Raw genomic sequence first — 219101 nt, forward strand, 5'->3', positions numbered from 1 at the left:
TTGTACATCCGTCAGGGCAACACCATGGAGACTGCTTTGAGCAACGGCATCTGGCTTACCTTGACTGTCGATGCCATATACCGCATCGAGCGATGTACCTGACCTGGAAATAAACATGATGCTCACCTCATTAATAGTGCACTTGGATAGATGGGGCATGGAGAAGGCACGCACAGGCTCGCAAACCAGTAGCAAACCTGGCGACGCAACAGGCCATTGGGCCGCAAACTTTGCCCTTGAACTAAAAACAAAACAAATATCAAAGTGTAAGAAAATAACAAGGAAAGACGAACAGCCCTCTTAATTATTAGCGTACTGAACCGAATACATACTCACATCCAATAAACACTTTCACGGCAATAAAGACATGATGCCTTATCAATAACACTTGCGATCTTTGTACCTGTTAACCCCCGGTAACAGTTCGCTTGCACGTTGTGGAACCCGCCCTGCAGCCCGGGCCACAGACTGCGAGACATGTAATGGACTGCACGGTCGCCGATACCCTCCCTGCTCCCGGAGTGTGTTGCTTGACCGTTCACATGTTGTTTCCCACGAAGGATGACCACCATTCGATCGAACGAACGAAAACACATGAAAGATCTCAGCTCGATTTCCCCCTTCAGGTTTACCCCCACGGACAGCGTTGCCCGGGGGACTTCACACATCAGCGCCGGCGCCATTCCCGCCGCCCCACCTTGCTGTACACCCAAAGAAATATACGATCGTGTCCACCAGGAAATATCCCGGCGCTATCTGTCATTCGATCAAGGTAAGGAAATGGGATTTGCCGGCAAGGCCGGAGTAACCGGTGATATCGACTTCATTACCAAAAAAGATTTGATTGGCATACTGCGACACTTGAAAGAGGATGAAAGCGCACTGCAGGAGAGCAAAAAAGACTCTGCTCGGACTCAACTTTTCGACAAGATTTATTTGATGTCCGGGGACAAGGAGACAGGCAGAAACTGGAATTTAAGACTCCACAATTACAGTGTGCGCGGCACAGGGCTTGGAGGCGAAGACATCCCCCACCGTCATCGCTGGACGCTGGACGCTGGCCAGCAATGTGCTTACTGGTGGTTACAACAACGTCAATTACGAAGAACGCAGTGTCTCGCAGCCCCATGACCCCAAAGACAAATTCAACAAATACGTGCTTGGCGCATCGAGTGCGCAAACAACCCAGGGCGCCAGGGGGGCAACGCTTGTAAACGAAGCCGTGATGGTTCCCTTCAAAAATGAAATTTATGCCAAGGGTGACATCAATCATTTCCCGATTGCCCTGCCGCACAGTGTTGATACAGCCCCTGCCTATATGGGGACTACATTGACCCTGGCCCACACGGGCGTGCCGACGACAGATACGTCCATTGCTTATTACAAAGAAGCGTTCACCAGCTTGCCTTCACTGCACTTTGAAAGTGTCGAGGCCTTCAAGGCGTCCATTGACCTGCGCATCGCGCAACTTCAGGTGCTGGACTTGCAGGACAACCTGAGTACGTTCCTCAACGCCAGGCAACAGAACAACCAGCCGTTAACCCCCGACGAAACCCGGCACCTGAGGGATACCCACGAGTACAACTATGTAGAAACATCGTTGCTGCCGGCCCTGGCCATTTACAACATGGAAAAAATCAATGGCATCGAGCACCGGGAGTTCTCGGCCGACACGGCGAAATTTCTCGATAGCCAACTTTCACAGATCAATCAACGTGTACTTAACACCCTGTTCGAAGGTAACCAGACGGACCTGATGGACCAGCGCCTTTCCCTGGTACTGGAGCCCGGCGCTTTCGCCCAGGCCATGGCTGAAAGACAGGGGCAATAAACCTCGATTCGCGGATCCGCAGCGATAGCATTGCGTTCTAACTGTTGGGCACTGTGGGAGCGGGCTTGCCCGCGATTGTCCTGTTACACCGCAGCGATCCCGTCGCGAGCAAGCCCGCTCCCACAGAACGTGTAACCATCACCCCGAAACAGTGCGCCCGCGCCACAAAATGAATCACTCTGCACATTCTTCAGCCTGATATTCGCTCGCCAATAGGCACTCTGCACACCCGCCCATATGCCGTGTGCCCGCTTTTCTCCGGTTTACCCGCCCTGACAAAACAGGCCCGCTTATTGCTCTGGCTCCTGTGTGCTACCGATATCGGCGCACCCATTCGAGGCGGAGAAATAGACCATGAGTTCACCCGGCGATTTTCCTTTGAGCGAAGCCCCGCGTTCAGCGCGCAAGGGGTTGTTGTCGATTTCGATGGTGCTGTTCAGCTTTACCTTCTTTACCGGCACCATGTTCGCCGGTGGCAAGCTGGGCATGGCCTTCAACTTTGTCGATATGCTGTGGATTGCGGCCATCGGCAATACCCTGCTGGCGCTGTATGCCGCCGCCCTGGCCCTGATCGCTTCGCGCAGCGGCCTGAACACGGTGCTGATGGGACGCTTCTGCTTTGGTGAGGCCGGTAGCCGCCTCTCGGACTTCCTGCTCGGTTTTGCCGAGCTCGGCTGGTACGCCTGGGGCACGGCAACGGTGGCCATCGTGCTGGTGAAGATGCTCGGCCTGGCCGAAGGCTTCACTCTGCCCTTGATGGTGTTTTTCGGCATGGGCTTCAGCATCACGGCGATCATCGGCTACAAAGGCCTGGATGTGCTGTCGCGGGTTTCGGTGCCGCTGATGTTTGTCCTGCTGATCGTCTCCATGTATATCGCCACGCAGCATGTCGGCGGGTTTTCCGGGCTGGCAGCGGTGATCCCGGAGCAGACCATGACCGTCTCGGCAGCCATTACCATGGTCTTTGGCACCTTCGCCAGCGGTGCCACCCAGGCCACCAACTGGACGCGACTGTCGCGCAGCGGACGCATCGCCGTGACCGCCAGCGTGGTCAGTTTTCTGCTGGGCAATGGCCTGATGATCGTGGCCGGCGCCTGGTGCGCCATGGTTTATCAACAGGCCGACATCGTCGAAGTGATGATGCTGCAAGGTCTGTCGTTTGCCGCCGTAGTCATGCTGTGCCTGAACCTGTGGACGATCCAGGGCCCGACCATCTACAACGTGGCCGCTGCCACCTGCCATCTGGTGCGCAGCGAACGCCGGCGCACCATGACTCTGCTCGCCGCTGCCGTGGGCGTGCTGCTGGCGATGGGCGGCATGTATGAAATGCTGATTCCGTTTCTGGTGCTGCTGGGTTCGGTCATCCCGCCCATTGGCGGCGTGATCATGGCCGACTTCTGGTTTCGCCATCGCGGCAAATACCCGGCCCTGGCCAGCGTCCAGTTACCTCGCTACAACCTGGCAGGGCTGACCGCCTATGCCGTGGGCGCCTTGCTGGCCTATTTGTCGCCATGGATTGCGCCTCTGGTAGGCATTGGCGCATCGGCCATCGTCTATGTCGTGCTGCTGAAACTCAGCCGTCAACCGGCGGTGCTGCCCACCGTCCAGGAGCCCCTTTGAGCCTGACCGTTGAAGAGATCCTGGCCCTGCCCGGCCTCGAAGAGATGACCCTGCGGGCCGGCGCACGCAACCGCCAGCGCAGCGTGCGCTGGTCCTATGTGGCCGAGAACGAAGGCATCGCCGGCTGGGTCATGGGCGGTGAGCTGGTGTTTGTCACCGGGATCAACCACCCCCGTGACGAGGCCAACTTGCTGCGCCTGATCGACGAAGGCAGTGACTGTGCGATTGCCGGACTGGTGGTCCTGACCGGCGAGACCTTCATCCACAGCATTCCCCCATCGGTGATTGCACTGGCCGAAGCCCGCGGCGTGCCCCTGATCGAGCAACCGTACTTGCTGAGAATGGTCATCGTCACCCATTTGATTGGTACTGCACTGGTACAAATGGCCCAGACCAAACGCTCGCGCCACGACATTCTGGCGCAACTGCTCAGTGGCGATTACCCCAGCCTGGCCACCCTCCGCCAGCGCGCAACGCACTTGCAGCTGGCGCTGGACCAACCGTGCCGCCTGGTTGCGCTACGCTTGTCAGCAGTCAGTGTACTGTTTGCCAGTCACGCACCCGAGGAGGCAGAACGCCTGTTGCAACACACCCGCCAGACCGTACAGGATCACCTCGACGTGTGGAGCCGTGCCCTGCCCCGCGCGTTGCCGGTGATCGTGCAGGGTGATCTGTTCATCCTGTTGCTCGCTGAAGACAACAACCTGCGCACAGAACTGGCGAGCCTGTATCGGGACTTGCAGGCCATCATCGGTAATCTGGCGCTGTTTATGGGGCTGGCAGGCAAGGTCGAGGATTGCGCCCATTATCACCGGGCCCTGAACGAAGCACGCCAGGCGCTGGATGTTGCAGAAAACCTGCGCCCGGCCACCGGCCTCTGCGATTTCAGCGAACTGGGCGTGTTGCGTCTGCTGCAGGCCGTGGGCGAACGCTCGGTGATCGATGCTTTCGTGCAGCAGACCCTGGGCCCGTTGATCGAACCCAACCGCAAGCAACCCTATACCCTGATCGATACCCTGGATGCCCTGCTCCAGGAAAACGGCAACGCACTCAAGGCCGCGCAACGCCTGAGCATCCATCGAAATACCATCAATCAACGCATGCAACGCATCGAGCAAAACAGCGCCCAGTCGCTCGATGATCCCTTATTCAGAATGAATGCTTCGGTGGCCCTGCTGGTGTGGCGCATGTCCGAAGCTCAACGACAGGAACGACCATGAAGATCATCAATGCCACGCTGCGAAAAACCCCCGGCCTGCACACGATCACCTGTGAGGGCGAGCAGATCGCTGCCATCACCCTGCAAGCAGGCAGCGTGCCGGCGCAGGCAGGCGAGATCGACGCCCGGGGCCAGTTGCTGATCGCGCCTTTTGTGGAGCCGCATATCCATCTGGACGCGGCCCTCACCGCGGGCCAGCCCGAATGGAACCTGAGCGGCACCCTGTTCGAGGGCATCGAGCGCTGGGCCCAGCGCAAGGCAACCATCACCCATGAGGACACCAAGCAGCGTGCCCACGCCACTATCCGCATGCTCGCCGAACACGGCATCCAGCATGTGCGCACCCATGTCGATGTCACCGACCCGACTCTGGCCGCACTCAAGGCCATGCTCGAAGTGCGTGAGGAAGCCCGCCATCTGATCGATCTGCAAATCGTCGCCTTCCCCCAGGAAGGCATCGAGTCCTATGCTGGTGGTCGCGAACTGATGACCCGCGCCGTGGAGCTGGGCGCCGATGTGGTGGGCGGCATCCCGCACTTTGAAAACACCCGCGAACAAGGCGTCAGTTCGATCAAGTTTTTGATGGACCTGGCCGAACGTACCGGCTGCCTGGTGGATGTGCATTGCGATGAAACCGACGACCCCCATTCGCGTTTTCTTGAAGTGCTGGCCGAAGAAGCCCGGGTACGCGGCATGGGCAGCCGGGTGACCGCCAGCCACACCACGGCGATGGGTTCGTATGACAATGCCTACTGCTCCAAACTGTTCCGCTTGCTCAAGGCATCAAAGATCAACTTTGTCTCGTGCCCGACCGAAAGCATCCATTTGCAGGGTCGTTTTGATACCTTCCCGAAACGCCGTGGCGTGACCCGGGTGGCCGAAATCGACCGTGCCGGCATGAACGTGTGCTTTGGTCAGGACTCAATCAAGGACCCGTGGTATCCGCTGGGTAATGGCAATATTTTGCGGGTGCTGGATGCAGGGCTGCATATCTGCCACATGATGGGTTTTGAAGACCTGGCGCGCAGCCTGGACCTGGTCACCGACAACAGTGCACGGACGCTGAATCTGGGTGAGGGATACGGTATCGCAGTGGGCCGCCCGGCGAACCTGGTGGTGCTGGATGCCGACAGTGATTACGAAGCGGTGCGCCGCCAGGCCAAGGCGCGGGTATCGATCCGCGCTGGCAAGGTGCTGATGACGCGGGTACCGGAGCAGGTGGAGTTCAGCTGAGACCCGCGACGAACATTGTGGGAGCGGGCTTGCTCGCGATGGCATCAGCCCGGTTTGCCTGACATGCCGCAGCGTCTGCATCGCAGGCAAACCAGCTCCCACAGGTTATATATTGCTCACGCACCCGATGCCCGCAGGATCATGGTCGCAGCGCTATCACGTCATCTGAATGATGGTCTGCATGATGGTGCTTTGGGTCGAGATGGTTTTGGCGTTGGCCTGGTAGTTGCTCTGGGCCTTGATCAGGTCCACCAGCTCACTGGTCAGGTTTACGTTGGAGTCTTCCAGCGAGTTGGACTGGATGGCGCCCAGGCTGCCGACCTTCGGTGCGTCGTAGCCCGCCACGCCTGAGGCGTAGGTCTCTTTCCAGGCCGTGCCGCCCACTGGTTGCAGACCCTGCTCATTGGTAAAGCTGGCCAGGGAAATCTGGCCAATCGCCCGGCTCTGGTTGTTGCTGAAGTTGGCGAACATCACACCCGAACCGTCGATGGTCAGGTTGTTGATCTGGCCGGTAGCGTAGCCATCCTGGGTCGGCGGGTTGCGCGAGGTGTCGGTGTTGTACTGAGTGGTTTTGGCCATGTCGATGGCAATCCCGGTGTCCTTGGCTGCCGCGCCGTTGGACGCCCACTTGCCATTGACCATGGCGCCCGGCATCCAGGTGCTGACGGTCAGGGTGTTGCTGACGATATCGGGTTCACCGGCCACCGGGTTGGGCGTCGTCACACTGGTCAGCCCGCCGGCTGAGTCGAATTGCATGATCGAAGCCACCGGCGCTTTCGCGCCGTCTCCGCTCACTGCGCTGCCATCGGGGTTGCGACCGTCAATCAGGGTGTAGGCCTTCCAGGTATTGGCACCGGTCTTGACCATGTACTGGTCCATCGGGTGTGGATTGCCCTGGGTATCGTAGACCGTAGTACTGAAGCTTTTCGTATAGGATTCGGCTTTGCTCGGGTCGAACGGGTTGGCGGTCTGATCAATCACCGCAGCGTTGGAGTTGAGGTTGATCGTCGAGTCCACCGAGCCCGTCGCCTTGGGCGCCAGGTTGGAAGTATCGATGCGCAGGTCGGTCAATACGCCATTAACGATATTGCCATTGGCATCCACGCCATAGCCCTGCAAGCGCGCAGTGCCATCAGAGCTGGTGACAAAGCCGTCTTTGTCGGCCTTGAACGTACCGGCGCGGGTATAGCTCAGAGAGCCGTTGTCACTGAGCACGAAAAAGCCGCTGCCCTGGATGCCCATATCCAGCAGGTTGCCGGTGTTGTTAACCGCACCTTGACCAAAGTTTTGCGAGACCGCTGCCAGGTTCACGCCACTGCCGATGGTCTTGCTGCCGGTACCCAGCTTGCTGGCCGAGTAGATATCGGCGAATTCCGCACGCGAGGCCTTGAAGCCGGTGGTCGCAGAGTTGGCGATGTTGTTGCCGGTCACGTCCAGCTGCTTGTTCGCCGCATAGAGGCCGCTAAGGCCGATATTGAATGACATGTTTCTCTCCTTGAGGCGTATGAGTCGGCTTACAAGCCAATGGTCTGGACTTTGGACATGCCAATGCTGCCCAGGCCTGCGAGGTTGAGCATGATTTCACCGCCGGTCTTGCTCAGGGTCACGCTGTTGACCGTGGCTGGCAGATAGGTGGTGAGCGCCGTGGTACCGGCGTCGGTTTTGCTGGAGGCGGTGAAGGTGTAGGAGCCCTTTTCCAGCAGCACACCCTCGTCGTCCTTGCCATCCCAGGTAAACTCCGCGTTGCCGGCTTTCTGGGTGCCCATGTCGATGGTGCGAACCACCTCACCGTCGGCATTGGTGATGGTGATAACGGGTTTGGAGTCAGCGTCCTTGACCACCACGGTGCCGTTGAAGGGCTTGTCGCTGGCCGGATCCACATAGGCTTCGCCGGTCTGCACGATCACCGAACGCCCCACCAGCGACGAGGCCTGCAACGCCTGCGAAGACTGGAAGTTGCCGGAGATCGAATTGACCGTATCGTTGAGCGTGGTGATGCCTTCCAGGCTGCTGAACTGCGCCAGTTGCGCAACGAACGCCGTGTTGTCCTGCGGGTCCAGCGGGTTCTGGTTTTTCAGCTGGGTGACCAGCAGTTGCAGGAACGCATCCTTGCCCAGCGCCGTGTTGCCGGATACCGCCTTGGAGGCCGCCGCCAGGCTGGTGTCAGTGGTCTTGGCCTGGGCGGAGTTGGCGAGTACCTGGTTAAGGGTCAAGCCGCTGGTGGAATCGGTCACACTCATTTGCGTCGCCCCTTATCACTGACCGAGGGTCAGGACCTTCTGCATCATGGTTTTGGCGGTATTCATCAGCTCGGCGTTGGTCTGGAACGAACGACTGGCGGAAATCATGTCGGCCATTTCTTCAACCACATTGACGTTGGGGTAATACACATAGCCCTTGGCGTCGGCAGAAGGATGGTTGGGCTCGTAGCGGGCCTGCAACTCGCTCTGGTCTTCAACCACACCCAACACCTGCACGCCCTGGCCGGCGGCGTCCTGGTTCTGGAACAGCGAGTCGCCGCTGCTGTTGCCTTGCGCACCTTGAAACATAGTGGCAAACACCGGGTGGCGGGCGCGGTAGGTCTGGTCGATGCTCGACGACACCGTATCGGCGTTGGCGATGTTGCTGGCCACGGTGTTCAGGCGCGTGGTCTGGGCGCTCATGCCGCTACCGGCAATATTGAAGACACTGGATAGAGACATGGATCACTCCCCGCGCAGGGCCGACATCAGCCCTTTGAATTTGCTGTTGAGCAGGGTGAAGCTGGCCTGGAAGTTGACCGCATTCTCTGCATAGTTCGACTGCTCAAGCTGAGCGTCCACGGTGTTCTGATCGATCGACGGCTGCATCGGCGTGCGGTACAGCAGCGACTCGTCGCCGCTGCTCAGGCCCTGGGCTTCGATATGGCGGGTGTTGGTCTTGTTCAACGCAAATGTGCCGTTCTGGTTTTTGTCGTTCTGGGCGGCGAGCACAGAGGCGAAATCCAGATCCCGAGCCTTGTAGTTCGGGGTATCGGCGTTGGCGATGTTGTTGGCCAGTACTTCAGCGCGCTGGGCACGAAAGCCCAGGGCCTGTTCATGGATACCAAGCGCTTTATCGAAGCTGATGCTCATCTCGAAAAACCTTTGTGGGCTGACCTGAGAGTGTGGTTCAGGTTTTACATGACAGGGATAGAGCAAACCCCGTGCCAGTTTTTACAGCCCCGTAACACAAGGGTTTGCCGGGAGGCGGGAGATGGCAATGGCAAAAAAGCGGCAATGCTTGACCGCTGACTGCCGGTTTTCTGCCGCTTTGCTTTGGATTCGTCGTAGCAGTTGCCGAAGGAACCAGGCTGCGTTCGGCGACGAAGTCGTCGTAAAAACCCTGGTAGCCGGGTTTGACTGTTACACCGCAGCCCCTGATTTTGCGACTGCTTCGCAGCCGAACGCAGCCTCGTTCCTTCGGCAGCTGCTACGGGGTTTTCTCAGCCTATTTGGCTTGGTAAATGATCCCCGGGCTGCATTGCACCATCTGGTAGTGGTCCGGCAAGCCGTTGAGGGCTTCAGAGGCGCCCAGAAACAAATACCCGCCCGGCTTCAAGGTGCTGTGAATGCGCAGCAGGATGTCTTTTTTCACTTCGGCCGAGAAGTAGATCAGCACGTTGCGGCAAAACACGATGTCGAACTTGCCGAAGCTGGCGTAGCTGTCCAGCAGGTTGAACGGGCGAAACTCCACGCGGTTTTTGATCGGCGCCTTGATCACCCAACGCCCCGGTCCCTTGGGATCGAAATAACGTTGCAGGCGCTCCGGTGACAGGCCCCGGCCAATGGCCAGGTTGTCGTATTCGCCGGTGCGGCAGGTGTTGAGCATCTGCGCTGACAGATCGGTGGCAAAAATCTGCACGCCGGCTTTGAGCTGCCCAAGGTTGCTGCGCTCGAATTCGTCAATCGCCATCGACAGCGAGAACGGCTCCTGCCCCGAAGAGCAGGCCGCCGACCAGATACGCAGGCGCTGGCCGGGGCTGGCCTTGATTTGCTCCGGCAACACCTTGTTTTTCAGCACTTCAAAGGGATAGGTATCGCGAAACCACAGGGTTTCGTTGGTGGTCATGGCATCGACCACCTGCTCGCGCAACCCGCTGCGCGGCTGAGCCTGGATGCGTTGAATCAGCTCGCCCAACGACTTGATGCCCTGCTGCTCCATCAATTTGTTGAGGCGGCTGGAGACGAGGTACTGCTTGTTCTCACCCAGCAAAATGCCACAGGCTTTTTCCAGGAATACCCGGAACTGTTCAAAATCCAAATTAGCCGTCGACAAATGATCCTGCCTCTTAAATCGTTTTGACCGCCAAGGGCTGCGCCCCTAGCTGTGGTCTGCTGCTTTGATCCGGTCAACTACCCGGGTTGCCAGGTCATCAGGGCGGAACTTGGCCAAAAAGTCATCGGCACCGACTTTTTTGACCATCGCCTGATTGAATACTCCGGACAACGAAGTATGCAGAATGATGTGCAAGTTTTGCATCCGCGGGTCGTTGCGGATTTCAGCTGTCAGGGTGTAGCCGTCCATTTCCGGCATCTCGATATCCGAGATCATCATCAGAAACTCTTCAGACGGGTTCTTGCCCTCGTCCACCAGCTTGCGCAGGTAGTCGAGCGCCTGGCGCCCGTCGTTCAACGACACCACTTCAACACCCACCGATTGCAGGCAACGGGCAACCTGCTTGCGCGCCACCGACGAATCGTCAACGGTCAGCACCCGCAATGACAGCGCCTTGCTTTGGGTTTCAACATCCACCACGCCCTGGCTGATGGTTTCAGACGATGGCGAGACTTCTGCCAGCACCTTTTCCACGTCGATGATTTCGACCAGTTGCTCGTCCATACGGGTCACGGCCGTCAGGTAATGGTCGTGACCGGTGCCCTTGGGCGGCGGATGAATGTCTTCCCAGTTCATATTGACGATACGCTCCACTGAACGCACCAGAAAGCCCTGGGTCTTGGTGTTGTACTCGGTGATGATCACAAACGGGTTACTTTGATCCTTCAAGGCTCCCGCACCGGTGGCCATCGCCAGGTCGAGAATCGGTATGGTCGCGCCGCGAATGCTCGCCACACCGCATACCACGGGGTGGGACTTGGGGATCAGGGTCAGCTTGGGGCATTGCAGCACCTCGCGGACCTTGAACACATTGATCCCGTAAAGCTGTGGCCCATCCAGGCGAAACAGCAACAGCTCCAGGCGGTTTTGCCCCACCAGTTGAGTGCGCTGGTTAACCGCATCCATCACTCCGGCCATACTCAGCTCCTCTTAAAAACTTCTAGTTTCAACCCGCATATTCCGAAAACGGCACGGGGCTTGCTTTTTATCGGTCATGAACGCAAAAACGACAAAATCCTGCCACCGACCTTTCCTGCCGAGTCTGCGCCGCTGTGGTCTGAGCGCGCTGGCGGCGGGCACCTTGCTTGCACTCAGCACTTATAGCAGGGCTGACGCGTTTACATCGCCTGAACAGCTTATCGGCGTGACCCAGGGCTTTCTTGAATTCACGGTTGAAGACTACCTGGCCACCAGCCAGACCGAGGGTCGATATCAGATCCAGGTCAACAATCTTGACCCGCGCCTGCGCCTGGCCCAGTGCGACAAGGATTTGACAGCTTCCCTCGAAAGCCCGGCGCAACCCATGGGCCGGGTAATCGTGCGCGTACGCTGCGAAGGGCTGTCGCCGTGGACCATCTTTGTGCCGGCCCAGGTCAAACTGTTCCGCGACGTAGTCACCGTCAATCACCCGCTCAAGCGCGGCATGGTTATCGACTACCCCGACGTGACCCTGCGCGAGCGTGATGTCAGCCTGATCAGCCAGGGCTACCTGACCGCCACCGAGCTGGCCGTGGGGCAAAAATTGCTCAGGCCCATGGTCACCGACCAGGTGCTGACCCTCACCCACCTGGAGCAGGCCGCAGCCGTGCGCAAGGGCGATCATGTGGTGATCAGCGCGCGCAGCGGCACATTAAGTGTCAAGATGCCCGGCGAAGCCCTGTCAGACGGTGGCCTTAGCGAGCAAATACGGGTAAAAAACCTGAACTCCAAGCGTGTTATCCGCGCCAGGGTGACAGCACCCGGGCAAGTAGAAGTGGCATTATAGGAAAGTTGGCATCAGTCTCGCGACTTTCCTACACTGTCATTTGACGCAGATCAGTACAGCTCTGTGTGAAGCCATGATTAATCGAGCCTAAAGTTTTTCCGGGTATGGCCGAAAACATGGCAAGCGTCCAAATACCCCGAGGTTTAACGTTATGGTCATCGACTTCAGTCGTCTCAACAGCGCCCCGCCCCTGACCGGCAGTACACGCAGTAACGCCAGCCAGGAAACCGGCAGCGCCACGCAAGCGGCCCCGGCAATAAACCCTGAGCAAAACGGCGTCAGCGCCCCAAGCGGGGAATCTGTTCACCTCAGCCAAGAGGCTCAACAGTTGCAGAAGATCAGCGACTCGTTGCGTGACCAACCTGTAGTCGACAAAAATCGGGTGGCAGAGCTTAAACAAGCCATCGCGGACGGCAGCTACAAAGTCGACAGCGACCGGATCGCCAGCAAACTGCTTGACATGGAAGCCCAGCGCTAGGCCAACGGCCAGTGCCGCGCTTTTGGACGCTTAACTCCCAGAGCCCGCCATGCACGACGAAAATTTACTGCAACTGATCAACGATGACCTCGCTCCTGCCGAGCAATTGCTCGGCCTGTTACAGGACGAATCCATCGCCCTCAAAGGCCGCGACATGCAGGTGCTGGAAAACATTCTGGCGCGCAAACAGTCGCTGATCATTTTGCTTGAGCAACATGGCCGCAGACGCAGCGAAATTCTCGCCAGCCTTGGCCTGGCCACCAACCGCAGCGGCCTCGAAAGCCTGGCCAGCCATTCCAGCGTGGGAACACAACTGCTCGCCCAGAGCGATGCACTGAACCAGCTGCTAGCGAAATGCCAGGCCGCCAACCTGCTCAATGGTCAGTCGATCCAGACCCAGCAGGCGATCACCGCCAACCAGTTGCGCATCCTCCATGGCGGCGAAGCCCCGTCTCTGTATGACGCACGCGGCACCACCTCGATGCTCAACAAGCACCGCGCCTACAGCCAGGCTTGAGCCCGCGCAACCACCGCATGTAGCGAGACACACAACATGATGGCAGAATGCCCATCTTTTGCGTGTCGCTGTATTTTGTCTGGAGATTGATCAAACGTGTTCGACGCCCAAGATGCTCCGCAACCGCCAAAGGTGCTTACCACGCCGTTGGAAATTGCCTCCAACTTGCGGATGCTGCAAGAGAGCCATGACCCGCTGATCATTACTTTCCAGGACCGCACCCAGCGCTTCCAGAGCTATGTGGTGGATGTTAATCGCGAGAGCAACACTATGGCCCTGGACGAAATGATCCCCCGTGACGGTGAGCGCTTTCTTGAAGCGGGGGTGCCGTTCAAGGTTGAGGGCTTCCATGATGGCGTGCGTATCGCCTGGGAGTGCACCACGGCGCTGACCATTGATGACCGTCATGAGCACCGCTGTTATCGCGGCGCGATGCCCCACGAAGTGGTGTACCACCAGCGCCGCAATGCATTCCGTGCGGCCCTGCGGCTGGCCAATCTGGTCAATGTGCAAGTGGCGGGTGACAAGCTCAAGGCGCCGATCAAGGGCAAGTTGCTGGACGTTTCGGCAACCGGCTGCAAATTGCGTTTTGAGGGGGATATCAGCCAGGGCATGCAACTGGGTCAGGTGTATGAGCGCTTCAGCGCCGACCTGCCGTTTGGCCTGATGTCGACACCGGTGGAGTTGCGCTACCTGCATTTTGAAGAGCGGCTGAACATCACCTTTGCCGGGATGCGCTTTCACAACATCAGCGGCGCGGTGCAGCGCCAGGTCGAGCGGTTTGTCTATCAACTGCAGCGCGAGGCGCGCCAGTTTGATAAAGACGATGATTATTGAAACAGTGGTCGCTGGCTTGCCTGCGATGCACAGGGCGCGGTCTGGCTGAAAAACCGCGCTGAAGCCATCGCGAGCAAGCCCGCTCCCACAGGGGTATTGCCTATGTCTTGGACTCTGGTTCCGGTTCTGGCTCCTGCTCCTCCACCACCGGCTCCTGCACCATCTGTTCCTGCACCACCTGCTCATCCACCCTCGGGTCAAGGGCGGCGACCAGCGGCGAGCTGGACATGCTGTCGGGCATGGCCACGTGATGCAGCGGCGCATCATCGACCTGGTGCAGGTTGGTCACCGCATTCGGGCGAATCCGCCATACCAGGATCAACCCCGCCACGCTGAAAAACCCATAGAGCATCTGGCTGCCAAACAGCTTCATCAGCACCCCCGCCACCAACGGCCCCACGCTTGCGCCCACGCCATAAGTCACCAGCAGCATGGCCGTCAGCGACACACGACGCTCCGGCTCGATATGGTCGTTGGCAAAGGCCACGGCCAGCGGATAGATGCAAAATTGCAGCAAAGCCGCCAGGCAACCGGCAATAAACAGTACCTGCATGGGCACCGCCGGCAAGATCGCCAATGGCAACGCAGCCACCGCCAGCAAGCCGGCGAAAATACGGATCAGCAACGGCCGGTCATAACGGTCGGACAACCAGCCCAACGGCCACTGCACCAGCAAGCCGGCAAAAATGCAGCTACCCATATACAAGCCAACCAGTTCGGTAGACAGCCCTTGCTGCGATGCGTAGAGCGGTGCCAGACCGTAAAACGAGCCCACCAGCAAACCCGCGCCCATCACCGCAATCAACGACTGCGGCACACGCTTGATAAAAAATTTCGGGTCCATCGGCGCCGGGTGCAAAGGCGCCGGGTGAATACGCCGGGTCATGGCCACAGGCACCAGGCACAAGGCAAAACACAAGGCCACCACCATCAACAACTCGAGACCGAGCTGCGGGTGAACCGCCAGGATCAATTGCCCAAGCACCAGCCCCAGATAGGAGGCGATCATGTAGAGGCTGAACACCACGCCGCGCTGCCTGGCCTCGGCCTGCTCGTTAAGCCAGCTTTCGATGACCATGTACTGGCACATCATGCCCAGACCGACAATCACCCGCAGCAACAGCCAGATCGGCAGCCAGTCCGTCAGCCCGTGGCACAGCACCGCCGCACCGACAATACCGGCGCACGTGGCGTAGGCACGAATATGCCCGACCCTGGCAATCAGCCGGTGGCCGATCTTGCCACCCAGCACCAGGCCAAAATAGTTGGCCGCCATCAGCGCGCCGATCCACAGGCCGTCGACATTGTCCGCTGCCAGGCGCAGCGCCAGATAAGTACTCAACAGGCCGGAGCCGATCAACATCATCAGCGAGGCAAAATACAACGCTCTAAAGGACTTCCAGATCTGGTGCATTGGCTTTCCGTACGGCTCCTTGTGTCTGCCACCGGGAACAGGCCCGGCGCCACAGATTTAAACGGTCAAGCCTGAGCCGCCAGAACGCGACGTTCCCAGGGCGTGATTTCGTCATGGAAACTGGTCAGTTCCAGCGTCTTGGACGCAACGTAACCTTCGATGAACTCAGTGCCGAACAGTTCAATCGCCATTTCACTACGGGCCAGGCGTGCCAGTGCCGCATGCAAGGTGCAGGGCAATGTCAGCGCCTCGGGCACCTGGAACTCACCCTGGATCGCAGCACTCGGTTCAAGCCCACGCTCGATGCCATATAACCCTGCCGCGAGGCTGGCGGCAATTGCCAGGTACGGGTTAGCGTCCGCCCCTGGCAAACGGTTTTCAACCCGCCGCGCCGCAGGTGAGCTGGCCGGAATGCGTAAACCCGCACTCCGGTTGTCATGGGACCAGCACGCGTTGTTCGGCGACGCATAGGGGTGGAACAAGCGCTGATAGGAATTTACGTTCGGCGCAAACAACGCGGTAAAGTCCGCCATGCCCGCCTGCTGCCCGCCGATAAAATGGCGGAAGGTGGCTGTCGGCTGTCCCGCTTCGTCGCTGAACACGTTTCGCCCGCTGGCCGCCTCGACCACGCTCTGGTGAATATGCATCGAACTGCCGGCCGTGTGCGCCAGCGGCTTGGCCATGCACACCACGTTAAGGCCATGCTTGAGGGCAACTTCCTTGAGCAGGTGCTTGAACAGAAAAGTCTGGTCGGCCAGCAGCATCGGATCACCGTGGAGCAGGTTGATCTCGAACTGGCTGACGCCCATCTCGTGCATAAAGGTGTCACGGGGCAAACCCAGTGCCGCCATGCACAGGTACACCTCATTGAAAAAAGGCCGCAAGCCGTTGTTGGAGCTGATGCTGAACGCCGAAAATCCGTCTTCACGGCGCCCGTCCAGGCCCACGGGCGGGCGGAACGGCTGGGCCGGATCGGGGTTGTGCGCAAACACAAAGAACTCCAGCTCGGTCGCTACCACCGGCGCCAGCCCCCGCGCCGCGTAGCGGGCGATCACCGCCTTCAACTGGCCACGGGTCGACAGCCGCGAGCTTTCCCCGCTGAGCTCATCGGCATCGCAAATGGCCAGGGCACGGGATGGCTGGCTCCAGGGCAGGCGATGAAGCTGGGTGAGGTCTGGCACCAAGGCAAGATCACCGTCCTCGCCGCCATAAAAGCGCGACTCAGGGTAGCCACCCATGATGCATTGCAACAGCACGCCACGAGCCATCTGCAAGCGCCGCCCTTCTATAAACCCCGCAGCAGTCATCACCTTGCCACGGGGCACGCCATTGAGGTCGGGGGTGACGCACTCAATCTCATCAATACCCGCCAATCGCTGTGCGAGCAAACCCTGGCCATCGCTATTCATGCCACTATCCTTGTTGTTAAGCAGGCCGCGCAGGGCAATGGCTACAAAATACGCACTGCCTGTTCGGAATTTCAAGCGAGCACCGCACAAATCTCGCGAAAACAGTGAACCTTCCTTCGGCAGCTGCTACGGAGCTCGGCGTTTGTCTTATTTGCCGACTAGACTCTTCGCCCACTGTGTCAGGAAGACCCAAAGGAAGATCGATGAAGACGCTGCCCCCGCTTTATACCGGCCTGTTGCTGGCCAGCCTGTTCAGCCCCGCAGCCTTGGCCCAGATACCCAGCAGCGATGGCTATGTGCTGGATAAAGTCGTGCAGGTCAGCCGCCACGGAGTGCGCCCGCCTACCGAATCCAATGAAAAACTGCTGACCTCGGTCACCCAGCGCAAATGGCCAACCTGGCTGGTGCCCTTCGGTAACCTGACCGGCCACGGCTATACCGGCGCGGTGGAAATGGGCCGCTACCGTGGTGAAGTGCTGCGGGCCGCCGGGCTGATCCCCCGGGGCTGCCCGGATGCCAGCCAGTTGCTGGTACACGCCAGCCCCCTGCAACGCACCAAGGCCACGGCCCAGGCCTTGCTCGATGGCATGTTCCCCGGCTGCGGCCTGCAACCGGGCTATGTCCACGGCAAGCAGGATGCCCTGTTCCAGGCCAATGAAATGCCCTTTGCCGCGCTCGATCCGGCCAAGGCCAAAGCCGAAATTCTCAAGGCTCTGGGCGGCAGCGTCGAAGCCGCACAGGCACGCTACAAACCCTTTGAAGAAAAACTCAGGGAGGTCGTCTGCCTGCCTGCCACCGATTGCCCGTATGGCAAACAGGACTGGACACTGGAACAAAACGCCAAGGGCCGTTTCGCGATCAAGGGCCTGAGCGCAGGTGCCAATATGGGCGAAGTGTTCCGTTTGGAATATAGCCAGGGCCTGCCACTGGACAAGGTCGCCTTCGGCAACGGCCGCACCGCCGCCGAGGTATCCAGCCTGATGGTGCTGACCAAGGCCAAGTACGACTACCTCAACGACATCCCCTATATCGCCAGCCGCGGCGCTTCCGAGCTGATGAACCAGATTGCCCTGGAACTCAAGCAGGGCACCCCGCTGGAGCAGAAAGACGCGCCGGATAGCCCGCCCGATGTACCGCTGATGCTGCTGGTGGCTCACGACACCAATATCTCTTACCTGCGCACCATGCTCGGCTTCGGCTGGAAGCAGGGAGATTATATCGCCAACAACATCCCGCCCGTGGGTACGTTGCAGTTCGAACGTTACAAGGAAGTCAAAACCGGCGAGTACTTTTTGCGCATCGCCTTTGAGGCCCAGTCAATGGATCAGATTCGTAACCTGACCCAACTGACCGCCACGCAAAAACCCCTCAGGAGCGATTTCCAAAGCGCCGGGGACTGCCGCAAAACCAGCGCAGGCCTGCTCTGCCCGCTCAAGGATGCGATGGTCAAAGTCGAGCAGAACATCGACCCCACCGCGCTGACGCCCTACACCTTCAACTAGTGGTGGTTAAGGCAGGGCTTGCTTCACGTTGCTGCAACCAGCGCAGCAAGTCCTGCCCGCTCATGGGCCGCGCAAACCAGTAACCCTGCCCTTCAACACAGCCCATGGCCAGCAAACGCTGGGACTGTGCCTCGGTTTCAATCCCTTCAATAACCACCGACATACCCAAGGCTTTACCCAGGGCCAGGGTGCTGGCGATCACGGCGGCGCAACGCGGTTCATGCTCCAGGTTGCCCACAAATTCACCGTCCAGCTTGATTTCGGTGAATGGCAACTGGCACAGCCGCTGCAATGACGAAAAACCGGCACCAAAATCGTCAATTGATAACCGGCAGCCCATCATGCGCAGGCGCACCAGATTCTCCAGGCTGGCGACCGGAGCTTGCAGCAAACCGGTTTCAGTCAATTCGAAGGTCAACCTGGAGCCCGGCGTGACATGACGGGTCAGAACCCCCTTGAGGGTATAAGTCAGCTGACTGTTAGCCAGTTGCGACGCTTGCAGGTTGAACGCCATGTTCAAGGGATAACCCCGTGTCCGTGCTTGCTCTTGCAGGCTCAACGCCTGATCGAGTTGGGCAAACAGCAACTCGTCCATCAAGCCGCAGCGCTCCAGCACCGGGATAAATACCGCCGGCGGTAGCACGCCCTTATCGGGGTGCAGCCAACGGCAAAGCACTTCGACACCGGTCACATCGCCGGTTTGCAGATTGAACTTGGGTTGATACCAGGCCTGCAATTGCTGCAGGGCCAGAGCCTGACGCACTTCGTCCTCGCAAGCCAGTGACAGCGTGCTGCCCGGTACAGGTTCGAGCGTGCAGATAGTGCTTTGATACTTGAGTAACAGAGGTTGCAGCACAGCGGCATACAACGGTTTGCCGGCATCGCCAAGCAACTCGAGCCCCAACAGGGCAATGAGCTGATGCGCGGCACAACGCAAATCGGCCGACAGCGCACTGCTGACAATAATCGACCGGACTTGCCCCGTCCTGCCCACGCGACGCAAAAACGCCAGGCCGTCCATGCCATCCATCTGCAAATCGCACACGGCGATATCCACCGGCCCCACTTGCTGAAGAACCGTCAACGCCTGGCTGCCGTCACTGGCCTCAAACACGTCATGGCAACCCAGGGAGCGAAACATGCTTACCGCAACGGCACGCTGGAAACTGTCATCTTCCAGGATCAGGACACGCAGGGGATTTCCAGGCATTAAGATGAACCATCGAGAAACGGTGTAGGTTAATTATCTCGAATGCTGAAAGATTTTTACCTAGGAAAAGTCCCAATAAATGTAGGACTAATGCCAACCCTCCCGACCGGCGATTGAATGTCAGCGCGCGCTGCGACTGAATATACGGATCACTTCATCCAGGTGCTCGGCCATTGCCTGCCGTGCGGCGGGCGCATCGTGCTGCTCGAGCGCCAGCAGGATACGGCGGTGCTCATCTTCCGAGCGATGGGTCATATCCTGTGGGGTGTAGTGGTTTTGCAGGCGCTGGAACATGCTGCCGTAACGATGGCCCAATAGATGCTGGATCATCAGGGCATAGGCCGGGTTGTCCGAGGCCTGGGCAATGCGGATATGGAACAGACGATCGCCGGGGTGGGTGTGGGACCCTTCGCGGTTGTCCTGAACGTTGCGTTCAAAAGCTTCGCGGATGCCCGCCAACTCCTCGTCACTGGCATTGATCGCCGCCAGCGCCGCCGCTTCGGGCTCAATCAGGCGACGGGCCTGCAACAGCGCGAACGGTGGAATTTCGGCATTGAAGTCGATTTCAAGGTTCAGCTCGGGGTCCAGTTCTTTCCACTGGTTGCGCGTAGCCTGGGCCATAACCGGTTCATCTGACACCGCCTGCACCGGCGGCTCACAGACCAGTACCCCGTTACCGACGCGTACATCCACCAGACCTATCACTTCAAGCGCAATCATCGCCTCACGTACCGAGGCACGACTTACACCCAGCAACTTGGCCAGTTCACGCTCGGCTGGCAAACGGCTGCCCGGCGGAAATTCACCGCTGTCGATCAAGGCGCGTAGCTGATCAGCGATTTGCCGATAAAGCCGTTGGTTATCAATTACTTGAAATGGCATCAGGAAATAAGCTCTGGTTTGGACAGCATTCGACAAGCACTTGGAGCTGAAAAAGACGCTTGTTGAAGCTTGAGGTGCATGCTACAAAAGGCCCAATGGCCTGACCATTGGATGGATATCGTAAAGCGATCATAGCAAACCTTATCCTTGTACTTGTGTCGTTTTGCCATTTGCTACGCCCCCAATGGCCTGACCATTGGGCCAACTATAAAAACAATGACATCGTAACGGAGCACCCATGGATCTTTCCGGCAAACGTGTGCTGATCACTGCCGCTGCGCAGGGGATTGGCCAGGCCACCGTCCAGGCATACCTCGCCGCCGGTGCCGAAGTCTTCGCCGCCGATATCAATGCCGGCGCCCTCGACGCCCTTGAGGGCGCGCACAAACATGTTCTGGACGTCACCGATGCTGCTGCCATCGAGCGCCTGGCCAAACAGCTGGGCCCACTGGATGTGCTGTTCAACTGCGCGGGCGTGGTGCACAGCGGCACTATCCTGGAATGCGAAGAGAAGGACTGGAACTTCGCCCTGGACCTCAACGTGACAGCCATGTACCGCATGATCCGCGCTTTTTTGCCGGGCATGCTGGGCAGCGGCGGCGGCTCGATCATCAACATGGCCTCGGTCGCTTCCAGCGTCAAAGGCGTGCCCAACCGTTTTGCCTACTGCGCCAGCAAAGGCGCGGTGATTGGCCTGACCCGTTCTGTAGCGGCTGACTTTGTGAGCCAGAACATCCGCTGCAATGCCATCTGCCCCGGCACCGTCGACTCCCCTTCCCTGCGCCAGCGTATTCGCGAACAGGCCGAGCGCGAAGGCCGCAGCGTGGACGAGGTGTATGCCGCCTTTGCCGCGCGCCAGCCCATGGGCCGCATTGGCACCGCCGAGGAAATCGCCCAGTTGGCGCTGTACCTGGGCTCAAGTGCCAGCGGCTTTACCACCGGCACGGCACAAATCATTGATGGCGGCTGGAGTAACTAGCCGCAAGCTTTTGACCTTGTGGGAGCGGGCTTGCTCGCGATTGGATCGCTGCGCTGTATCAGGCAAATCGCGCTGATGCCATCGCCAGCAAGCCCGCTCCCGCAACAAGCCTGCTCCCACTGGGCCCTGCCCCTCCCCCAAAAAGGATTGTTTATGAAACTGCTGCGTTACGGTGAAAAAGGCCAGGAGCGTCCCGCCCTGCTCGACAACGACGGCCAACTGCGCGATTTGTCGGCAGTGGTCGCGGATATCGCAGGCCAGACCCTGAGCCCCGAAAGCATTGCCCGCCTGCAAGATATCGACCCGTCCACCCTGCCACTGGTTGAGGGCTCCCCCCGTATCGGCGCCTGCGTCGGCCAGGTCGGAAAATTTATCTGCATCGGCCTGAACTACGCCGACCATGCTGCCGAAACCGGTGCCGCAATCCCCGCCGAACCGGTGGTGTTCAGCAAATGGACCAGCGCCATCGTCGGCCCCAACGACAACGTCGAAATCCCGCGCAATTCGCGCAAAACCGACTGGGAAGTCGAGCTGGGTGTGGTGATCGGTAAAGGCGGTCGCTATATCAGCGAAAACCAGGCCATGGAACACGTGGCCGGTTACTGCGTGATCAACGACATCTCCGAGCGCGAGTTCCAGCTGGAGCTGGGCGGTACCTGGGACAAAGGCAAAGGCTGCGACACTTTCGGCCCGCTGGGCCCGTGGCTGGTGACCCGCGACGAAATCGCCGATCCGCACCAGCTCGACCTGTGGCTGGAAGTGGATGGCCACCGCTACCAGAACGGCAACACCCGCACGATGATCTTCCAGATCCCGAAAATCATCAGCTACCTCAGCCAGTTCATGAGCCTGCAACCGGGGGATGTGATTTCCACCGGCACCCCGCCAGGCGTCGGCCTGGGTATCAAACCCGAGCCTGTCTACCTGCGTGCCGGCCAGACCATGCGCCTGGGCATCAGCGGGCTGGGCGAACAACAGCAACGCACCGTGAACGCCGACTGACAGGGAGCCATACCATGACCACAATTACTGCCGTACGGGTTGAAGACATCCGCTTCCCCACCTCGCAATCCCTCGACGGTTCTGACGCGATGAACCCGGACCCTGACTACTCGGCGGCCTATGTCATCCTCGAAACCGACACCCCCGGCCTTGAAGGCCATGGCCTGACCTTCACCATCGGCCGCGGCAACGAAATCTGCTGTGCCTCGATCAAGGCCCTGGCCAGCCTGCTGGTGGGTTTGAAGCTGGAGTGGATCGCCGAAGACATGGGCCGTTTCTGGCACCACGTGACCAGCGACAGCCAGTTGCGCTGGATCGGCCCGGACAAGGGCGCCATCCACCTGGCCACCGGTGCGGTGGTCAACGCCGCCTGGGACCTGTGGGCCAAGGCCGAAGGCAAGCCGGTGTGGCGTCTGGTGGCAGACATGAGCCCCGAAGAACTGGTGCGCTGTATCGACTTTCGTTATATCACCGACTGCATCACCCCGGCAGAAGCTCTGACCCTGCTGCGCGAGCGCGCCAATGGCAAGGCCGAGCGACTGGCCTTGCTCGAGGCTGAGGGCTACCCCTGCTACACCACCTCCGCCGGCTGGCTGGGCTATGCCGACGACAAGCTGCGCAGACTGTGTCAGGAAGCGGTGGATGCGGGCTTCTCTCACGTCAAATTGAAAGTCGGCCACGACCTGCAGGACGATATCCGCCGCGTGCGCATCGCCCGGGAAGTACTGGGCCCGGATCGCAAGCTGATGATCGACGCCAATCAGGTATGGGAAGTGGACGCGGCCATCGACTGGGTGCGCGAACTGTCATTCGCCAACCCGTGGTTTATCGAAGAGCCAACCAGCCCGGACGACGTCGAAGGTCATCGAAAAATCCGCCTGGGTGTCAGCCCGGTCAAGGTAGCGACCGGCGAAATGTGCCAGAACCGTATCGTGTTCAAGCAACTGATCATGCGTGAAGCCATTGACGTGGTGCAGATCGACGCCTGCCGCCTGGGCGGGGTCAATGAAGTGCTGGCCGTGATGCTGATGGCCGCCAAGTACAACCTGCCGGTATGTCCGCACGCAGGCGGCGTTGGTCTGTGCGAGTACGTGCAGCACCTGTCGATGATCGACTACCTGTGCATCGCCGGGACTCACGAAGGCCGGGTGGTGGAATTTGTCGACCATCTGCACGAGCACTTCGAAGACCCCTGCGTGATCCGCAACGCGGCCTATATGCCACCACAGGCTCCGGGCTTCTCGATCCAGATGAAGGCCGCCTCCCGCGAGCAGTACCGCTACCGGGGCTAAGCAAACGGACGGAGTACAACAATAATGTCGTCCCCACACTCACTACGACTGGATGCACACCAGCACTTCTGGCGCTATGACGCCGCGGCCTATCCGTGGATAGGTCGCGACATGAGCGGTTTGCGCCAGGACTTTACCCCCGATGATCTGCGGCCCTTGCTCGATGCTGGCGGATTCGACGGTTGCATCGCCGTGCAGGCCCGAGCCTGTGCCAGTGAAACCGATCAACTGTTGCAACTGGCGCAGCGCTACCCGTGGATTCGCGCCGTGGTGGGCTGGGTCGACCTGTGTGCCCGCGACCTTGAGCAATCGCTTGAACGCTGGGCGCAAGCGCCGGTTTTGCGTGGCTTTCGTCATCAGTTGCAGGACGAACCCTCGCTCGCCCAGTTTATCCAAAATCCGGGGTTCAGCCGTGGCTTGCATACCTTGCAACGCCAGGGACTGGTCTACGAAGTGCTGGTCAAGGCCCGGGATCTGCGCACGGTTACCGAACTGTGCCAGCAGCATGACCAGCACCATCTGGTACTCGACCACCTGGGCAAACCCGATATCCAGGCCGGGGACTTGAAAACCTGGGCCAGCCAACTGGCACCGTTGGCGGCCCTGCCCCACGTCAGCTGCAAGCTGTCAGGGCTGATCACCGAAGCCCATTGGCAGGACTGGTCCAGCGCACAACTGACGCCCTATTTGCACATGGCACTGGAACTGTTTGGCCCCGAGCGCCTGATGTTCGGTTCCGACTGGCCGGTGTGCCTGTTGGCCAGCGACTACGAGGCCACTCACACCCTGGTCGCCAGCGTGTCAGAGCACGCGGCCATCTGGGGTGGTACGGCGTGCCGCGTCTACAACATAGAGGGAGTGACGCAATGAATCTGCATCTGCAAGACAAGGTGTTTATCGTGACCGGCGGCGGCTCGGGGATCGGCGCAGCCATCACCCTGGGGCTGGCTGACGAAGGTGCGATCCCGGTGATTTTCGGCCACAGCCCGCTGTCCGATGAGCTGGCCCGGCAATTGGATCAGCGCGGGGCGCAGAGCCTGTTTGTGCAGGTCGAACTGCGCGACGAAGACGCCTGCCGCGCGGCAGTCGCCAGCGTGCTGCAACGCTTCGGGCGCATTGACGGGCTGGTCAATAACGCCGGGGTCAACGATGGCGTTGGCCTTGAAGCCGGGCGCTCGGCCTTTGTCGAGTCACTGGAAAAAAACCTCATCCATTATTATCTCATGACCCATCTGTGCGTCGATGCGCTCAAGGCCAGCCGCGGTGCCATCGTCAATATCAGCTCCAAGACGGCCCTCACCGGGCAAGGCGGGACCAGCGGCTACACCGCCGCCAAGGGCGCGCAACTGTCGTTGACCCGCGAATGGGCCACTTCATTGCTGGCTGACGGGATCCGGGTCAATGCGGTGATCCCGGCCGAAGTCATGACCCCCTTGTACGAGCGCTGGATCGACACCTTCGCCGACCCGCAAGCCAAGCTGGCGAGCATTGTTGAAAAAATCCCCCTGGGCCGGCGCATGACCACGGCCGCAGAAATCGCCGACAGCGTGCTGTTTTTGCTCTCCCCGCGCGCCTCCCACACCACCGGGCAATGGCTGGTGGTGGACGGTGGCTACACCCACCTGGACCGGGCGCTGACATGAACCGCCAATGCCTGGCGCTGGACCTTAAGGACGACCCGGCGCTGATTGCCGAGTATGAGCGCTTGCACCAGAACATCTGGCCGCAGATCAGCGCCCATTTGCGCGGGCATGGCGTGCTCGACATGCAGATATGGCGCCTGGGCACGCGGCTGTTCATGGTCATGGACACAGCCCCGGGGTTTAGCGCCGAGGCCTTTGCCCGGGCTGGCGCCAGCGACCCCAAGGTGCAGGAATGGGAAGCGCTGATGTGGCGTTTTCAGCAGCCTACTCCCTGGACAAAGCCCGGTGAAAAATGGGCGCCAATGGCACAGATTTTCAGCCTGAAAGATTCTCCCTGACCCTGTGGGAGCGAGCCTGCTCGCGATGGCATCACCGCGGTGGTCAGGCAAACCGAGCCGCCTGCATCGCGAGCAGGCTCGCTCCCACAGGGTGTAGATCCACGCAAACCACAACGCCGAACTCACAACAATAAGAAGGAGATGCGTCATGTCACTCAAGCACCCGAACGTCGCAGCGCCGTCCTTTACCCGGGCGGTCACGTCCTATCGCCGGGCACTGATCCTGGTCACCTGCCTGTTCTTTCTCTGGGGCCTGTCCTATGGCTTGCTCGATGTGCTCAACAAGCACTTCCAGGAAACCCTGCACGTCAGCAAGGCGCAGTCGGGCCTGCTGCAAAGCGCCTACTTTGGCGCGTATTTTCTGATAGCCCTGCCCGCCGGTTTGCTGATGGACAGGTACGGCTACAAGGCCGGCATCCTGCTGGGCCTGTGCCTCTACGCCACTGGCGCCCTGCTGTTTATGCCCGCCGCTGCGGCGCAGAGTTTTCAGTTTTTCCTGTTCGCGCTGTTTGTGATTGCCTGCGGCCTGGGCTGCCTGGAAACCGCCGCCAACCCCTACGCCACGGTGCTGGGTGAACCCGCCGGTGCCGAGCGCCGCCTGAACCTGGCGCAGTCGTTCAACGGCCTGGGGCAGTTTTTCGGCCCCTTGATTGGCGGCGCACTGTTCTTCAGCGGTGCCAACAGCACCGACACCACACAATCGCTGCAAATGACCTATCTGGTGATTGCCGCACTGGTGTTGCTGGTGGCCATCCTTATCGCCCGCACTGCGCTGCCCGACCTGCGCGAGCAGGAAGTGCAAGTTGCGCAGCACGACCACAAAGGCCTGTGGCAACACCGCGAATTCGTCACGGGGGTTATCACCCAGTTCTTTTATGTGGGAGCACAAGTTGGCGTGGGGGCGTTTTTTATCAACTACGTCACCGAGCACTGGGCGCAGATGAGCAGCCAGCAAGCCGCGTATCTGCTTTCGGTGGCCATGCTCAGCTTTATGTTCGGACGCTTTTTCAGCACCTGGCTGATGGGCAGGGTCAATGCCCAGCGCCTGCTGCTGATCTATGCGCTGATCAACGTGGCGCTGTGTGCGGTGGTGGTGCTGGGGTTTGAAGGTGTATCGGTGGTCGCGCTGGTGGCGACGTTCTTCTTTATGTCGATCATGTTCCCCACCCTGTTTGCCATGGGCGTGAAAAACCTCGGCCCACATACCAAGCGCGGCAGCTCGTTCATGATCATGGCCATAGTTGGCGGCGCGCTGCTGCCCTATGTGATGGGTCTGGTGGCCGACCACTCCTCCACGGCCGTGGCCTATCTGTTGCCAATGGGCTGTTTTGTAATCGTCGCTGCCTATGCCCGTGCTGCCCTGAAAAAAATCTGATTGCTGTACTCCACAAAAACAATAACGGAGCACCCCATGACCAACCCCGCACTGCAACAGGCGCTGAGCAAGATCCGCTGGCGCATCCTGCCCTTTGTCGCCCTGATGTTCGCCATGGCGATCATCGATCGTTCCAATATCGGCTTTGCCAAACACGCCCTGCAGGCGGACACCGGCCTGAGCAACGCGGCATTTGCCCTGGGTGCGGGGATTTTCTTTATCGGCTATGCCGTGTTCGAAGTACCGAGCAACCTGATGCTGCACAAGATCGGCGCACGCATCTGGCTGAGCCGGATCATGGTGACCTGGGGCCTGGTCTCAGCGGCGATGATGTTTGCCCACGACGAAACCAGCTTCTATATCCTGCGGTTTCTGCTGGGCGTAGCCGAAGCCGGGCTATCGCCGGGGGTGGTGTTGTACCTGACCTACTGGTTCCCGCAGAACCAGCGTGGCTCGGCCTATGGCATTTACTATTTTGGCGTGCCGGTGTCGTTGATGGTGGGCGGCCCGGTATCGGGCTGGTTGCTGGAAAGCGCGCAGTTCGGCCTTACCGGCTGGCAATGGATGTTTGTCACCGAAGGCCTGGCGGCCTCGATCATCGGCGTATTCGCGTTCTTCTACCTGACCGACAAACCCCGGGATGCCAAGTGGCTGAACACCGAAGAAAAGGCCGCGATCGAACACGAGCTGGAAAAAGAGCAACTGCAAAAAGCCAACAAAGGCCCGTCGTCGTGGCGTGCAGCAATGTTCAACCCGGTGGTGCTGTACTTCACCCTGATCTACTTCACCATTCAGGTCAGCGTGTATGGCGTGCTGTTCTACCTGCCAACGCGGATCGCCGAGTTGCTGGGTACCGGCATTGGCCTTAAGGTCGGCGCCCTGACCTCCATTCCGTGGATTGCCACCGTATGCATGCTGTACCTGGTGACACGCCATGCTGACCGCAAGGGCCAACAAACCCGCTATGCCGCATTGATGCTGGCAATGGCCGCAGTGGGCATGATCGGCTCGACCTTGAGTGGCAACCTGGTGCTGGTGATTATGGCGTTCTGCGTGGCTGCCGCCGGTTTTATCACCGTGCAACCGTTGTTCTGGACACTGCCTACCCGCTTTCTGGGTGGTGCAGCGGCGGCCAGCGGGATTGCCGTGATCGGTGCCCTGGGCAACTTGGGCGGTTTTCTTGCACCCACGGTCAAAACCTGGGCCGAGGGCTACTTCAACAACCCGCACGCGGGCATGTACTTTCTGGCCGGCACGGCGCTGCTGGGCGCATTGATGCTGATTCGCTCAGCGAGGGCGAGCGGCAATCCGGGCAAACTCCCGGCCCCGGCAGCCACACCACACTGAGGGGCACTGCGGGTATTAACACGGGTCACATGTGAGCTACATTGGGTAACAAACAACAGCCCGTAAACTCACAAAGGGTGACCCGTGAATACCAATCAAAAACTGCGCACCTTCGACCTGATCCGTGAAGCGGTACTGCCCGAGTACCGCGACCGCGTAAACGAATACCTGAGCCTCTACGAAGAGACGCTGCACAGCGCAAACACTCCGACTGCCGACATCCAGGCCAGTGCCCAACAGCTGCGCGGCTACCTGCGCGGCCTCAACACCACCCGGGTGCTGGGCATGGCTGACTGGGAAGAACTGGACCGGCGCATTACCGAGTCGTGGTTGTAACGGTAAACACCTATCCCCCCTGTGGGATCAAACCCAGATTGCGTACCACAAGGGGTAGTCCCCCACCCGCTGGACCAGCCCGGCGCGCAGCGGGTTGGCAATCACATAACGGGCCATCTGCTTGATATCTTCATCACGCCGCAAGGCATGGTCGTGGTAGCCCTGCTGCCAACGGCGGCCTGTTTGCCCAGTGGACTGGTTGATTGCGCGGGTGCTCAACGATTTTGTGCGACACATCAACTCATCCAGCGAGCCTTTATCAAGGCTGATCAGCCAATGAAAGTGATCCGGCATCACCACCCATGCCAGCGAAGTGGCCAGCCCCTGCTCTTGTGCCCGCTTGAACTGTTCGACCACCCGTCGGCCTACGCGCCAGTTCAGGAAAATCGGTTGGCGTTCAAGCGTATTGGCGGTCAGAAGATAAATGCGATTTTGCTCGCTGTAACGACCACGGCGCAGGCGGTGGGAGGCAGAAAAAGAAGGCATGGCCTGACTCTATGAGTTGATGAATTTCAAAGGCTAGTCAGTAGCGGGCCAGCCACAACGGGCATCGTTTGACGGGATATGTCGTGGGACTTTTTTGTGATCACCGCAAACCTGTGAGAGCTGGATTGCCTGCGATGCACACAACGCGGTCTGGCTGGCGCACCCCGGGGATGCCATCGCGAGCAAGCCCGCTCCCACAGAGGTACGCGGCTGACCCCGGATTTTGTGAGCACCGCAAAACCTGTGGGAGCTGGATTGCCTGCGATGCACACAACGCGGTCTGGCTGGCGCACCCCGGGGATGCCATCGCGAGCAAGCCCGCTCCCACAAGGGCTCAGTCAGGCGGGAGCAAGGGTGGCCAAGGGCGCTTCCGGTGCCTGCGGTTCCTTGAGCAACGCAAAGTAGGCAAAGGCCGAACACGCCGCCACCACCGCACTGATCACAAATGCCGAGGAAAACGAACCGCTCTGCTGCACGCTGAATCCAGTCAGGATCGGCGCTATGGAACCTGCCAGGTAACCGCCAAAGTTCTGGATCGAGCCAAACGAAGCCACACGCTCCGACGGCACAATGGTGTTGACGATCATCCACGCCGTGGCACTGGAGATGTTGATAAAGAACATGGTCAGGCACAGCAGGATCACGCACGCCACCACGTTGGTGGTAAAGGCCACAATCAGCGTGAACAGCGCCCCGCCCAGTAGCCCCAGAATCACCATCAGCTTGCGGCTGGCCAATACCCGCATGCCTCGTGCCACCAGTCGATCACAGCATTTACCGGCCACAATGGTGCCCAACGCGCCAAACAAATAAGCCAGCGATACCACCCAGGCCGTGCGATACAGATCCAGACCGTGCTCACGCTCAAAATAACCGGGCAACCAGGTGAGATTGAGCCAGATCATGTAAATCACACCCATAAACCCGAGGAACGCCCCCCAGGTGTTGCGATCCCTGAACAACGAGGTCCAGCGCACTTTCGCCGCCTTGACCTGTTGCACCGGCACCGGTTCCGCACGACCTGTCTCGGCCATGTATTGCGCCTTGCTCTTGTAGAACTTGAACCAGCACAGTGCCAATACCAGTCCCATGACGCCGGTAAGGATAAACATCCCGCGCCAGCCCAGATGCACCATGAAAACAGTCAACAACGGCGGGGCCAGGCACGGGCCGATACAGGTCGAAGACCACACCCAGCCGGTCGCCGTGCCGCGCTCCTGGGTATCGAACCACTCCGACAATGCCTTGGCCGCCGAAGGAAACACCGGCGCCTCACCTATCCCCAGCAACACCCGCAAGCCGACCAGATGGCCATAGCTGCTGAACAGGCCGAAGGCCGCCTGCGCAACCGACCACACCACCAGCGATCCACCCAGTGCCAGCTTGCTGCCCAACTTGTCGATCAAGGCACCAAGAGGCAGTTGTGAAAAGGCGTAGGCAATGGAGAACGCCGAGAGCATCACCCCCATTTGCATCGGACTGATAGCCAGGTCTTTCTGGATGGTGGTGTTGGCGATGGATAAGGCGCTGCGGTCAAGGTAGTTGACCACGCCAATCAGGAACAGAAAGAAGATCGTCAGCGTCTTGTAGCTTTTTATTGTTCTCATACGCGCCTCTCATGAGCGGTTGCGCCCCTACCCGACAGGTGGGGCGACGCTCACTTTAGAGGGCGGTTTGGCCTGTGCCCAATTACATCATTCCATCAGTTAATAACCCTGCGTTATCAAGGCGTCTGGCGAGCACCACGCAGAGCGTCGGGGCCACTTAACAAGGCGTCGATAAAGGCTTTTGCCGACCACTGCGGGACATCGTTGCGCCGGGTAATCACCCCGTAGTCAGCCAGCACCAGCGGAAACGGCAAGGCCAGGCGGGTCAGGCGACCGGCCTGGATTTCCGGTTCGACCATCGACTCGGCCAGCATCGCCACCGACGGGGTGGTTTGCAGCAGTTGCATGGTGGTCTGCAAGGACACGGTTTCGACGGTGTTTTCCGGGGTCTGCATGCCTGCTTCGACGAAGGCTTTTTCCACCCGTGCGCGCATCGGCGTGCCCGTCGGGTAAATCACCCACGGCCAACTGCCCAAATCCGCCAGTGGCACTTCACTGGCCCCGGCCAGCGGGTGCTGGCTGCCCGTAACCAGGCACAACGGCTCCGGCGCCAGCGCCTGGAATTCAAACAACTCACGATGACGATCGAGGGTAAAACGGGCCACCACCAGGTCCAGTTCCTTGTGCTCGAGCAAGGTCAGCATATTGGCACTGGTGCCCTCAAGCACTTGCACGGTGAGCAACGGCCAGTCCTGCTTGACCCGCACAATGGCAGCAGGCACGGCCAGGGCTGTGGCCGCATAAATGGTGCCGACCTTGATCAGGCCATGCCCACCCTGGCGCAGATGGTTGATCTGGCTGACAAACTGACCGGTGTCGTTCAACGCGATCTGGGCAAAACGGGCCACATGGCTGCCCAGATCGGTAAGGGTCATGCTGCGCGGCAAACGGGCAAATACTTCGAAGCCAAGCTGGTGCTCGATTTCGCGCAACATCTTGCTCACGGCTGGCTGGCTGATGCTCATTTCCTGCGCAGTCGCATGCATGTTTTGCGTGCGCGCCAGGGTGTCGATCAGCACCAAATGGCGAAACCGCAGCCAGTTGCACAACTGGTTAAATCCGACATCCGCCATCCGATAACCCCCGGTTATTAAGACCTGAGAATATCTCATTGGCGATTATCGCAAAGCAATATTAGTGTGCAGCTGTTGGGCCAAATAATAACAACGGACTTTCGTCATGAATCTAGCCAACAAACGTGTGCTGATAACTGCTGCGGCGCAAGGCATAGGCCGCGCTTCGGTACTGGCCTTTCGCGATGCGGGCGCGCAGGTCATCGCCACCGACCTGCATGTCGAAGCCCTGCAAGATATCCCCGGTATTCAAGTCCTGCCCCTGGACGTGACCCAAGCTTGCGCCATCGATGCCATCTGCCAGCAACTGGGCGCTATCGACGTGCTGTTCAACTGCGCAGGCTATGTGCACAGCGGTGCCCTGCTGGAGTGCGACGAGCAGGCCTGGCAATTTTCTTTCGACCTCAATGTCACCGCCATGTACCGCATGATCCGCGGCTTCCTCCCCGGCATGCTGGAAAACGGCGGCGGCTCGATCATCAACATGGCTTCGGTGGCCTCCAGCGTCAAAGGCGTGCCCAACCGCTTTGCCTACACCGCCAGCAAGGCTGCGGTGATCGGCCTGAGCAAATCGGTCGCCGCCGACTACGTGCGCCAGGGCATTCGCTGCAACGCCATTTGCCCCGGCACGGTGGACTCCCCTTCGCTACGCCAGCGCATCGCCGAACAGGCCCTTGAGCAAGGGCGCTCCGAAGCTGAGGTCTATCAGGCCTTTGTTGACCGCCAGCCCATGGGCCGCATCGGCAGCGCTGAAGAAATCGCACAACTGGCGCTGTACCTGGCCAGCGATGCCAGCAGCTATACCACCGGCACCGTCCAGGTGATCGATGGCGGGATGAGTAATTAAGCATTTTGTGGGAAACCCTGTGGGAGCGAGCCTGCTCGCGATGCAGGCACCTCGGTGTTTAAGTGGCACCGCATTGATGCATTCGCGAGCAGGCTCGCTCCCACACTAGATTTATTTCCATGCACCAAAGGAGCTTTTATGAAACTGCTGCGCTACGGCGATAAAGGTCAGGAAAAACCCGGCCTGCTCGATGCCCAAGGCAATATCCGCGATTTGTCGGCGCATATCGCCGACGTTGCAGGCGCTGCGCTGTCAGCCGCAAGCCTGGAAACACTGAGCAAAATCGACCCCGCCAGTTTGCCGCTGGTCAGCGGTTCGCCACGTATCGGCGCCTGCGTCGGCCAGGTCGGCAAGTTTATCTGCATCGGCCTGAACTACGCCGACCACGCTGCCGAGTCGGGCCTGGCGGTGCCGTCGGAACCGGTGGTATTCAGCAAATGGACCAGCGCCATCTGCGGTCCCAACGACAACGTGGAAATCCCCCGCGACTCGACCAAAACCGACTGGGAAGTCGAGCTGGGCGTGGTGATCGGCAAGGGTGGACGCAATATCGATGAACATAACGCCCTGGAGCACGTGGCCGGATACTGCGTGATCAACGATGTGTCGGAGCGCGAATGGCAGATCGAACGTGGCGGCACCTGGGACAAGGGCAAGGGCTTTGACACCTTTGGCCCCCTCGGACCATGGCTGGTGACCCGCGATGAGATCAGCGACCCGCACCAGCTCGATCTTTGGCTTGAAGTCGACGGACAGCGCTACCAGAACGGCAACACCCGCACCATGGTCTTTCAGATCCCGGCCCTGATTGCTTACCTGAGCCGCTGCATGTCGCTGCAACCGGGCGACGTGATTTCCACCGGCACACCGCCGGGTGTGGGCCTGGGGATCAAACCAACCCCGGTGTACATGCGCGCAGGCCAGGTCATGCACCTGGGCATCAGCGGCCTTGGCGAACAGCGCCAGCTCACCGTACAGGCCGACTGACTTCACGCTCACACAACTATAAGAAAGGGTTTTACACATGCGCATTCTGATTACTGGCGGCACCGGCTTTATCGGCAAACAACTGGCCCAGCGCCTGCTCGACATGAACAGCCTGACCTTTGAAGGCCAGGCGCCTCGCACCATTGAGCGCATCGTGTTGTTCGACGCCTTTGCCGGCGAAGATGTGCCGAGCGACCCGCGCATCGAGCTGGTGACCGGCGATATAGCCGACCCCGATGTCATCGCCCGCGTCACCGATGGCGTGGACCTGGTGTGGCATCTGGCAGCCGTGGTCAGCTCGGCGGCCGAAGCGGATTTCGACCTGGGCATGCAGGTCAACCTGCACGGACTGATGCTGCTGCTCGAAACCCTGCGCAAGCAAGGCAACGCGCCGCGCTTCGTCTACGCCAGCGGTTTTGCGGTATTTGGCGGCGCCCTGCCGCCAGTCGTTGATGACAACACCGTGCTTACCCCGCAATCGTCCTACGGCATGCAAAAAGCCGTAGGCGAATTGCTGGTCGCCGACTATGCGCGCAAAGGCTTTGTCGACGGCCGGGTGCTGCGCCTGCCAACCGTGGCTGTACGCCCCGGCAAGCCGAACAAGGCGGCCTCGACCTTCTTCAGTTCGATCATCCGCGAGCCACTGGTGGGCCTGCCTGCCGTATGCCCGGTACGCCCGGATACCCAGGTTTACCTCACCTCGCCGCGGCGCATTATTGAGTCGATGCTGCTGGGCATGACCCTGTCGCCAGAAACCCTGGGCAACCAGAGCATTATCCCGTTGCCGGGCGTGACCACCACCGTGGCCGACATGGTCGCGGCGCTGCAACGGGTGGCCGGTGATGACGTGGTCAAACTGATTCGCTGGGAGCCCGACGCGACTATCCAGCGTATCGTCGAAAGCTGGCCGAGCAAGGTAGAAGCCCCCCGCGCCCGTGCCCTGGGCTTTACCGCCGACGCGGACTTCGATGCCATCGTGCGCGCACATATCGAGGATACGGCCGGCAAATAACCCACCACTCCCTTGTGGGAGCGGGCTTGCTCGCGATCAAGGCGACGCGGTGCAACTGAAGCCCCGCAGCGATCCCATCGCGAGCAAGCCCGCTCCCACAAAAAGCCCTGTCTCACCCAAATGCTGCAACGCTCACGCTACTCACAACAATAAAAACTGAGGTCGTGCCACATGACTACTCCACTCACCGATGTCTCGGACATCGAACAACAGACAATCAAGCGCGTGACCAGGCGCATGATTCCTTTTCTTGTACTGCTGTTTGTGGTCGCCTTTCTGGACCGCAACAACGTCGGTTTCGCCGCACTGCGCATGAACGAAGATATCGGCATCAGCCAGACCATTTATGGCCTGGGCGCAGGTATTTTCTTCCTCGGCTATTTCATGTTCGAAGTGCCGAGCAACATTTTGCTGCACCGCTACGGCGCCCGTGTGTGGATCGCGCGGATCATGGTGACCTGGGGCATCATCGCCGGCGCCATGGGCTTCCTGCAGACACCCATCCACTTCATCTCCCTGCGCGTGCTGCTGGGTATTGCCGAAGCCGGGTTCTTCCCTGGCGTGATCTATCTGCTGTCGCTGTGGTTCCCGAGCCGCTATCGCGCACGCATGATCGCCTCGTTTTATCTGGGCGTACCCATCGCGCAAATCATCGGCGCACCGCTGTCGGTGGGCCTGATGGAGATGGGCGATGCCTGGGGCTTTGTCGGCTGGCGCCTGATGTACATCGTCGAAGCCGTACCGGCGGTGATCCTCGGTGTGGTGTGCTACTTCTACCTCACCGACCACCCGGCCGATGCCCACTGGCTGACCGACAAACAGCGCACCTGGCTGATCAACACCCTGGCCCAGGAAGAGCGCAACAAACCGCTGGTGGTGGGAGTGCAACCGACCAAGGGCCAGATGATCCGCAAGGCCCTGTGCAACCGCCAGGTATGGCTGCTGGCACTGGTGTATTTCGGCATCACCTCGGGCTCCAACGCGATGAACTTCTTCATGCCAACGGTTCTGGCATCGTTCCGCGGTACCTTCGGCCTGGAAATCGGCCTGATGCAGAACGGCCTGATCACCGCCATTCCCTATGCCGTTGCTGCTGTGGCGATGATCTGGTGGAGCCGGCGCTCTGACCGCCTGCAAGAACGTCACTGGCATGCCGGCGGTGCCGCCATGCTCGCGGCAGTGTCGATTGCCGTGGCGCTGTGGCTCAACCAGCCGTGGATCATTGTCATCGGTTTCATTCTGCTGGCGATGGGCGTGTACAGCGCGATCAACGTGTTCTGGGCAGTCCCCGGGCAAGTGCTGACCGGTGTCGGCGCGGCCGTGGGCATTGGCCTGATCAACTCCATCGGCAACCTCAGCGGTTTTATCGGCCCTTACCTGACCGGCTACCTGTTCACCGTGACCGGCAGCTACACCCCGGGGTTTCTGGTGATCGCCGCACTGGTTGGCCTGGGTGGCCTGGGCATGGTGCTGATGCCGCGCAATAAAGAATCGCAAATTGGCGCCGCACTGGCCCCTGCCACTGGAGGAAAAGCATGAACCTGCCAAGCGTAGCCTTTATCGGTACCGGGATCATGGGCCTGCCCATGGCCCGCAACCTGCTGCACGCCGGCTTCCCGGTGCGGGCCTGGAACCGCTCGCCGGGCAAGTTGCAGGCGCTGGCAACACTGGGGGCGGCGGTTGCGCCGACCCCGGCAGGAGCGGCAGACGGTGCTCAGGTGCTGATCTGCATGCTCAGCGATGGCCCAACCTGTGACGAGGTGCTGTTTGGTGAAAACGGTGCCGCCCTGGCACTGGCACCGGGGGCGCTGGTGATCGTGATGAGTTCGATCCCGGTCGACACCGCCGTTGAACAGGCGCGGTTGTGTGCCGAACGCCGCCTGCGCTACCTCGACGCCCCGGTGTCGGGGGGCGAGCGCGGAGCGCGGGAGGCCAGCCTGGCAATCATGGTTGGCGGCGAAACGGCCGCCTTTGAGCAGGGCCGCGAAGTACTGGCCGCCATGGGCCGCCCGGTGCATGTCGGCCCGGCGGGCACCGGCGAGTTGTCCAAGCTGGTCAACCAGTTGATCGTCGCCAGCACCATCGCCACCGTCGCCGAGGGCTTGCTGCTGGCCGAGCGCGGCGGCGCCGACCCGGCAAAGGTCCACGAAGCGTTGATGGGTGGTTTTGTCGACTCGCCGATCTGGCGCCAGCACGGCCAACGCATGCTGAACAACGATTTCACTCCCGGTGGCCCGGCCAAATGGCAGCTCAAGGACACCCGCACCGCCATGGCCCAAGCACAAAAACTGGGCCTGAACCTGCCCGTCGGCAGCCTGGTAGACAGCCTGTTTGCCGCCATGGTCGAGGCCGGTGACGGCGAACTCGACCACGCCGGACTGATCCGCCAGTTGCGCCGCAACAACCCATTGCCTGAATAAAATAATCAGCCGGAGCCTGCCATGACCGATTCAACCCCACGCCGCCTGCGCAGCCAGCTGTGGTTCGACGACCCAAGCCACGCCGACCTGACCGCACTGTATGTGGAACGCTACATGAACCAGGGCCTGACCCGCGCCGAACTGCAATCGGGGCGGCCGATTATCGGCATCGCCCAGACCGGCAGCGACCTGACACCCTGCAACCGCCATCACATCGAACTGGCCAAGCGGGTCAAGGACGGCATTCGCGATGCAGGTGGCATCCCGATGGAGTTTCCGGTACACCCGATTGCCGAACAGTCGCGCCGCCCCACCGCGGCCCTCGACCGCAACCTCGCCTACCTGGGCCTGGTCGAGGTGCTGCATGGTTACCCGCTGGACGGCGTAGTGCTGACCACCGGTTGCGACAAAACCACCCCGGCCTGCCTGATGGCAGCGGCCACCACCGACCTGCCTTCCATCGTGCTGTCCGGCGGGCCGATGCTCGACGGCTGGCACAAAGGCCAGCGCATTGGTTCGGGCACCGTACTGTGGCATGCGCGCAATCTGCTCAGCGCCGGCGAAATCGATTACGAAGGTTTTATGACCCTGACCACCGCATCATCGCCGTCGGTGGGTCACTGCAACACCATGGGCACTGCGCTGTCGATGAACGCCCTGGCCGAGGCACTGGGTATGTCCCTGCCCGGCTGCGCGAGCATCCCGGCACCGTACCGCGAGCGCGGGCAAATGGCCTATGCCACCGGGATGCGCATCGTCGACCTGGTGCGCGAAGACGTACGCCCCTCCCAGATCATGACCCACGCGGCCTTCGAAAACGCCATTGCCGTGGCCTCGGCGCTGGGCGCATCCACCAACTGCCCGCCACATCTGATTGCCATCGCCCGCCACAGCGGTATCGAGCTGTCACTGGAAGACTGGCAGCGCGTCGGCGAAGACGTGCCCTTGCTGGTCAACTGCATGCCCGCCGGCGAGTACCTGGGTGAAAGTTTCCACCGCGCAGGCGGTGTACCGGCGGTGATGCATGAACTGGACAAGGTCGGCCGCCTGCACCGCGACTGCCTCACGGTCAGTGGCCGCAGCATGGGTGACGTGGTTGCCGACTGCGTCACCGGCGACCGTGACGTGATCCGTTCCTACGAAGACCCGCTGATGCACCGAGCCGGTTTTATCGTACTCAGCGGCAACTTCTTCGACAGTGCCATCATGAAAATGTCAGTGGTGGGCGAAGCATTTCGCAAGACCTACCTCAGCGACCCGTTGCAACCCAACAGCTTCGAAGCGCGGGCTATTGTGTTCGAGGGCCCGGAAGACTACACGGCGCGGATCAACGACCCTTCGCTGGACATCGACGAGCGCTGCATTCTGGTGATTCGAGGCTGCGGCACCGTGGGCTTCCCCGGCAGCGGCGAGGTCGTGAACATGGCGCCACCTTCCAACCTGATCAAGGCCGGGATCGACTCCCTGCCCTGCATGGGTGATGGCCGCCAAAGCGGCACCTCGGCCAGCCCGTCAATTCTCAACATGTCCCCGGAATCTGCGGTGGGTGGCGGTCTGTCGTTACTGCGCACCGGCGATCGCCTGCGCGTCGACCTCAACGCGCGCAGCGTCAACCTGCTGGTGGACGAAAGCGTGCTCAACGAACGCCGCCAGGAACCGCTGCCACCGCTGGCCCCGTCACAAACTCCGTGGCAGGAACTCTACCGCCAACTGGTCGGCCAGCTCTCCACCGGCGGCTGCCTCGAACCGGCCACCCTGTACTGGCGCGTGATCCCGGAAAACGGCCCGCCCCGTCACTCCCACTAGACACGACAAACACATTACCTGTGGGAGCGAGCCTGCTCGCGAAGCAGACACTGCAGATGGTCAGCCAACCCGTGGTGACTTGATCGCGACCAAGCTCGCTCCCACCAAGCACTCTTTTCAAGGATCACGTATATGCAAACGCTGCAATTGACCATAGAAAACACCCTGCCCGATGACTGGCAGCGCGCCACCCTGGTCGGTCGCGTGTGGTTGCCCGGCGAACGTGGCGGCCCGGCCGTGGTGGTGATTCGTGACGGTGAAGTAATCGACTGCACGGCCCACTTCCCCACCCTGAGCCTGCTGCTCGATAGCGACAACCCGCTGCAAGCCGTGCGTGAAATCCGCGGCACCGTATTGGGCACGATGCAGGCCTTGCTGGCCAACAGCGGCGAGCAGCGCGACATGGGCAAACCCTACCTGCTGGCCCCGGCAGATCTGCAAGTGATCAAGGCGGCGGGTGTGACTTTTGCTGCCAGCATGATCGAACGGGTGATCGAGGAAAAAGCCGGAGGCGATGCCCACCGTGCCGAAGAGGTTCGTGCCCTGGTGCACGAAGTGATTGGTAATAACCTGCGCGACCTGCGCCCCGGCTCGCCAGAAGCCATGCGCCTCAAACAAGTGCTGATCGAACAGAACATGTGGTCGCAGTACCTGGAAGTGGGTATCGGCCCCGACGCCGAAATTTTCACCAAGGCACCGATCCTCGCTGCGGTGGGCAGCGGCAGCGCCATTGGCATCCACCCCGGTTCAAGCTGGAACAACCCGGAGCCGGAAGTGGTGCTGGCGGTAGACAGCCAGGGCCGAATCCACGGCGCGACCCTGGGCAACGACGTCAACCTGCGCGACTTCGAAGGTCGCAGCGCGTTACTGCTGAGCAAGGCCAAGGACAACAACGCCTCCTGTGCACTGGGGCCCTTTATTCGCCTGTTTGACGAACACTTCAACCTCGACGACGTGCGCCATTGTGAAGTGACCTTGCGTGTTGAAGGTGTCGATGGCTACGTGCTGAACGGCAAAAGCTCAATGAACCAGATCAGCCGCGACCCGGCGGACCTGGCCGAACAGACGCTCAACGCCAACCACCAGTACCCGGACGGTTTTGTCCTGTTCCTGGGTACCCTGTTCGCTCCTACCGAAGACCGCGACCAGCCGGGCCAGGGGTTTACCCATAAGGCCGATGATGTTGTAAGCATCTCGTCACCGACACTGGGAGCGTTGCACAACCGCGTGACCGGCAGCGACCAGGCGCCACAATGGGCGTTCGGGGTCAGTGCACTGATGAAGAACCTGGCGGGCCGCGGGCTGCTCGGCCAGGCCTGACTGGCTGATTGAAAGCCACAAAAAAGGCCCCGCCTGTTCAACAGTGCGGGGCCTTTGCGTATCTGGTGTCCCAGGCGGGGTTCGAACCCTTATCCGACATTCCCCGGGCGACAAGCCAAGAAAACCCTTTAAAATCAATAGACTTCAGTACGCAGTTACTGCACATTGAGGTAAAGGATACTCTATAAAATTCCTTTCAGTCCGACGACAGGGGCTCGCACAAAAACACGTTTCGTTCAATCACCCCGCCTTAGCTAGATTCTGTACGGAATGTGATGACGTTGGCATCGCTACCGGGCCATCAGAACACTCCTCAGGCCAGCTTTTTCGTAGCGACCGCATATCACCGGTTTCTTTCATCCAGCGAGCTATCTGCATGATGATTGTCGGCTCCCGGTCAGCTAACACTACGAAGACCTGGCTTGAGTACGTGCTTCGTGCTTCGTGCTGCACTGCTGACTCACCGGTTCGCACGCTGTCGCGGTCACGCAATCCCCTGCATGGCAAACTTTATCAACCAGCAATCAGGCAGAGCACCTACGACGTCGTCTGATTTTTCGAAAATACGCTCCTGACGTTAAGTCAAACTGAGTACGTGTATTATCGTCAGCCGCCCCCCCCCCGATGAAAAAAATTGAATAGGCCTCAGATTGGCATTGCAAAATAGCTTACTCAGTAATAAATCTGCCTTCCTGCGTCCCACCGCACGGTCTAGCAAGCAGATGTTTTAGATTCGCATTTTCCCTGGTGTCTGAAGAGCTCCTATCACGCACACTGCACTGCAGTGCAGATGATCTCTCGGTGGCCAGATCAATCAAGCCCTCCTGATAACACCAGACACTCAACTGCTCAATGAAGCGTTCAGCGCACCCTCGTCCCGCCAACAAAAGATCCTTTTATTGGGCGTCTGAGATTGTGATCAGAGCACGCTGAAATGTCGCGCCAGATAGATCCAGATTATCTAGACGAGGCAATGAGTCCAAACCGAAATCACTACATGGTCATCCGTCCCGCAACTCCGACAAAAACTAGTCGCGCAGCCTCCACACCATTCTTTATAATAATTTGCCTCTAGGATACCAAGTCCACACTCGACACATTGGCTAACCTAGCCTTACGCCAATTTGTGAAAGTCGCGATATCTTGTCTAGAAATTGCGACTCTACGGGCCCTAGTAACAAATAGTACATCACCTGTTTGTTCATCAAACTTAAAAAGCTCTGTACCGATCAGCATATCGAATAGAACGTCTGCTGCCCTGCCCATATCATCAACGTCAAAATTAACTGCTGCTACAGGCCACATTTTATTTTCAAAGCGCTTATTTTGATGCTCAATTCTCTTATGAGCGCGATCGAGTTTACAAGTGAGATCTGCAATATTAATATTTTTCGATACGATCATCCGCCTAACAATAGGATCCACAACAGCACTTTCCAGATCACCGGCATGCATTCTTCGTTCAATCATATAAGCGTCGAGCAGTGGACGGTATTTACCATCTGCCCTTAGGAGCGTACTGTTATCAATTGGCCGATATTTCTTTCCCTCCGCGAGAACCTGACGCTGTTCCACCGCCCTAATAGTTTGACAAATAATCTCAGCCAGCTCAGTAATTTTGGAAGCTGGAGATTTCCTTGCTCGCATTGAGTTCAATATATCTAAGGTCATATCCATCCTAGAGTTTGCCTTTTTATGTTGCCAGACGGCGTAATTACTCGACATCACTTTCTCCATCCGAACTCAATATTACAGGCGAATACTCTTCCAATGCGACAACCTGAGCCACCTCTAACCTTTTGGTAAACTCATCAATAGTTATTTTATTAACACTGAGCATTGACTTAACCTGAGCCACCACTAGAGCAGCAGGATCTGAAGTTACTGGCTTAAAAATCTCTGCAACATCTACACTACCGCCGCGCAAGCGCATCTTCAGAAAGTTATATTTAGCCCTTATTACTTCAGTTTGCAATTCAGGATATAGACTATTTTCATATAGTCTTGAGAAAATATACTGAATCGATGAGTCATCCATCTCTACTTCGCGCATGCTTTTTTTCATGAGCTGGGGCTGAATAGAAACAAGCTTATCGCTCAATGCGACATCGCGCCGATAGCACTCCACCAAATAGTCGCGACTCCATGTCCAGCCTAGAAGATCAGACACGGTTTTCTCAAGTTTTTCGTCAACCTGTTCTAACTCATAGATATTTTCTTCAGAGATAGAATCGGCGTAGGAATGTAGCTCTTCCACTTCCATAGAAAGATTGTAAATCTTGACGTCAATGGCTGGAATATTATCAATCCCTTTCACAGAAAAAATGCACAACCCACATCGCTTTTCGAGCCCCTCATCAATTATTTCTTGTGTACACTTATCCCCTTTTGTGCATATATGAGTAGAGTGATAACTCACTTTATTATCATATTTGGCACCCAAATTTCTCAATACTGATTCATTTTGATACACAGAATTATGCGACATAGTAACACAGTTGAAATCGCGCAACGCCTGAGGTACATCGGCACTTAGGGCTTTCCGAAAATTCGAGTTTGGATGAGATGCATCGAGGCGATTTCCTTTCCATATTTTTGCTATATGACTACTGATCTTTTCAGTCACCTCATTATAGTCTTCGTCTATGAGAGTGCCGTAATAGCGAACAGTGCGTACGCCTTGACCTGTTTTAAACTTTCCAACCTCGCTGTCTTTCATAACTCGCTGCCACACTTTAACGGTACTGTTGCGCGTATGGTGAGGTGTCATATCTGTGACGAGGCGTACAGGACAGTACGGAAAATGCACATTCAAAACCACAACACGATTTGGAACTACAGTCTCACCCTGACCAAATCCCCTCGGCTTGAACTCAAAGAATCTTGAGACAATACCGTGCTCCTTAAGAAAAAACTGAAACCCTACTAAAAAAAACAAATACGCTTCAGAATATACGTTATCTGTGTATGGATCTCCGTTAGGAATGGATTTCGAAAAAAGAGGAAGGTACTCCTCACGGACATTATCATGTCTATTCTCATAGCTCTTAAGCCTATTAAAAGATTGGGCCGAAACCAATCCGCGAATTTTTCTCTGATAACGCAAAGCCACAATTGTTTGACCACTGACGATGGTTTTGATTGGCCGCTTCTTCACTTTGTCTACCACAACGTGCAACCAATATGCTCTATTTAGTTCAGCCTTTCCCACCACGTACTTATCAAAGTCGGTGGACAACCATTGAACAGACTGATGCCTAAGACCGCTTTCAACGGCTGCAATAGAATGCACGACGAGATGCGGACTGAAAATAGTTTTGTTTGCTCCATCCGCCAATGGAATGCACCAACGTTTAAAAAAGCAGCGCGGCAACACGTTAACTACATATTTACGACCGGAAAAATAAAATTCGTTGCTCCACCCTAACGATAAGGCACGCTCTTCCAAGCTACCATACATAATATCTGCGTAGGCATGATTTAACACATCATCATTAAGAACTTCTAAGGCCAAAAAGACACAATAAAGATAGTTAATTGCGAGACTGTATTCGGCCCGTTTGAATGGACGCTTATCAGAATTCGGCAACCCAGCACTTTCCGGCATATCGATTTTCAATAGGAAATTCTGGAAATAACCCTTTTCATCTCTGAATTTTTTTGCCTCCATCCACTCAAACATGACTCGAAGCTGCTGCAAGGATGCATACTTCACAGTAGGTGAATCCTTTGTCATACTTTCGATAAACCCTTTAAGAGGCAACGGCGTTCCAAAATTCCTAGTGATGGGCGCGACAAATATTAAATCCAATTGAGATATATGCTCTGGATAGGAAAAACCCACTGCATCTCCAAACAAACAAAACCACTTATCCAAATACACAAACAAGTATATATTTAATAAGTTCAGACCAAGTGCACTATGGGGCACATCTTCATAAGCCTTGAGTTCCAAATACGACTTTTGCACGGCAATCCATCGCAAAAGTGCCGGAGAATTGTGAAAGTTCGAGTTACTCAAAATGGGATTCTGTAGAATTTTTGCCGGCAAGAATTGGTTTCGCACGAGGAGACGACAATAATCCACAATCTGATCATCTGACTCTGCACGTTCGATAATCGGAACAAAATTTATCGCCGTTAGCTCCCCCCTTGTCCCGGACTTATACTTAATAGGTCTTAGTGCATTAAGGGCATGATATAGTTCATCATAGCTGAAGCCCACCCGCTCTCCAAAAAAATTGCATACATAGTGAACAATCGTATGAACAGGCAATTCAGCAGTAAGCCGCTCGTTCTCATAATAATATTTTTGATGAACCGCAACTAGACTTTCTACAGTCAAGTCTTCCGGCTTAACTGCTCCAATAATCCAGAATAGCCGCGCTCCGTATTGCGCCACTCTTTCTCTAACTCGCTGATCCACTCCCTGCCAAAAAGAGGGAAGATTAACTTTATCCCTAGCAGAGACTGTGAAAGCCATTAACTCAGGATAATGAACCAAACCAAACTCAAGAAGCACGGGTGAGGCATGCTTAAACTGGTTAGCTTTGAGTAGTGGCGTCAATAGCAAACATTTATCTTTAAACAATAAAACCAATAAAAGCCAAAGCGCTCTCCTCAAGCAAACCTTTGTTGCAGGAAGATAATCAACTGCGTCTTCCATCAAGAGTTTCACCACTAAATTTTCTGGTGCTTTTAGATCACCCAACAATACGTACTCGTACGCCGCCATTACCCATGAAGCGTCATAAAATTTTTTACCACAGCGTTTAGAAAAAACAAAAAACTTTTTGAAGGTGTACGGTTTCATGGCAGGACTGGGGTTTATAGACTCATAGCTCGCTTTGATTGAGCCATAAGTTGTATCTAAAAATACGCTAACGGTTCTGATATTTTTTCGAACAGCCTCGTTAATTGTTTCGTCATCAACGAGAAATATCGGCTTATCTGTGAAGTTTACATTCATTTAATAGAGCCCATTAGAATATGTTCGTAGTAACCATTGAGCGTATAAAAATCTTCTGCAGCTTCCAAAGCGCTGGATGAATCAACGTGATTATAGATTTCCGTACTTTCAATGTTTATATGACCAACATAACTACTTGTTTTCTCAACCCCTAAACCTTTACCATTATTAGTGGGGATATCATTGCAAAGATAAGAGATATACATATGCCGAACATCATGTTGCGCCCCAACACAAACACCTATTCTCTTAAGATTTGCCTTGAATGTTCGGAGAATTGGAGACTGATCAACCAAACACATAGGCATTCCTTTTGTAGGCCCTCTACTTACGCAAAAAAGAAAATTATGAGAAATATAAAATCCATTAACATCTAAACAAGGTAATAGAGGCGATAACAATAACCTCGGGAGACTTTCCCAAAACATCGTAGCGAAAGGCTCAATCAGAGTAAGCCGTTGATTGGCTCTCCCCTTAAATCTAAGAGAATTAACTTGAGACATTGACAAGCCCATATTTAGGTAATTTTTTTTCCTATTCCGTGGATCACGAATATAGACAATCCTATTCTTCACATCGATATCAGAAATCAGCACTTGCAAAACTTCAGATACGCGCGCGCCTCCCGCGGCCAATAACGAATAATAAACCCGATCTCTGATATTGCGCGTTTGTTCTATCATCCGCACAACATCGTCTAGATGAAGCTTGAGCTCCCCGACATTTCGTGTGGATCCACCAACGAAATATTGAGGTATGAAATTCAGGGCTTTTACCCCTGCCCCACCAGCTATGCATTCCGCAAGATATGAGTTAACCCTTCTACTTCCCCACCCTTTTCTTTTGTAATCAAAATCAGACGCCTCTGGAACGTGCGAAATTAGTGTCCTACTCGATCCTGGATCTAACTGATCGAATTGTGCAACTGCAGCACTTGAGTCCACATACTTTTCGGACAGCTGAAAAAAAAGATTTAAAGCACCTCTATGAATTTTCATAGTTGCGGATGACGATATACTCCATCCTAAACGCTTAACCAAAACCTGCACGATTTCCAATTCAGACTCTCGCCCAAAACTTAACGCTTGAAAATAGAGATCCACAACGGAGTACTTACTTGAATCACCCCAATCTGATGCAACCATAACAGCCATGTATTCAACAGTAAAATCTAAGTACTTACACACGCACGGCGTGTAAGTCTTTACGGTACCAACAGGAGCATTACTAGAGAATAGTCGCCTAGCATATTCTTCTACACACTCAATTACTTCACCCGCCAGCGATTCCAAAACATCTATGCACTGGCCCGCTATTACGACTTTTTTGTATTTGAAATTCTTCATCTATACACACCTAACAGATTTTTTAAACACGAGCGCCCTACCAACCTATAATCGCAAGAAGATCTTTCAATTCCGGAATAGACTAATATAGATATACTGCCACTCTGCATATTCCGTGCGAACAACAATATTCGCATGTACGGACGTTAACCTTTTTAAACTACTACAATTATTTCAACGCACACAACGATTTCATCGAAAATTTCGCCGTGTCAATTTAAGGAAATTGAATTTTGGCGCGTCATTTTCCGTCTTATGTTAACGAGACAATCGGCAGCACGGTGTCAATATCTGCTATATAACCTGATAAATTACCACCGTCATCAACCGATATATTGGCTAACCAAAGGCTTCACGAATTAGACTTTCTGCGGCTTTCAGACTCAGCGGAACTAACATTATGCATAAAATGCCCGCCAATCTAACCCTTCAGCTGGAATGAGCTAGGGCTTATTCTACCGGAGCATTTTCCTTGGGTTTTTGAAAAGCGTTACGCATGCCTGCACAAAGCACGCCAACAGAGCATGCCTACCCAATAAATGAAAAACAGATCACTGCCTTGGTAAAATCTCAGAGCAACGGTCTGCATCCTGACTCTCCTTATCAATTACTGAGTATATTCTGAGAATTCACGGAGCATTATCTTCAAGAGTTAAGTTGTGCCTGCCAACGTCAATAACTTTATAGTCAATTCGGCTCACTACTGCACGGTGAGACAGTCTTCTGATCCATCAAGTAGGTGTGCTATGCCAGCTCGTCGAGCTCTCCGGCATCAAAACTGCTTTGTTGACAGTAAAAGCCTCTGCTCTCATATGCAGTGCTGACGGCAGTCGCACTTGGCAAACGTATCACGATGCTAAGCATCATCCCATGGAGAGAGATCTCTCACTGTCTCATGGTCTCGGAAACTGATGATTGGCTACTCACCCTTTTCAATGACTGTTACAGCCTGGAGTACTTTAAGAATTTCACGTCGGCCGATGACAGAATCGGGACATTTGAACTCTTGCAGCTCGATGGAGCCGATCCTGTCGACCTATTCAGTGTCTGGGAGGTGAACAGGTTGAACAACTGCTCGCGGCGCTCTGAATCTGCGTGCAGACTGAAAGGTGATGGTCTGGCCGCTTCAGCCATCTTGAAAGCTGGTTCCAAGACTGTAGCCATAACATCACTTTCATCACAATCGATTGCCGCCAAGTTTTTGTAGGGGTACCAGGATTTTTCCCGGTGAACGGGGTAACAGCCAATCTGCTATGCAACCACAGATATGAAAGGCCTTACCTTCACAAACCGGTCATGAAGGGTGGACTGCTTGTGGTTGATCTGGGAATGTGGGTCGAACACCGGGATAGTCCTCAGGAGCAGGCGTGACAAGTCCGGAATTTCGTTTTCATATTAGTTCCAGGCGCGAGATTTGCCTTGAGGGATCTTGGTGGCTAGCAGCAGGCCAGAATCAAAACGCTCGGCATGATTCTGACCCTTGCTCAATGACTCATATTAGCTGGCTCTAGATCCAAACTCGGTGATCCAGCGTTGCAAGGCTGTTACATCGGTTTCGAATACATCCAGTTCAAGAGCACTGCTAGGCATCTCCTCAGACTGAGCATGCTCGAACACTGAGTAGCGGGTCATGAGGTTATCTATGAAATTGCAGTCGTCATTTGTTACCTTAGCGACCTTGTGCAGCTTGCCTTGGGTATTGATTGCACGTCTGAAACGACCTACGACATCCGCCAACAGAATGTACTCTACCGTCTTCTCGACAATGATCCTGAAGTCACTGCATGCGCTCTTGGCAAGAGCCTCGTAAGCCTCGACCTCAGCCTTCTCCTGATGCTTTTTCAAGCGTGTAATCGTATTGTCGATTAATCCCCGGACAGCGCTTTCCGGTCTCAGGTCTCTAGCGCTCGCAGTGGCGACGATACCTGCAGTCTTCGCCATCCTTTGAAGTGACGTGAGGGTCGGCTTGATTGAGGGCATCCCTGGAGTCTTCGCCCATTTATTGGTAACAGCTTCTACCTGGGCTACAAGAGAAAGCCGGTGAGTGAATATGATGACTTGTCTCGTCAGTGACAATGATGCCAAGCGCTCGACGACCTTCTCTTCAAAGTCTTGGTCAAGCGACGATATCGGGTCATCGAAAATGAACGGGGCCAGCTGGTTTGAGCCTGTAGTGTCCGCAAGGAACGCGGCGAGTGCGGCGATTCTGGTTTCACCCTCGCTCAAGATGTATTCCAAGCCATGAGAGCCGTGCGCACCCACGAGATTCAAACCGAATGTGATTTTTCCTTTTCCGCCCGATTTGCTCTGTGGAGCTATTGGAATGCGGTGGCCTCCCAGGAGCTTCAACTCTTCGATGAATCGAGCTTGGTAACCAGCATCCAGCTCAGTCTTGGCCAAGTCATTTTTCTTGGTGGTCAAAGCGTTGGTGGCGGCTGAGCGTGAAGCTTTGTCTATCGCTGCAACTGCGATCAGCCTAGCCCTTTCAGTACTGATAGAGGTTTTGTTTTGTGAGAGCCATTGCTTGGCTTGGAGTCGCTGAACTAGGTCTTGCATTTTCTGGCGATGCTCATCCTTCAACAAGGCCGACAGGCTCGCCTCTTCTTCGATCAGGTTTGCAGATTTAGTCTTCGCCGCTTCGTTTATGCTCGACCAGTCGAACGGCTGCAAGGTGCCTACAGAGCTACCCAGTGCAATTTGATCAAGCCGTGCTTTCAACAGACCAAGCCAAGTGATCCCATCGGCTTCTTCAAAGCCTAGAGTGGACATATGAACAATCCAGTCGGCTTGTCCTGGAAGAATTGGCAGTCGCTTTTTGCGATCAGCAAAGCTATTTTCAGCCGTCTTGGCGGTCGTTTCGAGGCCGTCGGTCACAAACTTCTCAAACCCTGTCAGGCGGGCTTTTGCGTCCTCGCTGAGGCTTTGGTGGCAGAGCACGCAACGTGAGTCAGCTGAGACGTTAGGGAATGCCGTGTCGACGTAGGCTGTACCGGTGGAGTAGGCACGTGCTTGCTCCCACATTTTCTGCCAAGTCGCAGAGCCGACGCCCTCAAGCTCTGCTTTCCCGAAAATGGCTGCCGCCGCCTCTTCGCAGGTGCTCCTCGCTTTGACGGCGGTATTCTTCAGGTTTTCTAGTTCGCGCGCCGTTGCATCGTTCAGACCCAGCTGAAGTGTCGACATCGCTGTTTCAATACTTTTCAGTGCGGTTTTTTCTTTGTTGATGGCCAAAAGGCGACCAGCAATGTCTTTCTCTGCAAGCAAGGCCTCGCTCTCTATACGCTCCCGATCTAGCTGGTCGGTATACAGACACTCCTTATCAATACTCGCGGTAGTAGTCGCACCCTTCAGGGCATGAAGCCATTTTGCTTCGGCTGTATGATTTAGAGTTTCTGGTATGACGGGCAGCGATTTGCTGAGCAATGCTTTCTCTCTGGCAAGCTCTGCATTAACCGCGTCTGCTGTGACGATCAGCGCCGATACAAACTTCATCCGGCTGGGCTCATAACATGCCTCAGTCCTGCCCATGTACTGCTGGGCAGCCTTGCTGTCGAACACCTGTGCATGTCGTAGAGCTTTGTGGGGCCCGCTGGGAATGTCCCAGTGCACATCCGCCGGTTTGCCGTCGATTGATACCTTGAAATGAGCACGGCACGGTGTAGGTGTTGGATCGAAGACATTGCTGCGTATCTCGTCCTTGGATCGTGATCCGCAGATCTCCTTTAGCAGCCGTGCAAATCCGCTCTTACCGGTTCCATTCTGTCCGTAGATCACCGAGAGATTGCTTTTGCCAAATGGTAGGTGGGCGCCAGCCCTGATTGCGTTTAACCCATGCACATCTAGGATCTCTTCAATCCGAAGCAAAGGCCTATTGGCTACCTGCGATAAGGTGCCGGGGGTTACGGTGAGAAATTCTGGATCGGCTTCATTCCTAGCTTCGAGTTTACAAAGCTTTACCAGCGTTTTGATCTCGTCCTGGGTCAACGGTCGCTTTGAGTCGATTAGCATTCGAGCTGCCGTCTGCAGCCACTTAGGGCGCGCATTTAGCCAAGTCTCAAAATCATCAGCTACTACTGGTGCTACCTCAATCGTCGACATGGTGCGCTCATTTCAAAATGGAATCTGTGAGCGTAGGCGTAAACTGGCTTTTTGGTATTAATTGGCCATCATAATAGTTGCAAGATGTGCCTGTGAGGGCTGATGGGTGGATGCGGTCACCCAGGGGTTGTCAGCTGGTTAGCGTGCACTTGTCACGTTTTACCCAAAGCTGTCGGTGGTACCTAGGTGGCAGCCGGAATCAAGTTTTAGTCAAATCCAATGGCCTGACCTGATATTGTCACAGGCTTATCGCTGCAAAAATCTCATGATGAGGAAAGTTTGATGTTAATAAAATTTATTGTTGTGGAACATGGAAGTCGCAGTCCAGCCCAGAGTTTGAACACCATGTACCTCGTACCAAGCAATTGGGACGACTATTCGTTTAAAACTTCTTTCGAAGCAATATTATTTGATGCCCGTGGTGAACGACATGAGTTGGGAACAGTAAAATTTGGATACATCAGTCAACCCCATGGTTGGTCGCTAGATTCGATACCTAGAGCATTTAATACCTTGCCAGAAAACTGGTTCTCCTTAGGTCAGGATGTTCAGTATTACCAAGTATTAAGAGATAATTTCGATCAAGAAACTAGGAAATCACTATTACAATCTCTAAGAGATGTTGTTTGTGACAACCAGATACTTGAAGCCGCAAAAAATGAAAAAGTCTTTCAAGACTCGTTAATGAGGAGCGTAAGTTTTTCGGTTATTTATGGACAGTTCAGACGAGTATATGATGGGCTGGCCGAACTCACAGAATTTAATTTTAGCTATATTGATCCTGGTGATGAGCGAAACGCAAAAATAGAGCTTGATTTTGAGGTAACCCCCCTATCTAGGCCGTCGACCAACATTCATATTCTGATCGGACGTAACGGAGTAGGCAAAACTACGCTTTTAAATAACATCATTAATGCAATTATCTCTACACCCGGCGAAACAAGGGGAAAATTCTACACAAAGCAAACATGGGGTGGAGCGATCCCCTTAGATTTAAACTATTTTAGTAGTGTAGTATCAGTCTCTTTTAGTGCATTTGACCCATTCATTCCGCCGAGAGAACAACCAGATAGAAGCAAGGGCGTAGCATATTTTTATGTAGGAATGAAAAAACATAGATTCGGAGATACACCTATTCCGCCGAAATCAGAAGAAGACTTAGTTGGCGATTTCATAAGCAGCTTGAAGTCTTGCTTTAGTCAGGCCGGAAAGAAAAAAAGATGGAGTACAGCGATATCTAGACTTGAGTCAGACAGCAATTTTGCTGACATGGATCTAGGTAGTCTTTTGGAATTCAGCGCTGACAATTGTATTCAGCCGGCCGGCAAAAAAATGTCTTTGATGAGCTCAGGACATAAAATAGTATTGCTCACTATGACTAAGCTTGTTGACACCATCGATGAAAAGACACTCGTGCTGATGGATGAACCTGAAAGTCACTTACACCCTCCATTACTTTCTGCTTTTACAAGGGCTCTATCCGAACTATTACAGGATAGGAATGGGGTTGCTATAATTGCATCTCACTCGCCTGTAGTTGTTCAAGAAGTCCCCAGATCATGCGTCTGGAAACTGACCAGACTGCGGACTGAAGGGAGGACTGATCGTCCGGAACGGGAGACATTCGGGGAGAATGTGGGAGTTCTAACTCGCGAAATTTTCGGCTTAGAAGTTACAAAGTCCGGATTCCATGACGTTCTACGAAATGCGGTAAATGAGGGGGGAAGCTTTGAAAGTGTTATGGCCAGTTATAACGATCAGCTAGGTGTAGAGGCTCAGGCTGTATTGCGTACGCTCATCGCCACCCGTGACTCAAATGGCGAAAACTTCTCATGAAGCGACTCACAAGACTAGAGATTGAATCGTCAATTGTTTACGACGCATGTGTCAGCGACATCAACGATCAGCATCTCGCGAATAAATTCATAGCGGCGCGCGAAGATATTTTAAATTTTTTCTCAGACTACGATCAGCACGCCACAAATAATACTCTTTTCTCATTTCCACGGTGCCTTAGAGGCAACGATGATCAGCTTGTAGTTGGAGGTCTAACGAAAGGAGAGCTTGTTGATCTTTACTCTTCTCAGTTAGCGAGAAAAAAAAGCACCACCCGCAAATTTTATGATCAAGTAATGATGCTTGCTCCATCAGGAAAGTGCCCTTTTTGCTCATGCGCACCTGCGGAGACACTTGACCATTTTATGTCGAAATCCATTTATCCAGCATTCTCCGTTTTACTTTTAAACCTTACACCTGCATGCTTTAGCTGTAATAAAGGCAAGGGATTTGCTGCAATAAACTCAGACGATCAAGTCCTACACCCTTACTACGAACCAGACCTTATTGAAACAACACCTTGGCTTTATGCTGAGTTAATTGAAACAGTTCCTGCATCTGTTAGATTCAAGGCTATTCCGCCTGCCGACTGGCCTCCCGACCTAGCGGTAAGACTTGTGAATTATTTTCGCGATTTTAAAATAGCTTGGAGATTCGGAATTGAGGCTGCGTCCGAACTTTCCAGTCAGGCAGCATATTTGATAGATATCCAGTCCCCTCAGGAACGGCACAACCATTTGGACAGGGTAGCTCGTGTGGAGCGGCGGGACAGCAAAAACTCTTGGAAGGCCGCGTTATTTGAGGCCTTAGCACAAAGCGAGTGGTTCCAAAATGAAGGATGTGTTTTGCATAGCAGAGGGCACGAGGCAATTTAGGTTGCGAGGTAACTTCTCGCCGCTGGGGCTTCGCTAATAAGCTCCCAGACGAAAGCCAGAAAAAACGGGGGATTGACAGTGCAGTTCAATTCCGTCTCTGCCACCATTACTTCTAAACCCCTGAACTCCTTATGGCTTCAGGGGCTTTCTATTTTTGGGCGCCGCAGCTGTTTGTAAGCACACTCTCTATTGAGTACTTGGAGCGTGAACAGCCCGATCGTTTGCTCGCTGCGTTCTGCAGTCTGTACGCAAAAGCACGTTACCATTGCCGACTCCAAAGCGATGGAGACCACACGTGAGAAAGCCACCTATGAAAATCATAATCGAAGAATGGGACGGCGACGGCGACATTCGAATTTCCGATGAGGCGCTGCAGGAACTGTCGGTGACGCCGTATACCTGATCGAGAAGTTTGTCGGCAACACCCGCTGCCTTGTCCTATCGCCCCCCCCCAAAAAATCGCGAATCGAATAGACGAGCTTTCCGAAGCTTGGAATAGAGAGCTGCATCGTAGCACCTAGGAGAAGGAAGGTGGGGGTTAGACGAGCCTCCCCGGCAGTCTGCCTCTGCAGACCATCTTGACACTATCCAATTAAAGATTTAGTAATAGCATTTCAATATTACGACCCGAATGAAAGCACAATGGACTACGATACCGAGCTAGAACTTATATTCCACAGACTTGATGGACTTTCGTTTCAAAGATTTTTTAATGAGCTTATGACATATGGTGTGAATGGGTTCTGCCCCGTCCGACAAAAAATGGATGGCGGAAATGACGGATTCGTGCAGAAAACAGGTACTTTTTATCAAGTTTATGCTCCAGAATCTGTAAATAGCGCAAGCACCAAAATTGCCATATCAAAACTTGCTGATGACTTTGACAAGCTAGCCAAAAACTGGCACTACAGAACCCACCTTAACGAATATATATTTGTAATCAACGAAAAATTCAAAGGCGCCGACAGTAAATTAATAGAGCGAATAATAAAACTTGGAATCGATAGGAAAATTAATACTAAAATATTTACCGCAATAAACCTTCAAGAAATCTTCTATACTTTACCACTAGAAAAGCAGGGCCGGTTGATTGCCAAACACTCTATCAGCAGGGCCAGTAAATCAGCCATAAAAATCGCCGCTGATATTATTTCGTCTCAGCTTACAATCGACCGCTGGAAATTGATTGACCAGCAAGTTTCATTTTTCGCCATAAACGTTACAGACCTTGACCTTCTATCAAATATAAGATCATCACTATTCTCCATAAACTTCGACAAGAATGAAATGGATTTAATCGGGGAGTTGATGGAAGATATTAACTCTTTCGTTAACCTGTTTTACTCAAATATAAGCACAGAGCAAAATGGGGAAAGAGTTTGGGATGCCTCTTGGAAAAAAACCTGGCCAAACCCAAATGCAAGTTTCCACAACGAAGAACTACGGAAATGGGAGGAAAACATACGTAATGCCTCACACAAACTTTGCGCAACTCTAAATAAGTTCGCAAATCATGTCAGACAGAACCACTTACCGGACTTTTTAGATTACAGGAACTACACCATCCTAAGATTGACCGACGCACTGACCGACGAATATATCGAATATCAACCTTAGACTAAAAAACTGGTGGATGCCCTGCTCCTCGTATCAAATCCCATCGGTGCTGCCAGTTGGACATCTGCGAGCACTTCATCGACATCAGAGTTGGGAAATTCAGCTTGGTGCGCAGGGGGTAGCCAGCCAAAAACATAGTTCGAGCCGAAACAACCACTAGGTCAGATTTGCCAGAACAGTATTTCATCAACAGAACTCGGCTGGACGAGAATGAAGAACATATCGATTCAGTGAGTGTTCCGAAAGACGGCTCCCGCGAGCACTACCTCACTGCCAGAGGGTATATCGCGCTTTTCATCAAATTAGGCACTTCATTCAACACGCGTTAATACTACGAAAGAAATAGACAGGAGCCGCCGTTGGGGGGCTTCCGCTATAAGTCTCTTCTTGCAAACATACCGTATGGAGCGATTCTTCGAACCCGAAGAAGGTCTAACGTAGCACGCTTCTCTTTAGACCCGCGCTACAGGCTTCCGCTGGCATTCATTTTCTCTAGGGCTTATTTCTGAGCCAAATGCAGGAACTGGAGTTACCTTTTGGCCCGCTCCCAACATCGATAAAATCAGAAAATCTCATCATCTTCGTCTACCGCAGCGTACTCTGCCAAGTCGACATCGAATACTTTGTCGAGCCGTAAAAGGGTACGTTCGATTGATTCTTCCCCAGCGTCGATGCAGCCCGACGAATCAGTAAAAATGACGATCGCCTTATCACCTATCTTGGAGCTTGGATAGATCATTCCATCAATTTGGTGATCATCGTCGGTGCGGTATACGTGCCTAAAATACTGGGTAACCACCTGAGTTAGGACTTAGTCTGTAGTGGGATTTCGAGGCAAATCATTGCATGGGGTATATCTGGTCGCTACGCCGATGACGGTAATGCCACGGGGATAAAGGCAGGTTGCAGGACGGCACTTTTCTGCGATTGCAGCCGAATCCACTTATGGACGAGGTTCGCGTTGAGGTAGTGGTTCAGCGCGACGCTGGCAATCGAAGCGCCGAGCTGGGCACACTCTTGAATGAGTTGGGCCTTGAAGGATTTGGAGTAAACCGATGCATTTTATTTTGGCGTGTTGCCAATCCTTGCAGAGACAGCAGCTCACTACGGGATAGGCCCAAATGAAATGGCGATTGCGTCACTCATTGGCCAACTCGTTCACCTGCTTAGTCTTTTGGTTGCATCAACCTATTTGCTATGCGGGCTGCGAGATATCGGCTACGGCGATAACCAGCGAGTCTCTTTGAAATGGACATTTGGAACGGAGCTGGTGATGCTTATGGCTGCAATCGCGGTTGGGACGATACAGTCATCAACTGACGATGTGAAAAGTGACCCAACAAAAATCTGAGATGTGGAAGCGCAATAAAAAATGGCCCTCAAAAGGCCATTATTACTCAAACCACGATCAGTTGCTCAGCCAGGACTCAACGGTGTCCGAGCCGTATTCTGCTTTCCATTCCTTCAGACCTTTGTGATTCCCACCTTTAGTTTCGATTAGCTCGCCGGTATGCGGGTTTCTGTAGACCTTAACCTGACGAGGCTTACGAATACCGGCTTTGGACTCGACCACTGGAGCGCTGCGGCCAGCCTGAAGATCAAACAAGTTGATTACGTTAGACAGGCTGTAACCGTATTCAGCAAGCAGAGCGCGCAGCTTCGTCTCGAACTCTATCTCCTTTTTTAGGCCAACATCGCCTTTCAGGGCTTCAAGAGCCTCGAGTTGTTTAGCAAGGTGTTTTTCGAGCTGGCGGAATTCTGCGAGTTTTGACATGTTTAGTCTCTACGTAGTTAATCTTTTAACAATACACCAAACTCTGGAGTTAACCTTAAATCGTTTAGTTATAAGACTCATGAAGAGCGATCACAAAGGCCCGCACTGAGGAGTCTAGGTTCGCAACTTTAATTTATTCGTTTCCTGTCACAAGCGAAGTATTGAGATCAACCTCTTTGAGGCCTGGATGTGTCTACTGAACCCGGCGCGATTCACAACTGTATTTGCGGCGGCCATTACTTAACCGGCTTTCATAGAAAAAGCGGCACCCACACTGGCCTCTTTTCTAAGGCCTACCCCACAGAGGAGGTAGACGGTACTCTTCGTTTCAAACATGCAGCCTTCAGTAAAGGATTTTCCGAAGTTACTGCGTACCCACATGCCAGATTGAAAACGACCTTTACTGTCCAGTACGACTTCATGAGCGAAAAGCGTCATGGGAAGTAGACCGAGACTTGTAAGCTTTTCTCTTTCAACCGGCGTCACGGTGAGGTCGATTAAGACCCACTGTTTCACCACACAGAATGCTTTGCCTGGAAACATCTTTGCTGCCAAAGAGATCAATTCTTCAGAGCCCTGCCAGCCAGGCGATTCATCTCCGGTTCCGTAAAGTAACTGCGAGATTTCATTCAAAGTGACCATTCAAAAACCTTAGATTCACACTAAATATCAACCGTTCTAGCAAACTCACACCCGCTAGTTTTGATCTATCAACTCCGAGCTCATGGAGGACACTGACGAGATCTATTCACCTTCAAACCACCACCAAGCACTCAGGATTGAAGCCTGTGCTTTGACCCGGATAACCGCGCGGATTGGAAACCACTCGGCACCCATTCTTTAAGAAGTCTGCTGCAAAATGCGCGTGCCCATGTATCCAAAGGTCAGCCTTACTAAGTAACTCTGACCAATCGTTCGCATAGGCTGCAGCCAGATGTCCGGGGTGATCGTCACCCAGATGATCCAACACTGGTGCATGGTGTGTGACCACCACTGTTTTGCCGTCGAAAGGTCTATTAAGTTCTTGGGTTAACCATCGGTGAGCCCTCATTGATTTCGCGACTAGGTCATCTGGACGCAGGCGTCTGTAATCCAAGTCGGCTCGAATTGCCAGGAAATCGTTCATCGAATCCCAAGCAAGGCGCTTTGCCGCAACCACATCACCCGTAGCCGAATAATCCGTCCAGGCAGTTGTGACCAAAAAGCGTGTGCCATCGAGAATGAGCATCTCGTTTTCGAGTACATGCACATGGGGCAATGCAGCGTCTTTCATTTTTAGCAGTGTGCGACCTATGTGCCCACCGTAGTACTCATGATTGCCACACACATAGATAACAGGGCACTGGAATGTGTCGTTCGCCCATGAGACTCCACGCGATTTGATATCAATATCGCCTGCGAGAATCACTACTTCCGCGTCGATTGGGGCGGGATCGAACCGAGCGAACTCGAGGTGCAGATCAGAGTAAATCTGAATTTTCATATCAGACGACCAGTTTCGATTTAGTTGTACTTTGGATACCGCTGCGGCGGCCGGCCTCCGAGCCTGGCTCGCTTTGCAAGGAGAGGCTGCGTTTACATCCTAGGATTAAAAAATAACTCGAAGCCCTTTGAGAGAGTGAGCATCAATAAGACGACCTGGCGCATCGTTATATGCCTTTTCGTCTTCAATGTTGTGAAGGCAAACCCGACTTCCTGTTGAGTCATATCCGACCAGTAACCCAGAAAGCCCCTCCATGATCCATTTACCGGATTTGTTCATCCACCCGGGCGTGACGACCTGAATTTCCGTAACGACAAACTCGCTGGTTTGTTGGGAAAGTATTTCTTCGAGCATATCGATGTCACTAATCATCATGGTGCGTGGCCACACCTTGCCATCCAAGCACTCTTCAAGAACGACGTGATACCAAGGATGAGCCAAGTGGCGTTCAAATATCCGCCAGTTTGAATACCCATCCCCAAAGATATTAGGGGTGCCCTCGGCAAAGGCTTCATGACTTCTAAACATTTCACATTCCCGTGGATCTACAGACCGCAGTTGCAGCTGACATCATTGATAAAGAGACAGTATCGCGGCGAGACTGGCTGACTTTTCGTCGCCGTCTCCCATCAAAACGTACACAGTGTTTTTGGTTTCAAAGAGAAAGCCATCTTGGAATGAAATGCCCATGGTGCTGCGCACCCAATTTCCGTAATCGAAGCGTCCTCGGCTGTCTAGGATGACTTTTTCGGCGAAAACAAAGAGCGGCAGATGTCCATGAACGTGGATTTTGGTGAGATCCGCATCGCTAGCTATCGCGCGTACGATCGTCCACTGCTGGACGATGCAAAAGCCTTTGTTGGGGAAGCGGGTTTGCGCAATGCGAATCAACGCTTCTTGGCTTTCTCGAGATCCATAGCGTGGCTCTCCAGTGGTGGAGAGGAGCTCGCCGGCTGCTTGGATTTTTTCGAACTCCATGCTTCATTCCCGTCAATACATGTCATATGTTTAAGAGCATCACCTTTAGGAAAGCTCACGGATGCGACACTACCTCGGGCATTCCCTTCACATGAATGAAGAAATCAATCGACCCTGATTGAGGATTATATGACGTGTTACGGGTCGACGCAATATGGCTATATCCTCTGTTTTGTAGAGGATCATAAATGTCTCTCAGCCAAGCATTTGCCGCCGTTGTCAGGGCCTTGAGACAGAACTCAGGAATGTCCCAGGACGATCTGCCTTTAATTGATCGCTCTTACCTGAGCCGCGTGGAGCGCGGCAAAGGGAACGTATCGATCGAAATGTTTATGAAAATTTCAAAAATGCTAGACACTGAGCCCACTGTTCTAATGCTCCTAACAACCTCTTTACTCTCTGAGGAGGCGACAGATGTGGCATTGGAGCGGATCTCGCAGAAGATAGAGACGCTAAAAGAGACTGGAGTGTTCGAGCTCATCTCCAGCGGCGGTAAGCCACTCCAACATGGACGACCTTCCAACCTCGCTGCAGGTGAAAGACTAAAACTTGCTCCACAGCTGAAGCAAAAAGGACTATCTAATTCAGAGATAGCTCGAGAATTGGACGTTTCTAAGTCAACGGTACAACGGTATCTCGCCAAGGCTCCTGATTAACGGTAAAAGCCGAAATTACCGCTCTGATGAATCACCTCTCAGGCACGCTTCCTCTCCACTAGACCTCTTCTCTGAGCCCGCGATCCGCATTGCATGCAGGACGGCGATCGCATTAAAGACTTATTGAACCGGGCACGACCGAGCCAAACGATTTCTGGGCATAAGGCGCGGGGGAGCTTCGAAGTCGGTTTGTGAGCAAAGGACTGAAAAAGAAGGCTCCGGGTAGGCCTGGTAATACCAAGATTACCGATTCGGTGTGCTTCGGTGAGAGAGCTGAAGGCTTTAGGATTGTAAGCGCTCCATAACCCCCACATTCAAAGTCACCACCTGAACCCCGATGCTGTGCTCCCGATTCCTTTCCGGAGCCAGCACCTCATGATGCGTCCCGACGCAAAAGTCGAAAAAGTCTATCTCTACCCCAAGCCCGTCGACTTCCGAAAATCCATCGACGGCCTAGCCGCCCTAGTCGAGCTGGATATCAAGGTCGCTGTGTTCGACCCGGTGCTTTTTGTGTTCCTCAACAAGCCTCGAAACCGAGTGAAGATTTTGTATTGGGAGCGCAACGGCTTTTGCCTTTGGCTAAAGCGCCTGGAATCCGAGCGCTTCAAAACATCTCCGGAGTGTTCGGATGGCCATGCTCACCTGCGACGTAACAGATGACGAGTCTGTCAGTGCTCTCATCTCTACCGTACTCGCGCAGACCGGGCGGATTGATCTGTTGGTCAATAACGCTGGCATCGGTCTGCTAGGCGGCGCTGAAGAGTTCTCGATCCCACAAGTGCAGGCCTTGTTCGATGTCAATCTATTCGGCGTCATACGCATGACCAATGCAGTGTTACCTTCGATGCGGCAAGGTGGCCAGGGGCGCATCATCAATATCGGATCAATTTTGGGATTGGTAGCAGAGCAATTCGCGGATGGAGCGCTGATTCAGCGTACGCGTGGAAAACCTCAGAAAATTGAAAACCTCGAGGCCGTCAGGAAGCTCAAGGCGGAAGGTATGACACAAGCGCAGATCGCTCAGGAATTGGGTTTCTCCCCTAGCGTTGTCAATCGTCACTGGAAACGGATTTTGAGCCAGGAGCAGCAGGTCAATCGATAGGCGTGAAGGAGCGTCGCATTTTCGATCACCTACAACTAGCCTCTACCGGTCATACGCGCCCGGCATGGGTTGGCTCACTGGCTTAACGAATCTTGAGGCAACCTCTAACGCGAGCATGTCAATCAACTGTATCCATGGAGTCGAGCAAATGCTCATTTTCAGGAACCAGGGATCTGACGAGAGGCGAGTTAAGGAGAGGCTTTAGGCAATTCGGCTAGACCGCGAATCGTGTCATTACGCAAAAAATAAATCACGGGCCGGCTTGACCAAGCCGTCGGAGGGGATGGCTCTTGTCTAAGAAAAACCATAAAAAACAGCTAGCTACTGAAGCGAGGATATGTCCCCTGCAGGAATCGAACCTGCACCTAGCCCTTAGGAGGGGCTCGTTCTATCCGTTGAACTAAGAGGACATCACATTTACTACTTCTCTACACCTACATTCTACGCAAAATCAGTAGCTTAAAGAAGCTGTCTCAATGTGCAGTGAAATTCGGTGCTTCTACGCTGCATGCCCCAGAATCGGCGACATTCCAATGTGCAGTAAAATCAATGTCGGATAAGAACCTGCAACCTTCCCCTTAGGAGGGGGATGCTCTATCCAATTGAGCTACTGAGACAAATAACGGCGTGCATGGTAACGGGCATGCCTGGGTTTGTCATGTCGTGAGTGGTCTTTTTAACTGTAAGACAGCGGCCTAAATAGATTTTTTTGCCTCCGATGAGCGGTACGAGGTTGCGATCGACTGCACAGCACAAGCAAGGCTCAGGCGACCATCGTGCAATTTGCACTACATCAAAAAGCCATCATTGCAAAATGCAATTAAACACTCTTGAATATACGGCTCAACTCGCTGTTTTATAAGGTTTTTTAGCCTTGTTACAGTTGGCACGAAGACTGCTCTATTAACAGTATCCCGTCCATGCTCTCAGAGATGACCGCCATGAACAGCACGCTACTACTGTTAAACACCCTCGCGCTGGCCGTATTGCTGGTTTTTCATTTTCTGCCCGAGCCCGTTTCGGCTGAGCAGCCTGTTGAAATGACGGCTACCTTCAACAAACCGCGGCCACAGGTTGCGGTGATGAAAGAGACCAGCCGCGTGACACCTCGTCTGGCTGCCAACCAGCCCGTCGCCGACCAGGCACCTGCGGGTGAACGCTGGGTCTTTTGAAAGCACATTGAGAGATGGGTAAGAAATCATGTCCAAAATCGCTTTGGCTCTGTTAATGCTGGCACTGTCGAGCCTTGCCCTGGATGTATTCACCAGTAACGAATTTGGCAATCTGCCCTTGATCGCCGCCGCGGTATTTTTCGCTTGCTGGCTGGTGGCGCTGATGCTTGGTCGCAGGTTCAAGTTTGACCCGCAATTGCGCTGAAACTGCCCATAGGCAAGGGGGAAAACCCATTAATTTGCTGGGTTAATCGCTAAGCCACCCATTCGAGTGTATATTTTTAACAAGACCTACTGGCATAACGCCTTTATCCGGTTCAATATTTGTCACAGAATTGACGCCAGGGAAGTGGCAGATTTGAGGCATGATGCGCGCCTCTTAGCAATTCAGGTTGAACATTTGGCTATAAGGACGGTCTTAAACACATCCTGCGGCCAATTCCCGAGAACCGCTCCCCTGAACTAACCGGTTAACTAAAATGCGCCCATTGAAACAGGCAATTTACTCCAGCCGCACGGCTGACAAGTTCGTCGTTCGCCTGCCAGACGGAATGCGCGAGCGCATCGCCGAAGTGGCTCGCAACCATCACCGCAGCATGAACTCTGAAATCATTGCTCGTCTCGAGCAAAGCCTTATCCAGGAAGGCGTTCTGGGTGATGAGCTCAGCATGCGCCTCGACAGCCCCGAGCTTTCCCTGCATGAGCGTGAGCTGCTGCAACGCTTCCGCCAGTTGTCACACCGCCAGCAAAACGCCCTGGTATCACTGATTGCTCACGATGCTGAAGCAGCCTCTGAAGAATCCTGATTTAACCCAGGCATAAAAAAAGCCAGCAAATGCTGGCTTTTTTTATGGGCGCTGTTCGCGCCCTGTACAGAATGATCAAAGCAGGAAGATAGTTGCCAGCCCCAGAAAGATGAAGAACCCGCCACTGTCGGTCATGGCGGTGATCATCACGCTTGCGCCCATGGCCGGATCACGCCCCAGCCGGGCCAGCGTCATGGGTATCAATACCCCCATCAGTGCTGCCAGCAGCAGGTTGAGGGTCATGGCTGCGGTCATCACCACGCCGAGCGACCAGCTGCCATACAGCAGGTAGGCCACAACACCAATCACCCCACCCCACACCAGACCATTGATCAGGCCCACGGCGAGCTCCTTGCGCATCAACCGCGAAGTGCTGCCGGTGTTGACCTGATCCAGGGCCATAGCGCGCACGATCATGGTAATGGTCTGGTTGCCGGAGTTACCGCCAATACCGGCCACGATGGGCATCAGTGCTGCCAGAGCCACCAGCTTTTCAATCGAGCCTTCGAACAGGCCAATCACCCGCGAAGCAATAAATGCCGTGACCAGGTTGACTGCCAGCCAGGCCCAACGGTTACGCAGGGACTTCCACACCGAGGCGAAGATGTCTTCTTCTTCTCGCAGACCGGCCATGTTGAGAACTTCGTTTTCACTCTCTTCACGGATCAGGTCGACCATTTCATCGATGGTCAGACGGCCGATCAGCTTGCCGTTCTTGTCGACTACGGGGGCCGAAATCAAGTCATAACGCTCAAATGCCTGAGCAGCATCGTAGGCATCTTCGTCCGGGTGAAAACTCACCGGGTCGTTGGCCATGACCTCAGACACTTGTTTTTCAGGGTCGTTGACCAGCAGACGCTTGATCGGCAGCACGCCTTTGAGCGCACCGTCGTAATCGACCACGAACAGTTTGTCGGTATGGCCCGGCAACTCCTTGAGGCGACGCAGGTAACGCAGCACGACTTCAAGGCTGACATCCTCACGGATGGTCACCATCTCAAAGTCCATCAGGGCACCGACCTGGTCCTCGTTATAGGACAGTGCGGAGCGCACGCGCTCACGCTGCTGGCCATCCAGGGTCTCCATCAGCTCATGGACGACGTCTCGCGGCAGCTCGGGAGCCAGGTCAGCAAGTTCGTCGGCGTCCATCTCCTTGGCGGCTGCCAGGAGCTCGTGATCGTCCATGTCGGCGATCAGGGTTTCACGCACCGAGTCGGATACTTCGAGCAGGATGTCGCCATCGCGATCAGCCTTGACCAGCTGCCAGACCGTCAGGCGGTCGTCCAGAGGCAATGCTTCGAGGATATAGGCAACGTCTGCGGAGTGCAGGTCTTCCAGCTTGCGCTGGAGTTCAACAAGGTTTTGCCGATGGACCAGGTTCTCGACCCGGTCATGGTGATGGCCTTCCTGACGATGAGTCAGATCTTCGACCACACGCTGGCGATTAAGCAGCTCAATAACTTGAGCAAGGCGGCTTTGCAGGCTTTCTTGGGTTTTCTTTACTTCAACTTCGGTCATAGGCGAACTCCACTCCCAGCAGCAGGGCACGCCGGAAGGATCAATCAGTCAATTCATGATTGGTAAAGCGGGATGCTGAGTTACTACTGGGTAAGTCCATGGAGGTATTCCACAAGCCCCGGCGGGGCTGACGGGCGCAATCATACACGGCTTGAAAATTAATGACGCAAAAATCTTGGAGATAACAAAAGCTTGCGAAAAACCGCCAGACGGCGCCTGCGCACTGCTTGTGCGACGAAGGATGAGTTGCACAGGGCACAACTCAAAGCTGAAATTCAACCTTGTAGCCGTTGACGAGCAGGGACAAGAACCAGAATAAACACAAGACAAGTCGCGAGGATGACAGCAATAGCCAAATCGCAGATAACAAAAAGCCCGCACAATGTGCGGGCTTTTTGATGTTTGGTGCACTCGACAGGATTCGAACCTGTGACCGCTCGGTTCGTAGCCGAGTACTCTATCCAGCTGAGCTACGAGTGCAGTTGTGTTTGGCATTATAGACCGTTGAATCTCTCTGGCAAGATTTTTTTTTCAGTATTTCCAACAACTTACTGAACCGCCTAGATTACAACGTGCTACATGAATAATGGCGGAGAAGGGGGGATTCGAACCCCCGACACCCTTTTGAGATGTACTCCCTTAGCAGGGGAGCGCCTTCGGCCACTCGGCCACCTCTCCGCAACACGGGGCGTATAATAACCAGCCTTTTCCCCGCATGCAACTAAAAACTTAAATAAAATTAAAGACTTGGTTCTTCATCCTTTTCATTCTTGATCCGCAGGTAGATCTCTTCACGGTGTACGGCCACTTCCTTGGGAGCATTGACGCCAATGCGCACCTGGTTGCCTTTGACGCCCAATACGGTCACGGTAATTTCGCCATCGCCTATGATCAGGCTTTCCGCACAACGGCGAGTCAGAATCAGCATACGTTTCTCCTCACACTTATCTTTTCAGGGACAACAGTCTGCAAAAAAAAAGAGCCCGAGCCTACTAGCGACTAGTAGCACTCTGCGCTCCTTAGTATTGACCAACATGACAAAACGGGTGGGCTTCGTGCATGCCTGCCAAAAAACAAAGGGCGCGGATTAACCGCGCCCTTCTGCCAACGCCTTACTCGCCCTGTCGGGCTGGCGCATCCAGATCAAAAGCGGTGTGCAGGGAACGCACGGCCAGCTCCAGGTACTTTTCTTCGATCACAACAGACACTTTGATCTCGGAAGTCGAGATCATCAGGATGTTGATGTTCTCCTTGGCCAGCGATTCAAACATGCGGCTGGCAACGCCTGCATGAGAGCGCATGCCCACACCCACGATCGAAACCTTGGCAATGTTGGTGTCGCCCACCACTTCACGGGCACCGATCTCGCGAGCGGTATTTTCCAGCACGCTTTGCGCCGCATTGTAGTCATTGCGGTGTACGGTGAAGGTAAAATCGGTGGTGTTATCGTGCGCAACGTTCTGCACGATCATGTCGACTTCGATGTTGGCCGCGCTGATCGGGCCCAGAATCTTGAACGCCACGCCCGGGGTGTCCGGCACGCCACGGATGGTCAGCTTGGCTTCGTCGCGATTGAACGCGATACCAGAAATGATCGGCTGTTCCATGGATTCCTCTTCATCAATAGTAATGAGGGTACCTGGACCCTCCTTGAAGCTGTGCAAAACGCGCAGCGGAACGTTGTACTTGCCGGCGAACTCGACTGCGCGGATCTGCAACACCTTGGAACCCAGGCTGGCCATTTCCAGCATTTCTTCGAAGGTGATCTTTTCCAGACGCTGCGCCTTGGCCACAACCCGCGGGTCAGTGGTGTAGACGCCGTCAACATCGGTGTAGATCTGGCATTCATCAGCCTTGAGGGCCGCTGCCAGCGCCACACCCGTGGTGTCGGAACCGCCACGGCCCAGCGTGGTGATATTTCCGAGCTCATCAACGCCCTGGAAACCGGCAACCACAACCACACGACCGGCCTTGAGATCAGCGCGAATCTTCTGATCGTCAATTTTCAGGATACGGGCCTTGGTGTGCGAGCTGTCCGTGAGGATGCGCACCTGGCTGCCGGTGTAGGACACGGCCGGCACACCACGCTTGTTCAGCGCCATGGACAGCAGACCAATAGTCACCTGCTCGCCCGTGGATACAATCATATCCAGCTCACGCGGCAACGGCTGATCGCTGATTTGCTTGGCCAGGTCGATCAGGCGATTGGTTTCGCCGCTCATGGCCGATAGCACGATCACCAGATCATTGCCGGCTTCGCGGAACTTCTTAACTTTATCGGCGACCTGCTCGATTCTCTCGACAGTGCCGACCGAGGTGCCTCCGAATTTCTGTACGATCAAAGCCATTTCAAAGCAGCCTCAGCCCATAAAGGGCGCCCATTTATCATTCAAACGACGCGCCGTTACTAGACAACGGCGCGTTCTGGACCTCAGATACCCTGCTCGACAAATGGCACGGTCAGAGCCAGCGCGGCGTCCAGGGCTGCAGCATCAACACCGCCACCTTGCGCCATGTCCGGACGACCACCGCCCTTCCCGCCCACTGCCGCAGCAGCCTGCTTCATCAAATCACCGGCTTTGAGTTGGCCAGTCAGGTCTTTGGTTACGCCTGCAACCAGTACAACCTTGTCTTCATGGACACTGCCGAGCAGGATCACCGCACGGCCGAGCTTGTTCTTCAGCTGATCTACCAGCGCCAGAAGCGCTTTGCCGTCTTGACCGTCCAGGCGGGCGGTCAACACTTTCACGCCTTTTACGTCCACTGCCGACGATGACAGATCATCACCCGCTGCGCTTGCGGCCTTGGCCTGCAACTGCTCAAGCTGTTTTTCCAGCTGACGGTTGCGCTCAAGTACCGCCGACAATTTGTCGACCAGGTTCTCGCGCGAGCCCTTGACCAGGCTGGCGGCTTCCTTGAGCTGCTCTTCGGCAGCATTGAGGTAAGCCAGTGCGGCTGCGCCGGTCACCGCTTCAATGCGACGGATACCGGAGGCTACACCGCCTTCGCTGATGATTTTCATCAGGCCGATATCACCGGTGCGCTTGGCGTGGATACCACCACACAGCTCAACCGAGAAATCACCACCCATGCTCAGCACGCGAACGCTGTCGCCGTACTTCTCGCCAAACAGCGCCATGGCGCCTTTTTCCTTGGCGGTTTCGATGTCGGTTTCTTCAGTCTCGACCGGGGTATTCTTGCGAATCTCGGCGTTGACAATATCTTCCAGCGCCTTGATCTGCTCAGGCTTGATCGCTTCGAAGTGGCTGAAGTCAAAACGCATGCGCTGGCTGTCAACCAAAGAGCCTTTCTGCTGAACGTGCTCGCCCAGAACCTGGCGCAAGGCGGCGTGCAGCAAGTGGGTGGCCGAGTGGTTCAGCGCCGTGGCGTGACGCACATCGGCGTCCACCTGGGCTTCAACGGTTTCGCCCACTTTCAGGCCGCCCGCAGCAACCACGCCGTGGTGCAGGAAAGCGCCACCGGTCTTGGTGGTGTCGCGCACGTCAAAGCGGGCAGCACCCGCCTGCAGGTAACCGCAATCGCCGACCTGACCGCCCGATTCGGCATAGAACGGGGTCTGGTCGAGAATCACCACACCCTCGTCGCCTTCGTTCAGGCTGGCAACCGACTGCCCTTCTTTATACAGCGCAACCACCTTGGCCGAGGCCTGGGTAGCGTTGTAACCGACAAACTCGGTCGGCACGTCGACTTTGACCAGGGTGTTGTAGTCCAGGCCAAACGAGCTGGCCGAACGGGCACGCACACGCTGGGCTTCCATCTCGCGTTCGAAGCCTTCTTCGTCCACGGTCAGGTTGCGCTCGCGGGCGATATCGGCCGTCAGGTCCATCGGGAAGCCATAGGTGTCGTAGAGCTTGAACACTACGTCGCCAGGCACCACGGTACCCTTGAGCTCAGCCAGATCCAGCTCGAGGATTTTCAGACCCTGCTCCAGGGTCTTGGAGAACTGCTCTTCTTCAGCCTTGAGCACGCGCTCGATATTGGCCTGCTCGCGCACCAGCTCCGGGAAGCTGGCACCCATCTCGGCCACCAGGGCCGCGACGATCTTGTAGAAGAAATTGCCGGTAGCACCCAGCTTGTTGCCATGACGGCAGGCGCGACGAATGATGCGGCGCAGCACGTAGCCGCGACCTTCGTTCGATGGCAGTACACCGTCGGCGATCAGGAAGCTGCACGAACGGATATGGTCCGCTACCACCTTGAGCGATGCCTGGCCTTCGTTGGCGCAGCCGATCGCGTCCGCCGCTGCGGTCAGCAGGCTCTGGAACAGGTCGATATCGTAGTTGGAGTTGACGTGCTGCATCACCGCACTGATCCGCTCCAGGCCCATGCCGGTGTCTACCGACGGCGCTGGCAACGGATGCAACACGCCATCGGCGGTGCGGTTGAACTGCATGAAAACGTTGTTCCAGATTTCGATGTAACGGTCGCCGTCTTCGTCTGGCGAGCCCGGCGGGCCACCCCAGATTTCCGGGCCGTGATCGTAGAAAATCTCGGTGCACGGGCCGCACGGGCCGGTATCGCCCATGGTCCAGAAGTTGTCCGATGCATACGGCGCGCCCTTGTTGTCGCCGATACGGATCATGCGCTCGGCAGGCACGCCGACGTCCTGGGTCCAGATGTCGTAGGCTTCGTCATCGCTGGCGTAGACGGTCACCCACAGCTTGTCTTTGGGCAGCTTGAGAACACCGGTCAGGAAGGTCCAGGCGAAATTGATCGCATCTTTCTTGAAGTAATCGCCAAAGCTGAAATTGCCGAGCATTTCAAAGAAGGTGTGGTGACGGGCGGTGTAACCGACGTTTTCCAGGTCGCTGTTCTTGCCGCCGGCACGCACGCACTTCTGGCTGCTGGTCGCTCGGGTGTAGGCACGTTTTTCTTGACCCAGGAAACAGTCCTTGAACTGGTTCATCCCCGCGTTGGTGAACAGCAGGGTCGGGTCGTTATTAGGGACCAAGGAGCTGGAAGGGACACGGGTGTGACCTTGCTCCTCGAAGAAGCGAAGGAAGGCTTCACGGATTTCTGCGCTTTTCATAGGTTCTTCCACGGAGGCTGCGGCCAGAGGCAAGTAAATCACGTCAATCGACAGTGCGACTCGCAAAGGGCCGCATTATATCGGCCCTTCGCCCCGGGTACAGCGTGTTTATACGATAGCGACAAGCAATTGGACGGATTGAACGCTTATTGAAGGGAAAACTCGGCAAAAACCGCTATCACCTGCTCAATCTGGCTGCGACTGACATCCATGTGCGTCACCATTCGCAAGCGCGGCGCGGCACTGAGCCTGATCCCCTGGCCGGCCGCAAAGGCCTTGAGTGCCTCGGCACGCTCACCGATCTGGACGTAGACCATATTGGTCTGCACCGGCTCAACCTCATAACCGGCAGCACGCAGACCCTCGGCCAGCAACTGGGCATTGGCATGGTCATCGGCCAGACGCGCCACCTGATGATCCAGTGCATACAGCCCGGCAGCCGCCAGTTGACCGGCCTGGCGCATGCCGCCCCCGACCATCTTGCGCAGGCGCCGGGCGCGGGAGACAAGCTCGGCGGTGCCGCACAGCACCGACCCCACGGGCGCGCCCAGGCCTTTGGACAGGCAGACCGATACCGAATCGAAATGGCGGGTGATATCACCGGCGTCAACGCCCAGTTTGACCGCCGCGTTGTACAACCGCGCGCCATCAAGATGCAGCGCCAGGCCGTGCTCGCGGGTCAGGCGGCCGGCAGCTGCCAGGTACTCGGTGGGCAGCACCTTGCCTTGCATGGTGTTTTCCAGCGCAAGCAGGCGGGTGCGGGCAAAGTGGAAGTCATCCGGTTTGATCGCGGCAGCCACCTGTTTCAGATCAAGCGAGCCATCGGCCTGCACCTCCAGCGGCTGCGGCTGAATGGACCCCAGGACCGCCGCCCCGCCACCTTCATACTTATAGGTGTGAGCCTGCTGACCGACGATGTATTCATCACCGCGCTCGCAATGCGCCATCAAGGCCAGCAGGTTGCTCATGGTGCCGGTGGGCACAAACAGCCCCCTGGCAAAGCCCAGGCGCAATGCCAGCTCGGATTCCAGTTTGTTCACCGAAGGATCTTCGCCATACACATCATCGCCCATAGGCGCATTTGCCATGGCTTCACGCATGCCTGGGGTGGGTTGGGTCACGGTGTCACTACGAAGATCGATAACAGACATGGCATTGGCCTCGGCAAGGTTTGATCAGTGTTGAATGCTAAACGTGCGATTCCCGCCAGAACAAGCCTACTCTGCAGCGATCGACAATATTCGGATGCTCACGTAGGAATTACCTTATTAATGAAATGGAAAAACTGATAGCTATTAGCAAAAAGCATCAATGCATACTCGAAAAATATGTGATACAAAATGTCCGCCGCCAGAAAGGCTGGTGGCAACGTTCTCAGGGCGGGGTGCGACTCCCCACCGGCGGTAATTGCGCGCAAAGCGCATAGCCCGCGAGCGCTTGGCACATTCTTGAGCTTCGGCCAGGAATAAACCAAGGTCAGCAGACCCGGTGTGATCCCGGGGCCGACGGTCATAGTCCGGATGAAGAGAGAACGGGATTGGCGCCAAAGGGCCGTCAACCAGGCGGGATAGTGGCGATGCCGTATGGCCGTGCGCTGCCCTCCTGAACGTACCCTTTAATCCCATTCGATTCATATGCCCTGTTTTTCACACAAACAGGAATCTGAACATGCAACCTACAGCTATTCACCACAACGAACGTGTCGCATTTATCCAGGCTTCCTGGCACAAAGAGATTGTCGACCAGAGCCGCAAGGGCTTCCTGGCCGAAATGCTGGTGCTGGGCTATCAGGAAAGCGACATCGATTTCTTCGAAGTCGGCGGCGCATTCGAGATCCCGCTGCACGCCAAACTGCTGGCCAAGACCGGTCGTTACGCCGGAATTGTCGGCGCCGCACTGGTCGTGGATGGCGGCATCTACCGTCACGACTTTGTTGCCCAGACGGTCGTCAGCGGCCTGATGCAAGTACAGCTGGAAACCGAAGTGCCGGTGTTCTCCGTCAGCCTCACGCCGCACCACTTCCACGCCGGTGAGGAGCATCAGAAGTTTTTCTTTGAGCACTTCGTGCACAAAGGCCAGGAAGCCGCCCGGACGTGCGTAGACACACTGCAGAAAATCCGCACCATCAAGCGCATGGATACCCAGCAAAAACGCGCGGTGTAATGCCTGATTCCCCGGCCAGCCCTGAAACCAGGCTCGCCGGGGAGCACACCATAAACATGTAACGCACACATAAGCCATCCAGGCGTTTCAATTGTCGACACAGGTGCCCGGTCACCGATGACATTTGAACTTGACGCCCAGGAGCATCTCTTATGTGCCCAACCCCGCCCCCAGTAACAACTACCCCTCTGCCAGCCCCTCATCATTTCGAGTTTGACGGCGGTGCCCAGGCCCCGCTCGAAAGAACCGAAACAACGGTTTCACACCCCCTGCCCCATGTGACAGAGAGCACCACACAAAGCATTCTTCATATTGGCGATAACGCCACCCTCGTGCGCTACGTCACTGAAGGCGTCCTGTACCCCCGCCCCATTGACCGCCTGGTCTTCCGCGCCTCGGTGGCGCGGGCATCCATTTGCGTCACCAAGGGCGACAACGACTCTCTGCTGATCGACCTGAACCATGAGCGCTATCGGATAAAGCCTGCAAGTGCAAAGCAGATCATCGAAATTCATACCTTGAACGGCAACGATACGGTTTACATCGCCGACACCCTGAAAAACACCTTCCATATCGAAACCGGCCCCGGCAATGACACCGTCGTGACCAGTAGCGGCAAGTCCACGGTGCTGACCGGTACTGGCGATGACATGGTGATGACCCGTGGGGGCGCCAGCTACGTAGACACTGGAGATGGCAATGACATCGTCAACGCCAATGGCACGGGCACAACCGTTGCCTACACGGGCAAAGGGGCAGACTTTTTTCGTGGCGGGGCCGGCATGGCCTTTATCGACGCAGGAGAAGGTGACGATGTAGCCGTCGGAGGCCAGGGCCACAGCATTCTATGCGGGGGCGACGGCGATGACCTTATTACAGCCGGAGCGGGCTCCAATGTGATCTATACCGGCCAGGGCCAGGACATCCTCAATCAAATAAAAGACAGGGACAAAGTATTCACCGACAGCGAGCCCACCTATATCGCCGAAGGCAGAATCACCCCGCACAAAAAGGTCGCCAATACATTTATTGGCAGCCCAATCCCCCTGCCGGAATCAGGGCTGATTATTCAAGGCAGCGAAGAGTTTATCGTAAGGGTTCAGGATGACTTGAAACTGTTGCTGAGCTCCGGCAACGGGAGCCAGCTACTGCGCGAACTGACAAAAAGTATTCGTAAAAGCCAGAAACCCATCACCATCGCCGAACTCAAGCAGGTAAATAACGGCCTATACATACCCAATCTGGGTGATGGCCGGTCTTTTATTCAGGTCGGGATGGCAGGTCTGCCTGATTTCGGAGGAACGGTGTACTACAACCCGGCATTTTCCACACCCGGCGCGATACCGCTTACCTCTCTCTACCACGAGCTATGCCACGCCTACAACTTTGTCACGGGCACACGATTTTTAGGCGCAAGCCCCGACGGGCATCAGGGAACCAAGCAAGCTGCGCTGGTGAAAAATGATGAACTGCAGGCCGTGGGCTTACCTTGCAACACAGAGCCCTTTGACTTCGATAAAGACCCTGCAACCCCTGCCCTCCCCACGAACCCGGCACAGTTCAGCGAAAACGGCATACGCGAAGAACTGGGGCTGCCCCTGCGCAAAACCTATATCCATTACTCGGATGATTAACCCTGTGGGGCCAGGGTTGTCGGTTCGATAATGATACCGGCGCGCAGGCCATTTTTGACTTTAGGGTTGGGAAAGATGATCCGCGCACCCTCTTCTTCAATAATCCAGCGGGTTTTGCCGGCGTCTTGCGCCAGTAGATAGCCCTTGGGCAACTCGCTGAAATTTTCGATATCGGCAGGCAAGTGCAGGATAAAGGCATCACTGTGCTTGATGACTTCACGCGCCACACTGAACAACTGCAAACCCTCGAGCGAAGCATCGGCCAGTGCTGGCTCGCTACCCTCGATCATCTGCTGCAAACGCTGCTCCAGACGTTCGACATTGACTCCGCCGTTCTGCCCGAAAGGCCGGGCCTTGCCCAACTCAAGGGTAAACGCCTCGGCGCTCAAGCGATCGTAGGTATAGGCACTGAACACAATGGAGGGCTTGTTTTGCAACAGCACCGCTTCCATCCCGGCCGCACGCAAGCGCGACAGCTCTTCGCGAGAGTGGCTACGGCCCTCCTTGAAGGGATACAACGCAAACTGCTCGATCTTCGACCCTCGAATGGCCGTGTGCAAGTCGTAGTGCAGACGAGTACGCCCGGGAGGGCTGAAAAAGGTTTCAGCCAGGTGCTCAAGCTCGCACGCACGCAGGGCTTCGGGGCCACTGCTGCTTTCGTGACGGCCGTTGAACAGCCGGTTAAGGTCTTCCTCGACAAAACGTGCGCCAGTACGCATGGCGCCGGGGTTGCCGAACAGGAACAGAATTCGCGCACGGGGTTTGATAGTACCCCGTGCAATGGCCTGCAACAGGCGATCAAGCAACTCGATCGGCGCTGTTTCATTGCCATGGATGCCGGCTGACAACAACAGATCCATACCGTTGTCACGAGCCTCGGGCGGGCGCACTTCAAGCGCGCCTTCGGTCAGCCAGCGCATCCGCACGCCGTCGACAGTCAGTTGAGTTTTCTCGGCCGGTTCACGTCCGGCCAAGGTCAGTTCAAGCAGTTTGCCGAGAGCGAGCATAGAACTTCCTTATCAGTGGTTGCAGTCCGGACCGTGTACGTGACCGTCTTCATCATCGCCCAGATCAGCCGGTTCCATTTCCAGTTGCAGGCTCACAAGGTTAGTCGCCAATGGGCGCAGCAGCAGGTTGGCGTATTCGGCATCGCCTTCTTCAACGTCTACACCGATCAGCAACTGGCCACGGCCGTCCTGCTGGATCCACAATTCCTTGCCCTGCCACATGACGGCAACGCGCGTGCAGGACGTTTCCAGCTGGGTACCGTCGGTGTCTTCAAGGATCAGCTTCAGGGTATCAGTCATTTCATCGCTCTCATTGGGGTGTGAAGGTGCGTGCCCGGCGTCAACTATCACCCAGGCACAGCGCCTTTCAATTGATCTGGAAGGGGTAAACCGCGCCCAGTTTAAGGATTTGCGTCAGTTCATCCAATGCCGTGCGGCATTCAAGCAGCAATTGTGGATCAGCCAGGTCACTTTCGCGCAAAGCATCACGATAATGTTTGTTCACCCAGACCGTCAGGGTGTCGTACAGCGCCGGGGTCATGATCACGCCGGGGTTGACGGCCGCCAGCTCGGTTTCGTTGAGCGCGACCCGCAGGCGCAGGCACGCCGGACCACCGCCATTCTGCATGCTCTGCTTGAGGTCGAACACCTTGACCTCACGGATCGGCCCGCCAGCGGCCGTCAGCCCTTGCAGGTACTGCCACACGCGCGGGTTGGCACGACACTCTTCAGGCACGATCAATAGCATCGAGCCATCGACGCGGCTCAGCAGCTGGCTGTTGAACAGATAAGAGCGCACGGCATCTTCCACGGCCACCTGATCACGGGGCACGCTGATCGACTGGAAGTTGGCGCCGCGGGTCGCCAGCTTGGCCTGCAACTCGGCCAGCATCTGCTCGGTATTGAGGAAAGCATCCTGGTGATGGAACAACAGTTCACCATTACCCACGGCGATCACGTCGTTATGAAACACACCCTGGTCAATGACCGCAGGATTTTGCTGGGCAAACACCACACCCTCCTCGCTCAGGCCATGCAGGCGAGCCACTGCCTGCGAAGCCTCGAGGGTCTGGCGCGCCGGGTATTTTTGCGGTGCCGGGTAACGACTGTCGAACGCACTGCGGCCGAACACAAAAAACTCGACACCGGCCTCACCATAATCGCGGCAAAAACGCGTGTGGTTGGCTGCACCTTCATCGCCAAATTGCGCCACTGCCGGCAAAGCCGCGTGGTGGGCAAAATGCTCCTGATCGGCAAACATCGCGCCCAGCACGCGACTGGTGGTCGGGTGCTCGATACTGCGATGGTATTTGCAATTGAGGTTGGCAGCGGTGAAGTGCACGCGACCGTCAGCGGTGTCGGCACTGGGGCTGACTGTGGCCGCATTGGCTACCCACATGCTCGAGGCCGAGCAGCTGGCGACCAGCAATGGCATGGCCTCTTTGGCGGCGCGCTCGATCACCTGAGCATCAGTCCCGGCAAAACCCAGGCTGCGCAAGGCAGCAACGTCCGGACGCTCTTGCGGGGCCAGCACGCCCTGAACAAAGCCCATGTCCATCAACGCTTTCATTTTTTCCAGGCCTTGCAGCGCAGCTTCCTTAGGGTTGGAAGCCTGCTGGCTGTTGCTCTGGGAAGCGACGTTGCCAAACGACAAACCGCCATAGTTATGGGTCGGCCCCACTAAACCGTCAAAATTGACTTCAAAGGACTTCATCAGCGAGGCTCCGGAAAACGGTTATAAGTCATACAGCACCTGTGGGAGCGAGCCTGCTCGCGAATAGCCTTTAAGGTTTTCGCGAGCAGGCTCGCTCCCACAGGGTTGAGATAAGCGTTACGACATCCGCACGCCCGGGGTCAGCGCTGCTGGCAAAGCCAGGGTCGGCGTTTCAAGGGAAGCCACCGGGTATGCGCAATAATCCGCCGCGTAGTAGGCACTGGCGCGATGATTGCCCGACGCCCCGATACCACCAAATGGCGCACTGCTCGCCGCGCCGGTCAATTGTTTGTTCCAGTTGACGATACCGGCGCGGCTTTCGAGCCAGAACTGCTGGTAACGCGCTTCGGAATCCGACAGCAACCCGGCCGCCAGACCAAACGCCGTGTTGTTGGCTTCAGCAATCGCCGCATCAAAGTCAGCGTAGCGAATCACTTGCAGCAATGGCCCGAACAGTTCTTCGTCCGAACGATCGCCAACCTCTGTCACATCGATAATGCCCGGCGTCAGCAAGGCGGCATTGCTGTCTGGCTGGTGCATTTCCAGCAAGGCCACAGCCCCCGACCCCAGCAACACTTCCTGGGCATCCATCAAGGCGCGCGCTGCGCCAAGGGAAATCACCGACCCCATAAATGGCGCCGGCTGCTGATCGAAAGCACCCACTTCGATGCTCTGACTCACTTCAACCAGGCGCGTCAGCAGGCTGTCGCCCCATGCGCCTTGCGGCACCAGCAAGCGGCGGGCACAGGTGCAACGCTGCCCGGCGGAGATAAAGGCCGACTGGATGATGGTGTACACCGCTGCGTCCAGGTCCTCCACCTGATCGACCACCAGCGGGTTGTTGCCACCCATTTCCAGAGCCAGGATTTTGTCCGGGCGCCCGGCAAATTGCTGGTGCAGGGCATTGCCGGTGCGGCTCGAACCGGTGAAGAACAACCCGTCGATACCCGTGTGCGCCGCCAGGGCGATACCGGTGTCGCGTGCGCCCTGCAGCAGGTTGAGCACGCCCGCAGGCAGACCCGCTTCGATCCAGCACTTGACCGTCAGTTCGGCGACTTTAGGGGTCAACTCGCTCGGTTTGAATACCACGCTGTTACCCGCCAGCAACGCCGGAACAATGTGCCCGTTGGGCAAATGACCGGGGAAGTTGTACGGACCGAAAACAGCCACTACACCGTGAGGCTTGTGACGCAAAACGGCCGTGGCATCCCCCAGCGGTCCACTTTTTTCACCCGTGCGCTCGCGGTAGCTCTGTACCGAAATCGCCACTTTATTGATCATGCTGGTGACTTCGGTGGCCGACTCCCAGAGGGGTTTGCCGGTTTCTTCACCGATGCAGCGCGACAGTTCGTCGGCGTGGTTTTTAAGGCTTGCGGCAAACGCTTCGAGCACGCTCAGGCGCTGCTCGAAAGTCTGTTTGGCCCACTGCGGGAAAGCCTGGCGCGCAGCCTTCACGGCGGCATCCACTTGCCCGGCATCGGCACCCTTGCCAGCCCAAAGCACGTGCTGGGTAACCGGGTTCAGCGACTCCAAAGCCTCGCCCTGCCCGCTCTGCCAGGTACCTGCGATATACAACGTACTCATTATATTGACTCCCGTGGGGCCATTGACTGGGCGGACAAGGCAACGGCGCGCACCTGGTCGCCCGCGCTCAGTTGCAGGCGTTTGGCGGTCAGCGGGTCGACCACCAGGGTGCCAGCAGCCAGCCGCGCAGGGGCGGCCGTGATGCGGCAATCTTCGCGTTTGCGGTTGTGCATCAGGTAAGGCGTTGCGTCGTCACCCGGTGTGCCAATAGCCAGCACCAGCGCTTCGCTGTCGCGCACTGCGCGGATCTTGCTGGTTTCACACTCAACCGCCGGGCCTGCGTCAAAAATATCGACGTAGCCCTGATAACTGAAGCCTTCGCTTTTAAGCATGTTCAAGGCCGGTTCGGTGTGGGTATGCACCTTGCCGATCACCGCTCGGGCATCTTCGGACAGGAAACAGGTGTACACCGGGAACTTGGGCATCAACTCGGCGATAAAGGCTTTGTTGCCCACGCCGGTCAGGTAGTCGGCCTGGCTGAACTCCATTTTGAAAAAGTGCCGGCCCAGGCTTTCCCAGAATGGCGAGCGGCCACTTTCATCGGACATGCCACGCATTTCGGCAATGATCTTGCTGCCAAACAGCTCCGGGAACTCGGCGATAAACAGCATCCGCGCCTTGGCCAGCAGGCGGCCATTGAGCCCGGTACGGTAATCGGCACTGAGGAACAATGAGCACAGCTCGGAGTTGCCGGTCAGGTCATTGGCCAGAAACAGGGTCGGGATTTCGCGGTAAATATTCAACTCTTGAGAGGCGCTGACCGTCAGGCCCACACGGAAGTTGTACCAGGGCTCACGCAAGCCCACGGCACCGGCAATGGCGGAAATACCCACCACTTTGCCATCGTCGTTTTCGAGCACAAACAGATAGTCCGCATCGCCACGCTCGGCTTCGCCACGGAAGGTTTTCTCAGCCCAGGTGACCCGATGCAGCAAGCGCTCTTCGTTGGCCGGCAAGGTGGTCAGGCCGGTGCCGGTGCTGCGTGCCAGCTCAATCAGGGCCGGTAAATCGCTGTTGCGTACAGGACGAACGATCATGCTATCTCCTTGGACGGGGCTCGCTGACGACCCCCGCGAAACTCGCTCAAACGCGTTATACCGCTACCACTCGTACGCTGGCACCTTCGCCAACACCAAGTGCTTCGGCCGCTTCCAGATCCAGCGTGACCGGTTTGCCCGGCGCCCAATCCAGCTCCAGCAATACGGCGCGGTAATCCTGTAGCTGGGCATTGGCCACCAGATACTGACGTCCACCGCCTGTGCTCAGTGCGCCGATCTTGACCGGAACCACGCGGCTCTGGGCGATTGAGCGGATGCCCGAAACCCGGGCATGCAAGGTCGGGCCACCGTCGAAAATATCGATGTAGTGATCGGTCTCGAAACCTTCGCGCATCAGGATGTCAAAGGTGATCTGCGCACGCGGGTGGACTTGCCCCATGGCCTCTTGGGCGGTGTCAGGCAGCAGCGGCACGTAAATCGGGTAATGCGGCATCAGCTCGGCAAGGAAGGTGCGGCTTTTAAGCCCGCACAGACGCTCGGCGGCGGCATAGTTCAAGTCGAAGAAGTTGCGGCCAATGGCGTCCCAGAACGGCGAGTCGCCATTTTCATCGCTGTAGCCAACGATCTCGGTGACCACGGAGTCGGCAAAACGCTCCGGGTGGTTGGCCACAAACAGCAGGCGGCCACGGGAGTTGAGTTCGGACCAGGCCGACCCCACCAGTTCCGGGACCACATAAAAACTGGTCAGCAGGCTGTTACCGGTCAGATCATGGCACTGCGACAGGACGTGAATCTTGTTGTGAATCTTAAGTTCGCGGGAGGCGTGCACGAACGTCTCGTTACGGAAGCTGTAAAACGGCTCCGAATAACCGGCCGAGGCCACGATCGCCGAGCACCCCACCAACTTGCCGGCAGCGGTGTCTTCAAGGACGAAAAAATAGCTTTCTTCGCCATTGAAGCTCACTTCGGCAGCGAACGAGGTTTCAGACGCGGCGATCTTGTCGCGCAGGCGTTCGATATCGTCCGGCAATGAAGTGACACCAATCGGGCTGTCCGCAGCCAGACGCTGTACCTCGCCCAGATCAGCCATTTGCGCAGGGCGCATCACCAGCATGGTGTCACTCCTTAATCCTTGAATTACATAGAGGGGTATAGGCCGAACAGTCGAGTACACCCGGGATTTCAACTGTGGGAGCGGGCTTGCTCGCGATGACGTCACTGCGCCGTGACTGACACACCGCGCTGCCTGTATCGCGAGCAAGCCCGCTCCCACATTGAAAGCCCTGTGCATTGAGCCTGGCCCGGCACATTAAATTCGGTTCGACGCCCGGCAAGCCGGGCGTCGAGGTCACACTCAGGCTTGCGTCAGATTCTTTACGGCACGTTCGAAGCGGTTCAGACCTTCTTCGATATCGGCCTCCTCGACCACCAGACTTGGTGCGAATCGAACCACGTCGGGGCCGGCCTGCAGAATCATCAGGTTTTCTTTTTCAGCGGCATTGAAGATGTCCTTGGCGCGGCCCTTCCAGGCATCGTTCAGCACACAACCCAGCAGCAGGCCCATGCCACGCACTTGAGTGAACAGGCCGTATTGCTGGCCGATTTGCTCAAGGCGGGTCTTGAACAGGTCATGCCTGGCCTTGACGCCTTGCAGTACCTCTGGCGTGTTGATCACATCGATTACCGCATTGCCGACTGCACACGCCAGCGGGTTACCGCCGTAGGTGGTGCCGTGGGTGCCGACAACCAGATGCTTGGCCAGCGCTTCGGTGGTCAGCATGGCTGCGATCGGGAAACCGCCGCCCAGGCTCTTGGCGCTGGTCAAAATATCCGGGGTCACGCCGTAATGCATGTAGGCAAACAGCTCGCCGGTACGACCCATGCCGGTTTGAACTTCGTCAAACACCAGCAACGCATTGTGCTGGTCGCACAGTTCGCGGGCGCCTTGCAGGTAAGCCTGCTCGGCCGGCAGCACGCCGCCTTCGCCCTGGATCGGCTCCAGCACCACTGCGCAGGTCTTGTCCGAAATCGCCGCTTTCAGCGCATCAAGGTCGTTGAACGGAACATGGGTAATGCCGGTGATTTTCGGACCAAAACCGTCGGAGTACTTCGACTGCCCGCCCACGTTCACGGTGAATAGCGTGCGGCCGTGAAAGCTGTTGAGCGCGGCGATGATTTCGTACTTCTCGCTGCCGAAACGGTCATGGGCGACACGACGGGCCAGCTTGAAAGCGGCTTCGTTGGCTTCAGCGCCCGAGTTGCAGAAGAACACACGCTCGGCAAAGGTCGAGTCCACCAGTTTTTTCGCCAGGCGCAACGCCGGCTCGTTGGTGAACACGTTGGACACATGCCAAAGAGTATTCGCCTGCTCAGTCAAGGCACCGACCAATGCCGGATGCGCATGGCCAAGAACGTTAACGGCAATGCCGCCCGCGAAGTCGATCAGCTCCCGACCGGCCTGATCCCACACTCGGGAACCGGCACCACGCACAGGAATAAAGGCTGCAGGCGCGTAGTTGGGAACCATGACCTGGTCGAAATCGGCGCGTTGCACCGGGGCTTGCTCAACGGACATCGGAGTCTCCTGAAGAGGAACGCCTGCCTAAACTGGCGAGCGATGGGGGGATTGTAGGGACACATCGGGAGCACGCCTTGTCGCCAAGCGACAACTTCTTATAGCGCCAAACCACGATTTACAAAGGCATTACGACAATGCGACATATTCCGTCACAAAGGCGCAGTTTAAACGCTGGGGCGTCTTTGCGGCAGCACTCTGGCGCGCTGATTTGCCCGGAAAACGCGAGTTTTTGCCGATCACCGCCGGATCTGTACGTATGGGTGCTAAATATGTATGGATTGATCGCTGATTGTTGATGCAAAGCCTCCGCCAGCCAGCAAATATTTGCGCTTTTTAACGGGCTCGTACTGGCGGATCTTGAAGGTACTCCATCAGGACATACGAGTACCGGACATGCCCGATCCAACACCTCTTGCGCCCCTGAAACCGCCCCCTGAAAAAGGGTTAACAGCGGCGAACCGACTCCAGACCATCCCCCACTTCACGACCATTGCCGAGGCCATGCCGCCCTGGGCCGACCGACCCTGAACGCATTGAAAGGGACGTCCCCCAGCCTTCACCCAACCTTGAGGACCCTCACGCCCGCTCAGGGCGACACCTTGCGCAAAACGTTTGCAGCGCGATGGGCCGCCCGCAACGATGTTGAAAAAGACCTGGCAAGGGTCGTAGATGTTCACGGGTTTGCGGCGCCCTTGCTGAACAACCTTATTAAACGCCAATATCAGCTGGACCTGGATGTACACAACACCTTTATCAATCTGTATATCCCGAACTACCTGCCTGTCATCGGCCTGCGCGAAAGCGGTACCACGACCTGGCGCGTGTCCCTGCTAGACGCGGCCCTGCACAACTTTGAACTGCATGAAACCCTGCCCTATGCCTACCTCTCAGGCTCGGGGTATATCAGCCGCCCCGATGCCCAGGGGCATTTCAAGCAGCTCAATCACATCACCGAGCACATGCCCGTGCAGGCGTTCACGGCCTTGTGCCGAACACTGAATCTGGGCGCCCGCTACAAGGACCATCTCACGCGCCATCTGGGTCTTGACGATCATGGCAGGCAGTTAAGGCTGAAAAACAAAATACTGGACAGTCAACGCGCCGACCTGAAGGCCGATCTGACCTACGCCGTGATGACCAGACAGATCGGCCTGCCCCTGTATGAGTCACTGGATGCCTTTCTCATAGGCCTGGACAACCGTTGGCTGACCTATCGCCTGACAGTGCTCTCCCTCGACATCGAAAGCCCGCTGATCTTCATGCCGGTACATCAACGATCGGTAGTTGCGTACATACCCCACGACCCCCTGCATCCGGTCAAGGAGTACTCATCGATCGGCGAGTGCATGGCGCATCTGACCGAACGCCTGAAAAGCACTTCCTACCAGCATTTCTTCAGCCGCTTCGTCGCCCACGACCGATTGGGGGCTTTTCTGGAGGGTCTTAAAAGAACCTACTGGCAGGTCATCCCCGACACCCCCATCGCACCGGGCGCAACGCTACCAGACGCACTGGTTGCGCAAACCCTGATACCGATCGAAAAACCCGCGATTGAATACCTGCTGGTGCCGATACCTGATGACCTCTGGGAAACGCTTTACAGCAGACAACTGGCAAAAATTTTCAACGATGCCAAAAGCCTCGCCGTGTCGACCGATGCCGAAGACCGCAAAACCCGTGAGGCACGCCTTGAACGCCTGAAAGGCATTGGCATGGCACTGCTGAATGCCGCAGCCTTTGTCATCGCGCCTTTTGTACCTGTCGTCGGCGAACTGATGCTGCTGCAAATGGCCTGGCAACTGCTGGACGACACCTATGAGGGTATCCACGACTGGGTGCAAGGCAAGACCACTGAAGCATTCGAACACCTGTTCGGGGTGCTGGAGAGCGGTATCCAGGCAGGTTTTTTTGCGGCGGGCACAAAAGTGCTGGGAGGCTTGCTGCCCAAGCCATCCGCCTTTGTACAAGGCATGAAACCTGTCACCTGCAACGATGGCGCCACTCGATTGTGGAACCCTGACATCAGCGCCTACCACCACGACCTGGCCCTGCCCGAACACCTCGCGTCCGACGAACTGGGCCTGCAGTACCACCAGGACAAAACACTGCTGACCCTCAGTTCCGGGCAGCAAGCCCGACACACGCTGGTACTGGACAAGACCGAAAGCGCCGGCCCTTATACCTTGCGTCACCCGACACGGCCCCACGCCTACGGCCCCCGGATGCAGCACAACGGTGAAGGCGCCTGGCTGATGGAGGGTGAGCGCCCGCAAACCTGGCAAGGCTCGATCCTTATGCGTCGGCTCGGCCCTGTCGCCGAGGGCTTCAGCGATGCCGAGCTGGAGAAGCTGCGAATTATCAGCGGCACCGATGAAGGCGTGTTGCGAAGGGTTCACCTGCATAACGAACCGACTCCGCCTCTGCTCAAAGACTGTATGGCACGACTGAGGATCCAAAAACAAAATATCGAGGACATCACCCGTATTCGCCAAGGGCGAGCCCTTTCAACCAAGGGGAACTGGCTGGAAAGCCTGCCCACCGAATTACCCGGCTGGCCGCCAGACAAAGCCCTGAATGTCTTTGTCGATGAAACCCTCAGTGGCATGGCCCATGTCTACGGTGCCCCCGAGGCACTCCCCGAGGACTCTCTCAGGATTTCTCAGCAGGACATCAAGAACGGCAAACTGTGGCCCCTGATTGTCGATAACTTCAACACGCCTCAACTCGATGCCCTGCTGGGCCCGCGCGCAACAAAGACAGAAGCCGTCAACACCCTGCAGGCCAAGGTGTCCGACTACGCCCGGCAACGACGGGAAGACATCTTCGACCATCAGTACGCCAGGGAGCGCCAGACAAAAAACCCGGCAGCGCGATTGATAGAAAGCACCTTTGCGCACCTGCCCACCCCTGTCACCCAAGCGCTGCTTGAGACCACCAGCACGCTCGAGAAAACCACCCTCCTCGAGAATGGCAGAATCCCCCTGAGGGTAAAAAATCTGGCCACCGAGCTGGAACACCAAACCCGCATAGCTCACGCCCAGGAGGGACTGCTTGAAGATGACCTGCTGACTCCAGACGGCGAAAAACTGGCCATAAACACCCTGAAAACCTACACCGATGCGATCCACGACCTTCATCTCGAGGTGCGCGATCTGGTCTTTGACGGCACCTTGCGCTGCAGCCATGCCCCCAAGGACGCCAGGCACACCCGAATACTGGTTCGTAAAGGTCCGGACGCCTATGAGACCTACGATGGCGAGCATGCCCTGCTGCATCCAGCCTCGCGCTTTCACGGTGCGCTGATGAAGGCGCTCCCCGAACGCAACAGCGAGCACCTGAAATCCAGGTTCGCCATTGGCCAGAACTTCAAACAATGGCTGGCAGATAAGTACAGCGCCCCCGATGAAATCCGAACGGCACTTGATCTGCCATCCCCGGCAGCTTGCGTGGCAACCGAAAGCGAAACCCTGTTGCGCGGCGCCGCCAGCAGCCGGGTCAATACCACGCCTGCAGCCAATCCCTTGCAGGAACGGGTCAAGGCCCTCTACCCCTATCGAAATAACGACGAGATAGCGTTGATCACGGCGCGAATCGACAGCGAGCAGGCCCTTGAACACCTGCGCGCCACCGAGGAGGAAAAAGACCAGCTTTTCGAGACACTGGACAACTGGATCAGCGCTGCGATCGGCGTCACCACCGACAACGCATTGCCACCCAACCTTCATGGTTTAAGGCGCCTGATAGGCTCCAGAATAAAGAACTCCTGGCTATCGGCCGACAAGGTCCATATCAACAAAACAGGACAGGCTGCCATAGTGGCCGAACTGGACTTCAGCAGCACCCTGTTCGGCCATGCCGGCACCGACAGCCTGGTTTTAAGCCGCCCCCTGAGCCATGTAGGCCTGCTGAGGCTCGACGATTGCAGCTTTTCCCCAAACCAGGGCGACTTCCTGACCTACTTTCCCAATCTGAAGGTACTTTCGCTCAACGCCAACGACCTTGAAACCCTGCCCGAGACACTCGATACACTGCCGCACCTCAGGTCGCTGCACCTTGCCCATAACCGCCTGACCCTGAACGCCGGGATGCAGAGTCAGCTCAAGCACCTTACCCGTCTTCAACACCTTGATCTGGGTCACAACCCTCTTGGCAGCCCTTTGGCCGTGGGGCATATGCCCGAACTCAGGACACTGGTACTGGAGAACACCCGCATCACTCAATGGCCCCCGGGGTTGTTCGACCAGCCACGACCGAAGGCTTTCAAATTGAACCTGCTGGGTAATGAGATCCATACCGTGCCCGACTACCCCGATCAATCGGCCGAATCCTGGTTGATTGCCAATGCCCGCCTTGAACGCCAGAAGCTCGACCTGGAGAGTCAGGACCGTGTCACTCAGTATCGCCGCGCCCTTGGCCTAGACCCTCATCGCACTTATCCGCCACGAGGGTCAGAGCAAAGCTCATTCTGGTTGTTCGGCCCCCCCGGGTCACAGGTATCCATGCAGGAACTCTGGGAGACTCTAGAGCACGAGCATGGCTCACAGGGGTTTTTTGAAGTCATCGCCCGAATGGAAATCCCCCCGGACGTATTTGAAACACCCTCTGACCAAATTGCCTATCAGGAAGGCCTGGGAGATTTGACGCAGAAAGTCTGGCGCTTGATCGATGCTGCCAGTAACGACACCCGCATGCGCGAGCTACTGTTCACCATGGCCAGTTCGCCCACCAATTGCGCCGACGCCGGCGCCCAGATATTCAATGCCATGGGCCTGGAAACCATGGCCCATGAGTTCTATAACGCCCGAAGCACACCGCTGGAACTGGAAAAAAACCTGATAACGCTGGCACGCGGCAAGGCCCGGCTGGCCAAGATCGGTGACATTGCCCGGGCTGATGTGGCGCAACGCGTCAGGCCTGTGAGTGAGGGCGGCCAGGGCTTGAGGTTTACCAGCGAAGTGATCGATGGTGCGCCCGGAACGGTCGACGAAGTCGAAGTCCACACCGGCTACCAGACCCGGCTGAGCACAAGCCTCGAACTGCCCTGGGTACCTAACTACATGGTCTACAGGATGACTGCCCAGGTGGGCGATACGGAGTTTGTCAGGGCCTATCGCCTGATTCATGAGGGCGAAGCCGGTGACGGGCTGGTCAATCAGATCCTTGATGTGCCCTTCTGGGAGACCTACCTGAACAAAACTTACGCCTCGGAACTGGACGCCAACGCCAGCCTCTTCGAACAGAAGGCCGAGTGGCTCGAGCAGCTCAGGGAGCTGCAGGATAATTGGGTTCGCTCGGATACGCGCCTGGAGCAGCGCCATGCAGGGCAGCGTGTCGAGCTGCAGGAACTCGCCCTAAAACTGGCAGTGCCTGAGCCTCAGGTATTCACCTCCGAGCCCATGAATGACAGGTTCTACTACCGGATCTACAGCCAGATCGCCGATGAACGCAAAGAGCTCAGCCGGCAGTTGACCCGTCAGGCTCTGACCAAAGCCAGGCTGACCTGACCTCAGCCGCGCTCGGCCGGGGCCGAAGACAACTCGAAAGGGCTGCTGCTACGGCGCTGATTGCGATCTTCACGGGGAGTCGCACCAAAGAAGTTGCGATAGGCGCTGGAGAAATGCGGCCCCGACGAGAAACCGCAGGACAAGCCGATCTGGATGATCGACTTGCTGGTTTGCATCAACATCTGCCGGGCTTTATTCAGGCGCAGTTCGAGGTAGTACTGACTCGGCACGCGATTGAGGTACTGCTTGAAGATACGCTCCAACTGACGACGGGAAACGCACACATGCTGGGCGATTTCGTCGGTGGTCAGGGGCTCTTCAATATTGGCCTCCATCAGCAACACAGCCTGGGTCAGCTTGGGATGGCTGGAGCCAAGACGGTTCTGCAGCGGGATACGCTGACGCTCACCGCCTTCACGGATGCGCTCGACCACCAGCTCCTCGGACACCGCACCGGCCAGTTCGGCACCATGATCGCGAGCCAGCACCGCCAGCAACAAATCGAGTACCGACAGCCCGCCGCAAGCGCTCAGGCGATCACGATCCCAGTCGAACAAATGACTGGTGGCGATTACTTTGGGGAAGCGCTCGGCGAAATCGTCCTGCCAGCGCCAGTGCACGGCCGCACGGTAGCCATCCAGCAAACCCAATTGCGCCAGCGGGTAGACACCCGCCGACAGCCCGCCAATCACGCACCCTGCCCGCACCAGTTGCTTGAGCGCACTGCTCAGGGCCGAGGTCAGGGCGGCAGGCGGCTCATCCGCCAGCAAAAACAGCTTTTGGCAACCTTCAAGCTTGCCGTTCCAGGGCTCACCCGGCAATTGCCAGGCTCCTTCAAGCGGTGCCTCGGCCTGCAAGAACAACAACTCGTAGACGACTTCAGGATGCACGCGCTGGGCAACACGCAACGCTTCCTCGGCCAGCGCCAGAGTCAAGGCTTTGGTGCTGGGCCAAATGAGGAAACCAATTCGATGGGCGGTCATGGCGTGCTATCCGGAACGAAAACGGGAATAAAACCTGTGCACCCAGCCTGGGCCAGCTACGCGGGATGCGGAGCATGACCTATTTTGGTGCACAGCGGCAGTCTTAAAATTGCAGTTATTTCAAGCTGCCCGACAGAAACTGCTGCAACCGCTCGCACTGCGGGTTAACCAGCACTTCACGCGGGTCACCGCTTTCTTCGACAATACCTTTATGCAGAAACACCAGTTGGTTCGACACTTCACGGGCAAAACCCATTTCGTGGGTCACCACCACCATGGTGCGACCTTCCTGGGCCAGATCCTGCATCACCTTGAGCACATCACCCACCAGCTCAGGGTCAAGGGCCGAGGTCGGCTCGTCAAACAGCATGACCTCAGGCTCCATCGCCAGCGCACGGGCAATTGCCACACGCTGCTGCTCGCCACCGGACATATGCCCCGGGTAAGCATCCTTGCGGTGCGACACGCCTACTTTCTGCAGGTAATGCTCAGCCTTGTCACGGGCTTCGGCCTTGGACATGCCCAGTACATGCACCGGCGCTTCCATGATGTTTTCCAGCGCGGTCATGTGCGACCACAGGTTGAAATGCTGGAACACCATCGACAGGCGCGAGCGCATGCGCTGCAACTGCTTGGGATCGGCGGCCTTGAGCGCGCCGTCCTTGTTGGCAATCAGCTTGAGCTCTTCACCATTGAGCAGGATCTTGCCTGCATGGGGTTGCTCGAGCAGGTTGATGCAACGCAAAAAGGTACTTTTGCCGGAGCCACTGGAACCGATGATGCTGATCACATCACCTGCCTTGGCGGCCAGCGAAACGCCTTTGAGCACTTCATGACTGCCATAGCGTTTATGCAGGTCTTGGACTTCAAGTTTGTACATGCTGTCGGTTCTCACAAAAACAGTCAGTCGTTGAGCAAGCGCCCGTGACGCAAAGGCTTGCGCCCCGCCACTTTAGCCAGCCAGAAACCGGGTTGGGCATAGCGCAGTCGCTCAACGGCAAATAACACACCGGCGGTGCCCGCGCATACCGTACTGACCCGGTCAGATAAAGGATCAATCACTTCAAACAGCGGCTCGCCGGGCTCAACCCAGGCGCCCACCGGACGTAAAAAACTCACCACACCGGGGTGCGGTGCAAACAACAACTCAGTGCCTTCAAATGGCATGCCTTCACATGCCTCATGCTGCGCTGCAGGCCAGTCACCTGTGATCAGGCCCTGTTCGGCCAGAAACGCCAGAATGCCCTCGGCATAAGCCTCGGCCTGCGGGCGGCCGGTGTCCGCCTGCCCGCCCAGCTCCAGGGTGGTCGACATGCAGGCCAAAGGGATCTGCGCATCGGCAAACTGGCGCTGCAAACGCAGCCAGGGCACTGAGCAGGCTTCATCGAAGGAGCTGCCACCCGAGTCTTCAGCCAACAGACCAACCCGCACATCCAGATGCGCAGCCAGCGAACGCCACTGCGGCCAATGCTGGGGCAAGGCGTACAGATGCAGTGCGGCATCGGTCTCGCAGTGCAGATCCAGGACAATGTCTGCATCACAGGCATGACTCAACAAAACACGCTGCATACCTTGCAACTGACTGACCGGATCTGGCAACTCGGACAATATATCAAGCATTGTCTGACGGATCAGTCGGGTGTTGGCGTGAGGATCATCCCCCAGGCGACCTGCCAGCCTCTGCGCTACCGGCTCACTCAACTCGACGAAATCGCGGTTGAAGTTTTTGCCGCTGCCAAACTCGAAACGTCCCTGATGACTGCCTTGCAGCAACTGGCCGAGCCCCAGGGGGTTGGCCACGGGCACCAGTTCGATCACGCCATTCAAAGCACCCCGGGCTTCAAGTTCGCTCAGGCGCTTTTTCAGTTCCCAGGCACAACGCATGCCCGGCAGTTCGTCTGCATGCAGGCTGGCCTGGATATAGGCTTTGCGCTCACCTTCACCGAAACGGAACACCGTCAAGTGACGCTCGGAACCCAGGCTGCTCCAGGGCAGCAGGTGATCGATACGCTCCATGACTCAGGCCTTGCGCGGGGCCATATAGCCCAGCCAGCGGCGCTCGGCCAGTTTGAACAGGCGCACCAGAATGAAGGTCAGGCACAGGTAGAAAGCACCGGCCGTGATGTAGGCCTCAAACGGCAGGTAGTACTGGGCATTGACGGTACGCGCAGCGCCCGTAATGTCGATCAGGGTCACGATGGAGGCCAGACTGGTGGTCTGCAACATCATGATCACTTCATTGCTGTATTGCGGCAGAGCCCGGCGCATGGCCGACGGCAGCAAAATGCGGCGATACATCTTGGAACGGGACATGCCCATTGCCTTGGCCGCTTCAATCTCACCATAGGGCGTGGCCCGCAGGCTGCCGGCTATGATTTCGGCGGTATAGGCGCTGGTATTGATGGCAAACGCCAGGCAGGCACAGAAGGTGGCACTGGACAACAGCGGCCACATAAAGCTGTCACGAATTACTTCGAACTGGGCCAGCCCGTAGTAGATCAAGAACAGCTGCACCAGCATCGGCGTGCCGCGAATCACGTAGGTGAACAGCCAGGCCGGAAAGTTGACCCAGGCCTGCTTGGAGACCCGCATCAACCCCAGCGGCACAGCTGCCAGCAGGCCGAAAAACAGCGAGATACCCAGCAGTTTCACGGTTTCCAGCATGCCGCTCAAGTACAGCGGCATGCTGGCCCAGATGACGTTGTAGTCAAAGATCATAGATCAGCCGCCCTTACGCCTACCGAGTAGCGCTTCTCAAGTTGTCGCAATGCCAGCAGCGAAACACTGGTCAGTACCAGGTACATCGCCGCAACGGCCAGGAAGAAGGTGAACGGCTCGCGGGTGGCATCAGCCGCCTGCTTGGCCTTGAACATCATGTCTTGCAGGCCCACCACCGAAATCAGTGCAGTCGCCTTGGTCAACACCAGCCAGTTATTGGTAAAGCCAGGGATCGCCAGGCGAATCATCTGTGGCACCAATACCCGGAAAAACACCTGAAACGGACTCATGCCATAAGCCATGCCGGCTTCAGCTTGCCCCTTGGGAATGGCCATGAAGGCCCCACGAAAGGTCTCGGACAGGTAGGCACCAAAAATGAAGCCCAGGGTGCCGATACCGGCCGCCAACGGATTCAAGTCAATGTAATCGTCGTAACCCAGCATCGGCGCAACGCGATTGAGCAGGTCCTGACCGCCGTAGAAAATCAGCAAAATCAGCACAAGGTCGGGAATCCCGCGGATTACCGTTGAATACAGATCGCCCATCCAAGCCAGCCAACGTACCGGCGACAAGCGCAACGAAACACCGATCAGACCTAGAACAATGGCCAGGGCCATGGACGACAAGGCGAGCTGAAGCGTCAGCCAAGCGCCATCGAGGATGACAGCCCCGTAGCCTTTCAACATGATTCCGGCCCTCTAAAAAATAGCTCGAAAATGGGGGAATAAAAAATGGCGCAAACTTCAGAGATTCTGTCGCTTGCGCCATTTCGGACGTACCGCTGCGATGTATTACTGACCGTAAATATCGAAGTTGAAGTACTTGTCCTGGATTTGCTTGTACTTGCCGTTTTCACGCAGAGCCGTGATAGCAGCGTTGATCTTGTCTTTCAGGGCGTCGCCCTTGCGTACGGCGATACCCACGCCATCACCAAAGTACTTGACGTCGGTGAATGCCGGGCCTGCGAATGCGTAGCCTTTGCCAGCCGGGGTCTTCAGGAAACCGTCTTCCAGCAGGGTGGCGTCTGCAACGGTGCCGTCGAGACGACCCGCTTCCACGTCCAGGTAGATTTCGTTCTGCGAGCCGTAAGGAACGACAACGGCACCTTTAGGCGCCAGAACTTCCTTGGCGAAACGGTCGTGAATCGAGCCGCGCTGTACGCCGATTTTCTTGCCTTTGAGTTCATCAAGGCTGTCGCTGACCACAGTACCTTCCTTCATCACCAGGCGCGCTGGCGTCAGGTAGTACTTGTTGGTGAAATCAACGGACTTCTTGCGGTCTTCGGTGATGGACATCGAGGACAGGATTGCGTCGATTTTGCGCACTTTAAGTGCCGGGATCAGGCCATCGAATTCTTGCTCGACCCACACGCACTTGACCTGCATCTGCTCGCACAGTGCATTACCGATGTCGTAGTCAAAACCCACGATACTGCCATCCGGGGCTTTGGAAGCGAACGGAGGGTAAGCCGCTTCAATACCAATTTTCAGAGGTTTGTCAGCAGCAAAAGCCTGCAGGGACAGCACGGACAGTGCCAGGGCGCCAAGAAGCACGAGTTTCTTCATCTTAGGACTCCATCGGTAAAGGCAATAAAAGCAGAGTGAGCCTGAGCCCAATATGCGGAGGTTAAACCGGGAATGCGGCGCCACGTCCTACTGGCGTTGCACTGTGACCAGCACAACAACGACGAGCGGGTGATCGGCATTCTAACGACAGGCTTCAAGCCGTTATTTCTTCAATGCGACAACTAGTTACAGATGCACCGAAAAAAGCGACTCCAGGCATTGACAGCTCTTCATGTTTATGCAAGAGCAAAAGACATAGAACCTATGTGAGTTGCAAATAGCGGGCCTATTATTCGCAAAGCCTTCTATTCCGGCAAGTGCAGCGTTTCATCTTATTTATTCAGGAGCCGAAAAGGGCTCTAAAACGGTGCTTTGAGTATCAGAAGGCCCCGCTAACGGGCAACCGGTTACATCTGCGGTAACACATAGTCGGCTCCCACAGGATCTGCAGTTGCCCAATAAAAAGCCCCGCCAGGTTATGCCGGACGGGGCTTGGTGACCTTCAGGCCGTGTTAGGCGACCTTCATGCCTTTATGGGTATCGATCAAGTGCTGCACCACACCCGGGTCAGCCAGAGTAGAAATATCACCCAGACCGTCGTATTCGCCGGTAGCTATCTTGCGAAGGATACGACGCATGATTTTGCCCGAACGGGTTTTCGGCAGGCCGGGCGCCCACTGGATGACATCCGGCGAAGCGATCGGACCGATCTCTTTGCGCACCCAGTTTTTCAATTCAAGGCGCAACGCCTCACTTGGCTCTTCGCCACCATTGAGGGTGACATAGACATAAATCCCCTGCCCTTTGATGTCATGGGGCACGCCAACCACTGCAGCCTCTGCCACTTTAGGGTGGGCCACCATTGCGCTTTCGATTTCAGCAGTCCCCATCCGGTGGCCGGACACGTTGAGCACGTCATCTACACGACCGGTGATCCAGTAGTAACCGTCTTCGTCACGACGCGCGCCGTCGCCGGTGAAGTACATGCCACGGAAGGTCTTGAAGTAGGTATCGACGAACCGGTCGTGATCGCCATACAAGGTGCGCGCCTGTCCAGGCCAGGAGTCCAGAATCACCAGGTTACCTTCAGCGGCCCCTTCTATAAGGTTGCCAAGGTTATCCACCAGCCCCGGCACCACACCAAAGAACGGACGCGCTGCAGAGCCTGGCTTGAGTGCATGCGCCCCAGGCAGCGGGCTCATCATGCAAGCGCCGGTTTCGGTCTGCCACCAGGTATCCACAATCGGGCAACGCTCTTTGCCGACCGTAGTGTAGTACCAGTTCCAGGCCTCAGGGTTGATCGGCTCACCCACCGAACCCAGCAAGCGCAAGCTGGAGCCATCGGCATCCTTAACCGCCGCCTGACCTTCGGCCATCATCGCGCGAATGGCTGTAGGCGCGGTGTAGAGAATATTGACCTTGTGCTTGTCGACAATTTTCGAAACGCGGGTAATGTCCGGGTAGTTCGGCACACCTTCGAACAGCACGGTGGTTGCGCCGTTGGCCAATGGCCCGTAGACGATATACGTGTGACCGGTCACCCAGCCGACGTCCGCCGTGCACCAGTACACCTCGCCCGGGCGGTAGTCGAACACGCGTTCGTGGGTCAACGCCGCATAGAGCAGATAGCCACCCGTGGTGTGCTGCACACCTTTGGGCTTGCCGGTAGAGCCGGAGGTATAAAGGATAAACAAGGCTTCTTCTGCGCCCATTTCTTTCGGGGCGCAGTGAGTCGAGGCCACGGCCATCAGGTCGTGGTACCAGATATCACGATGCTTGTACCAGGCGATGTCCCCGCCGGTACGCTTGAACACGATGATCTTCTGAACGCTGGAGGTATCCGGGTTGGTCAGTGCCACATCGACATTGGCCTTGAGCGCGGTACGCTTGCCGCCACGCAGGCCTTCGTCAGCGGTGATCACTACCTTGGATTTGCAGTCGATGATCCGGCCGGCCAGCGCCTCTGGCGAGAACCCACCAAATACAACCGAGTGGATTGCACCGATCCGGGTACACGCCAGCATGGCGACCACAGCCTCAGGCACCATCGGCATATAGATGGTGACTACGTCACCCCGGTGCACATCCTGACCGCGCAAGGCGTTGGCCAGCTTGCACACCTCTTCGTGCAGCTCACGGTAGGTAATGTTGCGCTGCTCGGAAGGATCATCCCCTTCCCAAATGATGGCCACTTGATCGCCGCGCTCGGCAAGGTGACGGTCCAGACAGTTGTAGGAAACGTTGAGAGTGCCGTCCGCGAACCATTTGATATCGACATGATGATCGTCGAAAGAGGTCTGTTTGACGGTGGTAAAAGGCTTGATCCAGTCGAGGCGCTTTGCTTGTTCGCGCCAGAAGCCATCCGGGTTGACGACGGACTGCTGGTACATCGCCTTGTAGGTCGCCTCGTCAGTCAGCGTATTGGCAGCGACTTCAGGGCGTACGGGATACAGGGAAGCGGCACTCATGTTTCATACCTCAATGCTTGTAGTTGTTGTTTTATGACCCTGTTTTAGCCGGGCCAGGCCGTGAGATCCATTCGACGTTGGTAGTAAGAAACACGCAGAAAAGTCATGGTTTTTCTGCGCAAGGCTCAAGCACAGTACTTACAGCGATTTCCTGCTCGTCACGCGCCTTGTAAACGTCAGAAATGAGCTCTGTTTTCGACGATTGTTGCAGAAACTGTCAACAGTCTTTATCAAAACTCCCTCTATATGCCCGCACGGCACAGGCCTAAAATTCATCTCGCCAACCAAGGCACCGCGATTAACCCAAGTTACAGCCCCCACGAAGGCAAGTTAAGTCGCTCTTCAATACTCAGTTTCACGCACAGCCTCACAAGGGCTGTGTGACCCCACTCGACCTAAAACAGGTAACTCTGAAATGAAAGCGTTGTTAGTTCTGGCCCTGAGCAGTGTGTGTCTGACCGCCATGGCTGAGGAAGTGAACACACAAGCTGCGCACCCGCAACCTGCCGTCGAACAGTATTCCTACTCATCCGAACTGGACATCGCCAAAGTGATTTCCATGAGCGAAATCCCCAGCGTTTGCGAAGTTGTGCCGGCCCAGATGGTCTACGAAGACTCGCAGGGCAAGCAGCACACTCTTGAATACCGTGTCATGGGCAACGGCTGCTCCAACGGCTGATTAATAATCTGCGATTTATTCCAGCGTTAATCAACTCACTTATTCACGCGAACCAACGCGGTGTTTAATTGCAACTTTCAACCTCGCTTATATAACTTTGAAACGTTGCCCGCCGCGCATGTATCGCCCGGGAATTATCTAATGAAACGTTCTTTGATAGTGGCTTTCAGTTTGTCTGTTCTGGCCAGTTCAGCTTTTGCCGCTGACGGTTATGACCGTACCCACGCCGCCACTTTTACTGAAGATGGCTACAACAGCACCCGCTCGGCCAATTTTGCCGAAGACGGCTATGACAGCACCCGCTCGGCCAGCTTTGCCGAAGACGGCTATGACAGCACCCGCTCGGCCAGCTTTGCTGAAGACGGCTATGACCGTACCAACGGCCATCGTCTCAGCTAACACCGCTTCGACCTGACGCCCGGTAGCTGCCGGGCGTGGTCTGCCTTGCAACAAATCTCCCTTCCCTCCCGCTCATGCCACAGGTCATTTGGTCGCCCAGACCCATGACAAAAAAACTTCTGCCCCGGCAAACCCTCGCCCAGCCGCAGCCTTGCTTAAGCCCTGGACAAATTTAGGGCGTTTCGTCGCATCTCCAGCAAAAAAACTGGCTGAAATACCTTGTGCAAAAGCCTTATACTGCGGCCATCAAAAAGGCTTGGCATATCCCCTTCGCGGGCTAAAAAACCACGCTGCTACGGCCTCAAGGCCCAGGGCAAGTGCAGGCACGACCTCCTTCCCTGAACGACAGCGGTACAAGCCAACGTACACATTCATGTTTTTGCGTGAGCACAACGCTACTGCAAGCAACATTTCTTAGATCCAAGTGGCCTATGGCCGCGTAAAAACCAAACCATAAGTGTTTTCACGCAGCTATCAGGCCCTCACGCAGGAGACGACACGTCATGCTGAGCTGGGACGAATTCGACAAAGAAGACGAAGGCGAAGTCGCTGTTAAAGGCGCCAACGCAGGCCACGCAACCGAAGCCAACATGGACCGCCTCGACGCCGCTGGCGGCGTAGCTGCCCAGGAAGCCCGCGCAGTCACGGCTACCGACTCGGCCGCGATCATTCGTGCCAAAGCCGCGCTGGACAACCTCGACATTGCTGAAGGTCTGGCCGAACTCGAAGGCGCTTCCGCCCGTGTAGCGGTTGACGAAAAAATGATGATCAACTGCCGCGCCGACCTGAACCAGCTCGTACCGTTCAAGTACGACTGGGCGTGGCAGAAATACCTGGACGGTTGCGCAAACCACTGGATGCCGCAAGAAGTCAACATGACCGCCGACATCGCCCTCTGGAAAAACCCGGAAGGCCTGACCGACGACGAGCGCCGCATCGTGATGCGCAACCTGGGCTTCTTCTCGACTGCCGACTCCCTGGTTGCCAACAACCTGGTACTGGCCGTATACCGCCTGATCACCAACCCGGAGTGCCGCCAGTACATCCTGCGCCAGGCTTTCGAAGAGGCGATCCATACCCACGCCTACCAGTACTGCATCGAATCGCTGGCCATGGATGAAGGCGAGATCTTCAACATGTACCACGAGATCCCGTCGGTTGCTAAAAAAGCTACCTGGGGCCTGAAATACACCCGTTCGATCTCTGATCCGAAGTTCGAAACCGGTACTGTCGAAACCGACAAAGAGCTGCTGCGCAACCTGATCGCCTACTACTGCGTTCTGGAAGGCATCTTCTTCTACTGCGGCTTTACGCAGATCCTGTCGATGGGTCGTCGCAACAAAATGACCGGGGTTGCCGAGCAGTTCCAGTACATCCTGCGCGACGAATCCATGCACCTGAACTTCGGCATCGACGTGATCAACCAGATCAAAATCGAAAACCCGCACTTGTGGGACGCTGAAATGAAGGAAGAAGCTTCGCAGATGATTCTGCAAGGCACCCAGCTGGAAATCGAATACGCACGTGACACCATGCCACGCGGCGTATTGGGCATGAACGCAGCGATGATGGAAGACTACCTCAAGTTCATCGCCAACCGCCGCCTGTCGCAAATCGGCCTGAAAGAAGAATACCCGGGCACGACTAACCCGTTCCCATGGATGAGCGAAATCATGGATTTGAAGAAAGAGAAAAACTTCTTCGAAACACGGGTCATCGAATACCAAACCGGCGGTGCATTGAGCTGGGATTGATACACCGGGTTGGTTAAAGCCACACCGGGTAAATAAAAAGGGCCAACCATGTTGGCCCTTTTTATTGGCATCGAAATTTTCAATTACCCTTTATTAAACTCAAAAAGCCGGAATCCGCCTGCCATAGTGCGGCGAGTTTTGTGTGAGACTTTCCAGCAGCTTCCAGATTTCTCAGTTCTTCAACGGCTACAGCCCACCAAAGAGGCGTACACGCCTCAAGATAGGGTAATTGGCTACCCGCCTTACCCAGCAGATAGAGTTTGGCAATTTTTCGAGAGGTACTGCATTGCCCCCTCAATTTCCACCTCAGCTGTAAACGGTGACGCAGCGAGACCCTGGGAAGACGGTCAGGAACGGCAAATGATGCTTGCGGTAAACCCTCACGATAGCCCTCACCCTGCTTATTAAAAAAAGCCCGGTACATTGCATGGTGATAGTGCTTCACCGAGAAGTAATGATTAATGCAGTCATTGGCCGCAATCACTTTTCGACCATGCAGCATAAACGATATAGCAATTTGCTCAATCGTAAGAAGTGTTGCTCCATGATGAGCCCATTGATCAATCAAACAAATTACACCTTCAAAAATATGACCGTTGGTTTTGGTCATCCCGCAAACCCCGCTATTGAACAGCTTCAACCACGGTGCGGGGGCTTTATTTTCAGCGTCGAGCTGTGTAACCAGTTTACGAAACCCCAGACGCCGGGAAGCATCTGCCCAGCTCAACTCAAACTTATCCATCAAAAAATGATTGTCAGAGACCCGTTTAAACAACTGGGCCGGGTCTTTGAAAAAAACCGTATCGGTATCAACGAAAATGGTTTTGCCAGACAGCGCAACGCCCGCCTGGATAGCGTAAGCCTTACGCCGGTGATAATAACCGCCTGCCCCTTGCCAGGCGTCCAGCACCTCAACGCTCAGAGGCAACACGCTCACAGGCCAGCCATCAAATGCCTCAGGCTGATCAGTCATCAGTGTGATCGTAAAGTCAGCCGGATCTTTTCTGTAGCGCAACGCCGACAAAATACTGAATTTTGCTTCAAGCCGATAAACTTCTTTGCCGCCATACAGCAAATACAGGAGTTGATTGATACTGTTGGTGGGCTCACCTATGGCTTCCATCATCTTTTTTATACCGTTCTTGCAGATAAGGGTAAACGTTTAAACAGTCATCATCCGACTACTGAAAAACTGTTTAAAAGTTCTCTTTTACATTAACCGCACACACCCAGCGACAGAGAAAACCCCAGATACCTTTTGCAACTGACTTATTACTGATTTTCGCCGCAAGGCTCCCACCCTGAACACAACGTGGGTGTCTTCGTAGAAGGTGATGGCTGCTACAACAGTTACAAGTGTGCAAACTTTATGGGCATTATATTTTGATAGCGTCAATGTGCAGGCTAAGCACTGGGACATCCCTGATATGGGAACCAGTCTTAAGCTTATTTAAAATAAAAGAGTTAGGACGTTTCTGATTTCAACGAAGAAAGCTCTGCTAACCGTGCCCCCGCGATGACGTGAGCAACATGGGCGTTTTCCGCGAAAAGATTACACACACCCCACTATCGAAATTTTCGACCCATGCTCTTCGCGCAAAAGCTCATAAAAATGCAGCCAGACAACAGATTTCGCCCCTCGGCACTTATCAAAAAATGAGTTTGTTCCGGCACCAAGATAGCTGTATAAAAACACAGTACATTTTCAAGCACTGACTCAGCCCTGGAGAAACCCATGCCTCATTCAGCCACGCGCAGTACGTTTGAACGTATCGTCATCAATCAATTTACCCCGCTGCACTGCTCGCAGGCCCGCGAAATGCTGGGCTGGAATCGCGAGTACCTGAGTGAGCAGTCCGGGGTTTCAGTCTCGGCCATTGAACGCTTCGAGTCACAAGCCCCCGTTCGCGACGTAACCCGGCTGGCCCTGGCCTATAGCCTTGAGGCGCAGGGCCTGGTGTTCTTTCCCGGCTTTACCCCCGGTCGCGGGGGAAATGTTCGCGGCACAACACCAGACCCGATGGGGCGCGAAGATTTTGCTCTGATCGAGTGAAATACGGCCCTATTGCCCTGGGGTTTCTACCTCAAGCCACCAGGCACGGCCCCGGTGAGGGGTTAGCAGATTGAAAGCCTCACCCATTTGTGGCGTTGTAATCAGCACTTTGCGTTGCTCTGCCAACGCCACAATGCGCTCAAACGGCTCGAACCAGGCATGAAAAGCCAGATCAAAGGTGCCGTTGTGAATAGGTAACAACCAACGCCCGTTGAGGTCGTTGTGCGCTTGCAGGCTGTGTTCGGGCTGCATATGCACATCGGGCCAGTCGGTGTTGTAGGCACCCGTCTCCATCAGGGTCAGATCAAATGGCCCAAACTGCTCGCCGATCAGCTTGAAACCGTCGAAGTAACCTGAGTCTCCACTGAAGAAGATTCGCACGTCATCAATGATCATGACCCAGGATGCCCAAAGCGTCTGGTTATGATCAAACAGGCCGCGGCCTGAAAAGTGCTGGGAAGGAGTCGCGATAAAGCGGATACCTGCAAGTTGGGTGCCCTGCCACCAATCCAGTTGCTGAACCTTGCTGGCTGGTACTCCCCATTTGACCAGCAAGTCGCCCACACCCAGCGGCGCCAAAAACTGCTGTGTTTTGGCGGCCAGTTGCAATACGGTTTTTTGGTCCAGGTGATCGTAATGATTGTGGGAAAGAATCACTGCTTCCAGTGGCGGGAGCTCATCAAGGCTGATGGGCGGCGCATGGAAGCGCTTGGGGCCAGCCCACTGGAACGGCGATGCACGCTCAGCATAGACCGGGTCGGTCAACCAGTACTTTCCCTTAAGCTTGAGCAGCAGAGTCGAGTGACCCAACCGGTACACACTGAAATCCGCAGCCTCGTCCAATTGCTCACGGGTCAGCGGTTTGACCGGGATCACACCTGCAGGGCGAGTGCTCGCAGGCTTTTGGAATATCATTCTCCAAAAAATGCCCAAGGTTTTGCCGATACTGGAAGGCGGCCTGACGCCAGCATTTTGAAATGCACCTTTATGACGCTCAGCGGGCTTAGGCCCCTCTGCACTGCTTGAGTCGAGTGCCATGGCTTGAAGGCTCCAGTCAAAAGTGATTAATACTCTGTTTACAGGCCTGTTAGAGGATGATCGACATTCTACTGGCATCCTTCTGCGCCGCAGCTTGCCCTCGACTTAATAAGCTAATCTAGTCCCCATAACTGTTTCAGAATTTTCGGAACAGATGGGGTGTATTCTCGACAAGGCTGACCGACCAGCCAACAATCGATAATGCAGTACCCGGCAGTTGCCAGAAACTCCGCCCGCACATCTTGCGCAGATAGACATGGACAATAAAAGAGGCAAAGGGTTGTCGTTCGCCAAGCGTATTTATGCGCCGCGAGTGATTGGCTCAGGGTTTGGCAGTATCGGGCTAATGGCCGCCCTCTACCCCCTCGACAGATCCATATGGGTTTGGCCACTACTGCTGCTAAACGCGTTCGTATGGCCTCACCTGGCCTATCAATTGTCATCGCGTGCAACCTATCCCTACCGGGCTGAACGTCGAAATATTTTGATTGATTCCATGTGCGGAGGGTTTTGGGCGGCGGCTATCGAGTTCAATCCGCTGCCTACGGTGATCATCGTGTCGATGATGACCATGCACAACGTGGCTGCCGGAGGGCCAAAACTGCTGGTTCGCGGAGCGCTGGCGCAGCTGGCAGGCGCCCTGGTCGCGTTGCTGCTGTTCGGCTTTGCGTTTACACCCCATACCACCAGCCTGCAGGTCTATGCCTGCGTACCCGTGCTGATTCTTTACCCTTTTGCTGTAGGCATGGTCAGCTATGGTCTGGCAATCACCCTGGCCGAGCATAAACGCACCCTCAGTACCCTCAGCCGCACCGATAGCCTGACCGGGCTGCTTAATCACGGCTCATGGAAAGACCTGCTGCAACTCAGTTTCCAGCAAAGTCTGGAGCGCAATTCTCCGGCGACTCTGGCGCTGATTGATATCGATCACTTCAAACAGATCAACGACACCTACGGGCATATTGTCGGCGACAGTGTATTGCGCCAGCTCAGCAAGGAGCTCAAGGACAATTTGCGCACTGAAGACCTTGCAGGCCGCTACGGCGGTGATGAATTCTGCGTCATCCTGCCCAATCGCACCCTGGACCAGGCCCGGGAAATCATGGAACGGCTGCGCCACGTGATTGACAACTATCAACACGCCGACGAGCCCGGCCTGTGCGTTAGCCTGAGTATCGGGCTTGCCACTTGCCGCCCCGAACTCCTCCAGGCCAGCACGTGGCTGAACGAGGCAGACAAAGCGCTATATATCGCAAAGAATACGGGGCGCAACAAAATCAGTGTTGGCGCAGCAGACACCCTTGCTGAATCACAGCTGAGCAATGATCCGGTATAGAAACAGGGCCCGGGCAGCGCTATTCAACTGATGCAGCGACGCAAGGCCGAAATCTCGGGCACATCCTGGCGCTGCATATACACCCTCAAGGGCTCGGTGATGTTCAGGCGGTCATCGATATTCTGATCCAGCAACAACTGAATCAACTCGCGCTTGAGAGTCATGGTGCCAGCACCATCGGCCTGCCAGACAAACTCGCTGGTGGGCGTGATGTTGTCGTCGGCGACATCCATTCCAAATGAATCTTCACTGAAACGGACAATGTGCTGGCCTGTCTTACGATTGAAACCAACAAAGCCGCTAAGTAGGTCAGCGGCCTGACAGATGAGTTGCGAAGTGATACGCATGGTAAACCTCACTGATGAGCCTGAAAGGCTCCGGGACGGTGGTTTACACGCAAGTTCGATTGCCTGCCCCTCTGCCGGGGACGTTGATGTGGCCAAGAATACTGCACATCTTCACGAAAAACCGCTAAAAAACACCCTCTGTTTTTCTGATTGAAAGGAACTCAACCAATGCCTGACACTTTTGGCAAAAACGCCCTGCTGCTGAGCCTGCTCCTGGGCTTGGGTGGCGTACAGAATGCTGGCGCATCCAATGCGACCGAGGCGGCACTGGCCAACGCTCACGGCATACCGCGCCCGGCGGTGATCGCCCATCGCGGTGCGTCCTTCGATGCTCCGGAATCAACCGCTGCCGCCTACACCCTTGCCAGGGATCTGGGGGCTGACTATCTGGAAATGGACCTGCAACGCAGCAAGGACGGCGTTCTGTTTGCGCTGCATGACAACAGCCTGTTGCGCACCACTGACGTCGCCAAAAAGTTTCCGCAACGCAAGGACAGCCCGGCCAGCGCCTTTACCCTGGCCGAGCTTAAAACCCTGGATGCTGGCAGTTGGTTCAACCAGGCTTATCCGGATCGCGCGCGCCCGTCCTATGTCGGGCTGCCGATCCTGACCCTGGACGAAATTATCGATATCGCCCAGGGCAATCCACAGTACAAACCGGGCCTCTACATCGAAACCAAAGAGCCCAGGCAGTTCCCGGGCCTTGAACACGATCTGAAAAACAAGTTGAGCGAACGCGGCTGGCTTGAGCCCGTTGCCTCGGCAGAGGCGGAAGGCAAACCACTGGTCGGCCAGGGCAAAGGCCGGGTCATGTTGCAAACCTTCGACAAAAACAGCCTTGAGCTGCTGCAAAAAGAAATGCCCGACACGCCGAAGATCCTGCTGTTATGGGTAGGTGAAGGCGGCATGAAGCCCAGCACCTCAGTCAGTTTCGCCGACTCCGGCGAAAAGGATAAAGCCGCGTACTACGCCAAACAGCAACCCAAGGACAAAGCCGAGTTCATCCAGTGGCTCGACTTTGCCAAGGCCAACGGTGCCATCGGTACAGGCCCTTCGGCAGCCTTGACCCACGGGGGTGACCAGAGCTACTTCGACCTGATCCAGCCCTGGATGAACAGCGCCGCCCATGACCGGGGCATGCTGGTACATGTTTACACCCTCGATGCCCCCGTTGACTTCAAAAAGGCAATGGACGCAGATGTCGACGGCATCTTCACCAACCGCGCCAGCGAGTTGCTCACGTATTACCAGCGCCCGGTGCCACAAAGCGTCAATCAGTTGCTGGAGAAAAATGGCTTTTAAACCTGCAAGCCGGCAAGGGGCGAAAATTAAGGGTGAGTTAAGTTGCGCCGGTTAATCTGATCCCACTTGAACAGATCAACCCAAAGGGACTCAACATGAAAAAACTTAATCTGGTATTTGCAACTGTTGCCCTGGCTCTGACTGCCGGTATTGCTCAGGCCGATGTACGCCCGGACCATATCCCGGGCCTGATCAAATCGGGTGAAATCACCTCGTTTGAAAAGTTGAATCAAGCAGCACTGGACAAACACCCTGGCGCGACCATTCTCGATACCGAGCTTGATCACTCCTACGGCAAGCTGGTGTATGAAGTTGAATTGCGCGATACCAAAGGCATCAAATGGGACGTAGATCTCGACGCAAAAACCGGCGAAGTGCTGCAAGACAAACAAGACACCTGAGTTGATTTGAATAAAAGGCTGCGCCACTCTTCATGGGTGGCGCGGCCTTTTTATTTAGCGCTTGCTTAGGAATAAGTGCCGCGCTCAAGTGTTCTGGCTAGAATCATCTTTTTGAGCTCGAGCTTTTACCATGACGCACGGCACGGCTGACGATATCGCGACAATTAACCGGATCAGTGCCGTACCTGCAATGTTGCAGGTGATTACGGAAATGACCGGTATGCGCTTTGCTGCCGTTGCCCGTGTCACCCAGACCACCTGGACCGCCTGCGCGGTACTCGACAAGCTGGGTTTCGGTTTGCAGTCCGGTGGCGAGCTGGACCTGGTCAGCACCCTGTGCTTTGAAAACATGAACTCGCACCTGCCGATCATCATTGATAAAGCCAGCGCCGATCCGCTGTACCAACACCATCACACGCCGCGGATTTATCGCTTCGAAAGCTACATCACGATTCCGGTATGGCGCACTGACGGTAGTTTTTTCGGCACCCTGTGCGCACTCGACCCCGAGCCTGCAAGCCTCAGGAACAGTACGATCCAGTCCACAATGGAGTCATTCGCACGCCTGCTGTCGCTGCAAATTGACGCCGAAGAAAACCTGCAACGTACAGAAACCGCGTTGGAGCAGGAGCGTGAAACCGCAGAGCTGCGCGAGCAATTTATCGCTGTTATAGGCCATGACCTGCGCAACCCGTTATTCGCCATCACCACAGCCGCAGAGCGCTTGCTACGGGTGCACCCAGACCCCTCCACCGATGTCCTGGTCAAGCATATCCTGAGCTGCGGCAACCGTGCCTCGCAGCTGGTTGAGGACGTTATGGACTTTGCCCGCGGACGGCTCGGTAGCGGCATCCCGCTGACGCTGCGCGAGTGCCCCGATCTCGACCAGGTCTTCATCCATGTCATCTCGGAACTGCAAAACGTTCATGCGCAACGTTCCATCCGCTCAGACATAGGGCCACTTGAGGGCATCCGCTGTGACAGCGGCCGCCTGGCCCAACTGCTCTCCAACCTGTTGACCAATGCCATCACCCATGGCTGCCCCGACGGGCCCGTTGACATCTCGGCACTGGTACTCAATGGGGTATTCACCCTGAGGATCTGCAACCAGGGCGAGCCCATCCCGGCCGAACAACTGCCGCATTTGTTCAAACCCTACTCACGCCCGGCCACCGACACTCCCCAGGCCGGACTTGGCCTTGGGCTGTATATTGCCAGCCAGATCGCCCTGTCCCACGGCGGCCATATGGAAGTCACCTCGGACCAGGACCAAGGCACAGTCTTCACCTTCAGCATGGCGCTGCCCTGATGCTCTGACGCCCTCGACTGGTATGTGAGACGACATCTTATGACCGCCCGGCCGCGACGCTAGCCATTTGCCATATAGGGGCTAAGGTACTGGCTGTAGACGTTTTAATTGAAATTTCGCCATGTTCGAAAGGAGTCGTTCATGCACACCAAAATTGAGCTGAAACCGCGTTCAACCAGCCGTACTGAAAAACTCGCAGCGCTGCTCTATAGCCTGTTCAGCTATCTGTTTTTTCTACTGACATTTGTTTATCTGATAGGTTTTCTGGGGAATGTCGCCGTCCCGAAAAGTATCGATTCGGGGCCAGGCCTGGCATGGCCCTGGGCGCTTGTGGTCGATGTGCTGCTGATCACCGTATTTGCCCTGCAACACAGCATCATGGCGCGCAAAAGCTTCAAGCGCAGGTGGTGTCATGTCATACCGCCAGTTATTGAACGAGCCACTTATGTCCTGGCCTCCAGTGCGGTGCTGGCGCTTATATGCTGGCTGTGGCAGCCGATCGATATCAGTGTCTGGAGTGTACAGTCGCCCTTGTTTGCGGGGTTACTTGTCACGCTGTACTGGTTCGGATGGGGGTTGGTGCTGCTGGCCTCTTTCATGATCAGCCACTTCGAATTGTTTGGCGTCAAACAGCCCTTGGACACCCTGCGCCAACCAAAACCCGTAAACAACGCATTCAGAACCCCCGCGCTCTACAAGCTCGTGCGTCACCCGTTGTATCTGGGATTCCTGATCGCTTTCTGGGTAACGCCCGAGATGAGTGTCGGGCACCTGGTGTTTGCACTGACAAGCACCCTTTACATTCTGATCGGCACCCAACTGGAAGAGAAAGATCTGGTTGAGCTGTTTGGAGACAAGTACCGGGTTTATCAAAAAAACGTCGGCATGTTGCTGCCCTCTCTACGCCGCAAGTCCGGCACCGGGCGCTGACCCAAGAATAAATCTGTATTTAGAACCGTGATGGGTAGAAACTGACGCGCTGTTCAGCGGCTACTGACACTGCCTGTCAGATGCCTCCTATTGCGCCTCGATAGAACCCCGACATGAACACCCGCCTATGCGCTTATGAAGACCTGACACCCCGCCAGCGCGAGCAACTGCGCGAGATAGAAGTTCGCCCTGAGCAGATTGCTTTTTGCGGCACCATCGAGTCTGCCCTGCACTCGTTGCCGGTCCAGCCGCAGGCGGGCATCAAAGGGCTGGTGCTGCTCAACGACGAGTTGCCAGTGGCATTTTTGCTTCTCAAGCGCGAGCCGCTTCTGGCCCACTGGGCTGAGCCGGGCTGCGCCACCTTGCACGCACTACAGGTCGACAGCCGTGCTCAGGGCCAGGGATTGGGCAAGGCCTGTTTGCGCGAGCTGGCCAGGGCCATTGAACAGATATGGCCCGAGATTCGCCAATTGATGCTCTCGGTCAGCCCGTTCAATACCAGCGCCATGGCTTTTTATCTGAGCCAGGGCTGGGTCGAGCAAGGCGAGGCCTATCGTGGTGAGCGACGGTTGGTGCTGTCGCTGGCCCCCATGCTGCCCCTGCAGTTGCAGGCAAGCTAAGCAGGCTTTTTGATCGGCAGCCAGATTTCCAGCAGCCCCGTACCGGTGTCCGCATTGAAGTCTGCGCTGTAGCGCTCGAACTCGGGCGCATCAGCGGCTTGGTAGCCCGAATTTGGCAACCAGTCTTTCCAGATCGCCTGAAAGGTCTGACCAAGCGTGTCCAATGCCCCGTGATGCTCAAAGACCGCGTAAGACTGCTCCTGCAGTTCAATCCAGCGATACCGCTCAGGCAGATCATCAAGCTTGCTGATAGCCACGCCAGCAATGTATTCAAAACCACCCTCGCCATCAGGATTACAACAAACACCGTAGGTTTCATCGCCAATTTGGCTTGGTACTTTGCCGATTTCGGGAATGAATTTTTCCCATAACAGCGGGATTCGATCAACGCTCTCCTCAGTGAAACGGCCACCCAAACCCGCGATCAATTGAAACTGGCCTTTGGCAAATCGCGGCGCTGACAGCTCGAACTTTTTTAGTTGGTCCATGGGGCATGCTCGATGGAGGAAGTAGGAAACCTAGCATCTGAGTATAGGAACAAAACCACATACAGGTCGGATCAGCGAAAAATAGACGCTGACAGCACCTAGACAAAAGGTCATCAGCGCCCGTATTGTTTCGTCCAGACCACCGCAGTGGTCAACGTCGCTCGGACGGTTCCGGGCGCTTACGTATCAGAGGCACACATGGCAGACCAAGGTTCGCCGCGACGCTTTGCGCGCATAGATCGACTCCCCCCCTATGTTTTCAATATCACTGCCGAGCTGAAGATGGCCGCCCGTCGTCGTGGCGAAGACATCATCGACTTCAGCATGGGTAACCCTGACGGCCCGACACCTCCCCACATCGTCGAAAAACTCTGCACCGTCGCGCAGCGTGAAGACACTCACGGCTACTCGACTTCGCGGGGAATTCCACGCCTGCGCCGGGCCATTTCGCGCTGGTATGCCGACCGTTATAACGTTGAGATCGATCCCGAGCACGAAGCCATTGTCACCATCGGCTCCAAGGAAGGCCTGGCGCACTTGATGCTTGCCACCCTGGATCAGGGCGACACCGTGCTGGTGCCCAACCCCAGCTACCCGATTCATATCTACGGTGCCGTGATTGCCGGTGCCCAGGTGCGTTCGGTACCGCTGATCCCCGGCGTGGACTTTTTTGCCGAGCTGGAAAAAGCTATCCGCGGCTCCATCCCCAAACCGAAAATGATGATCCTGGGCTTCCCGTCCAACCCGACGGCGCAGTGTGTCGAACTGGATTTCTTCGAGCGCGTGGTGGCCCTGGCCAAGCAATATGATGTGCTGGTTGTGCACGATCTGGCCTACGCCGATATCGTCTATGACGGCTGGAAAGCGCCTTCGATCATGCAAGTACCGGGCGCCAAGGACATCGCCGTGGAGTTCTTCACACTGTCCAAAAGCTACAACATGGCAGGCTGGCGTATCGGTTTTATGGTGGGCAATCCTGAGCTGGTCAATGCTCTGGCGCGAATCAAGAGTTACCACGACTACGGCACCTTTACCCCGCTGCAAGTGGCGGCAATTGCTGCACTTGAGGGTGACCAGCAATGTGTGAAGGATATTGCCGAACAGTATCGTCAGCGCCGTAACGTGATCGTCAAAGGGCTGCACGAACTGGGCTGGATGGTCGAAAACCCGAAAGCTTCGATGTATATCTGGGCCAAGATTCCCGAACACTACGCCCACCTGGGCTCACTGGAATTCGCCAAGAAGCTGCTGGCAGATGCCAAGGTCTGTGTTTCACCGGGGGTAGGCTTTGGGGAATACGGTGACGACCATGTGCGCTTTGCCCTGATTGAAAATCAGGATCGCATTCGTCAGGCGCTGCGTGGAATTCGCGCTATGTTCCGCGCTGATGGCTTTAACGCTGGCTAAAACGACTGTGGGAGCTGGTAAACCAGCTCCCACAGGTTTATTGGTGCTTTAAACCACCAACGACAGCAGCAGAATAAAGATCAAACCTACAACCGAGAGGATGGTTTCCATCGCGGTCCAGGTCTTGAAGGTTTCAGCCACGGTCATATTGAAGTACTGCTTCACCAGCCAGAAACCTGCGTCGTTGACGTGAGACAGGATCAACGAGCCTGCGCCGGTTGCCAATACCAGCAGCTCACGGTTCACACCCGGAATCATGTCCACCACCGGCAACACAATCCCCGCCCCGGTAATGGTCGCTACGGTCGCAGAACCCGTCGCGATACGAATCACTGCAGCCACCAGCCAGGCCAGCAAAATCGGCGAAATTTGCGCGTTTACCGCCATATGGCCGATCACGTCACCCACACCGCTGGCTACCAGCATCTGCTTGAAACCGCCGCCCGCACCAATGATCAGAATGATCGCTGCGGTAGGAGCCAGGCTCGCGTCCAGCAGCTTGAGGATGCGTTTGGAGTCGATACCCTGGCGGGCGCCAAAGGTGTACAGCGCCAGCAGCAATGCCAGCAACAGCGCACTGATCGGGTGGCCGATCATGTCCATCCACACACGGAAGAAGTTGCCATCGGGCAGCGCCACGTCGGCGAACGTCTTGAGCAGCATCAGGAATACCGGCAACAGCACGGTGATCAGGGTGATGGAAAAACTCGGCAAGGTGCTGGATTCCGGCTCACTGGCCAGTTGATCCATGAGGTCCTGGGATGCATGGCCCGGGATGTACTTGGCGATAAACGTACCGTAAATCGGTCCGGCAATGATCGCGGTAGGCAGAGCAACAATCAGGCCGTACAGAATGGTCTTGCCGATGTCGGCACCAAACACGCCAATGGCCAGCAGCGGGCCCGGGTGCGGCGGTACCAGCCCGTGAACAGCCGACAAGCCGGCGAGCAGCGGGATACCGATCTTGATGATCGACACGCCAGTACGTCGCGCAACGATAAACACCAGCGGAATCAGCAGTACAAAGCCGATTTCGAAGAACAATGGAATACCGACCAGAAAGGCGGCAAACATCATTGCCCACTGCACCTTGTCCTTGCCGAAGGCACGGATCAGGGTACGGGCGATCTGGTCAGCACCACCGGAGTCGGCCATCATTTTGCCAAGCATGGTGCCCAGCGCCAGGATGATCCCGACAAAGCCCAACACGCCGCCAAAACCGTCCTGGAACGACTTGATGATCAGGTTGGCAGGCATGCCGGCCGTCAGCCCCAGAAACGCAGAGGCGATGATCAAGGCAATAAAGGGGTGCAGTTTGAATCGGGTGATCAGTACGATCAGGCCGATAATGGTCACCACTGCATCAAGCAGCAGAAACGTATTATGGGACATGCCTAGCATGGGGCGTCTCCTGCCTTTTTGTTGTTATCAAGTACGGGGGTGCCGCTACAGCCGAGGCAGATAGCGCTATCTGTTTGAAACAACATCATGAAGTTGCCATTACCGTCTGCTCGCACCACCAGTCTCGGGCGGCGCTTGCTAATTGCTTAACGTTCATCTGGGCTGCATTCAGAGTCAGCACCAAGGATTCATTGGTCGGTGATTCAAGCGCAGCGAACTGGCTGTCGATCAGGGTCTTGGGCATAAAGTGCCCCGGACGATCGGCCACCCGGGCAGCCGCCACCTCAGCGGTCAGCTCCAGAAACACAAAACCCAGACCATCTACCGCACTGCGTAAACGCTCGCGATAACGCAGCTTGAGTGCCGAACAGGTCAGCACCGGGCGCTGACCACTGGCAACCGCACGACGCAATTCGTCGCACAGGCTGTCAAGCCAGCCGGCACGGTCTTCATCGGTCAGGGGAATACCGGCACTCATCTTGGCAATGTTGGCCGCCGGGTGAAACGCATCGCCTTCAATCGGGGTCGCGCCATTGAGCTGGCACAATGCCTGGCTAACGCTGGATTTGCCGCAGCCGGCAACACCCATGATGACCAGAGCAGTGATAGGTTGACTCATGAAACACCTCAGTCCGTAGACAGCGCTGTCTTTGTTCATGCGTTCAATACTTGAAAGCAAAGCACAAAGCTTAGGCTACCGACGTCTATTTCTCATTTTTATGGGGAGACGCGGAGACGCTCTCGACATACAAAGCTGGGGTAACTGATTTACACGCAATCAGGCAATTGCGGGTCCGCCAGGACAGCGCTACCTTAGTGACTTGTTTTTTGTTTGGCAAGCCGCCCTGATGACCACCTCCAAAAACGATAAAAACACCCGGACCACGGGTCGCCCCACCCTTAACGAAGTTGCCCGCCTTGCGGGGGTCAGCCCCATCACCGCCTCGCGAGCCCTGCGCGGTATCAGCAGCGTTGCCACGGAGCTGGCCGAAAAGGTCCGTGTTGCCGCCGACGAGCTGAACTATGTGGTCAATCCCGCCGCCCGCGCGCTAGCTTCGGCGCAGAGTCATTCTGTCGTGGTGCTGGTACCTTCGCTGTCCAACCTGCTTTTTATAGACACCCTCGAAGCCATCCATGACGTGTTGCGCCCCCGGGGCTTTGAAGTATTGATCGGCAACTTCCACTATTCCCGTGACGAAGAAGAAAATTTGCTGCGCAACTATATGGCCTACCAGCCCCGAGGCCTGCTGCTGACCGGTTTTGATCGTTCGGAAAGCTCACGGCGGATGATCGAGACCAGCAATGTACCCTGCGTGTACATGATGGAGCTGGATGCCGCCGAGGGCTTGAACTGCGTCGGCTTTTCACAGCTGCAGGCCGGTGAAACAGCTGCCCGGCACTTGATCTCCCGTGGCCGCAGACATCTGGCCTATATCGGCGCCCAGCTCGATCAACGCACGTTGCTGCGCGGTGAGGGTTATCGCCGCACTTTGCAGGAAGCCGGACTGTACAACCCTGATCTTGAAGTACTGACGCCACGTCCGTCTTCGGTCGGCCTGGGGGGCGAATTGTTCCTGCAATTGCTCGCCAGCCATCCACAAGTGGATGCGATCTTTTTCGGCAACGACGACCTGGCCCAGGGCGCCTTGCTTGAGGCTGCACGCATCGGCATCAAAATCCCGGAGCAAATCGCCGTACTGGGCTTTAACGACCTCCCGTCTTCAGAGTTTATGGTGCCTCGCCTGAGCAGTATTCGTACGCCCCGGGAAGCCATTGGCCGTCGCGCAGCCGAGCAGATGCTGACACTGATGGCAGGCAATAAAGTTGCCAACCCTGTTCAGGACATGGGCTTTGAACTCATGGTGCGTGAAAGCAGTTAAAGCCCCTCACCCTCATCATGTACACAGTACAGCTTTAATGCAGTTGCAACGTCAAGTTGAACTGGCTGATGGCATCGACCACATGCCGGGAGCCTTGCTGGATTTCCAGAATCGCTTCCCCGGCCTCATTTGCCAGCTCAACACCAAGCCCTGTGCGGCTAAGGCTCGACTGCATGCTGGTCACAGCGCTCAGCGACAGATCATGATTTCGACGCACCACTTCGACAATTTCCAGGGTGGCAGCACTGGTGCGCGCCGCAAGGCTTCTGACCTCATCGGCCACCACGGCAAAGCCGCGCCCGTGCTCCCCCGCCCGCGCTGCCTCGATCGCGGCATTGAGCGCCAGTAAATTGGTTTGATCCGCAATACCACGAATGGTCTGCACGATCTTGCCGATACTGTCCGACTGTTTGCTTACCGCATCAATGCTCTGCGCTGCTTCATTAAGGTCTTTGGAAATGGCCTCGATGATTTGCACGGTTTGCTGCACCACCTGCGAGCCCTTCTGCGCGCAGGCATCGTTTTGCACCGAAGTGCTGTGGGCCGATTCGGCGGCAGTCTGCAGGTTGGTGACCTGAGCAGTGATATCACTGGCGAATTTCACCACTTTGTACAGTCGCCCCCTGGCATCGAAGATCGGGTTGTAGGAGGCCTCGAGAAACACCGTATGACCGTGTTTGTCGATCCGCTCAAATCGCCTGGAATGGTACTCGCCGCGATTGAGCGAGGCCCAGAAAGCCTTGTAGCCGGCTGACTCGGCCTCGCTTCGACGACAGAACATGCCGTGATGCTGGCCGACAATTTCGCTCAGCGAGTAATGCATGGTGTCGAGGAAGTTCTGGTTGGCATTGATTACCCGCCCATCCGGTGAAAACTCGATCACCGCCATCGACCGGCTCAGGGCGTTTACGATGCTCTGGGTTTCATGTTCTTTATTGATTCGATCTGTGACATCCGAAGCCACCTTGATGACACGCACAACGTGCTGGTCAGCGCCGACGATGGGCATGTAGCTGGCTTCCAGCCACACCTCACGCCCCGCCTTGTCGAGCCGTGAAAAGGTGCCGCTCAAAGGTTCGCCTCGGGCCAGGTCCCGCCAGAAATTGTTGTACTCACTGGATTTTACGTAAGCCGCTTCGCAAAATAGCCGATGGTGCTTGCCCCGAATCTCGTCAGCGGAATAACCCACAACCCGACAAAAATTCTCGTTGGCATCCAGAATGGTGCCGTCAGGGGCGAACTCAATAATTGCCATGGAACGGCTGATAGCCTGCACTTTAGCGGCCATGTCATTTAATAAGCCGCTAAGACGTTGATTTTCGAGCAGATCGGCTTTGCGATGCGAATTAAACATGGCTCAATCCCTGGAGGTGCTGTCTATTGATAATTCAAAAGTTTCAAGACGCAGCCAATCAGCTGGGTATCTCACTCTTAACGTTAGAGCTGTACGCACTTCGAGGGTTTGAGCACTTATGGCTACGACCCCGTAAACATGGAGCATAGCTAGCCAAATGACGCGCGCAAGCAAATGGCCATCAACCTGCGACGGAACGCTCACGCTTTAAAAATTTACCAAATGGATGATGCAGTATTAAAAGTGACAGGGCCCCGAGGAGCGAGCCCCGGTAAATCCACTTAATGACCAAACAATCCGGTGTCAGTTTTTTTGGCTTTCTTGTCAGCGCGTTTTTCATCGGCTGTTTTAGCCGGCTTTTTCTTCGCTGCTTTCTTTGAATCCATACCTTTGGACATGTTATGCACTCCAGTAACCAGGGTTGTTCACTGAGGTATAGCACTGATCCATGGTGAACTTTCATTTAAAGTCGGTTATTTCGAAATGAATGCGTATGTGTACCCTTTAATTCCGAATACAGATCACCCACACTATTCAGATAACCCGCAGAAATCTGCCTTTTAGTTATTTATACTGCGCGCCCCTCCCCCGAGCCTGTGGACTTATGACTGCCATTATTTACGCCCCGCTTGAAGCGGCTTTATGGCCACTGATGAACAAGTTTTATCGCACACATCAATCATCGATGAAGGCGGTCAGGGAAGCGCAGTTATGGGTCGCCCGCAAAGAGGGGATTATTGCCGGTTTATGTTTGCGGCCAATGGCTCACGGCCACTGGCTGACCGGGCTTTTTGTCGCGCCAGCGCTACGCGGCCAAGGGGTAGCTGGCGATCTGGTCAGCCAGGCAATAGCTGCCGTCGATGGCCCGATCTGGTTGTTCTGCGACCCGCAGTTGCAGGGGTTTTATGAAAAGCTGGGGTTTAGCCTGGACGTGGAATTGCCCCATGCCCTGCATGAGCGGCTGGTTCGCTATCAACGCAACAAAGCGATGATAGCGATGGGCCTTACTCCTTGGTGTGCGGATCCAGATCAGGAAACAGCACCTCAATAAAACCGAACTTGCTGAAGTCCTTGATCCGTGACGGATACAGACGACCGATCAAGTGATCGCACTCATGCTGCACGACCCGCGCATGAAACCCCTCTGCAATCCGTACGATTGGCTCACCCTTGGGGGTGAAACCTTCGTAGCGGATCTTGTGGAAGCGCTCCACGACCCCACGCAGACCCGGCACCGACAGGCAACCCTCCCAGTCCTCTTCAACTGCCGGGCTCAGCGGCGTGATCAGCGGGTTGATCAGAATGGTCTGCGGCACGGCTTCGGCATCCGGGTAACGCTCGCTGTGCTCGAAACCGAACACCACCAGCTGCAGGTCAACGCCAATCTGCGGCGCTGCCAGGCCCACGCCGCCAGCGTGTTCCATGGTCTGCAACATGTCGTCGAGCAGTTGCCAGAGTTCTGGCGTGTCGAACATCTCATCCGGCACCGGTTGGGCCACACGTAATAAACGCTCATCACCCATTTTCAGGATTTCACGAATCATGGTCAGGTTTCATCAGAAGTGGATTTAAGGGAGTGGTCGCGGCCAAGGCCGGAGACATGCTGCTTTGGATCAGGGTCGGCAGACTCATCGAATGTCTTCTCGCCCGGATTTTTGCCTTCAGCCGACATATGTTCGATCACAGCATTCATTTCAGCGCCCAGCAACAGCACCGCGGCCGAAATGTAGAAGTAAAGCAACAGCACGATGATTGCACCGATACTGCCATACATGGCGTTGTAGTCCGCGAAGGTTTTGACATAAAAGGCAAACCCCAAGGAAGCCACAATCCAGACCACTACCGCCAGCACCGAGCCCGGGGTAATAAAACGGAATTTCTGCTCAACATCGGGCATCACGTAATACATCAACGCCACTGCCACCATCATCAGCAAAATAATCGCCGGCCAGCGCAGGATGGTCCACAGCGTGACCACAAAGTCTTCAAGCCCCACCTGCCCCGCCAGCCAGCTCATCACCTGCGGTCCGAGCACCATCAGTGCGGCGGCGACCAGCAGCATGCCGGCAATGCCGATCGTGTAGAAAATCGACAGCGGAAAACGTTTCCAGACAGGGCGCCCTTCAACCACGTCGTAGGCAGCATTCATTGCGCTCATCATCAGGCGCACACCCGCAGAAGCCGTCCATAGCGCAATGACGATACCTACCGAAAGCAATCCGCCCTTGGATTGCTGCAACTGGTCGATCACCGGGTTGACCTGCTCCAGCGCTTGCGGCGGCAGTACCAGTTCGGACTGCAGGCGCAACCAGGTAAAGAAGTCTGGCAGATGCAAAAAACCGATCAATGCAATCAGGAACAGAATGAAAGGGAATAACGAAAACAGCATTTGATAGGCCAGCGCCGAGGCGTAGGTCGACATTTCATCGTCGATAAATTCCTTGACCGTTCGGATCAAGACTTTGCCCAAAGGCAGGCCGTTCAAGCCTGGGAATAACATAGCGTCTCCTTTCGCCGCACCGTTAATGAGGTCAACACGCCTCCAAGCGAAGGGTTTTACCTAAAAGTAGCCCAATTGGCGACTTTGAAAACACCGGATCGCCAAACCCGTAAAAAGGCCAACCCAGCATTGACCTTCTAGCCCGGCATCGAGTTTCATTTATTTTCTGCCCATCATTTCGTCGATCAGCGCAGGTTGGGCTTTATGTTTGCCCGCTAACCCCCGAGAATACGCGACGTATTCAGGCTATGGCGCTGAAGATCCGCAATTGTAGGAAGGTTATGAAACTCGATAAAAAGCTGGCTATTGCCCGCAGGAACCAGGAACTCGGCGGCGCGGTACTCGGCGTCAACAACTGCCATTTCGCCGCACTGAACACCAACAAGAACATCTGGTGGTTCGATATTCCGCTGGCGCGCCTGGCCGTCGGCCAGTACGAATGGGTGCATCTGCTCCTGCACACCCCAAGCACCGACGAACTGCTGCACCTGAAGGTAACGACTGCATTCCTGCGTGAAAAACGCGAAGGCATGGTAGTACGTGCAACGCACAAGCGTACGCCGACCATGAGCCTGGAGTTGAGTGCAGACAAGGACTCCTATCTGCAGGACGTGCGTCCTACAGGTACTGGCGTCAACTTCGCACAGTTTTTACAGAAATAAACCCAAAGGCCAAAACCTGTGGCCGACCTGTAGATACTCTGTTGCAGGTCAAGCCCTATTGTGGGAGCGAGCAGGCTCGCTCCCACAGTTGCAGTGTTCCTTCGGCAGCTGCTACAACAGACCTTCACCGTATCAAAACGAAAAATCCCCGCATTGCGGGGATTTTTCGTATCCAGGCCTGTTACTTCTTGAGGCCCAGCTTTTTCAGTTCTTCGTCTCGCAACTCACGACGCAGGATCTTGCCCACGTTGGTGGTCGGCAAGCTGTCGCGGAACTCGACGAACTTGGGCGCCTTGTAAGCCGTCAGGTTGGCACGCATATGCGTCATGACCTGTTCCTTGGTCAGCGTCATACCCGGCTTGACCACGATAAACACCTTGATCAGCTCACCGGTCTTCTCGTCCGGAATACCGATTGCAGCGCACTGCAATACGCCCGGCAAGGAGGCCATCACGTCTTCCAGCTCGTTGGGGTAAACATTGAAGCCCGACACCAGAATCATGTCTTTTTTGCGATCAACGATACGCATGTAGCCATCAGGCTGAATCACTGCGATATCACCGGATTTCAACCAGCCTTCGCTGTCCATGATCTCGGCGGTGGCGTCAGGACGCTCCCAGTAGCCTTTCATGACCTGCGGGCCCTTGATGCACAGCTCGCCGACTTCACCCAGCGGCAGCTCTTCGCCGGCATCGTTAATCACTTTGCACAGGGTCGAAGGCACCGGAATGCCAATGGTACCGATCTGAATGCTCTGGGCCGGGTTGACCGTGGCTACCGGACTGGTCTCGGTCATGCCATAACCTTCGCAGATCGGGCAACCGGTCACGGTCTTCCAGCGCTCGGCCACCGACAGTTGCAAGGCCATGCCACCCGAGAGCGTCACTTTGAGGGCCGAGAAATCCAGCTTGCGGAACGCCTCGCTGTTGCACAGCGCCACAAACAGGGTATTGAGGCCGACAAAACCGGTGAATTTCCACTTGGACAGCTCTTTGACCATCGCCGGTAAATCACGGGGGTTACTGATCAATACGTTGTGATTGCCCAGTAGCATCATCGCCATGCAGTGAAAGGTAAAGGCGTAGATGTGATACAGCGGCAAAGGCGTAATCAGGATTTCACAACCTTCATCGAGGTTGGAGGCCATCAATGCCTTGCACTGCAACATGTTGGCGATCAGGTTGCGATGGGTCAGCATCGCGCCCTTGGCCACACCGGTAGTGCCGCCCGTGTATTGCAGCACGGCAACATCACTGCTCACCGGGCTGGCTTCCTTGACCGGCTGGCCCTGGCCTTTGCTCAGCACGTCGTTGAACTTGACGGCCTGTGGCAAATGATAAGCAGGGACCATCTTTTTCACGTACTTGATGACGCTATTGATCAGCACCCGCTTGAAAGGCGACAGCATGTCAGCCACTTCGGTGACGATCACATACTTGACCGACGTCTGGGGCACGACTTTTTCAGCCAGATGCGCCATGTTCGCCAGGCACACCAGTGCCTTGGCACCGGAATCCTTGAACTGGTGTTCCATTTCCCGCGCGGTGTACAGCGGGTTGGTGTTGACCACAATCAAACCGGCGCGGATGGCTCCGAACACAGCAATCGGGTATTGCAACAGGTTGGGCAGCTGCACGGCGATGCGATCGCCCGGCTGCAAGTCGGTGTGCTGCTGCAACCAGGCTGCAAAAGCGCCCGACTGCTCATAGAGCTCACCGTAGGTAATGGTTTTGCCGAGGTTACTGAACGCCGGTTTATCGGCGAAACGCTGGCAAGATTCCCGCAGTACCGTCTGAATATTTGGATATTCATCTGGATTGATTTCAGCAGCAATCCCAGCTGGGTACTTATCCTTCCAAAAGCCTTCAATCATGGAAGCCCACTCCTCAGCGTCGCGAATTCTTCACCGCATCGGGTGCGGTTCTTATTTATTTGATTTTTATAATGGACAGCTCTGACTTTCACTTACCCTGAAGTCACAAAGCGCGCCGAGAGTAGCAGCTTTGCCAAAGGCCGCCTAGAGCCAAAAACCGGGTTTAGAGTCACCAACCTGACTGTAGGACAATCCAAAGTCATCATTAGTATAAACACTCTATTAACCGATAAACCCCTCTATCTCAGGTATTACAGCCCCTTATCATAGGCATAAAAAAACGCCCGCGGCCTTTCAGCCTGCGAGCGTCTGTCGCCATGATGAACGAATCAGGCGGTATCCCGTAACTCCCGTCGCAGGATTTTTCCCACCGGCGTCATGGGCAAAGCATCACGCAACACTATTTGCTTGGGCACCTTGTAACCGGTGAAATTGTCCTTGCAGTAGGCCTTGAGCTCCTCAACGGTCACCCCGCCTGCACGCGGCACCACAAACAGTTTGACTGCCTCGCCCGTGCGCTCATCAGGTACGCCGATAACTGCGCAATTGGCCACTTTAGGGTGTGCCATCACGATATCTTCGATTTCGTTGGGGTAGACATTAAAGCCTGAGACGATAATCAGATCTTTCTTGCGATCGACGATGCGGACAAAACCGTCCGGATCAATCACGGCGACATCGCCGGTCTTGAACCAGCCCTCGGCGTCCAGCACCTCGGCCGTAGCCTCGGGGTTTTGCCAGTAACCCTTCATCACTTGCGGGCCTTTGATGCATAGCTCGCCGCGCTCACCCAGCCCAACCTCATTGCCATCATCGCTGATCACCTTCATCAGCGTTCCCGGTACCGGCATGCCCACAGTGCCCAGACGCGCCTGCGGGCCGTAAGGGTTGGCACTGGCCACCGGTGAGGTTTCAGTCAAGCCATAGCCTTCGACGATGCGACAGCCGGTGAGCCTTTCCCAACGCTCAGCTGTGGTCTTGACCAGCGCAGTACCGCCTGAGTTGGTGAGCTTGAGGTGGGAGAAATCCAGGTCTTTAAAGTCAGGATGGTCCATCAGAGCCACAAACAGGGTGTTCAAGCCCAGCAACCCGGAGAACTTCCAGTTTTTCAGCTCCTTGATAAAACCCTTGATATCGCGCGGATTGGTAATCAACAGGTTGTGATTGCCCGTAACCATCATGCACATGCAATTGGCCGTGAATGCGTAGATATGGTAAAGCGGCAACGGTGCCACCATGATCTCTTGACCGTCCTTGAACATCGGCAGGCCATCTTCGGCATGCTGGGACAGGCACGCACGAATCTGCTGCATATTGGCGACCAGATTGCCATGGGTGAGCATCGCGCCCTTGGGCAGGCCGGTGGTACCGCCGGTGTACTGCAGGACGGCGATATCATCCAGCGCTACCGCCAGTGGCCGGATCACCTGCCCCGCGCCCCGGCGCAAGACGCTTTTGAAGGCAATGGCCTGGGGCAACTGATAGGCAGGCACCAGTTTTTTCACCTTGTCGACCACCAGATTGGTGATCCAGCCTTTGGCGGCGGGCATCATGTCGCCCATTCTGGCTTCGATCAGGTAGTCGATTTCAGTGTCTTGCAGCACTTCCTGTACGCGCTTGCCGAACATGTTCAAGTACACCAGCGCCCGAATCCCGGCGCTCTTGAACTGATGGCGCATCTCGCGCGAGGTGTAGAGCGGGTTGGTATTGACCACAATCAGGCCTGCACGCATGGCTCCGAACACGGCAATCGGATATTGCAGGGTGTTGGGCATTTGTACGGCAATACGGTCGCCCGGCTTGAGATCGGTGTACTCCTGCAGATAACCGGCAAACGCGGCACTGTGGCGCTCAAGCTCGGCATAGGTGATGGTCACTCCCAGATTGCTGAAGGCCGGGCGATCCGCAAACTTTTTGCAGGAGCGCTCAAACACGTCAACAACCGATTTAAAAGCCGTCATGTCGATATCCAGCGGTACACCGGCGGGACGTTTGTCATTCCAGAAATCAGGTTGCATTGTTTTTATCCTCGTACCTGAGTGTGCCTGGCCGCGTCTCGTGTCGAATGAAAAGCGGAGCTTGCGGACGTTAACAGTTATAAAGTTGTAGGCAAATACAGCGATCTTCGCCATTTACATCTTGAATCTTATTGCCGGGTAAACGCCCGTTAACTGGCCCCCTTGCAAATGCGCTATACACTGGTACGACAATAATTAAAGGAAATGCCATGACCCCTGAGACTTTCTGGCTGGAAGCGAATGACCGCAGCGGTCTTTTCGTTAACCAGTGGCTGCCGGACAGTACACCCAGGGCTGTTGTCCTGCTGGCTCATGGCATGGCCGAACACAGTGGCCGTTATGCGCACCTGGGCCAGGCCCTGTGTGCTGCCGGTTTTGCCCTGTATGCCCATGATCAGCGCGGTCACGGTAAAACAGCCGAGCGCGGCACCCTGGGCTATTTTGCCGACAATGATGGCTGGTGCGCTGTGGTCAGCGACGTGGCCAGCCTGAGCCGGCATATCGGCCAGGCCCACCCTGGCATACCGGTTTTTTTGCTCGGGCACAGCATGGGCAGCTATATCGCGCAGGCGTATGTGATGCATCACAGTGCCAGCCTGCAAGGGGTGATTCTGAGTGCTTCGAATTTCCAGCCGGTGGCGCTCTATCGTGCAGCCAGCCTGATCGCCCGACTAGAGCGTTGGCGCCAGGGAGCCAAGGGCCGCAGTGCGCTGATCGAATGGTTGTCGTTCGGCTCGTTCAACAAGGCCTTCAAACCCAATCGCACGCCGTATGACTGGCTCAGCCGCGATCCGGCCCAGGTCGATGCCTACGCCAGCGACCCCCTGTGCGGCTTTCGGTGCACCAACCAACTGTGGATCGACCTGCTCGGCGGGTTGCAGCAAATCAGCAAAGCGTCCAATCTCGCTCAGATCGATCCGGGCCTGCCGCTGCTGATAATCGGCGGCGAATGTGATCCGGTGAGTGAAGGCAAGCGTCTCACTGATCTGGCCAGGGCATTGCGAAATGCCGGCAATCGTCAGTTGCAACTGAATCTGTATCCGCAAGCGCGGCATGAACTCTTCAACGAAACCAACCGCGATGAAGTCATGGCTGATGTAATTAAGTGGCTAAATCAGGCATTGAGCCACTCCCGCCCGTCGCGAAGCGAATGAGCGAAAAACAGATTTACACCTAAAAAGCTTTTAAAATCATAGCTTTAAAACCAAACACTCGTCACAGGACATGCGCTAGATGACTCAGGTTACCAACACCCCGTACGAAGCCCTCGAAGTCGGCCAGACAGCCAGCTACAGCAAAACCGTCGGAGAGCGTGACATTCAGCTTTTTGCGGCCATGTCCGGCGACCACAATCCGGTGCACCTCGACCCCGAGTTCGCCGCCGCCACCATGTTCAAGGAGCGTATTGCCCATGGCATGTTCAGTGGTGCGCTGATAAGTGCTGCCGTAGCCTGCGAGCTGCCTGGCCCGGGCACCATCTATGTCGGCCAGCAAATGAGCTTTCAGAAACCGGTGAAAATCGGTGACACCCTCACCGTGCGCCTGGAAATCCTGGAAAAACTGCCCAAGTTCCGTGTGCGCATTGCTACTCGCGTGTTCAACCAGCGCGATGAAATCGTTGTTGATGGCGAGGCCGAAATCATTGCGCCACGCAAGCAACAAACCGTGACCCTGCCGGTACTGCCTGCGATCAGCATTGGCTAAAACGCAATGTGGGAGCGGGCTCGCTCGCGATAGCATCAACTCGATCATTCTGATCAATCGAGTTTTTGCATCACGAGCAAGCCCGCTCCCACATTTTTGGAACTACAGCTTCAAGCTAATCATGCACGGGCACGGGCCTGATTGCGCAGCGCCTTAACCTGATCGTGGTTGCGTTGCACGCCGTGGTACTGGCGCTCTACCAGATCACGAATGCCGACCAGGTTGTGCTTGCTGATTTTTTCCAGCGCTTCTTTATAAGCCTTCAGCGCATGATCTTCGCCGCGCTCGGCTTCGTTGAGCACCGCTTCTTCGTCTTTGCCGGTAAACACGGACTTCACATCCACCCAACGGCGATGCAAGTCACCGGCCACGCTGGTGCTGGTTTCCGGGTCACCACCCAGGGCTCGAACTTGAGCCTGAAGTTCGGCAGCTGCGGCAGCGCAATCGGCTGAACGCTTGGCAAACAGAGCCTTTAGCTCCGGGTGCTTGATATCTTCGGCACAGCTTTTAAACCCTTCCTGGCCGTCTTTGCTGGTTTCGATCAGATCGTTCAGGATGCTAATGGCTTCTTTATTAAGGTCAGTCATTGTTCAATTCCTTACAAGGTTGAGGATCGTGCAATAGAGGTTGCAGGGCTCGTGCCAGTTTTATAATTAAATAAAATCCTTAAATATCAACAACTTAATAAATATCAAAAAATCTTTATCCGGTTTATATGCATGATCTGTCAATTGGCCTTCATGCAAATTGCCTGTATTTTGATTTCCACAGCTTTACCCATCTAAGGGCCGCTGCATGAACCCCGAAAAACTCGAACTGCTGGTCACTCGTGAAATGCCCTTCGGCAAATACAAGGGCCGAATCATCGCCGACCTGCCCGGCCAGTACCTCAACTGGTTCGCCCGTGAAGGTTTCCCCCACGGAGAACTGGGCGGCTTGCTGGCCCTGATGCAAGAGATTGATCATAACGGCCTGTCGGACCTGCTCGACCCGTTACGCGCCAAACACGGAAAACCCAAACCCCGCCATTGATAGAGCTGCCCCATGCCAAGGATTGAAGATAACGCCCGCGACGAACACTTCTGGCAAGCAATTGCCGAGCGCTACGACCTTGCGCCCGGCCCGATCAATCTGGAGAACGGCTACTTCGGGCGTATGACCCGCGACGTGGCACAGGACTACCAGCGTAATATCGACTTTATTAACCGCAACAACTCGGTGCCTGTGCGCCAGCACTTCGATACCACTCAGGGCCTGGAAATTCGCGACTCGCTGGCGGGGTTGCTTGGTGTAGCCCCTGCCGGCCTGGCGCTGACCTTTTGCGCGTCTGACGGCCTGCAATCATTGATCCGCAACTACAATGGCCTGCAAACGGGCGATCAATTGCTGATCAGCGACCTGGAATACCACAGCGTCGAATACGCCATGCGTGGAGTGGCACGCCAACGCGGCCTGGAAATTATCGAAATCTCCCACACGCACCCAGCCACGTTTGAAAGCCTGGTGGCCAGCTATCGCCAGGCATTTGAACGTAACCCGCGGATCAAGCTGATGGCGCTCACTCACGTTACCCATCGCACTGGCCTGGTCATGCCCGTGGAGGCCATTGTTGCGGCGGCAAAAGAGCATGGGGTTGACGTGATTCTGGACGGTGCCCATGCCCTGGGGCAGATCGAACTGGACCTGCCGGCACTGGGTGTGGCCTTTGCCGGTTTCAACCTGCATAAATGGATTGGCGCGCCGCTGACCCTGGGCCTGATGTATATAGATCCCCAGCGCCTGGGCGACATTGACCCCGATATGGGCAATGAGCGCTACCCCGAGCCGGATGTGCGCAACCGCGCCGTTTATGGCACGGTCAACATCCCCGCCTGGCTAACCCTGACCAAGGTGCTGCAGGAACACCATGAGATGGGTGGCGCCCGAGGCAAGGGTGCCCGACTCAACTACCTGCGCAACCTGTGGGTCAGCGAGGCGCGCAAGATCGAGGGCATTGAAGTGCTGGTCAACGATGATCCGCGCTTGTATTGCGCAATCACTTCGCTGCGCTTTACCCATGTGCAGGATCAACAACCGATGGCTGATCGCCTGCTCAAGGACTACAACCTGTTCACCGTAGCCCGCAACGGTTCGGCGTGTGGCAGTTGTATCCGGGTAACAGTGGGCTTTGCCACCACGCTGGATGACATCAACCAACTGGTGCGGGCGCTGCGCGAGCTTTCGCAAGCTCACACATAACCTTGTGGGAGCGGGTATTTTTCAGGCAAAAAAAAGGTGCGCCGACCAAGCGCACCAAAAACCGTAGAACACACAACACATTCGTAACTAAAACATCAATCCAGCAGGGCAAGCGCCTCAGCGGTGCATTCCTGGATTCGGGCCCAGTCGCCGTTCTTGATCCATTCGCTGTCCAGCATCCAGCTACCGCCCACGCACATCACGTTTTTCAAGGCCATGTAGTTGCGGATATTAGCCGGACCAACACCGCCGGTCGGGCAGAATTTCACTTCGCCAAAAGGGCCGCCCAGGGCCTTGATCGCCGCTACACCGCCGCTGACTTCTGCAGGGAACAGTTTGAAACGGCGGTAACCCAAGCCATAGCCTTCCATGATCCCGGAAGCATTGCTGATGCCCGGCAGCAGCGGAATGTCGCTGGCAACACTGGCCTCGAGCAAGTCACGGGTAATGCCCGGCGTAACAATAAATTGCGAACCGGCGTCTTCCGCCGCCGCCAGCATATGGCGATCCAGTACGGTACCCGCACCTGTCACCAGCTCAGGGCGCTGGTCACGCAGGATACGAATGGCCTTGAGGCCGAACGCCGAACGCAGGGTCACTTCCAGCGCCGTCAGACCACCGGCCGCCAGCGCATCCGCCAAAGGCAGGATGTCTTGTTCGCGGGCAATGGTAATCACCGGCAGAATTCGTGCTCGCTCACACAGGCTGTCGATCAGGGCGACTTTATCCGCCATCGATACGTTCGCAATTGTTGTTGTCATGGCAGCTGATCCTTGGCTCATGGGCACCAGTAAATCTCTAACGTAGGTTGCAGGAAGGCACGAATCGGCAAGGCGGCAACATCTGTGCCCCCCAGCGCTTCGTTGAGGGTGTTCAATTTGGACTGGCCCTGGATCGACAGCACCTTGTGCTTCGCGCTCGCCAACAGGCTGCGACTCATGCTCAGACGCTGGTGCGGCACCGTTGGCGCCAGCATCGCCCAGCAACGACGCGGGTTGTCCAGTTGCAGGGCTTCACTCAGATTCGGGCTATTGGGGAACAGCGACGCGGTATGCCCGTCATCGCCCATACCCAGGATCAGCACATCGATCGGCGGCAACTCGGCCAGCCCCTGATCGGCCTCCAGCGCAGCCTTTTCTACCGTGGCTGCAGCGTTATACAAGCCGACAAAACGGGCTTTGGCCGCTGGGCCTTGGAGCAGATGCTTTTTAAGCAGGCCCGCGTTGCTGTCGGCATGCTCGACCGGCACCCAGCGTTCATCCGCCAGGCTGACAACCACTTTCGACCAATCGACCGGCTGCTTGATCAAGCTTTGGAAAAACGCCACCGGGCTGCGGCCGCCGGACACCACCAGAGTGGCAACGCCCTGCTCGGCGATAGCCTGGTTCAATTGCCCGGCAACTTTTGTTGCCAGCCCTTCGGCCAACAACGCCGGGTTCTTGAAGGTGTGCGAGCTCACACCTTCAGGCAGTTTCAAATCAGATATCGCCATACCAAGACCTCCCGTCCCGCGTAATCAGTGCAATGGAACTCATCGGCCCCCAGGACCCCGCCGCGTAAGGCTTGGGCGCATCACCGGACTTTTTCCAGCCGGCGATCAACTGGTCGCACCATTTCCATGCCGCTTCAATTTCATCTTTGCGTACAAACAGGTTCTGGTTGCCGCGCATGACTTCGAGCAACAGCCGCTCGTAAGCATCCGGAATCCGTGTGCTGCGATAAGTGTCAGAAAAATTCAATTGCAACGGGCCGCTGCGCAGTTGCATGCCTTTATCCAGGCCCTGGTCCTTGGTCATTACCCGCAAGGAAATACCTTCGTCCGGTTGCAGGCGAATAATCAGCTTGTTGCCGATTTGCAGGCGCTGCTCGGGAGCAAAGATGTAGTGCGACGGCTCCTTGAAGTGGATAACGATTTGCGAGAGCTTTTGTGGCATGCGCTTGCCGGTGCGCAGGTAGAACGGCACCCCTGCCCAACGCCAGTTACGAATATCGGCGCGCAGTGCCACAAAGGTCTCGGTGTCACTCTGGGTGTTGGAGTTTTCTTCCTCCAGATAACCCGGCACCGACTGACCTTCGCTGTAACCGGCAATGTACTGGCCGCGTACCACCTGGGTGGTCAGGCCTTCGGCGCTGATCGGGGCCAGGGCCTTGAGCACTTTGACCTTTTCGTCGCGAATGCTGTCGGCCGACAGGTCCGCAGGCGGGTCCATGGCAATCAGGCACAGCAACTGCAGCAGGTGGTTCTGGATCATGTCGCGCAGTTGGCCAGCCTTGTCGAAATAGCCCCAGCGGCCCTCGATGCCGACTTTCTCGGCCACGGTGATTTCAACGTGGGAGATGTAGCGCTGGTTCCACTGGGTCTCGAACAGGCTGTTGGCAAAACGCAGCGCGATCAGGTTTTGTACGGTCTCTTTGCCCAGGTAGTGGTCGATGCGGTAAGTGCGGTTCTCGGGGAAGAACTGCGCCACGGAATCGTTGACCTTGCGCGAAGACTCAAGATCCGAACCGATGGGCTTTTCCAGCACCACACGGGTGTTTTCAGCCAGGCCGACCGCGGACAGGTTCTCGCAAATGGCACCGTACACAGCCGCCGGAGTGGCGAAGTAAGCGATCAGGCGCTGCTCTGTGCCGGCCATTTCAGCCAGCGCCAGGTAATCTTCAGTCTTGAAAAAATCCACATGCAGGTAGCTCAAGCGAGCCAGGAAGCGGTTCAATGCTTCGACTTCGATTTCCTTCTCGCCCAGATACTGGCGCAACTGGCTGTCGATATGCGCCAGGTGCGTGGAAGCCTCGCCCGGCTCTCGGGCCAGCGCGAGAATGCGTGTGTCGGCATGCAGCAGACCGGCACGATCCAGTTGGTACAAGGCAGGAAACAGCTTGCGCAGGGCCAGATCGCCAAGGGCGCCGAACAAGGCAAAGGTGCACGGTTCAACCGTAATCGAAGGCATGATGTTTGTTCTTTTATCAAGTTAAGCTACAAATACCTTTTTTCAAGGTATCACTCAAGGAAAAATGTAGTAATAAACACAACATTTTCTCAAAATACAGATTCCTGCTAGTGGTCGTCACAGGCCACCAGTAGGATAGGCCACCTTCCAGAACCGCTTTAGTCCGGTTCTTGCATCGCTGACCCAAGGACCATAAATGGACCGCGTGCGAAATTTACTCGAACAGATCAAGGGCCGCCTCGAAGACCTGAACAAGGCCGAGCGCAAAGTGGCCGAAATCATTTTGCAGAACCCGCAGCAGGCGACCCGATTCAGCATCGCCGCCCTGGCGCAGGCAGCTTCTGTCAGCGAACCCACGGTTAACCGTTTCTGCCGTTCATTTGGTGTCAGCGGCTACCCCGAGTTAAAGCTGCAACTGGCACAAAGCCTGGCCAGCGGCGCAGCTTACGTGAGCCGCGCGGTAGAGGCAGACGATAATCCGGCCGCGTATACACAAAAAATCTTCGGCAGCGCCATCGCCTCGCTGGACAGTGCCTGCCAGGCACTGGACCCCAACCTTATCAGCCGCGCCGTCGACTTGCTGATCCAGGCCCGGCAGATCCACTTTTTTGGCTTGGGCGCTTCTGCACCGGTGGCACTGGATGCGCAACACAAGTTCTTCCGCTTCAACCTGGCCGTCACCGCCCACGCCGACGTGCTGATGCAGCGCATGATCGCCTCGGTGGCGCACACGGGTGAATTGTTCGTGATTATTTCCTACACCGGTCGCACCCGTGAACTGGTGGAAGTGGCTCGCATTGCGCGCGCCAACGGTGCCTCGGTACTGGGGCTAACTGCGGAAAACTCGCCACTGGCCAAGGCCAGCACCCTGAGCCTGAACATCCCGCTGCCCGAAGACACCGACATCTATATGCCGATGACCTCGCGCATCATCCAGCTGACCGTACTGGATGTACTGGCAACCGGCATGACCCTGCGCCGCGGCGTGGACTTCCAGCCACACCTGCGCAAAATCAAGGAAAGCCTCAACGCCAGCCGCTATCCGGTGGGCGATGAGTTCAACTAGGCAAGCGCTTGGTAATGCCCCATCAGACGCTGCAAAGCCCCGCCCTCGCCTGCAAGCTCAAATGAGCCTGCTCGCCCGGGGCAAGGGCCTGGTTATGGGTACCGCCACTCGTGGACTCCACACACACAAAGCCCATCACTTCGTTCCAGCTCACCCCCAGCAACGGCCGCTTGCCGGGATGCCAGACCACCGTGCTGCCCTGATCACCCGTGTCGATGCTCAAAGCCCGTTGCCAGGCATGGTCATTGAGCTGCATTTCGCCGTCATGCTGGAACACCCGCTGACAACCACCTCCCACCCGTAACTCGCCTTTCTGCTGGCATACCTCACGGTTCAACTGGTCGTAGCCGTGCGCTCCGTCCAGACCGGACAGCGCTACCTCAGCAACATCACCAATTCGCCAGTAAGCGCGCAACGCCTGGCTCACCTGGCAAGGCTCGTCGTCCTGATGTTCGGTGCTCAGGCGCAGCTCCATTTCTTCGCCCAATCGCGCATGCAAATCCACCTGCCAATCGCACAGCTGCAAGCGCCAGTGCAAGGTCACCCCTTCTTCGTCGCTGCTGCTGTCGAGCAGCTTCCAGTCGATCAACCGCGCCCAGCCATGGGATGGCCAGGCGTTTTCACTGGGGTGACGGCCATACCAGGGCCAGAAGATCGGTACCCCACCACGTATCGCACCCACTTGCGGCCACTTGGCAGCGCACCACAGCCAGGGTTTTTGCCCGGTCGGCTGGAAGTGCAGCAACTGCGCGCCCTGACGGCTGAACACCGCCTGGCAATGCGGATGATCGATCACCAGTACGTCGCGCTGCTGAAAGCGCTCCCACTGGAAAACCGGCTGCTCGCGTCTGGATTTGAAAAAACGGTGAAGCGGATGCTCATGCATGTGCCGCAGTCCTGAAAATCATGCGCCGGGGGGTGCAGCCCCGAAAAAAAGCGGATAGCCAAGGCTATCCGCTGGAAAAACAAGGAGCTTAGCGCATTTAGAACGTCGACTGAATTTTCAGTCCGGCCACCAATGCGTTGTCTACCTGGTCCACACCACCCGGGTGAGTGATGTACTGCAGGTTTGGACGCACCGTCAGCCAGTTGGTCACGTGGAAGCCGTAGTTGAGTTCGTAGTTGTACTCGGTATTGCGCAGCGGCGTGTACAAGGGGTCGCTGTAGTCGGTGGCACCGATGGACGCATTGATCAGCTCGGCGCTTTTCTTCACGTCATCGTTGACATGAATACGGGCGGCGCCAATGCCGATGTCATCCTTGGGCCGGGCATCGAACGGCCCTTTGTACACAAACATCAGCGACTGATAGTTGTCGACGATGTTGGTCTGCTTGTCATGGAAAGTGGCGTTGGCCGCGATATGCAGGCCGCGCGAAGCGTCACCGTTGTGGCTGGTGAGTTGCTGCTGCACGACAAACCAGTAGCCGTGTTTGCTGTCACGTACGCGATAGTCCTGACCATCATTGGTGATATTGACCTTCACGTCATCGGCAGGCGCCGTGCTCTTGTAGTAACCCACACGGTATTCGCCCGGCAGGTCATTGACCTTGGGCGACCACACCAACTCAACCGGCAACACAGTGCCCTTGGTACCGCTGCCGCTGAGCTTGAAGCCGTTGCCGTGCTCCAGTTGCGACGGGTTCTGGTTGTACGCACCGATTTGCGTGTACAACTCAGGCGTGATGTTGTACTTCACGCGCAGCGCCGCCTGGCTGACCGGCCAGTTGTACCAGAGGTTGGTGGCCCAGTTACCCACCTGCGAGCCACAGAACGCCAGGTTCTGGAATTCGCACGGGAAGGTGTTGAAGTCCTCGCCTTCACCGAAATAACCGGCCTTGACGTCCAGTTTGCCATCGAGGAACTGGTGCTGGATCCACAATTGGGTCAGACGCACCATATGGCCACGGCCATAGACTTCCTGGGAGGAACTCAAGGTCCCTGCACGCGGATCACCGACACGGTCATTGGAAATATTCTGACCATTACGGTTGGTCAGCTGGATCTTCGCCTGGGTGTTGTCCCAGCCCCACAGCTTTTGCAGGTCCAGCGCCACACCCAGACCAAACTGGTCGCTGTAGCGTGCGGTCTTGTCGTCGTTGTAGCCACCGTGCAGGTTGGCGCCCACTTCACCGACATAATCGGCCTTGATGTCGATACCCTGCTCGATCAGTCTGGTGCGCTCGCCGCCCCAGTCGCCCGTCATCCATTTCGAATCGGCACTGAAGGCTTCGTCGGCGTAGACACTGCTTGCACCCAGACCTAGCGCGACAATTGCCGATAGCTGGCAGGCCAGACGGGTGCGGGTCATTCTGTTAGTCATCCCTTTAATCCTCGTTGTCTTCTTATTGGCTTTGTTTAACGCGGCACAACTGCAAGGAGGCCCGGTAACAGGCTCCCTGTTGACTTAACGACCCTTGAATTGCGCCACGTTATCAGCCCGGCCTTGAGCCTGAGGCGAACTCATCGCCCCCAGACGCTCCCCCGTATTCGCATCAAACAGTAGCACTTTGGCAGGATCGAACTGCAAATTGAGGCTCTGACCGACCGCAGGGGCATCATCCGGAGCCATGCGGCAGCACACTTTGATGCCGTTGAGGCTGACAAAAACCAGGGTATCGGGGCCGGTGGGTTCGACAACCTGCACCTCGGCGCGAATAACCGGCAGGCCATTGGGTTCGGCTGGCGCCAGCACAATTTGCTCGGCGCGGATGCCCACGATCACATCGCGGTCTTCCAGCCCGGCGTCCTGCATGCCCAGCGGCAGCTCGCAACGCGCCTGGCCGCTGTCGAGCAAGGCCAGCAAGCGGCCGTCGCGACGCTGCAAACGCAGGGGGATAAAGTTCATCGGTGGCGAGCCAATAAAACTGGCGACAAACAGGTTGGCCGGGTCGTTGTAGATCTGTTTCGGCGTACCGAACTGCTGAATGATGCCGTCCTTCATCACCGCCACTTTGTCGCCCAGGGTCATGGCTTCGATCTGGTCGTGGGTAACGTAGACGGTGGTGGTTTTCAGGCGCTGGTGCATCAGCTTCATTTCGGTGCGCATCTCGACCCGCAGCTTGGCATCGAGGTTGGACAGCGGCTCGTCGAACAGGTAGATCTTCGGCCGCCGCGCCAGCGCCCGGCCCATGGCCACGCGCTGCTGCTGGCCACCGGACAGCTGGCCGGGCTTGCGCGTCAGCAGGTGCTCGATCTGCAGCAGTTTGGACACCCGCGCCACTTCTTCGTCAATGGCTGCCGCACTCATCTTGCGGATCTTCAGGCCGAAGGCAATGTTGTCGCGGACATTCATGGTCGGGTACAGCGCGTAGGACTGAAACACCATGGCGATGTCACGGTCCTTGGGGCTCATGCCGCTGATATCGGCATCGTCCACCAGAATCGCCCCGCCACTGATGCTCTCAAGACCGGCGATGCAGTTCATCAGGGTTGATTTGCCGCAGCCCGAAGGGCCCACCAGAATCAGGAACTCGCCGTCATCGATTTTCAGCTCGATGTTTTTCAGCGTGTCGGGCAAACCCTTGCCGTAGGATTTATTTACGTTGCGTAATTCTAGAGTCGCCATGCCTTACCCCTTGACCGCGCCGGACGTCAGCCCGCGCAGAAAATACTTGCCCGCAAAGATGTAGACCAGCAGCGTCGGCAGCCCCGCAATCATGGCCGCAGCCATGTCCACGTTGTATTCCTTGGCGCCGGTGCTGGTATTGACCAGGTTGTTGAGCGCCACCGTAATCGGCTGCGCATCGCCACTGGCAAACACCACACCAAACAGAAAGTCGTTCCAGATTTGTGTGAACTGCCAGATCAGGCAGACCATGACGATGGGCACCGACATCGGCAGCAGGATGCGCCCGAAAATAGTGAAAAAGCCCGCACCGTCCAGACGCGCAGCCTTGACCAGCGCATCCGGGATACTCACGTAGTAGTTGCGGAAAAACAGCGTGGTAAAGGCCAGACCGTAGACCACATGCACCAGCACCAGGCCGGTGGTGGTGTTGGCCAGCCCCAGTTTGCCGATAGTGAACGAGGCCGGCAGCAACACCGTCTGAAACGGCAGGAAGCAGCCAAACAACAGCAGGCCGAAAAACAGCTGCGAGCCGCGAAAACGCCACATCGACAGGACATAACCGTTCATGGCGCCGATAAAGGTCGAAATCAGGACCGCTGGCACGGTGATTTTCACCGAGTTCCAGAAATACCCGCCCACCGTGTCCCAGGCCTTGATCCAGCCGATACCGTCGATTACTTGCGGCCAGCTCAGCAGGTTGCCGGTGCGGATGTCTTCCGGGGTTTTGAAACTGGTAAGCAGCATCACCACCAGCGGCACCAGATACACCGCCGCCGCAAGGATCAGGGTGGCGTAGATCGCCATACGGCTGAAGGTAAAACGCTGAGCATTAATCATGGCGTTTGTTCCTCAGCTCGGAATACAGATACGGCACGAGAATGGCCAGAATCGCACCCAGCATCATGATCGCGCTGGCAGAACCGATGCCCATTTGCCCACGGCTGAAAGTAAAGGAGTACATGAACATCGCAGGCAGATCCGAGGAGTAGCCAGGGCCTCCAGCAGTCATCGCTGACACCAGGTCGAAGCTCTTGATGGCAATGTGCGCCAGGATCATGAAAGCGCTGAAAAACACCGGTCGCAGGCTCGGCAGGACAATGCGCAAGTAGATGGTCGGCAAGTTTGCGCCGTCGACCTGAGCGGCACGAATGATCGACTGATCAACCCCGCGCAACCCGGCCAGAAACATCGCCATGACAAATCCGGAGGCCTGCCATACCGCCGCGATCACCAGGCAGTACACCACCCGGTCCTGATCCAGCAGCCAGTCAAAGCGAAAGCCTTCCCAGCCCCAGTCACGAAGCATTTTATCCAGCCCCAGGCCCGGGTTGAGCAGCCATTTCCAGGCCGTACCGGTGACGATCATGGAGAGCGCCATCGGGTACAGGTAGATGGTGCGGATAAAACCTTCCTTGCGAATCCGCTGGTCGAGCAGAATCGCCAGGAACACGCCAATCACCAGGCTGATGACGATAAACATGCCACCAAACACCGCCAGGTTCTTGCTCGCAACCCACCAGCGGTCATTGGCCATCAAGCGCGCATATTGCTGCAGGCCGACCCACTGGTAGCTGGGCATAAAACTGGAGTTGGTGAACGACAGCAGGAACGTCCAAAAAATGTAGCCATAAAAGCCCACCAATACGATCAGCATGCTCGGCGCCAAAACCAGCTTGGGCAACCAGCGCTGCAGCGCATCAAAGGGCGAGGCCTTGCTGAACACAGCCACGGAACTCATCGAAATACTCCCGGCAGGGTATGCCGGCATCCGCCAATGCAGATGCCGCACAACCAGGGACAAGGGGGGGGAGCCACGCACAAGGCGTGGCGGGTCAGCTCAACGAATTACTGTGCCGACTTGATGGCCGAATAGAGCTTTTTCCCGGCAGTGGCCGGATCAGCACTCTTGTCGCTCATAAAGTTGCTTACCGTGTCGAAAATAGCGCCCTGTACCGCCAGCGAGGTGGCCATGTTATGCGCCATGCTCGGCAACTGACCGTGGGTTTTGCCCGCTTCGGCAAAATCCTTGGCCGAGGCCTGGGCACAGCTGTCGAACTTGCTCATGTCCAGGTCACTGCGTACCGGGATCGAGCCTTTGTTCTGGTTGAACACGTACTGGAATTCGGGTTCAAGGGCGACTTTGGCCACGTCGTTTTGCGCGGCGATATTGCCCGGCGTGTTGTTTTTCGCCGAGAGTTTGAACATCGCCAGCGAGTCGATGTTGTAGGTAAAGCTGCCCTGGGTGCCCGGAAACGGCACGCATTCGAAATCAGTACCGGCCTTTTTGCCCGCAGCAGCCCATTCGCTTTTCGCCCAGTCACCCATGATCTGCATGCCGGCCTTGCCGTTGATCACCTTGGCCGCTTCCAGGTTCCAGTCCTGGCCGGTGCCGTCAGGGTCCATATAGCCCTGGAGTTTTTTCAGTTTGCTGAACACTTCAGCCATCTGCGGGCCGGTGAGGGTTTTCTCATCAAGATCGACGAACGCTTTTTTATAGCCTTGCGGGCCCATGACGCTCAGCACCAGGTCTTCAAAGACCGTGCTGTCCTGCCACGGCTGGCCGCCGTGGGCCAGGGGAATAAAGCCCGCTGCCTTGAGCTTGTCGCCCGCAGCAAAGAGTTCGTCAAGGGTAGTGGGCGCCTTGTCGATACCGGCCTTTTTGAACACTTCAGGGTTGATCCACAACCAGTTCACCCGGTGAATATTCACCGGTACCGCCACGTAATGGCCGTCGTACTTCATGGTGTCGGATACGGTCTTGGACAGCATGCCATCCCAGTTGTTGGCCTTGGACACCTCATCGAGGTTGGTCAACAAACCCAGTGCGCCCCACTCCTGCAAGTCCGGGCCCTTGATCTGCGCCGCTGATGGTGGGTTGCCGGAGACGGCGCGGGTTTTCAGCACGGTCATGGCCGCAGCACCGCCACCGCCTGCTACAGCGCTGTCCTGCCAGGTATAACCGTCTTTTTCGATCAGTTTTTTCAGCACATCAACCGCTTTGGCTTCACCGCCGGAGGTCCACCAATGCACCACTTCAACCGTGCCTTTGGAATCGGCAGGGGCAGCAGCATAAGCACCCAGGGGGAACAGTGTGGCAAGCGAAATGACAACGGCGAGGCGATTGAATGAATTCATGTCGAGACCTTTCTTGTTGTTATAGCTGTGCAAGTCTTTTGCTTGCGCTGCTAGAGAGTGTATCCATCGCAAACTGCCTGCACGTAACGAACAGACGCCGAAATGTCACAACCTGGTGACATGGCGGACGAGGTGATTGTTCTGTTCCAAAGATCTTTCAACAGTGCTTAAGCCCGTATTCCTCTGGGCACTTAAGCTGCGCCTATCGATACATAAGGTATTTTCTGCGTTGCATGTAGGACGGATCCCGAAGTCGTTTTCCCACGTTGAACCTGCAAAAAACTTCAGCGAGGCTGCAACACTTCGCCACAATTCAAGAACGGATGCCGGCCCCCCCATCAGGAGATGAGTTTCATGCCAAAACAGCGCGCAACGCCCCAGAATCACTGTTTTATCAGCCAGCTACTGGATCCGGACGGCACCCCCTGCGCCTGGAAGCTGGACATTCGGCGCTCGGGGAAAGTACATGTCCACTGTTTCAATTTCACCGACTACGCGGATCAGGCTGCTGCCCTGGAGGCCGCTGAGACCATGCGTAACCAATTGGTTCTCAAAATGCCACTGGCGTTTTCTTATGAAAACCGTCAGCGCCTTATGCCGCACAACACCAGCGGTCATCCGGGGGTGTACCGGGTCCGCTCCAACCAGATCGACTACTGGCGTGCGACAACCCGCATTCACGGCTACAACCTGAGCAAGAGCTTTCGCGTTGACCGGCATGGCGATGACGAGGCCAAACGCCTGGCGCTACAAGAGCGTCAGAGGCAACTGACTCTGTGCAATGAGCCCTACGACGTGGCCATGGAAAAACTGCAACAGCACTTCGGCCAGACCAGCAGGCGCGTGCGTGAGAACCGTATCAACGCCGCCATGAACAGCGACCACCCGCCCAGCCCCACCCTTGCAAAGCCTTCGGACAGCAACCTGGAACCCCTGTTGCCCATCAGCCCCGAGCAGGCGACCCTGTCGATCAATCGCCATTTCGCGGCAAGTGCAAAGTAACCCGCAGGCCGCCGGCCCGCAGGTTCTGCAAACTGACTTCACCGCCATGGCTATGGGCGATGCTGCGTGCAATCCCCAATCCGAGCCCGTAGCCCTGCTGCTGCCCGGCCAGGCGAAAGTGCGGTTCGAATACCTGCTCAAGACGCTGCTCGGGTACGCCCGGCCCCTCATCGTCAACCGTGAGGACAAAGGCCTGCTCATTGTCATCAATACGCAAATGCGCGTAGTGGCCGTACTTGAGCGCGTTATCGATCAGGTTGCCCATGCAGCGCCGCAGCGCCAGGGGTTTACCATAGTAAGGTCTGACAGCCCGGCCCTGCAGCGTTACGCGGCCGTTACCCTGGGGCAGCAGGTAAGGCTCGATCAGGCAGTCAAGCAACTGGTTCAAGTCCACGGCTTCGATGTTTTCGTGAATATCGGTGTCTTTCACACATTGCAGCGCCCCTTTGACCAGCATTTCCAGCTCGTCCAGATCACGGCCGAATTTGTATTGCAGTTGTTCGTCGTCGAGCAGCTCGACCCGCAGGCGCAAGCGGGTAATGGGCGTGCGCAAATCATGGGAGATGGCACTGAACAACTGGCCGCGCTCGGTCAGATAACGACTGATGCGGGCACGCATGGTATTGAGGGCGCGCGCCACCTCGACCACTTCACTGCCGCCGCCCACCTCGACCGGCTTGACCTCGTCCTCACCCAGCGACATGTCCCGGGCCGCTCGCGCCAGACGCTTGAGCGGACGGCTTTGCCAGTGCATCAACAGGCCGATGAACAACAACAGAAAAATACTGCTGAGCACGATAAACCACACCTGCAGGGCCGGCAGCCCCTCCTCTTCGAGACTGGTGTATGGCTGGGGCAACAAGGAGGCGATATACAGCCATTCACCGGGCACCATCTGGATTTGTGTGACCAGGATCGGCGGATCGACCGGCTCCAGCGTCAGTGCAAAATGCGCCCAGGAGCGCGGTAGCTCGTCGAGTTTGAGACCGGCATTGAAAATACGCAGATCCTGGGGGCTGACAAACTGCACCGACATCTCGACATTGGGCCCCACGGCCTCGCGCAATACCTGATCCACCGCATCCAGTACCGCCTGCTTGCGCTGGGTGGGCGGCAACACCTGCATATCCAGTGGTTTGTCGTTGAGGCTCACGACAAAACGCGTACCGCCCATGCTGCGCAGTTGATCCAGTACCAATGGGCGATAGGCCAGCGGCAGGGAACGCAGGTAGGCGACGGTGGCGTTCATCGAGTGGGCCAGGCTACGCGCGCTGTTGACCAGGCCTTCGAGTTGCGTGGTACGCAACTGCGACAACCAGATAGCACTGGACAGGGTTTGCGCCAGCAGGATGGCGAGCAAGGTCAGCAACAACATGCGTCCCAGCAGCGAACGGGGCATATGCCATTTGCCCAGGCGCTTAAAGGTCATTGCCGGACATGACCTGAGCCGCCAGCTGATAACCGCTGCCGCGGATGGTGCGGATCAGCCGTGGCGGCTTGTCAGTGTCACGCAGGCGCTGGCGCAGGCGGCTGACCGCCATGTCGACAATGCGATCAAGCGGCATCAGCTCACGCCCGCGGGTTGCATTGCCAATAGTGTCGCGGTCGAGAATCTGCTGCGGGTTATCGAGAAACAATTTGAGCAAGGCAAAATCTGCCCCCGACAAAATCACCTCTTCTCCATCGGTATGAAACAGCCGATGAGTTACGGTGTTCAGCCGCCACTCTTCAAATGCCAGCACCTCGTTGCCCGAGGTGGTAGCGACAAATTGTGCCCTGCGTAACAACGCCTTGATCCGCGCCAGCAGCTCACGGGGGCTGAAGGGTTTACCCAGGTAATCGTCGGCGCCCAGCTCAAGACCAATGATGCGATCGGCCTCGTCGGAACTGGCAGTGAGCATGATGATCGGGATCTGGGCAAAGCGCGGATGCTGACGCACCCAGCGGCACAGGCTGAAGCCGTCTTCATCGGGCAACATGACATCGAGGATCAACAGATCACTCGCCGCGCTGTCCAGCGTTTCGCGAAAACCGGCGCCATCTCCCACGGCACGCACCTGGAAACCGGCGCGGGTGAGATACAGATCAAGCAGGTCGCGAATTTCCTGGTCGTCATCGACCAGCAAAATGGATTTGCCGGGTGTGCTCACAGTGGTGTTCCTTATTGTTTTTATACGGCGATCCAAACTCTGTGGGAGCGGGCTTGCTCGCTCCCACAACAAGCCCACTCACGGAGCTTTCAGCCAAACGCCTGCTGCAACGCCACCCCGGCACCGATCAAACCCGGGTACGGCGCCGTCACCAGCCACACCGGGATACCCTTGAGGTAGTCGCTCATGCAGCCTTTGTCGGCAAAGCTGCGGGCAAAGCCGCTGGCCAGGAAGATATCGGCAAAGCGCGGAATCACCCCGCCGACGATATACACCCCGCCACGGCCACCGATGGTCAGCACATTGTTGCCCGCCACACGGCCCAGCCAGCAACTGAAATGCTCCAGCACTTGCAGCGCCACAGGGTCGCCCGCCAGAGCAGCCGCGGTAATGGCCCGGTCACTGTCCAGTACCGGTGCATGGCCATCCACCGCACAAATCGCCCGATAGACCCGCGGCAAACCGCTGCCGCTCAAAATGCTCTCGGCGCTCACATGGCCGATTTCATTGTAGATGTGCTGCCACAACTGCACTTCACGCGGGTTGCTCATGGGCAGGTCGACATGCCCGCCCTCCCCCGGCAAGGCCATGAATTGACCCTCGCCGAGATTGAGCAAAGTGCCCACACCCAGCCCGGTGCCCGGCCCGATAACCACCGCCGGGCGCGTCGGGTCAACAACCCCCGGACAAACCTGGCGCACATCTTCGGGTTGCAGCCGGGTCATGCCCAAGGCCATCGCGCTGAAGTCGTTGATCAGCAGCAGATTGGCGACCTGCAGCGCACGGCAGAAGGCCGAGCGGCTCAAGCGCCAATGGTTGTTGGTAAAACGAAATTCATCGCCACTCACCGGCCCGGCCACTGACAGACATACCGAGCCTACAGAGCCCGGAGCCAGTTCCAGCGTATCCAGGTAAAGCTTGATGGCATCTTCCGGGCAGGCGAAGTCTGCTGTGGGCAATACGCTGACCGAACGCAACTGGTCGTTTTCCCACAACGCAAAACGTGCGTTGGTACCGCCTATATCACCGACCAGTGCGAGCTTCATTTCAGATTTTCCAGAGACGAGGTAAAGGTGCTCGCGCCCTGCTCGGCCGAACTGAAGGCCTGACGCATAAACGCAAACAACTCACGCCCGGTGCCGACGGCATTATCCAGAGTGCCGACAGCCGGGGTGCGCGCGGCAAATTCTGCCTCATCCACCAGCAGTTGCAACGTACCTTTTACCCCATCGACGCGAATTATGTCGCCGTCCTGCACCCGCGCCAGGGCGCCGCCAATCGAAGCCTCGGGGCTCACATGAATCGCTGCCGGGATCTTCCCCGACGCGCCTGACATCCGCCCGTCGGTAATCAGCGCCACCTTGAAGCCCCGATCCTGCAACACACCCAGAAACGGCGTCATCTTGTGCAGCTCGGGCATACCGTTGGAGCGCGGCCCCTGAAAACGCATCACGGCCACGAAGTCGTGCTCCAGCTCACCGGCCTTGAACGCATCGGCCAGTTGTTGCTGGTCCTGGAACACCCGCGCCGGGGCTTCGACGATCTGATGTTCCGGGGCTACCGCCGAGACCTTCATCACGCCACGGCCCAGGTTGCCTTCCATCACCCGCAGGCCACCCTCGCCGGAGAATGCACGGGCAACCGGGCGCAGGATCGACTCGTCGAGGCTTTCAATCGGACCTTCACGCCATACCAGCTCGCCATCCACCAGGAACGGTTCGCGGGTGTAGCGGCTCAGGCCATAGCCCGCCACGGTGTTGACGTTTTCGTGAAGCAGACCGGCTTCCAGCAGCTCCCGAATCAGGAACGCCATACCACCGGCGGCCTGGAAGTGGTTGATATCGGCCTTGCCGTTTGGATACACGTGGGACAGGGTCGGTACCACCTCGGAGAGGTCGGCCATGTCTTGCCAGGTCAACTGGATACCCGCCGACATGGCAATCGCCGGCATATGCAGGGTGTGGTTGGTCGAACCGCCGGTGGCGTGCAGCGCAACGATGGAGTTGACCAGCGAACGCTCGTCAACGATCTCGCCCAGCGGCATGAAATCGCCGTTTTGCTTGGTCAGACGAGTGACTTGATGAGCCGCTTCGCGAGTCAGGGCATCGCGCAAAGGCGTGTAGGGGTTAACGAAAGAGGCGCCTGGCAAATGCAGGCCCATCACTTCCATCAGCAACTGGTTGGTGTTCGCGGTGCCGTAGAACGTGCAGGTGCCAGGGCTGTGGTAGGACTTCATCTCCGATTCCAGCAACTCTTCGCGGCTGGCCTTGCCTTCGGCGTAGCGCTGGCGCACATCGGCTTTTTCCTTGTTGGAAATGCCCGACGGCATCGGCCCACCCGGTACAAAGATGGTCGGCAAGTGACCAAAACGCAGCGCCCCCATCAGCAGGCCCGGCACGATCTTGTCGCAAATGCCCAGCATCAGCGCCGCGTCGAACATATTGTGGGACAGCGCCACGGCTGTGGACAAGGCAATCACTTCGCGGCTCAGCAAACTGAGTTCCATGCCCGGCTCGCCCTGGGTCACGCCGTCACACATGGCCGGGGTGCCGCCTGCGAACTGGCCCACCGAGCCAATTTCACGCAGGGCTTTTTTGATTTGCTCAGGAAAGTGCTCGTACGGCTGGTGCGCCGAGAGCATGTCGTTATATGACGAAACAATTGCCACGTTGGCCGCGTTCATCATCCGCAGGCTGTTTTTATCTTCAGTGCCACACCCTGCCACGCCGTGGGCGAAGTTCGCGCATTGCAGCTTGCCGCGTTGCGGGCCGTCGCCGGCAGCGCCACGAATAAGCGTCAGATACGCCTCGCGGGTTGCACGACTGCGGGCAATAAGACGCTCGGTGACTTCAAGAACGCGGGGATGCATGTGTTGAACTCCAGGCTAACGGATGTGGCGACCTGTGCGTGTCCTATGCTGACCGAAGGGCTCCGGGGAGCGACTTCAATCATTCGGACCCGTTGATTCAGGTCACTCGTTGTAGATAAAACAAAATATTGCCACTTAAATGGCTTGTTTTCTATTTTTATGCGAATAATCTTGTAATTCCAACAACAAATCGATGGCAGGCGCTTTCCATGACTCTACGAATCGCAATCAATGGTTTTGGCCGTATCGGCCGTAACGTCCTGCGCGCACTGTATACCCAAGGCTACCGTCAGGACCTGCAGATCGTCGCCATCAACGATCTGGGTGACAGTTCGATCAATGCCCATCTGCTCAAGTACGACACGGTTCACGGCACGTTCGACGCCAATGTCGAACACGATCAGGAAAGCCTGACCGTCAATGGTGACCGCATCAGCGTGACCGCCATTCGCAATCCGGCCGAACTGCCGTGGGCGGCACTGAACATCGATGTGGTGTTTGAATGCACAGGTTTGTTCACCGAGCGCAGCAAGGCACAAGCACATATTACTGCTGGCGCCCGCAAGGTGATTATCTCTGCTCCCGGCAAAAATGCCGATGCGACGGTGGTCTACGGTGTCAACCACGACATTTTGCGTCAATCCCACCACATTATTTCCAATGCTTCCTGCACGACCAACTGCCTGGCACCCGTGGCGCAGATCCTGCACCGCGAATTCGGCATTGAAAACGGCCTGATGACCACCATTCACGCCTACACCAATGACCAGAACCTGACCGACGTTTATCACTCGGACCCCTACCGCGCACGTTCGGCCACCCAGAACATGATCCCGAGCAAAACCGGCGCAGCCGAAGCCGTGGGCCTGGTATTGCCGGAACTCGCCGGCAAGCTCACCGGCATGGCCGTGCGGGTGCCGGTGATCAACGTGTCGCTGGTCGACCTGACCATTGAACTCAAGCGCGAAACCACCGCAGCTGAAGTCAACGCACTGTTCAAGGAAGCCAGCCAGCACTCCAAAGTACTGGGTTACAACACCCTGCCGCTGGTATCGAGCGACTTCAACCACAACCCGCTTTCGTCGATCTTCGATGCCAATCACACCAAAGTCAGCGGCAAACTGCTAAAAGTGCTGGCCTGGTACGACAACGAGTGGGGCTTCTCCAACCGCATGCTCGATAACTGCCTGGCGCTGCACAACGCGGAGTAACGCGATGATCGGTATCAGCTTCACCACGGCCACCCTGGCGGCGCGCAAGCGTATCGCTCTGGTGGCCCACGATCATTGCAAGGGCTTTTTGCTGGACTGGGCCGAACGCCACAAGGCAGCCCTCAGCCAGCATGACCTGTGCGCCACCGGCACCACCGGGCTGCTGCTGAGCCAGCGCCTGGGCCTGCCGATCGAAAGCATGATCAGCGGGCCGTTGGGCGGCGATCAACAGGTGGGGGCACGGATCGCCGAGCAACGGGTCGACATGCTGGTGTTCTTCTGGGACCCGTTCGAGCCCCAGCCCCACGACCCGGACATCAAGGCACTGCTGCGGGTTGCGGCAGTATGGAACATCCCCGTGGCGTGCAATGAATGCAGCGCCGACTACCTGCTCAGCAGCCCGCTGATGAGCCAGCCCCATGAACACCGCATTCCTGATTACAGTGCGTATTTGAAGGGTCGGGTTTAGGTTTATGGTGGGAGCGAGCCTGCTCGCGAAGACGCACTATCGTCTACGACCTTCGCGAGCAGGCTCACTCCCACCAGAACGATTTCAAACCATTTCAAAACAGCACTTGACCAATAGCACAGATGATAAGCATTATCATTCGCTCAAAATCGGTCGGGTAGCACTGTGAGTCAGTCCCACTTCAATCAAGTCTTCCTTACCCAACGGGTAACCCTGCTGCGCACCCTGGAGCGGATGGTCAACAACCACAGCACCGCCGAAGACCTGCTGCAGGAGACCTACCTGCGCGTAACCCGCGCCTTGAGCGAACGCAGCGTCGAGCACCTTGAGCCCTTTGTGTTCCAGACCGCACGCAATCTGGCGCTTGACCACCTGCGCGCCCGGCGGATCCAGTCACGCACCGTGGTCGAAGATGTGCCCACTGAAGTGATCGAAGGCGTTGCCTCCCCTCTCAGCACCCCTGAAGAAGCCCATCAAGCCGCGCAACTACTGGAGCGTCTGAGTGTGAGCCTGAGCCAGTTAAGTGCCCGTCAACAACGGATTTTCATCCTCAGCCGCCTGCATGGCTGCAGTTATCAGGAGATTGCCGAAGAGCTTGACGTTTCCTTGAGCACCGTTCAAAAGGAACTCAAATTGATCATGGCAATCTGCATCGGGGTAGCCGACAGACTCAATCGCCCTTAACCTTGACCGGCGATGCCTGCTAGAACGCTCTGAAACTGCCAAGGAACATCCGTGACGGACACTCACAAATCTGCCGTGCCAGAACTGGCGCAAGACGTGCTGCAGGACAGCGCCATGGATCAGGCACTGGAATGGCTGATTACTCTTGAGTGTGCGAGCGACGAACAAAAAGCCGCTTTCGAAAACTGGCTCAATGCCGACCCCGCCCATGCCCAGGCCTTTGCCAAGGCCAATGCGATCTGGAACGGCGAACCGCTGCTGGCCGCCGCGCAAACCCTGCAAGCCCGCCGTAGCCCCGGCCTGTTGCGGCGCATAGGACGACACTGGAAACACCTGGCAACTGCGGCGGTGGTGATTATCAGCGTCGGCAGCTACAGCAATGTACCGTTACGCCTGCAAGCCGATCACCTGACCGTGGTGGGCGAGCGCCAGCGCCTGCAACTCGAGGACGGCTCAAAAGTGCTGCTTAACACCAACTCGGCGTTTTCCAGCAAGGTGGTCAATGCCCAAAGCAGCGCCCGCCTGTATCAGGGCGAAGCGTATTTCGAAATTCCCGCCGACCTGGAGTTCCCGCTGGTGCTTGATGCTGGCCCCGTGCGCGTCAGCGTGCGCGACACCGCCTTCGCCGTGAGCTACCTCAATGGTGAAACACAGGTGCGGGTGCAGCGCGGCGACGTCGACTTGCGGGTCAACAGTGCCGGTGCGCAAATGCGCCTGTCGGCTGGCAACAGCGTGCGCATTGGCCCTGACGGCTTCAGCAAGACCGCCCGGCTCAACCCCCAGACCGACCTGGCCTGGGTGCAGGGGCGCCTGGTGTTCGAAAACTGCCCGATGGGCAAGGTGCTGGATGAAGTACGCCGCTACTACCCAGGCTGGATCGTCAACAACAACGACAAACTCGCCAACGTGGCAGTGACCGGCAACTACCGGCTGGATCAGCCTCTGGATATCGTCCGCTCACTGGCCCATATCACCTCAAGTAGCCTTTCAGAATTCCCGGCGTTGGTAATTCTCAATTAAAAGTAGGTTTTTTTACTCGATAGCCTAAGGTCATACGTCTCGTTGTAGTCAATGCAACTGATTCGCATTTTGAGTCAGCTTCGCAACTATAAGATTCGTTCACCACGGAGCGCTATCAATGCCCACTCGTTTCAACAGCCGGTCCTCATCCAACGCCCGCAAGGGTGGTTTGCAGCAGTGCACGTTGTCGTTGTTGACCGCCGCCATGCTTTTGGCCGGTGTGCAGGCGGCTCCAGCCCTGGCGGCGACCGATGAGCAGCCGGCGACCCGCTCCGTGGGCAATTACAAGTTTGCGATCTCCCAGCAGCCATTGGCCTCCGCGCTTAACGATTTCAGCACGGTGACCGGCTGGCAGGTCGGCCTGCCGGCAGAGCTGGCGCAGAATGTGTCCTCACCCGGCGTGCGCGGTTCACTCACCCCGGAAAAAGCCCTGGAGCGCCTGTTGATCGGCACCAACCTGGGCTACCGCAAGCTGGCCAGCAACAATATCGTGCTGGAAAAGCGCAGCAGCTCCACCGGCACCCTGGCCCTGCAACAAGTCACCATCAGCGCCACTCGCCAGGAGCAGGACGTGAACTCGGTGCCCAGCACCATTACCGTCCATGACCGCCAGGATATGGACCGCGATAACGTCAATACCATCAAGGACCTGGTGCGCTATGAGCCGGGTGTCTCGGTAGGCGGCGCCGGCCAGCGTGGCGGCATCAGCAACTACAACATCCGCGGCATCGACGGCGACCGGATCCTGACCCAGGTGGACGGCGTCGAGATCCCCAACTCGTTCTTCAACGGCCCGTACGCCAAGACCCAGCGCAACTACGTCGACCCGGAAATCATCAAGCGCGTCGAAATCCTCCGTGGCCCGGCGTCGGTACTTTATGGCAGCAACGCCATTGGCGGTGCCGTCAGCTACTTCACCCTCGACCCCAATGACATCATCAAGCCGGGCCAGGATGTTGGCGCCCGCCTCAAGGCCGGCTACAGCTCGGCCGATCGCAGTTGGTTGAAATCCGGCACCGTCGCCGGCCGCTCGGGCGACTTCGACGGCTTGTTGCACCTGAGCCAGCGCGACGGTCACGAAACCGAATCCTACGGTGACCACGGCGGCACCGGGCTGTCCCGTACCGCGGCCAACCCTGAAGATACCAAAACCACCAACGTACTGGCCAAGCTGGGCTGGAACTACAACGATGACGACCGTCTTGGCTTCACTTATGAGAAGTACAAGGACCGCCTCGACATCAATGAAAAAAGCGCGGTCGGCGGACCGTTCAACAACGGCCAGCCGCTGGGCATGTACCTGTCGCGTAACGGCAAGGACACCATCAGCCGCGAGCGTTTCGGCCTGGAAAACAGCATGGCGCTGGATACCGCCGTGGCTGACCACTTCAAGTGGAGCCTGAACTACCAGATCGCCAAAACCGACCAGAACACCCTGGAAGACTACTTCCCCTACAGCCGTCATGTGATGCGTTCGCGCAACACCACCTACGAAGAAAAAACCTGGGTACTGGACGCCCAGGCAGACAAAGCCTTCCATATTGCTGACACCGATCACCTGCTGACCTACGGTGCCACTATCAAGCACCAGAAAGTCACCGGTTCGCGCAGTGGCTCGGGCACCTGCCTGGCAGTAGGCAATGGTTGCACCGCCGTGGGCGCCGACAGCCCGAAAGATTACCTGGTCAAATCCAGCGACTTCCCGGACCCGACCATCAACACCTACAGCCTGTTCGCCCAGGACCAGATCAGCTGGAATGACTGGACCTTCATGCCCGGCCTGCGCTACGACTACACCAAGCTGACGCCGCATATCACCCAGGAATTCCTCAACACCGTCAACAGCGACCAGAAAGGCACCGTAAGCGATGCAGACAAGGTCTGGCACCGCCTGTCGCCAAAACTGGGCGTCACTTACGCGTTCAACGACAACTACACCTGGTACGGCCAGTACGCCGAAGGCTTCCGCACCCCGACCGCCAAGGCGCTGTACGGTCGATTTGACAACCTGCAGGCAGGCTACTCGGTAGAGCCGAACCCGGATCTGGAACCGGAAAAAAGCAAAAGCTACGAGACCGGCCTGCGCGGCAACTTTGACGCTGGCTCATTCGACGTGGCGGTGTTCTATAACAAGTACCGCGACTTCATTAACGAAGATGCCATCACCCCCGGCTACGACGACCTCAAGTTCCAGGCCAATAACATCAAGCACGCCACCATCAAGGGTGCCGAGGTCAAAGGCCGCCTGAACCTGGACGCTTTCGGCGCGCCACAGGGCCTCTATACCCGTGGTTCCGTGGCATATGCCCACGGTCGCAACGAAGACACCGGCCAGCCGATCAACAGCGTCAACCCGCTGACCGCCGTGATGGGCCTGGGCTACGAGCAGCAGAACTATGGCGCCCTGGTGAGCTGGACCCTGGTCAAGAGCAAGGACCAGGTCGACGACACCAGCTACTTCGCCCCCGATGGCACCAGCAAGCAGTTCAAGTCGCCTGGCTATGGTGTGCTCGACCTGACCGGTTTCTACAAGGTCACCAAGGACGTCACCGTCAATGCCGGCCTGTACAACCTGACCGACAAGAAATACTGGAACTGGGATGACGTGCGCGGCTACGACAGCGTGGGTGAGGCCGGCGTGCTGAACCCGGCCAATATGGAGCGACTGACCGCGCCGGGCCGCAACTTCTCGATCAATCTGGTCTGGGATATCTGATCAGCCACGCTCACTGCGCAGAATTTTGCTCTGCGCAGTGAGGATTTTTTACTGTGATGCGTCTTCCTGATCGTCTAGTTACAAAGCGCATCTCATTCTCAAGGATTTTTTCATGACCACTGCTGATTCCGCATCACGTCCGGCCTTGCGTTCCCAACGTCTGAACCAGATCACCAACGAGCCGCATCAAAAGCTCGACGCTTTGGTCAAGGCGCACAAGCCATTTGATGACGTGGCCAGCTTCGCCCGCTTTGTCGTCGCCCAGTACCTGTTCCAGTCGGAGCTCAAGGCGCTGTACACCGACCCGGCCCTGAAAGAAATCGTCCCTGACCTGCCAGAGCGCTGCCGCGCCGAGCAAGCCAAGGCCGACCTGGCCGACCTCAACACCGAAGTGCCTGCCCCGGTTGCCGGCGCGGTCAATTCGCCAAGCAAAGCTGAAGCACTGGGCTGGATCTTCGTTTCCGAAGGCTCCAAGCTGGGCGCTGCATTCCTGATCAAGCGTGCTGTGGGCCTGGGCCTGAGCGACAGCTTCGGCGCCCGCCACCTGGGCGAGCCTGCCGGTGGCCGTGCCGAAGGCTGGAAAAGCTTTATCCGCACCCTCGACGGCCTGGAACTGACGGCTGAAGAAGAAGCCGACCTCGACAAAGGTGCAGTAGCGGCCTTTGAGCGTTTTACCGTATTACTGGAACACGCCTACGCTGCTCAGCCAGAACTGGCTTAAGCTGACAGGCCCGACCAGCGCACGCTGGTCGGGTGTCCTTTTATGCGTCCTGAGCTTATGACCCGCCAAACCCGATCCACGTCGAAAATCGCCCGAATCCTGTTCGGCTTGCTGGCCTATGTGAGCCTGGGCATTGGCCTGATTGCGATTGTGATTCCTGGCCTGCCGACCACCGAATTTATTTTGCTCGCCGCCTGGGCCGCGACCAAAAGCTCCCCGCGCTTGAGTGCCTGGCTGGAAAACCACCGGTTGTTTGGTCCGATCCTGAGCAACTGGCGCAACGGCAAGATCATCAAGCGCAACGCCAAAATCAGCGCCACTGTCAGCATGTTGTTGTGCGCAGGGCTGATGCTGTATGTGCTGGATCACAACTGGCCGGTGTTTCTGGCGATAGCCGGCATGAGCATGGGCAATCTGTGGATCTGGTCGCGACCGGAGCGCTTGCCAAGCCCTTCGTAGCAGCTGACGAGCGGAGCACTCATAAGGCTTTTTACAGGAACTGGCCCCCCTCGGAATTTATGAGCGCCGCACACCTGTGGGAGCTGGCTTGCCTGCGATACTGACACCCCGGTGTATCAGGCAAACGGCGGCGATGCCATCGCGAGCAAGCCCGCTCCCACAAATCGCCACTTACAACGCCAACGCCCCGCTATACAGCGCATAAGCTGCCGCCAGTGCCGTTATCACCACCATCGCGAATATCACCTTCTCCCAGGGCTTGAACAGCAGCTCACCCTGCTCGCGCTTGGCCTTGGCGAAAAAGAACACCCCCGGTGCATACAGCAACGCCGAGAGCAGCAGGTATTTGGGCCCCGCCGCATATAACAGCCACATCGCATAAATCAGCGCCACCGCCCCTACCAGCAGGTCCTTGACCCTCCGCCGCCCCGCCCGCTCGTAAGTCTCGCCCCTCACGCACAGCAGCACCGCGTAAGCTGCCGACCACAGGTAAGGCACCAGGATCATCGATGACGCCAGATAGATAAGACTGGTGTAAGTACCGGCGGACACCAGGGTGATCACCAGGAAAATCTGGATCATCGAGTTGGTCAGCCACAGGGCATTGACCGGCACATGGTTGGCGTTTTCCTTTTTCAGGAACGCCGGCATGGTGTTGTCCCGGGCTGTGGCATAGAGGATCTCGGCGCACAGCAACGCCCACGACAACAACGCCCCCAACAGCGAGATCGCCAGCCCGATACTGATCAGTATCGCGCCCCACTCTCCCACCACATGCTTGAGCACCCCCGCCATCGACGGATTTTGCAGACCGGCCAGTTCCGGCTGGCTCATGATCCCCAGCGACAGCACGTTCACTAGCACCAGCAGGGCCAGCACGCCGAGAAAGCCAATAACCGTAGCCTTGCCCACATCCGAACGTTTCTCGGCACGGCCCGAGTAGACACTGGCACCTTCAATACCGATAAACACGAAAACCGTCACCAGCATCATGTTGCGCACCTGATCCATCACGCTGCCCAAGCTGGGTGTTTGTGTGCCCCAAAAATCCCGGGTGAAAATATCGGCCTTGAACGCCACGGCGGTGAGCACGATAAACATCACAATGGGGACGATTTTGGCCACGGTGGTCAGCTGGTTGATAAACGCCGCTTCCTTGATCCCGCGCAGCACCAGAAAATGCACCCCCCACAGCAGCAACGATGCGCAACCTATGGCGATCGGCGTGTTGCCCTGGCCAAACACCGGGAAAAAATAGCCCAGGGTGCTGAACAGCAATACGAAGTAACCGACGTTGCCCATCCAGGCGCTGATCCAGTAGCCCCAGGCTGACGAGAAACCCATGTAGTCGCCAAACCCGGCCTTGGCGTAGGCATACACCCCCGAATCCAGCTGCGGCTTGCGATTGGCCAGGGTCTGGAACACAAAGGCCAGCGCCAGCATGCCCACTGCCGTGATTGCCCAGCCGATCAACACGGCACCACCGGCAGCATGCTCGGCGATATTTTGTGGCAACGAAAAAATCCCGCCTCCAATCATCGAGCCGACAACCAACGCGATCAGGGCGTTGAGCCTAAGCTTTTGCGTCTGTTGCGACATCGTCACCTCGCTGTACTACTTGGTTAAAACTTATGAATATCAGGCTACAGACGTTCACTGACTAAATATATGCAGTGCCCAAACGTTTAATAGATCCCCGCAATAAGCCGTGCTTCCCTGATAACCATTGCGCCTATTGAAACCTAAAAAACCGTTCATATATAGATGACGATTTAATTTCATGGAGGGGTTCATGAAACTTGAAGATGACATTTGCAAATCTGGAAATACTGGCTAGCTTCAATCCCCACGACACCGTGGGTAACGAACGTATTAATACCTGAAAACATCTCTGGAGTAAGGCTTTCAGGAAGCGTCATAAAAATGCGTGATCGCGACCTTCCCCGCTCTATCAACAATGGAATGTAGTAATGCCCTGATCTATGTCAAACGGCTTGAATATCAATGGACTTAACTTTGAAGCCTCACTTCTCCTAGATTGGAGTCACTACAAATGTCTGATACTCCTGGAAAACTGCGACTGGGTGCGTTGGTTGCTCTGGTAGTCGGCTCAATGATTGGCGGCGGGATTTTTTCGCTGCCACAAAACATGGCCGCCAGCGCTGATGTCGGTGCAATCCTGATCGGTTGGGCAATTACCGCTGTCGGTATGTTGACCCTCGCTTTTGTGTTCCAGACCCTCGCCAATCGCAAACCTGACCTTGACGGCGGCGTGTATGCCTACGCCAAGGCAGGCTTCGGCGATTACATGGGTTTCTCGTCAGCCTGGGGCTACTGGATCAGCGCCTGGCTGGGTAACGTCGGCTACTTCGTGTTGCTGTTCAGCACCCTGGGTTACTTCTTCCCGATCTTCGGCGAAGGCAATACCCCCGCCGCCATCATCGGCGCCTCGATCCTGCTCTGGGCCGTGCATTTCCTGGTACTGCGCGGCATCAAGGAAGCAGCGTTCATCAACCTGGTAACCACCGTTGCCAAGGTCGTACCGCTGGTTCTGTTTATCCTGATTGCCCTCTTCGCGTTCAAACTGGACATCTTTACCAGTGACATCTGGGGCGTAAAAAACCCGGACCTGGGCAGCGTGATGGATCAGGTGCGCAACATGATGCTGGTCACCGTTTGGGTGTTCATCGGTATCGAAGGCGCAAGCATCTTCTCTTCCCGTGCCGAAAAACGTTCGGACGTGGGTCGGGCCACCGTGATCGGCTTTATCACCGTGCTGCTGTTGCTGGTACTGGTGAACGTGCTGTCGCTGGGCATCATGACTCAGCCTGAACTGGCAAAACTGCAAAACCCTTCGATGGCGGCCGTGCTTGAGCATGTGGTCGGTCACTGGGGTGCAGTACTGATCAGCGTCGGCTTGATCATCTCCCTGCTGGGTGCCCTGCTCTCCTGGGTACTGCTGTGCGCAGAGATCATGTTCTCGGCGGCCAAGGACCACACCATGCCGGCCTTCCTGAAAAAGGAAAACGCCAACCATGTACCGGTCAACGCCCTGTGGCTGACCAACGCCATGGTGCAACTGTTCCTGATCATCACCCTGTTCTCGGCCAGTACTTATCTGTCGCTGATCTACCTGGCGACCTCGATGATCCTGGTGCCTTACCTCTGGTCTGCAGCCTACGGCTTCCTGCTGGCGGTACGTGCCGAGACTTACGAGAACGCCCTGGCAGAACGCAAGAAAGATCTGATCATCGGCGGTATCGCGCTGATCTACGCGATCTGGCTGATCTATGCCGGCGGCCTCAAGTACCTGCTGTTGTCGGCCCTGCTCTATGCACCTGGCGCCATTCTGTTCGCCAAGGCCAAGCGTGAAAGCGGCCAGCCCGTGTTCACCAACATCGAGAAAGTGATTTTTGCCGCAGTAGTGATCGGCGCCCTGGTGGCTGCCTATGGTCTCTACGACGGTTTCCTGACCCTGTAACAACCTGTTTGTGTACTTTGGAGGATGACTGTAATGACCACGGAAAAAGTGAAATACGGCGTGCATTCCGAAGCCGGTAAGCTGCATAAGGTTATGGTGTGTTCCCCAGGCCTGGCTCACCAGCGCCTGACCCCAAGCAACTGCGATGAATTGCTGTTCGATGACGTACTGTGGGTCAACCAGGCCAAGCGTGACCACTTCGACTTCGTCACCAAAATGCGCGACCGCGGCATTGATGTGCTGGAAATGCACAACCTGCTGACCGATATCGTTGCCATCCCGGAAGCCCTGGACTGGATTCTGGACCACAAAGTGACCCCCAATCAGGTGGGTGTGGGCCTGGTCAACGAAGTCAAATCCTGGCTTAAAAGCCTTGAGCCACGCCAAATTGCCGAGTACCTGATCGGCGGCGTGTCGGCAGACGATCTGCCAGACAGCTTTGGTGGCAAGACCATCCAGATGTTCCGTGACTTCCTCGGTCACACCAGCTTTATCCTGCCACCGCTGCCCAACACCCAGTTCACCCGTGACACCACTTGCTGGATCTACGGTGGCGTGACGCTGAACCCTATGTACTGGCCGGCGCGTCGTCAGGAAACCCTGCTGACCACCGCGATCTACAAGTTCCACCCTGAGTTCACCAACGCCGACTTCCAGATCTGGTACGGCGACCCGACAGTCGACCATGGCAACGCCAGCCTTGAAGGCGGCGACGTGATGCCAATCGGCAACGGCGTAGTCCTGATCGGTATGGGCGAGCGCACGTCACGTCAGGCCATTGGCCAACTGGCACAAAACCTGTTCAAGAACGGCGCTGTAGAACGAGTGATCGTTGCCGGTATGCCCAAGTCCCGCGCGGCAATGCACCTGGACACCGTGTTCAGCTTCTGCGACCGCGACCTGGTAACCATCTTCCCTGAAGTCGTGAACCAGATCGTTGCGTTCTCGGTGTACCCGGACGACAAGAAACAAGGCGGCGTGGACGTACGACGCGAAGAAGGCCACTTCCTCGACGTAGTGGCCAAGGCCCTGGGCGTGAAAAAACTGCGTGTGGTCGAAACCGGCGGCAACTCGTTCGCAGCAGAACGCGAGCAGTGGGATGACGGTAACAACGTGGTGGCCCTGGAGCCTGGCGTGGTGATCGGTTACGACCGCAACACCTACACCAACACCCTGCTGCGCAAGGCTGGCGTTGAAGTCATCACCATCAGCGCCTCCGAACTGGGCCGCGGCCGTGGCGGCGGTCACTGCATGACCTGCCCGATCGTGCGTGACCCTGTCGACTATTAATCTACCCATTTGATTGCTTGCCCCGGCCCCAACACGGGGCCGGTGCAAGCCGGTTAACCCGAAACCAAGGAGATCACCATGGCTTTTAACATGAAAAACCGCAGCCTTCTGAGCCTGATGCACCACACTCCACGTGAGTTGCATTTCCTGCTCGATCTGTCCCGCGATCTCAAGCGCGCCAAGTACACCGGTACTGAAGAGCCGCACTTGAAAGGCAAAAACATCGCCCTGATCTTCGAAAAAACGTCGACCCGCACCCGTTGCGCATTTGAAGTAGCAGCCCACGACCAGGGCGCGCACGTTACCTACATCGACCCGGTTTCTTCACAGATCGGTCACAAAGAAAGCATGAAAGACACCGCCCGCGTTCTGGGCCGCATGTTTGACGCCATCGAATACCGTGGCTTTGAACAGGCTGTTGTCGAAGAGCTGGCCAAGTACGCAGGCGTGCCGGTGTTCAACGGCCTGACCGCTGAATTCCACCCGACGCAAATGATCGCCGACGTGCTGACCATGCGCGAACACAGCGACAAGCCGCTGCACAACATCAGCTACGCGTACCTGGGCGACGCCCGCAACAACATGGGTAACTCGCTGCTGCTGATCGGTGCCAAACTGGGCATGGACGTGCGTATTGCCGCACCAAAAAGCCTGTGGCCGGAAGAGTCGTTCGTTAAACAGTGCCAGGAATTCGCCAAGGAAAGCGGTGCCAAAATCACCCTGACCGAAGACCCTAAAGCTGCCGTCAAAGGCGTGGACTTTATCCACACCGACGTCTGGGTATCGATGGGCGAACCGGTTGAAGCCTGGAACGACCGTATCAAGCTGCTGCTGCCTTACCAGGTCAACAGCGACATGATCAAGGCGGCAGAAAACCCACGCGTGAAGTTCATGCACTGTCTGCCTGCGTTCCACAACTGTGAAACCAAGGTCGGCAAAGACGTGGCCGAGCACCATCCAAACCTGAAAAACGGTATTGAAGTGACCGAGGAAGTGTTCGAGTCCCCTGTCAACATCGCCTTTGAGCAAGCTGAAAACCGCATGCACACCATCAAGGCGATTTTGGTCGCGGCATTGGCTGATATCTAAGCCTGGCTCACAGTCGTTATGTGAATGCATAACGACTGTGGGAGCGAGCCTGCTCGCGAACGAGCTTCGCGAGCAGGCTCGCTCCCACACAAGGCGCTCTCATATTTCTAAAAGGACATCTTCTATGCGTATCGTCGTTGCACTGGGCGGTAACGCCCTCTTGCGTCGCGGCCAGCCCATGACCGCCGAGAACCAGCGCGAAAACATCCAGACCGCTACCGCCCAGATTGCCCGCATTGCCCATGGCAACGAGCTGGTAGTGGCCCACGGTAACGGTCCGCAAGTCGGCCTGCTGTCCCTGCAAGCCGCCGCCTACACTGCAGTCGCCCCTTACCCGCTGGACGTGCTCGGTGCTGAAACCGAAGGCATGATCGGCTACATGATCGAGCAGGAACTGGGCAACCTGCTGCCACAGGAGGCCGCGTTTGCCACCCTGCTGACTCAGGTTGAAGTCGACCCCAAGGACCCCGCGTTCCAGAAGCCGACCAAGCCGATCGGCCCGGTCTACACCGAAAGCGAAGCCAAGAGCCTGGCCGCCGAAAAAGGCTGGAGCATTGCTCCGGACGGCGACAAGTTCCGTCGCGTAGTGCCTAGCCCGAAACCCAAACGCATCTTCGAAATTCGCCCGATCAAGTGGCTGCTGGAAAAAGGCACCATCGTGATCTGTGCGGGCGGCGGCGGCATTCCCACCATGTACGGCGAAGACGGCAAGCTGCGCGGCATCGAAGCGGTGATCGACAAGGACCTGGCGTCCTCGCTGCTGGCCCAGCAACTGGACAGCGACCTGCTGGTGATCGCCACTGACGTGAATGCGGCCTTTATCGACTGGGGCAAGCCAACCCAGAAGGGCATTGCTCAGGCCCACCCGGACGAGCTGGAAAAACTCGGCTTTGCCTCGGGCTCCATGGGCCCTAAAGTGGAAGCGGCCTGCGAGTTTGCCCGCAAAACCGGCAAGACTGCCGTGATCGGCGCACTGGCGGATATCGAAGCAATCGTTCAAGGTAAGGCCGGTACTCGGGTCAGCACCGAAAAACCGGGTATCACCTACTTCTGAACCTCGGGGCAGGCCCCGGGGCCTGCCCTTTCCCATAGCCTCAAGGAGTACCCTATGGCCTCGTTCGAACCCGGTCACCTGCATATCCACCGCGAACCGCTGCAACCGAGCGACTTTGGGTATGACATCAAGATCGATTACCAGGTCGTTCAGGATCCCAAGGAAGGCAAGTCGATGCAGTTCGACATGCACGGCCAGATCAACCAGAAGGAGTTCAAGGAGTCCTTCACACTGCCCAAGGACATGGCCTACAACTTTGCCCATGACGCTTTCCAGATTGCCGTGAAGCACGGCATTCCCAAAACCGCCGACATCCGCTCGATGCACGGTTACTACGACAAGATGTTCGCCGACGTGATGGCCCAGCTCAACCACAAGCCGGGCGACCCGATCAAGCTCGACCATCTGGACTGATTCAGCCACTGGCTGAGGGCTGCATTTTTGTGGGAGCGGGCTTGCTCGCGATGCAGGCAACACGGTTTAACGACTAGACCGCGCTGATGCCATCGCGAGCAAGCCCGCTCCCACGGAATTTCACCTATCCCCCCCGCCAAGGCATACTGGCCGTCCCTGCTGGCCAGAAGTGTTTGCCGTTCCCATGCGTATCCATGTCAGTTTTATCGACCGAGTTGGCATCACCCAGGAAGTCCTGGCATTGCTGGGCGGGCGCAACCTCAATCTGGATGCGGTGGAAATGGTTCCGCCCAACGTTTACATCGACGCCCCGACCCTCAGCCCGCAAGTGCTCGACGAGCTGCGCGAGGCCCTGTTTGGTGTCCGCGGTGTGCAAACGGTAACGGTGGTCGATATCCTTCCCGGCCAGCGCCGTCACCTGCAACTGGACGCCTTGCTCGCCGCCATGACCGACCCGGTACTGGCGCTCGACAGCGAAGGCCATGTGCTGCTGGCCAACCCGGCGCTGGTTGCACTGTACGGCCACGAGCCGACCGGCGAAAGTATCGGCCAACTGTTCAGCGACCCCGGGCTGCTCGACGTGCTGCTGGAAAACGACTTTCGCCTGCCACTGCGCGAAGTCACGCTCAACGGCCATCCGCTGATGCTCGACGCTACGCCGATCACCGATGCCGGCGCCCTGCTCACCCTGTACCAGCCAAGCCGCATCGGCGAGCGCCTGGCAGCCCTGCATCACGATCACGCAGAAGGCTTTGACGCCCTGCTCGGCGACTCACCTGCCATCCGCACGCTGAAAGCCCGGGCGCAGCGCGTAGCGGCCCTGGACGCGCCCTTGCTGATCCAGGGGGAGACCGGCACCGGCAAAGAACTGGTGGCCCGCGCCTGCCATGCCATCAGCGATCGGTTTGGCGCACCGTTCCTGGCCCTGAACTGCGCTGCGCTCCCGGAGAACCTGGCTGAAAGCGAACTGTTCGGCTATGCCCCCGGCGCTTTTACCGGCGCCCAGCGTGGCGGCAAACCGGGGCTGATGGAACTGGCCAACAACGGCACGGTATTTCTCGACGAAATCGCCGAAATGTCACCCTACCTGCAAGCCAAGCTGCTGCGCTTTCTCAACGACGGCAGCTTTCGCCGGGTGGGCGGCGAACGCGAGGTCAAGGTCAATGTGCGCATCCTCAGCGCCACACACCGCAACCTCGAAAAAATGGTCAACGAAGGCAGCTTTCGCGAAGACCTGTTCTACCGTCTGAACGTGCTCAATATCGAAGTACCGCCCCTGCGTGAACGTGGCCAGGATATTTTGTTGCTGGCACGCGCGTTCATGCAGCAGGCCTGTACCCAGATCCAGCGTCCGGCGTGTCGCCTGGCACCCGGTACCTACCCGGCCCTGCTGGGCAACCGCTGGCCCGGCAACGTACGCCAGTTGCAGAACGTGATTTTTCGCGCAGCGGCCATCTGCGAGGGTTCGCTGGTGGACATTGGCGACCTGGATATCGCCGGCACCTCGGTGGCACGCCAAAACGACAGCGAGATCGAGACCCTCGAGCACGCTGTCGAAACATTCGAGAAGGCGCTGCTGGAGAAGCTCTACGTCAGTTACCCCTCCACCCGCCAACTGGCCAGCCGCCTGCAAACCAGTCACACCGCCATCGCCCATCGACTGCGCAAATACGGCATCCCGGGCAAGGCCTGACGGACACAGAGCCCTGTAGATACTCTGTTGCCTGTCAACCCTCCCTGTGGGAGCGAGCCTGCTCGCGAAAGTCGTTCGCGAGCAGGCTCGCTCCCACAGTTAAAATTCCCTTCAGACCTTGCAGCTGCCGAAGGCTGAGTTCGGCAGCCGCCACAGAGTTTGTGCTCCCGCTCATTGGCAACCCAAGCCTTGTATCGAATTCAATCCACCGGAACGAATTCGATACACACCCTCTCTACCCATGCCACGCAAGGCTTTGATCCCCTTGGATTTTTTTATGGCCTTCAGGCTGTATCGAATTCGCTACAGTCTTGCTCTTCGAATACCTCTTTTAAAATCTTAACTCATTGATAAATAAGGATATTTTTAAACTGGCAACCATCTTGCAGAGAACTCCTCATAAGCTCGACCTGCACGAGCATTTACCTGTGACCACCAGACCTGTCTGGCCTTGAGGAGTTTCCATGAGCGAATTGCGTTTTACTGAAGACCACGAATGGCTGCGCGCCGAAGCTGACGGCAGCGTAACCGTGGGGATTACCGCGTTTGCGCAAAACGCTCTGGGTGACGTGGTGTTTGTGCAATTGCCCGAGCTGCAGGCCTACGACAAGGGCGCCGAAGCCGCGACTGTCGAGTCGGTCAAGGCGGCCAGCGGCGTGTATATGCCCCTGGACGGCGAAGTGATCGCAGTCAACCCGGCGCTCGACAGCAGCCCGGAACTGGTCAACGAAGACCCGCTGGGCGAAGGCTGGTTCTTCCGCTTCAAGCCCGCCGACGCCAACGCTGTTGGCCAACTGCTCGATCAGGACGCCTATGACCGCCTGATCAAAGCCCAAGACGACAACTGAGAGCCCAGCCATGACCATCAATCTCAGCACCGCCAATGAATTTATCGCGCGCCATATCGGCCCGCGTCAGGCCGATGAACAGGCCATGCTCGCCACCCTGGGCTTTGATTCCCTTGAAGGTCTCAGCGCCAGCGTGATCCCGGAAAGCATCAAGGGCACCAGCGTGCTCAACTTGCCGGCCGGGCAAAGTGAAGCCGACGCCCTGGCCTCGATCAAGGCCATCGCAGCCAGGAACCAGCTGTGCAAAACCTATATCGGCCAAGGCTATTACAACTGCCACACGCCTTCGCCGATCCTGCGCAACCTGCTGGAAAACCCGGCCTGGTACACCGCCTACACACCGTACCAGCCGGAAATCTCCCAGGGCCGTCTCGAAGCGCTGCTCAACTTCCAGACCCTGATCAGCGACCTTAGCGGCCTGCCGATTGCCAACGCTTCGCTGCTCGACGAAGCCACCGCTGCTGCAGAAGCCATGACCTTCTGCAAACGCCTGAGCAAGAACAAAACCAGCCACCGCTTTTTCGCCTCCAGCCACTGCCACCCGCAAACCCTCGACGTGCTGCGCACCCGTGCCGAGCCGCTGGGCATTGAAGTGTTTGTGGCCGACGAGCGCGAACTGACTGACGTGACAGCCTTCTTCGGCGCGTTGCTGCAATACCCGGCCAGCAACGGCGATGTATTCGACTATCGCGAACTGGTCGAGCGTTTCCACGCCGCCAACGCCCTGGTGGCTGTTGCCGCCGACCTGCTGGCGCTGACCCTGCTGACCCCGCCGGGCGAGTTCGGCGCGGACGTCGCCATCGGCAGCGCCCAGCGCTTTGGCGTACCACTGGGCTTCGGCGGCCCGCACGCGGCCTACTTCGCCACCCGCGATGCGTTCAAGCGCGACATGCCGGGCCGCTTGGTCGGTGTTTCGGTTGACCGTCACGGTAAACCGGCGCTGCGCCTGGCCATGCAAACCCGCGAGCAGCATATCCGCCGCGAGAAGGCCACGAGCAACATCTGTACCGCTCAGGTGCTGCTGGCCAACATCGCCAGCATGTATGCCGTTTACCACGGCCCTAAAGGCCTGACGCAAATCGCCCAACGCACTCACCAGTTGACCGCGATCCTGGCCCGTGGCCTCAGCGATCTGGGGCTGAAGGTCGAGCAGGAACAGTTCTTCGACACCCTGACCCTCAACACCGGCACCCACACCGCTGCGCTGCACGCCAAGGCCCATGCGCAGAACATCAATCTGCGCGTGATCGACGACCAGCGCCTGGGCCTGTCGCTGGATGAAACCAGCAGCCAGTCCGACGTCACTGCACTGTGGGCATTGCTCGCCACAGACGGCCAGGCCCTGCCTGACTTCGACGCACTGGCCACCAGCGTAACGGGCACCCTGCCCGCCGCCCTGCTGCGCCAGTCGCCGATCCTCAGCCACCCGGTGTTCAACCGCTACCACTCTGAAACCGAGCTGATGCGCTACCTGCGTCGCCTGGCCGACAAGGACCTGGCGCTGGACCGCACCATGATCCCGCTGGGCTCGTGCACCATGAAGCTCAACGCCGCCAGCGAAATGATCCCGGTTACCTGGGCCGAGTTCGGCAACCTGCACCCGTTTGCGCCTGCCGAACAAAGCCTGGGCTACCAGCAATTGACCACCGAACTGGAAGCCATGCTCTGCGCGGCTACCGGCTACGATGCTATTTCCCTTCAACCAAACGCCGGTTCCCAGGGCGAATACGCCGGCTTGCTGGCCATTCGTGCCTACCACCAGAGCCGTGGCGACGAGCGCCGCGATATCTGCCTGATCCCGTCCTCGGCCCACGGCACCAACCCGGCCACCGCCAACATGGCCGGCATGCGCGTGGTGGTCACCGCCTGTGACGCCCGCGGCAACGTTGATATCGAAGACCTGCGTGCCAAGGCCATCGAGCACCGCGACCACCTCGCCGCGCTGATGATCACCTACCCCTCCACCCACGGCGTGTTCGAAGAAGGCATCCGCGAAATCTGCGGCATCATTCATGACAACGGCGGCCAGGTGTACATCGACGGCGCCAACATGAACGCGATGGTGGGCCTGTGCGCTCCGGGCAAGTTCGGCGGCGACGTGTCCCACCTCAACCTGCACAAAACCTTCTGCATCCCTCACGGCGGTGGCGGCCCGGGTGTAGGCCCGATTGGCGTCAAATCGCACCTGACGCCGTTCCTGCCGGGTCACGCGGCCATGGAACGCAAGGAAGGCGCAGTCTGCGCGGCGCCGTTTGGCAGCGCCAGCATCCTGCCGATCACCTGGATGTATATCCGCATGATGGGCGGTGAAGGCCTCAAGCGTGCATCGCAACTGGCCATCCTCAACGCCAACTACATCGCCCGCCGTCTCGAAGAGCACTACCCGGTGCTGTACTCGGGCAGCAACGGCCTGGTCGCCCACGAATGCATCCTCGACCTGCGCCCGCTCAAGGAAACCAGCGGTATCAGCGTCGATGACGTGGCCAAGCGCCTGATCGATTTTGGCTTCCACGCCCCGACCATGTCGTTCCCGGTGGCCGGCACGTTGATGATCGAACCGACCGAAAGCGAGTCCAAGGAAGAGCTCGACCGCTTCTGTGAAGCGATGATCTGCATCCGCGAAGAAATCCGCGAAGTCGAGAGCGGTGGCCTGGACAAGGAAGACAACCCGCTGAAAAACGCCCCGCACACCGCCGCTGAAATGGTCGGCGAATGGACTCACCCCTACAGCCGCGAACAGGCGGTGTACCCGGTTGCGTCCTTGATCGAAGGCAAGTACTGGCCACCGGTCGGTCGTGTCGACAACGTATTTGGCGACCGCAACCTGGTGTGTGCGTGCCCGTCGATCGAGAACTATCAGGAGGCATAAGTCAAAACCTGTAGCCGCTGCCGAAGGCTGCGATGGGCTGCGAGGCGGCCCCGCTTTCGGGCACAACGGCGAAGGCCCTGCGGGCTTTATCGCAGCCTGCGGCAGCGGCTACAGATGATTTGCCTACCCACACAATAAGAAACCGGAGAACCCCATGTCGTTAAGCGTGTTCGACCTGTTCAAGATTGGCATCGGCCCCTCCAGTTCCCATACCGTCGGCCCTATGCGTGCTGCTGCGCGTTTTGTTGAAGGTCTGCGCCGTGATGAGCTGTTGCAACAAACAGCCTGCGTAAAAGTTGAACTCTACGGTTCCCTCGGCGCCACCGGCAAAGGCCACGGCAGCGACAAAGCCGTGCTGCTGGGGCTGGAAGGTGAACATCCGGATACCGTCAACACCGAAACCGTGGCCGAACGACTGGCCGCGATTCGCAGCAGCGGGCGCCTGAACCTGCTGGGCGAACACCCCATCGAATTCATCGAAAAATCACACCTGGCGATGATTCGCAAACCCCTGCCCTATCACCCCAACGGCATGATTTTTCGGGCACTGGATGCCGCCGGCATTCAGATCCGCAGCCGCGAGTATTACTCGATCGGCGGTGGTTTTGTGGTGGACGAAGGCGCGGCAGGTGCCGACCGAATTGTCGAAGACAGTACTGTGCTGCAATACCCCTTCAAAACCGCCAAGGACCTGTTGCGCCAATGCGTAACCCATCACCTGTCGATCAGTGAAGTGATGATGGCCAATGAAGGCGCCTGGCGCCCGGAAGCCGAGACCCGCAGCGGTCTGTTGAAAATCTGGCAGGTCATGCAGGACTGCGTAAGTGCCGGCTGTCGCAATGAAGGGATTTTACCCGGCGGTTTGAAGGTCAAGCGCCGTGCCCCGGCCTTGCACCGTCAGCTCTGTGCCAACCCGGAAGCCGCGCTGCGCGATGCCTTGTCAGTACTGGACTGGGTGAACCTGTACGCCCTGGCCGTCAATGAAGAAAACGCCAACGGCGGGCGCGTGGTCACAGCGCCTACCAACGGTGCGGCGGGAATTATCCCGGCCGTTTTGCATTACTACATGCGCTTTATCGGCGGCGCCAATGAAGACGGCGTGGTGCGTTTTCTGCTCACTGCCGCCGCCATCGGCATTCTGTACAAGGAAAACGCTTCGATTTCGGGGGCCGAAGTCGGCTGCCAGGGTGAAGTCGGCGTGGCCTGTTCAATGGCGGCCGGCGCGTTGTGTGAAGTGCTGGGCGGCAGCGTGCAGCAAGTCGAGAACGCCGCCGAGATCGGCATGGAGCACAACCTCGGCCTGACCTGCGATCCGATTGGCGGGCTGGTGCAAGTGCCGTGCATCGAACGTAACGCGATGGGCTCGGTCAAGGCCATCAACGCAGTGCGCATGGCCCTGCGAGGTGATGGTCAGCACTTTGTCTCGCTCGACAAGGTGATCCGCACCATGCGCCAGACCGGCGCCGACATGAAAAGCAAATACAAGGAGACCGCCCGCGGCGGTCTCGCCGTCAACATTATTGAGTGCTGATTTTCAAGGAGTCTCGAATGTCCACCGAACAACTGCTTAAAACCCCGCTGCATGCACTGCACCTTGAACTCGGCGCCCGCATGGTGCCGTTTGCCGGCTACGACATGCCCGTGCAGTACCCGCTAGGGGTGATGAAAGAGCACCAGCACACCCGTGAACAGGCCGGGTTATTCGATGTATCGCACATGGGCCAGATCCGTCTGACCGGTGCTGACGCGGCCAAAGCCCTGGAAGCACTGGTGCCGGTGGATATCATCGACCTGCCAGTGGGTATGCAGCGCTATGCCATGTTCACCAACGAACAGGGCGGCATCCTCGATGACCTGATGGTCGCCAACCTGGGTAATGACGAGCTGTTCCTGGTGGTCAACGCCGCCTGCAAGGATCAGGACCTGGCCCACCTGCGCAAGCATTTGAGCGCCCACTGCCAGATCCAGCCGCTGTTTGAAGAGCGCGCCCTGCTTGCCCTGCAAGGCCCGGCTGCAGTCAGCGTACTGCAACGCCTGGCACCGCAAGTGGCGAACATGACCTTTATGCAATTTGCCCCGGTGACCTTACTGGGCGCGGATTGCTACGTCAGCCGCTCGGGTTATACCGGCGAAGACGGTTTTGAGATTTCAGTGCCGGCCGAGCACGCCGAAGCACTGGCCCGCCGTCTGCTGGCCGAGCCAGAGGTTCAGGCCATCGGCCTGGGCGCACGGGATTCGCTGCGCCTGGAAGCGGGCCTGTGCCTGTACGGCCACGACATGAACGACACCACGACGCCTATCGAAGCCAGCCTGCTCTGGGCCATCTCCAAGGCCCGTCGCGCTGACGGCCCGCGGGCCGGTGGTTTCCCGGGTGCCGAGAGCATCTTTGCCCAGCAGCAAAACGGCGTAGCGCGTAAACGAGTGGGCTTGCTGCCCCAGGAACGCACCCCGGTGCGTGAAGGCGCACAAATCGTCGATGCCGACGGCACCGAGATCGGCACCGTATGCAGCGGCGGTTTTGGGCCAACGTTGGGCGCACCCTTGGCAATGGGTTATCTGGATATCGCATTCACGCCTGTGGACACTGAAGTCTGGGCCATCGTGCGGGGCAAGCGCGTGCCGATGAAAGTGTCGAAAATGCCGTTTGTAGCGCAACGTTATTACAGAGGTTAAACAGTAAGTTATACAGTTGCATGTTCACGGTGCGTACGTGTCATGCAACTGCTACATAACAGTGCAAACTTTCGATAGCGAAAACAGTCTTTATTACACGAAAATAATTGAACACCTCTATAACGATCCGCTCTTTGACTCTGCGTTTAGAGTATTAAAAACAGCGGCCCTGCGGCGTATTTAAAGGGGCTTGTTTTTTCAATTACAGTTTCGTAGAGTTTGCCCACTGTGTTTGCATGGGTCGCTGGAATCGTGACCTGGGCAGTAGCTCAATGCTTGCTACATCCCGTTCTGCGTCTCTTACTTTCCTGCAACCCAGCACCAGTACTCTTTCATGTGAAAGAGGCTGTCATTAATTGTTAGCGTCAAGGAATTAAGAAATGTCTCAACGTCAGAGCGGTACGGTCAAGTGGTTCAACGACGAGAAGGGGTTTGGTTTCATCACCCCTGAAAGCGGCCCGGACCTGTTTGTGCACTTCCGTGCCATCCAGGGCAACGGCTTCAAAAGCCTGAAGGAAGGCCAGAAAGTGACCTTCATCTCGGTACAGGGCCAAAAAGGCCTGCAGGCTGACGAAGTTCAAGCAGAAGCTTAAATCTCGTGCACAAAAGCCTCTGATGGTGACATCAGAGGCTTTTTTATGGCCGTTATTCCGTAAGATGGCTGTTTTCCTTCACGAGACCCTGCCATGTCGAAACAACCGCTTAGCCCTCAAGGCGACTTTCCCGCCGTTGGCCTGGGGCGCCGCCTGGCAGCCATGTTCTACGACTTTCTGCTGTGTACCGCCCTGCTGATCGTCACGACCTTTATCTACAAGCTGATCATGATGAGCTTTATTGGCGAAGCCAAAATGCGCGAACTGTCAGAAGCAGGCGCCCTGGATGGTGACCCGCTGCTGTCGACCCTCCTGTTTTTCGTCCTGTTCGGTTTCTTTGCCAAGTTCTGGACCCACTCCGGGCAAACCCTGGGCATGCAGGTCTGGGGAGTTCGCGTACAGAACGCCGACGGCACGGCAATCAGCCTGTGGCAGGCCCTTCTGCGTTTTATCGTGTCCATAGGCTCGTGGTTGTGCCTGGGGCTGGGGTTTGTCTGGTCGATCTTCGACAAGCAAAAACGCACCTGGCATGACATGTATTCCAATACGCAGTTGGTACGCGTCCCCAAGCAGAAGAAATAAAAAAAAGCCCGTATCTCGCGATACGGGCTTTTTTATTGCCCTTGTGGGAGCGGGCTTGCTCTCGATGAAGGCAACGCGGTTTCGCCGTTGAACCGCGCCGATGCTATCGCAAGCAAGCCCGCTCCCTCACGGCTGTGCGGCTTACTCCGCCAGCTTGAACGTGATAAAGCTGGCACGCCCCTGACGCAGAACCCGCATCGACACCGAACGGTTCTTCGGCAATGCCTTGGCGATCTCGGTGAACTCCTTGCCATTGGTGATGGCCTGATTGTTCAAGTGCGTAATCACGTCGCCAGGCTGAAGGCCGATCAAGGCCGCAGGACCGTCCTGAACGTCAGTAATGATCACACCGCCCTTGATGTCGTTGGCTTTCTTCTGCTCTTCACTCAAGTCCGCTACGGACACGCCCAGGCGGTTGCTGCTTTGTTCAGCGCCGCCACCCGAAGCGATGTCTTTTGCATCATCAGGGATAGCGCCCACAGTCAGCTCCAGATTCTGGCGCTTGCCGTTACGAATAACTTCAAGGTTAGCCTTGCTGCCGGCCTTGAGTGCGCCAACCAGGTGCGGCAAATCTGCCGACATGACGATCGGCTGACCATTCATGCTCAGAATCACGTCGCCCACTTGCAGACCACCTTTGGCAGCCGGGCCGTCATCAAGTACCTGCGCCACCAGTGCACCGGCAGGTTTTTCCAGACCGAAAGACTCGGCCAGGTCCTTGTTGACCTCCTGGATCACCACACCCAACCAGCCACGGCTGACTTTGCCGCCAGCCTTGAGCTGGTTGGCAACGTCCATCGCCACATCGATCGGGATTGCAAAGGACACGCCCATGAAACCGCCCGAACGGGTATAGATTTGCGAGTTGATGCCCACGACTTCGCCCGCCAGGTTGAACAGCGGACCACCCGAGTTGCCCGGATTGATCGGCACGTCAGTCTGGATAAACGGCACATAGCTTTCATTCGGCAAGCTGCGGCCCATGGCGCTGATGATGCCCTGGGTCACGGTGTGGTCGAAACCAAATGGCGAACCGATCGCAACCACCCACTGGCCGGCCTTGAGGTCCTGGGACTTGCCCAGTTTGAGCACCGGCAGGTTCTTGCCATCGATTTTCAGCAAGGCCACGTCAGAGCGCGGGTCAGTGCCCACCAGCTTGGCTTTCATTTCACTGCGATCGGACAGGCGCACAATGATTTCATCGGCATCTGCAACCACGTGGTTGTTGGTCAGGATGTAGCCATCGGGCGAGATGATAAAGCCCGAGCCCAGGGACTGGGCCTCGCGCTGACGCCCGCCTTTGCCACCGGGTGCAGGTGGCAGGCTGCGCTCAAAAAAGTCGCGCAGGCCAGGCGGCAGGCCTTCCAGGTCGGGCATTTGGCCCATGCTGGAAACCCGACGCTCAGGCAGCTTTTGCGTGGTACTGATATTCACTACGGCTGGCGAAGCCTGTTCAACCAGTTGGGTGAAATCAGGCAACTGCGCTTCAGCCATCACCGGCACTGCCTGCCCGAGCATCAGCACGGCTGCAAAAATGGGTAGATAAGATTTCAATCGCGGCATCGACATACAGCTCCCGTTAATAACAGCAGAGTTAAGCGACAGGCACCTAAAAACAAGTCAAAAGCATAGACCGTTTTTCAGACCCCGGAAAACAAACAAGGCCAAAGCCCTTTGGGGCTCTGACCTTTATAAAAAGAGATAAAAATGGCAAATCGAAAATTGTCACCCGCCATGTCGATGCAACCCTATGGTTTGGCCTGAGCATCGTTTTCACCGACACGCATCGACAGGGCAATTCGTTCAGCAGTGCCCATGGGAATTTCACCCACCACCGTGGCCATCATGTCTCCCTGAGGCGTGCTCAGGTGGCGCGTGACCGCAGCTGTGGGCCCGAGCTGGACGCGGGCATCTGGAACAGCAGCGCCCTTGACCGGCTCGATAAACACCGAAAAACGGGCAAGGCCATCGTCATACAGAAGGCTGGTGACTTCGGATTTGGTCCGCGGATCACGGCGCACCGTACTGCTGACCTGCTCAAAACCGGAGGGCAGCCAGTCAGAGTGCCAGGCCTGAACCGAATTGACCTGCCCGGCCCCTTTGTCGGCAGGGGCAACAGCACGGCACTGCCCCGCAGGCGTGAGCTGGCTGTCATCAGGAGGCGTGGTGGCAAAGGTCGTAAACTGGTAGCGCTCAAGCAACTGCCCCTTGTCATTGAGCAACAAGGACTTGAGAGGCAAACCGGTTTCACGATCCAGATACAGCTCAAAACCGTAGCGATGCTGATCACGCGGAGCAAACGATATGACCACTACCGGGCGACCGGCGACCCTGGAGTTGCCCTCGATTGCCACGGCATACAGGTCATTGAACTTCTGGACATCGAATTGACGCGCCGCGACAGCCGTGACATCGCCCAACCCGGAAGCCTGTTTGCCAGTGACACATTCAGTGCGCCCATCCGAGCGGATCACCTCTTGCGCAGTGCCATCAAGCTGCATCAACCGTTCACGAACCTTGCCATCCTGCACGCGGTGCCAGATGCTGTGGGTAGAAAAACTACCGTTACGCTCGTAAACGAAAGTACCCTGATAGCTATGCTGTTGCTCGGCCTGCCCAAGACGTTTTAACCAGTCCTGGGCTTCATCGGCGTGGGCCGGTACTGCAAACCAGCCACTGAGCAGAAGAGGTAGCAAAGGTAGGACGCGCATGATGGTCCTTAACGGTTTTCGAGGCTCGCAGCACGAGCATAAGGCAGAGGGCTTTCAGCCCCTTTCAGCGCTGCTTGCTCTGCGTGCTGGCGCAGGTAGCCAGGCAAACGCTGATCTTGCCAGCCCGGCTGACCTTGCAGGACACCGTTGGCCATCGGGCCGGTGGCCTGATCGGCACTCTCGCTGTAGTTGGCCAGTACTGCCGGACCTTTGGCCATCGGTGCACTCAGGCTCTGCGCAGGGTTCTGCTGGGCGAGCTGGTTGCCAACGATGTCATCCTGGTTGTACAGCCGCACACCCGCCAGAACAGCGACGGTAACCGACGCGGCTACGGCCAGGCGACCAATGCTGCGCCACGGCCCGCGGACAACCTTGGCCGGGGTTTGCTCTTCAGCCAGCGCGGCCGAAACGGCAGATGCGATGTCCAGGCGCGGAATCAACAGGTCCTTGTGCATCACAGCACGGGCCACCTGATAACGGGACCAGGTGTCACGGGTTTGTGTGTCGTCGAAGGCATTCAATACCCGACGTAGTTCCAGTTCGTCCGCTTCGTTATCCATCACTGCGGACAGCGATTCCTGCAGGGCTTCACGACTCATGGCGGTTCCTCTCTTGGCTGTCGCCGCTGTCTCAGTTTTCCTGCAACAACGGCTGCAGGGCTTTATCTATGGCTTCCCGGGCGCGGAAAATCCGGGAGCGCACGGTACCCACCGGGCATTGCATGACGCTCGCAATGTCCTCGTAACTCAGACCATCAAATTCACGTAAAGTTAAAGCCGTACGCAAATCTTCTGGCAGTAGCTGAATAGTGCGATGAACGGTGCCTTCGATCTCGTCTCGGAGCAAAGCGCGCTCCGGCGATTCGAGGTCCTTGAGACCGTGATCACCATCATAAAACTCGGCATCTTCCGAACTCACATCGCTGTCAGGCGGACGTCGACCGCGTGACACCAGATAGTTTTTCGCCGTGTTAATGGCGATGCGATATAGCCATGTGTAAAAGGCACTGTCGCCGCGAAAATTACCAAGTGCCCGGTACGCCTTGATAAAGGCCTCCTGGGCAACGTCCTGGGCTTCATGGGTGTCGTGCACGAAACGCACGATCAACCCGAGAATTTTGTGTTGATACTTCAACACCAGCAGATCGAACGCGCGCTTGTCGCCACGCTGTACGCGCTCGACCAGCTGCTGATCCTCTTCCTGGGCTAGCATGAATACTCCTCATAAGACCGGGAGGAAGATTGCTGTGCTAATTGATCAGGCTTGCAAACATAGACTCGGGCTTTTCGCAAAAGTTCTCTCCCCCCTGGCAAGTTTCCTGCGTGCCCGGATTTGGCACACACGAAAACGCAGCTCGGGCCTGGCCGGCTGCGTCAATAATCTTGTCGTCAAATTCAGCTGTCGAGTCGAAAAAACAAACCCCGCATCAATCTGGACGCCGTTCCCCTGCATCAAGGGCAGCCCACTATGGAACCCCTGGCTATACGAAAAGTTCAAAAACTTCGTATAAAACAAGCCCTGCAGTACCTTGGAAGCGTATCAGAACCCGCGCCATTCCAGAGCACTGCCCCAGCATGCAGATTAATTGTGCAAATCAACATGCAGACCCTTCGTGTCTGAGGCACACTTTGCGCCCGCTGTAATTTCACAATGCCATAAAGGCCCGGCCATTGTGCCGATCCCCCCCTCTATATACTAGAGATACCAGAGGGCGTTTTTTTGCGGATGTGAGAAGAATGAGCCAACATTTTCAACATGATGTGCTGGTGATTGGCAGCGGCGCTGCCGGCTTGAGCCTTGCGCTCACGTTACCCAGCCATATGCGTATTGCAGTGCTGAGCAAAGGCGATCTGGCCAATGGTTCGACGTTCTGGGCCCAGGGCGGCGTCGCCGCTGTCCTGGATGACACCGACACGGTGCAGTCCCACGTCGAAGACACCCTCAATGCCGGTGGCGGGCTGTGCCACGAAGACGCGGTACGCTTTACCGTCGAGCACAGCCGCGAAGCCATCCAGTGGCTGATCGATCAGGGCGTACCCTTCACCCGCGATGACAGCATCGACCCCGAGCAACAGGGCTTTGAGTTCCACCTCACCCGAGAAGGCGGGCACAGCCACCGGCGCATCATCCATGCGGCCGACGCCACCGGCGCGGCGATTTTCAAGACATTGCTCGAACAGGCCCGCCAGCGCCCCAATATCGAACTGCTCGAACAGCGCGTTGCCGTCGATCTGATTACCGAACGCCGCCTGGGCCTGGAAGGTGATCGCTGCCTCGGTGCCTATGTGCTGGATCGTGCCACGGGTGAAGTCGACACCTTTGGCTCGCGCTTCACCATTTTGGCAACCGGTGGCGCAGCCAAGGTGTACCTCTATACCAGCAACCCGGACGGTGCCTGCGGTGATGGCATTGCCATGGCCTGGCGCTCGGGTTGCCGGGTGGCCAACCTGGAGTTCAACCAGTTCCACCCCACCTGCCTGTATCACCCGCAAGCCAAGAGCTTTTTAATCACTGAAGCCCTGCGGGGCGAAGGCGCGCACCTCAAGCTGCCCAACGGCGAGCGTTTCATGCATCGCTTCGACCCGCGGGGCGAACTGGCCCCGCGGGATATCGTCGCCCGGGCCATCGACCATGAAATGAAGCGTCTGGGCATCGATTGTGTGTACCTGGATATCAGCCATGAGCCCGATAGCTTTATCAAGGCCCACTTCCCGACTGTATATGAGCGCTGCCTGGCATTTGGTATCGACATCACTCAACAGGCCATCCCGGTAGTACCTGCGGCGCATTACACCTGCGGCGGCGTGATGGTCGACGAACATGGCCACACCGATGTGCCGGGCCTGTACGCCATCGGCGAAACCAGCTTCACCGGCCTGCATGGTGCCAACCGCATGGCCAGCAACTCGCTGCTCGAGTGCTTTGTGTACGCCAAGTCGGCAGCGGCAGACATCCTTGCCCAGTCGCCCGAAATCGCCGCCCCCGTCGCACTGCCGAGCTGGGATGCCAGCCAGGTGACCGACTCCGATGAAGACGTAATCATCGCCCACAACTGGGATGAGCTACGGCGCTTTATGTGGGACTACGTGGGCATCGTGCGCACCAACAAGCGCCTGCAGCGGGCCCAGCACCGGGTGCGCCTGCTGCTGGATGAAATTGACGAGTTCTACAGCAACTACAAGGTCAGCCGTGACCTGATCGAGTTGCGCAACCTGGCGCAAGTGGCCGAGTTGATGATCCGCAGTGCCATGACCCGCAAGGAGTCGCGCGGCCTGCACTACACCCTCGACTACCCGCACATGCTGCCCGAAGCGCTGGACACTATTCTGGTGCCAGCCACCTACGCCGACTGAACTTCAGTCGCACGCGCAGGCGCCGGTGCTGATCCGGTGCCAGCGCGGCGGCCGGAATGCACACCGCACGCACCCGCCGCTCACCCGGCAAGCGAAAGCGCACCACTACCACCAGGGGTAGCGCCAGGCTGTCACGGCGCAGTTGCACGGCCTGCCAGCCTTGGTCACGACTCCACAACTGCCAGCCATCAACATCATGACGCAACCGGGTAATGGCACTGCCATGGGTCAGGCGGATATGCCTTGGCAACACCCAGGCCCCGTGAGCCAGACACAGCAATGCGCCGAGCAGGTGTGCCGAGGCAGGGATTGAAAGAAGGCAAATAGATATCAGCGCCAGCGACTGGGCTGCAAGATACGCCGCCAGCAATTGCCCCGAGGCATGCCAGCGGCATTCAAAATAATTACTTGGGCTGGACACGGTCCAGAATCATCCGGACCATGCGCTGCAGCTCAGGGTCCTCGGACTCGCTGCGCTCCATAAACCAGCCAAACATGTCCTGGTCTTCGCACTCCAGCAGCTTGCGATAGCATTCGCGGTCTACGTCATTAAGGGTGGCGTACACCTCCTTGACGAAAGGCACCAGCAACACGTCAAGTTCAAGCATGCCGCGGCGGCTGTGCCAGTAGAGACGATTGAGTTCAACATCTTCGACCATGGAGCGCTCCTCAAATAGAACGCAAGTATACAGGCCGATCCGTCATAGAACAGTCGGCTTTGGTCGGCCCCGTCCATCCTTTGCGAACTACCCATTTGCAGGGCGCACCTCTATGATGTGTTCCAGACTTATTCAACTGCGATGACCCATGGCCGACTCTGCTTTTTTTTGCACCCTGAACCACGAAGGCATCCTTGCTGTGATCGGCAACGACGCCAGCAAGTTTCTGCAAGGGCAGCTGACCTGCAACCTCAACTATTTGAGTGAAACCCGCTCAAGCCTTGGCGCCCGCTGCACGCAAAAAGGCCGTATGCAGTCGAGCTTTCGCATCGTGCTGCAAGACAACGGCTGCCTGCTGGCAATGGCGCGCGAACTGGTTGAACCGCAGTTGGCGGACCTGAAAAAGTACGCGGTGTTCTCCAAGTCCAAACTGACCGATGACAGTGCCAACTGGGTACGCTTTGGCCTGGTAAATGCCGACTCGGTGCTGCAAAGCCTGGGCCTGGACCTGCCAGCTGAAACTGACAGCGTTGCCCGCGCCAGCGACCTGATCGCCATTCGCGCTTCTGAAGGCCGCGCGGAACTCTGGGCCCCTGTCGAACAGACTGAAAGCCTCGTTCAGCACCTCAAGGCACAGCTGCCCGAGGCCGACCTCAACCAATGGCTGCTGGGCCAGGTTCGCGCCGGCATTGGCCAGGTCATGGCCCAAACCCGTGAGTTGTTCATTCCGCAAATGATCAACCTGCAGGCCGTAGGCGGTGTCAGCTTCAAAAAAGGCTGCTACACCGGCCAGGAAATCGTTGCCCGCATGCAATACCTGGGCAAACTCAAACGCCACCTCTACCGCCTGTCCCTTGAGGCGGGGCATGCTGCGCCCGCCCCCGGCACGCCGCTGTTTACCCCGTCCCACGCCAGTTCCGTGGGCGAAGTGGTACTGGCCGCTAACGCCGAAAACGGTGTTGAGCTGCTAGCCGTGCTGACCAGCGATGCTGCGCAAGCCGGAGATATTCACTTGGGTGACCTGCAAGGCCCTGGCCTTTCACTGCTTGAGCTGCCGTATCAACTGGACCGCGATCGCGAAATCCAGCGTTGATTGCCACACATTGAAATGCAGTACCTAGAGAAATGAGCATGCTGGCGCACAGAGTCCAAATGGACTTGCTTAAGGCCATTGATAGAGATGACCTGGTTCTACCCACACTACCGGAAGTAGCGTTAAACATTCGCAAGGCCGCGGAAAACCCTGAAATCAGCGTCAGTAACTTGAGCAAGGTCATAGGTCGTGACACCGCGCTGTCAGCCCGACTGATCAAAGTGGTCAACAGCCCGATGTTGCGTGCCACCCGTGAGGTGACTGACCTGCACACGGCCATCACCCGCCTGGGTGTTAACTACAGCAGCAATCTGGCGATCGGGCTGGTGATGGAGCAGATTTTCCATGCCCGCTCCGAGGTGGTCGAGCAGAAAATGCGCGATGTATGGCGCCAGAGCCTGGAAGTGGCCGGCATCTGCTACACCCTGTGCCGCCGTCATACCTTGCTCAAGCCTGACCAGGCGGCACTGGGCGGCCTGGTGCACCAGATCGGCGTCTTGCCCATCCTGACCTACGCCGAAGAGCACAACGAACTGCTTTCCGATCCGGTTTCGCTTAACCACGTCATCGACAGCATTCACCCGCTGATTGGTGACAAGCTGCTGGCAGGCTGGGAGTTTCCGGAAATGCTGCTAAAGATTCCCGGGCAGTATCAGGATTTTTCCCGACAAACCAAAGCCATCGACTACATCGATCTGGTGCAAATCGCTACCGTGTTTATGGGGCAAGACATGGAAGCACTGGTCGCCCTGCCCGCGCTCAAGAAGTTGAAGGTGCAAGCTGATGACCTGAAGTTTCAGGAGCAACTGCACGAAGCGCGCTGGATGCTTATCTGAACCTCTGAATCTGTGGGAGCGGGCTTGCTCGCGATGCAGACGACGCGGTCTGTCAGTTACACCGAATCGATTCAATCGCGGGCAAGCCCGCTCCCACAGGGGATTTGACGCCGGGTCGACTGGCCAGGGTATTTATCCATCCATGTCACAGGGCTAGCGCCCATTGGCCGGCACAAAACTCACCCGCACTTTCAACCCGCCCTGCACGCCATCATGCAAACTGATATGGGCAAGGTGGGCGCGACAGATTTCACCCACAATCGCCAGCCCCAGCCCCGACCCGGCCACCTGCTGATTACGTCGATAGAAGCGTTCAAATACCCGTTCGCGATCTTCATGGGGAATGCCCGGACCATCATCTTCGACTTCCAGCACGGCAGGCGCTGTCACGCGCAAAATCACATTGCCACCCACCGGTGTGTGAGCCATGGCGTTGTCCACCAGATTGCTCAGCAGTTCATGCAGCAACGTAGGCTCACCGTATAGCCAGACCGGCTGGTCGGCCTCAAGCGCCAGGGCAAACCCGCGGGCATGGGCCAGTGGCGCCATGGCCATGCCCAGCTCACGGGCCAACTGACTCAGGTCGAGCAACTGCGCACCGCCTTCGGCAATAGCCCGGGCGCCGTTTTCGATGCGCGCCAGCGACAGCAACTGATTGGCCAAATGGGTCAACCGGTCCGTACCCTGGGCCGCTTGCTCAAGGGTATGGCGCAAGGTCTGCGGTTCCTTTGCACGCAAGCCCAATTCAAGCTGGGCCTTGAGGACTGCCAGAGGTGTGCGCAACTCATGGGCAGCGTCAGCAATAAACTGCGCCTGACGAGCGAACTGCCCACGCAAACGCTCGGTAAAATGATTGAGTGCCTGCACCAATGGCCGCAACTCTCTTTGCACGGACACCAGCGGCAAAGGGCGCAGGTCATCCATCTCGCGCTCCTCCACGGCGCTGCGCAAACGCTCCAGCGGGCGCAGTGCGGCGCTTACGGCAAACCACACCACCAGTAATGCCCCCAACCCCAACATGCCCAGGCGCAGCAAGGTGTCCGCCATCAAGCTACGGGCCATGGCCACCCGTGCTTCGTCGGTCTCGGCCACACGAATTTCCGCCATGCCGTTCATGCTGGGTTCGCTCACAGCCTTGAGCAAACTCACAACGCGCACGTTCTGGCCGAGATAAGTGCCATCATAAAAACGCGCCAACGCCGGATAATCATCGGTCCGCGGCGTGCCAGCTGGCGGCGCGGGCAGATTTTCATAACCGGAAATCAGCTTCTGATGAATATCATTGACCTGGTAGTAGATTCGCCCGGCGCTGTCGTAGGCAAAGGTATCAAGGGCAACGTAGGGCACATCCGCACTCAGGCTGCCATCACGCTGCGAGAGCCCGGCGGCAATGGTTCGTGCCGATGCCAGCAGGGTTCGGTCATACGCCGTATCGGCGGCCTCGCGACCGTTGAAGTAAGCGCTCAAGCTGCTCGCCAGCATCAACACAACCAGCAACAGCGTAAGGTGCCACAACAGGCTCCAGCGCAAGCTGTCGAGCTTAAACATCGCGGCCTTCCAGCAAATACCCCAGGCCCCTGAACGTCACGATCGCCACTGCCTGGCCGTCGAGTTTTTTACGCAGTCGGTGAATGTAAATCTCGATGGCGTCCGGGCTTGCCTCCTCATCCAGGCCAAACACCTGAGCGGCCAGTTGCTCCTTGCTCATGACCCTGCCAGGGCGCGCTATCAGCGCTTCCAGTACCGCCTGCTCGCGGGAGGTCAGCACCAGCAGCTCATCACCAAGGGTGAAGCGCCGGGTTCCGAGGTCGTACACCAGGGCGCCGCATTGCTGCAGCCGCTCACCACCCAGCACACTGCGCCGCAGCAGCGCCTTGACCCGGGCTTCCAGCTCCGTCAGCTCAAATGGCTTGGCCAGGTAATCATCGGCCCCCAGGTTAAGCCCGTGAACCCGGTCCTTGACGTCACTGCGCGCAGTCAACATCAACACCGGCAAGGTTTTGCCACGGCCTCGCAAACGCGCCAGCACTTCAAAACCATCCATGCGCGGCAAGCCTACATCCAGAATTGCCACGGCATACTCTTCACTGCTCAAGGCCAGGTCGGCGGCTACGCCATCATGCAATACATCCACGGTCAGGCCTGTGCCTTTCAGGGCTTGGGCAACACTCTCGGCCAGCTGTAGCTGATCCTCGACCAAAAGCACACGCATCGGTTTTACCTCGATTTTTTGTCCTGGCCGCAGCCTTTTGTGCGCGGAGTGTACAGACGGCAGGAGTGCTGTGAAGCGCAAAAACAGTGAATCTGTTTTGAAAGGTTAGCGAAAGGTTGGCCGGTTAGCATCACGAGACTGACAGTAATGCCTGTCGCCGTCATGCACTGCATAACGGCCCGAAAAACGCCTTGAAGCGTTTTCGCCAATAAGAACAATAATGGAGCACCTGCATGCTGACTTATCAGCCCGAAGCCCTTCATCCCTGTATTCCCCCCCTACCCGCGCTCTGTCGCGATGATTTCGCACACCCCAAAACTGCCCTATAAAAATAAAAGCTCCTGAGGAGACGATATGAAATTCCCCCTGCGCACTCTGGCTATTGCGGCCGGCTGCATGCTCTTCACTGGCCAACTGCTGGCTGAACCCAAACGCCCCGAATGCATTGCCCCGGCGTCCCCTGGCGGTGGCTTTGACCTGACCTGCAAACTGGCGCAAAGCGCACTGGTCAACGAGAAGCTGCTGAGCAAACCCATGCGTGTGACCTACATGCCGGGTGGCGTGGGGGCTGTTGCCTATAACGCCGTGGTCGCCCAGCGCCCGGCCGATGCCGGCACCCTGGTAGCCTGGTCCAGTGGCTCATTGCTTAACCTGGCCCAGGGCAAGTTCGGCCGCTTCGATGAAAGCGCCGTGCGCTGGCTGGCAGCGGTCGGCACCAGCTACGGGGCCATTGCGGTGAAGAAGGACTCGCCCTACAAAAATCTTGATGATCTGGTCCAGGCCCTGAAAAAAGACCCGAGCAAAGTGGTCATTGGCTCAGGCGGCACCGTGGGCAGCCAGGACTGGATGCAGACCGCCCTGATCGCCAAGGCCGCCGGGATCAACCCCCGTGACCTGCGTTATGTGGCCCTGGAGGGTGGCGGTGAAATCGCTACCGCGCTGCTGGGCGGCCATATTCAGGTAGGCAGTACGGATATTTCCGACTCCATGCCCCATATCCAGAGCGGTGATATGCGCCTGCTCGCCGTATTCGCCAACGAGCGCCTCGACGAGCCGGAGATGAAGGACATCCCGACGGCCAAGGAACAGGGCTACGACATTGTCTGGCCTGTCGTACGCGGCTTCTACCTGGGGCCAAAAGTCAGCGATGCAGAGTACGCCTGGTGGAAAGAGGCTTTTGACAAGCTGCTGGCCTCCGAAGATTTCGCCACATTGCGTGATCAGCGCGAACTGTTCCCCTTCGCCATGACCGGCCCGGAGTTGGACACCTATGTGAAAAAGCAGGTGGCTGACTACAAAGTCCTGGCCCAGGAATTCGGCCTGATCCAGTAACCGCCGCCGACCACTGGCTGTGCCCCTGCACCCAGGGGCACAGCCCAGGAGTAAACCATGCTTGCACAACGCGTATTTGCTTCGGCCCTGCTGCTTGTCTGCGCCGGTTTGGCGGCGATGGCCTGGCCTTATCAGGCAGCCTTTTCCTACGAACCCGTTGGTCCTCGCGCTTTCCCTTTGCTGATGCTGGCATTAATGGGATTGGGGCTGGCCTACATGATCTTTCGCCCCTCCCCCGTGGTGCACAGCGAAGATGACCCCAAACTGGACCGTGAAACCCTGACCAAGATCGGCCTGTGTATCGTGCTGTTGCTGATCTTCGCCGGCACCTTCGAACCTCTCGGTTTTATCCTCAGCAGCATCCTGGTCGGCATCCCGCTGGCGCGTCTGTATGGCGGTCGCTGGCTGCCCAGCAGCGTGATCATCAGCTTGGTGAGCGTTGGCCTTTATTTACTCTTTGATAAAGCCATGGACGTTCCGCTGCCGCTTGGCCTGCTCGACGTTCTGGAGGACTGATATGGATACTTTCGGCTATTTGGGCCAGGGCTTCGGCGTCGCGCTCAGCCCGTACAATCTGGTCACAGCCCTGTGCGGCACCTTGATCGGCACCGTGGTCGGCCTGCTGCCGGGGCTTGGCCCAATCAACGGGGTCGCCCTGCTGATCCCCATCGCATTTGCCTTGGGCCTGCCACCGGAATCGGCGCTGATCCTGCTGGCGGCGGTGTATCTGGGCTGTGAATACGGCGGGCGTATCAGCTCGATCCTGCTGAACATCCCTGGCGAAGCTTCGACCGTGATGACCACCCTCGACGGCTACCCGATGGCGCGTAAAGGCCTGGCTGGCGTGGCGTTGTCGCTGTCGGCCTGGAGCTCATTTATTGGCGCCTTTATCGCCACCTGCGGCATGGTGCTGTTTGCTCCGCTACTGGCCAAGTGGGCGATAGCCTTCGGCCCGGCGGAGTATTTCGTGCTCATGGTGTTTGCCATTGTCTGCCTCGGCGGCATGGCCGGGGACCGTCCGCTCAAAACCTTTATCGCTGCGCTTATCGGCCTGTTTCTGGCCTGCGTGGGGATTGATGCCAACAGTGGCGTATACCGCTTCACCGGCGACAACATCCACCTGACTGACGGCATTCAATTTGTCGTGCTGGTACTGGGTTTGTTCTCCATCAGCGAAATCCTGTTGCTGCTGGAAAAAACCCATCGCGGCCAGGAAGCGGTTAAGGCCACCGGGCGCATGATGTTCAATTTCAAGGAAGCGTCTGCGGTATTCGCGGTGAATATCCGTTGCGGGCTGCTCGGTTTTATCATGGGCGTTCTGCCGGGTGCAGGTGCCACACTGGCCAGCGCCGTGTCCTATATGACGGAAAAACGCCTGGCGGGTACTTCCGGCAAATTCGGCGAGGGTGACATGCGCGGTCTGGCGGCCCCCGAAACCGCAATCGGTGCTTCCGCTTGTGGGGCGCTGGTACCCATGCTGACCCTGGGCGTGCCGGGTTCGGGCACCACGGCAGTGATGATCGGCGCCCTCTCGCTGTACAACATCACCCCCGGCCCGCTGTTGTTTCAGCAGCAGCCGGATATCGTCTGGGGTCTGATCGCGTCATTGTTTATCGCCAACGTCATGCTGGTGATCCTCAACATCCCGATGATCCGTATCTTCACCCGGATTCTGTCGGTGCCTAACTGGGCGCTGGTGCCCGCAATCGCCATCATCACGGCCATTGGTGTATACGCCGTGCACGCGACCACCTTCGATCTGTTCCTGATGATCGGTATCGGCATCTTCGGCTATATCCTGCGCAAGCTCGACTTCCCGCTGTCTCCGGTATTGTTGGGGTTCATTCTGGGCGGGCTGATGGAGCAGAACCTGCGTCGCGCACTGTCGATATCCAACGGTGCGCTGGATATCCTGTGGGCGAGCCCGATCACCCTGGGTGTCTGGGTACTGACGACAATCATGTTGTTGCTGCCTGTCATACGTATCTGGCGCAAACGCAGCGCCCAACGTCGCGCCCTGGCCAATGCCTGATTCAGGACTCAAGCACTGGTGGGGCACGCCGCTGATCGGCCTGGCTGGCGGCTACCTCGCCAGCCAGATCGGCTGGCCGTTACCGTGGATGGTCGGCTCTCTGCTGGCGATCATCCTGGTGCGTTGCCTGACACCCTGGCAACTGGCCGAGATTCCCGGCGGGCGTAAATGCGGGCAGTGGATTGTGGGCATCGGTATCGGCCTGCATTTCACACCTGTGGTGATGGAGCAGGTGCTGGCGCATTTCTGGCTGATCCTGGCAGGCGCCCTGCTCACCAGTGTGTCGAGTGTGATCGGTGTATGGCTGATGCGACGCAGCGGTGAGGATCGCGCCACTGCGTTCTTCTCCAGCATGCCCGGCGGCTCGGGGGAGATGGTCAACCTTGGCGCACGCAATGGCGCCGTATTGAGCCGCGTCGCTGCTGGGCAGAGCCTGCGCGTACTGACCGTTGTGCTCTGCGTTCCGGCAGCCTTCAAGTACCTGCTGGGCGAAGGTGCTCCCGCCGTACACCCTGCCTCGATTAACTTCTACTGGCTAGCGTTATTGTTTCCGGCAGGTGCCTTGCTGGCCTGGATCTGGCAACGCTTGCGCCAGCCAAACCCGTGGTTGTTCGGGCCACTGCTGGTCAGTGCCGGCGCGAGTATTTTATGGGATTTGCATATAGGTCTGCCGGACGGCAGCAGCCAGATGGGACAGTGGCTGATTGGTAGCGGCCTGGGTTGTCATTTCAATCGGGCATTCTTTCGGCGGGCGCCGTCGTTCATCGGCATAACCCTGCTGGGCACAGCCCTGACCATGTTGATAGCCAGCCTGTGTGCACTGGGCTTGAGCGCCTTCACCCAACTCGATCTACGCTCCATGACCCTGGGGATGATGCCGGGCGGCATTGCAGAAATGAGCCTCACCGCAGAAACATTGCAACTGTCAGTGCCCTTGGTTACCGCGTTGCAGGTGATGCGCCTGATCTTCGTGCTGTTTTTGGCTGAACCCCTATTCCGCTATTGGGCTCGCCAGGATGAAGCCAACCCTTCCTGACAACAAGTGCTGGCACACCGGCTATTGCGCTGGGTGTGCCTTGTACCGCTGAGTCATGACTTAAACCGGTGGCAGTTTCCAGTCGATCGCAGCCAGGCCATTTTGCTCAAGGAACTTGTTGGTTCGGCTAAAGTGGCCGTTGCCTATAAAGCCCCGATACGCCGATAGCGGCGATGGGTGCACCGACGTCAGCACCAGATGTTTGGTCGCATCGATCAGTTTTTGCTTGCTCTGGGCATGGGCGCCCCACAGCAGGAACACCAGCTTGGGTTGCTGCTCGCTGACCACCTGGATAATCCGGTCAGTAAAATGCTCCCAGCCCTTCTTGGCATGGGAGGCGGCATTGGCGCGCTCCACCGTCATCGTGGTATTGAGCAGCAAAACGCCCTGCTCTGCCCAATGTTGCAAGCAGCCGTGAGGGGCGATATCAATATTCAGGTCACGCTTGAGCTCTTTATAGATATTGACCAGCGACGGCGGTGTCGGGATACCGGGCTGTACTGAAAAACACAAACCATGGGCCTGACCGGGGCCGTGATAAGGGTCCTGACCAAGAATGACCACCTTGATCTTGTCCAGCGGCGTCAGGTTAAGGGCATTGAAAATAAGCGGACCCGGTGGGTAAATCTCTTTTCCGGCCGCATGTTCCTGGCGCAGGAACTCGCGCAGCTCGGCCATGTAAGGTTTATCGAACTCCTCACGTAATGCCTGTTTCCAGACAGGTTCAAGTTTTATACGGTCATCCGGGGTCATGGGTAAGTCCTGAGAAACAATGGGGCGGACACTAGAAAACCCCGTCCCTGTTGTCAACATCCCCATCCGTCGCGTCCGGCGCCATGCAAGCGGGTCAGGTGCTTGTGCCGGGGTCATTGCCGGTTCGACCGTGAACGCTGATCTTGCTGAACCTTTAATACTGAATGAGGGGTGCCTGAACCTCTTGCACAAGCACAGGGCTATTAATCCCTTGCTGATTCAGCTGTTCGCGCTGAATAAGCGGCGCCTGAACCTCTCGCACAAGCACAGGACTATTGATCCCTTGCTGATTCAGCTGTTCGCGCTGAATAAGCGGCGCCTGAACCTCTCGCACAAGCACAGGACTATTGACCCCTTGCTGATTCAGCTGTTCGCGCTGAATCAGCGGCGCCTGAACCTCTCGCACAAGCACAGGGCTATTGATCCTTTGCTGATTCAGCTTTTCGCGCCGAATAAGCGGCGCCTTAACTTTTTGCCTGACCACAGGGCTATTTACGCCCTGATTTAACAGTGGGGCGGAACGCACGTCGGCTCGCTGATGGTGCCTGGGATACACAGGATAATTTATACAGGCAGACAGGGATGCACTTATTAAAACAACAGCCATAACTCGAATATACATACAAACCTCTCAAACCAAAGACAGTGCTCCCGCCCCATCGAAAGATATAAAAAACCGCGCACACTTCATTCAATATCTAAGAAACCAACCAAACACTCTCGAATTTACACCCCACAGCCATGCAGAGTAGTCAGCCAGACTCCCTGCCTGGCCGCATCAGCTGGATAAGGCATTACCGGACACGCAAATCAATTCCGTACCGAAAACGAACACCCATTGGTGTCAGATGAGTTGCATTCATAAAAAGCCAGCCCAAACCCGCTGGTATACATCTTCCAGTTTCTAGCCTCCACCAGAGTCATGGCGTCACCGGAAGCATCCGGATTATTATAATGCAAGTTCAGAAGTGACCTGTCCGCCGCCCTGTACTCGCAGTACCCGATCCGCCCCGTAGACCCTGCCTCGTTATTGGCTGGATAAAAAACAGCGGCTTCGAATGTTTGCAACGGTGACGCTGTCGGGGCGCTTGCCACAGCGATCCATTCAGCTGCGGAAGCATTGGCTGGCGCCGTATAGATACCATTTCTGAGCGTCACGGTTTCAGCACGCGGACAACTTTCAACCACACTGGCTAAAGAAACCGAAGAATAAAACAACATCGCACACAACAAGTACACGTATTTCATATACGCCCCCAATCAAATACTGAAAATTGTTCACGACAAGCAACTTGCCGCCCCCCCAATCCTAAACGGACATTATTATTTAACAACAGGTTATTATGTAGGGAATTTCCTGAGGATACGTGCGATCTTCTTTATCCTCAGCACCTAATCAAAAAGACCCAACCTCCACACTGATTATAAATAACGATCGTTTTCCTACCCTTGTAAGGATTATTATCAAGCCATCAACTATTTCCATGGACATGCTGAAATGACCACCCCTGACCTGTGCCCAGCATGCGGCGCTCGAAACGACTGCTCCATGGCCAGCCCGGATATCGCGGCTCAATCCTGCTGGTGCCATACCGTCAATATTGATCCCAAGGTCATACAGGCATTACCACTTGAGCTACGTGACCTCGCCTGCCTGTGCCCACGTTGCGCGAACGTTGCAAGTCAATTGCCGCCTGCACGGGCGCAGAGCCTCACGTAAGATACGCGCATGAATTCCTTGTGATTGATCGCTATGCGTTTAGACCGTTTTCTGAGCAACCGCCCCCAGTTCAACCGCCAGCAAGTACGCTTGCTCCTGATAGAGAAGCGCATCCAGGTTGATGGGCAGGTTATCTGCGATCCACGTCACGAAATCCGGGCATTCAGCCAGGTTGAGTTCGACGGGCAAATCTTGCAGGCAGGCAAACCTGCGCGTTACTTCATGCTGCACAAGCCACCCGGTTGTGTAAGCGCCACCCAGGATGCGGAACATCCTACGGTGATCGACTTGCTGGATGAGCCGGACAAACACGACCTGCATATCGCAGGTCGGCTGGACTTCAACACCAGCGGGTTGATGCTGATTACCAATGACGGCCAATGGTCGCGTCATGTCACTCAGCCCGAGACCAAGATGCCCAAGGTGTATTACGTCGAGACCGAGCAGGAAATTACCGACGCGTATATCAGCAAATTTCGTGAGGGCGTCTATTTCGCTTTTGAAGACCTGACCACGCAGCCCGCCGGGCTGGAACTGCTTGGCCCTTGCAGTGCGCGCCTGAGCATCGTTGAGGGCCGTTATCATCAGGTCAAACGCATGTTTGGCTTCTTCAACAACAAGGTCGTGCGCCTGCACCGCGAAAGCATCGGCCCCTTGGTGCTCGACAGCCTGCTGGCCCCCGGCGAGTACCGGGCGCTGAGCGAGCAGGAAGTTGTGCAATTCCAACCCACTCCAGCAAATTAGCCGGCAACGAGGCCCACCCCTTTCTGTAACAATCACAGAGCACCATCAGTCAGACCGACGCTCGATTCACTGGAGTCTGACGCCATGATGAAGCCCGAAATTGCCGTGCTCGACATTCAAGGCCAATACCGTATCCATACCGAGCTTTATCGTTGCGATACGGCGCTAAACACCATCATCCTGGTGAATGGTTCGATGGCCACCACTGCGTCCTTTGGCCAGACCCTGAAAAACCTCCACCCGCATTTAAACGTTGTTCTCTATGACCAGCCCTACGCGGGCAACTCCAGACCTCATAACCCTCATCAGAAGATGCTGACGAGGGAAATAGAAGCTCAAATTTTGCTGGAGCTGATAGAGCATTTTGACGCGAACTACCTGCTGTCATTTTCATGGGGCGGGACAGCGGCACTTACCGCCCTGGCGTGTGTGCCGCGACGCATCGAAAAGGCCGTGATCAGTTCGTTTTCGCCGCTGATCAACGACGCCATGCGCGATTACCTGGAGCGTGGCCGTCATTGCCTGGCAGCTTGCAACCGCACTCAGGTGGGCAATCTGGTCAACGACACACTGGGCAAGCATTTGCCGCCATTGTTCAAGCGTTTCAACTTCAGGCACGTCAGCAGCCTGGCCGAGCATGAATACGCGCAAATGCACTTTCATATAGACCAGGTCCTGAACAACGATCAGCAAGGCTTTCTCAGTGCCACGCAGGGTATCGATATACCGGTGCTGTTTATCAATGGCCAATGGGACGAATACACCGTGGCCAGCGACGCCCGGCACTTTGCCCAGCCGATTGCCAACAGCCGGTTCATCAGCCTGGAAAACACCGGGCATTTTCTCGATATGGAAAACAGGAGCGCCAGCCACAGCAGTAAAAACGCCCTGCTCGAGTTTTTAAAGCCAACCCGACCTCACCCACCCTCACTGTCGTTGTGAGGGTGCTCGAGGCAATCAGCAGAACGAAAAAGCTGCTAAAACAACACATTTCAAGAATAAAACTTCTCATCGCTGCCATCTTCTGGTACAAAGTCAGCCGCTCTGAGCGGGTGTCGTATAATGGTATTACTCCAGCTTCCCAAGCTGATCACGCGGGTTCGATTCCCGCCACCCGCTCCAATGTTTTCAAGGCCTCCAGCGGTGCATGTACATGACTGCAATCAGTTGGGGGCCGTTTTGGGGGACGTATCACAATCTGTGAGCGCGCCTACCTAAATCCCCTCCCCGACCTGCTATGCCGATTTTCATGTTGACCCATGGGAAAAAGGTAATTTTGGTAATTGAATTTCTGAACTGCTCCGAAAGCCTTTAGAATCAAGGCCTTGATCGTGTTTGGTAAGGGTAATTTTAGGGTAATTGAATAGTTAGATTATTACCTTTGACCATGGTAATAACTCACTTGAATAAAACCCTTATAAATCAGCCACTTAAGAAAAAATTACCTTTCTAATTACCCCTAATTACCGTCGCCGGTAATCGCTCAAAGCCCCGCCCCACAAGGTCTGCAGACCACCCCCTGTAAAAAATTACCAAATTACCCTTTCCCCGCGACCGACCTGAAATTCCACTTTGCCATCATCCTAAAAAACCTTGCCACCCACGTTTTAAGTGGCTTTTTCAAACACCAAAACAGGGACGATTGACTCACCTCTTCAGCGTCAGCTTGTGAAACGCGGCAATCCGCCTGCATCCCTTGCCGCGCTTGGCTTGCAGGGAATTCAGCCTACCCCCGCACACAGCTAATCCCCGCCTAAAAAAGATCGTGCGCGTTTTTGAAAACCCACCGAATCCCACGTTTTCAAAGTTTTCGCCCAATGAAACCGGGCACTCCAGCGATACCCCCTCCACGACCACCCCGCGTACCGCTGTGCAACCGCGCTGCATTTCCCTTCAAAACTTTGCATTCTGTGCAATGGCCGATCCCGTGCAGAGCCCCACGGCCCGCCTGGTCTGCAGGTTCGTTTGCACTACATCCGAATTTGCACAAAAAACGGACACAAGGCCCGTCGGCGGGAGGGGGATAAGTGCTTTTTGGGAGTTATTTTTGTTGTCGTGGTTATTTTCTGCTCGCAATCAAAATACTCCTGCCCATTCGAGCAAGAGATCCAATTTTCAGCCGTGAAGAGCTGTCGTTCACCTGGAACGTGTTCTAGCTACTAAAGGCGTGCATCGACAGGAGCACCGGACGGGTCTGTCCAGGGTGTTCGTATAATGGCATAGTAAAAGGCGGCCAATAGCCGTATGATGGCTCTTCGATATTACCGCTTTTTACTCGGCCGCCTTAGAAATGAAAAAGTATGCGTTGTTATTTACAGCCATTGGTTGTTCGTTGGCCGTTGTTGCACTGCAAGTTAGTCGGCAAAAAGCTTCTGCCGACATTGCTTGCCATACCGTAGGAACAGAAGCACCTAGAATGGCTGTTTTGGTAATTGGTGAGTCATGGGCAGCCAGAGGACGACTATTACCGGGAATGACTGAAGCCATTTTCGAAAGGCTTGATAATGGTTCAGTAAAGGTCTGCACAGTCGGTTATTCAGGACGAAATACTTTAGAAGTACTAGATGCAGTTCATGCGGACTTTTCAAGTCAGCGGACCGGAGAATTATTGGAGGGACACGAGCTAAAAAATATTGTTATATTGGCGGGGGTTAACGATGTTGTGCAGCATGTTGGCAAAGAATCCTATACTGCAGGTATACAAGGACTGATTGACTACTGGCCCGGGCTCACAGTGGAGGCAGTTGAAATCCCATGGGTCATCGAAACCGGAGTTTCATCCGGGCTGCCAAGCCAAATTAAAAGATTTTTACAGCGACATATCTTCGATGAGGGCAAGCATGAAGTTATCGCTACATATCGCCTAGCGCTCGCAGAAAAAAATATTTCGACAATACGTTATGACGCATTCATTCCATCCTATACCGGCAATGAGCACTTATATGCGCCTGACGGCATTCATTTAACATCAGAAACATATCGAAGCTACGGTAAATATTTAGGGTCGCATATCAACCTCAATTAATGGAGGGCACGACTAAATCACAATGTTGCTCCGCTTATGTGAACAACATTGCACCAAATTCTGGGCTACCTAGAGGCCCCAAACCTTGACAGGAACTACTCGTCGGGAAAGTAAATACGCTCGGAGAAGGGCTCGCCGAGTATTGGCGTCACCAGAACCAGCATCGAGTATTCATCAACCTCTTGAATGACCGCTGGTGACGAGCTACCACCATCGGCAAAGCGGCGTTCGTCCTCAAACGCAAACTCAACGATTTGCCCTATTTCCATTGTGTCACCTCAGAGTGTGTACAGAAGGAAGCGCAGAAGCGCGTCCACGATGGTTTGGCCGCCAATACCAGGCTCAGGGTGGATGCCATCGACATTCATCCAGGGACGGGCGGATACAGAGGAATACTGCGAAAACGAATCACCGAAGTAGTTCTGCAGATCCATGAAGGCACACTTGTTTGTCACCGCAAGCGCGCGCTGGACCTTGGCGTACTCACCCATGGGCCAGGTATTGGAGCGTCCGTTCTCGCAGGGAGCGATCAGCAAAATATCCATCAACGGATCAACCTCGCGCAGCCGGGAAATAATGGTCTGCAGGTAAATCCCATGCTCGGCCGGACTATAGCTGGCCTGATCGTTGGTCCCGTGCATGATGATCGCCAGCTTCGGCGCCAAGGCCGCAATCCCAGCCTTCCACTGATTGGCATCAACACCCGCCCATTGGGCCGCCCGCGTCCCGGTGCCGCCCAGCTTGTTCCAGCGGATGCCTTTGGTAGCCTTCTGGACATCCAGCCCAAACAGTGCCGGCGTACCGGCCACCACCTCAATATCCACCGACGACACCGATGACGTGGACCAACCTGGCAAAGCAATCGAATGAAAGCCCGCAGACAGCGCGGACAGATCCACCGTCGTCCAGGTGCCGCTGTTCCAGCGATAGCGAACGATGCCCGCACTGCCTGACGCAAATAGGTTGATCGCGCTGACGTCGGCGGCCGCCGTGTAGCGAAGGCTGGCCCCCACTTCGGAGCTGGACACTTGACCGATATCCGGACTAAAAGAGGTACTGTAAGCGCTGCTATCCCAAGTGCCGGTGTAGGTAATCGCGTTCTGAAACGTGGCGTTACCGTTGGGCAATGCCGCCGAGGCCCTGGCAAAGCTGACATACCCAACACCGGCATCACCGTAAGCGGTCCGCAGGCCTGCGACTACGGGCTGAGTCCAGCGGGTAACCAGATGCGTCCAAGAGTCCCCGATGCTGATGACCGGAAGTTGCACGATTGACCCGGCCACCAACATCCGGCTTAGACGGTTGCGGGTCTCACGCATGTTCCACTGGCCATAGGTTGGCTCGATCGCTGCCAAATCTGCAAACCCGATCCCGGCACTGCCATCCACAGCGTAGCCCCATGCCTTCCACGCCAACAGCGCAGCCCCCTCGTTCAAGCGGAACGTTGCCAAATCAGCAACCCAACCACTTACAACCACAAAGGCCACGCCTGACGCCGGGATGGTAAAGCTCGACAGCGACGCCGAAGATCCACCGGCGACCACCGTGATCCCGTCCACAGCAAAGTAAGTGGTGAAGCGCATGCTGCGCGCTGGGTTGTCGCTGCCGGCCGTATAGGTCATGCCGGGCTTGACCGGTATTTTCGCACTGTAGAAATACTGACTGTTGAGGGTGATCGTCCCGGTTTCAGACATGAACTCGCCGGAGCTGGCCAGGGTGGTGCGAAACACGTTGGTGCTCGCGATCAGCCACGATTCCTTGTCAGGAGTGACAGATTTATCAGCGATGGCGGGCGTGCTGATACTTTTGTCACCGTACATGGCGGAATTCAACGACTTGGGGTCCGGGCTGATGTTGATGGGCTGACCATCTTTATCACGCAGCACAGGGCTGCCGCTGACATAGGCGGTAGCCACGGCCCCCAACTCAAACTGAAAGACATCCTGATCCACGGCAAAGATCGAAGCATTTAGGAACGACGCACCGACCGGCACCGTCAGCGTTATGGTGGTGGCGCTGAAACCTCCCGGGATGGCGTGCCCTTCGCTGTCGTAAAACGTCCCCGAACGCATGCCGTTAACACCGCACCCGGTGTAGGTGGCGCCGGCGATCACTGGCATCAGACCGGTCAGGTTGTACGTGGCGTTATCCGAAATGGTCCCGGTGGTCCCGTTGATGAACTTTCCGAGCTGGGATGCACTCTTGCGAAAGAGATTCTTGGATGGACGCAAGAAGGCTGCCGCAGACGACGGCAAAGATTCGTCAGCAAGCACTACGCCACTGAGTGTCTTCTTCCGGGTTTGGGTCGGAGGCAGGTATTTGCCATAAGCTGAGTAGGCTGTACGAACTGCACCTTGCTCTACCTGTAACGCCAGCCACCGACTGGGGGCTGTGGTACTCGTCGCCACGCGAGCAAAGGCCGCAGTCGCGGGTGCTACCTCCACCCGATTATCAGTGGTACTGGGAGTGCCAGAAATGAAGGCGTGTTGCGCCGTATACCAGCACACATCGCCTTGCCCAGAGATAACATAGCTCTGACTGGGCGATACAGGCATGAACCCGCTGGTGTTCATATCCTCAGCCGCAATGGGATTCCCTGTTGCAGTGTTCAGCCGGCTACCAATGATCACGCTAGCATCGGCCGGATTGAACAGATTTTTGCTGGTGAGAACAAGGGCTCGCTCTGCCAGCCCATTAGCCACCTGATTTACGGCTTCCGCGTTTGGGTAGGTATCTTTATACTCTTCAACCCCGCCGTTATTTCTGTATAAATCCACATATCCGAGCGGCTTTGAACTGAGTACAGAAAAAGTTTCACCATTTGAAGTGGTCGCCAAACCGTGTGCGACATCGTCTTTCAAGCCCGCATTAACCACAGCAGAAGCTTGTGCAGTCTCCGCACGAACCGCGGCCGCCTCTGCAGCATGCACTGTTTCTGACACATCATTGAACTGCAGCCTAATGCGCGAGTCTCTGGCGCCTTTGACCACACGCACATCGTACAGGCCATTGGGCGCAGCGAACTCTGCATAGCCTTGTTGATCAGCTGTAAAGGGGTTAACCAAGCCAAACCCATTGGCCTTTTGGAGGCCGCCAGCAAGACTCTCAGTCCCCCGCAGGTACACATAACAGGTCGCTTCGCTGAGGATGTTCCCAGCGTCGTCTTGGGCGAAGAAGTTCTTTAATTCCACTTTGAATTCCTTTGATTAAGCGGTGATGGGTTTCAACTGCGAGGCCAGCGCCAGTACCTGGGCGGCCTTCGCGGTGAATCCAGCGGCATCGGTTGGGCTGGGTGCGGGACCAGGCACATGGGTGTGGCTGGCCAATTGCGTGTTCATCGCCTGCACCAGGTCGAGCAGGTCACAGAGGATCTGCAGCGCGTTGACGCCTTCGGAGCCCAACCAGGTCTGAGGCGCAAGGCTGCGGCGGATGCCTTGAATTCGCTCCTGCATATCGCCGCCGATCGTGGCGTTGAGCTTTTGCCCCACCACCAGGTTGAGGTCGCGGCCGCTGGCCAGGTGCAGGTCATCCAGCGCGGCCAGGCTTGCGGATCCGCCCGACAGCAACTTAAGCGCACCCAACGCCTCGATCGACTTGATTCCCCCGACTGACTCTTTCGAGTGGTCATCGACCTCCACGGTGCTGCTCTGATGGCGTTCTACATTGGTCAGGCTTTCAACCTCCCGATCGATCGACTTGTCCCGGATCCGGCCATCGGTCTGGCGTGACCAGTTGCCGTCGGCGTCAACGCGTTGCTGCGCGGCTTCGCTGTGCTGCCACACCTGGTCACCCTTAGGCACCTTCGGCAGACTCAATCCGTGCGGCAGGATCGTTTGGATATATGGCTTGTTTGGCAGGCCATAGGCGAAACACACGACCACCTGGGTGCCTTCTTCCGGAAAGGCGAAAAACCCCATCTCATCCCCGCCCATCGGCATGGGTAGCGGAACACCGGCCAGCACTGGCAGTGCTGGGTCAGGCTCGCCGTCAGCGCCCAGCAGCTCGATATCCACCGCAAAACGCGGGCGGAAGTCGTCGCAGATGCCGGCGCCGGTCGGGGCGTCCGCCACACCGATAACCCGGGCAAAGCGCGGCAGGTGATAACCGCCGGTGAGTTCGGGGAAAAGCCGCTCTACACTGCGGCGGATTGCGTCTTCCATCGGATCGCCATTTGGTTGCCGGTGAGCGTCACCTGGGTGATCCGCTCGCCTTGGTTGATGGATGCACCTGGTCGCAACCCGGGAAGGGCCGCGATCATCGCGCTCTGATTGTTTTGGTAGTCGTTGAACAGATCGACCGGCAACTGCAGCGGCGATCGGGTACCGAAGAAGCTGTCGGCCCAACTGCCCACAAACACTTCGCCGTTGCCCTGCTGCTGCCATATGAAGTCGGTAATACCGAAAACCCGGGGCAAGCTGTCCATGGCCTGATACCCGGCGGCCAGGTTGTAAAAGAACGGGGCTTTGACCTTGGCGTAAGCCTTGTCAGGAACGCGAAAGCTCAGCCCTGTTTTCTGGTTGATCTCGGCCAGTACCGTGCTCAGATCCGCATGGCGCAGGTTGAGAGGCAGCGGGTTGGCCAGGATCGCGGCCAGCTCGCGACAGAACAGCACTTGCTCGATCGCGTTGGACGACGTGCAGCGCTCAACATAGCCAATGAAGTGGCGCTGCAGCGGGCTGTCGTTGTAGCCGATATCGAGCGTCACCAGCCCTTTCACTGGCGCCGCTGCCTTAATGGTCAGCGTGGCCCGGCCCGGGGTGCGCAGTTCAAGGCGCACGTCATCGCTGACCAGGGGATACACCACCCCGCCAATGGTCAGCACCTTGTGCAGTTTCATGCTCACAAGACACCGCCCAGGTAGTTATCCAGATTTTTCAGGGTGGCTTCGAAGCCGGTTAACTCCTGGCCTGCCTCGCCGCTTTCGCCTGCACCTGGTGCAGTCACGGACTGCCCTGGGGCGCCTTGTTGGGTTACGCCCTTACCGGCTCGACGTGTCTCGACCCGCTCAGGGTTCGAGAGCTTTTCCGACAGGGTGAACTGCACAAGCCAGGCCCGAAGCGTGTCGTCTTCCCGGGCGCTGACGCCGTCCGAAAACTCCACCTGCCGCACACCAAACGCAGACGCGGTGTCGTTAACGACCCGGTAGGTTTTGAGCTGGCCACCGGCTCCAGTAGCTTCTGCCAGGCGCATCAGACTGCGCAAAAACGGGTGATCTACAAATCGGATCTGCAGCGTGACGGCCAAGGTCTTGGGCTTAAACCCTTTGTGGGCGGTGTCGGTGTTGCTGGTCTGGCCGGACATATCCCCGCTTTCGATCCGCAGGTTGGCCGTGACCTTGAGGTTTTTGCCGCGCACCTGTTCGCCATCGAGCAATAAGGTCATAGGCCCACCAACTCCCGAACAAAGCCCAACCCTTTTAGGGAACCTACCAGCAGTACCCCAGCGGACAGCCCCCACTCATGACCAGGTGCATCGCCCTGCAGCAGTTGCCGGCGCAACTCGGCGGCATTGCCTGGGCCGATCAGGCGAGCGCGCATGGTGTCGTCAGCGGCGGCGCCGGTGAACATCGATTTAAGATCGGCCAGTTTTTGCGCCTGCGCCTGTGCCTGGCTGACTTTGCGGGCGGCCATCTTGGCCAGATCGGCCATCGGCGAACTGTCCGCGTAACTCTCCAATGCCGACAGCTGACTGTTCAGGGCTCGGGTGGCCGCCTTGGTCACGGTACAACGCTCCAGCGGCAAAGCCCCCCAGCGCGGCAATGTGCCAGCGGTGGGCAATTCCCACTTTTCAGCGTCCAGGGCAAACAGGTTTTTCGCCCGACGCTCGGCGCGCTGCAGGTCTGGTGTGGGCAGCACGGCATTGAATCGGCCCAAGGTCGACGCGAACCTGTCGTACCGCGTGCCCAAGAACATCACCACCAGGGCGTATTGCGAGCCCGCCGGGCGGCTGTCGTCGCCGGTGTCTTCCAGCTTCTCGCCCAGTTTCTGCAGCAGGTTGGGCGCAGACAGGTAGCGCTGATAACCGCGCCCCTGCCCCACTCCACTTTGGAATGGCGTCACCACCAGGCAGGCCGGCACCTCGCCCAGGGCATCGCTCAACCCGGCACGACCAGCAATGACGGCAGATTCTGCAGCGGCGCCAACCGGCCCCGGTGAGGTCGTGGCCAAGTCGGCCAGACCCTCAAGACGTTGCCCGGTGCTGGCCAACTCGCTGCTGGCCAAGTCCTTTGCTGCATCGAGGTCGCTGAGCCACTGGGTGGACTGCTCCGGCCAGCGCAGGGTGATGGGTGCCCAATTCATACCGGCGCGGACTCCCACGACACTGCGTTCAAGGCGTCCAGATCCGAAGCTGCTCGCGCTGCTGCCAAGGTTTGCTTGAGGTCATTGGCTTTGCGCAGGCGCTGCAGCTTGAACTCGGTGAACTCGTTGCCCACCTGCAGCAGCTGGTCACTGGAATGATCCCGAAAATCAATTACTCCAGACTCATCACGGCAGACATAGCCGCCGCCAAGACCGCGCAGGATCGAGCCGGTTAGGTTCAACTGGTCTTCGATTTGGGTTTCGTAGAAAAAACGATCACCCATCGCCTCGGACCAAAAACCACCGGTGATCTCCTGCAGACAGGACTTATTGATCGTCGCCAGTTGCACCGTGTAGCGCAGTTCAAGCACGGTCGGAATGTCATCGATCCAATGGTCGCCACCCCAGATCTGGCCCGGGCCAGGTATTTCTAGCGTGTAGCCAACCGGTAGCGCGCCGGCGCGTTCAATCACCATTGGTATACGGGTCGTGGTGTTGTAGACCGTCAGTCCCAGATAGGAGTCAACCAGCTGCCATTTTCGACCATCCCAAAGAGCGGCTTTTTTTTCCGGTACCGCCGGCGGGGCCACTTCAACGCAGCCGCCTGGAATCAGCCAAACGTCCGGTTCCAGTGGCGAACGATCGGCCACGGTTTTACCGGTGTAGATGCCCAAGTGATCGGTTTGATAGACGATTTTAGTGTCCATGGGATGGCCTCAGTATTTGATGCAAGCGAGAAACGCGATGTTGGTGGGGCGCGTTTCGCTGCCACCGGTGGCGTTGATGGTGATTGCGTGCAAGTGATCACCCACGGCATTGATGGTGATGTTGTGTGCGTGCGCGCCTGCTTTAGTGGTGCTGGTGGCAACAGTTGGGGCATCGGTCCCGTTGAGTGGGTTCCGCGGTTCATTCGTAGCACTGAGGTCTGCGCCGTCCGGGGTAATACTTCCGTAATGGACGTTGTGGGTGTGCTCGCCTTGGACGTCGCTCGAAGCAGCGTGTGTATGGCCACCGGCACCTGCGGAGCTGGCACCGTGAGCATGGCTGCGGATTTCATCAGCCTGATTGCTACCCAACAGTCGGCCGGGATCGATGCCACGACCATCGTCCAGGAAGCGAACAAACTTGCCCCGTGGATCCGGCAGATTGAAGGTGCTAATACCATCACCAGCGCCGTGGGTTGTCCCGACCCTAGCGAACAGCGCGGCATACACGGTTCGCGACACCGCCGCACCGTTGGCGCGTAACCAGCCCGGTGGAGGCGTAGCCATAGCAAAGGTGCCGATGCGGCCAACCTCTGAGTCAGCGATGATCTTGCGCAGTGCGTTGAGCGCCTTGGTGGTCGCCAAAATATCGCTGCTATCAGTACCCGGATCATCACTTTTCGCGTTAGGCAGCTCGCCCAGATCTACGTCGTCCTTGGTCGTAGCCCGGGCGCGCAGGTTCTCGTAGTCGCCATTGCGCAGAGCGTATTGTTTGACCAGGGCACCGGTGATGGGCTCGCTAACGCGCAGATCGGTGATATCTCCCGACACATCTACGCTGGCCAGCTCCACCAGGTAATGGGCGGTGCCGTTGCTGTCGGTGTAGTCGGCTTTGGCCTCACCAAAGACCACCTTCCAAGTGGCCACAGTTTCGTTGCCTTCCCGGGCCAGTGCGACGTCAAGCCAGGCTTTGGCCGGCAACGCTGGCAACTGGGCCTGAACAGGTTCGGCCAGCTCGACGCGAATGCCTTCCACGTAGGCAATGCCCGCTTTGACCTGGTACAAACCAAAACTGCGTTCCATCTGCAGGCTGTCGGCCAGGAAGCAGACACGGCCAAACACATCCCGATTGCTCAAGCGCTCCCGCACATCGATGCCGTTGAGGCGCACCGTGAAGTCGTGCTGCCAGGTACTGGCGTCGACGGTGATGCCCGTCAGTGCCTGGGCGCCGTTGAACTCCACCAGGAAGTTGCGGGTGACGTTGTTGCCGATCTGCAGTGGCGGAATGTTCTTGCGCTTCTGCTGCACCGGCACGGTGGCCACGGCCAGCAGCACACCTTCGGCGGCCTCCAGGCCGATCCAGTTAAAGTCCCAGTCGCCCACGTCTGAGCCCACCATCAGGCTGTAAATCACCTGGTTGGGGCTGACGTAGCCTTTGCGGTCATAGGCCTTGGTATAAACGATTTGGGCAGCAGGCGGCTTGCCGGCAGCGCGATCAACCGGGGCGTTCGGGTCCAGACCAGGAACAAGGGCCAGAACGAAGCGAGCAATGTCGAGCTTCTCCCCAGCGCCTTGCTTTTGGGCAATAAGACTCTCGCCGGCAAGGGTAATGCTAGCTCCCATGGGGGCTCCTAAAGTGGGTTCAAAAAGGTGAGGATTGCGAGTTCGTTGATCACGACCAGGCGGCTTGCGCTGTCGTCCAGCGTGGCAATCAAGGTTTGCTGGTCATCGTTGAAGTCGGCCACGCCGATGTTCAATTTCACCGGGGTGATCGTGACGAAGTCGTACCGCCGGCAGGTGCGGCCGTATTGCTGCATCAGGACGCGCAGCAGCACCGGGTTTTCGCTCAGTTGCTTGTCGGAGAGGTGCAGCAGGACCACGTCCCAATCGAGCCCGTCCAGACGCTCCTGGATCTCCACATAGCCGACGCCGAGACGTTCGAAAATCCGGACCATGCCGGCGGTACTGCCCGCGTCCACTGCGTTGATGAAGGCGAATTTCACCCGCAGGCGGTACAGCCTTTCGGGCTCGCCATGAAAGCGCTGAATGTCACGCTGCCAAGCCAGCAGATCGAGCACGCTCAGGTGGCAGGTCTCGGCATCCATCTGCAGCAGAGGCCAGTTAAGCCAGTTCTCGACCCTGCCCCACCAGGCTTGCGCGGCCCTTTTGAGCTTGGCCAGCTCTGGCCCATCGAGCCAAAAAGGTAGGCTCAACTTAAGCATTCAGAACCACCTCAACCCCGGACAGGCGCGGGATAGTCAGCTCTGAAATGATGTCGGCGTTATCGAAGTGCAGCGAGTCGATGCCCGGAAACTGTTGGTGCAGCTCCTCGCCCAAGCGGCTGAAAGAAAACCGCGACTGGGGATGGGTCAGCGTCGGCTGGTAGTCGCTGGCCGTGCTCTCGCGGAACGCTGCACGGATGTACAGCTCGACGTCAGCCTTCAACGCCGCATGACGTTCGGCGCCCACCTCGGCCTTGGGCCAGACCGTCAAGCTGACGGCGTGCAGCGTGGCGGGCATCTCCAACACCAGCAGGTCGTCGCCGTGGCCATGGTTGCCCTGGTCGCGGATGTAGCTGTTGATTTCAGCAAGGAAGGTGTCCGCCGGCGAGTCGGCTTCGAACAACACAAAGGCGTTGGCACTGCCGGGGCCCCGGGGCGCGTTGTGCTCAAAGTAAACGCCATCGGGCTGCACGCCCGGGAACGCTGCGATCATGGCGCGATACACCGCGTCGGTGTGCCACTGATTGACCGCCGAGAACTGGTTACGCACACGCAGGCGCAGCTCGTCGTCGGGTTCGGTGTCGGCGCCGGGTTGGCTCAGCCAGCCGTCAGCGTTCACCACCTGGACCACCCCGGGCACGGGTTCGGGCAGAATCGAAAAGTAACCTGGTGCGAGATTGAACCCGCTCCCGGCTTGTTTTGCCCGGGCCAACACGCGGATCTGAGACTCGCCATCGGCAAAGCTGGCCGCTGCTATCGTCACCAGTTCGTAAACGTTGCCGTTGATCGCGATCGACTGCACCCGGGTACCGACCGGGATTTCCAGCAGGCCAGCCAGGGCGCTGCGGGTGAACAGTAACAGCCCCTCGGCCTTGGTCGCAGGCTTGCGGGTGACGTTGACCGCCCAGGCCAACATGTCCAACCAGGCGCCGATCGCGGTCTTCACGAAGAAGTTCGGCAACACGGTGCCGGCGATAAAGTCGATCAGCCACATGACCGGCTTGGTGACCAACGCAGTGATCACACGCCAGAACGGCGACCAGGCGCTGGTGTTGCTCAGTTTGCTGCCCGGGGCGACGACTTCCAGCTCCCAGGCCGCACGCAGCTTGGCCTCGGTGGTCGGAATGCCGGCATCGCTCAATGCCTGCTTAAAATCTACGTCACTCACAGCGTTACCTCGACAGATCCAAATTCAACGGTTTTGGCCGTTACCAGGTACTTGCCCTTCTCCTCTTCAAGGATTCGGACGGTGCCAGGGACCAGGCGCACGTCAGCCTCCACCAACAGCTCCAGCTGCTGGATGCAGTCGGATTGACGGAAGCGATCGCGCTCGGCCACCAAGGTCACCAACAACCCGCTTTCGCGGATCATGTGACCGATGTCCTGGGCGATGCTGGCCCGATCCTCAACCAGCAGGGGCTGGTTGGATGGATCCAGGGTCAGGTCGTTATTGGTGATCAACAGATCGATATAGAGGCTCATCCGCCCACCGCCATGGCCATCATGTTTTCCAGCTCCAGCGGGCTCATAGGCTTGGCCGTATGGATCTCGACCTTATCCACGTGATTGCCTTTGTTCTGGTTGCTGGTGTTTTGGATGCTGGTCAGCAGCCCGCCCGGGGGCACAGCCGAAGCGCGTGTGGGGGAAAGGCTCGGAATCGCCGCGTTGATGCTCTGCTGGACTTTCTGCGAGCGTTCGGCCTGCTCGCCGGCACTCATGGCGGAAGTAGCCCCCGGGATCTCCGGCATGGAGCCGAGACTCGCTTCGATATTCACACCGGGAATCTTGTTCAACATCTCGATCAGGCCATTGATGGCCTTCTGGAAAATCGCGACGATGCCGTCCCAGGCGGCTTTGGCCATGCCTGACCAGCCGCCCATTGAGCCGAACCAGTCCGACAGCGCGGAGAGCTGATCACTGACCCACTTGAACGCGACCGTGTTCATCAGTGCGCTGCTCAAGTCGTCCCAGTAATAGATTGCGGCGCCGACGATCGCGACCAGGGCGACAATACCCGCGATGATCAGCCCCACCGGGTTGGCGTACATGGCAGCGTTGACCAGCCAGATCGCACCCTGCCAGAGCAACATGGCGCCTTTTACCAGCCCCATCCACGCCACCATCAGGATCATGCCGGCGACAAACGCGGTGACCATGACGGCGTGGTACAGGAACATGGCAATGCTTTTCCAGCCGGTCCACGTGAGCACCTGCCAGACGACGACCAGGGACAGCCAAACCATCTTGCTCAGCCCGACGAGGAACGTCATAGCCGCCATCGCTGCCGTAAGCCCCAGTATCGTCAACACGGTGATGCCAACCACACGGGTGATATTGGGGAACAACTGAGTCCAGCGCGTCAGCGTGCCTGCGATACCGACCAAGCGGTCCATTAAAGGCGCCAAGATCGGAATCAGTGCCTGACCGAACGCAATGCGCAGTGCTTCAACGGCCTTCGCAAACTGTTGCCACGGATCCACCATGGCCTTGGCCATGTTCGCGGCGTCCTCCAGCCCACGGACTTGGCCCAGCTTATCCAGGCTGCTTTTGAACCGATCGGTGTCTTTGGACAAGGCGGTAATGACCCGCGCCCCTTCGCCGCCGAAGGCCTCGGTCAGCTTGGCCCCGGCTGCTGCGCTGTTCAGGTCGCCAAACTTGCCCTCAAGCTTGGCCAAAATGTCGGCCATCGGCATCAGTTGGCCGTTCTGGTCGTTGAATTTCATTCCCAGCTTTTCGGACGCTGCGCCGATGTTCTCGAAAAACGACTTATACAGACCTCCGGCGTCACCACCTTCCATGGTGCTGCTCAACGTACCGATCACCGCGAACTGTTCGGCCAAGTCAACGCCGGCCGTATTCGCGATCTGGCCAACTTCCTTGAAGGCATCCTTGAGCTGTGCGCCGTCCGTACGGAACAACTGAGCAGCCAGTGCCGTCTGGCCGCCCATTTTCTCGACCCATTCGCTTTTGCCCATGGCATCCGCCTGGGTTTTGAACAGGTTGTACATGGTGCCGACGTAGGCCCCCATGGTCTCGGCGTCGGATTTGGTCGCCTTGGCCAACAGGTTGCTGGTGTTGGTGAAGGTGGCCAGCTGTGAGCCCGTCAGGCCTTTGATGGCGCCCTCGATGCTGTACGCCGAAGCCACAAAGTCCCGGGCGTTTTCACCGTAGGCCACGGAGAACTCCAACGCCTTCTGATTCAGCGCGGTGAGCGCGTCCTCTGCTACGCCCAGTGAACGGACTTCGCCCAGGGCGCGGTTCATCTCCAACGCCGGTTCCAGGGACTGGCTAATCGCAACACCCGCGCCCACCATGCCCGCGAGCCCAAGGCCCATGGTCTTGATGTTGTTTTGACCTTGCTCTGCCAAGTCCGAAAAGCTGGTTTTAACCTTGCCTAACGGCGCGGTGATCTTGTCGGTCAGGCTCAAGATAAAGGCCAGGCGGGCGCTGCGATCTGCCATGTGTCGTTACCCGTTCAATGCAAGAGCGATGGCGTTGGCCACCGCGATTTCCATGCGTTTCCAGTGTTCGTCTTCCAGCCACTTGGCCGTGCCCATGTTCTCGATCGAGGGCTCAGCCCCGGGCAGCCAGCGGTTGGTCAGGGCCATCAGCTGGCCCAGCCCGTCCTCGCTCAGTCGCTCTGCGTGTTCGAGGGCTTTTTTACGATGATTTCAACGTCTGGCCCGTACTCTTCCAGCAGCGCACCGGCCAGTTGCATGACCATCACCGGGTTGACCAGCAAGGGTTTCAGCGTGGCGCGCTCCTGTTGGTCGACGGTGTTGACCAGCAGGTTGTTGGCCGGCGACACCTTGTTGTTGGCGGTCAGGCCATTGAAGTACTTGGTCACGTCCTGCGGGGTCAGGGTGAAAGTGAATTCCTTTTCACCAATTTCCAGGGTGATTTCGCGGCGTTCGGTCATCGTGTTTATCCAGTCAGGGTTGGGGTAACGGTTAACGCAGGCAGATCCTGCGGACGTGGTCTTGCAGGCCCAGGATCATTTCTCGACTCAGGGCGAGTTGATCTCTGAGGATGAAATAATCCGATCGAGCGTCTGCTGTGAGTTCGGGGGGGGCTGCATCAGCCACGCCGCCGGAGCCGGTCTGATCGGGCTTGGGGCTGCTGCAGGTAGCTTTGACGCGCAGCCGCTGACGGCCATCGTCAACAGCACGGCGCAGATCATTGTTTTCAGACAGTGCATGGTTCAGTGCCTCGGTTCGGGTACGGTCGTTTTCGTCGCGATCGGCCAGCATTTCGCCGCTGATACGGGCCGCTTCGCGCAGACCGGTCACCTCAAGCTGGGCGATATCGCGCTCGCTGCGTGCGGTGTCGCGCTGCCCCTCTATGAGGTCAAAGTAGGTCCACGCAACCAGGACCATCACCAGGGGAAACCAGCAATCGCGCAGCATCACAAACCCACCTCGCACAACTCACGCTCAGCGGCGCGGCGATTGACCAGCCCGGCCAGTTGTTTGCCGCCGGCATAGACCCAGCGCGACAGTTGGGCACAAGCGCCCCGAGCATCACCGGCGTTCAGCAGGCGCAACAGCTTGGAGCTGGAGAACTGCCCCTCACCGACGTTGTAAACAAAGGACCCGAGGGCAGCGCGGCGGGTGTCCGGCAGTTGCACACGCACCTGGCGATCCACCGCGGTCAATGCGATACGCAACTCACGCTGCAGCAGCTGGTCGCACTGCGCCGGTGTGGCCCGATCACCCAGCTTTACGCCCTGGGTGACGCCTTCGCAGATGGTTGGAATGCCCACCGGATCGAGGTAGGCCACCAATGAGCGGCCTTCGAACCAGGTAACCAATGCGCCGGTCATGCCCAGCACACCCGTTAACGCGCCAATGGCGATCTTGTTGCGCAGGCTCATGACTTGCCCTTCCAGTCACGCAGCATCTGGCGGTATCTAGGGACCAATAGAACAATCTGCAGAACCATGTAGAGCGCGGTCAGCATGTAGGCAACTGCCGACCAGTCGACGGTACCTGTCGCACCGGTAGCGGCTACGCCGATTGCCGGTGCCGCCTTGGCGAAGGCAATGGCAGTGTCCTGAGCGGCCTGATTCGTGCTCATCGGAGAGCTCCTTTCTCAATAATGGTCTGGCATGGCACGCAACGCAGGATCCCGCCCAGTGCCTGGCGTGCTGCAGGGATTTCGCCGTCACAGTCCAGGCATTCGTTACGGCTTGGCCCGCTCGGGCGCGACTGGGCCAACTGGACGGCAATCGCTTGGTCACGTTGGCGTTGCTCCGTTGCCTGGGCGCGATCGAACGGGCAAGACATCAGCGCAAGCCCTCGATTTCTTCAGCGGCCAAGTACGGCACGCCGTTGATGCGGATAAAGTCCGGGCTGGTGACGTCATACGGCACCTTGTGCTTGGACGTTTCACCGCCTTTCGGAGTGATGCCTAACAGACTCGAGACCCGCAATTTGCAGCCGAAAGCCTCGACACGCAGCTCCTCGTCGCCGGCCTTGGCAAAGAAAACAGTGTCGAAAGGATCCAACCCACGAAAGCTGCCGGCAGAGCGTGCCGCTTCTATCAGTAGGTTGAAGTTGCTGGTGGTGAACTCCATTTCACCACTGGCCGTGACGTCGCCGTCTACGTGGCCATCAGGAACGCCCTTGCTCTGTGCAACAGCAGTGTTGTCCGTGATGTCGAGGGTGCAGCTTTCAACGTGAACGAGCAGATCACCCAGGTTCACGTCGAAGTTCTTGCCGCCAATACGTGACATAGGGGATTACTCCGAATCGTCAGTGGAAAGGTCGAGGGCGATGTTGGCCGTCAGGTCTTTCGGGCAGTTGAGCGGTCGGATCTTGATGTACATCTCGACCTTGGTTTTGCTGAGCCACACCAGGACGATGTCGCCATCCTTGGGCGCTTCGATCTCGCCCGGGAACACCAGGCCGGCGAACGTGACGGACTTGGCCATCTGGCGCAGTGGCTTCATAAACGCACTGATGGCAGCGGCCATGCTGTTGGGGGTGTTGTTGAGTCGGCGATCACCGACGCGGCGAATCAGCAGCGGGCGCACCTGGCGGGCGGCTTTGTCAGCCAAGCGCAAGTACTCCACCACCTGGAAGTCACTGTCCGGCGCATCGAGCATGTTGCCGTCGCCCCAGAACACGCCCGGGTAATCCGGATAGGTCTGCGACACCGAGAAGCGCGCCTTGTCCAGCTCGGCACGGATCGCCGATGGCAACTGCACGGTGTCTTTGTCTACAGGCACAACGCCCAGCCCCAGGAGAGCGCCGGACGCCACTCGCATTGGAGTGTCCGCAATGCTCACGGCAGCATTGGCCAAGCGGCCAGCCAGCACGCCCAGGTCATTGCCATGCAACTGCGGCACGACCAGGACACGCGGTGCAGCAAGGCCCACCGTGATAGCGCGTTGCTCCGTGAGGTACTGTTCCCACGTCTGCAGCGCCGTGATGCCCATGCTGGCCGCCATCACGAAAGCCCTGCGGCCATAAACGTTGTTGAGCGCGATGGCTGCTTCATGCATAGCCGACAGATCAGCGGCGGCTTTCACCGGTTTGGTGATCACCACCGCTTCAACCGAAAAGCCTTGCTGCATGGCCTTTTCCAGCGCTTTGGTCCAATCGCCCTCCACAGCGATCGGCGCCGCCAGGCAAGCCCAGCGATCACCACCGTTCAATTTGGCAGCCGTGATCTGGGTTTTCAGGTCACTGGCCGGAATGCCCAGCGTGCTGTCCAGGTCGCTATCAGTATTCAGGGGAATCAGTTCGCCTACGCTCTTGGCGCCGGGACCGATAAAAAGGAAATAGCGTTCGATCTCAGTCACGGCACCCTGGCCCAGATTGAGATTGTTAACGCTGACTTTGCCGAGTGCCATGCAGTGCCTCGCTAGCGGGGTGAATTAAGGATTTGTTGAAAGACCTGGTTAACCAGGTCACTGGTTTCGTTGCCGCTGCTCACACCGAGGAACTGGCGTTTTGGCAAGGTGATGTCCCAGCTCTGCGCGCCCGACGACTCGGTTCGTTCATCGTTCAAAATGCGGATCAGCAGACCGGCCTTGGCGTAGTTCACGTGTTCTTGAATCCACGCTACCGAAGGCCGGGTCAGTGTTTTTTTGCCCTTCTGCCGGGTGCGGAAGCCCAGACGACGCAAGCGCTTGGCTTGTTTGTCCGTGCAGGCGATACCGGGCGGGACTTTGTTCCAGCGGCGCATTTGTGCAGCCGTACGCCGCTCGCTGGCCCCGTTGTGCTGCTGTGAGGCTACCCAACGAGTCAGGGCGTTTTTCCAGCCCAGTTCCGCTTCGTCGGAGCTGACACGGGTGACCTGCAGCAGCTTGGCCAACCCGGCTTCCATCTTCTTTTTGCCCTTGGCCGAGCCCTTGCGCGCCTCGAACGGCGAGCCGTCCAGGTTCTGCTGTTCACGCACGCGCTTACGGCTCATCGAGCGCACACGCTTGGTGACGTTGTTCAGCAGCCGGCGGCGCAGCTGGGGCGGCAGCTCAAGCAGGGCCAGTTGGGCGTCGACGCTGAGCAAACCCCTGACATCGAGGTTGAGCGGATTAGTGGCCATTGCTGCCCACCTCGCCGTGCTCGGCAATCCAAAGGTCGAACGGGACAAACGCCCAGGTCTTACCGAAGGCCTCGATCTCGCCTGCGGGATCCTCGGCCAGGTACTGCGGCTCGTTGAACTCCAGGGTGATGTCCACATCGGCCAGGTCGTTGTCGAGCATGGATATGTCGAACTTCGGCGCCGGTAGTTCGTCGCGGTCGCGGTTCGGGTCATTGGCTTCAAGCCAGCTCCCCACCAACGCCATCAGACGCCCCGGGTGATCAGCGAAACGCTCGAAGGCGATTGTCGCGCTGTACCGCATATCGCCCATGCGCATGCCGCCGACGTCGGGCTTCCAGATCAGCTCCAAGTGAACCTGGTCGGTCCAGCTATCGAGCTGTTCCGGAAGCACCAGTTGTCGCTCTTTCAGATACTTGGTCAGGGCGATGAGTTTGATCACAGCAGCGCCGCCGTAACGCGGCCACGGCCCTGCAGCGAACGAACATTCTGCTGACTGAATGCGAGAAAGGTTTCCGATCGTTCTGGCAATTCCTTGCCAGTGTTTTCGGCACTTTCGCGGCGGGTGACAGAGGCAAACTGTGGAAGAAGGTTTGCTTTGGCTCGGTTGTAGACGGCGCGCTTGTACGTCTCTGCTTGAAATGTGCGCTCGGGCAGCACCATAGGGTCAGCAGATTTCAAGCTGGTGACGCCAGCGGCCTGCCATTTGGCTTTGCATTTGGCCAGGTCAGTGTTGACCTCGGTCATTGCCGAGACCAGACCATCGACCAGCGTCTCCACCAGGTACTCCCCGGGAAGGCGATAGGCCTTCTGAAACTCAGTCAGAGAGAGGTCAGGCCAGAAGCCATCGTTCTCGATCCGCTGCTCCACAAACGTGGTGGGGTTACCTGAAAAGCTCATCGCTGGCCGCTCGAATAGGGGCGGGAAAACTGTTTCAGTGGGACAGGGCCATAAATGGCTGGCTCACATCCACAGTTTCTCGCCGGGGGGGGTAGTCGGTTATTCGGTGGCCGGTTTGGCCTGTTGTTTCTTCAAAGCGCGCAGGCAGTTTTCAACGCGCACACCCACGCCGATGCTCGGATGCAACTCAGTGGCACGATTGAAATGCAGCAGAGCCTGCCCCCAGTCCTTGGCCTCCATGGCACGGAGACCCACTAACTTGTGGTACTTGGCCGGGATCTGTTCCGTCAGTTCCCACTCACCGTCAACAAGTGACAACAAGTCGGACAGGTAAGGCTCCGGACTGCGCTTGGCCTTGTATTCCGCATAGGCCCAATCACACACGGCGTCAGCAACAAAGGTCTGAATGTCGCGTTTAAATCGCTCAGGCATCTGCTGCCCCTGCCCGATTGCGAAGTGGGCCAGCTCCATGCCGTCTTCGAACTCTTCGGTATCGAACAGCCAGATCATTACCTGCACCAGGACGCGATTCGGGAAGTTCAAACCCGACTCGCAATAACGCTGCACATAGTCCTGGTACTTGGGCAAAAGCTCGTCACGCTTGAGCGCCTGACGCATGGCCATCCCATTGATTGCACTCACGCGCTCAAGGTCTTGGTCCAAGGCTGCTTCCTGCAGCATCAGATGCTTGCGGGCATTGGCTGGGCTACTCAGGGCATCGGCAGGCGAATACGCCACCGGTGCGCCTGCAGCAGCCGCTACTGCAGCGCTACCCAATGCCAAGGTGCTGCGCTTATGCGCCAGTGCCAGGCTCACGCTGCGAGTTCCACGTTTTCGGTCAGTGCGATCTTTTCCAACTGCTCGATCACATAACCTTCGTTGCGGCTGTTGTAGTCCTCGACGCGGGAGCGTTTCGGGTTTTCCACGGTTTGCTTACGCCAGCTGGTGTCCTGGAAGTAAATCGACAGGTTGTCCCAACTGGTGACCAGCACGGCGTTTACCGGGAAGTTCGGCACGCTGAACGCTGGAAGACCGCCATAAGTGGCAATGACTTGGGCGTCCTCGATCCGCTCTTTTTCGGTCGGGGTGTCACCCTGTTTGGTGTACAGCTTGGCCTTGTCAGCAGCCAACAGATCACTGCCGATGATCGCGACCAGGTCACCATCCTCGCGCAAGACTTCATCGACCATCTGCTTGGTGTCGTGTACCAATGCATCTAGGTTGGCGTAGTCTCCGTCGGCGCCCAAGGTAACCTTGCCAGCAACAGCACCTTCCTTGAGAACCTGCTGCGGAGCCTGCTCACGCAACTGCTGCAGCCAACCCTTGTTCACATCCTGCAGCTTTGGGTTTGCTGCCAGATCGGTCTGGGTTGCCGCACTGGTACCGTGGAACCCGATAACAATGCGGTCCTGGGCGATACGCTTTTGCACAGCAGCGGAATAGCGCTCTTGGAAGTCCGGAAACTTCGCCCAGGCGTCGATCTTGGCGTACGGCAGGCCAACATCCGACTGAGTATCAGCCAGTTCATAGAGCGTGTTTTCCAGCGCCGAGGAATCCTTGGCTTCGCGATCGGTAGTCTTGGTGTTAGTCCGGCCAGTGACCGGGCCATTAACACCGATGAAAACTTTTTCGCCCTTGATCTCACTGACCGGGACGACGTTGATACGCTGCAGGAAGTCAGCCTTGGCGGTGATCGCGTCGTTCAGTTCTTGAGCGATTGTCGCCTCTACACTGAACATGCGGCGGGCACTTTCAACACCGTAAGTTTCGGCGATCGCTACCTGCAACGCTGCGTATTGCTTGGCGCCCTTGGCGCTAAGTGGCTGGGCCATGTCAGAACACCCGCTTTTTGATGGTCGCAGCTGGACCAGTGTTTTTTGGCAACTGGCGACCGGTAGCGGTGTTCTGCAAAGTTGTGAACTGCTTTTCCAGATTCGACAGAGCAGCCATCACAGCCTTGTTCGACACACCGCCATTGCGGCGGAACTCACGTTCTTCCTCGGCAGTGGTGACGATTTCGTCTACTGCCGCACTCACGTTGTCGATCGGCTCCTGATCGGGATCGGGGGCGTCTTCAACAGCCGGATCGATTACTGCCTTAATACCGGCAGCGACGATTAACAGCTGCTCCAGCAGGGCTGCTAGAGCCGTTGCGGTAGCTTCATCCATAGGGGTTTTGCTCTCAGTGAAAGTTGAGGGGGTTTCGGCGGGTTTGTTGTCCAGGGAAAAACGCTTGAACAGGTTGGTGAGCGCACCAATCAGCTTGTTCACCTCGCCCTGTGGCTTTTCTTCGTTCAAGTCGCCCAGCTCTACAGAGGCTGCGTAGAACGCGGACTTGTTGGTTTTTTTTGAGAAATAGAGTTCTTGAGTACCGACGCTGGCTGGCTCATCCGTGACTGCTATACCGGTCATGTAGGCTTTGCCAGTGCCACGAAAATCCGGAGTGACTTCAATGCTGGAAAACAGCTTTTGACCTTGGTCATTCAGATAAAGCAGTCGGTCGTTTGGTTTGAGCTGTGCTTCCAGGGCAACTTGACCAGGCTCAATGTCCTCTCCCTCTTCCAACAGGCGCACAGCGAATACAGTCCCGTGGGAACCTGACCAGCGTTCGTGGTCACACCAGATCACTGCGGTGTAAAGAGACGGCTTGTAGGTATCAGCGATATCACGCAGTTCCTGGGGAAGGATGACGCGACCATCAACGGTCGGGCCGCTGGTGGCGACACGTTTCCAGTACGAAACAAGGGAACGGGGCATAGGCGATAACTGCGCTCAATCGGTGATTTGAGCCGCCACGATATGGAGCCGTTGAGCTCCAAACAAACGATTAGATTCTGTTGCATTCTGATTTTATAAATATCAGAAGAACGCGTATTTTAACCTCGCGTTTCCAGCGTTTTCGCCGCATAGACTGCGGCCTATGTACTACTCGACCGAAGTTAAAGAAGCCGCCAAACGCCTATTTCTACGCCGCTGTAAGGCAAAGGAAATTCAGGCGCAACTCAACCTGCCCAACATTCGGATCGTCTATTACTGGATTCGCCAGGGCGGGTGGGAAGACATGCTGTCGGATGAAGAACCGCTGACGGCAGTAGGCCGGCGAATCACTCTCCTGCTGGACAAGGCCGGCAGCCTGACCAAAGACGACCTGAACGAACTGGATCGCCTGACGTCCGTCCGCGAGCGCCTTCTGAAACAAGCCGCCAAACCGGTGCAGGCAACAAACGCAGAAGAACCGGCAGAACCCCAGGAACGCCGTCAGGGCTCGCGTGGGGAGCGCTCCATTCGTAGGGACAGTGGCGACAAGAAGCGGGAGAAGAAGGCCAAGAACGATATCAGCGGCCTGACCGAAGTGGACTTCCTGGATAAGTTCATCGGCAGCATGTACGGCTACCAAAAAGAGCTGTTCGCCGCAAAGCAAAACCCGCTCACCTGCAGGATCCGCAACATCCTTAAAAGTCGTCAGGTCGGCCTGACCTACTACTTCGCCGGCGAAGCCTTCATGGACGCGGTGCTGACTGGCGACAACCAGGTGTTCCTGTCGGCCAGCCGATCGCAATCGGAGATTTTCCGAAGCTACATCATCCAGTTTGCCCAGAAGTGGTTTGGCATCGAGCTTACCGGAAACCCGATTGTGCTCAGCAACGGCGCCGAACTGCGCTTCCTCAGCACCAACAGCAGCACCGCCCAGGGCTACCACGGGCACGTGTATGTGGACGAATACTTCTGGATCCGTGACTTCGAAAAACTCAGCACTGTGGCCAGCGCCATGGGTACGCACAAGAAGTGGCGCAAAACCTACTTCTCGACGCCCAGTGCGGTGTCACACCAGGCATACCCGTTTTGGTCACTGAGAACGCTCCAACCGCTACAGCACGGGCTTACCTAGAGTTTGCCCGCGGCTTCGATATTTCATTGATCGGCGGCTGGTTCACGCAGGAAACGTACTACTCCAGCCAGCACGAAGCTGGCAGCGCGACGATACGCTTCGCCCTGGAGAAGGGTGGATATTGGGAACGCCTGATCGATCGCCCTTCCCGCTTCGGCAAGATGAAGGCTCGCTTTAAGCCCGGTGATTCCTACCGTGGCGTCTGGTGGTGCCCGCCGTCCATCGATCTGCTCGAGGTCAAAGAGATCTGGATCGTCGAGGGAATCTTTGATGCGATCGCCCTGGTGCATAACGGGATCGCAGCAGTATCCGCCATGTCATCCAACGCCTTTCCAGAACAGTCTCTGAAAGCGCTGCTGCGCGATCGCACGGACAAGCTGCCGAAACTGGTATGGGCGCTCGATAACGAACCTGGTGCACATGGCTACACCCGTCGCTGGGTCCGGATGGCCAGGGAGCTGGGGTTTGTATGCGAGGCCGCACAAGTCCCGCAACGCGACGGGCGCAAGGTCGACTGGAACGACCTACACCAGCGCTGGGCCTTCATCGACGACGAAGCTAAGCGATCGGACCAGATCGCGACAGACATCAAGCAGGCTCGTCACCTGGGCGCCTTGCTCATCGCAGAGACCGCCTCCGAAAAAGCCCTGCTTATGTACGACTGGAACAAGCGGGTGGAATTCCACTTCGGATTTGGTAGCCGCCTGTACTGGTTCAAGTTGGACATGGAGAAATTCAATCGGGCCACTCAAGACCTTGAGGACAGCGACGACCACGACGACCAATTGCTCAACAAGAAAGAAGTGATCGACAAGGCGTTGCAGCAGTGTGGGAGCGTCCTCGAGATCGCCAACTGCTACCCCCAAGCCCTGTATTACCAGCGCAACGAGGTCACGGACGAGTCCTGGTACTACGTCCGCGTCGACTTCCCGCATGACGGTGACAGCGTCAAAAACACCTTTACCAGTGGCCAACTCACTGCAGCCAGCGAATTCAAAAAACGACTGCTCGGGATGGCTGCGGGTGCCATGTACACCGGTAGCGGTCAACAACTGGACAAGATCATGAAAGACCAACTCTATGGCCTCAAAACAGTATCGACGATTGATTACATCGGCTACAGCAAGGAACACGGCGCCTACCTATTTGGTGACGTGGCCGTCAAAGACGGCGCTGTATACCCGATCAACCTCGAGGACTATTTCGAGTTCGGAAAAATGCGCCTGAAGACGCTTCAAAAGGGTGTCTCTGTTCGCCTGCAGCGTGAGCGGAAGGACTACAACGAGGAATGGCTGCGCCTGTTGTGGATCTGCTTTGGCACTCAAGGCCTGGTCGCCCTGGTGTTCTTTTTCGGGTCGCTGTTTTGTGAACAGATCCGCGCTCGATATCAGTCATACCTTTTCCTTGAGCTCACGGGTGAAGCCGGTGCGGGTAAAACCACCCTGCTCAACCTGTTGTGGAAGCTGCTCGGTCGTGAAGGCTACGAGGGTTTCGACCCAATGAAGTCGACCAAAGCCGGCCGTTCTCGATTGATGGGCCAGGTATCGGGTATGCCAGTGGTGTTCCTGGAAGCTGACCGTCACAGCGAAGACAACAAGACCCACGCAAAGGCCTTTGAGTGGGACGAGTTGAAAGACTTCTACGGAGGCGGCACCTTGGCCACCAAGGGCGTAAAGACAGCTGGCAACGAAACCTATGAGCCGCCGTTTCGAGGCGCGATCGCAATCAGCCAGAACGCTGCTGTTGTTGCCCACGAAGCGATCATGACGCGGATCGGCAAGCTGCACTTTGTACGCCCGACAGTCACGCCAGAAAGCCGTGAGGCAGCAGACAAGCTCAACGCCCTCGATGGCCCGACACTCAGCCACTTCCTGCTGCAGGCGGTGAGCAAAGAGTCAGCCGTGATGGATGCATTGGGTCACCGTATGCCCGAGTACGAAGGCAAGCTGCGTCGCCTGCACACCCATTGCTTCTTCTGCAGCACCGAATTTACTGCAGACAGTCAGTGCAAGAAGTGTGGCAACGCCATCCGTGGCCAGATCCGCGTCGAGCGAATTATCAAAAACCACGCCCAGCTGCTCAGCCTGCTCGACTCCATTCGCCTCGTCGTAACGCTCACTGATACCCAGGTCGAAGCAACACGGCGGCAGATCCTCGAAATGGCGCTCGAGCGCCAAAGCACCACCAGTGCCGACCACGCTGCGGTTGCCGAATTCTGGCAGGTCTACGAATACCTCGAATCGCTCTACGAAGATCCCCTGGTCAACCACAGCAAAAACCCGGACCTCATTGCCATAAACATCAACGAGTTCGCAGAGCGCGCCGCAGAGCACCGCCAGAAGCTGGCCGACGTCTCGACATTGAAGGATCTGCTGAAAGAGTCCCGCAGCCGTAAGTTCGTTGATTACAAGGCTGTAGACAGCGCAGTGCGAGCAGCACAGGCCATCCGGACGCCGATGACCAGCCGCTGCCCAACCGTGAAATGCTGGATTTTCAAAGCGTAAAGGAGGGTAGAAAAAATGCAGGTTCAAGTCTTTTTGGGGAATGCCGGCGACGGCAAAACATCAACATTGCAGGAGGTCCAGGACCGCCTGGCCACACAAGGCCATAGCGCGCCGATTATCCAGGCAGGCGCCTACGGTGACGATGGTTTGCTGCAGATTATTGAGGTTCGAGCAGCAGGTGGCCAGCGAGAGATCCTGGTGGACGACTGCAGCAGGTTGCAGATTTTGAAGGTTCTGGAATGGCGGTCATGCACTGAGGATGACCCGAGTTTTGACGACCTGGTTATTCACTTGGCACGCCAGGATTAACCGGAATTGAAGAGCGGTGTCGAGGAGTTGCACCTCCCCGACACCAACCACCACTGAGGAGCAACACCATGAAAGTGACAAACCAAAGCAGCAGCGAAGCAAAGGCTACCACACCGGCAAGGCACCTGGTGGCCACCGCCATTATCGGAGCTGCTGTAATCGGCTACCTGGTTCACAAATCCCCTGAGGCACGTGTGCGCTTGGAAAGCCTGAGCAGCATGGCCCAAACCTTGGGCGAGTTATCAGAACGCGATGCAGCAGTGGTTGCCCAGTTGCTCGCTAAATCTATCGCCACAGGAGCGAACTAATGAACAACATCACCGCAGATCAGAGCTCGATAAAACGCTACGTCGTGAAGGATGAATGGAAGGATTTTGAGGTGACATTGGAAGTCAACCACAACCGTTTGACTCCAGAAATTGCCACCCAGATCAACGAGTTTTGGGGAGGGTGGGACGATCGCCTCATTGCCGAAAGTAGTGGTGACGTTGTTAAAACAACCATTCGTTTGTTCGGCCTGAGAATGATCCACATGATGCTTTCCCAAGGCGGAGCATTCTTTGGCCCCAACGATAAAAGCCCCTTATTCGATGAACATCCGGGAAAGCACTGGTCATCTGATTTACAGAATGAAGAAGGCTGGGGTGGGACCGGTGACGATCCCTATGGCTGGTGTGGAATTCGTGTTGTCGCTGCAGATATAGACACACCTAACTTTGAAGATCTTGTATTAACGGCGGTGGCCAATGATTACTAAAAAAATAGACTGGAATGAAGCCTCTAATCGAGGCTTGATCGTTCGTATCAATACCGAGATTTTGCATCCCCTAGGTTTAGCCATGTGCCGTAATGTAGAGGACGGTACATCGCCTTACCTACTGGTTTCAGATGATGGTGTTTGGACCTATTCTGCCTGCGATCAAGGCGTATTCGATAACGGCAAAAGCGTCTGTCTTGTAGATATCCCGAAGGACACCGCCGAGGTTATTTGCAGGAACCTATCGGCAGTAACTGGATGGAAGGTTGACTGGCATTACATCGGTGGGCGGGTTCACATGAAAGCATTACCAAGCCCAACCGAGCAGCCACAGGGCAAGCCGGTGCTGCAGTGGAGTGATGACGGTTTGCTCTGGAGTGATGGCGAAGAACATGAAATGGCGTCAGCCAGGGCCGAGGGTTATAAAACTCGAACGCTCTACTTCTGCCCAGACGAGCAGCCAGCGCCGGTTGTGATCGATGAAACGTCTGAATTTAACAAGGCGTGGCCAGAGATTAGTAAACACGGCATTGCTAATGGATGGCGCGGTGTCGCTAGTGCTGCATGGAACGCACGCGCAGCGCTCACAGGAGGGGAACATGCAGGGTAAGCTGGATCGTTTCATGCGTGAAAGGGATGTGCTCGAGGTCACCTCCCTATCCAGAACAACCCTCTGGCGCGTTATCAAGCAAGGGAAATTCCCAAGGGCGGTGGCCATCTCCCCAGGGCGGGTCGGTTGGCGTGAATCCTCGATCGTAAACTGGCAGCAAGACCCACAGACATGGGCATCCCCTTGACCCCATCGAAGCCGCGCAAGCGGCTTCATTCATTTCAGCTCGGAGTTAACCACGTTCTTGTGCAGCCACACCGACCAACGAAGCAGCCCCTGCTGCTTTTCCTTGAAGTAATCGTGACGGTCATAGTGCTTCGATGAGACATCGCTGAACGCATGACCCTGAATTCGATCGCGCACCTCCTTACTCAACCCAGCAACGCCCATCAGGGTTTTGCAGGTTCGCCGTATGTCACGCAAAGTGAACGGTCCATTGAATTTGTCGGTATGGCGGCCGTACAGCTTGGTGACAGCCCGGGATAACGACTGTGTGTGTAGGGACTTCCCTTCCACTTTGCCTTCGAAAGGGTAGATGCTGGTTTCGCAGATCTCGTCCATCACCTTCAAACTGCGGCGCATCAGAGTGTTGTACGGCACGGCATGCAGCGACCGCTCACCCTCCCTGCCCTTCTTGTTCCGGATGACCAGGTGGTCTTTGAAGTAGTGCCGACGTTCACTCGCTAGCAGCTGCTCCGGACGCTGTCCTCCTGAGGCAATCAGAAACTTAAGCAACTCCGACGTCACCAGCGTCAGGTATTCCGGCAGCATTTGCCAGAGCCTGGCCAACTCGTCCGTGGATAGTGCCCGATCACCAGGACGTTTCCAGTCGGCCTGAACAGGCACGCTGGCAACCGGGTTGCTGGTCAGACCAAATTTCAGTGCTTTTTTCTGGTAGCTGCGGGGGTTGAACTCTTGCTCAAGCCCTACCTGGAACGCAGCGTGCAGCTGGGATCGAACTCTATTGCAATATGTGGTGACTCCGGCATTGATCATCTTGGCCAAGATGTCGCGGATCTCACCAGGCCCGATCAACGCAGCAGGCCGTGATGCCAGATTGGGAAACGAGTCAGCGACGTAATGCTTCAACGACCACTTAACGTCTGAGGCCGAGGCGGCACCTTCGGCCTCGAGCTTATTGGTGTAAGCATCCAGCAGGTTCTGAAAGGTACCTGCGGCAATCACCACCTCTTTCTCCACTCGGCATAGATCCCGTGCGCCAGTCAGGCTCATCGCTGGCCACGTACCGAGTTTGGTTTTGATTTTCTTTCCATCCAGTCGACGCTGGAAATAAAACTCCTTGGTGCCGGTTGGTCGCACTCGAAGCATCAAGACGCCTTCGCCTTTCGCACTGCGTCCGTCCGAAACCGTGTATTCCCGTTCCTCAGGCTTCATTGCCTTGATCTGTTTGTCCGTAAGCATTTGGGGGCCGTATCTGGGGGCCGTTAGGCCGGAATATGAGGGAGACCGGTGGTACAGCCTGAAACTGCCCACTTTGCGCAATGCCTTGATCCTGCTGGCTTAAACGCACACAAGCATACCGTACGTGTCTACCCGATACTCCACCCACCATAGCTTCCCAAGCTGATCACGCGGGTTCGATTCCCGCCACCCGCTCCACTTCTTCCTGGCTTTCAATCCACTTGAAAGCTTCGCTACACAGCAAAATCCTGCAACTGCATTGCCATCCAAGCCCTACCCCACCCTTTTTCATCCCCGATGACATTGTCCACACTGCATCCCCCCTGCCCGTTATTTCAAACGATCGCTTGTAACAATCCGGGCAGCGCATGCATCAGCGCACTGATGGCAAAGCCGATAAACATCACCCCGCACAGCCGGGTAATCAGTAACTCATGGCGCTGATAGAGCGCCCTGACATGGCCGGCGCCAACAACACCCACCAGAATCATGTAGGCCAGCGCCCCACCCACAAAGCTCAACGCGATCAACCAGGGCAACATGGCCCAGGTCAGTAACTCTGCGCGGCTGGACAACAGCGCAGTGAACGTCGCCACTGCCACCGGATACGCTTTGGGGTTGGTCAATCCGAAGAAAATCCCGTGGGCAAACGGCTGTCGCGCCGGGCCTTGTTGAGCACTGCTGCTGCCCTGGGCGCGAACGGCACGCAGGCCCAGCCAGAAAAGGTACAAGCCGCTAATCAAGCCCAGCACGTTGAAGGCAGTGCTGCCAAATTCACGTGCGCCGACAATGGCAATCAGCGCCGTGCTGCACCAGATCACATCGCCGAGCAAATGCCCGCACAGAAAACCGGCGCCGGCACGTCGCCCACGGGCAGCGCCAATGCCGAAAACAGCCAGCACGCCCGGGCCCGGCGTGATCCCATAGATAAAGCCTGAGGCCAGAACGGCCAATAACAACGAAGGTGTCATGCAAAACGCTCCAGATAATCATGCCTCACGTTCGTCCGCTGCCGTGAAGTGGCTCGATTTTGCACGTTATCAACGCTTAAGTAACCGCGTGCAGGGCGAAATTCAGTGGCGCCGCCCCAAAATATTCACCACCAGCCGGTCAACCCAGCCCCAGATGCGCTGCTTCACCCGTCGCCAGAGGGGGCGTGATTGCCAGTCTTGCAGGCTGACGGACTGACTTTGGGCGAAGTCGGCGATAAAGCTGGTCGCCACCGCCTGGGTAAGCGCCGGATCCAGCGCCTCAAGGTTGGCTTCAAGGTTGAAACGCAGGTTCCAGTGGTCAAAATTGCATGAGCCAACGCTGACCCAATCGTCGATCAGGACCATTTTCAAATGCAGAAAACAGGGCTGATATTCCAGTATCTGCACTCCGGACTTGAGCAGCCGCGGGTAATAACGGTGCCCGGCGTAGCGCACCGAAGGGTGGTCTGTGCGCGGCCCGGTGAGCAGCAGCCGCACATCGACACCCCGCGCTGCTGCCCGGCGCAATGAACGGCGCACGCTCCAGGTCGGCAGAAAGTAAGGCGTGGCCAACCAGATGCGCTGCTTGGCGCTGTTGATCGCGCGCACCAGCGATTGCAGGATATCGCGATGTTGATGGGCATCGGCGTAGGCCACGCGCCCCATACCCTCAGCCTCGTCGGGCACACCGGGCAAGCGCGCCAGGCCGAAGTGGGTCGCCGGTTTCCAGGCCTTGCGGCTGATATTGGCCCGCCACTGGCGATCAAACAGCATCTGCCAGTCCAGCACCAGCGGACCTTGCATCTGCACCATCACCTCATGCCAGTCGCAGCTGTTTTCAGTGGGGCGCCAGAACTCATCGGTGACGCCGGTGCCACCCACCACAGCCAATTGCTGATCCACCAACAACAGCTTGCGATGATCGCGATACAGATTGTTGAGGCCACGGCGCCAGCTCAGCGGGTTGTAATGCCGCAGCTCAACCCCGGCTTCGATCAGCCTGCGGCGCAACGCCGGGCCCAATCCCAGACTTCCGTAGGCGTCAAACAGGCAACGCACCCGCACCTCGCGCCAGGCCGCCTGTTCCAGGGCTTGGACGATGGTTTCGGCACAGTCACCGGCCTCAACCAGATACAACTCCAGATCGATCTGCTCCTGAGCCTGTTCAATGACGGCCAGCATGCGCGGGAAAAACTGCGGCCCGTCGATCAGCAACTCAAAACTATTGTCACTGCGCCAGCCAAACACTGCGCCGGCCATCTTAACGGGCCGTGAAAATCAGCACCGCATTCACCGGTACTGAAAAGCTGATGGCCGAAAGCCCGGCCAGTTTGCGCAAGGTTTCAAGCTCCGGTTGCAGGCCAAAATCTTCGGCTTGCAGCATCAGCGGCTCCAGGGTCACGACCTGAAAGCGTCGTTCATCCAGACGGGTGGCCAATAGCTCTGCCTGATAGGTGTGCTGTTTGCCGCGCAAGCTGACCGTTACCGGCAAGCGCAATTCCAGTTGCGCACCGGAGGCCAGGTCATTGATCGGTTGCAGGTCGATCTGCGCGCTGATCTGCGCTTCCGGGAAGTGCTTGAAATCAAACAACACGTCACGCATGCGCTCATCACGCAGTGGCACTGAGCTGTTGACCGAGTCCATCTCGATCCGCAATTGCGCCAGGCCTTTGCGGTCAACCTTGCCATGCAGGACCAGAAAGCGGTGCACATCGGCGATATTGGCATTTTGCGTGGTAATAAATGACAGCCGTGACGACTCACCGTCCAGGTACCAGTTGGCCTGGGCAGACAGGCTCACACCCAGGGTCAGCAACAAGGCACAGGCAGAAGATAACAGCGCTTTAAGCATAAAAACTCATCAACCAATAAACGTGGGTGAACATTAAACCCGGCGAGCGGTTTTGGCAGGACTTTTTTCACCCTCTTGAGACGCCAGGCGCTACCGACAGTTCCTCCCGCCCCCTGTCACACAAGCATCATCCAAACGTCACAGTGGTGACATTGCACCTGCTTAGCCTGAAGTTGCACACCTCAGTCGATTGGCAGATACCCAGAGCGGGCACAGTGCCTGCACGGAGATTCGCAATGTCCCAGATCGCCCGTATCCGCGACACCGCTCCAGAACGTCGCTTGCAGGCTGAGCGTTTGCTCGGCCCCGCGGCATTGCGCGAGGCTCAGACCCTGCGTTTTCGTGTGTTCAGCGACGAGTTGAAGGCCAAACTCAAAAGCGCCGAACACGGGCTGGACGAGGACGGCTATGACGCTTATTGCGAACATATCGGGGTACGCGATCTCAATAGCGGCCAGTTGGTTGCCACCACCCGCCTGCTGGATCACAGCGCGGCACAACGTATCGGCCATTTTTACAGCGAAGAAGAGTTCAACCTTCACGGGTTGGCCAACCTGCAGGGGCCGCTGCTTGAAATCGGGCGCACCTGCGTCGACCCGGCCTACCGCAATGGTGGCACCATCGCCGTGCTGTGGGGTGAACTGGCCGAAGTCCTTAACCAGGGCAATTATCGCTACCTGATGGGCTGCGCCAGCATCCCGATGCAGGATGGTGGCATTCAGGCCCGGGCGATCATGCAGCGTCTGCGCGAGCGTTACTTGTGTACGGAGCATCTACGCGCCGAGCCGAAAAATCCGCTGCCGGCGCAGGAAGTGCCCAGCAACGTCATCACGGAAATGCCGCCGCTGCTCAAGGCCTATATGCGCCTGGGTGCGAGGATTTGCGGCGAGCCCTGCTGGGATGAAGACTTTCAGGTGGCCGACGTCTTCATCCTGCTCAAGCGTGATGAACTGTGCCCGCGCTATGCGCGTCACTTCAAGGCGGCCGTGTGATGCGCCGCTTGCGCCGGTATGCCCGGGTGGCACGGGTGCTCGGGGTGGTCAGTCTGGGGCTGGGCATGGCGGGCATGTTCGGGCTGCTTGAACGCCTGGGCCTGAACAGCACAATGGATCGCCGCCAGCGCTGGTCGCAGTTTTTTATGACACGCCTGAGCAGCGCCCTGCCCTTTCGCGTCACCGTGGTCGGGGAAATCCCGGCAACGCCGATGCTGTGGGTGAGCAATCACGTGTCCTGGACCGATATTGCATTGCTGGGGCAACTGACCCCACTGTCATTTCTGTCCAAAGCCGAGGTGCGTGGCTGGCCGGTGGCCGGGTGGTTGGCGGCCAAGGCAGGCAGTTTGTTTATCCGCCGTGGTGCGGGAGACAGCCAGGTGATTCGTGAGCAAATGACCCGTCACCTGCAACAGCCGCTACCCCTGCTGATGTTTCCCGAAGGCACCACCACGGATGGGTGCTCGGTGCGTACCTTTCATGGGCGGTTGCTGTCGGCGGCCATTGACAGCCGGGTACCACTGCAACCTGTAGCCATCCGCTATTTGCGCAATGGCGAGGTCGATGCGGTAGCGCCGTTTATTGGCAATGACGATTTGCTCTCACATCTGCTGCGACTGTTTAGCCATGAGCAGAGCGACGTTGAGATTCATCTGCTGGAGCCCATTGCCAGCCAGGCACAAGAGCGGGCCGTGCTGGCGTTCAGAGCGCAGGAAGCGATCCGGCGGGTGGTGTCAGCACCGGTGACGCAAACAGATCCGCTGCCGGAGAGAGTGGGGGCGATGATTTGAGCCGGGAGCCAGGTAAGGGGATGTTGTGGGAGCGGGCTTGCTCGCGATGCAGGCGACACGGTAACAGTAAAGATACGTTGCACATTAACTGGCCCACCGCGTACATATCCGGCATGTGCGTCTAACTGAAATATTGGTTTCGCCCTTACGGCGAGTCCCTTTTTGAAGGACCAAAAAGGAACCAAAAAGTCCTCGCCCCATCGTACGGCCTTCGCTACGCTCAGGTTCCCTCGCTCCGGCTCTGCTCCGTGGGCACGCCGCCACGGGCCATCCATGGCCCATCGCGGCTCTCCCGGCATCCATGCCGGTCGACCCACTCCTCAGAACCTCCTCTCGGCCTCCCGGGAGGGCAGGCAGATCAAAAACACTGCGCCGAGGCGGCCGACCGGCCGGCCTGTTTGGTTCACATTTACTGCGCAATCCCCTGTCGTCACTGCCGAAGGAACAAGGCTGCGATTTTTAACGCGAATATCGGTTATGTACTCAATGCATCAGTTATAAAAACGCTATCAAGCAGGCCTCAACCGCCAGCCCAGCACATCCAGCAAATCACACCCATCACGCAGCAATTGCGCCGAAACAGTAGCCATATGCTTAAGATCTACAGAGTCAGCCTCTTGCACTTCCCGACTGGAAAACGATTCCATCAGTTGGGTGACGGCCAGTACGCGAGCGGCGGCGTTGGCATGAAGTACGTCGAGGGGCGCGTTGCGGTCGATCAATAAAGCAGGGATGGTGCAATCGATGGCGGTAAGCGGGACAAACGATGAGTCGGTCATTAATCAAACTCCTAAATGTCGAATTTGAGCCGACCGTTTTCGTCGCCAAACAAAAGCAGGTGGCTGCTGTACGCGGGTTGGCGAACCGGTAACATTTAGGAAAACCCGGCAGACCCGAAGATCTCCCACGCACAGCTGCCATAGAGCAACGCGAGCAAAATACACGCTCTGCCATATAGAACAATCGCATGCTAACTAAATGTTAAGCAGGTCGCCAAACCCGCCCGCCTTATCGGCGAGCTCCGACTATAAGCGTCGTCCCCTCGCCCCAGCAATTGGCAAACCTGTGAGAAAAATCCCGAAAAAACGTGAGCTTGTAGTTTCTGTAGCCGCTGCCGAGGAACACTGCAACTGTGGGAGCGAGCCTGCTCGCGAAGGTCGTTCGCGAGCAGGCTCGCTCCCACAAATAGGGCTT

Annotated in this window: 206 protein-coding genes, 4 tRNA genes, 6 pseudogenes and 1 riboswitch (1 of these 217 only partly in view); of the genes and pseudogenes, 102 read left to right on the top strand and 114 right to left on the bottom strand. The window is 57.1% G+C overall.

Going from position 1 to position 219101, the window contains the following annotated elements; all coding sequences use genetic code 11:
• Positions 1-117, bottom strand: the start of a protein-coding gene (locus FHL07_RS11410) for a hypothetical protein (protein ID WP_138738485.1). Its footprint begins 1413 nt before the window's first position; 117 of the gene's 1530 nt are visible here — the first part of the coding sequence; the start codon lies at positions 115-117; the stop codon falls past the left edge of the window.
• 477 nt (positions 118-594) lie between these two features.
• Here FHL07_RS11410 and FHL07_RS11415 point away from each other — a divergent pair, with 477 nt between their 5' ends.
• From FHL07_RS11415 to codA, 5 genes are all read left to right on the top strand, one after another.
• Entirely contained in the window at positions 595-1131 is a 537-nt protein-coding gene (locus FHL07_RS11415; protein WP_130872062.1) for a hypothetical protein, read from the top strand.
• On the top strand, positions 1070-1831 hold the full coding sequence (locus FHL07_RS11420) for a hypothetical protein (protein WP_138738486.1): 762 nt from the start codon (positions 1070-1072) through the stop codon (positions 1829-1831). The genes FHL07_RS11415 and FHL07_RS11420 overlap by 62 nt, the downstream gene beginning before the upstream one ends.
• Positions 1832-2185: 354 nt before the next feature.
• Positions 2186-3451 carry a cytosine permease gene (codB, locus tag FHL07_RS11425; RefSeq protein WP_138738487.1) on the top strand — a complete coding sequence of 422 codons (1266 nt, stop codon included), beginning with the start codon at positions 2186-2188 and terminating at the stop codon, positions 3449-3451.
• Complete coding sequence (locus FHL07_RS11430; RefSeq protein ID WP_138738488.1) at positions 3448-4671, top strand: PucR family transcriptional regulator; 1224 nt, start codon at positions 3448-3450, stop codon at positions 4669-4671. The genes codB and FHL07_RS11430 overlap by 4 nt, the downstream gene beginning before the upstream one ends.
• A complete protein-coding gene (gene codA, locus FHL07_RS11435) occupies positions 4668-5903 on the top strand; it encodes a cytosine deaminase (protein WP_138738489.1) in 1236 nt (411 codons plus the stop codon). The genes FHL07_RS11430 and codA overlap by 4 nt, the downstream gene beginning before the upstream one ends.
• Before the next feature lie 156 nt (positions 5904-6059).
• Here the strand turns inward: codA and flgE are convergent, their stop codons facing one another.
• From flgE to FHL07_RS11465, 6 genes are all read right to left on the bottom strand, one after another.
• Positions 6060-7388: a flagellar hook protein FlgE gene (gene flgE, locus FHL07_RS11440; RefSeq protein WP_095001821.1), complete on the bottom strand. Its 1329-nt coding sequence runs from the start codon at positions 7386-7388 to the stop codon at positions 6060-6062.
• A 29-nt stretch (positions 7389-7417) separates the two neighbouring features.
• Complete coding sequence (flgD, locus tag FHL07_RS11445) at positions 7418-8143, bottom strand: flagellar hook assembly protein FlgD (RefSeq protein WP_095001822.1); 726 nt, start codon at positions 8141-8143, stop codon at positions 7418-7420.
• A gap of 15 nt (positions 8144-8158) precedes the next feature.
• Positions 8159-8605, bottom strand: coding sequence for a flagellar basal body rod protein FlgC (gene flgC / locus FHL07_RS11450; RefSeq protein ID WP_138738490.1), 447 nt, complete (start codon positions 8603-8605; stop codon positions 8159-8161).
• Positions 8606-8608: 3 nt separating this feature from the next.
• Complete coding sequence (gene flgB, locus FHL07_RS11455) at positions 8609-9016, bottom strand: flagellar basal body rod protein FlgB (RefSeq protein ID WP_016782175.1); 408 nt, start codon at positions 9014-9016, stop codon at positions 8609-8611.
• 355 nt (positions 9017-9371) lie between these two features.
• A complete protein-coding gene (gene cheR / locus FHL07_RS11460) occupies positions 9372-10199 on the bottom strand; it encodes a protein-glutamate O-methyltransferase CheR (protein WP_095001824.1) in 828 nt (275 codons plus the stop codon).
• A 45-nt stretch (positions 10200-10244) separates the two neighbouring features.
• Positions 10245-11177 (bottom strand): chemotaxis protein CheV, encoded by a 933-nt coding sequence (locus FHL07_RS11465; protein WP_095001825.1) that lies wholly within the window; start codon positions 11175-11177, stop codon positions 10245-10247.
• A 76-nt stretch (positions 11178-11253) separates the two neighbouring features.
• Here FHL07_RS11465 and flgA point away from each other — a divergent pair, with 76 nt between their 5' ends.
• From flgA to FHL07_RS11485, 4 genes are all read left to right on the top strand, one after another.
• Positions 11254-12024 (top strand): flagellar basal body P-ring formation chaperone FlgA, encoded by a 771-nt coding sequence (flgA, locus tag FHL07_RS11470; protein ID WP_095001826.1) that lies wholly within the window; start codon positions 11254-11256, stop codon positions 12022-12024.
• A 151-nt stretch (positions 12025-12175) separates the two neighbouring features.
• Positions 12176-12502, top strand: a complete 327-nt coding sequence (gene flgM, locus FHL07_RS11475) for a flagellar biosynthesis anti-sigma factor FlgM (protein WP_095001827.1) — start codon at positions 12176-12178, stop codon at positions 12500-12502.
• A gap of 49 nt (positions 12503-12551) precedes the next feature.
• Positions 12552-13019 carry a flagella synthesis protein FlgN gene (locus tag FHL07_RS11480; protein ID WP_095001828.1) on the top strand — a complete coding sequence of 156 codons (468 nt, stop codon included), beginning with the start codon at positions 12552-12554 and terminating at the stop codon, positions 13017-13019.
• 96 nt (positions 13020-13115) lie between these two features.
• The gene (locus FHL07_RS11485) at positions 13116-13856 is read left to right on the top strand and encodes a flagellar brake protein (protein WP_095001829.1); all 741 of its coding nucleotides are present in this window, start codon (positions 13116-13118) and stop codon (positions 13854-13856) included.
• Positions 13857-13956: 100 nt separating this feature from the next.
• Here FHL07_RS11485 and FHL07_RS11490 read toward each other — a convergent pair whose 3' ends face one another.
• Both FHL07_RS11490 and FHL07_RS11495 read right to left on the bottom strand, forming a co-directional pair.
• Complete coding sequence (locus FHL07_RS11490; RefSeq protein WP_095001830.1) at positions 13957-15270, bottom strand: MFS transporter; 1314 nt, start codon at positions 15268-15270, stop codon at positions 13957-13959.
• A gap of 65 nt (positions 15271-15335) precedes the next feature.
• Complete coding sequence (locus FHL07_RS11495; protein WP_165484567.1) at positions 15336-16577, bottom strand: glutamine synthetase family protein; 1242 nt, start codon at positions 16575-16577, stop codon at positions 15336-15338.
• Between the two features lie 305 nt (positions 16578-16882).
• Here FHL07_RS11495 and FHL07_RS11500 point away from each other — a divergent pair, with 305 nt between their 5' ends.
• On the top strand, positions 16883-18181 hold the full coding sequence (locus FHL07_RS11500; RefSeq protein ID WP_095022997.1) for a histidine-type phosphatase: 1299 nt from the start codon (positions 16883-16885) through the stop codon (positions 18179-18181).
• Here the strand turns inward: FHL07_RS11500 and FHL07_RS11505 are convergent.
• On the bottom strand, positions 18174-19391 hold the full coding sequence (locus FHL07_RS11505; protein WP_138738491.1) for an EAL domain-containing response regulator: 1218 nt from the start codon (positions 19389-19391) through the stop codon (positions 18174-18176). The two genes, FHL07_RS11500 and FHL07_RS11505, sit on opposite strands and share 8 nt — an antisense overlap.
• Before the next feature lie 120 nt (positions 19392-19511).
• Positions 19512-20273: a FadR/GntR family transcriptional regulator gene (locus tag FHL07_RS11510; protein WP_095001834.1), complete on the bottom strand. Its 762-nt coding sequence runs from the start codon at positions 20271-20273 to the stop codon at positions 19512-19514.
• 238 nt (positions 20274-20511) lie between these two features.
• Between FHL07_RS11510 and FHL07_RS11515 the strand changes: the two genes are divergently transcribed.
• From FHL07_RS11515 to FHL07_RS11555, 9 genes are all read left to right on the top strand, one after another.
• On the top strand, positions 20512-21252 hold the full coding sequence (locus FHL07_RS11515) for an SDR family oxidoreductase (protein ID WP_095019233.1): 741 nt from the start codon (positions 20512-20514) through the stop codon (positions 21250-21252).
• 153 nt (positions 21253-21405) lie between these two features.
• Positions 21406-22254 (top strand): fumarylacetoacetate hydrolase family protein, encoded by an 849-nt coding sequence (locus tag FHL07_RS11520; protein ID WP_095019232.1) that lies wholly within the window; start codon positions 21406-21408, stop codon positions 22252-22254.
• Between the two features lie 14 nt (positions 22255-22268).
• Positions 22269-23546, top strand: a complete 1278-nt coding sequence (locus tag FHL07_RS11525; RefSeq protein ID WP_095019231.1) for an L-fuconate dehydratase — start codon at positions 22269-22271, stop codon at positions 23544-23546.
• Between the two features lie 24 nt (positions 23547-23570).
• On the top strand, positions 23571-24416 hold the full coding sequence (locus FHL07_RS11530) for an amidohydrolase family protein (protein ID WP_095019230.1): 846 nt from the start codon (positions 23571-23573) through the stop codon (positions 24414-24416).
• Positions 24413-25189 carry an SDR family oxidoreductase gene (locus tag FHL07_RS11535; RefSeq protein WP_095001839.1) on the top strand — a complete coding sequence of 259 codons (777 nt, stop codon included), beginning with the start codon at positions 24413-24415 and terminating at the stop codon, positions 25187-25189. The genes FHL07_RS11530 and FHL07_RS11535 overlap by 4 nt, the downstream gene beginning before the upstream one ends.
• Positions 25186-25527, top strand: coding sequence for an L-rhamnose mutarotase (locus FHL07_RS11540; RefSeq protein WP_095019229.1), 342 nt, complete (start codon positions 25186-25188; stop codon positions 25525-25527). Before FHL07_RS11535 ends, FHL07_RS11540 begins: the two co-directional genes overlap by 4 nt.
• A 148-nt stretch (positions 25528-25675) precedes the next feature.
• A complete protein-coding gene (gene fucP, locus FHL07_RS11545; protein WP_095001841.1) occupies positions 25676-26902 on the top strand; it encodes an L-fucose:H+ symporter permease in 1227 nt (408 codons plus the stop codon).
• 36 nt (positions 26903-26938) lie between these two features.
• A complete protein-coding gene (locus FHL07_RS11550) occupies positions 26939-28249 on the top strand; it encodes an MFS transporter (RefSeq protein WP_095001842.1) in 1311 nt (436 codons plus the stop codon).
• Between the two features lie 84 nt (positions 28250-28333).
• Positions 28334-28585, top strand: coding sequence for a hypothetical protein (locus tag FHL07_RS11555; RefSeq protein ID WP_095001843.1), 252 nt, complete (start codon positions 28334-28336; stop codon positions 28583-28585).
• Between the two features lie 27 nt (positions 28586-28612).
• On the opposite strand, the gene FHL07_RS11560 is transcribed toward FHL07_RS11555, so the two are convergent.
• The 3 genes from FHL07_RS11560 to FHL07_RS11570 form a co-directional block, all read right to left on the bottom strand.
• Positions 28613-29071, bottom strand: a complete 459-nt coding sequence (locus FHL07_RS11560) for an REP-associated tyrosine transposase (protein ID WP_095019227.1) — start codon at positions 29069-29071, stop codon at positions 28613-28615.
• 338 nt (positions 29072-29409) lie between these two features.
• Entirely contained in the window at positions 29410-30678 is a 1269-nt protein-coding gene (locus FHL07_RS11565; RefSeq protein WP_095003379.1) for an MFS transporter, read from the bottom strand.
• A gap of 116 nt (positions 30679-30794) precedes the next feature.
• Positions 30795-31751 (bottom strand): LysR family transcriptional regulator, encoded by a 957-nt coding sequence (locus FHL07_RS11570; protein ID WP_095003378.1) that lies wholly within the window; start codon positions 31749-31751, stop codon positions 30795-30797.
• A 106-nt stretch (positions 31752-31857) separates the two neighbouring features.
• Here FHL07_RS11570 and FHL07_RS11575 point away from each other — a divergent pair, with 106 nt between their 5' ends.
• From FHL07_RS11575 to FHL07_RS11605, 7 genes are all read left to right on the top strand, one after another.
• Positions 31858-32598 carry an SDR family oxidoreductase gene (locus FHL07_RS11575; RefSeq protein ID WP_138738492.1) on the top strand — a complete coding sequence of 247 codons (741 nt, stop codon included), beginning with the start codon at positions 31858-31860 and terminating at the stop codon, positions 32596-32598.
• A gap of 138 nt (positions 32599-32736) precedes the next feature.
• Positions 32737-33585 carry an ureidoglycolate lyase gene (locus tag FHL07_RS11580; RefSeq protein WP_138738493.1) on the top strand — a complete coding sequence of 283 codons (849 nt, stop codon included), beginning with the start codon at positions 32737-32739 and terminating at the stop codon, positions 33583-33585.
• Between the two features lie 37 nt (positions 33586-33622).
• Positions 33623-34597 (top strand): D-erythronate dehydrogenase, encoded by a 975-nt coding sequence (denD, locus tag FHL07_RS11585; RefSeq protein ID WP_138738494.1) that lies wholly within the window; start codon positions 33623-33625, stop codon positions 34595-34597.
• A gap of 171 nt (positions 34598-34768) precedes the next feature.
• Positions 34769-36136 carry an MFS transporter gene (locus FHL07_RS11590; RefSeq protein ID WP_095003374.1) on the top strand — a complete coding sequence of 456 codons (1368 nt, stop codon included), beginning with the start codon at positions 34769-34771 and terminating at the stop codon, positions 36134-36136.
• Entirely contained in the window at positions 36133-37017 is an 885-nt protein-coding gene (locus FHL07_RS11595; protein WP_138738495.1) for an NAD(P)-dependent oxidoreductase, read from the top strand. The genes FHL07_RS11590 and FHL07_RS11595 overlap by 4 nt, the downstream gene beginning before the upstream one ends.
• 21 nt (positions 37018-37038) lie before the next feature.
• Positions 37039-38823 carry an IlvD/Edd family dehydratase gene (locus FHL07_RS11600; protein ID WP_095003372.1) on the top strand — a complete coding sequence of 595 codons (1785 nt, stop codon included), beginning with the start codon at positions 37039-37041 and terminating at the stop codon, positions 38821-38823.
• A gap of 132 nt (positions 38824-38955) precedes the next feature.
• Positions 38956-40143, top strand: a complete 1188-nt coding sequence (locus FHL07_RS11605) for a fumarylacetoacetate hydrolase family protein (protein ID WP_095020873.1) — start codon at positions 38956-38958, stop codon at positions 40141-40143.
• Between the two features lie 1071 nt (positions 40144-41214).
• Here the strand turns inward: FHL07_RS11605 and FHL07_RS11610 are convergent.
• Genes FHL07_RS11610 through FHL07_RS11620 form a run of 3 tightly spaced genes read right to left on the bottom strand, consistent with a single transcriptional unit; the run spans position 41215 to position 46458 of the window.
• Complete coding sequence (locus tag FHL07_RS11610) at positions 41215-41868, bottom strand: hypothetical protein (protein ID WP_138738496.1); 654 nt, start codon at positions 41866-41868, stop codon at positions 41215-41217.
• Positions 41858-45112: a hypothetical protein gene (locus FHL07_RS11615; protein ID WP_138738497.1), complete on the bottom strand. Its 3255-nt coding sequence runs from the start codon at positions 45110-45112 to the stop codon at positions 41858-41860. The genes FHL07_RS11610 and FHL07_RS11615 overlap by 11 nt, the downstream gene beginning before the upstream one ends.
• Positions 45109-46458: a tyrosine-type recombinase/integrase gene (locus FHL07_RS11620; RefSeq protein WP_138738498.1), complete on the bottom strand. Its 1350-nt coding sequence runs from the start codon at positions 46456-46458 to the stop codon at positions 45109-45111. The genes FHL07_RS11615 and FHL07_RS11620 overlap by 4 nt, the downstream gene beginning before the upstream one ends.
• 817 nt (positions 46459-47275) lie before the next feature.
• On the opposite strand from FHL07_RS11620, the gene FHL07_RS24015 reads away from it, so the two are divergent.
• Positions 47276-47665, top strand: a complete 390-nt coding sequence (locus FHL07_RS24015) for a DUF7693 family protein (protein ID WP_446730759.1) — start codon at positions 47276-47278, stop codon at positions 47663-47665.
• Between the two features lie 290 nt (positions 47666-47955).
• Here the strand turns inward: FHL07_RS24015 and FHL07_RS11625 are convergent, their stop codons facing one another.
• Positions 47956-50553, bottom strand: coding sequence for an AAA family ATPase (locus FHL07_RS11625; protein WP_138738499.1), 2598 nt, complete (start codon positions 50551-50553; stop codon positions 47956-47958).
• Between the two features lie 282 nt (positions 50554-50835).
• Between FHL07_RS11625 and FHL07_RS11630 the strand changes: the two genes are divergently transcribed.
• From FHL07_RS11630 to FHL07_RS11645, 4 genes and pseudogenes are all read left to right on the top strand, one after another.
• Positions 50836-52389 carry an AAA family ATPase gene (locus FHL07_RS11630; protein WP_138738500.1) on the top strand — a complete coding sequence of 518 codons (1554 nt, stop codon included), beginning with the start codon at positions 50836-50838 and terminating at the stop codon, positions 52387-52389.
• Positions 52386-53264 (top strand): HNH endonuclease, encoded by an 879-nt coding sequence (locus tag FHL07_RS11635; protein ID WP_138738501.1) that lies wholly within the window; start codon positions 52386-52388, stop codon positions 53262-53264. The genes FHL07_RS11630 and FHL07_RS11635 overlap by 4 nt, the downstream gene beginning before the upstream one ends.
• Positions 53265-53559: 295 nt before the next feature.
• A pseudogene (locus FHL07_RS11640) lies at positions 53560-53785 on the top strand (AbrB/MazE/SpoVT family DNA-binding domain-containing protein).
• A 121-nt stretch (positions 53786-53906) separates the two neighbouring features.
• The gene (locus FHL07_RS11645; RefSeq protein ID WP_138738502.1) at positions 53907-54881 is read left to right on the top strand and encodes a hypothetical protein; all 975 of its coding nucleotides are present in this window, start codon (positions 53907-53909) and stop codon (positions 54879-54881) included.
• An 864-nt stretch (positions 54882-55745) separates the two neighbouring features.
• On the opposite strand, the pseudogene FHL07_RS11650 reads toward FHL07_RS11645, so the two are convergent.
• Positions 55746-55919, bottom strand: a pseudogene (locus tag FHL07_RS11650) (transposase); the annotation flags it as partial.
• A gap of 16 nt (positions 55920-55935) precedes the next feature.
• Here FHL07_RS11650 and FHL07_RS23850 point away from each other — a divergent pair.
• A pseudogene (locus FHL07_RS23850) lies at positions 55936-56232 on the top strand (hypothetical protein); the annotation flags it as partial.
• 57 nt (positions 56233-56289) lie between these two features.
• On the opposite strand, the gene FHL07_RS11660 reads toward FHL07_RS23850, so the two are convergent.
• The 5 genes from FHL07_RS11660 to FHL07_RS11680 all read right to left on the bottom strand — a co-directional run bounded on the left by FHL07_RS11660 (position 56290) and on the right by FHL07_RS11680 (position 59116).
• Positions 56290-56655 carry a histone-like nucleoid-structuring protein, MvaT/MvaU family gene (locus FHL07_RS11660; protein WP_138738503.1) on the bottom strand — a complete coding sequence of 122 codons (366 nt, stop codon included), beginning with the start codon at positions 56653-56655 and terminating at the stop codon, positions 56290-56292.
• 240 nt (positions 56656-56895) lie between these two features.
• A complete protein-coding gene (locus tag FHL07_RS11665; RefSeq protein ID WP_138738504.1) occupies positions 56896-57297 on the bottom strand; it encodes a DUF6957 family protein in 402 nt (133 codons plus the stop codon).
• Between the two features lie 112 nt (positions 57298-57409).
• Positions 57410-58138, bottom strand: coding sequence for a metallophosphoesterase (locus FHL07_RS11670; RefSeq protein WP_138738505.1), 729 nt, complete (start codon positions 58136-58138; stop codon positions 57410-57412).
• 105 nt (positions 58139-58243) lie between these two features.
• Positions 58244-58666 carry a hypothetical protein gene (locus FHL07_RS11675; RefSeq protein WP_046809902.1) on the bottom strand — a complete coding sequence of 141 codons (423 nt, stop codon included), beginning with the start codon at positions 58664-58666 and terminating at the stop codon, positions 58244-58246.
• Positions 58667-58708: 42 nt separating this feature from the next.
• On the bottom strand, positions 58709-59116 hold the full coding sequence (locus tag FHL07_RS11680) for a DUF6957 family protein (protein WP_138738506.1): 408 nt from the start codon (positions 59114-59116) through the stop codon (positions 58709-58711).
• Between the two features lie 188 nt (positions 59117-59304).
• On the opposite strand from FHL07_RS11680, the gene FHL07_RS11685 reads away from it, so the two are divergent.
• From FHL07_RS11685 to FHL07_RS23855, 3 genes and pseudogenes are all read left to right on the top strand, one after another.
• Positions 59305-59772 (top strand): helix-turn-helix domain-containing protein, encoded by a 468-nt coding sequence (locus tag FHL07_RS11685; RefSeq protein WP_138738507.1) that lies wholly within the window; start codon positions 59305-59307, stop codon positions 59770-59772.
• Positions 59773-60150: 378 nt separating this feature from the next.
• Positions 60151-60432, top strand: coding sequence for an IS66 family insertion sequence element accessory protein TnpB (tnpB, locus tag FHL07_RS11690; RefSeq protein ID WP_138738561.1), 282 nt, complete (start codon positions 60151-60153; stop codon positions 60430-60432).
• Positions 60392-60688: pseudogene (locus FHL07_RS23855) on the top strand (SDR family NAD(P)-dependent oxidoreductase); the annotation flags it as partial. The gene tnpB and the pseudogene FHL07_RS23855, both read left to right, overlap by 41 nt.
• A gap of 524 nt (positions 60689-61212) precedes the next feature.
• On the opposite strand, the gene FHL07_RS11700 reads toward FHL07_RS23855, so the two are convergent.
• Positions 61213-61284: transfer RNA gene (locus FHL07_RS11700), tRNA-Arg, on the bottom strand.
• A 531-nt stretch (positions 61285-61815) separates the two neighbouring features.
• Here FHL07_RS11700 and FHL07_RS11705 point away from each other — a divergent pair.
• The 3 genes from FHL07_RS11705 to FHL07_RS11710 all read left to right on the top strand — a co-directional run bounded on the left by FHL07_RS11705 (position 61816) and on the right by FHL07_RS11710 (position 62852).
• Entirely contained in the window at positions 61816-62046 is a 231-nt protein-coding gene (locus FHL07_RS11705) for a hypothetical protein (protein ID WP_095019285.1), read from the top strand.
• A gap of 28 nt (positions 62047-62074) precedes the next feature.
• A complete protein-coding gene (locus FHL07_RS23655; protein WP_165446519.1) occupies positions 62075-62251 on the top strand; it encodes a PA3371 family protein in 177 nt (58 codons plus the stop codon).
• Positions 62252-62525: 274 nt separating this feature from the next.
• Positions 62526-62852 carry an Arc family DNA-binding protein gene (locus FHL07_RS11710; protein ID WP_016782142.1) on the top strand — a complete coding sequence of 109 codons (327 nt, stop codon included), beginning with the start codon at positions 62526-62528 and terminating at the stop codon, positions 62850-62852.
• A 75-nt stretch (positions 62853-62927) separates the two neighbouring features.
• Here the strand turns inward: FHL07_RS11710 and mgtE are convergent, their stop codons facing one another.
• The 7 genes from mgtE to ltaE form a co-directional block, all read right to left on the bottom strand.
• Positions 62928-64370 carry a magnesium transporter gene (gene mgtE, locus FHL07_RS11715; protein WP_016782141.1) on the bottom strand — a complete coding sequence of 481 codons (1443 nt, stop codon included), beginning with the start codon at positions 64368-64370 and terminating at the stop codon, positions 62928-62930.
• A gap of 403 nt (positions 64371-64773) precedes the next feature.
• Positions 64774-64850 (bottom strand) — tRNA-Arg (locus FHL07_RS11720).
• A 107-nt stretch (positions 64851-64957) separates the two neighbouring features.
• Positions 64958-65048, bottom strand: a tRNA-Ser gene (locus FHL07_RS11725).
• Positions 65049-65109: 61 nt separating this feature from the next.
• A complete protein-coding gene (csrA, locus tag FHL07_RS11730) occupies positions 65110-65298 on the bottom strand; it encodes a carbon storage regulator CsrA (RefSeq protein ID WP_095003370.1) in 189 nt (62 codons plus the stop codon).
• Between the two features lie 184 nt (positions 65299-65482).
• Positions 65483-66718, bottom strand: a complete 1236-nt coding sequence (locus FHL07_RS11735; protein ID WP_095003369.1) for an aspartate kinase — start codon at positions 66716-66718, stop codon at positions 65483-65485.
• Positions 66719-66801: 83 nt separating this feature from the next.
• Positions 66802-69420, bottom strand: coding sequence for an alanine--tRNA ligase (gene alaS, locus FHL07_RS11740; RefSeq protein ID WP_095019219.1), 2619 nt, complete (start codon positions 69418-69420; stop codon positions 66802-66804).
• 146 nt (positions 69421-69566) lie between these two features.
• Positions 69567-70571, bottom strand: a complete 1005-nt coding sequence (gene ltaE / locus FHL07_RS11745) for a low-specificity L-threonine aldolase (RefSeq protein ID WP_095003367.1) — start codon at positions 70569-70571, stop codon at positions 69567-69569.
• 215 nt (positions 70572-70786) lie between these two features.
• Positions 70787-70957, top strand: a riboswitch (FMN riboswitch).
• A 131-nt stretch (positions 70958-71088) separates the two neighbouring features.
• Between ltaE and FHL07_RS11750 the strand changes: the two genes are divergently transcribed.
• Complete coding sequence (locus FHL07_RS11750; RefSeq protein WP_095003366.1) at positions 71089-71583, top strand: 6,7-dimethyl-8-ribityllumazine synthase; 495 nt, start codon at positions 71089-71091, stop codon at positions 71581-71583.
• A gap of 332 nt (positions 71584-71915) precedes the next feature.
• Positions 71916-73217, top strand: coding sequence for a M91 family zinc metallopeptidase (locus FHL07_RS11755; RefSeq protein WP_238705533.1), 1302 nt, complete (start codon positions 71916-71918; stop codon positions 73215-73217).
• Here FHL07_RS11755 and astE read toward each other — a convergent pair.
• The 7 genes from astE to FHL07_RS11795 form a co-directional block, all read right to left on the bottom strand.
• Positions 73214-74224, bottom strand: a complete 1011-nt coding sequence (astE, locus tag FHL07_RS11760; protein ID WP_095025557.1) for a succinylglutamate desuccinylase — start codon at positions 74222-74224, stop codon at positions 73214-73216. The genes FHL07_RS11755 and astE overlap by 4 nt on opposite strands.
• Positions 74225-74236: 12 nt before the next feature.
• The gene (locus FHL07_RS11765) at positions 74237-74524 is read right to left on the bottom strand and encodes a hypothetical protein (RefSeq protein WP_003440880.1); all 288 of its coding nucleotides are present in this window, start codon (positions 74522-74524) and stop codon (positions 74237-74239) included.
• Between the two features lie 67 nt (positions 74525-74591).
• Complete coding sequence (astB, locus tag FHL07_RS11770) at positions 74592-75938, bottom strand: N-succinylarginine dihydrolase (protein WP_138738508.1); 1347 nt, start codon at positions 75936-75938, stop codon at positions 74592-74594.
• 117 nt (positions 75939-76055) lie between these two features.
• Positions 76056-77525: a succinylglutamate-semialdehyde dehydrogenase gene (gene astD, locus FHL07_RS11775; RefSeq protein WP_176465210.1), complete on the bottom strand. Its 1470-nt coding sequence runs from the start codon at positions 77523-77525 to the stop codon at positions 76056-76058.
• A complete protein-coding gene (gene astA, locus FHL07_RS11780; RefSeq protein ID WP_138738509.1) occupies positions 77522-78559 on the bottom strand; it encodes an arginine N-succinyltransferase in 1038 nt (345 codons plus the stop codon). Before astA ends, astD begins: the two co-directional genes overlap by 4 nt.
• Positions 78560-78614: 55 nt before the next feature.
• On the bottom strand, positions 78615-79634 hold the full coding sequence (gene aruF / locus FHL07_RS11785; protein ID WP_095003233.1) for an arginine/ornithine succinyltransferase subunit alpha: 1020 nt from the start codon (positions 79632-79634) through the stop codon (positions 78615-78617).
• Positions 79635-79874: 240 nt separating this feature from the next.
• Positions 79875-81095, bottom strand: a complete 1221-nt coding sequence (locus FHL07_RS11795) for an aspartate aminotransferase family protein (protein ID WP_095019710.1) — start codon at positions 81093-81095, stop codon at positions 79875-79877.
• A 602-nt stretch (positions 81096-81697) separates the two neighbouring features.
• On the opposite strand from FHL07_RS11795, the gene FHL07_RS11800 reads away from it, so the two are divergent.
• Complete coding sequence (locus FHL07_RS11800; RefSeq protein WP_138738511.1) at positions 81698-86602, top strand: NEL-type E3 ubiquitin ligase domain-containing protein; 4905 nt, start codon at positions 81698-81700, stop codon at positions 86600-86602.
• 2 nt (positions 86603-86604) lie between these two features.
• On the opposite strand, the gene argR is transcribed toward FHL07_RS11800, so the two are convergent.
• From argR to acs, 7 genes are all read right to left on the bottom strand, one after another.
• A complete protein-coding gene (gene argR, locus FHL07_RS11805; protein WP_095003236.1) occupies positions 86605-87585 on the bottom strand; it encodes a transcriptional regulator ArgR in 981 nt (326 codons plus the stop codon).
• 115 nt (positions 87586-87700) lie between these two features.
• Complete coding sequence (locus tag FHL07_RS11810) at positions 87701-88465, bottom strand: ABC transporter ATP-binding protein (RefSeq protein WP_095003237.1); 765 nt, start codon at positions 88463-88465, stop codon at positions 87701-87703.
• A gap of 23 nt (positions 88466-88488) precedes the next feature.
• Positions 88489-89601 (bottom strand): succinylglutamate desuccinylase/aspartoacylase family protein, encoded by a 1113-nt coding sequence (locus tag FHL07_RS11815; RefSeq protein WP_095019708.1) that lies wholly within the window; start codon positions 89599-89601, stop codon positions 88489-88491.
• Positions 89602-89604: 3 nt separating this feature from the next.
• A complete protein-coding gene (locus tag FHL07_RS11820) occupies positions 89605-90303 on the bottom strand; it encodes an ABC transporter permease (protein WP_138738512.1) in 699 nt (232 codons plus the stop codon).
• On the bottom strand, positions 90300-90989 hold the full coding sequence (locus tag FHL07_RS11825; protein WP_095003240.1) for an ABC transporter permease: 690 nt from the start codon (positions 90987-90989) through the stop codon (positions 90300-90302). Before FHL07_RS11825 ends, FHL07_RS11820 begins: the two co-directional genes overlap by 4 nt.
• A 105-nt stretch (positions 90990-91094) precedes the next feature.
• Positions 91095-91868, bottom strand: coding sequence for an ABC transporter substrate-binding protein (locus FHL07_RS11830; RefSeq protein ID WP_095003241.1), 774 nt, complete (start codon positions 91866-91868; stop codon positions 91095-91097).
• Positions 91869-92380: 512 nt separating this feature from the next.
• Positions 92381-94336, bottom strand: coding sequence for an acetate--CoA ligase (gene acs, locus FHL07_RS11835; protein WP_086798394.1), 1956 nt, complete (start codon positions 94334-94336; stop codon positions 92381-92383).
• A gap of 415 nt (positions 94337-94751) precedes the next feature.
• On the opposite strand from acs, the gene FHL07_RS11840 reads away from it, so the two are divergent.
• From FHL07_RS11840 to FHL07_RS11850, 3 genes are all read left to right on the top strand, one after another.
• Positions 94752-95015 (top strand): DUF2790 domain-containing protein, encoded by a 264-nt coding sequence (locus FHL07_RS11840; protein ID WP_095003243.1) that lies wholly within the window; start codon positions 94752-94754, stop codon positions 95013-95015.
• A gap of 141 nt (positions 95016-95156) precedes the next feature.
• Positions 95157-95414, top strand: coding sequence for a heme utilization protein (locus tag FHL07_RS11845; protein WP_095019707.1), 258 nt, complete (start codon positions 95157-95159; stop codon positions 95412-95414).
• A gap of 503 nt (positions 95415-95917) precedes the next feature.
• Positions 95918-97168 (top strand): ribonucleotide-diphosphate reductase subunit beta, encoded by a 1251-nt coding sequence (locus FHL07_RS11850; protein ID WP_016782118.1) that lies wholly within the window; start codon positions 95918-95920, stop codon positions 97166-97168.
• Between the two features lie 79 nt (positions 97169-97247).
• Here FHL07_RS11850 and FHL07_RS11855 read toward each other — a convergent pair whose 3' ends face one another.
• On the bottom strand, positions 97248-98294 hold the full coding sequence (locus FHL07_RS11855) for a hypothetical protein (protein ID WP_138738513.1): 1047 nt from the start codon (positions 98292-98294) through the stop codon (positions 97248-97250).
• 609 nt (positions 98295-98903) lie between these two features.
• Here FHL07_RS11855 and FHL07_RS11860 point away from each other — a divergent pair.
• The gene (locus tag FHL07_RS11860) at positions 98904-99221 is read left to right on the top strand and encodes a helix-turn-helix domain-containing protein (protein WP_095003246.1); all 318 of its coding nucleotides are present in this window, start codon (positions 98904-98906) and stop codon (positions 99219-99221) included.
• 9 nt (positions 99222-99230) lie between these two features.
• On the opposite strand, the gene FHL07_RS11865 is transcribed toward FHL07_RS11860, so the two are convergent.
• The gene (locus tag FHL07_RS11865) at positions 99231-100259 is read right to left on the bottom strand and encodes an MBL fold metallo-hydrolase (protein WP_095003247.1); all 1029 of its coding nucleotides are present in this window, start codon (positions 100257-100259) and stop codon (positions 99231-99233) included.
• Positions 100260-100515: 256 nt separating this feature from the next.
• Here FHL07_RS11865 and FHL07_RS11870 point away from each other — a divergent pair, with 256 nt between their 5' ends.
• Positions 100516-101595 carry a diguanylate cyclase gene (locus FHL07_RS11870; RefSeq protein ID WP_095020862.1) on the top strand — a complete coding sequence of 360 codons (1080 nt, stop codon included), beginning with the start codon at positions 100516-100518 and terminating at the stop codon, positions 101593-101595.
• Between the two features lie 23 nt (positions 101596-101618).
• On the opposite strand, the gene FHL07_RS11875 is transcribed toward FHL07_RS11870, so the two are convergent.
• Positions 101619-101942, bottom strand: coding sequence for a DUF2025 family protein (locus tag FHL07_RS11875; RefSeq protein WP_095003249.1), 324 nt, complete (start codon positions 101940-101942; stop codon positions 101619-101621).
• 168 nt (positions 101943-102110) lie between these two features.
• Between FHL07_RS11875 and FHL07_RS11880 the strand changes: the two genes are divergently transcribed.
• The 5 genes from FHL07_RS11880 (at position 102111) to FHL07_RS11900 (ending at position 106504) form a co-directional block, all read left to right on the top strand.
• A complete protein-coding gene (locus FHL07_RS11880) occupies positions 102111-103244 on the top strand; it encodes a glycerophosphodiester phosphodiesterase (protein ID WP_138738514.1) in 1134 nt (377 codons plus the stop codon).
• A gap of 95 nt (positions 103245-103339) precedes the next feature.
• Positions 103340-103645: a PepSY domain-containing protein gene (locus FHL07_RS11885; protein WP_095003251.1), complete on the top strand. Its 306-nt coding sequence runs from the start codon at positions 103340-103342 to the stop codon at positions 103643-103645.
• A gap of 130 nt (positions 103646-103775) precedes the next feature.
• Positions 103776-104954, top strand: coding sequence for a GAF domain-containing sensor histidine kinase (locus FHL07_RS11890; RefSeq protein WP_138738515.1), 1179 nt, complete (start codon positions 103776-103778; stop codon positions 104952-104954).
• Between the two features lie 141 nt (positions 104955-105095).
• Positions 105096-105884: a methanethiol S-methyltransferase gene (mddA, locus tag FHL07_RS11895; RefSeq protein WP_095019700.1), complete on the top strand. Its 789-nt coding sequence runs from the start codon at positions 105096-105098 to the stop codon at positions 105882-105884.
• Between the two features lie 113 nt (positions 105885-105997).
• On the top strand, positions 105998-106504 hold the full coding sequence (locus FHL07_RS11900) for a GNAT family N-acetyltransferase (protein ID WP_095019699.1): 507 nt from the start codon (positions 105998-106000) through the stop codon (positions 106502-106504).
• On the opposite strand, the gene FHL07_RS11905 is transcribed toward FHL07_RS11900, so the two are convergent.
• Positions 106501-106992 (bottom strand): GyrI-like domain-containing protein, encoded by a 492-nt coding sequence (locus FHL07_RS11905; protein WP_095019698.1) that lies wholly within the window; start codon positions 106990-106992, stop codon positions 106501-106503. The genes FHL07_RS11900 and FHL07_RS11905 overlap by 4 nt on opposite strands.
• Before the next feature lie 198 nt (positions 106993-107190).
• On the opposite strand from FHL07_RS11905, the gene alaC reads away from it, so the two are divergent.
• Positions 107191-108399, top strand: coding sequence for an alanine transaminase (gene alaC, locus FHL07_RS11910; protein ID WP_095003256.1), 1209 nt, complete (start codon positions 107191-107193; stop codon positions 108397-108399).
• A gap of 48 nt (positions 108400-108447) precedes the next feature.
• Here the strand turns inward: alaC and FHL07_RS11915 are convergent, their stop codons facing one another.
• Positions 108448-109800 (bottom strand): GntP family permease, encoded by a 1353-nt coding sequence (locus FHL07_RS11915; protein ID WP_095003257.1) that lies wholly within the window; start codon positions 109798-109800, stop codon positions 108448-108450.
• Between the two features lie 85 nt (positions 109801-109885).
• Positions 109886-110419 carry a gluconokinase gene (locus tag FHL07_RS11920; RefSeq protein WP_138738516.1) on the bottom strand — a complete coding sequence of 178 codons (534 nt, stop codon included), beginning with the start codon at positions 110417-110419 and terminating at the stop codon, positions 109886-109888.
• 229 nt (positions 110420-110648) lie between these two features.
• On the opposite strand from FHL07_RS11920, the gene FHL07_RS11925 reads away from it, so the two are divergent.
• Complete coding sequence (locus tag FHL07_RS11925; RefSeq protein ID WP_095003278.1) at positions 110649-111680, top strand: LacI family DNA-binding transcriptional regulator; 1032 nt, start codon at positions 110649-110651, stop codon at positions 111678-111680.
• A gap of 34 nt (positions 111681-111714) precedes the next feature.
• On the opposite strand, the gene FHL07_RS24020 is transcribed toward FHL07_RS11925, so the two are convergent.
• Positions 111715-112287 carry a methyl-accepting chemotaxis protein gene (locus tag FHL07_RS24020; RefSeq protein WP_446730760.1) on the bottom strand — a complete coding sequence of 191 codons (573 nt, stop codon included), beginning with the start codon at positions 112285-112287 and terminating at the stop codon, positions 111715-111717.
• Positions 112264-113034: pseudogene (locus FHL07_RS24025) on the bottom strand (PAS domain-containing protein); the annotation flags it as partial. The pseudogene FHL07_RS24025 and the gene FHL07_RS24020, both read right to left, overlap by 24 nt.
• 604 nt (positions 113035-113638) lie before the next feature.
• Between FHL07_RS24025 and FHL07_RS11935 the strand changes: the two are divergent.
• On the top strand, positions 113639-114085 hold the full coding sequence (locus FHL07_RS11935; protein ID WP_095003260.1) for a GNAT family N-acetyltransferase: 447 nt from the start codon (positions 113639-113641) through the stop codon (positions 114083-114085).
• Here the strand turns inward: FHL07_RS11935 and def are convergent.
• On the bottom strand, positions 114039-114578 hold the full coding sequence (gene def / locus FHL07_RS11940) for a peptide deformylase (RefSeq protein ID WP_095003261.1): 540 nt from the start codon (positions 114576-114578) through the stop codon (positions 114039-114041). The two genes, FHL07_RS11935 and def, sit on opposite strands and share 47 nt — an antisense overlap.
• A gap of 2 nt (positions 114579-114580) precedes the next feature.
• Positions 114581-115534, bottom strand: coding sequence for a YihY/virulence factor BrkB family protein (locus FHL07_RS11945; RefSeq protein WP_095003262.1), 954 nt, complete (start codon positions 115532-115534; stop codon positions 114581-114583).
• 281 nt (positions 115535-115815) lie between these two features.
• Between FHL07_RS11945 and FHL07_RS11950 the strand changes: the two genes are divergently transcribed.
• A complete protein-coding gene (locus FHL07_RS11950; protein WP_016782092.1) occupies positions 115816-116196 on the top strand; it encodes a hypothetical protein in 381 nt (126 codons plus the stop codon).
• 181 nt (positions 116197-116377) lie between these two features.
• Here FHL07_RS11950 and fadD1 read toward each other — a convergent pair whose 3' ends face one another.
• Together fadD1 and fadD2 are read right to left on the bottom strand one after the other, a co-directional pair.
• On the bottom strand, positions 116378-118069 hold the full coding sequence (gene fadD1, locus FHL07_RS11955; RefSeq protein ID WP_095003263.1) for a long-chain-fatty-acid--CoA ligase FadD1: 1692 nt from the start codon (positions 118067-118069) through the stop codon (positions 116378-116380).
• A gap of 329 nt (positions 118070-118398) precedes the next feature.
• A complete protein-coding gene (fadD2, locus tag FHL07_RS11960; protein ID WP_138738518.1) occupies positions 118399-120087 on the bottom strand; it encodes a long-chain-fatty-acid--CoA ligase FadD2 in 1689 nt (562 codons plus the stop codon).
• Between the two features lie 209 nt (positions 120088-120296).
• On the opposite strand from fadD2, the gene FHL07_RS11965 reads away from it, so the two are divergent.
• Both FHL07_RS11965 and FHL07_RS11970 read left to right on the top strand, forming a co-directional pair.
• The gene (locus tag FHL07_RS11965; protein ID WP_095003265.1) at positions 120297-121241 is read left to right on the top strand and encodes an alpha/beta hydrolase; all 945 of its coding nucleotides are present in this window, start codon (positions 120297-120299) and stop codon (positions 121239-121241) included.
• Between the two features lie 79 nt (positions 121242-121320).
• On the top strand, positions 121321-121791 hold the full coding sequence (locus tag FHL07_RS11970; RefSeq protein WP_019829146.1) for a MaoC family dehydratase: 471 nt from the start codon (positions 121321-121323) through the stop codon (positions 121789-121791).
• A gap of 119 nt (positions 121792-121910) precedes the next feature.
• Here the strand turns inward: FHL07_RS11970 and FHL07_RS11975 are convergent, their stop codons facing one another.
• Positions 121911-122378 (bottom strand): PA2169 family four-helix-bundle protein, encoded by a 468-nt coding sequence (locus tag FHL07_RS11975; protein WP_095003266.1) that lies wholly within the window; start codon positions 122376-122378, stop codon positions 121911-121913.
• 208 nt (positions 122379-122586) lie between these two features.
• Here FHL07_RS11975 and FHL07_RS11980 point away from each other — a divergent pair, with 208 nt between their 5' ends.
• Positions 122587-122823, top strand: coding sequence for a DUF3820 family protein (locus FHL07_RS11980; RefSeq protein ID WP_019693207.1), 237 nt, complete (start codon positions 122587-122589; stop codon positions 122821-122823).
• Between the two features lie 12 nt (positions 122824-122835).
• Positions 122836-124029, top strand: a complete 1194-nt coding sequence (locus FHL07_RS11985) for an aminotransferase class V-fold PLP-dependent enzyme (protein WP_095003267.1) — start codon at positions 122836-122838, stop codon at positions 124027-124029.
• 95 nt (positions 124030-124124) lie between these two features.
• Here the strand turns inward: FHL07_RS11985 and FHL07_RS11990 are convergent, their stop codons facing one another.
• The 3 genes from FHL07_RS11990 to zwf are packed head-to-tail and all read right to left on the bottom strand — an operon-like array spanning position 124125 to position 126977.
• Positions 124125-124790, bottom strand: a complete 666-nt coding sequence (locus FHL07_RS11990) for a bifunctional 4-hydroxy-2-oxoglutarate aldolase/2-dehydro-3-deoxy-phosphogluconate aldolase (protein ID WP_095003268.1) — start codon at positions 124788-124790, stop codon at positions 124125-124127.
• 17 nt (positions 124791-124807) lie between these two features.
• Positions 124808-125521, bottom strand: coding sequence for a 6-phosphogluconolactonase (gene pgl / locus FHL07_RS11995; protein WP_095019695.1), 714 nt, complete (start codon positions 125519-125521; stop codon positions 124808-124810).
• Positions 125508-126977, bottom strand: a complete 1470-nt coding sequence (gene zwf / locus FHL07_RS12000) for a glucose-6-phosphate dehydrogenase (RefSeq protein WP_095003270.1) — start codon at positions 126975-126977, stop codon at positions 125508-125510. The genes pgl and zwf overlap by 14 nt, the downstream gene beginning before the upstream one ends.
• A gap of 205 nt (positions 126978-127182) precedes the next feature.
• Between zwf and FHL07_RS12005 the strand changes: the two genes are divergently transcribed.
• A complete protein-coding gene (locus FHL07_RS12005) occupies positions 127183-128043 on the top strand; it encodes a MurR/RpiR family transcriptional regulator (protein ID WP_169845242.1) in 861 nt (286 codons plus the stop codon).
• Between the two features lie 22 nt (positions 128044-128065).
• Here the strand turns inward: FHL07_RS12005 and FHL07_RS12010 are convergent, their stop codons facing one another.
• The 6 genes from FHL07_RS12010 to FHL07_RS12035 form a co-directional block, all read right to left on the bottom strand.
• Positions 128066-128929 (bottom strand): D-hexose-6-phosphate mutarotase, encoded by an 864-nt coding sequence (locus FHL07_RS12010; protein WP_095003271.1) that lies wholly within the window; start codon positions 128927-128929, stop codon positions 128066-128068.
• 97 nt (positions 128930-129026) lie between these two features.
• Entirely contained in the window at positions 129027-130364 is a 1338-nt protein-coding gene (locus FHL07_RS12015; RefSeq protein ID WP_138738519.1) for a carbohydrate porin, read from the bottom strand.
• Between the two features lie 84 nt (positions 130365-130448).
• Positions 130449-131609: an ABC transporter ATP-binding protein gene (locus FHL07_RS12020; protein WP_095003273.1), complete on the bottom strand. Its 1161-nt coding sequence runs from the start codon at positions 131607-131609 to the stop codon at positions 130449-130451.
• Positions 131610-131612: 3 nt separating this feature from the next.
• On the bottom strand, positions 131613-132449 hold the full coding sequence (locus tag FHL07_RS12025; protein ID WP_095020853.1) for a carbohydrate ABC transporter permease: 837 nt from the start codon (positions 132447-132449) through the stop codon (positions 131613-131615).
• Positions 132442-133350 carry a carbohydrate ABC transporter permease gene (locus FHL07_RS12030; RefSeq protein WP_095003275.1) on the bottom strand — a complete coding sequence of 303 codons (909 nt, stop codon included), beginning with the start codon at positions 133348-133350 and terminating at the stop codon, positions 132442-132444. Before FHL07_RS12030 ends, FHL07_RS12025 begins: the two co-directional genes overlap by 8 nt.
• 107 nt (positions 133351-133457) lie before the next feature.
• Positions 133458-134747, bottom strand: a complete 1290-nt coding sequence (locus FHL07_RS12035) for an ABC transporter substrate-binding protein (RefSeq protein ID WP_095019694.1) — start codon at positions 134745-134747, stop codon at positions 133458-133460.
• Positions 134748-135101: 354 nt separating this feature from the next.
• On the opposite strand from FHL07_RS12035, the gene FHL07_RS12040 reads away from it, so the two are divergent.
• Complete coding sequence (locus FHL07_RS12040) at positions 135102-135749, top strand: AP2 domain-containing protein (protein ID WP_095020852.1); 648 nt, start codon at positions 135102-135104, stop codon at positions 135747-135749.
• On the opposite strand, the gene FHL07_RS12045 is transcribed toward FHL07_RS12040, so the two are convergent.
• The 4 genes from FHL07_RS12045 to edd all read right to left on the bottom strand — a co-directional run bounded on the left by FHL07_RS12045 (position 135718) and on the right by edd (position 140768).
• Positions 135718-137178: a HAMP domain-containing sensor histidine kinase gene (locus tag FHL07_RS12045; RefSeq protein ID WP_095001387.1), complete on the bottom strand. Its 1461-nt coding sequence runs from the start codon at positions 137176-137178 to the stop codon at positions 135718-135720. The two genes, FHL07_RS12040 and FHL07_RS12045, sit on opposite strands and share 32 nt — an antisense overlap.
• Entirely contained in the window at positions 137168-137899 is a 732-nt protein-coding gene (locus FHL07_RS12050) for a response regulator (protein WP_095019828.1), read from the bottom strand. The genes FHL07_RS12045 and FHL07_RS12050 overlap by 11 nt, the downstream gene beginning before the upstream one ends.
• A gap of 89 nt (positions 137900-137988) precedes the next feature.
• A complete protein-coding gene (locus tag FHL07_RS12055; protein ID WP_138738520.1) occupies positions 137989-138945 on the bottom strand; it encodes a glucokinase in 957 nt (318 codons plus the stop codon).
• Positions 138942-140768 (bottom strand): phosphogluconate dehydratase, encoded by a 1827-nt coding sequence (edd, locus tag FHL07_RS12060; protein WP_095001384.1) that lies wholly within the window; start codon positions 140766-140768, stop codon positions 138942-138944. The genes FHL07_RS12055 and edd overlap by 4 nt, the downstream gene beginning before the upstream one ends.
• Positions 140769-140977: 209 nt before the next feature.
• Here edd and gap point away from each other — a divergent pair, with 209 nt between their 5' ends.
• From gap to FHL07_RS12095, 7 genes are all read left to right on the top strand, one after another.
• On the top strand, positions 140978-141979 hold the full coding sequence (gene gap, locus FHL07_RS12065; RefSeq protein WP_095001383.1) for a type I glyceraldehyde-3-phosphate dehydrogenase: 1002 nt from the start codon (positions 140978-140980) through the stop codon (positions 141977-141979).
• Between the two features lie 4 nt (positions 141980-141983).
• Positions 141984-142448, top strand: coding sequence for a methylglyoxal synthase (locus FHL07_RS12070; RefSeq protein WP_095001382.1), 465 nt, complete (start codon positions 141984-141986; stop codon positions 142446-142448).
• A 165-nt stretch (positions 142449-142613) separates the two neighbouring features.
• Positions 142614-143132, top strand: a complete 519-nt coding sequence (locus tag FHL07_RS12075) for an RNA polymerase sigma factor (RefSeq protein WP_095001381.1) — start codon at positions 142614-142616, stop codon at positions 143130-143132.
• Between the two features lie 51 nt (positions 143133-143183).
• Positions 143184-144152, top strand: coding sequence for a FecR family protein (locus FHL07_RS12080; protein WP_095001380.1), 969 nt, complete (start codon positions 143184-143186; stop codon positions 144150-144152).
• Between the two features lie 118 nt (positions 144153-144270).
• Positions 144271-146868: a TonB-dependent receptor gene (locus FHL07_RS12085; RefSeq protein WP_095001379.1), complete on the top strand. Its 2598-nt coding sequence runs from the start codon at positions 144271-144273 to the stop codon at positions 146866-146868.
• A 112-nt stretch (positions 146869-146980) separates the two neighbouring features.
• Positions 146981-147589 (top strand): biliverdin-producing heme oxygenase, encoded by a 609-nt coding sequence (locus FHL07_RS12090; protein ID WP_095001378.1) that lies wholly within the window; start codon positions 146981-146983, stop codon positions 147587-147589.
• A 57-nt stretch (positions 147590-147646) separates the two neighbouring features.
• Positions 147647-148048, top strand: coding sequence for a YbaN family protein (locus tag FHL07_RS12095; RefSeq protein WP_095001397.1), 402 nt, complete (start codon positions 147647-147649; stop codon positions 148046-148048).
• Between the two features lie 171 nt (positions 148049-148219).
• Here FHL07_RS12095 and arcD (FHL07_RS12100) read toward each other — a convergent pair whose 3' ends face one another.
• Positions 148220-149647, bottom strand: coding sequence for an arginine-ornithine antiporter (gene arcD / locus FHL07_RS12100; protein WP_138738521.1), 1428 nt, complete (start codon positions 149645-149647; stop codon positions 148220-148222).
• Positions 149648-150101: 454 nt separating this feature from the next.
• Between arcD (FHL07_RS12100) and arcD (FHL07_RS12105) the strand changes: the two genes are divergently transcribed.
• The 12 genes from arcD (FHL07_RS12105) (at position 150102) to FHL07_RS12165 (ending at position 164634) form a co-directional block, all read left to right on the top strand.
• The gene (arcD, locus tag FHL07_RS12105) at positions 150102-151529 is read left to right on the top strand and encodes an arginine-ornithine antiporter (protein WP_029611554.1); all 1428 of its coding nucleotides are present in this window, start codon (positions 150102-150104) and stop codon (positions 151527-151529) included.
• Between the two features lie 33 nt (positions 151530-151562).
• Positions 151563-152819 carry an arginine deiminase gene (gene arcA / locus FHL07_RS12110; RefSeq protein WP_088377977.1) on the top strand — a complete coding sequence of 419 codons (1257 nt, stop codon included), beginning with the start codon at positions 151563-151565 and terminating at the stop codon, positions 152817-152819.
• 78 nt (positions 152820-152897) lie between these two features.
• Positions 152898-153908: an ornithine carbamoyltransferase gene (locus FHL07_RS12115; protein WP_095001376.1), complete on the top strand. Its 1011-nt coding sequence runs from the start codon at positions 152898-152900 to the stop codon at positions 153906-153908.
• A 124-nt stretch (positions 153909-154032) separates the two neighbouring features.
• Positions 154033-154962 (top strand): carbamate kinase, encoded by a 930-nt coding sequence (gene arcC, locus FHL07_RS12120; RefSeq protein ID WP_095001375.1) that lies wholly within the window; start codon positions 154033-154035, stop codon positions 154960-154962.
• A 54-nt stretch (positions 154963-155016) separates the two neighbouring features.
• A complete protein-coding gene (locus FHL07_RS12125; RefSeq protein WP_016782057.1) occupies positions 155017-155376 on the top strand; it encodes a DUF5064 family protein in 360 nt (119 codons plus the stop codon).
• Between the two features lie 184 nt (positions 155377-155560).
• A complete protein-coding gene (locus FHL07_RS12135) occupies positions 155561-157069 on the top strand; it encodes a sigma-54-dependent transcriptional regulator (RefSeq protein WP_138738522.1) in 1509 nt (502 codons plus the stop codon).
• Positions 157070-157533: 464 nt separating this feature from the next.
• Complete coding sequence (gene gcvH / locus FHL07_RS12140) at positions 157534-157917, top strand: glycine cleavage system protein GcvH (protein WP_095001372.1); 384 nt, start codon at positions 157534-157536, stop codon at positions 157915-157917.
• A gap of 10 nt (positions 157918-157927) precedes the next feature.
• Complete coding sequence (gene gcvP, locus FHL07_RS12145; protein WP_095024518.1) at positions 157928-160786, top strand: aminomethyl-transferring glycine dehydrogenase; 2859 nt, start codon at positions 157928-157930, stop codon at positions 160784-160786.
• 154 nt (positions 160787-160940) lie between these two features.
• Positions 160941-162317, top strand: coding sequence for an L-serine ammonia-lyase (locus tag FHL07_RS12150; RefSeq protein ID WP_095019740.1), 1377 nt, complete (start codon positions 160941-160943; stop codon positions 162315-162317).
• Positions 162318-162334: 17 nt separating this feature from the next.
• Positions 162335-163459 (top strand): glycine cleavage system aminomethyltransferase GcvT, encoded by a 1125-nt coding sequence (gcvT, locus tag FHL07_RS12155; protein ID WP_095001369.1) that lies wholly within the window; start codon positions 162335-162337, stop codon positions 163457-163459.
• A 380-nt stretch (positions 163460-163839) separates the two neighbouring features.
• Positions 163840-164052 (top strand): cold-shock protein, encoded by a 213-nt coding sequence (locus FHL07_RS12160; protein ID WP_016782052.1) that lies wholly within the window; start codon positions 163840-163842, stop codon positions 164050-164052.
• 93 nt (positions 164053-164145) lie between these two features.
• Positions 164146-164634 (top strand): RDD family protein, encoded by a 489-nt coding sequence (locus FHL07_RS12165; RefSeq protein ID WP_095001368.1) that lies wholly within the window; start codon positions 164146-164148, stop codon positions 164632-164634.
• 141 nt (positions 164635-164775) lie between these two features.
• On the opposite strand, the gene FHL07_RS12170 is transcribed toward FHL07_RS12165, so the two are convergent.
• From FHL07_RS12170 to rpoE, 4 genes are all read right to left on the bottom strand, one after another.
• Positions 164776-166197, bottom strand: a complete 1422-nt coding sequence (locus FHL07_RS12170) for a DegQ family serine endoprotease (RefSeq protein WP_370688609.1) — start codon at positions 166195-166197, stop codon at positions 164776-164778.
• A gap of 185 nt (positions 166198-166382) precedes the next feature.
• Positions 166383-167345, bottom strand: coding sequence for a MucB/RseB C-terminal domain-containing protein (locus FHL07_RS12175; RefSeq protein ID WP_095027214.1), 963 nt, complete (start codon positions 167343-167345; stop codon positions 166383-166385).
• Positions 167346-167353: 8 nt separating this feature from the next.
• Complete coding sequence (locus FHL07_RS12180) at positions 167354-167944, bottom strand: sigma-E factor negative regulatory protein (RefSeq protein WP_095019735.1); 591 nt, start codon at positions 167942-167944, stop codon at positions 167354-167356.
• Between the two features lie 31 nt (positions 167945-167975).
• Positions 167976-168557: an RNA polymerase sigma factor RpoE gene (gene rpoE / locus FHL07_RS12185; RefSeq protein WP_016782046.1), complete on the bottom strand. Its 582-nt coding sequence runs from the start codon at positions 168555-168557 to the stop codon at positions 167976-167978.
• Positions 168558-169081: 524 nt separating this feature from the next.
• On the opposite strand from rpoE, the gene nadB reads away from it, so the two are divergent.
• On the top strand, positions 169082-170698 hold the full coding sequence (gene nadB / locus FHL07_RS12190) for an L-aspartate oxidase (protein WP_095024516.1): 1617 nt from the start codon (positions 169082-169084) through the stop codon (positions 170696-170698).
• Here the strand turns inward: nadB and FHL07_RS12195 are convergent.
• Complete coding sequence (locus FHL07_RS12195) at positions 170667-171119, bottom strand: protein YgfX (protein WP_138738523.1); 453 nt, start codon at positions 171117-171119, stop codon at positions 170667-170669. The genes nadB and FHL07_RS12195 overlap by 32 nt on opposite strands.
• The gene (locus FHL07_RS12200) at positions 171103-171357 is read right to left on the bottom strand and encodes an FAD assembly factor SdhE (protein ID WP_048363403.1); all 255 of its coding nucleotides are present in this window, start codon (positions 171355-171357) and stop codon (positions 171103-171105) included. The genes FHL07_RS12195 and FHL07_RS12200 overlap by 17 nt, the downstream gene beginning before the upstream one ends.
• A 148-nt stretch (positions 171358-171505) precedes the next feature.
• Between FHL07_RS12200 and ygfZ the strand changes: the two genes are divergently transcribed.
• Positions 171506-172450 carry a CAF17-like 4Fe-4S cluster assembly/insertion protein YgfZ gene (ygfZ, locus tag FHL07_RS12205; protein ID WP_095001355.1) on the top strand — a complete coding sequence of 315 codons (945 nt, stop codon included), beginning with the start codon at positions 171506-171508 and terminating at the stop codon, positions 172448-172450.
• 32 nt (positions 172451-172482) lie between these two features.
• Positions 172483-173286, top strand: a complete 804-nt coding sequence (locus tag FHL07_RS12210) for an HDOD domain-containing protein (RefSeq protein ID WP_095001354.1) — start codon at positions 172483-172485, stop codon at positions 173284-173286.
• Between the two features lie 153 nt (positions 173287-173439).
• Here the strand turns inward: FHL07_RS12210 and FHL07_RS12220 are convergent, their stop codons facing one another.
• Both FHL07_RS12220 and FHL07_RS12225 read right to left on the bottom strand, forming a co-directional pair.
• Positions 173440-174834, bottom strand: coding sequence for a sensor histidine kinase (locus tag FHL07_RS12220; protein ID WP_095001353.1), 1395 nt, complete (start codon positions 174832-174834; stop codon positions 173440-173442).
• Positions 174827-175498 carry a response regulator gene (locus tag FHL07_RS12225; protein ID WP_095001352.1) on the bottom strand — a complete coding sequence of 224 codons (672 nt, stop codon included), beginning with the start codon at positions 175496-175498 and terminating at the stop codon, positions 174827-174829. Before FHL07_RS12225 ends, FHL07_RS12220 begins: the two co-directional genes overlap by 8 nt.
• Before the next feature lie 354 nt (positions 175499-175852).
• On the opposite strand from FHL07_RS12225, the gene FHL07_RS12230 reads away from it, so the two are divergent.
• From FHL07_RS12230 to FHL07_RS12245, 4 genes are read left to right on the top strand one after another with little or no spacing between them, the layout of a single operon-like run.
• Positions 175853-176830: a Bug family tripartite tricarboxylate transporter substrate binding protein gene (locus FHL07_RS12230; RefSeq protein WP_095020843.1), complete on the top strand. Its 978-nt coding sequence runs from the start codon at positions 175853-175855 to the stop codon at positions 176828-176830.
• 57 nt (positions 176831-176887) lie between these two features.
• On the top strand, positions 176888-177346 hold the full coding sequence (locus tag FHL07_RS12235) for a tripartite tricarboxylate transporter TctB family protein (RefSeq protein ID WP_095001350.1): 459 nt from the start codon (positions 176888-176890) through the stop codon (positions 177344-177346).
• 1 nt (position 177347) lies between these two features.
• Entirely contained in the window at positions 177348-178862 is a 1515-nt protein-coding gene (locus tag FHL07_RS12240) for a tripartite tricarboxylate transporter permease (RefSeq protein ID WP_095001349.1), read from the top strand.
• On the top strand, positions 178855-179898 hold the full coding sequence (locus tag FHL07_RS12245) for an AbrB family transcriptional regulator (RefSeq protein WP_138738524.1): 1044 nt from the start codon (positions 178855-178857) through the stop codon (positions 179896-179898). Before FHL07_RS12240 ends, FHL07_RS12245 begins: the two co-directional genes overlap by 8 nt.
• 60 nt (positions 179899-179958) lie before the next feature.
• Here the strand turns inward: FHL07_RS12245 and ung are convergent, their stop codons facing one another.
• Positions 179959-180651: a uracil-DNA glycosylase gene (ung, locus tag FHL07_RS12250; RefSeq protein WP_095001347.1), complete on the bottom strand. Its 693-nt coding sequence runs from the start codon at positions 180649-180651 to the stop codon at positions 179959-179961.
• Between the two features lie 130 nt (positions 180652-180781).
• On the opposite strand from ung, the gene FHL07_RS12255 reads away from it, so the two are divergent.
• The gene (locus FHL07_RS12255) at positions 180782-181159 is read left to right on the top strand and encodes a hypothetical protein (RefSeq protein WP_138738525.1); all 378 of its coding nucleotides are present in this window, start codon (positions 180782-180784) and stop codon (positions 181157-181159) included.
• A gap of 302 nt (positions 181160-181461) precedes the next feature.
• Here FHL07_RS12255 and FHL07_RS12260 read toward each other — a convergent pair whose 3' ends face one another.
• Positions 181462-181899, bottom strand: a complete 438-nt coding sequence (locus FHL07_RS12260) for a DUF3757 domain-containing protein (RefSeq protein ID WP_133144264.1) — start codon at positions 181897-181899, stop codon at positions 181462-181464.
• Between the two features lie 250 nt (positions 181900-182149).
• Here FHL07_RS12260 and FHL07_RS12265 point away from each other — a divergent pair, with 250 nt between their 5' ends.
• The 5 genes from FHL07_RS12265 (at position 182150) to FHL07_RS12285 (ending at position 186140) form a co-directional block, all read left to right on the top strand.
• Positions 182150-182371, top strand: coding sequence for a cysteine-rich CWC family protein (locus FHL07_RS12265; RefSeq protein ID WP_095019719.1), 222 nt, complete (start codon positions 182150-182152; stop codon positions 182369-182371).
• A gap of 33 nt (positions 182372-182404) precedes the next feature.
• Positions 182405-183115, top strand: coding sequence for a pseudouridine synthase (locus FHL07_RS12270; protein WP_095001343.1), 711 nt, complete (start codon positions 182405-182407; stop codon positions 183113-183115).
• An 87-nt stretch (positions 183116-183202) separates the two neighbouring features.
• Complete coding sequence (locus FHL07_RS12275) at positions 183203-184057, top strand: alpha/beta fold hydrolase (protein ID WP_176465209.1); 855 nt, start codon at positions 183203-183205, stop codon at positions 184055-184057.
• A 106-nt stretch (positions 184058-184163) separates the two neighbouring features.
• A tRNA-Gly gene (locus FHL07_RS12280) sits at positions 184164-184237 on the top strand.
• Between the two features lie 1168 nt (positions 184238-185405).
• Entirely contained in the window at positions 185406-186140 is a 735-nt protein-coding gene (locus FHL07_RS12285) for an SGNH/GDSL hydrolase family protein (RefSeq protein ID WP_138738526.1), read from the top strand.
• 95 nt (positions 186141-186235) lie between these two features.
• Here the strand turns inward: FHL07_RS12285 and FHL07_RS23660 are convergent, their stop codons facing one another.
• The 26 genes from FHL07_RS23660 to FHL07_RS12405 all read right to left on the bottom strand — a co-directional run bounded on the left by FHL07_RS23660 (position 186236) and on the right by FHL07_RS12405 (position 206567).
• Positions 186236-186409 carry a hypothetical protein gene (locus tag FHL07_RS23660; protein WP_178084389.1) on the bottom strand — a complete coding sequence of 58 codons (174 nt, stop codon included), beginning with the start codon at positions 186407-186409 and terminating at the stop codon, positions 186236-186238.
• Between the two features lie 9 nt (positions 186410-186418).
• Positions 186419-189331: a GDSL-type esterase/lipase family protein gene (locus FHL07_RS12290; protein WP_138738527.1), complete on the bottom strand. Its 2913-nt coding sequence runs from the start codon at positions 189329-189331 to the stop codon at positions 186419-186421.
• A 15-nt stretch (positions 189332-189346) separates the two neighbouring features.
• Positions 189347-190300 (bottom strand): phage baseplate assembly protein V, encoded by a 954-nt coding sequence (locus FHL07_RS12295; RefSeq protein ID WP_138738528.1) that lies wholly within the window; start codon positions 190298-190300, stop codon positions 189347-189349.
• Positions 190273-190983: a hypothetical protein gene (locus FHL07_RS12300; protein WP_138738529.1), complete on the bottom strand. Its 711-nt coding sequence runs from the start codon at positions 190981-190983 to the stop codon at positions 190273-190275. Before FHL07_RS12300 ends, FHL07_RS12295 begins: the two co-directional genes overlap by 28 nt.
• Positions 190980-191522: a baseplate complex protein gene (locus FHL07_RS12305; protein ID WP_138738530.1), complete on the bottom strand. Its 543-nt coding sequence runs from the start codon at positions 191520-191522 to the stop codon at positions 190980-190982. The genes FHL07_RS12300 and FHL07_RS12305 overlap by 4 nt, the downstream gene beginning before the upstream one ends.
• Complete coding sequence (locus FHL07_RS12310; RefSeq protein WP_138738531.1) at positions 191519-192439, bottom strand: hypothetical protein; 921 nt, start codon at positions 192437-192439, stop codon at positions 191519-191521. The genes FHL07_RS12305 and FHL07_RS12310 overlap by 4 nt, the downstream gene beginning before the upstream one ends.
• A complete protein-coding gene (locus FHL07_RS12315; protein WP_138738532.1) occupies positions 192436-193146 on the bottom strand; it encodes a phage tail protein in 711 nt (236 codons plus the stop codon). The genes FHL07_RS12310 and FHL07_RS12315 overlap by 4 nt, the downstream gene beginning before the upstream one ends.
• A gap of 9 nt (positions 193147-193155) precedes the next feature.
• A complete protein-coding gene (locus FHL07_RS12320; RefSeq protein ID WP_138738533.1) occupies positions 193156-194766 on the bottom strand; it encodes a phage tail-collar fiber domain-containing protein in 1611 nt (536 codons plus the stop codon).
• Between the two features lie 8 nt (positions 194767-194774).
• Complete coding sequence (locus tag FHL07_RS12325; protein WP_138738534.1) at positions 194775-195365, bottom strand: phage tail protein; 591 nt, start codon at positions 195363-195365, stop codon at positions 194775-194777.
• Entirely contained in the window at positions 195358-196533 is a 1176-nt protein-coding gene (locus FHL07_RS12330; RefSeq protein ID WP_138738535.1) for a baseplate J/gp47 family protein, read from the bottom strand. The genes FHL07_RS12325 and FHL07_RS12330 overlap by 8 nt, the downstream gene beginning before the upstream one ends.
• Positions 196530-196847 carry a DUF2590 family protein gene (locus tag FHL07_RS12335; RefSeq protein WP_138738536.1) on the bottom strand — a complete coding sequence of 106 codons (318 nt, stop codon included), beginning with the start codon at positions 196845-196847 and terminating at the stop codon, positions 196530-196532. Before FHL07_RS12335 ends, FHL07_RS12330 begins: the two co-directional genes overlap by 4 nt.
• Positions 196844-198826, bottom strand: coding sequence for a phage tail tape measure protein (locus FHL07_RS12340; protein ID WP_138738537.1), 1983 nt, complete (start codon positions 198824-198826; stop codon positions 196844-196846). Before FHL07_RS12340 ends, FHL07_RS12335 begins: the two co-directional genes overlap by 4 nt.
• Positions 198827-198832: 6 nt before the next feature.
• Positions 198833-198973 (bottom strand): DUF6890 family protein, encoded by a 141-nt coding sequence (locus FHL07_RS23665; protein WP_165878347.1) that lies wholly within the window; start codon positions 198971-198973, stop codon positions 198833-198835.
• Positions 198974-198996: 23 nt separating this feature from the next.
• Positions 198997-199284: a putative phage tail assembly chaperone gene (locus FHL07_RS12345; protein WP_127195797.1), complete on the bottom strand. Its 288-nt coding sequence runs from the start codon at positions 199282-199284 to the stop codon at positions 198997-198999.
• Positions 199285-199315: 31 nt separating this feature from the next.
• A complete protein-coding gene (locus FHL07_RS12350; RefSeq protein WP_138738538.1) occupies positions 199316-199771 on the bottom strand; it encodes a lysis protein in 456 nt (151 codons plus the stop codon).
• Positions 199771-200238: a lysozyme gene (locus FHL07_RS12355; protein ID WP_138738539.1), complete on the bottom strand. Its 468-nt coding sequence runs from the start codon at positions 200236-200238 to the stop codon at positions 199771-199773. Before FHL07_RS12355 ends, FHL07_RS12350 begins: the two co-directional genes overlap by 1 nt.
• Positions 200235-200441 carry a hypothetical protein gene (locus tag FHL07_RS12360; protein ID WP_138738540.1) on the bottom strand — a complete coding sequence of 69 codons (207 nt, stop codon included), beginning with the start codon at positions 200439-200441 and terminating at the stop codon, positions 200235-200237. The genes FHL07_RS12355 and FHL07_RS12360 overlap by 4 nt, the downstream gene beginning before the upstream one ends.
• Positions 200438-200650 (bottom strand): TraR/DksA C4-type zinc finger protein, encoded by a 213-nt coding sequence (locus tag FHL07_RS12365; RefSeq protein WP_138738541.1) that lies wholly within the window; start codon positions 200648-200650, stop codon positions 200438-200440. The genes FHL07_RS12360 and FHL07_RS12365 overlap by 4 nt, the downstream gene beginning before the upstream one ends.
• Positions 200650-201099 (bottom strand): phage protein, encoded by a 450-nt coding sequence (locus FHL07_RS12370; protein ID WP_138738542.1) that lies wholly within the window; start codon positions 201097-201099, stop codon positions 200650-200652. Before FHL07_RS12370 ends, FHL07_RS12365 begins: the two co-directional genes overlap by 1 nt.
• 6 nt (positions 201100-201105) lie before the next feature.
• The gene (locus FHL07_RS12375) at positions 201106-202221 is read right to left on the bottom strand and encodes a DUF2586 domain-containing protein (protein WP_138738543.1); all 1116 of its coding nucleotides are present in this window, start codon (positions 202219-202221) and stop codon (positions 201106-201108) included.
• A gap of 11 nt (positions 202222-202232) precedes the next feature.
• On the bottom strand, positions 202233-202913 hold the full coding sequence (locus FHL07_RS12380; protein ID WP_138738544.1) for a phage virion morphogenesis protein: 681 nt from the start codon (positions 202911-202913) through the stop codon (positions 202233-202235).
• Positions 202903-203352: a phage tail protein gene (locus FHL07_RS12385; protein ID WP_138738545.1), complete on the bottom strand. Its 450-nt coding sequence runs from the start codon at positions 203350-203352 to the stop codon at positions 202903-202905. Before FHL07_RS12385 ends, FHL07_RS12380 begins: the two co-directional genes overlap by 11 nt.
• Entirely contained in the window at positions 203349-203810 is a 462-nt protein-coding gene (locus tag FHL07_RS12390; protein WP_138738546.1) for a head completion/stabilization protein, read from the bottom strand. Before FHL07_RS12390 ends, FHL07_RS12385 begins: the two co-directional genes overlap by 4 nt.
• 99 nt (positions 203811-203909) lie before the next feature.
• Entirely contained in the window at positions 203910-204626 is a 717-nt protein-coding gene (gpM, locus tag FHL07_RS12395) for a phage terminase small subunit (protein WP_138738547.1), read from the bottom strand.
• Positions 204623-205642, bottom strand: coding sequence for a phage major capsid protein, P2 family (locus FHL07_RS12400; protein WP_138738548.1), 1020 nt, complete (start codon positions 205640-205642; stop codon positions 204623-204625). The genes gpM and FHL07_RS12400 overlap by 4 nt, the downstream gene beginning before the upstream one ends.
• Position 205643: 1 nt before the next feature.
• Positions 205644-206567, bottom strand: a complete 924-nt coding sequence (locus FHL07_RS12405) for a GPO family capsid scaffolding protein (RefSeq protein WP_138738549.1) — start codon at positions 206565-206567, stop codon at positions 205644-205646.
• A gap of 163 nt (positions 206568-206730) precedes the next feature.
• On the opposite strand from FHL07_RS12405, the pseudogene FHL07_RS12410 reads away from it, so the two are divergent.
• From FHL07_RS12410 to FHL07_RS12440, 7 genes and pseudogenes are all read left to right on the top strand, one after another.
• Positions 206731-207660, top strand: a pseudogene (locus tag FHL07_RS12410) (terminase large subunit domain-containing protein); the annotation flags it as partial.
• Positions 207654-210203 (top strand): toprim domain-containing protein, encoded by a 2550-nt coding sequence (locus FHL07_RS12415; protein WP_238705534.1) that lies wholly within the window; start codon positions 207654-207656, stop codon positions 210201-210203. The pseudogene FHL07_RS12410 and the gene FHL07_RS12415, both read left to right, overlap by 7 nt.
• A gap of 15 nt (positions 210204-210218) precedes the next feature.
• Positions 210219-210512, top strand: a complete 294-nt coding sequence (locus FHL07_RS12420; RefSeq protein WP_138738551.1) for a hypothetical protein — start codon at positions 210219-210221, stop codon at positions 210510-210512.
• A gap of 68 nt (positions 210513-210580) precedes the next feature.
• Positions 210581-210820: a hypothetical protein gene (locus tag FHL07_RS12425; protein WP_138738552.1), complete on the top strand. Its 240-nt coding sequence runs from the start codon at positions 210581-210583 to the stop codon at positions 210818-210820.
• The gene (locus tag FHL07_RS12430; protein WP_238705535.1) at positions 210820-211269 is read left to right on the top strand and encodes a DUF2528 family protein; all 450 of its coding nucleotides are present in this window, start codon (positions 210820-210822) and stop codon (positions 211267-211269) included. The genes FHL07_RS12425 and FHL07_RS12430 overlap by 1 nt, the downstream gene beginning before the upstream one ends.
• Complete coding sequence (locus FHL07_RS12435; RefSeq protein WP_138738553.1) at positions 211259-211879, top strand: DUF7415 domain-containing protein; 621 nt, start codon at positions 211259-211261, stop codon at positions 211877-211879. The genes FHL07_RS12430 and FHL07_RS12435 overlap by 11 nt, the downstream gene beginning before the upstream one ends.
• A 13-nt stretch (positions 211880-211892) precedes the next feature.
• Complete coding sequence (locus FHL07_RS12440) at positions 211893-212066, top strand: helix-turn-helix transcriptional regulator (RefSeq protein WP_238705542.1); 174 nt, start codon at positions 211893-211895, stop codon at positions 212064-212066.
• A 29-nt stretch (positions 212067-212095) separates the two neighbouring features.
• Here FHL07_RS12440 and FHL07_RS12445 read toward each other — a convergent pair whose 3' ends face one another.
• The 4 genes from FHL07_RS12445 to FHL07_RS12460 form a co-directional block, all read right to left on the bottom strand.
• Positions 212096-213301 carry a tyrosine-type recombinase/integrase gene (locus FHL07_RS12445; RefSeq protein ID WP_138738555.1) on the bottom strand — a complete coding sequence of 402 codons (1206 nt, stop codon included), beginning with the start codon at positions 213299-213301 and terminating at the stop codon, positions 212096-212098.
• A 335-nt stretch (positions 213302-213636) separates the two neighbouring features.
• Positions 213637-214272: a LysE family translocator gene (locus FHL07_RS12450; RefSeq protein WP_095001341.1), complete on the bottom strand. Its 636-nt coding sequence runs from the start codon at positions 214270-214272 to the stop codon at positions 213637-213639.
• Positions 214273-214374: 102 nt separating this feature from the next.
• Positions 214375-215532 (bottom strand): phospholipase D-like domain-containing protein, encoded by a 1158-nt coding sequence (locus FHL07_RS12455; RefSeq protein ID WP_138738556.1) that lies wholly within the window; start codon positions 215530-215532, stop codon positions 214375-214377.
• 1 nt (position 215533) lies between these two features.
• Positions 215534-216124, bottom strand: a complete 591-nt coding sequence (locus tag FHL07_RS12460; protein ID WP_095001339.1) for a YceI family protein — start codon at positions 216122-216124, stop codon at positions 215534-215536.
• 236 nt (positions 216125-216360) lie between these two features.
• Between FHL07_RS12460 and olsB the strand changes: the two genes are divergently transcribed.
• A complete protein-coding gene (olsB, locus tag FHL07_RS12465) occupies positions 216361-217116 on the top strand; it encodes an L-ornithine N(alpha)-acyltransferase (RefSeq protein ID WP_095001338.1) in 756 nt (251 codons plus the stop codon).
• Entirely contained in the window at positions 217116-217907 is a 792-nt protein-coding gene (locus FHL07_RS12470; RefSeq protein ID WP_138738557.1) for a lysophospholipid acyltransferase family protein, read from the top strand. The genes olsB and FHL07_RS12470 overlap by 1 nt, the downstream gene beginning before the upstream one ends.
• Positions 217908-218416: 509 nt before the next feature.
• Here the strand turns inward: FHL07_RS12470 and FHL07_RS12480 are convergent.
• Positions 218417-218686: a short-chain dehydrogenase gene (locus tag FHL07_RS12480; RefSeq protein ID WP_095001336.1), complete on the bottom strand. Its 270-nt coding sequence runs from the start codon at positions 218684-218686 to the stop codon at positions 218417-218419.
• Between the last annotated feature and the right edge of the window lie 415 nt (positions 218687-219101).

The organism is Pseudomonas sp. FSL W7-0098 (genome assembly GCF_005930585.1).
Classification (GTDB): Bacteria; Pseudomonadota; Gammaproteobacteria; order Pseudomonadales; family Pseudomonadaceae; genus Aquipseudomonas; species Aquipseudomonas bubulae.

Coding starts and splice junctions, on each gene's coding strand:
- FHL07_RS11415 (WP_130872062.1), top strand. CDS start 595: ATGAAAGATCTCAGCTCGATTTCCCCCTTCAGGTTTACCCCCACGGAC.
- codB (WP_138738487.1), top strand. CDS start 2,186: ATGAGTTCACCCGGCGATTTTCCTTTGAGCGAAGCCCCGCGTTCAGCG.
- codA (WP_138738489.1), top strand. CDS start 4,668: ATGAAGATCATCAATGCCACGCTGCGAAAAACCCCCGGCCTGCACACG.
- flgE (WP_095001821.1), bottom strand. CDS start 7,388: ATGTCATTCAATATCGGCCTTAGCGGCCTCTATGCGGCGAACAAGCAG.
- flgD (WP_095001822.1), bottom strand. CDS start 8,143: ATGAGTGTGACCGATTCCACCAGCGGCTTGACCCTTAACCAGGTACTC.
- flgC (WP_138738490.1), bottom strand. CDS start 8,605: ATGTCTCTATCCAGTGTCTTCAATATTGCCGGTAGCGGCATGAGCGCC.
- flgB (WP_016782175.1), bottom strand. CDS start 9,016: ATGAGCATCAGCTTCGATAAAGCGCTTGGTATCCATGAACAGGCCCTG.
- FHL07_RS11465 (WP_095001825.1), bottom strand. CDS start 11,177: ATGGCCGGAGTGATGGATGCGGTTAACCAGCGCACTCAACTGGTGGGG.
- flgA (WP_095001826.1), top strand. CDS start 11,254: ATGAACGCAAAAACGACAAAATCCTGCCACCGACCTTTCCTGCCGAGT.
- flgM (WP_095001827.1), top strand. CDS start 12,176: ATGGTCATCGACTTCAGTCGTCTCAACAGCGCCCCGCCCCTGACCGGC.
- FHL07_RS11480 (WP_095001828.1), top strand. CDS start 12,552: ATGCACGACGAAAATTTACTGCAACTGATCAACGATGACCTCGCTCCT.
- FHL07_RS11490 (WP_095001830.1), bottom strand. CDS start 15,270: ATGCACCAGATCTGGAAGTCCTTTAGAGCGTTGTATTTTGCCTCGCTG.
- FHL07_RS11495 (WP_165484567.1), bottom strand. CDS start 16,577: ATGACTGCTGCGGGGTTTATAGAAGGGCGGCGCTTGCAGATGGCTCGT.
- FHL07_RS11500 (WP_095022997.1), top strand. CDS start 16,883: ATGAAGACGCTGCCCCCGCTTTATACCGGCCTGTTGCTGGCCAGCCTG.
- FHL07_RS11505 (WP_138738491.1), bottom strand. CDS start 19,391: ATGCCTGGAAATCCCCTGCGTGTCCTGATCCTGGAAGATGACAGTTTC.
- FHL07_RS11510 (WP_095001834.1), bottom strand. CDS start 20,273: ATGCCATTTCAAGTAATTGATAACCAACGGCTTTATCGGCAAATCGCT.
- FHL07_RS11515 (WP_095019233.1), top strand. CDS start 20,512: ATGGATCTTTCCGGCAAACGTGTGCTGATCACTGCCGCTGCGCAGGGG.
- FHL07_RS11520 (WP_095019232.1), top strand. CDS start 21,406: ATGAAACTGCTGCGTTACGGTGAAAAAGGCCAGGAGCGTCCCGCCCTG.
- FHL07_RS11525 (WP_095019231.1), top strand. CDS start 22,269: ATGACCACAATTACTGCCGTACGGGTTGAAGACATCCGCTTCCCCACC.
- FHL07_RS11530 (WP_095019230.1), top strand. CDS start 23,571: ATGTCGTCCCCACACTCACTACGACTGGATGCACACCAGCACTTCTGG.
- FHL07_RS11535 (WP_095001839.1), top strand. CDS start 24,413: ATGAATCTGCATCTGCAAGACAAGGTGTTTATCGTGACCGGCGGCGGC.
- FHL07_RS11540 (WP_095019229.1), top strand. CDS start 25,186: ATGAACCGCCAATGCCTGGCGCTGGACCTTAAGGACGACCCGGCGCTG.
- fucP (WP_095001841.1), top strand. CDS start 25,676: ATGTCACTCAAGCACCCGAACGTCGCAGCGCCGTCCTTTACCCGGGCG.
- FHL07_RS11550 (WP_095001842.1), top strand. CDS start 26,939: ATGACCAACCCCGCACTGCAACAGGCGCTGAGCAAGATCCGCTGGCGC.
- FHL07_RS11560 (WP_095019227.1), bottom strand. CDS start 29,071: ATGCCTTCTTTTTCTGCCTCCCACCGCCTGCGCCGTGGTCGTTACAGC.
- FHL07_RS11565 (WP_095003379.1), bottom strand. CDS start 30,678: ATGAGAACAATAAAAAGCTACAAGACGCTGACGATCTTCTTTCTGTTC.
- FHL07_RS11570 (WP_095003378.1), bottom strand. CDS start 31,751: ATGGCGGATGTCGGATTTAACCAGTTGTGCAACTGGCTGCGGTTTCGC.
- FHL07_RS11575 (WP_138738492.1), top strand. CDS start 31,858: ATGAATCTAGCCAACAAACGTGTGCTGATAACTGCTGCGGCGCAAGGC.
- FHL07_RS11580 (WP_138738493.1), top strand. CDS start 32,737: ATGAAACTGCTGCGCTACGGCGATAAAGGTCAGGAAAAACCCGGCCTG.
- denD (WP_138738494.1), top strand. CDS start 33,623: ATGCGCATTCTGATTACTGGCGGCACCGGCTTTATCGGCAAACAACTG.
- FHL07_RS11590 (WP_095003374.1), top strand. CDS start 34,769: ATGACTACTCCACTCACCGATGTCTCGGACATCGAACAACAGACAATC.
- FHL07_RS11595 (WP_138738495.1), top strand. CDS start 36,133: ATGAACCTGCCAAGCGTAGCCTTTATCGGTACCGGGATCATGGGCCTG.
- FHL07_RS11600 (WP_095003372.1), top strand. CDS start 37,039: ATGACCGATTCAACCCCACGCCGCCTGCGCAGCCAGCTGTGGTTCGAC.
- FHL07_RS11605 (WP_095020873.1), top strand. CDS start 38,956: ATGCAAACGCTGCAATTGACCATAGAAAACACCCTGCCCGATGACTGG.
- FHL07_RS11610 (WP_138738496.1), bottom strand. CDS start 41,868: ATGTCGAGTAATTACGCCGTCTGGCAACATAAAAAGGCAAACTCTAGG.
- FHL07_RS11615 (WP_138738497.1), bottom strand. CDS start 45,112: ATGAATGTAAACTTCACAGATAAGCCGATATTTCTCGTTGATGACGAA.
- FHL07_RS11620 (WP_138738498.1), bottom strand. CDS start 46,458: ATGAAGAATTTCAAATACAAAAAAGTCGTAATAGCGGGCCAGTGCATA.
- FHL07_RS11625 (WP_138738499.1), bottom strand. CDS start 50,553: ATGTCGACGATTGAGGTAGCACCAGTAGTAGCTGATGATTTTGAGACT.
- FHL07_RS11630 (WP_138738500.1), top strand. CDS start 50,836: ATGTTAATAAAATTTATTGTTGTGGAACATGGAAGTCGCAGTCCAGCC.
- FHL07_RS11635 (WP_138738501.1), top strand. CDS start 52,386: ATGAAGCGACTCACAAGACTAGAGATTGAATCGTCAATTGTTTACGAC.
- FHL07_RS11645 (WP_138738502.1), top strand. CDS start 53,907: ATGGACTACGATACCGAGCTAGAACTTATATTCCACAGACTTGATGGA.
- FHL07_RS11660 (WP_138738503.1), bottom strand. CDS start 56,655: ATGTCAAAACTCGCAGAATTCCGCCAGCTCGAAAAACACCTTGCTAAA.
- FHL07_RS11665 (WP_138738504.1), bottom strand. CDS start 57,297: ATGGTCACTTTGAATGAAATCTCGCAGTTACTTTACGGAACCGGAGAT.
- FHL07_RS11670 (WP_138738505.1), bottom strand. CDS start 58,138: ATGAAAATTCAGATTTACTCTGATCTGCACCTCGAGTTCGCTCGGTTC.
- FHL07_RS11675 (WP_046809902.1), bottom strand. CDS start 58,666: ATGTTTAGAAGTCATGAAGCCTTTGCCGAGGGCACCCCTAATATCTTT.
- FHL07_RS11680 (WP_138738506.1), bottom strand. CDS start 59,116: ATGGAGTTCGAAAAAATCCAAGCAGCCGGCGAGCTCCTCTCCACCACT.
- FHL07_RS11685 (WP_138738507.1), top strand. CDS start 59,305: ATGTCTCTCAGCCAAGCATTTGCCGCCGTTGTCAGGGCCTTGAGACAG.
- tnpB (WP_138738561.1), top strand. CDS start 60,151: ATGCGTCCCGACGCAAAAGTCGAAAAAGTCTATCTCTACCCCAAGCCC.
- FHL07_RS11705 (WP_095019285.1), top strand. CDS start 61,816: ATGAACAGCACGCTACTACTGTTAAACACCCTCGCGCTGGCCGTATTG.
- FHL07_RS23655 (WP_165446519.1), top strand. CDS start 62,075: ATGTCCAAAATCGCTTTGGCTCTGTTAATGCTGGCACTGTCGAGCCTT.
- FHL07_RS11710 (WP_016782142.1), top strand. CDS start 62,526: ATGCGCCCATTGAAACAGGCAATTTACTCCAGCCGCACGGCTGACAAG.
- mgtE (WP_016782141.1), bottom strand. CDS start 64,370: ATGACCGAAGTTGAAGTAAAGAAAACCCAAGAAAGCCTGCAAAGCCGC.
- csrA (WP_095003370.1), bottom strand. CDS start 65,298: ATGCTGATTCTGACTCGCCGTTGTGCGGAAAGCCTGATCATAGGCGAT.
- FHL07_RS11735 (WP_095003369.1), bottom strand. CDS start 66,718: ATGGCTTTGATCGTACAGAAATTCGGAGGCACCTCGGTCGGCACTGTC.
- alaS (WP_095019219.1), bottom strand. CDS start 69,420: ATGAAAAGCGCAGAAATCCGTGAAGCCTTCCTTCGCTTCTTCGAGGAG.
- ltaE (WP_095003367.1), bottom strand. CDS start 70,571: ATGTCTGTTATCGATCTTCGTAGTGACACCGTGACCCAACCCACCCCA.
- FHL07_RS11750 (WP_095003366.1), top strand. CDS start 71,089: ATGCAACCTACAGCTATTCACCACAACGAACGTGTCGCATTTATCCAG.
- astE (WP_095025557.1), bottom strand. CDS start 74,224: ATGCTCGCTCTCGGCAAACTGCTTGAACTGACCTTGGCCGGACGTGAA.
- FHL07_RS11765 (WP_003440880.1), bottom strand. CDS start 74,524: ATGACTGATACCCTGAAGCTGATCCTTGAAGACACCGACGGTACCCAG.
- astB (WP_138738508.1), bottom strand. CDS start 75,938: ATGAAGTCCTTTGAAGTCAATTTTGACGGTTTAGTGGGGCCGACCCAT.
- astA (WP_138738509.1), bottom strand. CDS start 78,559: ATGATCGTTCGTCCTGTACGCAACAGCGATTTACCGGCCCTGATTGAG.
- aruF (WP_095003233.1), bottom strand. CDS start 79,634: ATGCTGGTGATGCGCCCTGCGCAAATGGCTGATCTGGGCGAGGTACAG.
- FHL07_RS11795 (WP_095019710.1), bottom strand. CDS start 81,095: ATGTCCGTTGAGCAAGCCCCGGTGCAACGCGCCGATTTCGACCAGGTC.
- argR (WP_095003236.1), bottom strand. CDS start 87,585: ATGACCGCCCATCGAATTGGTTTCCTCATTTGGCCCAGCACCAAAGCC.
- FHL07_RS11810 (WP_095003237.1), bottom strand. CDS start 88,465: ATGTACAAACTTGAAGTCCAAGACCTGCATAAACGCTATGGCAGTCAT.
- FHL07_RS11815 (WP_095019708.1), bottom strand. CDS start 89,601: ATGGAGCGTATCGATCACCTGCTGCCCTGGAGCAGCCTGGGTTCCGAG.
- FHL07_RS11820 (WP_138738512.1), bottom strand. CDS start 90,303: ATGATCTTTGACTACAACGTCATCTGGGCCAGCATGCCGCTGTACTTG.
- FHL07_RS11825 (WP_095003240.1), bottom strand. CDS start 90,989: ATGTTGAAAGGCTACGGGGCTGTCATCCTCGATGGCGCTTGGCTGACG.
- FHL07_RS11830 (WP_095003241.1), bottom strand. CDS start 91,868: ATGAAGAAACTCGTGCTTCTTGGCGCCCTGGCACTGTCCGTGCTGTCC.
- acs (WP_086798394.1), bottom strand. CDS start 94,336: ATGAGTGCCGCTTCCCTGTATCCCGTACGCCCTGAAGTCGCTGCCAAT.
- FHL07_RS11840 (WP_095003243.1), top strand. CDS start 94,752: ATGAAAGCGTTGTTAGTTCTGGCCCTGAGCAGTGTGTGTCTGACCGCC.
- FHL07_RS11845 (WP_095019707.1), top strand. CDS start 95,157: ATGAAACGTTCTTTGATAGTGGCTTTCAGTTTGTCTGTTCTGGCCAGT.
- FHL07_RS11850 (WP_016782118.1), top strand. CDS start 95,918: ATGCTGAGCTGGGACGAATTCGACAAAGAAGACGAAGGCGAAGTCGCT.
- FHL07_RS11855 (WP_138738513.1), bottom strand. CDS start 98,294: ATGATGGAAGCCATAGGTGAGCCCACCAACAGTATCAATCAACTCCTG.
- FHL07_RS11860 (WP_095003246.1), top strand. CDS start 98,904: ATGCCTCATTCAGCCACGCGCAGTACGTTTGAACGTATCGTCATCAAT.
- FHL07_RS11865 (WP_095003247.1), bottom strand. CDS start 100,259: ATGGCACTCGACTCAAGCAGTGCAGAGGGGCCTAAGCCCGCTGAGCGT.
- FHL07_RS11870 (WP_095020862.1), top strand. CDS start 100,516: ATGGACAATAAAAGAGGCAAAGGGTTGTCGTTCGCCAAGCGTATTTAT.
- FHL07_RS11875 (WP_095003249.1), bottom strand. CDS start 101,942: ATGCGTATCACTTCGCAACTCATCTGTCAGGCCGCTGACCTACTTAGC.
- FHL07_RS11880 (WP_138738514.1), top strand. CDS start 102,111: ATGCCTGACACTTTTGGCAAAAACGCCCTGCTGCTGAGCCTGCTCCTG.
- FHL07_RS11885 (WP_095003251.1), top strand. CDS start 103,340: ATGAAAAAACTTAATCTGGTATTTGCAACTGTTGCCCTGGCTCTGACT.
- FHL07_RS11890 (WP_138738515.1), top strand. CDS start 103,776: ATGACGCACGGCACGGCTGACGATATCGCGACAATTAACCGGATCAGT.
- mddA (WP_095019700.1), top strand. CDS start 105,096: ATGCACACCAAAATTGAGCTGAAACCGCGTTCAACCAGCCGTACTGAA.
- FHL07_RS11900 (WP_095019699.1), top strand. CDS start 105,998: ATGAACACCCGCCTATGCGCTTATGAAGACCTGACACCCCGCCAGCGC.
- FHL07_RS11905 (WP_095019698.1), bottom strand. CDS start 106,992: ATGGACCAACTAAAAAAGTTCGAGCTGTCAGCGCCGCGATTTGCCAAA.
- alaC (WP_095003256.1), top strand. CDS start 107,191: ATGGCAGACCAAGGTTCGCCGCGACGCTTTGCGCGCATAGATCGACTC.
- FHL07_RS11915 (WP_095003257.1), bottom strand. CDS start 109,800: ATGCTAGGCATGTCCCATAATACGTTTCTGCTGCTTGATGCAGTGGTG.
- FHL07_RS11920 (WP_138738516.1), bottom strand. CDS start 110,419: ATGAGTCAACCTATCACTGCTCTGGTCATCATGGGTGTTGCCGGCTGC.
- FHL07_RS11925 (WP_095003278.1), top strand. CDS start 110,649: ATGACCACCTCCAAAAACGATAAAAACACCCGGACCACGGGTCGCCCC.
- FHL07_RS11935 (WP_095003260.1), top strand. CDS start 113,639: ATGACTGCCATTATTTACGCCCCGCTTGAAGCGGCTTTATGGCCACTG.
- def (WP_095003261.1), bottom strand. CDS start 114,578: ATGATTCGTGAAATCCTGAAAATGGGTGATGAGCGTTTATTACGTGTG.
- FHL07_RS11945 (WP_095003262.1), bottom strand. CDS start 115,534: ATGTTATTCCCAGGCTTGAACGGCCTGCCTTTGGGCAAAGTCTTGATC.
- FHL07_RS11950 (WP_016782092.1), top strand. CDS start 115,816: ATGAAACTCGATAAAAAGCTGGCTATTGCCCGCAGGAACCAGGAACTC.
- fadD1 (WP_095003263.1), bottom strand. CDS start 118,069: ATGATTGAAGGCTTTTGGAAGGATAAGTACCCAGCTGGGATTGCTGCT.
- fadD2 (WP_138738518.1), bottom strand. CDS start 120,087: ATGCAACCTGATTTCTGGAATGACAAACGTCCCGCCGGTGTACCGCTG.
- FHL07_RS11965 (WP_095003265.1), top strand. CDS start 120,297: ATGACCCCTGAGACTTTCTGGCTGGAAGCGAATGACCGCAGCGGTCTT.
- FHL07_RS11970 (WP_019829146.1), top strand. CDS start 121,321: ATGACTCAGGTTACCAACACCCCGTACGAAGCCCTCGAAGTCGGCCAG.
- FHL07_RS11975 (WP_095003266.1), bottom strand. CDS start 122,378: ATGACTGACCTTAATAAAGAAGCCATTAGCATCCTGAACGATCTGATC.
- FHL07_RS11980 (WP_019693207.1), top strand. CDS start 122,587: ATGAACCCCGAAAAACTCGAACTGCTGGTCACTCGTGAAATGCCCTTC.
- FHL07_RS11985 (WP_095003267.1), top strand. CDS start 122,836: ATGCCAAGGATTGAAGATAACGCCCGCGACGAACACTTCTGGCAAGCA.
- FHL07_RS11990 (WP_095003268.1), bottom strand. CDS start 124,790: ATGACAACAACAATTGCGAACGTATCGATGGCGGATAAAGTCGCCCTG.
- pgl (WP_095019695.1), bottom strand. CDS start 125,521: ATGGCGATATCTGATTTGAAACTGCCTGAAGGTGTGAGCTCGCACACC.
- zwf (WP_095003270.1), bottom strand. CDS start 126,977: ATGCCTTCGATTACGGTTGAACCGTGCACCTTTGCCTTGTTCGGCGCC.
- FHL07_RS12010 (WP_095003271.1), bottom strand. CDS start 128,929: ATGCATGAGCATCCGCTTCACCGTTTTTTCAAATCCAGACGCGAGCAG.
- FHL07_RS12015 (WP_138738519.1), bottom strand. CDS start 130,364: ATGACTAACAGAATGACCCGCACCCGTCTGGCCTGCCAGCTATCGGCA.
- FHL07_RS12020 (WP_095003273.1), bottom strand. CDS start 131,609: ATGGCGACTCTAGAATTACGCAACGTAAATAAATCCTACGGCAAGGGT.
- FHL07_RS12025 (WP_095020853.1), bottom strand. CDS start 132,449: ATGATTAATGCTCAGCGTTTTACCTTCAGCCGTATGGCGATCTACGCC.
- FHL07_RS12030 (WP_095003275.1), bottom strand. CDS start 133,350: ATGAGTTCCGTGGCTGTGTTCAGCAAGGCCTCGCCCTTTGATGCGCTG.
- FHL07_RS12035 (WP_095019694.1), bottom strand. CDS start 134,747: ATGAATTCATTCAATCGCCTCGCCGTTGTCATTTCGCTTGCCACACTG.
- FHL07_RS12040 (WP_095020852.1), top strand. CDS start 135,102: ATGCCAAAACAGCGCGCAACGCCCCAGAATCACTGTTTTATCAGCCAG.
- FHL07_RS12045 (WP_095001387.1), bottom strand. CDS start 137,178: ATGACCTTTAAGCGCCTGGGCAAATGGCATATGCCCCGTTCGCTGCTG.
- FHL07_RS12055 (WP_138738520.1), bottom strand. CDS start 138,945: ATGAAGCTCGCACTGGTCGGTGATATAGGCGGTACCAACGCACGTTTT.
- edd (WP_095001384.1), bottom strand. CDS start 140,768: ATGCATCCCCGCGTTCTTGAAGTCACCGAGCGTCTTATTGCCCGCAGT.
- gap (WP_095001383.1), top strand. CDS start 140,978: ATGACTCTACGAATCGCAATCAATGGTTTTGGCCGTATCGGCCGTAAC.
- FHL07_RS12070 (WP_095001382.1), top strand. CDS start 141,984: ATGATCGGTATCAGCTTCACCACGGCCACCCTGGCGGCGCGCAAGCGT.
- FHL07_RS12085 (WP_095001379.1), top strand. CDS start 144,271: ATGCCCACTCGTTTCAACAGCCGGTCCTCATCCAACGCCCGCAAGGGT.
- FHL07_RS12090 (WP_095001378.1), top strand. CDS start 146,981: ATGACCACTGCTGATTCCGCATCACGTCCGGCCTTGCGTTCCCAACGT.
- FHL07_RS12095 (WP_095001397.1), top strand. CDS start 147,647: ATGACCCGCCAAACCCGATCCACGTCGAAAATCGCCCGAATCCTGTTC.
- arcD (WP_138738521.1), bottom strand. CDS start 149,647: ATGTCGCAACAGACGCAAAAGCTTAGGCTCAACGCCCTGATCGCGTTG.
- arcD (WP_029611554.1), top strand. CDS start 150,102: ATGTCTGATACTCCTGGAAAACTGCGACTGGGTGCGTTGGTTGCTCTG.
- arcA (WP_088377977.1), top strand. CDS start 151,563: ATGACCACGGAAAAAGTGAAATACGGCGTGCATTCCGAAGCCGGTAAG.
- FHL07_RS12115 (WP_095001376.1), top strand. CDS start 152,898: ATGGCTTTTAACATGAAAAACCGCAGCCTTCTGAGCCTGATGCACCAC.
- arcC (WP_095001375.1), top strand. CDS start 154,033: ATGCGTATCGTCGTTGCACTGGGCGGTAACGCCCTCTTGCGTCGCGGC.
- FHL07_RS12125 (WP_016782057.1), top strand. CDS start 155,017: ATGGCCTCGTTCGAACCCGGTCACCTGCATATCCACCGCGAACCGCTG.
- FHL07_RS12135 (WP_138738522.1), top strand. CDS start 155,561: ATGCGTATCCATGTCAGTTTTATCGACCGAGTTGGCATCACCCAGGAA.
- gcvH (WP_095001372.1), top strand. CDS start 157,534: ATGAGCGAATTGCGTTTTACTGAAGACCACGAATGGCTGCGCGCCGAA.
- gcvP (WP_095024518.1), top strand. CDS start 157,928: ATGACCATCAATCTCAGCACCGCCAATGAATTTATCGCGCGCCATATC.
- FHL07_RS12150 (WP_095019740.1), top strand. CDS start 160,941: ATGTCGTTAAGCGTGTTCGACCTGTTCAAGATTGGCATCGGCCCCTCC.
- gcvT (WP_095001369.1), top strand. CDS start 162,335: ATGTCCACCGAACAACTGCTTAAAACCCCGCTGCATGCACTGCACCTT.
- FHL07_RS12160 (WP_016782052.1), top strand. CDS start 163,840: ATGTCTCAACGTCAGAGCGGTACGGTCAAGTGGTTCAACGACGAGAAG.
- FHL07_RS12165 (WP_095001368.1), top strand. CDS start 164,146: ATGTCGAAACAACCGCTTAGCCCTCAAGGCGACTTTCCCGCCGTTGGC.
- FHL07_RS12170 (WP_370688609.1), bottom strand. CDS start 166,197: ATGCCGCGATTGAAATCTTATCTACCCATTTTTGCAGCCGTGCTGATG.
- FHL07_RS12175 (WP_095027214.1), bottom strand. CDS start 167,345: ATGCGCGTCCTACCTTTGCTACCTCTTCTGCTCAGTGGCTGGTTTGCA.
- FHL07_RS12180 (WP_095019735.1), bottom strand. CDS start 167,944: ATGAGTCGTGAAGCCCTGCAGGAATCGCTGTCCGCAGTGATGGATAAC.
- rpoE (WP_016782046.1), bottom strand. CDS start 168,557: ATGCTAGCCCAGGAAGAGGATCAGCAGCTGGTCGAGCGCGTACAGCGT.
- nadB (WP_095024516.1), top strand. CDS start 169,082: ATGAGCCAACATTTTCAACATGATGTGCTGGTGATTGGCAGCGGCGCT.
- FHL07_RS12200 (WP_048363403.1), bottom strand. CDS start 171,357: ATGGTCGAAGATGTTGAACTCAATCGTCTCTACTGGCACAGCCGCCGC.
- ygfZ (WP_095001355.1), top strand. CDS start 171,506: ATGGCCGACTCTGCTTTTTTTTGCACCCTGAACCACGAAGGCATCCTT.
- FHL07_RS12210 (WP_095001354.1), top strand. CDS start 172,483: ATGAGCATGCTGGCGCACAGAGTCCAAATGGACTTGCTTAAGGCCATT.
- FHL07_RS12220 (WP_095001353.1), bottom strand. CDS start 174,834: ATGTTTAAGCTCGACAGCTTGCGCTGGAGCCTGTTGTGGCACCTTACG.
- FHL07_RS12225 (WP_095001352.1), bottom strand. CDS start 175,498: ATGCGTGTGCTTTTGGTCGAGGATCAGCTACAGCTGGCCGAGAGTGTT.
- FHL07_RS12230 (WP_095020843.1), top strand. CDS start 175,853: ATGAAATTCCCCCTGCGCACTCTGGCTATTGCGGCCGGCTGCATGCTC.
- FHL07_RS12235 (WP_095001350.1), top strand. CDS start 176,888: ATGCTTGCACAACGCGTATTTGCTTCGGCCCTGCTGCTTGTCTGCGCC.
- FHL07_RS12240 (WP_095001349.1), top strand. CDS start 177,348: ATGGATACTTTCGGCTATTTGGGCCAGGGCTTCGGCGTCGCGCTCAGC.
- FHL07_RS12245 (WP_138738524.1), top strand. CDS start 178,855: ATGCCTGATTCAGGACTCAAGCACTGGTGGGGCACGCCGCTGATCGGC.
- ung (WP_095001347.1), bottom strand. CDS start 180,651: ATGACCCCGGATGACCGTATAAAACTTGAACCTGTCTGGAAACAGGCA.
- FHL07_RS12260 (WP_133144264.1), bottom strand. CDS start 181,899: ATGAAATACGTGTACTTGTTGTGTGCGATGTTGTTTTATTCTTCGGTT.
- FHL07_RS12265 (WP_095019719.1), top strand. CDS start 182,150: ATGACCACCCCTGACCTGTGCCCAGCATGCGGCGCTCGAAACGACTGC.
- FHL07_RS12270 (WP_095001343.1), top strand. CDS start 182,405: ATGCGTTTAGACCGTTTTCTGAGCAACCGCCCCCAGTTCAACCGCCAG.
- FHL07_RS12275 (WP_176465209.1), top strand. CDS start 183,203: ATGAAGCCCGAAATTGCCGTGCTCGACATTCAAGGCCAATACCGTATC.
- FHL07_RS12285 (WP_138738526.1), top strand. CDS start 185,406: ATGAAAAAGTATGCGTTGTTATTTACAGCCATTGGTTGTTCGTTGGCC.
- FHL07_RS23660 (WP_178084389.1), bottom strand. CDS start 186,409: ATGGAAATAGGGCAAATCGTTGAGTTTGCGTTTGAGGACGAACGCCGC.
- FHL07_RS12295 (WP_138738528.1), bottom strand. CDS start 190,300: ATGGAAGACGCAATCCGCCGCAGTGTAGAGCGGCTTTTCCCCGAACTC.
- FHL07_RS12305 (WP_138738530.1), bottom strand. CDS start 191,522: ATGACCTTATTGCTCGATGGCGAACAGGTGCGCGGCAAAAACCTCAAG.
- FHL07_RS12310 (WP_138738531.1), bottom strand. CDS start 192,439: ATGAATTGGGCACCCATCACCCTGCGCTGGCCGGAGCAGTCCACCCAG.
- FHL07_RS12315 (WP_138738532.1), bottom strand. CDS start 193,146: ATGGACACTAAAATCGTCTATCAAACCGATCACTTGGGCATCTACACC.
- FHL07_RS12320 (WP_138738533.1), bottom strand. CDS start 194,766: ATGGGAGCTAGCATTACCCTTGCCGGCGAGAGTCTTATTGCCCAAAAG.
- FHL07_RS12325 (WP_138738534.1), bottom strand. CDS start 195,365: ATGCTTAAGTTGAGCCTACCTTTTTGGCTCGATGGGCCAGAGCTGGCC.
- FHL07_RS12335 (WP_138738536.1), bottom strand. CDS start 196,847: ATGAGCCTCTATATCGATCTGTTGATCACCAATAACGACCTGACCCTG.
- FHL07_RS12340 (WP_138738537.1), bottom strand. CDS start 198,826: ATGGCAGATCGCAGCGCCCGCCTGGCCTTTATCTTGAGCCTGACCGAC.
- FHL07_RS23665 (WP_165878347.1), bottom strand. CDS start 198,973: ATGGCCCTGACCAACCGCTGGCTGCCCGGGGCTGAGCCCTCGATCGAG.
- FHL07_RS12345 (WP_127195797.1), bottom strand. CDS start 199,284: ATGACCGAACGCCGCGAAATCACCCTGGAAATTGGTGAAAAGGAATTC.
- FHL07_RS12350 (WP_138738538.1), bottom strand. CDS start 199,771: ATGCTGCGCGATTGCTGGTTTCCCCTGGTGATGGTCCTGGTTGCGTGG.
- FHL07_RS12355 (WP_138738539.1), bottom strand. CDS start 200,238: ATGAGCCTGCGCAACAAGATCGCCATTGGCGCGTTAACGGGTGTGCTG.
- FHL07_RS12360 (WP_138738540.1), bottom strand. CDS start 200,441: ATGAGCACGAATCAGGCCGCTCAGGACACTGCCATTGCCTTCGCCAAG.
- FHL07_RS12365 (WP_138738541.1), bottom strand. CDS start 200,650: ATGTCTTGCCCGTTCGATCGCGCCCAGGCAACGGAGCAACGCCAACGT.
- FHL07_RS12370 (WP_138738542.1), bottom strand. CDS start 201,099: ATGTCACGTATTGGCGGCAAGAACTTCGACGTGAACCTGGGTGATCTG.
- FHL07_RS12375 (WP_138738543.1), bottom strand. CDS start 202,221: ATGGCACTCGGCAAAGTCAGCGTTAACAATCTCAATCTGGGCCAGGGT.
- FHL07_RS12380 (WP_138738544.1), bottom strand. CDS start 202,913: ATGGCCACTAATCCGCTCAACCTCGATGTCAGGGGTTTGCTCAGCGTC.
- FHL07_RS12390 (WP_138738546.1), bottom strand. CDS start 203,810: ATGAGCTTTTCAGGTAACCCCACCACGTTTGTGGAGCAGCGGATCGAG.
- FHL07_RS12400 (WP_138738548.1), bottom strand. CDS start 205,642: ATGGCCCAGCCACTTAGCGCCAAGGGCGCCAAGCAATACGCAGCGTTG.
- FHL07_RS12405 (WP_138738549.1), bottom strand. CDS start 206,567: ATGCCCCGTTCCCTTGTTTCGTACTGGAAACGTGTCGCCACCAGCGGC.
- FHL07_RS12420 (WP_138738551.1), top strand. CDS start 210,219: ATGCAGGTTCAAGTCTTTTTGGGGAATGCCGGCGACGGCAAAACATCA.
- FHL07_RS12425 (WP_138738552.1), top strand. CDS start 210,581: ATGAAAGTGACAAACCAAAGCAGCAGCGAAGCAAAGGCTACCACACCG.
- FHL07_RS12430 (WP_238705535.1), top strand. CDS start 210,820: ATGAACAACATCACCGCAGATCAGAGCTCGATAAAACGCTACGTCGTG.
- FHL07_RS12435 (WP_138738553.1), top strand. CDS start 211,259: ATGATTACTAAAAAAATAGACTGGAATGAAGCCTCTAATCGAGGCTTG.
- FHL07_RS12440 (WP_238705542.1), top strand. CDS start 211,893: ATGCGTGAAAGGGATGTGCTCGAGGTCACCTCCCTATCCAGAACAACC.
- FHL07_RS12445 (WP_138738555.1), bottom strand. CDS start 213,301: ATGCTTACGGACAAACAGATCAAGGCAATGAAGCCTGAGGAACGGGAA.
- FHL07_RS12450 (WP_095001341.1), bottom strand. CDS start 214,272: ATGACACCTTCGTTGTTATTGGCCGTTCTGGCCTCAGGCTTTATCTAT.
- FHL07_RS12455 (WP_138738556.1), bottom strand. CDS start 215,532: ATGGCCGGCGCAGTGTTTGGCTGGCGCAGTGACAATAGTTTTGAGTTG.
- FHL07_RS12460 (WP_095001339.1), bottom strand. CDS start 216,124: ATGCTTAAAGCGCTGTTATCTTCTGCCTGTGCCTTGTTGCTGACCCTG.
- olsB (WP_095001338.1), top strand. CDS start 216,361: ATGTCCCAGATCGCCCGTATCCGCGACACCGCTCCAGAACGTCGCTTG.
- FHL07_RS12470 (WP_138738557.1), top strand. CDS start 217,116: ATGCGCCGCTTGCGCCGGTATGCCCGGGTGGCACGGGTGCTCGGGGTG.
- FHL07_RS12480 (WP_095001336.1), bottom strand. CDS start 218,686: ATGACCGACTCATCGTTTGTCCCGCTTACCGCCATCGATTGCACCATC.